Source organism: Alteromonas sp. KUL49, assembly GCF_006538345.1.
Taxonomy (GTDB): Bacteria; Pseudomonadota; Gammaproteobacteria; order Enterobacterales; family Alteromonadaceae; genus Alteromonas.
Genome location: NZ_BJKL01000004.1, coordinates 1 through 230,686, shown reverse-complemented (window position 1 = coordinate 230,686; position 230,686 = coordinate 1). Strand labels below are relative to the sequence as shown.

The 230,686-nt window shown below is 44.7% G+C and carries 184 protein-coding genes, 1 tRNA gene and 6 pseudogenes (1 of these 191 cut by a window edge); 94 read left to right on the top strand and 97 right to left on the bottom strand.

Annotated elements, in window-relative coordinates; all coding sequences use genetic code 11:
- Positions 1-207, top strand: the 3' end of a protein-coding gene (locus EYS00_RS08885; protein ID WP_130636198.1) for a PepSY-associated TM helix domain-containing protein. 327 nt of this gene lie to the left of the window's left edge; 207 of the gene's 534 nt are visible here — the last part of the coding sequence; its start codon lies off the left edge, out of view; it ends in the stop codon at positions 205-207.
- Here the strand turns inward: EYS00_RS08885 and EYS00_RS08880 are convergent.
- The 3 genes from EYS00_RS08880 to EYS00_RS08870 form a co-directional block, all read right to left on the bottom strand.
- Entirely contained in the window at positions 190-2,088 is a 1,899-nt protein-coding gene (locus EYS00_RS08880) for a TonB-dependent siderophore receptor (RefSeq protein WP_130636197.1), read from the bottom strand. The two genes, EYS00_RS08885 and EYS00_RS08880, sit on opposite strands and share 18 nt — an antisense overlap.
- Before the next feature lie 52 nt (positions 2,089-2,140).
- Positions 2,141-5,398 carry a sialidase family protein gene (locus tag EYS00_RS08875; RefSeq protein WP_130636196.1) on the bottom strand — a complete coding sequence of 1,086 codons (3,258 nt, stop codon included), beginning with the start codon at positions 5,396-5,398 and terminating at the stop codon, positions 2,141-2,143.
- A gap of 393 nt (positions 5,399-5,791) precedes the next feature.
- On the bottom strand, positions 5,792-6,475 hold the full coding sequence (locus EYS00_RS08870) for a hypothetical protein (RefSeq protein ID WP_130636195.1): 684 nt from the start codon (positions 6,473-6,475) through the stop codon (positions 5,792-5,794).
- A gap of 260 nt (positions 6,476-6,735) precedes the next feature.
- Here EYS00_RS08870 and EYS00_RS08865 point away from each other — a divergent pair, with 260 nt between their 5' ends.
- Both EYS00_RS08865 and EYS00_RS08860 read left to right on the top strand, forming a co-directional pair.
- On the top strand, positions 6,736-7,716 hold the full coding sequence (locus EYS00_RS08865) for a glycosyl hydrolase (protein WP_207301697.1): 981 nt from the start codon (positions 6,736-6,738) through the stop codon (positions 7,714-7,716).
- Positions 7,717-7,851: 135 nt separating this feature from the next.
- On the top strand, positions 7,852-9,201 hold the full coding sequence (locus tag EYS00_RS08860; protein WP_130636193.1) for a glycoside hydrolase family 2 TIM barrel-domain containing protein: 1,350 nt from the start codon (positions 7,852-7,854) through the stop codon (positions 9,199-9,201).
- Here the strand turns inward: EYS00_RS08860 and EYS00_RS08855 are convergent.
- Positions 9,194-10,306, bottom strand: coding sequence for a hypothetical protein (locus tag EYS00_RS08855; protein WP_130636192.1), 1,113 nt, complete (start codon positions 10,304-10,306; stop codon positions 9,194-9,196). The genes EYS00_RS08860 and EYS00_RS08855 overlap by 8 nt on opposite strands.
- 176 nt (positions 10,307-10,482) lie before the next feature.
- On the opposite strand from EYS00_RS08855, the gene EYS00_RS08850 reads away from it, so the two are divergent.
- The 4 genes from EYS00_RS08850 to EYS00_RS08835 are packed head-to-tail and all read left to right on the top strand — an operon-like array spanning position 10,483 to position 15,250.
- Positions 10,483-11,331 (top strand): hypothetical protein, encoded by an 849-nt coding sequence (locus EYS00_RS08850; RefSeq protein WP_130636191.1) that lies wholly within the window; start codon positions 10,483-10,485, stop codon positions 11,329-11,331.
- Positions 11,328-13,043, top strand: a complete 1,716-nt coding sequence (locus EYS00_RS08845; protein WP_130636190.1) for a hypothetical protein — start codon at positions 11,328-11,330, stop codon at positions 13,041-13,043. Before EYS00_RS08850 ends, EYS00_RS08845 begins: the two co-directional genes overlap by 4 nt.
- 2 nt (positions 13,044-13,045) lie before the next feature.
- Positions 13,046-14,650 (top strand): hypothetical protein, encoded by a 1,605-nt coding sequence (locus EYS00_RS08840; RefSeq protein ID WP_130636189.1) that lies wholly within the window; start codon positions 13,046-13,048, stop codon positions 14,648-14,650.
- Between the two features lie 3 nt (positions 14,651-14,653).
- The gene (locus EYS00_RS08835) at positions 14,654-15,250 is read left to right on the top strand and encodes an SH3 domain-containing protein (protein WP_130636188.1); all 597 of its coding nucleotides are present in this window, start codon (positions 14,654-14,656) and stop codon (positions 15,248-15,250) included.
- 63 nt (positions 15,251-15,313) lie between these two features.
- Here the strand turns inward: EYS00_RS08835 and EYS00_RS08830 are convergent, their stop codons facing one another.
- The 4 genes from EYS00_RS08830 to EYS00_RS08815 all read right to left on the bottom strand — a co-directional run bounded on the left by EYS00_RS08830 (position 15,314) and on the right by EYS00_RS08815 (position 18,148).
- A complete protein-coding gene (locus tag EYS00_RS08830; protein ID WP_130636187.1) occupies positions 15,314-16,174 on the bottom strand; it encodes a hypothetical protein in 861 nt (286 codons plus the stop codon).
- A 173-nt stretch (positions 16,175-16,347) separates the two neighbouring features.
- Positions 16,348-16,932 (bottom strand): hypothetical protein, encoded by a 585-nt coding sequence (locus EYS00_RS08825; RefSeq protein WP_130636186.1) that lies wholly within the window; start codon positions 16,930-16,932, stop codon positions 16,348-16,350.
- Positions 16,929-17,495: a sigma-70 family RNA polymerase sigma factor gene (locus tag EYS00_RS08820; protein ID WP_130636185.1), complete on the bottom strand. Its 567-nt coding sequence runs from the start codon at positions 17,493-17,495 to the stop codon at positions 16,929-16,931. The genes EYS00_RS08825 and EYS00_RS08820 overlap by 4 nt, the downstream gene beginning before the upstream one ends.
- 11 nt (positions 17,496-17,506) lie before the next feature.
- A complete protein-coding gene (locus tag EYS00_RS08815; protein ID WP_130636184.1) occupies positions 17,507-18,148 on the bottom strand; it encodes an energy transducer TonB in 642 nt (213 codons plus the stop codon).
- Between the two features lie 171 nt (positions 18,149-18,319).
- Here EYS00_RS08815 and EYS00_RS08810 point away from each other — a divergent pair, with 171 nt between their 5' ends.
- Positions 18,320-18,658, top strand: a complete 339-nt coding sequence (locus EYS00_RS08810) for a PadR family transcriptional regulator (protein WP_130636183.1) — start codon at positions 18,320-18,322, stop codon at positions 18,656-18,658.
- Entirely contained in the window at positions 18,651-19,364 is a 714-nt protein-coding gene (locus EYS00_RS08805) for a hypothetical protein (RefSeq protein WP_130636182.1), read from the top strand. Before EYS00_RS08810 ends, EYS00_RS08805 begins: the two co-directional genes overlap by 8 nt.
- Before the next feature lie 73 nt (positions 19,365-19,437).
- Here EYS00_RS08805 and EYS00_RS08800 read toward each other — a convergent pair whose 3' ends face one another.
- The 4 genes from EYS00_RS08800 to EYS00_RS08785 form a co-directional block, all read right to left on the bottom strand.
- Complete coding sequence (locus EYS00_RS08800; RefSeq protein ID WP_130636181.1) at positions 19,438-22,083, bottom strand: M14 family zinc carboxypeptidase; 2,646 nt, start codon at positions 22,081-22,083, stop codon at positions 19,438-19,440.
- Positions 22,084-22,166: 83 nt separating this feature from the next.
- On the bottom strand, positions 22,167-22,457 hold the full coding sequence (locus tag EYS00_RS08795) for a hypothetical protein (RefSeq protein ID WP_130636180.1): 291 nt from the start codon (positions 22,455-22,457) through the stop codon (positions 22,167-22,169).
- A complete protein-coding gene (locus EYS00_RS08790) occupies positions 22,435-23,562 on the bottom strand; it encodes a RimK family alpha-L-glutamate ligase (RefSeq protein WP_130636179.1) in 1,128 nt (375 codons plus the stop codon). Before EYS00_RS08790 ends, EYS00_RS08795 begins: the two co-directional genes overlap by 23 nt.
- Positions 23,563-23,564: 2 nt before the next feature.
- Positions 23,565-24,509, bottom strand: a complete 945-nt coding sequence (locus EYS00_RS08785) for a RimK family alpha-L-glutamate ligase (RefSeq protein ID WP_130636178.1) — start codon at positions 24,507-24,509, stop codon at positions 23,565-23,567.
- A 162-nt stretch (positions 24,510-24,671) separates the two neighbouring features.
- On the opposite strand from EYS00_RS08785, the gene EYS00_RS08780 reads away from it, so the two are divergent.
- The gene (locus EYS00_RS08780; RefSeq protein ID WP_181412793.1) at positions 24,672-25,778 is read left to right on the top strand and encodes a M20 family metallopeptidase; all 1,107 of its coding nucleotides are present in this window, start codon (positions 24,672-24,674) and stop codon (positions 25,776-25,778) included.
- A gap of 98 nt (positions 25,779-25,876) precedes the next feature.
- On the opposite strand, the gene EYS00_RS08775 is transcribed toward EYS00_RS08780, so the two are convergent.
- Positions 25,877-26,269: a DUF3718 domain-containing protein gene (locus EYS00_RS08775; protein ID WP_130636177.1), complete on the bottom strand. Its 393-nt coding sequence runs from the start codon at positions 26,267-26,269 to the stop codon at positions 25,877-25,879.
- A gap of 284 nt (positions 26,270-26,553) precedes the next feature.
- Here EYS00_RS08775 and EYS00_RS08770 point away from each other — a divergent pair, with 284 nt between their 5' ends.
- Positions 26,554-26,928, top strand: coding sequence for a GntR family transcriptional regulator (locus EYS00_RS08770; RefSeq protein WP_242618713.1), 375 nt, complete (start codon positions 26,554-26,556; stop codon positions 26,926-26,928).
- Between the two features lie 28 nt (positions 26,929-26,956).
- A complete protein-coding gene (locus tag EYS00_RS08765) occupies positions 26,957-27,802 on the top strand; it encodes a hypothetical protein (protein WP_130636176.1) in 846 nt (281 codons plus the stop codon).
- Between the two features lie 70 nt (positions 27,803-27,872).
- Here the strand turns inward: EYS00_RS08765 and EYS00_RS08760 are convergent, their stop codons facing one another.
- Positions 27,873-28,265 carry a DUF3718 domain-containing protein gene (locus tag EYS00_RS08760; RefSeq protein ID WP_130636175.1) on the bottom strand — a complete coding sequence of 131 codons (393 nt, stop codon included), beginning with the start codon at positions 28,263-28,265 and terminating at the stop codon, positions 27,873-27,875.
- A gap of 236 nt (positions 28,266-28,501) precedes the next feature.
- Between EYS00_RS08760 and EYS00_RS08755 the strand changes: the two genes are divergently transcribed.
- Positions 28,502-29,581, top strand: coding sequence for a poly(3-hydroxybutyrate) depolymerase (locus tag EYS00_RS08755; RefSeq protein ID WP_130636174.1), 1,080 nt, complete (start codon positions 28,502-28,504; stop codon positions 29,579-29,581).
- A gap of 72 nt (positions 29,582-29,653) precedes the next feature.
- On the opposite strand, the gene EYS00_RS08750 is transcribed toward EYS00_RS08755, so the two are convergent.
- The 10 genes and pseudogenes from EYS00_RS08750 to EYS00_RS08710 all read right to left on the bottom strand — a co-directional run bounded on the left by EYS00_RS08750 (position 29,654) and on the right by EYS00_RS08710 (position 41,965).
- Positions 29,654-30,334: a hypothetical protein gene (locus EYS00_RS08750; RefSeq protein WP_130636173.1), complete on the bottom strand. Its 681-nt coding sequence runs from the start codon at positions 30,332-30,334 to the stop codon at positions 29,654-29,656.
- A gap of 635 nt (positions 30,335-30,969) precedes the next feature.
- Positions 30,970-31,140, bottom strand: a complete 171-nt coding sequence (locus tag EYS00_RS21265; protein WP_373995559.1) for a hypothetical protein — start codon at positions 31,138-31,140, stop codon at positions 30,970-30,972.
- Between the two features lies 1 nt (position 31,141).
- Positions 31,142-32,194 (bottom strand): urate hydroxylase PuuD, encoded by a 1,053-nt coding sequence (locus EYS00_RS08745; protein ID WP_373995558.1) that lies wholly within the window; start codon positions 32,192-32,194, stop codon positions 31,142-31,144.
- A pseudogene (gene guaD / locus EYS00_RS08740) lies at positions 32,181-33,489 on the bottom strand (guanine deaminase). The gene EYS00_RS08745 and the pseudogene guaD overlap by 14 nt, the downstream one beginning before the upstream one ends.
- Before the next feature lie 3 nt (positions 33,490-33,492).
- Positions 33,493-33,816: a hydroxyisourate hydrolase gene (gene uraH / locus EYS00_RS08735; RefSeq protein ID WP_130636172.1), complete on the bottom strand. Its 324-nt coding sequence runs from the start codon at positions 33,814-33,816 to the stop codon at positions 33,493-33,495.
- A gap of 3 nt (positions 33,817-33,819) precedes the next feature.
- Positions 33,820-34,335 (bottom strand): 2-oxo-4-hydroxy-4-carboxy-5-ureidoimidazoline decarboxylase, encoded by a 516-nt coding sequence (gene uraD, locus EYS00_RS08730; RefSeq protein WP_130636171.1) that lies wholly within the window; start codon positions 34,333-34,335, stop codon positions 33,820-33,822.
- The gene (gene xdhC / locus EYS00_RS08725; RefSeq protein ID WP_130636170.1) at positions 34,332-35,150 is read right to left on the bottom strand and encodes a xanthine dehydrogenase accessory protein XdhC; all 819 of its coding nucleotides are present in this window, start codon (positions 35,148-35,150) and stop codon (positions 34,332-34,334) included. The genes uraD and xdhC overlap by 4 nt, the downstream gene beginning before the upstream one ends.
- Positions 35,151-35,152: 2 nt before the next feature.
- The gene (gene xdhB, locus EYS00_RS08720; protein ID WP_130636169.1) at positions 35,153-37,489 is read right to left on the bottom strand and encodes a xanthine dehydrogenase molybdopterin binding subunit; all 2,337 of its coding nucleotides are present in this window, start codon (positions 37,487-37,489) and stop codon (positions 35,153-35,155) included.
- A complete protein-coding gene (xdhA, locus tag EYS00_RS08715) occupies positions 37,482-38,918 on the bottom strand; it encodes a xanthine dehydrogenase small subunit (protein ID WP_130636168.1) in 1,437 nt (478 codons plus the stop codon). Before xdhA ends, xdhB begins: the two co-directional genes overlap by 8 nt.
- 479 nt (positions 38,919-39,397) lie before the next feature.
- Positions 39,398-41,965: a TonB-dependent siderophore receptor gene (locus EYS00_RS08710; protein ID WP_130636167.1), complete on the bottom strand. Its 2,568-nt coding sequence runs from the start codon at positions 41,963-41,965 to the stop codon at positions 39,398-39,400.
- Between the two features lie 645 nt (positions 41,966-42,610).
- Between EYS00_RS08710 and EYS00_RS08705 the strand changes: the two genes are divergently transcribed.
- From EYS00_RS08705 to EYS00_RS08695, 3 genes are read left to right on the top strand one after another with little or no spacing between them, the layout of a single operon-like run.
- Positions 42,611-43,273, top strand: a complete 663-nt coding sequence (locus EYS00_RS08705) for a TetR family transcriptional regulator C-terminal domain-containing protein (RefSeq protein ID WP_130636166.1) — start codon at positions 42,611-42,613, stop codon at positions 43,271-43,273.
- Positions 43,260-44,177, top strand: coding sequence for an allantoinase PuuE (gene puuE, locus EYS00_RS08700; protein WP_130636165.1), 918 nt, complete (start codon positions 43,260-43,262; stop codon positions 44,175-44,177). Before EYS00_RS08705 ends, puuE begins: the two co-directional genes overlap by 14 nt.
- 39 nt (positions 44,178-44,216) lie before the next feature.
- Positions 44,217-44,474, top strand: a complete 258-nt coding sequence (locus EYS00_RS08695) for a DUF3862 domain-containing protein (RefSeq protein WP_130636164.1) — start codon at positions 44,217-44,219, stop codon at positions 44,472-44,474.
- A gap of 54 nt (positions 44,475-44,528) precedes the next feature.
- On the opposite strand, the gene EYS00_RS08690 is transcribed toward EYS00_RS08695, so the two are convergent.
- Positions 44,529-45,860, bottom strand: a complete 1,332-nt coding sequence (locus EYS00_RS08690) for an NCS2 family permease (RefSeq protein ID WP_130636163.1) — start codon at positions 45,858-45,860, stop codon at positions 44,529-44,531.
- A gap of 237 nt (positions 45,861-46,097) precedes the next feature.
- Between EYS00_RS08690 and EYS00_RS08685 the strand changes: the two genes are divergently transcribed.
- Complete coding sequence (locus tag EYS00_RS08685) at positions 46,098-47,114, top strand: adenosine deaminase (RefSeq protein ID WP_130636162.1); 1,017 nt, start codon at positions 46,098-46,100, stop codon at positions 47,112-47,114.
- A gap of 4 nt (positions 47,115-47,118) precedes the next feature.
- Here EYS00_RS08685 and EYS00_RS08680 read toward each other — a convergent pair whose 3' ends face one another.
- Entirely contained in the window at positions 47,119-47,472 is a 354-nt protein-coding gene (locus EYS00_RS08680; RefSeq protein WP_130636161.1) for an Hpt domain-containing protein, read from the bottom strand.
- Between the two features lie 204 nt (positions 47,473-47,676).
- Here EYS00_RS08680 and EYS00_RS08675 point away from each other — a divergent pair, with 204 nt between their 5' ends.
- A complete protein-coding gene (locus EYS00_RS08675) occupies positions 47,677-48,594 on the top strand; it encodes a diguanylate cyclase (protein ID WP_130636160.1) in 918 nt (305 codons plus the stop codon).
- Between the two features lie 112 nt (positions 48,595-48,706).
- A complete protein-coding gene (locus EYS00_RS08670; protein WP_130636159.1) occupies positions 48,707-50,731 on the top strand; it encodes a hybrid sensor histidine kinase/response regulator in 2,025 nt (674 codons plus the stop codon).
- 22 nt (positions 50,732-50,753) lie between these two features.
- On the opposite strand, the gene EYS00_RS08665 is transcribed toward EYS00_RS08670, so the two are convergent.
- The 12 genes and pseudogenes from EYS00_RS08665 to EYS00_RS08610 all read right to left on the bottom strand — a co-directional run bounded on the left by EYS00_RS08665 (position 50,754) and on the right by EYS00_RS08610 (position 65,977).
- Complete coding sequence (locus EYS00_RS08665; protein WP_130636158.1) at positions 50,754-51,821, bottom strand: purine nucleoside permease; 1,068 nt, start codon at positions 51,819-51,821, stop codon at positions 50,754-50,756.
- A 73-nt stretch (positions 51,822-51,894) separates the two neighbouring features.
- Entirely contained in the window at positions 51,895-54,318 is a 2,424-nt protein-coding gene (locus tag EYS00_RS08660; protein WP_130636157.1) for a TonB-dependent siderophore receptor, read from the bottom strand.
- 228 nt (positions 54,319-54,546) lie between these two features.
- A pseudogene (locus EYS00_RS21165) lies at positions 54,547-55,921 on the bottom strand (uracil-xanthine permease family protein).
- Between the two features lie 15 nt (positions 55,922-55,936).
- A complete protein-coding gene (locus EYS00_RS08650) occupies positions 55,937-57,388 on the bottom strand; it encodes an adenosine deaminase (RefSeq protein WP_130636156.1) in 1,452 nt (483 codons plus the stop codon).
- A 409-nt stretch (positions 57,389-57,797) separates the two neighbouring features.
- Complete coding sequence (locus tag EYS00_RS08645) at positions 57,798-58,163, bottom strand: AraC family ligand binding domain-containing protein (protein WP_130636155.1); 366 nt, start codon at positions 58,161-58,163, stop codon at positions 57,798-57,800.
- Positions 58,160-59,413 carry an allantoate amidohydrolase gene (locus EYS00_RS08640; RefSeq protein WP_130636154.1) on the bottom strand — a complete coding sequence of 418 codons (1,254 nt, stop codon included), beginning with the start codon at positions 59,411-59,413 and terminating at the stop codon, positions 58,160-58,162. The genes EYS00_RS08645 and EYS00_RS08640 overlap by 4 nt, the downstream gene beginning before the upstream one ends.
- Entirely contained in the window at positions 59,406-60,662 is a 1,257-nt protein-coding gene (locus tag EYS00_RS08635; RefSeq protein ID WP_130636153.1) for an alanine--glyoxylate aminotransferase family protein, read from the bottom strand. Before EYS00_RS08635 ends, EYS00_RS08640 begins: the two co-directional genes overlap by 8 nt.
- A gap of 15 nt (positions 60,663-60,677) precedes the next feature.
- Positions 60,678-61,496: a sulfite exporter TauE/SafE family protein gene (locus EYS00_RS08630; protein WP_130636152.1), complete on the bottom strand. Its 819-nt coding sequence runs from the start codon at positions 61,494-61,496 to the stop codon at positions 60,678-60,680.
- 13 nt (positions 61,497-61,509) lie between these two features.
- Entirely contained in the window at positions 61,510-63,090 is a 1,581-nt protein-coding gene (locus EYS00_RS08625) for a gamma-glutamyltransferase family protein (RefSeq protein WP_130636151.1), read from the bottom strand.
- Positions 63,091-63,115: 25 nt separating this feature from the next.
- Positions 63,116-64,300 (bottom strand): amidase, encoded by a 1,185-nt coding sequence (locus EYS00_RS08620; RefSeq protein ID WP_242618712.1) that lies wholly within the window; start codon positions 64,298-64,300, stop codon positions 63,116-63,118.
- 94 nt (positions 64,301-64,394) lie between these two features.
- Positions 64,395-64,964 (bottom strand): DUF924 family protein, encoded by a 570-nt coding sequence (locus tag EYS00_RS08615; protein WP_130636149.1) that lies wholly within the window; start codon positions 64,962-64,964, stop codon positions 64,395-64,397.
- A gap of 179 nt (positions 64,965-65,143) precedes the next feature.
- Complete coding sequence (locus EYS00_RS08610; protein WP_130636148.1) at positions 65,144-65,977, bottom strand: MurR/RpiR family transcriptional regulator; 834 nt, start codon at positions 65,975-65,977, stop codon at positions 65,144-65,146.
- Between the two features lie 270 nt (positions 65,978-66,247).
- On the opposite strand from EYS00_RS08610, the gene EYS00_RS08605 reads away from it, so the two are divergent.
- Positions 66,248-66,856, top strand: coding sequence for a CPBP family intramembrane glutamic endopeptidase (locus EYS00_RS08605; protein ID WP_130636147.1), 609 nt, complete (start codon positions 66,248-66,250; stop codon positions 66,854-66,856).
- Here EYS00_RS08605 and EYS00_RS08600 read toward each other — a convergent pair.
- Positions 66,846-67,895, bottom strand: a complete 1,050-nt coding sequence (locus EYS00_RS08600) for a DUF3080 family protein (RefSeq protein ID WP_130636146.1) — start codon at positions 67,893-67,895, stop codon at positions 66,846-66,848. The genes EYS00_RS08605 and EYS00_RS08600 overlap by 11 nt on opposite strands.
- A gap of 264 nt (positions 67,896-68,159) precedes the next feature.
- Between EYS00_RS08600 and thrS the strand changes: the two genes are divergently transcribed.
- The 4 genes from thrS to rplT all read left to right on the top strand — a co-directional run bounded on the left by thrS (position 68,160) and on the right by rplT (position 71,398).
- Positions 68,160-70,076, top strand: coding sequence for a threonine--tRNA ligase (thrS, locus tag EYS00_RS08595; protein ID WP_130636145.1), 1,917 nt, complete (start codon positions 68,160-68,162; stop codon positions 70,074-70,076).
- Between the two features lie 95 nt (positions 70,077-70,171).
- Positions 70,172-70,711 (top strand): translation initiation factor IF-3, encoded by a 540-nt coding sequence (infC, locus tag EYS00_RS08590; protein WP_130636144.1) that lies wholly within the window; start codon positions 70,172-70,174, stop codon positions 70,709-70,711.
- A 114-nt stretch (positions 70,712-70,825) separates the two neighbouring features.
- On the top strand, positions 70,826-71,023 hold the full coding sequence (rpmI, locus tag EYS00_RS08585; protein WP_012518091.1) for a 50S ribosomal protein L35: 198 nt from the start codon (positions 70,826-70,828) through the stop codon (positions 71,021-71,023).
- A gap of 18 nt (positions 71,024-71,041) precedes the next feature.
- Entirely contained in the window at positions 71,042-71,398 is a 357-nt protein-coding gene (gene rplT / locus EYS00_RS08580; protein ID WP_130636143.1) for a 50S ribosomal protein L20, read from the top strand.
- 71 nt (positions 71,399-71,469) lie between these two features.
- On the opposite strand, the gene EYS00_RS08575 is transcribed toward rplT, so the two are convergent.
- Positions 71,470-72,315, bottom strand: a complete 846-nt coding sequence (locus EYS00_RS08575) for a hypothetical protein (protein ID WP_242618711.1) — start codon at positions 72,313-72,315, stop codon at positions 71,470-71,472.
- A 255-nt stretch (positions 72,316-72,570) separates the two neighbouring features.
- Here EYS00_RS08575 and pheS point away from each other — a divergent pair, with 255 nt between their 5' ends.
- The 4 genes from pheS to EYS00_RS08555 all read left to right on the top strand — a co-directional run bounded on the left by pheS (position 72,571) and on the right by EYS00_RS08555 (position 76,913).
- Positions 72,571-73,551 (top strand): phenylalanine--tRNA ligase subunit alpha, encoded by a 981-nt coding sequence (gene pheS / locus EYS00_RS08570; RefSeq protein ID WP_130636142.1) that lies wholly within the window; start codon positions 72,571-72,573, stop codon positions 73,549-73,551.
- Positions 73,552-73,564: 13 nt separating this feature from the next.
- A complete protein-coding gene (pheT, locus tag EYS00_RS08565) occupies positions 73,565-75,952 on the top strand; it encodes a phenylalanine--tRNA ligase subunit beta (protein ID WP_130636141.1) in 2,388 nt (795 codons plus the stop codon).
- Between the two features lie 3 nt (positions 75,953-75,955).
- The gene (gene ihfA, locus EYS00_RS08560) at positions 75,956-76,255 is read left to right on the top strand and encodes an integration host factor subunit alpha (RefSeq protein ID WP_130636140.1); all 300 of its coding nucleotides are present in this window, start codon (positions 75,956-75,958) and stop codon (positions 76,253-76,255) included.
- 106 nt (positions 76,256-76,361) lie between these two features.
- Positions 76,362-76,913, top strand: coding sequence for a hypothetical protein (locus tag EYS00_RS08555; RefSeq protein WP_130636139.1), 552 nt, complete (start codon positions 76,362-76,364; stop codon positions 76,911-76,913).
- Here EYS00_RS08555 and ybaK read toward each other — a convergent pair.
- Together ybaK and EYS00_RS08545 are read right to left on the bottom strand one after the other, a co-directional pair.
- A complete protein-coding gene (ybaK, locus tag EYS00_RS08550; RefSeq protein WP_130636138.1) occupies positions 76,910-77,377 on the bottom strand; it encodes a Cys-tRNA(Pro) deacylase in 468 nt (155 codons plus the stop codon). The two genes, EYS00_RS08555 and ybaK, sit on opposite strands and share 4 nt — an antisense overlap.
- Positions 77,374-79,686 carry a penicillin acylase family protein gene (locus tag EYS00_RS08545; RefSeq protein WP_130636137.1) on the bottom strand — a complete coding sequence of 771 codons (2,313 nt, stop codon included), beginning with the start codon at positions 79,684-79,686 and terminating at the stop codon, positions 77,374-77,376. Before EYS00_RS08545 ends, ybaK begins: the two co-directional genes overlap by 4 nt.
- A gap of 89 nt (positions 79,687-79,775) precedes the next feature.
- Between EYS00_RS08545 and nagZ the strand changes: the two genes are divergently transcribed.
- Positions 79,776-80,768, top strand: coding sequence for a beta-N-acetylhexosaminidase (gene nagZ / locus EYS00_RS08540; RefSeq protein ID WP_130636356.1), 993 nt, complete (start codon positions 79,776-79,778; stop codon positions 80,766-80,768).
- Positions 80,769-80,812: 44 nt separating this feature from the next.
- Here the strand turns inward: nagZ and EYS00_RS08535 are convergent, their stop codons facing one another.
- Both EYS00_RS08535 and EYS00_RS08530 read right to left on the bottom strand, forming a co-directional pair.
- Positions 80,813-81,607, bottom strand: a complete 795-nt coding sequence (locus EYS00_RS08535) for a DUF2145 domain-containing protein (RefSeq protein WP_130636136.1) — start codon at positions 81,605-81,607, stop codon at positions 80,813-80,815.
- Positions 81,608-81,628: 21 nt separating this feature from the next.
- Positions 81,629-81,976 carry a hypothetical protein gene (locus EYS00_RS08530; protein ID WP_130636135.1) on the bottom strand — a complete coding sequence of 116 codons (348 nt, stop codon included), beginning with the start codon at positions 81,974-81,976 and terminating at the stop codon, positions 81,629-81,631.
- Between the two features lie 113 nt (positions 81,977-82,089).
- Between EYS00_RS08530 and EYS00_RS08525 the strand changes: the two genes are divergently transcribed.
- Complete coding sequence (locus EYS00_RS08525; RefSeq protein WP_130636134.1) at positions 82,090-82,824, top strand: helix-turn-helix transcriptional regulator; 735 nt, start codon at positions 82,090-82,092, stop codon at positions 82,822-82,824.
- Positions 82,825-82,830: 6 nt separating this feature from the next.
- On the opposite strand, the gene EYS00_RS08520 is transcribed toward EYS00_RS08525, so the two are convergent.
- The 4 genes from EYS00_RS08520 to EYS00_RS08505 are packed head-to-tail and all read right to left on the bottom strand — an operon-like array spanning position 82,831 to position 88,530.
- Positions 82,831-84,009, bottom strand: a complete 1,179-nt coding sequence (locus tag EYS00_RS08520; protein WP_130636133.1) for a CsiV family protein — start codon at positions 84,007-84,009, stop codon at positions 82,831-82,833.
- 53 nt (positions 84,010-84,062) lie between these two features.
- Entirely contained in the window at positions 84,063-84,401 is a 339-nt protein-coding gene (locus EYS00_RS08515) for a CsiV family protein (protein ID WP_130636132.1), read from the bottom strand.
- A gap of 1 nt (position 84,402) precedes the next feature.
- Positions 84,403-87,894, bottom strand: a complete 3,492-nt coding sequence (mfd, locus tag EYS00_RS08510; protein WP_130636131.1) for a transcription-repair coupling factor — start codon at positions 87,892-87,894, stop codon at positions 84,403-84,405.
- A gap of 42 nt (positions 87,895-87,936) precedes the next feature.
- On the bottom strand, positions 87,937-88,530 hold the full coding sequence (locus tag EYS00_RS08505; protein ID WP_130636130.1) for a PilZ domain-containing protein: 594 nt from the start codon (positions 88,528-88,530) through the stop codon (positions 87,937-87,939).
- A 131-nt stretch (positions 88,531-88,661) separates the two neighbouring features.
- Between EYS00_RS08505 and EYS00_RS08500 the strand changes: the two genes are divergently transcribed.
- From EYS00_RS08500 to EYS00_RS08490, 3 genes are all read left to right on the top strand, one after another.
- Positions 88,662-89,879 (top strand): lipoprotein-releasing ABC transporter permease subunit, encoded by a 1,218-nt coding sequence (locus tag EYS00_RS08500; protein ID WP_130636129.1) that lies wholly within the window; start codon positions 88,662-88,664, stop codon positions 89,877-89,879.
- A gap of 65 nt (positions 89,880-89,944) precedes the next feature.
- Positions 89,945-90,508 carry a phosphoribosyltransferase gene (locus EYS00_RS08495; protein WP_130636128.1) on the top strand — a complete coding sequence of 188 codons (564 nt, stop codon included), beginning with the start codon at positions 89,945-89,947 and terminating at the stop codon, positions 90,506-90,508.
- A gap of 238 nt (positions 90,509-90,746) precedes the next feature.
- Positions 90,747-91,532, top strand: a complete 786-nt coding sequence (locus EYS00_RS08490) for an ABC transporter substrate-binding protein (RefSeq protein ID WP_130636127.1) — start codon at positions 90,747-90,749, stop codon at positions 91,530-91,532.
- 36 nt (positions 91,533-91,568) lie between these two features.
- On the opposite strand, the pseudogene EYS00_RS08485 reads toward EYS00_RS08490, so the two are convergent.
- Together EYS00_RS08485 and xthA are read right to left on the bottom strand one after the other, a co-directional pair.
- Positions 91,569-92,214: pseudogene (locus EYS00_RS08485) on the bottom strand (energy-coupling factor ABC transporter permease).
- 35 nt (positions 92,215-92,249) lie between these two features.
- The gene (xthA, locus tag EYS00_RS08480) at positions 92,250-93,053 is read right to left on the bottom strand and encodes an exodeoxyribonuclease III (protein WP_130636126.1); all 804 of its coding nucleotides are present in this window, start codon (positions 93,051-93,053) and stop codon (positions 92,250-92,252) included.
- Between the two features lie 128 nt (positions 93,054-93,181).
- Here xthA and EYS00_RS08475 point away from each other — a divergent pair, with 128 nt between their 5' ends.
- On the top strand, positions 93,182-93,586 hold the full coding sequence (locus EYS00_RS08475; protein WP_130636125.1) for a DUF2750 domain-containing protein: 405 nt from the start codon (positions 93,182-93,184) through the stop codon (positions 93,584-93,586).
- A gap of 10 nt (positions 93,587-93,596) precedes the next feature.
- Positions 93,597-93,995, top strand: coding sequence for a SufE family protein (locus EYS00_RS08470; RefSeq protein ID WP_130636124.1), 399 nt, complete (start codon positions 93,597-93,599; stop codon positions 93,993-93,995).
- Here the strand turns inward: EYS00_RS08470 and EYS00_RS08465 are convergent.
- A complete protein-coding gene (locus EYS00_RS08465) occupies positions 93,988-95,247 on the bottom strand; it encodes a glycosyltransferase family 4 protein (RefSeq protein ID WP_130636123.1) in 1,260 nt (419 codons plus the stop codon). The genes EYS00_RS08470 and EYS00_RS08465 overlap by 8 nt on opposite strands.
- A gap of 59 nt (positions 95,248-95,306) precedes the next feature.
- Between EYS00_RS08465 and EYS00_RS08460 the strand changes: the two genes are divergently transcribed.
- Complete coding sequence (locus EYS00_RS08460; RefSeq protein WP_130636122.1) at positions 95,307-96,320, top strand: 2-dehydropantoate 2-reductase; 1,014 nt, start codon at positions 95,307-95,309, stop codon at positions 96,318-96,320.
- A 57-nt stretch (positions 96,321-96,377) separates the two neighbouring features.
- On the opposite strand, the gene EYS00_RS08455 is transcribed toward EYS00_RS08460, so the two are convergent.
- From EYS00_RS08455 to EYS00_RS08445, 3 genes are read right to left on the bottom strand one after another with little or no spacing between them, the layout of a single operon-like run.
- A complete protein-coding gene (locus EYS00_RS08455; RefSeq protein WP_130636121.1) occupies positions 96,378-96,962 on the bottom strand; it encodes a HupE/UreJ family protein in 585 nt (194 codons plus the stop codon).
- A 1-nt stretch (position 96,963) separates the two neighbouring features.
- Positions 96,964-97,491 (bottom strand): DUF6702 family protein, encoded by a 528-nt coding sequence (locus EYS00_RS08450; protein ID WP_130636120.1) that lies wholly within the window; start codon positions 97,489-97,491, stop codon positions 96,964-96,966.
- Positions 97,492-97,497: 6 nt separating this feature from the next.
- The gene (locus tag EYS00_RS08445) at positions 97,498-98,775 is read right to left on the bottom strand and encodes a dipeptidase (protein ID WP_130636119.1); all 1,278 of its coding nucleotides are present in this window, start codon (positions 98,773-98,775) and stop codon (positions 97,498-97,500) included.
- Positions 98,776-98,964: 189 nt separating this feature from the next.
- Between EYS00_RS08445 and EYS00_RS08440 the strand changes: the two genes are divergently transcribed.
- Both EYS00_RS08440 and EYS00_RS08435 read left to right on the top strand, forming a co-directional pair.
- On the top strand, positions 98,965-99,495 hold the full coding sequence (locus tag EYS00_RS08440; protein ID WP_207301696.1) for a cytochrome b/b6 domain-containing protein: 531 nt from the start codon (positions 98,965-98,967) through the stop codon (positions 99,493-99,495).
- A gap of 155 nt (positions 99,496-99,650) precedes the next feature.
- Positions 99,651-100,511 (top strand): ABC transporter substrate-binding protein, encoded by an 861-nt coding sequence (locus tag EYS00_RS08435; RefSeq protein ID WP_130636118.1) that lies wholly within the window; start codon positions 99,651-99,653, stop codon positions 100,509-100,511.
- Here the strand turns inward: EYS00_RS08435 and EYS00_RS08430 are convergent.
- Positions 100,500-100,961 (bottom strand): GAF domain-containing protein, encoded by a 462-nt coding sequence (locus EYS00_RS08430; protein WP_130636117.1) that lies wholly within the window; start codon positions 100,959-100,961, stop codon positions 100,500-100,502. The two genes, EYS00_RS08435 and EYS00_RS08430, sit on opposite strands and share 12 nt — an antisense overlap.
- A 79-nt stretch (positions 100,962-101,040) precedes the next feature.
- Complete coding sequence (locus EYS00_RS08425; protein ID WP_130636116.1) at positions 101,041-101,865, bottom strand: SDR family NAD(P)-dependent oxidoreductase; 825 nt, start codon at positions 101,863-101,865, stop codon at positions 101,041-101,043.
- A 293-nt stretch (positions 101,866-102,158) separates the two neighbouring features.
- Between EYS00_RS08425 and EYS00_RS08420 the strand changes: the two genes are divergently transcribed.
- On the top strand, positions 102,159-103,001 hold the full coding sequence (locus EYS00_RS08420; protein ID WP_130636115.1) for an HDOD domain-containing protein: 843 nt from the start codon (positions 102,159-102,161) through the stop codon (positions 102,999-103,001).
- 2 nt (positions 103,002-103,003) lie between these two features.
- Here the strand turns inward: EYS00_RS08420 and EYS00_RS08415 are convergent, their stop codons facing one another.
- The gene (locus tag EYS00_RS08415; protein WP_130636114.1) at positions 103,004-103,819 is read right to left on the bottom strand and encodes an acyl-CoA thioesterase II; all 816 of its coding nucleotides are present in this window, start codon (positions 103,817-103,819) and stop codon (positions 103,004-103,006) included.
- Between the two features lie 164 nt (positions 103,820-103,983).
- Here EYS00_RS08415 and EYS00_RS08410 point away from each other — a divergent pair, with 164 nt between their 5' ends.
- Entirely contained in the window at positions 103,984-105,303 is a 1,320-nt protein-coding gene (locus tag EYS00_RS08410; RefSeq protein ID WP_130636113.1) for an MFS transporter, read from the top strand.
- A 38-nt stretch (positions 105,304-105,341) separates the two neighbouring features.
- Complete coding sequence (locus tag EYS00_RS08405; RefSeq protein WP_130636112.1) at positions 105,342-106,136, top strand: alpha/beta fold hydrolase; 795 nt, start codon at positions 105,342-105,344, stop codon at positions 106,134-106,136.
- On the opposite strand, the gene glgC is transcribed toward EYS00_RS08405, so the two are convergent.
- The gene (gene glgC, locus EYS00_RS08400) at positions 106,133-107,410 is read right to left on the bottom strand and encodes a glucose-1-phosphate adenylyltransferase (protein WP_130636111.1); all 1,278 of its coding nucleotides are present in this window, start codon (positions 107,408-107,410) and stop codon (positions 106,133-106,135) included. The genes EYS00_RS08405 and glgC overlap by 4 nt on opposite strands.
- A gap of 225 nt (positions 107,411-107,635) precedes the next feature.
- On the opposite strand from glgC, the gene EYS00_RS08395 reads away from it, so the two are divergent.
- Complete coding sequence (locus EYS00_RS08395) at positions 107,636-108,613, top strand: nucleoside hydrolase (RefSeq protein WP_130636110.1); 978 nt, start codon at positions 107,636-107,638, stop codon at positions 108,611-108,613.
- Positions 108,614-108,655: 42 nt separating this feature from the next.
- The gene (locus EYS00_RS08390; RefSeq protein ID WP_130636109.1) at positions 108,656-109,189 is read left to right on the top strand and encodes an SRPBCC family protein; all 534 of its coding nucleotides are present in this window, start codon (positions 108,656-108,658) and stop codon (positions 109,187-109,189) included.
- 110 nt (positions 109,190-109,299) lie between these two features.
- Here EYS00_RS08390 and EYS00_RS08385 read toward each other — a convergent pair whose 3' ends face one another.
- The 6 genes and pseudogenes from EYS00_RS08385 to EYS00_RS08360 all read right to left on the bottom strand — a co-directional run bounded on the left by EYS00_RS08385 (position 109,300) and on the right by EYS00_RS08360 (position 116,223).
- Positions 109,300-110,193 carry a hydroxymethylglutaryl-CoA lyase gene (locus EYS00_RS08385; RefSeq protein WP_130636108.1) on the bottom strand — a complete coding sequence of 298 codons (894 nt, stop codon included), beginning with the start codon at positions 110,191-110,193 and terminating at the stop codon, positions 109,300-109,302.
- Positions 110,190-112,227, bottom strand: a pseudogene (locus tag EYS00_RS08380) (acetyl-CoA carboxylase biotin carboxylase subunit). The gene EYS00_RS08385 and the pseudogene EYS00_RS08380 overlap by 4 nt, the downstream one beginning before the upstream one ends.
- Positions 112,220-113,017, bottom strand: a complete 798-nt coding sequence (locus EYS00_RS08375; protein ID WP_130636107.1) for an enoyl-CoA hydratase/isomerase family protein — start codon at positions 113,015-113,017, stop codon at positions 112,220-112,222. The pseudogene EYS00_RS08380 and the gene EYS00_RS08375 overlap by 8 nt, the downstream one beginning before the upstream one ends.
- A 10-nt stretch (positions 113,018-113,027) precedes the next feature.
- Positions 113,028-114,635 carry a carboxyl transferase domain-containing protein gene (locus tag EYS00_RS08370; RefSeq protein ID WP_130636106.1) on the bottom strand — a complete coding sequence of 536 codons (1,608 nt, stop codon included), beginning with the start codon at positions 114,633-114,635 and terminating at the stop codon, positions 113,028-113,030.
- Between the two features lie 14 nt (positions 114,636-114,649).
- Complete coding sequence (locus tag EYS00_RS08365) at positions 114,650-115,819, bottom strand: isovaleryl-CoA dehydrogenase (protein ID WP_130636105.1); 1,170 nt, start codon at positions 115,817-115,819, stop codon at positions 114,650-114,652.
- A gap of 2 nt (positions 115,820-115,821) precedes the next feature.
- Entirely contained in the window at positions 115,822-116,223 is a 402-nt protein-coding gene (locus tag EYS00_RS08360) for a MerR family DNA-binding transcriptional regulator (RefSeq protein ID WP_130636104.1), read from the bottom strand.
- Positions 116,224-116,488: 265 nt separating this feature from the next.
- Between EYS00_RS08360 and EYS00_RS08355 the strand changes: the two genes are divergently transcribed.
- Together EYS00_RS08355 and EYS00_RS08350 are read left to right on the top strand one after the other, a co-directional pair.
- Positions 116,489-117,664 (top strand): thiolase family protein, encoded by a 1,176-nt coding sequence (locus EYS00_RS08355; protein ID WP_130636103.1) that lies wholly within the window; start codon positions 116,489-116,491, stop codon positions 117,662-117,664.
- 298 nt (positions 117,665-117,962) lie between these two features.
- A complete protein-coding gene (locus EYS00_RS08350) occupies positions 117,963-119,279 on the top strand; it encodes a diguanylate cyclase (protein WP_165399341.1) in 1,317 nt (438 codons plus the stop codon).
- A gap of 38 nt (positions 119,280-119,317) precedes the next feature.
- On the opposite strand, the gene EYS00_RS08345 is transcribed toward EYS00_RS08350, so the two are convergent.
- Together EYS00_RS08345 and sbcB are read right to left on the bottom strand one after the other, a co-directional pair.
- Entirely contained in the window at positions 119,318-120,973 is a 1,656-nt protein-coding gene (locus EYS00_RS08345; RefSeq protein WP_130636101.1) for a DUF342 domain-containing protein, read from the bottom strand.
- A gap of 153 nt (positions 120,974-121,126) precedes the next feature.
- Entirely contained in the window at positions 121,127-122,557 is a 1,431-nt protein-coding gene (sbcB, locus tag EYS00_RS08340) for an exodeoxyribonuclease I (RefSeq protein WP_130636100.1), read from the bottom strand.
- A gap of 290 nt (positions 122,558-122,847) precedes the next feature.
- Between sbcB and EYS00_RS08335 the strand changes: the two genes are divergently transcribed.
- Positions 122,848-123,267, top strand: coding sequence for a CBS domain-containing protein (locus EYS00_RS08335; protein ID WP_130636099.1), 420 nt, complete (start codon positions 122,848-122,850; stop codon positions 123,265-123,267).
- Between the two features lie 39 nt (positions 123,268-123,306).
- On the opposite strand, the gene EYS00_RS08330 is transcribed toward EYS00_RS08335, so the two are convergent.
- The 3 genes from EYS00_RS08330 to EYS00_RS08320 form a co-directional block, all read right to left on the bottom strand.
- Positions 123,307-125,178 carry a phytase gene (locus EYS00_RS08330; protein WP_130636098.1) on the bottom strand — a complete coding sequence of 624 codons (1,872 nt, stop codon included), beginning with the start codon at positions 125,176-125,178 and terminating at the stop codon, positions 123,307-123,309.
- 1 nt (position 125,179) lies between these two features.
- Positions 125,180-126,127: a tartrate-resistant acid phosphatase type 5 family protein gene (locus EYS00_RS08325; protein WP_130636097.1), complete on the bottom strand. Its 948-nt coding sequence runs from the start codon at positions 126,125-126,127 to the stop codon at positions 125,180-125,182.
- Between the two features lie 111 nt (positions 126,128-126,238).
- Entirely contained in the window at positions 126,239-128,947 is a 2,709-nt protein-coding gene (locus EYS00_RS08320; RefSeq protein ID WP_130636096.1) for a TonB-dependent receptor, read from the bottom strand.
- A 313-nt stretch (positions 128,948-129,260) separates the two neighbouring features.
- Between EYS00_RS08320 and EYS00_RS08315 the strand changes: the two genes are divergently transcribed.
- The 6 genes and pseudogenes from EYS00_RS08315 to EYS00_RS08290 all read left to right on the top strand — a co-directional run bounded on the left by EYS00_RS08315 (position 129,261) and on the right by EYS00_RS08290 (position 137,512).
- Positions 129,261-130,172 carry a sensor domain-containing diguanylate cyclase gene (locus EYS00_RS08315; RefSeq protein ID WP_130636095.1) on the top strand — a complete coding sequence of 304 codons (912 nt, stop codon included), beginning with the start codon at positions 129,261-129,263 and terminating at the stop codon, positions 130,170-130,172.
- The gene (locus EYS00_RS08310) at positions 130,172-131,194 is read left to right on the top strand and encodes a helix-turn-helix domain-containing protein (RefSeq protein WP_130636094.1); all 1,023 of its coding nucleotides are present in this window, start codon (positions 130,172-130,174) and stop codon (positions 131,192-131,194) included. The genes EYS00_RS08315 and EYS00_RS08310 overlap by 1 nt, the downstream gene beginning before the upstream one ends.
- A 93-nt stretch (positions 131,195-131,287) precedes the next feature.
- Positions 131,288-132,620, top strand: a pseudogene (locus tag EYS00_RS08305) (Na+/H+ antiporter NhaC family protein).
- Positions 132,621-132,744: 124 nt separating this feature from the next.
- Positions 132,745-136,640: pseudogene (hrpA, locus tag EYS00_RS08300) on the top strand (ATP-dependent RNA helicase HrpA).
- Positions 136,641-136,804: 164 nt separating this feature from the next.
- Entirely contained in the window at positions 136,805-137,107 is a 303-nt protein-coding gene (locus tag EYS00_RS08295) for a PilZ domain-containing protein (protein ID WP_130636092.1), read from the top strand.
- A 183-nt stretch (positions 137,108-137,290) separates the two neighbouring features.
- Positions 137,291-137,512, top strand: coding sequence for a DUF2061 domain-containing protein (locus EYS00_RS08290; RefSeq protein WP_130636091.1), 222 nt, complete (start codon positions 137,291-137,293; stop codon positions 137,510-137,512).
- A gap of 10 nt (positions 137,513-137,522) precedes the next feature.
- Here EYS00_RS08290 and EYS00_RS08285 read toward each other — a convergent pair whose 3' ends face one another.
- On the bottom strand, positions 137,523-138,713 hold the full coding sequence (locus EYS00_RS08285) for a class I SAM-dependent rRNA methyltransferase (protein ID WP_130636090.1): 1,191 nt from the start codon (positions 138,711-138,713) through the stop codon (positions 137,523-137,525).
- 165 nt (positions 138,714-138,878) lie between these two features.
- Here EYS00_RS08285 and EYS00_RS08280 point away from each other — a divergent pair, with 165 nt between their 5' ends.
- Entirely contained in the window at positions 138,879-139,856 is a 978-nt protein-coding gene (locus EYS00_RS08280; RefSeq protein WP_130636354.1) for an NAD(P)H-quinone oxidoreductase, read from the top strand.
- A 25-nt stretch (positions 139,857-139,881) separates the two neighbouring features.
- On the opposite strand, the gene rnhA is transcribed toward EYS00_RS08280, so the two are convergent.
- A complete protein-coding gene (gene rnhA / locus EYS00_RS08275; RefSeq protein ID WP_130636089.1) occupies positions 139,882-140,349 on the bottom strand; it encodes a ribonuclease HI in 468 nt (155 codons plus the stop codon).
- Positions 140,350-140,468: 119 nt separating this feature from the next.
- Here rnhA and dnaQ point away from each other — a divergent pair, with 119 nt between their 5' ends.
- The 5 genes from dnaQ (at position 140,469) to EYS00_RS08250 (ending at position 144,988) form a co-directional block, all read left to right on the top strand.
- Positions 140,469-141,185, top strand: coding sequence for a DNA polymerase III subunit epsilon (gene dnaQ, locus EYS00_RS08270; RefSeq protein ID WP_130636088.1), 717 nt, complete (start codon positions 140,469-140,471; stop codon positions 141,183-141,185).
- 29 nt (positions 141,186-141,214) lie between these two features.
- A complete protein-coding gene (locus tag EYS00_RS08265; RefSeq protein ID WP_373995557.1) occupies positions 141,215-142,624 on the top strand; it encodes a TIGR03503 family protein in 1,410 nt (469 codons plus the stop codon).
- Between the two features lie 214 nt (positions 142,625-142,838).
- Positions 142,839-142,915: transfer RNA gene (locus EYS00_RS08260), tRNA-Asp, on the top strand.
- Positions 142,916-143,063: 148 nt separating this feature from the next.
- On the top strand, positions 143,064-143,762 hold the full coding sequence (lolD, locus tag EYS00_RS08255; RefSeq protein ID WP_130636087.1) for a lipoprotein-releasing ABC transporter ATP-binding protein LolD: 699 nt from the start codon (positions 143,064-143,066) through the stop codon (positions 143,760-143,762).
- Positions 143,759-144,988: a lipoprotein-releasing ABC transporter permease subunit gene (locus tag EYS00_RS08250; RefSeq protein ID WP_130636086.1), complete on the top strand. Its 1,230-nt coding sequence runs from the start codon at positions 143,759-143,761 to the stop codon at positions 144,986-144,988. The genes lolD and EYS00_RS08250 overlap by 4 nt, the downstream gene beginning before the upstream one ends.
- 14 nt (positions 144,989-145,002) lie before the next feature.
- Here EYS00_RS08250 and EYS00_RS08245 read toward each other — a convergent pair whose 3' ends face one another.
- The 3 genes from EYS00_RS08245 to EYS00_RS08235 form a co-directional block, all read right to left on the bottom strand.
- Positions 145,003-147,279 carry an FdhF/YdeP family oxidoreductase gene (locus tag EYS00_RS08245; RefSeq protein WP_130636085.1) on the bottom strand — a complete coding sequence of 759 codons (2,277 nt, stop codon included), beginning with the start codon at positions 147,277-147,279 and terminating at the stop codon, positions 145,003-145,005.
- Positions 147,276-148,031, bottom strand: coding sequence for a formate dehydrogenase accessory sulfurtransferase FdhD (fdhD, locus tag EYS00_RS08240; RefSeq protein ID WP_130636084.1), 756 nt, complete (start codon positions 148,029-148,031; stop codon positions 147,276-147,278). The genes EYS00_RS08245 and fdhD overlap by 4 nt, the downstream gene beginning before the upstream one ends.
- 387 nt (positions 148,032-148,418) lie before the next feature.
- On the bottom strand, positions 148,419-149,765 hold the full coding sequence (locus EYS00_RS08235; RefSeq protein ID WP_130636083.1) for a dicarboxylate/amino acid:cation symporter: 1,347 nt from the start codon (positions 149,763-149,765) through the stop codon (positions 148,419-148,421).
- Between the two features lie 118 nt (positions 149,766-149,883).
- On the opposite strand from EYS00_RS08235, the gene EYS00_RS08230 reads away from it, so the two are divergent.
- Entirely contained in the window at positions 149,884-152,097 is a 2,214-nt protein-coding gene (locus EYS00_RS08230; RefSeq protein ID WP_130636082.1) for an Ig-like domain-containing protein, read from the top strand.
- Positions 152,098-152,184: 87 nt separating this feature from the next.
- Here the strand turns inward: EYS00_RS08230 and astB are convergent, their stop codons facing one another.
- Positions 152,185-153,525 (bottom strand): N-succinylarginine dihydrolase, encoded by a 1,341-nt coding sequence (gene astB, locus EYS00_RS08225; protein ID WP_130636081.1) that lies wholly within the window; start codon positions 153,523-153,525, stop codon positions 152,185-152,187.
- A gap of 336 nt (positions 153,526-153,861) precedes the next feature.
- On the opposite strand from astB, the gene topA reads away from it, so the two are divergent.
- From topA to EYS00_RS08210, 3 genes are read left to right on the top strand one after another with little or no spacing between them, the layout of a single operon-like run.
- Positions 153,862-156,519, top strand: a complete 2,658-nt coding sequence (gene topA, locus EYS00_RS08220) for a type I DNA topoisomerase (protein ID WP_130636080.1) — start codon at positions 153,862-153,864, stop codon at positions 156,517-156,519.
- Positions 156,520-156,530: 11 nt separating this feature from the next.
- Complete coding sequence (locus EYS00_RS08215) at positions 156,531-157,082, top strand: DUF2058 domain-containing protein (RefSeq protein ID WP_130636079.1); 552 nt, start codon at positions 156,531-156,533, stop codon at positions 157,080-157,082.
- 3 nt (positions 157,083-157,085) lie between these two features.
- On the top strand, positions 157,086-157,607 hold the full coding sequence (locus EYS00_RS08210) for a GNAT family N-acetyltransferase (protein ID WP_130636078.1): 522 nt from the start codon (positions 157,086-157,088) through the stop codon (positions 157,605-157,607).
- Between the two features lie 28 nt (positions 157,608-157,635).
- Here the strand turns inward: EYS00_RS08210 and EYS00_RS08205 are convergent, their stop codons facing one another.
- From EYS00_RS08205 to EYS00_RS08185, 5 genes are all read right to left on the bottom strand, one after another.
- Positions 157,636-159,618: an EAL domain-containing protein gene (locus EYS00_RS08205; protein WP_165399340.1), complete on the bottom strand. Its 1,983-nt coding sequence runs from the start codon at positions 159,616-159,618 to the stop codon at positions 157,636-157,638.
- A gap of 340 nt (positions 159,619-159,958) precedes the next feature.
- Positions 159,959-160,555, bottom strand: a complete 597-nt coding sequence (locus tag EYS00_RS08200) for a LacI family DNA-binding transcriptional regulator (RefSeq protein WP_130636076.1) — start codon at positions 160,553-160,555, stop codon at positions 159,959-159,961.
- A gap of 27 nt (positions 160,556-160,582) precedes the next feature.
- Complete coding sequence (locus EYS00_RS08195) at positions 160,583-161,296, bottom strand: SapC family protein (RefSeq protein ID WP_130636075.1); 714 nt, start codon at positions 161,294-161,296, stop codon at positions 160,583-160,585.
- 16 nt (positions 161,297-161,312) lie between these two features.
- The gene (locus tag EYS00_RS08190; RefSeq protein ID WP_130636074.1) at positions 161,313-162,842 is read right to left on the bottom strand and encodes a tryptophan halogenase family protein; all 1,530 of its coding nucleotides are present in this window, start codon (positions 162,840-162,842) and stop codon (positions 161,313-161,315) included.
- Positions 162,843-162,883: 41 nt separating this feature from the next.
- A complete protein-coding gene (locus EYS00_RS08185) occupies positions 162,884-165,640 on the bottom strand; it encodes a TonB-dependent receptor (protein ID WP_130636073.1) in 2,757 nt (918 codons plus the stop codon).
- Positions 165,641-165,820: 180 nt separating this feature from the next.
- Here EYS00_RS08185 and EYS00_RS08180 point away from each other — a divergent pair, with 180 nt between their 5' ends.
- On the top strand, positions 165,821-166,837 hold the full coding sequence (locus tag EYS00_RS08180; RefSeq protein ID WP_130636072.1) for a 6-bladed beta-propeller: 1,017 nt from the start codon (positions 165,821-165,823) through the stop codon (positions 166,835-166,837).
- 69 nt (positions 166,838-166,906) lie between these two features.
- Here the strand turns inward: EYS00_RS08180 and EYS00_RS08175 are convergent, their stop codons facing one another.
- Complete coding sequence (locus EYS00_RS08175) at positions 166,907-167,668, bottom strand: phytanoyl-CoA dioxygenase family protein (RefSeq protein WP_130636071.1); 762 nt, start codon at positions 167,666-167,668, stop codon at positions 166,907-166,909.
- A gap of 198 nt (positions 167,669-167,866) precedes the next feature.
- Between EYS00_RS08175 and EYS00_RS08170 the strand changes: the two genes are divergently transcribed.
- On the top strand, positions 167,867-168,649 hold the full coding sequence (locus EYS00_RS08170) for an IclR family transcriptional regulator (protein ID WP_242618708.1): 783 nt from the start codon (positions 167,867-167,869) through the stop codon (positions 168,647-168,649).
- Positions 168,650-168,778: 129 nt separating this feature from the next.
- Positions 168,779-171,175: an agarase gene (locus EYS00_RS08165; protein WP_242618707.1), complete on the top strand. Its 2,397-nt coding sequence runs from the start codon at positions 168,779-168,781 to the stop codon at positions 171,173-171,175.
- Positions 171,176-171,219: 44 nt separating this feature from the next.
- Here EYS00_RS08165 and EYS00_RS08160 read toward each other — a convergent pair whose 3' ends face one another.
- Positions 171,220-171,822 (bottom strand): GntR family transcriptional regulator, encoded by a 603-nt coding sequence (locus EYS00_RS08160; RefSeq protein WP_130636069.1) that lies wholly within the window; start codon positions 171,820-171,822, stop codon positions 171,220-171,222.
- A gap of 231 nt (positions 171,823-172,053) precedes the next feature.
- On the opposite strand from EYS00_RS08160, the gene EYS00_RS08155 reads away from it, so the two are divergent.
- From EYS00_RS08155 to EYS00_RS08135, 5 genes are all read left to right on the top strand, one after another.
- Positions 172,054-174,399 (top strand): lipoprotein, encoded by a 2,346-nt coding sequence (locus EYS00_RS08155; RefSeq protein ID WP_130636068.1) that lies wholly within the window; start codon positions 172,054-172,056, stop codon positions 174,397-174,399.
- 256 nt (positions 174,400-174,655) lie between these two features.
- A complete protein-coding gene (locus EYS00_RS08150; RefSeq protein WP_242618706.1) occupies positions 174,656-177,031 on the top strand; it encodes an alkaline phosphatase D family protein in 2,376 nt (791 codons plus the stop codon).
- A gap of 256 nt (positions 177,032-177,287) precedes the next feature.
- Positions 177,288-178,409, top strand: coding sequence for a cytochrome P450 (locus EYS00_RS08145; protein WP_130636350.1), 1,122 nt, complete (start codon positions 177,288-177,290; stop codon positions 178,407-178,409).
- Between the two features lie 24 nt (positions 178,410-178,433).
- Positions 178,434-178,745: a 2Fe-2S iron-sulfur cluster-binding protein gene (locus EYS00_RS08140; RefSeq protein WP_130636067.1), complete on the top strand. Its 312-nt coding sequence runs from the start codon at positions 178,434-178,436 to the stop codon at positions 178,743-178,745.
- A gap of 3 nt (positions 178,746-178,748) precedes the next feature.
- The gene (locus tag EYS00_RS08135) at positions 178,749-179,981 is read left to right on the top strand and encodes an NAD(P)/FAD-dependent oxidoreductase (RefSeq protein WP_130636066.1); all 1,233 of its coding nucleotides are present in this window, start codon (positions 178,749-178,751) and stop codon (positions 179,979-179,981) included.
- A gap of 101 nt (positions 179,982-180,082) precedes the next feature.
- On the opposite strand, the gene EYS00_RS08130 is transcribed toward EYS00_RS08135, so the two are convergent.
- Positions 180,083-181,336 (bottom strand): serine hydrolase, encoded by a 1,254-nt coding sequence (locus EYS00_RS08130; protein WP_130636065.1) that lies wholly within the window; start codon positions 181,334-181,336, stop codon positions 180,083-180,085.
- Between the two features lie 156 nt (positions 181,337-181,492).
- Between EYS00_RS08130 and EYS00_RS08125 the strand changes: the two genes are divergently transcribed.
- Positions 181,493-182,266: a hypothetical protein gene (locus EYS00_RS08125; RefSeq protein ID WP_130636064.1), complete on the top strand. Its 774-nt coding sequence runs from the start codon at positions 181,493-181,495 to the stop codon at positions 182,264-182,266.
- An 11-nt stretch (positions 182,267-182,277) separates the two neighbouring features.
- Here EYS00_RS08125 and EYS00_RS08120 read toward each other — a convergent pair whose 3' ends face one another.
- Together EYS00_RS08120 and EYS00_RS08115 are read right to left on the bottom strand one after the other, a co-directional pair.
- Entirely contained in the window at positions 182,278-184,128 is a 1,851-nt protein-coding gene (locus EYS00_RS08120; protein ID WP_130636063.1) for a diguanylate cyclase, read from the bottom strand.
- Between the two features lie 125 nt (positions 184,129-184,253).
- Positions 184,254-185,138 (bottom strand): LysR family transcriptional regulator, encoded by an 885-nt coding sequence (locus tag EYS00_RS08115; protein WP_130636062.1) that lies wholly within the window; start codon positions 185,136-185,138, stop codon positions 184,254-184,256.
- Between the two features lie 155 nt (positions 185,139-185,293).
- On the opposite strand from EYS00_RS08115, the gene EYS00_RS08110 reads away from it, so the two are divergent.
- From EYS00_RS08110 to EYS00_RS08100, 3 genes are read left to right on the top strand one after another with little or no spacing between them, the layout of a single operon-like run.
- Positions 185,294-186,262 (top strand): aldo/keto reductase family oxidoreductase, encoded by a 969-nt coding sequence (locus EYS00_RS08110; protein WP_130636061.1) that lies wholly within the window; start codon positions 185,294-185,296, stop codon positions 186,260-186,262.
- Positions 186,259-186,678 (top strand): heme-binding protein, encoded by a 420-nt coding sequence (locus EYS00_RS08105; protein WP_242618705.1) that lies wholly within the window; start codon positions 186,259-186,261, stop codon positions 186,676-186,678. The genes EYS00_RS08110 and EYS00_RS08105 overlap by 4 nt, the downstream gene beginning before the upstream one ends.
- A gap of 3 nt (positions 186,679-186,681) precedes the next feature.
- Entirely contained in the window at positions 186,682-188,436 is a 1,755-nt protein-coding gene (locus tag EYS00_RS08100) for an alpha-amylase family glycosyl hydrolase (RefSeq protein WP_130636060.1), read from the top strand.
- Between the two features lie 62 nt (positions 188,437-188,498).
- Here EYS00_RS08100 and EYS00_RS08095 read toward each other — a convergent pair whose 3' ends face one another.
- Entirely contained in the window at positions 188,499-189,071 is a 573-nt protein-coding gene (locus tag EYS00_RS08095) for a LysE family translocator (protein WP_207301695.1), read from the bottom strand.
- Between the two features lie 118 nt (positions 189,072-189,189).
- Here EYS00_RS08095 and EYS00_RS08090 point away from each other — a divergent pair, with 118 nt between their 5' ends.
- The 6 genes from EYS00_RS08090 (at position 189,190) to EYS00_RS08065 (ending at position 197,869) form a co-directional block, all read left to right on the top strand.
- A complete protein-coding gene (locus EYS00_RS08090; protein ID WP_207301694.1) occupies positions 189,190-190,062 on the top strand; it encodes a LysR family transcriptional regulator in 873 nt (290 codons plus the stop codon).
- 162 nt (positions 190,063-190,224) lie between these two features.
- Positions 190,225-191,034: a LamG domain-containing protein gene (locus EYS00_RS08085; RefSeq protein WP_130636058.1), complete on the top strand. Its 810-nt coding sequence runs from the start codon at positions 190,225-190,227 to the stop codon at positions 191,032-191,034.
- Between the two features lie 61 nt (positions 191,035-191,095).
- Positions 191,096-191,581, top strand: coding sequence for a GNAT family N-acetyltransferase (locus EYS00_RS08080; RefSeq protein ID WP_130636057.1), 486 nt, complete (start codon positions 191,096-191,098; stop codon positions 191,579-191,581).
- Positions 191,582-191,672: 91 nt separating this feature from the next.
- The gene (locus EYS00_RS08075; RefSeq protein WP_130636056.1) at positions 191,673-193,568 is read left to right on the top strand and encodes a hypothetical protein; all 1,896 of its coding nucleotides are present in this window, start codon (positions 191,673-191,675) and stop codon (positions 193,566-193,568) included.
- A 286-nt stretch (positions 193,569-193,854) separates the two neighbouring features.
- Positions 193,855-195,396: a HEAT repeat domain-containing protein gene (locus EYS00_RS08070; RefSeq protein ID WP_165399339.1), complete on the top strand. Its 1,542-nt coding sequence runs from the start codon at positions 193,855-193,857 to the stop codon at positions 195,394-195,396.
- 169 nt (positions 195,397-195,565) lie between these two features.
- Positions 195,566-197,869, top strand: coding sequence for a PAS domain S-box protein (locus EYS00_RS08065; protein WP_130636054.1), 2,304 nt, complete (start codon positions 195,566-195,568; stop codon positions 197,867-197,869).
- Positions 197,870-197,887: 18 nt separating this feature from the next.
- Here EYS00_RS08065 and EYS00_RS08060 read toward each other — a convergent pair whose 3' ends face one another.
- Complete coding sequence (locus tag EYS00_RS08060; RefSeq protein WP_307723731.1) at positions 197,888-198,769, bottom strand: LysR family transcriptional regulator; 882 nt, start codon at positions 198,767-198,769, stop codon at positions 197,888-197,890.
- A 117-nt stretch (positions 198,770-198,886) separates the two neighbouring features.
- On the opposite strand from EYS00_RS08060, the gene EYS00_RS08055 reads away from it, so the two are divergent.
- Complete coding sequence (locus tag EYS00_RS08055; protein ID WP_130636053.1) at positions 198,887-199,558, top strand: type 1 glutamine amidotransferase domain-containing protein; 672 nt, start codon at positions 198,887-198,889, stop codon at positions 199,556-199,558.
- 57 nt (positions 199,559-199,615) lie between these two features.
- On the opposite strand, the gene EYS00_RS08050 is transcribed toward EYS00_RS08055, so the two are convergent.
- A complete protein-coding gene (locus EYS00_RS08050; RefSeq protein ID WP_130636052.1) occupies positions 199,616-199,972 on the bottom strand; it encodes a diacylglycerol kinase in 357 nt (118 codons plus the stop codon).
- Between the two features lie 132 nt (positions 199,973-200,104).
- Here EYS00_RS08050 and EYS00_RS08045 point away from each other — a divergent pair, with 132 nt between their 5' ends.
- Positions 200,105-200,350: a hypothetical protein gene (locus EYS00_RS08045; RefSeq protein ID WP_130636051.1), complete on the top strand. Its 246-nt coding sequence runs from the start codon at positions 200,105-200,107 to the stop codon at positions 200,348-200,350.
- Between the two features lie 91 nt (positions 200,351-200,441).
- Here EYS00_RS08045 and aldA read toward each other — a convergent pair whose 3' ends face one another.
- The 4 genes from aldA to EYS00_RS08025 are packed head-to-tail and all read right to left on the bottom strand — an operon-like array spanning position 200,442 to position 204,824.
- Positions 200,442-201,893, bottom strand: a complete 1,452-nt coding sequence (gene aldA, locus EYS00_RS08040) for an aldehyde dehydrogenase (RefSeq protein ID WP_130636050.1) — start codon at positions 201,891-201,893, stop codon at positions 200,442-200,444.
- Between the two features lie 3 nt (positions 201,894-201,896).
- Complete coding sequence (locus tag EYS00_RS08035; RefSeq protein ID WP_130636049.1) at positions 201,897-202,661, bottom strand: SDR family oxidoreductase; 765 nt, start codon at positions 202,659-202,661, stop codon at positions 201,897-201,899.
- Between the two features lie 3 nt (positions 202,662-202,664).
- Positions 202,665-203,690: a zinc-binding dehydrogenase gene (locus tag EYS00_RS08030; protein ID WP_130636048.1), complete on the bottom strand. Its 1,026-nt coding sequence runs from the start codon at positions 203,688-203,690 to the stop codon at positions 202,665-202,667.
- Between the two features lie 9 nt (positions 203,691-203,699).
- A complete protein-coding gene (locus EYS00_RS08025) occupies positions 203,700-204,824 on the bottom strand; it encodes a mandelate racemase/muconate lactonizing enzyme family protein (RefSeq protein ID WP_373995560.1) in 1,125 nt (374 codons plus the stop codon).
- 667 nt (positions 204,825-205,491) lie between these two features.
- Here EYS00_RS08025 and EYS00_RS08020 point away from each other — a divergent pair.
- The 3 genes from EYS00_RS08020 to EYS00_RS08010 all read left to right on the top strand — a co-directional run bounded on the left by EYS00_RS08020 (position 205,492) and on the right by EYS00_RS08010 (position 212,335).
- Positions 205,492-209,142 carry a TonB-dependent receptor gene (locus tag EYS00_RS08020; protein ID WP_130636046.1) on the top strand — a complete coding sequence of 1,217 codons (3,651 nt, stop codon included), beginning with the start codon at positions 205,492-205,494 and terminating at the stop codon, positions 209,140-209,142.
- Positions 209,143-209,201: 59 nt separating this feature from the next.
- A complete protein-coding gene (locus tag EYS00_RS08015) occupies positions 209,202-211,349 on the top strand; it encodes a hypothetical protein (RefSeq protein ID WP_130636045.1) in 2,148 nt (715 codons plus the stop codon).
- 230 nt (positions 211,350-211,579) lie between these two features.
- Entirely contained in the window at positions 211,580-212,335 is a 756-nt protein-coding gene (locus EYS00_RS08010) for a DUF599 domain-containing protein (protein ID WP_130636044.1), read from the top strand.
- 81 nt (positions 212,336-212,416) lie between these two features.
- Here the strand turns inward: EYS00_RS08010 and EYS00_RS08005 are convergent, their stop codons facing one another.
- The gene (locus EYS00_RS08005; protein WP_130636043.1) at positions 212,417-213,601 is read right to left on the bottom strand and encodes a histidinol-phosphate transaminase; all 1,185 of its coding nucleotides are present in this window, start codon (positions 213,599-213,601) and stop codon (positions 212,417-212,419) included.
- Between the two features lie 261 nt (positions 213,602-213,862).
- On the opposite strand from EYS00_RS08005, the gene EYS00_RS08000 reads away from it, so the two are divergent.
- Positions 213,863-214,744: an ABC transporter substrate-binding protein gene (locus EYS00_RS08000; protein ID WP_130636042.1), complete on the top strand. Its 882-nt coding sequence runs from the start codon at positions 213,863-213,865 to the stop codon at positions 214,742-214,744.
- Positions 214,745-214,818: 74 nt separating this feature from the next.
- Here the strand turns inward: EYS00_RS08000 and EYS00_RS07995 are convergent, their stop codons facing one another.
- Both EYS00_RS07995 and EYS00_RS07990 read right to left on the bottom strand, forming a co-directional pair.
- Positions 214,819-216,966: a TonB-dependent hemoglobin/transferrin/lactoferrin family receptor gene (locus tag EYS00_RS07995; protein ID WP_130636041.1), complete on the bottom strand. Its 2,148-nt coding sequence runs from the start codon at positions 216,964-216,966 to the stop codon at positions 214,819-214,821.
- Between the two features lie 138 nt (positions 216,967-217,104).
- Positions 217,105-218,157 carry a hemin-degrading factor gene (locus EYS00_RS07990; protein WP_130636040.1) on the bottom strand — a complete coding sequence of 351 codons (1,053 nt, stop codon included), beginning with the start codon at positions 218,155-218,157 and terminating at the stop codon, positions 217,105-217,107.
- A gap of 100 nt (positions 218,158-218,257) precedes the next feature.
- On the opposite strand from EYS00_RS07990, the gene EYS00_RS07985 reads away from it, so the two are divergent.
- From EYS00_RS07985 to EYS00_RS07975, 3 genes are read left to right on the top strand one after another with little or no spacing between them, the layout of a single operon-like run.
- Positions 218,258-219,166, top strand: a complete 909-nt coding sequence (locus tag EYS00_RS07985; protein WP_242618704.1) for a hemin ABC transporter substrate-binding protein — start codon at positions 218,258-218,260, stop codon at positions 219,164-219,166.
- Positions 219,167-220,219, top strand: a complete 1,053-nt coding sequence (locus EYS00_RS07980) for an iron ABC transporter permease (protein ID WP_130636039.1) — start codon at positions 219,167-219,169, stop codon at positions 220,217-220,219. It begins immediately after the preceding gene.
- 3 nt (positions 220,220-220,222) lie between these two features.
- Positions 220,223-221,017 carry a heme ABC transporter ATP-binding protein gene (locus tag EYS00_RS07975; protein WP_130636038.1) on the top strand — a complete coding sequence of 265 codons (795 nt, stop codon included), beginning with the start codon at positions 220,223-220,225 and terminating at the stop codon, positions 221,015-221,017.
- Between the two features lie 51 nt (positions 221,018-221,068).
- On the opposite strand, the gene EYS00_RS07970 is transcribed toward EYS00_RS07975, so the two are convergent.
- Both EYS00_RS07970 and EYS00_RS07965 read right to left on the bottom strand, forming a co-directional pair.
- Positions 221,069-221,314: a hypothetical protein gene (locus EYS00_RS07970; RefSeq protein WP_130636037.1), complete on the bottom strand. Its 246-nt coding sequence runs from the start codon at positions 221,312-221,314 to the stop codon at positions 221,069-221,071.
- A gap of 13 nt (positions 221,315-221,327) precedes the next feature.
- Entirely contained in the window at positions 221,328-223,613 is a 2,286-nt protein-coding gene (locus EYS00_RS07965; protein ID WP_242618703.1) for a beta-agarase, read from the bottom strand.
- Positions 223,614-223,758: 145 nt separating this feature from the next.
- On the opposite strand from EYS00_RS07965, the gene EYS00_RS07960 reads away from it, so the two are divergent.
- From EYS00_RS07960 to EYS00_RS07940, 5 genes are all read left to right on the top strand, one after another.
- A complete protein-coding gene (locus tag EYS00_RS07960; protein ID WP_165399338.1) occupies positions 223,759-225,612 on the top strand; it encodes a TonB-dependent siderophore receptor in 1,854 nt (617 codons plus the stop codon).
- 61 nt (positions 225,613-225,673) lie between these two features.
- The gene (locus tag EYS00_RS07955) at positions 225,674-227,038 is read left to right on the top strand and encodes a c-type cytochrome (RefSeq protein WP_130636035.1); all 1,365 of its coding nucleotides are present in this window, start codon (positions 225,674-225,676) and stop codon (positions 227,036-227,038) included.
- A 16-nt stretch (positions 227,039-227,054) separates the two neighbouring features.
- Positions 227,055-228,524 carry a hypothetical protein gene (locus EYS00_RS07950; RefSeq protein WP_130636034.1) on the top strand — a complete coding sequence of 490 codons (1,470 nt, stop codon included), beginning with the start codon at positions 227,055-227,057 and terminating at the stop codon, positions 228,522-228,524.
- Positions 228,525-228,531: 7 nt separating this feature from the next.
- Positions 228,532-229,428: a ThuA domain-containing protein gene (locus EYS00_RS07945; RefSeq protein ID WP_242618722.1), complete on the top strand. Its 897-nt coding sequence runs from the start codon at positions 228,532-228,534 to the stop codon at positions 229,426-229,428.
- Positions 229,421-230,686: sulfatase-like hydrolase/transferase (locus EYS00_RS07940; RefSeq protein ID WP_130636032.1), on the top strand; the 1,266-nt coding region annotated here is incomplete at its 3' end. The genes EYS00_RS07945 and EYS00_RS07940, both read left to right, overlap by 8 nt.

Below are 230,686 nucleotides of genomic sequence, written 5' to 3'. Positions count from 1 at the left end.
GAAGTACTCCACGTGGCTTATCGCAGAACCGATACCATTGAAGCCATTCATGATGGAAGTTGGTTCTTCGAAGGTGCAAAACTTTGGGTGTTTCTGCCTGCTGCAATACTACTTTTGGTGTTATGGATAACCGGGATGGTAATGCTCGTTACATCATTGAAAAGTAAGTATCGCAAACAGCACTATCGTCTACAGCGAGACCGATAAAGACATTTCTATGTTACGCCCTAGGGCAAAAGGCGCTTGATCATCAGCGGTGGTGGAATAGCTTTGATTAGTTACATTTTGTAACCGCAGCCCAATAGCTGTTGTTTGAGACACTTGCCATTCTCCTCCTGCGTTTAAGGTAGTTACATTGCGTAATTCTCTCTCGCTGTCACCTATGTTTGTCTTTTCAGCGCGGTAGTTTAATGCGGTGTAGATGCGTAGATTGCTAAACGTTCGACTTATATCTAGACGCAGTTTATGCGGAGGGATATCTTGAAGTGGATTGTTAGCATGATCCTGACCTTTTATCCATGCGCCACTTAGGCCCGCCATCCAGCGTTTATCTTCAGACTGCCAGTTCACTTCAAAACTCAGTCCGTTAATAGTCGCACTACTAAGGTTAGTGTATCGAAGTGTATCTTCAGCCACTTCTATTCGCTCTATGTAGTTTGATATGTGTTGATGAAAAAGCTCGATGTTGCCTTGCATGTGAGTATTGGTATAACTAATGGTGCTTTGCACATTATTCGCTTGCTCTGTGTCGAGAGAGGTATCGCCAATAACAATGCCTCTAGGCGTTTCGCCCCTATAAAAACGTTCTGTAAGAGAGGGGACGCGATACGCGCTAGACCAATAAACACTCGCTAACCAATGATTTCCTATTGGGTGACTGAGGCCAATAAAACCGCTGAGGTTGTTGTCGTAAATAGCGATATCGCGCTGTTTTTGTTGATTCCAACTTACGCCCATTCCCCACGCAAGGGCTGTGGTGCTCAAGCTTGTAGATGCGTCAAAAAGGCCATTAACAGTCAATTCGGTGGCGTCGAGTGTAGTCAGCTTATAAGTAAGTTCATCAGTCAGTGTGCGCTCAGTTTCATCGGTTTTTACGCCGTCTCGGCCGGCTACCTTTATTTGCCAATTGGTCTTCCATCGGCCCAACAAATGCTTGTTTCCGATATCTGCACCAAAGTCCAATGCTTGGTTTTTGCTGTCATTGATTCGCGAATCTACGCGAAGTGTCGACGTTTCAAGCGAAGATTGGTGCCACCAGAAGCTGCCGCTATGATTCAAAACAGAAAAGCGAGCTTTGCCGAGCCAGTGTGAGTAATTTGGGTATATAGTGATGCGGTCGTTGGGAAAGTCGCTGCTTGATTTTCCAACTTCGTCATTTGTTGAGTACAAAGACCATAGTTCATTCACGGGGCCGGATTCTGGATTGTGTCTTACAAATAGCGCGCGTTGAGTGAATTGATTGTAGAGCGTGTTACCGTTCGCATCTTCGCCATTTTCCGCTTTTCGATACGTCAATTTCCAATCAGTATTATCACTAGCGTCGCTGTAGGTAATACCATGATTTTGCTGATTCGAGCCCCATTGTAGTTTCCACACTGGTGACTCGGCCCTTGAAATCTGAATGTCTGTGGCTCCTCCGATAGCACCTGAGCCCAAGTAAGTAGATGCAGCACCGGGTAACACAAGAATTGAACTCACAAAATCAGAGGGCAAAAAGCCATAGCTCGAGCCTGCTCGTCGATCACTAATGATAGGCACGCCATCCAGCAAGGTTTGGACTCTCCAGCGTGAGAATCCTCGAACACTCACGTTTTGCAGTAGCCCACCTTGGCCGTTTAGGCTGATTACCGGGGAGCGGAGCAAGGAGTCGTTAACGTACCCACTCAATGCAGCTTCATCAACGGGGTAGGTTTGTTGCGGGAAAATCTGTTCTAGCGTGTCGTAATAGTAGGGGCGCGATGAGGTGACCGTGACGTTTTCAACATCAGTGGCATAAATAGGCACAGCAAATAGGCTTGTTATAGCAAGGAGTAATACTTTCATTACTGGGTAAGTAAACAGCGAGTTATGAATAAAAAACGGCAGCATTATTGCTGCCGTTTTAATTATACTGAATAAATCAGTAAATAGTCTGCGCTTCTTATTCCGTGATCACAGACAATCCTGCTGTCCAAGGGCCGCCAGCGTTCATCACAGCCTGTTGCAGAGCTGGTACTGTAGTCTCTTGAAGCATTTTAACGCGCTTGCTTACATCATCGAGTCCATCGTTGGCATAACCTAGTTGGTCTTTATGCTGCTGAGTTGGACCGTAAGAAGACATTAAACCTGAAGTTGCATAGGTTAATCTGCTTGTAATATTGGCAGGCTTTATACCCATACGATTACGAGATTTCAGACCATAAAGTGCTTTCTTGATGGCGTTGATTTCGTCTTGAATTGCAGCAAACTCTACTTCTAGCGGTGCAATATCTCCCGGCGTACGATCAATCGCAGTGCGCAGGTTTTCCATGGTAGTTTCCATGTCGCTTAGCACGTTCGTTGTAGTGGTAGAGCGTTTATGTGCTTTTGCCACCGCATCGCCAAAGGCCATCATCTCTTCTTTAGAAGCGCCTTCAAGTGCACCCTCATAAATCGACTCAAGTACAAACTCAACCGGTGTTGTAAGCTGAGTGATTTCAGTGCCTACGCGTTTGAACATAGTTGCTGTATACGTACCTGGTAGCGCCGTCATTGTGCTACTGAACCAACTTGAACCTTCTGCGCCTGTCACCGGTGTGGTTTTCGCGTATTTCATGTCCCACGTTACACGGTGAAGACCTGATTTAGTCGACCCTTCAATACGATTAACGAAAGCGCCGTCAGCATCGCGAATTTCAAAGTAAACCGCTGGTTTAGCTTCTTGGTTTTCTGCTTCGATGGCTTCCCAGCTTGGGTACAATGGATATTCTTCATCTTCGATCATTGCTTTTTCAGCTTTTTGACGTTGCTCTTTCGCAGTCAACAAGCTGTCTTGCAAGTAATACGTAAAGGTAGCTCCATGTTCAGGGTTTTCCGCTTGGTAAGTATCATCACCGTCCGAATCACTGTGATTGCTATCTAGTTCAAACCATTTCACTGGGCGGCTAGGTGCAAATAGCAGTGCTTCTTCTTCAAAAGATGCTTCGGTGAGTGAACGCAAAGGCGCGTAGTCATCAAGAATGTAGATACCACGGCCGAAGGTACCTGCCACTAAGTCGTTTTCACGACGCTGAATTTGAACGTCGCGGGTTGAAATGGTTGGCATACCACCATCAAGCTCAACCCAGTTTTCACCACCATTAACAGTGAAGAAAATGCCGAATTCCGTACCAATGAACATAAGGTCTTTGTTCACGTGATCCTGCACAATTCGCCACACCAGGTGCTTCTCTGGAATGTCGTCAGCAAGAGAAGTCCAGCTGCGGCCAAGGTTAGTTGACTTAATTAGGTAAGGCTTGAAGTCGCCATACTTGTGGTTATCAAGTGCTACGTAAACCGTGTTCGGATCGAATAAATCAGCTCGAATGTCGTTAACGTAGGCGTTTTCTGGAATACCGCGAATATCGTCAAGTTCGATTTTCTTCCACGTTTTACCACCGTCTTTGGTAACTTGAATCAAACCGTCGTCAGTACCAACCCAAAGAATATTTTCATCAACAGGGCTTTCAGCAAAGTTGGCAATGGTGTGAAACTCGGTCATTGCATAGATATCCCAACCGGCTTCAACCGACCAGGTTCTGCCCATCATAGGCGTGTGCATTCTGTTACCATTTTTGGTGAGATCGCCTGATATTGCTGTCCAGCTGTCACCGCGATCGTCAGAGCGCCATACACGTTGTGATGCATGATAGATTCTCGCTGGATCATGAGCCGATACATTGATTGGCGCATCCCAGTTATGACGCTCAGCAGGATCACCCGGTAAAGGTTGTGGCTTAATGTAAACTCCTTCGCGAGTGGTAGTGTCGATACGCATCAAGTTACCTTGCTGCCACTGAGAGTACATAATACTTGGGTTACCCGGCTCAACCGCAGGTTGGTGTCCGTCGCCGCCAAGGGTCAGGAACCAATCTTTGTTTTTGATGCCGTCTTCACGCATGGTACGCGAAGGACCCCCTTGAGTAGAGTTGTCTTGCGCACCTGCATACACAGTGTAGAACGGGTAGCCGTCGTCTGGAGCAACCTTATAGAACTGAGTCAGTGGCAGATTAGCCATGAAACGCCAGTGTTCCATGCGGTCATGAGACATATAAATACCGCCGTCTGAACCAATCAATACAAAATCTGGGTCAGTAGGGTGGAAGGCCATCGCATGGTCGTCTACGTGCTTGCGTTCGGTGCTGATAGGAGTCCATGTTTTACCGCCGTCGTCAGACACTTTGCTGTAGTTACTGGCAATATAAACACGGTCAAATTGATGTTGGTCAGCGAAGATTTCTTGATAATAGTGAGGGCCAGTACCGCCGCCCACTTCATCAGACATTTTGGTCCAACTTGCGCCTTGGTCTGCTGAGCGATAGAAGCCACCGCCGCGATTGTCTGTTTCAATTGTCGCGTAAATGACATCAGGATTCATCGGAGAAATCGCCATACCGATTTTACCCATGTTGCCTGTTGGAAGACCTGTTTTTAGTTCTGTCCAGGTTTCACCGCCATCATCAGACATGTGAATACCTGCGCCCGGTCCGGTACCCACGTAGGTACCAATAAGTCGTTGGCGCGACCATGTCGCTGCGTAAAGTCTATCAGGGTTACGAGGGTCGATAAGTAGTGAAGTTACGCCGGTCCACTCGTCTTCAGTGGTAAGTACTTGGTTCCAAGTCTCACCGCCATCAGTAGTTTTGTACAAGCCACGTTCACCGCCACCAGTCCAAAGTGGTCCCTGAGCTGATACCCATACAATGTCAGGATTGGTAGGGTGAATAATAATGTCAGAGATATGCTCAGACTTTTCTAGCCCCATGTTTTTCCATGTTTGGCCGCCATCAAGTGATTTATATACACCGTCACCAAAGCTGATGTGACGTCCACCGTTGTTCTCACCCGTACCTACCCAAACAATATTTGAGTTACTTGGCGCTAGTGTTACATCACCGATAGAGTAGACCGCTTGGCTATCAAAGATAGGGGTCCAAGTAGTACCTGCGTTAACGGTTTTCCACACTCCGCCAGAACCAACGGCAGTGTACCAAGTTGAAGGGTTGTTTTGATCAACGGCAATGTCTGCAATACGACCAGACATATATGCTGGCCCTATGTTTCGAAGTTCCATTGCCGAGAAAGTGGCGCTATTAAATTTCGTGTCGTCAGATTCAGCAAACACAGCCGCTGATGTCAGCGTTATGCTCGCTGCAATCGCAGCCTTTATAAATGTTCTCATTATTATTACCAATAAGTGGACCCTAGAATATCACTTCTACGTTAACGTTAGGTGTGACAACCTGCAATGCTTTACACGACCAAAGGGCTAATATTAGAGTTTAAAGTGAGCGCTGATATAACGGTTAAATCTGTGATAACCATCAAAAAAACTGTAGGTATTAAAAAATGTTTAAGTCTTGCTAATTTCGATAAGTAATGAAAATGTAAGACATGTCATAGAGGGAGTCATAGGCTTTTTATTGCCATCTGAGGCATGGATGCCGAAGCTGAGCACCATGGATGGTAATGGCGTGCAATAGAAAGCCTATGACTCCCTTGCAAAATGGCTGTAAAAAGGCACCAGTCCCTCTCTAGTGCATCGTATATTGGTGTGCCCTCAACTGGGTTTTCTTTACTGAAGCGCTTCAGCATCGTAGTAAAGTGGCTTCATTGGGCCGCACATACTGAGTGCCATAAACGTCTCTCCTTGCTGAGGGATGGTGCTCGATGTATTGAACTGAGTAAGGCAAGTCTGGTTGGTGTAGAGCAAAATTAGCTGATCATAACTGGGTGATTCTGTAATTTGATGAATCAAAATGCGTTCGTCGTTACCAATATCTATCGAATCATAAACTTTTGTCCTAGATGACGGAGCAAGTTCGGTAAGTTCTCTTACGTAAAGTTGTGTTTCAAAACTGAATTCAATTTGCTCATGAGTCATCATCGCACCGCGGTCATAATGTCCCAAATATACATCGGCAATTACCGAGATTGTTTCTCCGCGCATCAGGCGCTGTATATTGAATGGCTCTGGTTTTATGGTGACCAAGTCGGCATCTTTCACCATTATATTGACTGCGGAAGTGGATGCTTTGACTCGATACACTAATTGCACATCGTGAGGTGAGTCATAGCTTGTCAAATTAGACGCAAATAATTTACCGCCAGAATTCATTAGGACCATGCCATGAGTACCCATGTATTTAGCGTCTAGCGGGCCATATTCAATGGGAGCTTCTTCAGTACTTTCTTCATCTTGAGCGATGATAACTGAGGAGAAAAGACCGGCCATTAATAAAATCAATAATTTGCGCATGGAAACCTTTTATTTATTCGCTTCTTAAAATTCTGACTAAAGCACAGTGTAACTCAGCTTTGTGAGTAAACTATGAGTTTAAACGTACAAACCTCACTATAGCCGAGCTAGGCGATAGGTTTTATGTTTTTTACCATTTCGTTAGGCTTTTTTCGCTATTCACCTTCATCCTGTTTTTATTTTGTTACTCTCTCGTTAAAAAAACGGTTTGAATAACGATGTCAAAACATGTCATTTGCCTTTTGGTGGGGTGCTTTTATTTGTCACTTTCTTCAGCGCTGGCTAACGCCTACACGCCTAATACCGACGAAATCCTGATATTTGTTGGACAGGACAATAAGTCCGTTGGTGGTCATGGAGTCTGGCGAGATGGTTACATTGATCATGTGGGTATGCCTGCTGGAATCACTCATTATGTTTATTTCTCTGAGGGAAAAACCAATGACTTTGGTTATTCCTTTGATATTGGCAGTGTTGATGGATTAAATCGCCAAACGCGCTGGGGTGCGGGACCCATGTGTCTTCGTTGTTATTTGGAGGCTCCAGGCTTTGAAAACACTTTGGTGCACCTTTCTATATCTATGGAGCTAGATGAGGAGGGGCGAGTAGCAAACGGTGATTACGATCATTTAATCAAAGAGCTAGCCGATTTCATTCAAGAGTACCGCCAGCATACCTTTTACCTTCGCATTGGTTACGAGTTTGATGGCAGTTGGAATCACTACGAGCCAGAGGCTTTTAAAGGCGCGTGGCGTCGTATCGTCGATCATTTGCGACGGGAAGACATAAGTAATTTCGCCACTGTTTTGGGCGCATCTCGTTTTTACTTAGAGAGAAGCGTTTGGGACGCATACTGGCCTGGTGATGAATACGTTGATTGGCTAGGGTACTCCTATTGGCACAATGAAACGCGATCACCAGTAGTATTCGAGTTGGCAAGAGAGAAAAACCTTCCAGTATTTGCCGCTGAGGTGACACCCCGAGGTTTTTGGATGGATATGGTTGATGGCAACTTAATTTGGGTTGATTGGTTTTCTCTGTTTTTTGACCACATAGAAGCAAACAAGGATGTAGTTAAAGCAATCTCTTTTATAAACGCTGACTGGGATGCAGATCCTATGTGGAAAGGCAGAGGGTGGGGAGACAGTCGAATTCAGCGAAACGTCCAGCTTAAAAATCGCTGGCTAGAGAAAATGGCGGAGCCCATATATATCCACACACCACCCAATGGCAAAGACTAAGCGCAGAGACGCATTGAATTTTTTCACGCTCGTCGGCTAATTTGGCATTTGATTATAACCAAGGCTATGTTTAGTTGATTAAACTGCATAACTTAACTATTGGTATGCGCAACCATTGAGTATGAAGCAACACCTATGACTAAACAGATTTGCATTTACCTGATTTCAATGTTGTTTGTGCTTCAATTGGCCCATGCACAGGAACAGACTCCAAGTAAAGTTCAGATTGATCTAGCCGACGGTGAATTTGTTTTGTACAAAAATGGCCAGCCATATACTGTTCGTGGTGCAGGGCTGAACACCACTGACGAGAACAAAATTAGAGCGCTTCGAGAGGCCGGTGGCAATACATTCAGAACCTGGTCAACAAATGATGCAGTGACTCATCTGGCGTTAGCGCAAAAGTATGGCTTGATGGTGCTAATGGGTATTGATTTGCAAAAAGAGCTGCATCACTTTGATTACAACGATGACGTCGCAGTTGCCGAGCAATTTGAGTGGGTAAAAGCGCAAATATTGGCTTATAAAGACCATCCCAACTTACTCGGTTGGATAGTCGCGAACGAACCTAATTTGTTGTTCAACGATGATGGTAGCCTCGCCGATGTTAACCCCAAAGTGTATGACGCCATTAATGATATTATTCAATTTATTCACGAGGTTGACCCTTATCATCCGGTAACCTACAGCTTTGCTGGCGTGAATGAAGGTCATATCAAAACAGCGCTCGCTAGAACACCCTCTGTAGACTTTTTATCGGTTCAAGTTTACGGCGATGTAGATACGGTAAACACTGCTATTTCTGACTTAAATTTGAACTTACCATTCATGGTTACCGAGTTTGGCTCAACAGGGCATTGGGAAACACCTTCTACGTCTTGGGGAAGGGAAATCGAAGAGCCTAGCGGATTGAAAGCAGACCGTTTGGCAAACCGGTTAGCATCTGTTTTCGCAGATAATCAGACTAATCAAAATATTGGTCATTTTGTGTTTTATTGGGGGCAAAAGCAGGAAAGAACACCAACGTGGTATGGACTCTTCGATAAAAACGGAAATGCCGATGCCAGAATCGATGAAATGACCAAGTTTTGGTCGGGGAAATATCCACAAAATCACGCGCCTAGAGTGTCGGAGATTTTACTGAATGGCAGTACTGCAATCACTAACCTCAATGCGTTAGTTGGTAGTGAAATGAATGCTATCGTGTCATTTCAGGAGCACGACAACGACCTTGTTGAAGTTGAATGGAAGGTATCTCAAGAGGTCGATGTGAGGAGTCAAGGCGGTGCCTTTGAAAAAGAGCCTGACACACTGAATGTTCAATTCGGCGAGACCACTCTTACCGAAGCACCCGAAGGGTATCAAGTTGGTGTTAGCTTCGTCGCACCAGAGGTAGCAGGTCAGTACCGTCTATTTGTTTATATTTATGATGACAAGGGGAAAGTAGGTACGGCAAACTTTCCCTTTTTGGTTAGCATTAAATAATTAACTCGTGCATGACAGCCAACGACGGAAGTTTGTATTCCTCCTGATAAAACAATCGGTTAAGCCTTCCTAATAGGTTGACCTTGCGAGTAGGGTCGTGAGCTTTCAGCCTGCTTTTACTACGTGTCTGTAAAAACTCCGATGGCTTTAGATTCCAGTCCGCTATTTGTTCGTCAGTAACTCCTAACTGTGAAATAGTTGATAAAATACGCTCTGTTTTGCTTTCATTACACGGAATGATTTGTTTGTTGTAAATCCCTTCAACTGGCACACTGATAGCTTCAATAGCATGGTCGATTGCTTGCCAAAGCGTGTTGTGATCTATCTCTTTTCCCGCCGGAGCAAAGTAACCCATGACTTCCCATTCAAGTTCCGCGTTGTGAACTGCAATTGAACTCGCTACTTGCTCTGAATAAGATAAATCTGGGTTTGCCCCTATGTTGTAGGCATCTAGTGAGAATCCAATACAAATGGCGATATCACCCATATTTTTTTTGTCGATTAAAATGGCTTCAAAGGCGGCGCGTTTTACCCCCATCCAACCATGTACTACCGGGGACTGCGCGGCAAAAGCTAATACATCGTCAGGTAAGTCCTCACCATATTTATCCAAAAACAACGAAGATACATTATCTTCTAACACATCCTCTGAAACCCAAATTTCGTACTCTTGGCGGTTGTCTGCTTTACCACGGCTTTTGATACCGTAAGATAAGTTTATCGGTCGGCAAATATCCCGTTTTTCATCGGCTTCATGAAAATACTCAGAGCGGAAACGTTTGATGAAAGGGGCTTGGTTTCCGGCAATAGCGGCCGTAGGGTATCTAAAACCGATATCGCTGTTGTTGATAATGTAAAACCCTGAGATGGCTTTTTGCAGCGTGGTTTTTACTCCGGCCAAATCGCGGTAATGGTTCACTACAATACTTCGCTCTGGCTCGATGGATAGCCTTCGACCGTCTTCCGCTAAGAATTTTGGCGTCTTGTGGTATTGGTAATTGTGCATACCCAAACTTTCAGCATAACCATTTCTTATCATGGCAAGCTCTGTAAATAATACATCGTGGTTCTTTATGTATTTAAAAAGTGGCCTATATGCAGTCATTAAACGCCTTGTCGCAATTAAAAATAACCCTTCAAAACTACGCTAATTTAGCAATAAATTCCAGATCTTGAATAATTGTGTGTTGTTGAATAAATGTACAAATAAGGTTGTATATTTTTAAAAAAGTAGCGTATATTTTATACAAATAATAATCATTGAATGAAATGGAGTTCATCATGTGTGCATTATCTAGCTCTCATGCTGATATCAATTTGCGCTTCAAATATCCCATTCTATTTGCCATAACTTCTCTTTTTTTATCAGTTATTTCAGGTTGTACCGTTATTCCAGATATGGAAGTTGAAGAAGTGTTTTACCTCGCTGTTGCCAGTGGCGAAAATACTAATTATTACCGAGTCACTATTAAGGCCGATGGTGATTACGGTGTTGCCAAATACGAATCAGGTTGGTTTCCACGAGAGGCGGTTGATAGGCTCTATGGTACTGGTGATGATTTTGGACCCAAACAACTTCTTGAAGAAGAAGCACTAGACAATGCCTTTGATGAAGCATACCGAAAAGCTTATCAAGCTTATCTCAACGCGGCGAGTGACCCAATGGCAACCGAAGAGGAAATAAGTCGTCTGTTAATTGCATTAAAGCGGGTTCGCGCGGTGCCTGGTGAAGCGACTCCCTTACCTAATGGGGCAAAAGAAATAGAGTTTGACCCGCTCTCGAACAAGACCCTGTTTCACTCTGGAGAAAAGTTTGTCATTGCTTTTTCTTCGGATCCTACTGAAACACTAGAGCACATCGGTTCCATTGCTAAATCTAATGAAGTGGGAAAATCAATTTTTACTCTTTCTGAGATCATTACTCAGCAATCCCTCCAAGAGGTACAAATTCTGTCGGATGAGGATCAACATTTAGCTCGTTTGCTGTCGTTGATTTCCAAAAAATTATCAGCTGCTGAAACGTCTTTATCGGCAGAGCAAACGGTTAACAATGATAATGTGGCCTCAGAACTTAATGAGCTCAGAGGTGAACTAGAACTCATGCTCTCGCTAGCGGAGAGTGCGTTATGAAATTGATATACAAATATCTTTGCATTATCACTGTGGTTAGTTTCGTTGGGGGATGTGCTACCACCACACTAGACATCACTGTGGATGTATTTGAGAAAAGCCCCAGCATTGAACAGCCTTTATCTGACAGAAAGGTCGAGGCAATGCTACAAGATTTGTATTCATTACAAAAAGGTGCTGATTACACGCTCCAACTCAAAACTGAAATGGCCGTGACGTCGGCAGCCTTATACGAGGACGCGTTAAACCTTCTTCCAAAGCCTCTACTCACACCATCCACCTACGACTGCAATGTACTTCAAGATAGTCAATCCAACAGTTCAGATGTCTCGCCAGTAAGTCAACATTTGGCAAAATACCTCGATTGTATAAAGCAGAATCATACAAATTTTACTGACGACTTTAATGACGCAATTGATGCACTATCGTTTTACTTAACCACATATAGAGCGATTTACGCTGTTGAAGCTAGCACACAGTGCATCCTGCTTGGATATAGCCTTGATTATTGCACTTCGGTAGAAGTGATGACAGAACAGGCTCCAACCTCTCCGTTACACAGTGACACGTCAAATCGCGTGAGAACTATTGAAGTTACCGAGGACGGTGGACAGCCTTTTCTGGTCGATAAAGACTTTATATTGCAACGAATGAGACTGTATCTTGTTGAGTCTGCCCCAATGGGGGAGAGTTGTGTACGTATAGTAGAAGGCGAAGAGAGCAAAGTCGTTCGGCATTACTGTGATGAAAACCGCGAGCTCGGTCACGTTCGTCTGTTTACTGATTTAGAAGTAGATACACTTGCTGCAGTGTCTCAGGTTGCAGCCGCTTATCAAAAAATTAGTTTGCCTACTTTCTATCTGAACTGGGTTGCCTTAGAGCACCTTATGAATGCTCAACTCGTAGCATTGAATTTAGAGAGGGATTACGAGCATGTAAGGCTATGGCAACAGTTTTCCAAGAATCTTCAACGCGAGCTAACTGCATTAGCGTCAAGGGCTGGTGCCGATGTTTCAACCCGAACATTATCGAGAACTTTTGATAACACTAGCTTTCAAGGGGCAAATTTAACTTTAGCCAATGAACTTGAGGCTCTGAGAAATGATATGCCATTAAGTGCGAGTAGCCAGTTGGCACTCGAAGGTTTGGTGAAGAACAAAAGCTCACTCAATGCACTAATTGATAGATTGCAAAATGCTGGGGACCCAGTGTGGCGACTCATTACTGACTCAGCCTATGAAGATAATTGGAACAACGTTAATTCACTGCATTTCTCCGCAGATGGAAAATCTTCTATCGTCGTTATCCGGGATACACCTACGCGTTTTAGAACATCTAATGCGAGAAACAATCCACAAGTACTGGTTGAGAACCAGCTGATCATTTCACAGGCAGTGACGCAGGCAGCAATAGAGACAGCTGGTGTTGTTACTGGGTTGAGAATGCCACCTTTAACGGGAGAATCTGTTCCTGAGTCTCAAGATGGAGCATCCGATCAGCAAGCCTCTGCGCAAGATAGGGTGATTGCAGCTCGCATTGCACAGAAAAAACAAGCGCTGCAGAATTTGCATGAGGAATTACGGGCACTCATTTCAGAACTCGACAGCGCAGATGCTAGCTCTACACAAGCCTATGAGCGTTTGAAAGTGAAAACTCAAGCTAAGTTTAGCGCCTATGCTGAAGCACTTGCTTTGTATGGTGACGGCTCATGAATATGGAAAACATAAAAAGTGTTTTTATTAGCACAAAGTCCTTTGTACTCAGATATCTATGGGTTGTCGTGTTCCTCGGTGGCGTTACCTTAGCACTGGACTATTTTTTTGAGTTAAATACAGAAAACAACCTTGTGTTGTTGTACATCGTTCCTTTCTTTCTTTTTCTTGTCGTGTGTTATTTCACCGCCGAAATTACTACCGACCCCAGTGACGACACTAAGTTACGTTCGTTGGTTCGCGGGGTATTAGCGCTAGGGTATGGATTCCTTATTGTTGTTTTATGTGTAGCGATATGGATTATGTTTGTCAGTACTCAGAACAACGATTTAGAGTCGGACAATAAGCAGCCAAGTACTAATAGTTTCACTCCATGGGTGGTTTTGGGTTGTGAATATAAATCTGACAGAGGTGAAAACAGCAAAACCATTGTTCCGGTAACGTCTCCTCTAGATGGTGAAAACTATTGCGGTGATAGAACACCGCAGCGGTTAATTGTGATGGGAGCGATCTTAACGGGTTGCTCTTTAACCAATACATGCCCAGCGGCCCAGTTACCTCAAGTTAGTGCCGAGGACTTAGTGGATATCAATAAATGTACCACTGGGGTATCAAACAATGTTGCTGCGCTATTAGGCTTGATGGGTCAGGGTTCTGCGTTACCTGAAAGTGCTAAATCGCTAGTTAACCTTTGTCCTGAGGATTCTGTGTTGCGCGATATTAGGCAACGAATGGTCAATACTCGAGATAGAATTCAAGCCTTAGAAATAAGGCAAAGGCATTTTGAAGCGAATTACCGCCCTGAGTTAACTAACCTGAATAAAGAACTTAAAATCTACAGTTTTCTTGACGATCTTGTGTCTACCAGACAACGAACGCTTGCTACATTCACTGAGCAAACTTCACTTCCCAACCAGTTGCCAGCACAACTCATTGTTGGAGGAATCGTAGTACCTGCATATTTTGTCTTTTGTGCCTTATTGGGAGCCATGATTGCAATGGCAAGAAAACTTCCCGAGTTTCAGGCGCGCCTAGTCATTAATTGCGGCGATGAAGCTCCTGCCCAAAAGTCTTTCCGAGGACAAAATTATTCGCCTCTTTATCCTATGGATATTCCAGAACTCGTATTGTTTCAAATGATACAGGTGGTTTCCGCCCCCATACTGGCCATACTCGCATACGGTTACTTAAGCGATGACATACTGTCTGACTTTACTGCAATTTCTGTTGGATTTGCCGCTGGTTTCTCTTCTGAATGGGTACTGGTAATGGTAAGGAATATTACCGATAGACTCGCAGGTGCAACACCAAAACAACCACAGAATATTGCTGTTACGACGCCCCCCGTCGCTAGTCAGCCTCCCGAGGTTCAGCTCGCTAGTGGAGTTGCCGTAATAGGAAGTACTCTTATCCTTAGACAGGACGCAGAAACATTCACCGTAGGCCAACTTTTCCTATTGACGGCAATAGAAGGGGATATGTTGACGGTAAAAGAACTCAACGGCTCAAAGACGTTAGTTAAAGAGAAAAACTTCTTTGACCTTTACAGTGGAATGACAGATGGCGATTTTGTTAGCTTGTCGCCGAGTGGCAAATTGGATGGCTAGCAAATGACTAAATTATATAGAACAACGAGCTCAAATGGACTCAGACTCAGAGCTTCACCTTTTGATGGAAATACACTCACGGTACTTCCCAATAATACGAAGTTGACCGCTATCGATGAACAAACTTGGGTCAAAGTGCTCACACCTAGTGGTGAGGTAGGTTTTGTGTTGAAGGACTTTCTTGAACCCGATACAAGCTCTACCGCGCAGTCCAATGGTATTGTGATTTACGAGTCGAAACATGGCGCCTTGCGCAGTGAGCGCGAAGTCAAGGTGCATCAAGACTTTGTTCCGCGTCTTGAGTTTATGGAAAAAGAGGCAAAAGCCAGAGCCATAGAATTGTTTATCACTAGTAGTTTACGAAGGCCGAACGCTCCAGTGACTAACGCTATTGTAACACCGGCAAAAATGTCCAATCATTTCGTTGGTCACGCGGTTGATTTGAACTTTATATTTCAAGGAAAATGGTATGGCTCGCGCTCATTTAGAGAAGCTAAACCTTTACCCAATGAAATTTGCACCCTAATAGAAGCTATCAAAGGCAATCGACATTTGCGCTCGGGGGGGGGACTTCTCCACACCGGACTATATTCATTTTGATGACAAGATTAACGCGCAGGATCCAGAGTCATATAGAGCTAAACTAGCCAGCATTTGGGGCGCTTAGTTGCTCACAACGGGTGTTAGCTCATATTGCCCTTTTCGACGAAGTGCACTAACTATTGCTACTGCAATGAACGCAAACAACATAGATGGAGCGCTAACTTCAGTGTTTTCCTCTGACGGTGTATAGCTAACAAACTGTACGTTGGCAATAATGTCACCAACGGTGATAAATCGCGTGCTGTTGAGTGTGGCACCATCGCCGATGATATAGTCGCGGCCGTTAGATAGGTAAGTGCCGCTAATGTCGGCAGCGCCCACTTCAAAACTCGAATAAAGGCCGCCATCAACAAAGTTGAACAAGACGTCTTGTGAACGTATTCCATCAATGAGTTCGATACTAGAACCTGAGCCGAGTTTTGCTTGTCCCCGAACATTGATCACAGTTGTGCTACCAGCGGAGCCTGAGATGCTCAAGGTTTCCCCTGAATCTAACAGCAGGTCGTCTAGCCAGTAGGTACTTCCGCCATTAAGGGTGCTGGTTTGAATTATGGACTGATATTGACCTTGTGTGCCTAATAGCGCCATTTGTTCAGATGCCGCGATAATGTCTTTATGCAAGCTACTGACATAGTCACATTCGCCCATCAGGCCAGTGTCACCAGAAATACTTGCAGAGGGCGCAACACTGACACTCGGTGCACAGGCGTTGTTTTCAATGATTGCGCCGGTAGCAATTCCAATGTGGTATGACGACGCAACCGAGCCATTAATGTGAGCTTCCGAGCCCAATATAATTGCCCTACTGCTGGCAAATACATGGTCCTCTGCTGCACCTAAATCTACGATGGCAGCGAATACGTTTGCGCAGAAAAGTAAGGATAGGGTACTGGCGGCAATTCGAAATGTGTTTACAAGCATCGGTTAATACAACTCTATTTAACGTCTGAACAAATTTTGGTCGGCAGTTTAATGTCAGCGTTGTCATTTTGCAATAAAAACACACTGCGTTTGTGTATTTTTCAACCAGCTTGCTGAGCGGAAGTGTCAGTTTAACCTTCCGCCTTGTTAGGTAATTGTTAACTAGAACCTGATCAGCAGGTCAGCGGCGCTTTTGAATAAGAAATCTCAAGAATAAGCCCGTCTTTGTTCAATGCAAGTTGCACCTGATCTCCCACAGCTAGCCCGGGAGAGATGCGGTTAAGTGACTTCAGATCTTCTACCAATCTGTCAGAGATTTTTATTGAGACGTCATTGCAATCTGATAACGCCCAACCGTCTTCCACTTGTTCTAATCGAGCAAGACGCATAGAGTGCACATCGAGCTGAGTCAGTTGTTGTCGATACGAGTTTTCATAGGCAGTGAGTTGTTCCCGATACTGGCCAATATCGAAGCTAGGGCGCTCTTCCTCATAGGCGTGAAACTCAATATTCACATCCACAATATGGCTCGGGTTTGTGGTATTCATAATATCCGACATGTTGTAAATCACGATAAGTACCGCAAGTACGAAAGCAGCAGCGCCCATCGAAAGCGTTTCTCTATTGAACCATTCTGGCAGGGCAGGCTTTTGCTTTTCAGCTTCACGTATCACCTGGCGTTGTATTCGGCTGGGTGCAGCATATTGGCGCTTACTTTTTTGATAAGCTTCTGAGAGTTCTTTATCGATATCGCTCATTGTTTCTCCTCCAGCGCCTTTTTCAGTTTTTCCTTTGCATAGCGCAGGCGAGTTTTAATAGTTTCTTGGGGAACGTGACAAATATGACTAATTTCAGCCAGACTAAACCCTTCCTGTTGAAGGGAGAACGCTTCTTTTTGTTCCATAGGTAATCGTTTCAGAGCACTATGAAAATCGTCATTCGTGGCGTCTTCTGTGTCATCGATAGTGAGTGTATCAACCGCAGCATGGTCGTGTTCAAAGCGGCTTTTTCGACGTAATTCATCCAGCAACGCATTTCGTGCCATAGTAAAAAGCCAGGCTTCGAATTTACCGGCATTGTTGTACATATGCTTCTTTTCGATGACTTTTAGCCAGGTTTTTTGCGCAATGTCGGCGGCAAGGTCAGCATCAGACATTACCAACAAATAATAATACAAGGCGTTGTTATGCTGATAAAACAGTGCAGACAACGCGCGAGAGTCGCCTTTTTTAACAAATCGACTCATCAAGCTCTCGGGGCTAGGCGCGCCCGAGAACCAATCTTTTACTGAATTAAATATTCCTATGCTGGTATAGCTCATCAAACATCTCCTTATTGATCGAGCTTGAACTCCAATACTACCTGCATATTTCCCTGACTGATAGGCTTACCGTCTTCCATTTTTGGCTTGTACTTCCACTTGCCCAACGCGCGTCTAGCGGCGCGGTCAAACATGCGTTTTGGTTGAGCATCCAGCACTTGTATGTCAGTCACTGAGCCATTGGCCGCTACCGTATATGAAAGTTTTACCCATCCCTCAATACCATCTCTTGCAGCATCAACTGGGTAGGTAGGATCTACGCGAAATGCTGGTGTGGCTTGCTGGTCGGCTAAACCATCCCCCATACTTGTATCTAAGATAAACTCAGTACCAACGCCAATAGTTGGCACTTCAGCGGTACTGAATGTTTCGTTAGGTGTGCTCTCTTCTATCATTGGTGGCGAAGGGGGCAGAGCCGTCGGTGGTTCGATAGGCTTCAATGGAGGCCTCTCAACCGTAACCTCCTCCTCTAGTTGCAGTGTTATTGGGCCAATAGTAGGTAGTGGTTCTGGTGCCACATACACTTGATCTTGTTCAACTAACTTGGCCATTAATACGAACAATCCGAAAGTCATAATCACGCCTAAAGCAATACTTCCAAGGGCGCGAACATTAATGTGAAAGTTGGGTGTAGCAGTTTGATGTAAGTACATAGACTTCTCCTCTTTTTTAATCAACGAATCAGATTTAGAAAAGGGGTGAATTATTTTTCGTATAAATCCATATACCTATGTATGCGTTCAAATTACTACAATGTATGAAATTAGATTGATTCATTTTCATCAAATAACTACATTGTAGGAAAATAGAAAAGGGACATAGCAATGAGTCAAAAATCTTTAGGTGAATTTGAGCAAGTGGTTATGCTTGCCTTAGTAAAGCTCGGCGACAATGCCTATGGAGCTGCCATTCGCGCTTTTTTACATGAGTCTATCAGTCGTGATGTAGCGTTAGGTGCATTGTACGCAACATTAGAGCGTATGGAGAAAAAAGGGCTAGTGAGTTCTGAACTTGGTGAGTCTACGGCTCAACGAGGGGGCAGACCTAAGCGCTTCTTTGCTGTCACAGGGCAGGGGAAACTGGCGTTAATTAGTGCAAAACAAGCCATGGATACACTATGGCAAGGTATCTCAATGGCAGAGCTAGGAGGTCATCATGGCTAATCATATTTCTCATACGAATCAAGCGTTACCAAAGTTAGCCGAGTTGCTTATCCGCAAACTAGGTGTGCCTAATTACAGTGATGAACTGATTGGTGACATGCAAGAAGAATACGGAGAGTTAATGATGAAAGATCCGAAAACTGCTTCTCGTTGGATGTGGCGTCAAACTCTCTTGGCGTCGTGGGAAGGTCAAAAATCCCTATGGCAAACCCCTTTATTTGTGAGTGTTATTACTGGAGTGTTTACTGCGATGTTGTTGTTTGTGATTGTTGGTTTTGTAGTGTGGTTATCGAATATGGATTCAACGACTCCGTTACTTTGGGAGCAAATACTAAACGGGCAAATTCATTACATTGTGTTTTCTCCCGATTTTTGGCAACAAGCAACGTTTGCTGTGAATAACACACCAGTGGACATATTTATGTTCATGAATGTGCCGTCGGTGGGCTGGGCATTGGCATGGGCTGTCGCTATGTTCTTGTTATCTAAGCGATACACTATGAGCCCCAGAGTGTTCTCTGTGGTGGGTATGGCTTTGTCTGCTGTGCCTTATCTTGTTGGGTACACCGTAATCAATACGCAAAACCTCGATCCTAAGCAAATTGGTCCAATACTCGCGTACATGATTATTGCTCCACTGTACATTTTACCTATGCTAAGCACGTGGGCGTTCTTTCGAAACAAAGGAAGTATGCACTTAGCCTAAAGCTCAGGTATAACTAAAAAAAGATTAAGCCGTTGCGTTTGAAAGCACATTTTCAGCAACGGCTTGTTAACGCTTAATCGTCCAGCCAATCGTCCTCATCCTGAGACTCATACTCTTCATCTTCAATTAAAATAGTTTCACTCGAGCTGTAATACATGCTAGCAGGTGCAGAATAGTTGGGAATGTCATCATAGGTAAACACTGAGTAGTACTTTGGAATATTAGGGTTCCCAAAATTATCGTAAGTGTATTCATCTTTACCCGCATAAAGTTTAACCCCGTCCATGGGCGAACGTGGAGGGTGAAAGCGATTTCGAACCACAAAAGCACCCACGAAATCTTCGTGTGTGGGGTTATTCCACGTCAGTTTAAGCTGCTTTCCTTCCAAAGTGGCATTAAACTCAGAGGGGGCTTCCAGCGGATACTTTCTTCGCTCAATGTATTTGATCACTAACTCTGCTGCGTTGTCGTCTTTCAATCCGTGCCAATCCACTAAAGAGCTCTCACCATCAGATGACGCGGTTGCTCTTATCACGAAATAAAGAGGCGAGCCTTGCTCGTAGAGTGCTTCCACGTGCTGCTTACAAAAACTATCAAAAATAAAGTGGTGTTCGTTACGATCTTTGAGCTGCCCATTACTGACTTCGTAGCCGATAAATTCTTTCTTTTCACGGGTAACAACGCCTTGGTAATCCAGTGCTTCTAACTGGGCAAGCTCAATGGTGAATCGGATGTCTCGTTGTGTACTGAGGGCATTTTTGTTTTTCAGCACTAAATAGGCATCAGTAATGACCACTTTCTCGGGCGCCGGCAATCCCTCAAAGGTAAATGCCAACTGGCCGTAGACAATGTCACCATTGTCATCAAAGCCAGATTTCAGCGATTGCGATTCTACGTTATGGGTAGATATGGTATTCACGTTAATGGGCTTAAATGACACTTCTTTAGGCTGTGTAGAATAAATAATGTCGAGGTTAGGGCGGTAGTGTATGCCTGCGCCAAACCTTCCATAACCAATATCGAACTGCATCATTTGAGAGTCAGCGCCCAATGGCAGCTTTATTGGCCCTTCTATGCGCAGCAGGAGCTTTCCGCTGGATATGGCGTCTTTTATGATTCTCCTTTCAGTCACATTAAGCTGCCATCGTGACCATATGCCCTGAGTAAGTTGGTCTGATGCAATGGACTGCCCTAGAGTTTGAATAACAGTTGCTTGGTGGATTTGATTGAAATCAGTGATGTCACTCACTTCATTGTGATCAATCACAGATACCGTCCATTCCCCAAAATTTTCCACTTTCGCATTTACTCGATTCATGGGATAAAGGTAAAAACGTACCGCTTTTACTTTGGCATCATCGGGTAAGCTATCCAAAGAAAACGCTATCACACCATAGCAAATGCCTTTGCGTTTATTCACGCCCACAAACAAGGAGTTATGGCCAAAGTGGTCGCGGTTTTTCTCAATGGTGTATTGCCCTACGTAACCTACATCTCGCTTCGCTGGGAACAAAGAACGAGAGAACTCGTCATTTGATAGTCGTGTTTTTAGCTTAATCTCTGGGCTAAAAGGGGACTTGATCTTCGACGTAGCGTTAACTGCTCGAATATTGTAATAGTACTTATGCCCGCTTTTTAGTTGCACATCAGTGAACGCTAGCCCGCGGGTTACTGCAACGCGATTTTCTATCTGACACGCGCCTTTCACCGATTGTGATCGATAGATTTCAAAGTAAACATCTTCATCACTCTTGTACTCCCAAGACAGGGTCAGCGAGTAAACGCCTATTTCAGCAATGGTGAAATTTTCAACGCGTTTTGGGGCGATATCTGAATAGTTAATCGCTTGCGACAAAGCATATTGCAGGGCGGGAATGTTCTCATCCACACTTTGAGACATATTGGTCAAGTAATCAGGAATATTACGGGTTCCCACTTCAACAACCGTCGCTAAAATCCCCAACGAATAGTAGTACTCTCTACCGCTACCATGAATTAGGTTGGCGGGTGGTTTTCCACGGTGGATGCCATATTTTCGGCCCGTAACACGAAAAATTTCACGGTTCATATTGGCACACAATACGTTTAAATCAGTACCTTCTATTTCTGACTCGTGATTGAACTTATGTGCCGGGAAAAACACATTACCTTGTGAGTGGTAATCCAATGCCACAGTAATATTGTTGTGGGCGAGCACAAAATCGCGGATAGCGGCAGTTTCGGGTTCAGAAAAAGCTTCTGGTCCAGAGTAAGTACTTAGACTCGTGTCAGTTCCTTTTTTAAAACGTACGGCAAAGTTTCGATTTAAGTCTACACCGAAGGTACCGTCACCATTATTGCGGCGGTTCTTGCGCCAAAACGAAAAATGGGTGCGTGAATATTCAAAGCCATCAGGGTTTAAACACGGCACTATGTACAGGGTGTTACGGGTCAAGATTTGTGCAACTTCCGGATTTGTTTGATAGTTGTCGAGCAAATATTCAATAAATGAGATCCCCAGTTCATTGCCAATCCACTCTCTGGCGTGAATGGTTCCCGTATAAAGCATTGCGGGCTTTTTGTCGGCAAACTCAACATCAAGTGACAAAGTAGCCAGCATGATTGGGCGATCCTCCCAGGTGTTACCAATGCTTTGTACTCGAATGAGGTGAGGGTAACGACCCACTGCCTCTTCCAAAAAATCAATGGTTTGCTGGTACGAGGTATATTGCTTTTTCATACGGTGGGTGTCCGGTGTTAGTTACTGCTATTTTTATGGCACGCCTCGCAATAACTTGCTGGCGTGCCCTTTGGTAATGTCGTTTAGCGAACAAAGTCTTGCCAATGGGCCATGATCACGTCGAGTTTCTTCTGCTTTAGGTTTTTTACATCAAGCAGTTTCTCTGGCGTGTTAGTCAGTGCGTCGACGGTGCCTGACACACCAAGGGTGTCGATAATCGACGACGTCATTTTCGGGCCAACACCTTTTACACCGTCAAAAAACGACAGAATGTCTTGCTCGGTAAATTTCATTGAACTAGCCTGCTCAAGATTCAGCTCAACGGCCTCTACGTCTTCTAAACCCACATCTTCATGTTCTAAATGAAGGTCCACAAGTACCGATTTTTTTAACCTTTGGAACATAGTTATCTTGATAATTCCAGATATGACTTGGCCATTCCTCTAGCCCTTCTCTAAGCTCAATAGGCAATAATGGGAATAACTGTGAATCTACTTGAGCCAAATTATCTGCACAGTCATAGCTAGGTGTTGATTCGCCAAAGGTAATGTGGCGCATAGTTCTTAGCATTGATGATGAGATCTTTCCCAGCTCTTCCCAGTTGTACAAAGGCACAATAGGGCGCTTCATGGCACCATTGGACAAATCCCACATAAGGTATTGTCCAATCCAGTCACGTACGTAAGGGAAGGCAGCAAAGGCGGTGGCACATTCTAAAATGCGGTAGTTGCCATCAACACCTAAGGCAATATCACAAGCCCAGTATTCTGCATTGGCGGCTTTCGACGCTCTTACTGCAATATCCAGCGCTTGGCGAGGTACCTTTTGGTAGTCCATCTCGCCACCTTGACTAGTGTTGGTAAGCCACTCGCCCTCTGGAGGACGCCGCCAAAAGGCACAAATGGGCTTGTGACCCACGAGCATTACCCGAATGTCTGCAAGCATGGGTACAAATTCTTGCACGTATACGGGATAGTATTTCTTCTCGGCGAGCAAAGCCCGCGCTTCTGCTTCGCTGTCTACCTTATGAACGAAGTAACCACCATAGTTTGAAGGCCCGTACGACTTCTTGATGATTTTTGGATAGTTAGTTTTAGCTAGAAAGGCAAAAGCGTCGTCTTTCTCGTAAAAAATATTAGTGGTGGGAATGGGCAAATCGTGCTTTTGGCAAAAATGAGTCACATTCTCTTTCGACTTATTGGCAAACTGAGTATCTAAAGAGGGGACAAATCGCACCTTTGGTAGCGCTTTAGCGATTTCCCTGAAGGTCTCGTACGCCGTTGCTGGAATATTACCGATAAGTACATCAATGTTTTTTTGTTTTACTTCATTAATGAAGCGTTGTTTGTCATTACCCCAGTGATAGGTGACCTGTTCTATTTTATTTGGCCAACCTTTGAAGTTAGATTTATCGAAAAAGCGAAGAACGTGATCTAAGTACAGAAAGCCGATTTTTGGTAAAGCAGAAGTTGAAGGCATTATTAATTGCTCGCAAGTTTCAAGGTGTGTTGTGTAGTGCTGGTTTGCTTGGCTCGTTTCTCAATTAAGTCAACGATGCAGTCTATTTTTCTGTCGTTAAAGTTGATGCCAATAGCTTCCTGCTCTGGTGTGGCAAACGCAGGAATACCATTTACTTCAAGTACCACATACTCTTGATTAACCTCGTCAAAGATAAGGTCGACACCGGCTATTTCTAACCCTGTAACCGCGGCGGCTCTTTTGGCCAATGCGACAATTTCATCGCTTGGCTCTCTCGGTATTACCGTACCCCCGCTGGTGACATTAGTTTTCCAATCATCAGACGGCGCTTTGCGTCCGTAACACCCCACAAACTCACCGTCGACAATATCAACTCGATAATCTGTCATGTCGTAATTCACAAAACGTTCGACAAAGTAGTGGCGAATATTGGTTTGGTCGAGAAACGGCATCAGCATATCCAGCGATCGTTCATTCTCAATTTTTACAATGCCCATACCACCCCAACCATCGGTGGGTTTGTACACCAAGCGACCGTCCCATTCTCGAATGGTGTTTTTTAAGGTGTGTTTGTCGCTGCGATTACACAGTCGGTAGTCGGCAGTTTTAATACCTGCACGAGTCAGCTTGTGAGATGTTCTGAACTTGTCTTCACATAGCGCAAACGAATCAAAATTGTTTAAACAAGGAATGGCGTCGTTTAACGCTTGATAGATATACATTTGATAAGGCGATTGTTGCCCAGCATTGTAAGAGAAGAATGCGTCTAACTCTTCCATCGCCACGTTGTGGCAAATAATAGAGCCGTCTTGTGCTTTTGCATGGGCAAGGTTGAGATCGGTAATTACCGCGATATCTCGCTCTCTCAGCTTATTCACAATTTTGGCTTGTATGACCTCTCCACCACCGTTTTTATACATCCACATGCCAACTGTGTATTTAATCATTGCTCATTGCGCTCCTCTAAATTTTGGGTGAACAGGTAATTTCGGAGCCGATTAGATGCTTAATTTGTGACCGTTTTATGAACTTTGATGCACTGACATATAACATTCATACAACAGGGCTTTACTGCGTGAAATTTTTACACCAACGCGAAAGGTAACGCCGTGCCAAACTATGATTTTTCTGAGCTTGCAAGCATCATCAATATAAATTCCTACACCAAAAATAAAGCGGGTGTAGACGACGTGGCAGGAGTATTTTCATCGTTAATGACACCATTAGGTTTTGAAGTGGTCACCCACGAGCGGGAACACATAGGCAATCACACACATTATGTTTCCCCGAAAAGGGCAGGGCGAAAAATACTCGCTCTGGGTCATTTTGATACGGTGTTTCCACCCAATACCTTTACCGATTTTAGCGAAGACGACGCTTGGATCTACGGGCCGGGGGTTTGCGATATGAAAGGCGGAAACCACGTATTGCTAGAGGCGTTACGCAAAGTTAAAGCGGAAAGCGGGGAAATTAGCAATATTGATGTTTTGATGGTGAGTGACGAAGAAAGTGGAAGTGACGACAGTAAATCGCTGACTCGCGACATTGTGAAAGACTATGACTTGTGTTTGGTTTTTGAGGCGGCGGGTATCAATCAAGATGTGGTCATTGCCCGAAAAGGTATCGCAACTTTTCACATTGATATTGAGGGCAAAGCCGCCCACGCGGGTAACCACTATGAAGACGGTGTTAATGCAAACTTAGCAGCTGCTCATATGCTTATTGCATTAACTAACCTAACTGATATTGAAAAAGGTACCACGGTCAACGCTGGTAAAATGCAAGGTGGTATTGGAGCCAACACTATTTCACCATCTGCAAAGCTTATTGTCGAAGCTAGATTTACCCAGTCGAGTGAGCGTGACAGAGTACTCAAGGCATTTGAAAACATAACAGAGACACCGCACATCGAGGGAGTAAAGGTTAATCTTTCCGGCGGTTTGCAGCGAGATGTTATGCAGCCTTCTGATCATCAAAAAGCATACATCAGTGAATTAGAAGCGCTGTTGGGCAAATCATTGGTGCTCGAAAAACGCGGCGGTGTGAGTGATGCAAACGTGGCGTCGTCGACGGGCGTAGCCACCCTAGACGGTTTTGGCCCTTACGGCGATGGCGATCATACTGTTCATGAACGAGCGTGTAAGAAGAGTTACATTGAACGCATTGAAGACGTGGCGACAATTTTAAAAGGGGTAGCGGGCACTAACGCTAAGTAATTGCAGCTCTGTAAGGCACGTTAAAAAGCAAAAGGCGGCCTTGGCCGCCTTTTATTGTAGATGGTTTGCATCTACACCATGTTGAACTGGTTTATGAATTAAATTCGGTTGTTGATTACCGCTGCAATAGGGCTGTCGGTTAGGCCATTTTCAGTCACCCAAGCCAGAAGCGTTTTACCGTCTTTCTCTGGCGCACTTAGCTCACTTTTAGGCATTTTCTTAACTAACAGCGAACCAGACTCTACCGCACCACTTAGCATTGCTGTGCGAATGAGGCTGTTGCCGTTACACGTAATGCCAGAATAGTAATCTTTCAGTTTTAGACGGTAGTCAGATTCTACTACACGCATTTTTTTACGAAGCTCACCTTTGTCATCTGCTTGAACGATAGTACAGATATTGGCTAACGCTTCATTTACGTTTGCCTGTGCCATACCAGAAATGCCAAAAGTCGCTGCGATAAATAAAGAAGCTTTAACAATTTTCAACATGGTTAATTCCTCAATTTTTTGTTTAGAAGTTGTGTTGTTTGTTCGATATCTATTAAACAAAAATTAACATGATTGAAAAATCTACAGCGCGATACCAGGGTATGTAAATGAATACCAATGTCTCTGTGTTGAATATATAAAAAACAATTATTTCATAAGCTTATGTGAATTATTTCGGTTCTTTTACAGTGCTTGAATAATCTCTATTGATCTTTTTATGTACCACATGTACCATTTGATGTTGTGGCACATGTGGTTTTAAGGTTTCAGCGAAAGGAGGGAATATGCTGCAGATTATGGTTGATATAGACAGCGATGTGCCGTTGTTCACACAGCTGACTGACCAAATAAAAAGCGCCATTGCGTCAGATACCTTGTTGCCGGGGGCAAAGCTTCCATCGATAAGGCAACTGGCGAACGATTTAGATCTAAACAACAAAACGGTAGCGAAAGCTTATCGATTATTGGAACGAGACGCTGTGATTCAATCAAAAGGATATCGAGGAACCTTTGTTCACCCCGATGCAAAACAAAATTGTGGGCAGGATATTAATGATTGGATTTCAGCCGAAGTTCAAAAACTAGTTGGTGTGTTACGAGAGGGTGGCGCAACCGATTCAGAGATTCGAATAGCATTCACGAATGCGATGAATAAATAGGGAATAAATGATGATTTGGAGTCAGACAATGTATTTACTTTTATTGATACAGTGCGCGTTATTGTCTTGGTACTTACCATCACTGCTACACAAACGTATGCGTAGAGTGATTACCGAGTATCCACCGAGCGACTTTCCGCTACTTTACCCAAAGGAAGAACACGAATATCACACCTTTCATGCAAAATTCTTACTGATGAATCGCATTATGTTTGTCGTAGGAATTGCGGTGGTAATAGGTTTGATGGTGTGGGGCATTAACGTAATGCAAGAGCACTGGATGATGCTTCCTTGGGGCATGTTTATGGTACAGATGATACCAATAATGGTGGTAGAGGCGTCAGAGTTTAACCACTTAAAAGCATTAAGAGAGAAAAACAAAAGCCCAATCAGAGTGGCTGGTATGCAATCGCGCGGGATAAAGGACCTCGTTGCTCCAGGGTTGTTTATTGGTTGGATAGCAAGTTTTGTTGGCGCAATCGTGGTTGTTGCATGGACCGATAATTTTGAATTTGCATTTTTAGGCGATGCATTTAGCACGGTACTCATAGTCGTCGTTATGAATATTTTAGGGTATTTGTATCTACGTTGGCTTCTATCAGGTAAGCGTTTAGACCCCTATCAAGATCCTGAAGATAAACTGCGCTATAGCAAAGCAGTAACAAAAAGCCTGATGTTTTTGAGTATTGCGGTGAGTGTGTTTATGGCGGTTACTAGAGTACTTGATGTTAACGAGGCGCAATATCTGCAACCGGTACTTATGACCTTTTACTGTCAGATTATTGCCTATGGCAGCATTACCACTACGTTAAAAGGGGTAAAGCTGGAAGACATAAACTTTGATGTTTATCGACAGTCTTCTCAAGGGTATTAAAAAAGGCGGCCAAGGCCGCCTTTTCGTTGTAGATGATTTTCATCTACACCATGTTGAACTGGTTTATTAATTAAATTCGGTTGTTGACGACTTCAGCAATAGGGCTGCCAGATAAGCCGTTTTCTTCTATCCAGGCTAGTAGGGTTTTGCCGTCTGCCTCTGGTGCACTTAGCTCACTCTTGGGCATTTTCTTAACTAACAGAGAACCAGACTCTACCGCACCACTTAGCATTGCTGTGCGAATGAGGCTGTTGCCGTTACACGTAATGCCAGAATAGTAATCTTTCAGTTTTAGGCGGTAGTCAGATTCTACCACACGCATTTTTTTACGAAGCTCACCTTTGTCATCTGCTTGAACGATAGTACAGATATTGGCTAACGCTTCATTTACGTTTGCCTGTGCCATACCAGAAATGCCAAAAGTCGCTGCGATAAATAAAGAAGCTTTAACAATTTTCAACATGGTTAATTCCTCAATTTTTGTTTAGAAGTTGTGTTGTTTGTTCGATATCTATTAAACAAAAATTAACATGATTAAAAAATCTACAGTGCGATACGAAGGTATTTAAAAAATACCTTTAAGTTATCCACAGCAAACATTAGCTCATGAGCAAAACTGAACTATAGTCACAATTGCACCTTATGCTGTGGTGCAGCATATTTTCATCTTATTTCTTAATCATTAGGCCAGGAGGCATTATGAATAGGGCTTTACGGATTGTTATTTGCTGTGTTTCACTTTTTTACCTAAACGGTGCATTAGGTACAGAGGTAGATATGGAATCACGTTCACATCTACCCACACTTAATGCATTAACCAATCAAACATCAATCTCAGGGTTATCGTCGGGTGCATTCATGACCGCCCAGTTTCACATCGCATACTCAGAAAACTTAGTGGGCGCGGGTATAGTTGCTGGTGGACCGTGGTCTTGCGCATTTACTAACCCTTTGCTAGCTCCGTTAGTTAATGCCACCACCAGTTGCATGAATCCATGTCAGGGTAATGCACCATGTGCGGGCTTTCCCGATGGCAATTATTTAGCGCAGTTGGCAAGAGAGCACGAGGCTGATGGTGATATAGATGCTCTCAGCAATATTCTAGACGACAAATTGTATATTTTTTCTGGCCAGGCTGATGAAACTGTAAAGAAAGGCGTAGTTGACTCCCTTGTCAGTTTTTACACCGCCCTTGGCATGAATACTCAGCAAATGTATTACAACGCCAGTGTAGATGCAGGGCATGCGTTTATTACGGCTAACCCATCTGACACCGAGTGTGATCTTACTCAATCGCCTTACTTGAACGACTGTGATATTTATCAAGCCCAGCGCATTTTAGCGCAAATATATGGTGAGCTTGAGCCGCCTTCCTCGGAGTTATCAGGGGAATTACTCGTATTCGATCAAACCGAGTTTTTTGACTCATCGTTGGCAAGTATGGATGAAGTTGCGTTTGCGTACGTTCCATCTTCCTGTAGTACTGAGCAATGCAAGGTTCATGTTGCTGTTCACGGATGCGCTCAAGGAGTAGAGGAAATAGGTACTGAGTTTGTCACAGACGCAGGATATAACGAGGTGGCCGATTCAAATGGCATTATTGTGTTGTACCCACAAGCGATAAAGTCACCTTTAGTACCATACAACCCACAAGGTTGTTGGGATTTTTGGGGATACACAGACAACAGCCTGCCACCGTTTAATTTCTATAAAAAAACGTCAATCCAAATGACCGCCATTAAAAGCATGATTGACCGTATTACTTCAAGTAGTGAATAAAGGTTAGTAGGCGGATATTCGCTCGCCCTGCAAGGCAACTCTGATTGTCTTGCAGGGTAGAGCATAGACAAACTAAAGCTTGCGCTTTAACTTTTTGATTTCGTCTTCGAGCCTTTCATCGTCTTGGGTATCAATGCTGGCTATCAAAGAACCAGCTTGCTCTGATTGGTTGTTATAGGCATGCAACTGCGCTAAACGCAGTGTGGCCCACGATATTGATGGCATATCTTGGCCGGCGGGCTTTGCTTCAATGTATTGTTCAAGAGATTGCTGTGCTGCTAGTGAGTATTGTTCTGCTAAAACAGAGGTTCGGCCAATTTGATACAAAGCTTTTAGCTTAAAGCTTTGGCTATCCTCATCGGTTTGTTCGTTGGCAACCGCTTGGCTAAGCAAAACTGCCGCTTCGTCGAATTTTTCTTCTTGTTGCAACATCATGCCTTGCATGTAAGGGTACTCAGGAAGCTCGCCGAGCTGCGCTTGTGCCTCATCAATCCAAGTTTGTACTTCAGGGAGCGACTTGTTAAAGCCAAGTGATACTAACGATTGATAACCCTTGCGTGCATCAATTGCTATCATGCTCTTGGCAACGTCAATGGCTTTCTCGGTGCTGCCCCCCGCCATACTTGGCGCACCTTGATAGAAAGAAAATACACCTCGAAGATAGGTGAGTTCTTGTGGTTGAAGTTGCGCAGCTTGCTCGAAGGACTTGAGGGATTTTTTAGCATGCGACAGTGCTGAAAAAACACTATTCATGGCTTGATTTGCATGAATTCGACCTCGCAAGTACCACAATTGCGCTGACTGAGGAAAGTCTTCAACACCGTCGTCGGCCAGTTCTTCAACACGATCCGCATCTTGGGTGAGTAACCACTCAATCAGTGGTTGATTAACGGTTTCGGTGTTCAGTACCGTTGCTAGTGCCTCATTGCCTTTACTCTCTGAGAGGGTTTCCCATTGTTGCTGAAGCGCTATAAGGTTTTCGTCTTCCGTTTCTGCTGCATGTAAATGAGAGAAAATACCAAGAGAAACAACAAGAACAGCTGCTTTACGCCAAAATTTTTGTACATCAATATCGCCTTTTTTTGGTGATGATACGGCGGGAGCTTAAAACTCATTTGCTGGATGAGACGTGCTAAAGGGCAATTGGTTCAATTGAATACCTATGAACACAAGTATCTTGCAATGGTTTAGCCTTTGGCACAGAACAAGATAAGAGTGCATGGCCCGCTGCAATACAACCATTGTTGCAAACTGCGCAGAGGCCATCATCTCTGTGTGCAGACCTTAATACAGCATTAATATGGATTTTAGTTTGCTGTTGTTGGGGCCAAAGTGTGTTTCACTCTGTAATTACATTAGCGATGGAAATCTGAACCTAGGATGAATGGTTACTCCTGCCTTGCCTCATACCATCGCAGAAGCTCGGCACGTTCTTCTTCAGTCATGCCTGTTTTGTTCATAAATGGCATGTCTTTGGTCATACTAGTACGGCGAACAATTTGCGGGGCAAAACGCTCAATGTCTGCCCATGTATCTAGCACAACACCCAGTGGCGCCACTTTAAAAACTGTCGTCGGTAGGTTCAACTGAATGGCAGCTTACACAGTGTTTGTTGACTAAGGCGATAACACGTTCTTGTGTTACGGGTGGGTAGGTTACTGCTTCAACCGTGCCATCTTCAGAGTGCGCTGGTGCTTGAGACGTTAGCGGCTGTGACGGCCATGAAACCCACAGTGCAATGGCAAGCATGGCTACCGCACCAGACACTAAAATACTCGGCTTTTTCACACCTACATGTTTAAGGTTGAAGTAGTGTCTTATCCAGGCTGCGGCAGCCATTAACGCAATAAGCACTAACCAGTTAAGTTCATGCTGGTAGGTCATTGGGTAATGGTTTGAAATCATGATGAACAGCAGTGGCAGGGTGAAGTAGTTGTTATGCACTGAACGCAGCTTTGCACCTGCACCCCATTGCGGATCAATGTCTTGCTTGTTAGCTACCGCGGCAACCATTTTGCGCTGATTTGGCATAATGTTGAAAAATACATTGCCCGCCATAATGGTACCGATAAGCGCGCCCACATGAATAAAGGCACCACGACCGCTAAACCATTGGGTCGATAAGTAGGTTACCGTGCAAACTAGTGCAACCAAGCATAGTCCAAATACGACCGGATATTTGGCTAAGGGGCTTCTGCACGCCAGCTCATACAAAGCTAAACCGCCAAATATAAGGCCTAGACCCATTGAAATAGCTTGGGTGGGGGGTAAGGCATTGACGCTTGGGTCAATTAAGAAGGCAGACGCGCCAAAGTAGTACACTAAAACGAGTAGGGCAAAGCCCGACATCCAGGTGGTATAGGCTTCCCACTTGAACCAATGCAGGGTTTCGGGCATTTTTTCAGGGCCATACGAATACTTAGCCACTTCGTAAAAACCGCCACCGTGGATGGCCCACAAGTCGCCTTTTATCCCCTTGTCTTGCTTCCATTTAGGGGGCGTGCGTAGGTTGTTGTCTAGCCAAATAAAGTAAAATGAGGCACCTATCCATGCCACACCTGCAATAACGTGAAACCAGCGAACAAATAAGCTAATCCAATCAAGCCATGGCATGGTTATTTTCCTTATTTTCGTAGCAGCAACGGCCGCTTATCCAAGTTTGCTTTACGGCGCGCTGCGCCCCTAAAATGCTGAGCGCAAAAAACATATCGCTAAAGCTAGCGTGTTCTTCAATGCGTAGTGAAGTGAGTTCACAGTAACGAGGGCTCACTACAATAAAGTCTGCGTCGGTACCTGAGTTTAGGTTACCAATGTGATCGTCCCATTGATGGGCAATAGCGGCACATTGGGTCATCATGTAAAAGCCTTCGAGTGGGCAAATAGGCTGCTTATTGAGTTGGCTTATTTTGTAAGCTTCGCCGTAGGTGCTAAACATGCTGAAGCTCGTACCAGCGCCAACGTCGGTGGCAAGGGCTACGGGCACCTCGTATTGTTTTGCTACGGCGTTATCAAACAGGCCGCTACCCAAAAATAGGTTAGACGAAGGGCAAAAAGCCACGGTTGCGCCCGTGTCGGCCATGCGTTGCCACTCGTCATTGGTAAGGTGTACACAGTGGCCGAAAACCGCTCGCTCACGCACCATGTGGTACTGGTCGTATACGTCTAAATAACCAGTGGCATTGGGGTAGAGTGATTTAACCCAATTGATTTCGTCCACGTTTTCCGACAAATGGGTTTGTATGTATACATCTTTATATTGCTGGGCAAGCTCGCCAAGGCTCGCCATTTGCGCTTCACTGCTGGTGGGCGCGAATCTTGGAGTAATAGCGTAGCGATTTCGCCCCCGATTATGCCAGCGGTCGATCAATGCGGCCGAGTCTTTTTGTGCACTTGTGGGGCAGTCTTGTAACTCTTCTGGGCAGTTTCTGTCCATACATACTTTACCCGCAATCAGCGCCATATCGAGTTGACTTGCGGCAGTAAACAGGGCATCGCAGGCCTCTTTGTGTACGGTGGAAAAATCAAAACCAGTGGTGGTGCCGTTTTTTAAACTAGCTGCTGTAAAAATCACTCGCTACTTTTTGCGCATGGGACAAGTCACTAAACTGCATTTCAGTAGGAAAGGTATAGTTTTCAAGCCAACTGAGGAGTTGGTCGCCATAGCTAGCAATACTCTGGGTTTGTGGATAATGCAGGTGACTGTCTATTAGCCCAGGAAGTATCCAGCATCCTGAGTGATCATTCAGTTCGGCGTCTGGATAGGTGCTGCGCATTTTCGCATAGTCGCCCACCGCTAGAATTTTTCCGCCGTCGACAACTAAACCGCCATCTAGTATCACTTGAATATCATCGCCAAAATTTACTGTGGCGTGAGGAAAATGAGCAATATTTGCTCGAAACAATAGCATTAATTAGCTGCCTCTGTAGCTACTGAAACCAAATGGCGAGATAAGCAAAGGAACATGGTAATGCCCACCGTTTTCCTCTAACTCAAATGCAATATCAATATGGGGGTAAAAGCTTTTGCCATGGGTGTTAGTAAGGTATTCACGGCAATGAAAACGCAGGTGGTAGGTGCCTGCCTCAAAGCTTGATTGCGGCCATTGCTTAAAGCGGCCATCGGCGTCGGTAATGCCCGTATGTATTTGCCCATCTGGGCACGTCAGGGTCAGTGCCATACCTTCAACAGGTTTGCCAGAGGTCGTATCTAATACGTGGCTTGATAAGGTGTTCATTGACTAGTGTTCCCCATCGTTCAGCGCTTTGTCTAAGCGCAGTAGTGTAATCTTAATTTGTTCTTGAGCGGCAGTGGCAATTTCTTGAGCAGTATCATTGGGCAAACGCGCCTCTAATGCTTGTAGCATGGCGTCTGCCGACAACCCGGTGGCACATATAATGAAAATAAACCCATGCTTTTCTAGGTAGGCTTGGTTATTTTCTTTGAGAGACAATAGGGTTGCTTCTGACGCTACCGCAGTACCTGACTGTTCTCCCGCCGCAATTGTTTTGGTGTTCGCGAATTTTTTACGCAGTGAATCAACATCACCAATCATTGGGTGAGCGGTAAACGCTTCGAGAAAGTCGTCACTATCGCACTTTGACCATACGTGCCGCGCGGTTTCTTTTACGTTGGCTAGGCTTTCATAGGGGCGATTTTCCACCATTTGATGAATCCAAGTTTTAGCCGCGCAAGTTTGCTGAAACCAATCCGCAGCTTCAGCCTCATCTAGTTGGTTTAATGCTTCAACATTCATAGTACAGCTTCCTTTGAAACGATGGTTACTTCGAGTTGTTCTTTTTCTATATGTAGCTTTTGGATGACTTGTGCAGAGATAGACACAGCAACTTCAATGGGAAGTTTACCCGGCACCGATAGTTCTCCAACAGGAGAGATAAATCGAGATAATGCGGCGGCATCATATCCGCGATGAGTGAGTTTGGTTCTGAATCGCTTGGCCTTGGTGTCTGAACCAATAACGCCAACAAATGTTAACGCAGGGTATTTTAAGGCTTGTTCGGTAATACGGTAATCAAGCTGATGATCGTGGGTTAAAATGAGTACGAGTGTGCCCTCTGTAAGGTGGCGAACTTCGGTTTCTGGCTCTTCTTCAACAACGATTTCTACGTTGTTTGCCACTTCATTAGGAAACAAGTCTTCGCGGTTGTCTATCCAACGTATTTTTACCGGAAGTTGAGCCAAAATTGGCACTAACGCTTTAGCAACGTGTCCTGCGCCAAAGATAGCGAGGGTTTGCACGTTAACATTGCATACATCAAAGAGCACTTTAACCGCACCACCACAACATTGGCCTAATTTGCTGCTTAATGGATAAGATTCGATATGTGTTTGATTTTCACCTTGTGCCAAGAGTTCTCGTGCTTTTTCGATACACGCATATTCAAGATGGCCACCACCTATGGTATCAACATGGCTCGTATCACTGACCACCATTTTACTCCCTGTTTCACGCGGGGTAGAGCCTGCTGCACTGACCACGGTAACTAGCACATAGCTTTGTCCGGCGTGCTGGTGGTGCTGAATGGCATCGTACCAATATTGAGGTTTCATTGTTACGCCTCGCCTTCAGTATTTATTGCATTTACCGCGTTTAACACACGCTCTGGTGTTGCAGGTGTGTCTAATTGTGGGTCAATGGTGTAATCGGACAGGCTAGAAATGGCGTCTTTTAATGCGCACCACACTGAGTTCGCTAACATAAATGGTGGCTCGCCCACCGCCTTTGAACGATAGATACTGTCTTCGGCGTTATCAACACCGTACAAATCCACATTAAAGTGCGCTGGCGTATCGCCAATCGCGGGGATTTTATAGGTGGCCATGTTGTTGCTGATGAGTTTACCGCTGCCATCCCATATTAGATCTTCGGTGGTTAGCCAGCCCATACCTTGAATAAAAGCCCCTTCGATTTGCCCTTTATCAATCGCTGGATTCAAGCTCTTACCTACGTCGTGGAGTATATCTACTCGGTCTACATGATATTCGCCAGTCAGCGTGTCTATGGTGACCTCGCTCACCGAAGCACCATAGGCAAAATAGAAAAATGGACGGCCTTGGCCTGTATCGCGGTTGTAGTGGATTTTAGGGGTTTTATAAAAACCGGTAGAGGACAAAGAAATTCGCTCGAAATATGCCTCTTGAATCAGTGTAGTAAAGGCTTTTGTGTTTTCACCAAGTACTACCTCTCCATCGACAAATTTCACGCTATCACCACTTTCAACACCGCATTGCTGTGCAAAAAAGTCAGCTAGTCGCTGCTTAATGGTAATACATGCATTTTGTACCGCTTTACCATTGAGGTCGGTCCCGCTCGATGCCGCTGTCGGAGAGGTGTTGGGTACTTTGTCGGTGCGGGTTGACGTTACATCTATCATATCGATGGGCAAGCCAAACTCGTTAGCGGCAATCTGCCCTATTTTAGTATGCAACCCCTGACCCATTTCGGTACCGCCATGATTCACTTGAATGCTTCCGTCGGTGTAAATGTGAACCAGCGCACCGGCTTGGTTGAGGTGCTTTGCGGTAAATGAAATACCAAATTTTACTGGGGTAAGCGCCAAACCTTTTTTAAGGATTGGGTTTTGTTGGTTAAACGCAGTTATTGCTTCACGGCGTTTCCAGTAGTCGGAACTCGCTTCGAGTTTTTCGATAAGATCTGGCAAAACGTTGTGTTCAACTTCCATCCCGTAAGGCGTAGTGACTCCATTATCTTCGCCATATAAATTGAGCTTTCTTACGGTAAGGGGATCTTGTTTTGTGGCTCGGGCTACTTTATCTAGCACAGCTTCAGCCATGATCATCCCCTGCGGGCCGCCAAATCCACGGTACGCCGTATGCGACACCATATTGGTTTTAAGTCGGTGGCCAGTGAAATCCGTAGCGCCAAAGAAGTAACCGTTATCCGCGTGGAACATAGCGCGATCAACAATGGCGTCTGATAGGTCAGGGGAGTGACCACATATACCGTTAATGGTCATATGTGCCGCAGTGACTTTACCCGAGGCGTCAAAGCCGATGTTGTAATGATTATCGAAAGGATGGCGTTTACCGGTGACCTGCATATCCATACTACGAGGTAGTCTTAGTTTAACGGCGCACTGATTTCTTGTAGCAAGCAAGGCTGCAATACAAGCCCATTGTGCGGCTTGGGTTTCTTTTCCACCAAAGCCACCGCCCATTCGACGCATATCTACCATTACATGATGAAGTTTCACATCTAGCACTTCAGCAACAAGTTTTTGTACTTCACTGGGGTGTTGGCTTGATGTATAGATATTCATTCGGCCTTCTTCACCAGGCACTGCCAAAGATACTTGCCCTTCAAGATACATGTGCTCTTGGCCGCCTATTTGTAGCCGCCCGCTAGCCGTATGTTCAGCTTTAGACAGTGCTGTTTGCACTTCGCCCATACCGAATTGATGGGTAGGCCGTACAAAAAAGTTTTGCTCATGGGCCTGGTCTGCGTTGAGTACGGGCGCTTTTTCTTTAATTACCAGCTTACCCTTGAGCGCAGCGCGACGAGCAAGAGTGACAGATTCTGCAAGAACGGCAAAATACGGTTGGCTATGAAACTTGATTTCTCCGTCAGCCAACAGTGGATCGCCTTTGAATACTGGACCGATATCTCGGTGACCCGGTGAGTCATCAATGGTTATAACGTCGACCACACCTTCACTTTTCCAAACGTCAGACAAGTCGATGCTTTCAATATCACCACAGGTAGATGCACTCAGCCCTACAGCCGCGTAAAGCGTACCCTGAGGTTCAACAATGTCATCCACATAGTTGGCCAAGCCTTTCACTTGGCGCTCAGCACTTTCATGTTTGGTCGAGCGATGGACAGCACCACTATTGTTTGAATGTTGCGTGGGTTGAATTAATTTACGCATGGCTAACCACCCTCGTTTGAATGGTGTTATTTGTTTGGTTTTCTAACCAGAACCTATGCCATAGATTGGCTAACACAGTATTGCGATAGTCAGCGCTGGCGCGCACGTCATCAATGGGTGAAAAGGCGTTCTCTAGAATATTTTTACCTAGGGCAACACAAGATTTATCGGACCAAGTTTTACCTACTAGAGCGTCAGCCAGGGCATTGCACTGTACTGGTGTTGCAGCAACACCGCCAAACCCCGTTTCTACTTGCTTAATGGTGCCATCGCTTAATGTCAGTTTGAATACTGCACACACGGCTGATATATCGTCTTCCATACGCTTAGAAATTTTAAACGCTGCAAGTCTTTGCTTGGGTTTTAACTTTGGTATTTCAATATGCGCTAGCCACTCGTCTGACGCTAATTGAGTTTGTCGGTAGCCGGTGAAAAATTCTCTAATGGGTACTATTCGTTTGTCTGTACCGTTATCTAAGTGTAGTTTGGCGTCAAGGGCCAACAGTACGGGCGGTAAGTCGCCAATAGGTGAAGCGTTGGCTACATTGCCACCTATGGTTGCTTGATTGCGAATAGGTAAGGAAGCGAATCGGGTGAGCAGTTCTGCCAATGTTGGGAAGTATTTCAACAAAGTTGGCATTGCATCATTAAGTGGTAATGCTGCCCCAATCGTGATCGAATGCTCGTTTGTGGTGCAAGTTTTTAGTTCGCTCATAGCGTTTAGGCTAATGAGCGTCTCGCCCTTTTTCAGCTGTTGAGTAAATTGCAAACTTAAATCGGTGCTACCCGCAACAAGCTGAGCGTCTGGATGTTGCGCTTTAGCGTGAGCCAGCGCTTTACGATCAGTGGGCATAATAAGATTCGGTGTACCTTGTGTGCCGGTATCGAAGCTTAAAAGCTGCTTTAATGTTTCGGTCTCGTTTCGAGAAAACTGGTCATCAGGCGCTTGAGCACATACTGCAAGCGTTGCATCGATAATGGGCTTGTAGCCGGTGCATCGGCATAAGTTGCCTGATAACGCATTGAGCACGTCATCTCGGTTTGGCTGCGCGTTTTGATGGTACAAGGCAAACATAGACATAATAAAACCCGGTGTACAAAAGCCACACTGGGAGCCGTGGTGGTCAACGAGCGCCTGCTGCACTGGATGTAACGTGTTGTTTTCACTGAGGTGTTCAACGGAGATTAACTGCTTACCGTGAACCGCTGACATGAGAGTAATGCAGCTGTTAACTGTACGATAAAACAATCCATCGGATTGTGAATTGGGTTCTGCTAAAACAAGGGTGCATGCACCACAATCACCAGCGGCACAGCCTTCCTTCGTGCCACTGAGCCTGCGCTGCTCTCTGATGTAGTCAAGAAGGGTAAGATCAGCGTCTGCACTGCTCAATGATACTTCTTGTTGATTAAGTAAAAAGCGAATCATGGTTGAACCTTGTTCTTATAACTCGTGTTATATCCGTTGCTATACGGCGTATTAGTATCAAAAACTAGACCATATGGTCAATTTTTAATGGTAAAAAAAGGCCAATAGTTACTAAACTCCGGTTAGTTAAGCTTAACAGGCTGTATAGACCCGAAGAGAGAGGGAGCGATAGACTCTTTATCGCACGCCAACACCATCCATGGGGCTCGGCTTTGGCATCCATGCCTCAGACGGCTATAAAAAGCCTATCGCTCCCTTTCTTTAATGTCTTTTGCTTAACTGACTGGCATTAGATAGTTACTAGCCTAATCATGTTTTCCATTATGACGATGTATGGAACTGCGATTAATACCGTTTTGTTAGTATTACCGAGTTCATTGCACACAGTATGTAAAACAATAAGCAATATTCGTGCAAAGCCTGTGAGAAGACTAGGCTCAGTCGGTGATTAAGACTGAGCCTAGTTTAAACAACAAAGATTAGAACGCGTAGGTTAGCGTCAGTGAGAATGTTCTACCGGCTGACGGCTTGACTACTACTGAGTCAAACAAGTCGGCAGACGTGTAGTATTCCTCGTCTAATAGGTTGTTTGCTTGAAGTAGCGCAGTGAATGGGCCTGTCGCGTAGCTTACCGAGCCATTCCAAACCGTGTAGCTAGGTAGCATTACGGTTTGCATCACGTCAGTGAAGGTTTCGTCAACCCAAGTGAAACCAAGGCTTCCGGTAATATCACCACCACCAAGCTCTTGTGCCCATGTGCCGTATACACTGATGATGTTGTCAGGCAAACCGCCACGGTCTAAGCGCACATTGCTTCCTACGAAGGCTGCTCGTGGACCTGCGATTCTACCGCCGTATACATCTTCAGGATTTAAGCCATTTTGTGCGGCAAAGTCAGCACCATTAATAACGGCTAACGCGCCATCACTGACTTCTTCTGTACTTGTGTTAGTTGCCGTTGCCAGTATGGATAGTTCTTCGGTCACTAGTGCACGTAGTTCAAGCTCAAAACCGTCGCCATAAACAGCAATAAGTGAGTTAGTTTGGCTATCACGATAGGTTTTATCTTGGTCGTAATAGGCGAATGCTGCATACAAGCGGCTATCCCAAAGATTCATCTTCACACCGAGTTCAGACAAGGTTGATTCTTGAATGTACTGACTGTTTTCGATGGTTGTAGGAATGATGCCGCCAAGTTGGTTGGTACTCAATGAGTTGGACTCAGAGTAGGTGATGTAAGGAATGATGCCGTCAGCATTGTATGACAAGCTAGTGTTAAAACTGAACGCAGTATCGTCGCCAGTAATTACGCCATCACCCTGAGGTTGACCTAAATAGCTTACCCAACCGTTTTCAGACTCTACGTCGAAATAGTCGTAACGGCCACCAAGCAATAAACTGAACTTGCCGTATGTTATGTCGGTGAGGAAGAACACGCCAGCATTAGTTGATTTAGACAAATAGACTTCGTTGAAGTTACGCTCAAGGGTACCTTCTACACCAGTGACGTTGCCTTCATCATCATAAAGTAGCGTAGCGTTTTGGTATGGGTCGAAAGTCGCTGGTGAAATTCTATCGTTTGGCGTTGGCCCTACTGAAATATCACGGAAATCAAAGGTTTCATCGAACCAAGCTGCATAGTTGTCTAGGTCTTCAACGCGATAGTTCACACCAAACACATTTGTAGCTTCAAAACTATCCCCTTCGTAATCAAAGGTTAAGCTACTACGAAGTTCGTAAAGATAGGCGTCTGGATAGAACGCAGTGAAACCCCAACTTTGATACTTGGTGTGATCCATGTAGTCATAAAAGGCTTCATTTTTCCACACTGCGCCATTTTCAAATTCATGAGTGATATCAAAATATGCAGTAATTGCCGTAGTATCTGCGTAATCTTCTTCATCAATAAAGGTGGTTTTATGATCTATAGTAGTGGTACCCACATCAGTGAGTGCATAAGGGTTTGCTAATGTACGGTCAGCGAGAAAGTCGCCGAAGCCACCGGCACAACCGATTGATAAGCCATTGTAAGTTGCGTTACCAGCACCTGCTTCTGCTGCGGTACACCATGTATTGATGTTACTAAACGCATTATTTAGAAAACCCGGTGCAAACGATGCTATGAAGGACGTTTCTTGGGGCAACAAGGTATTAGCGCCGATAGAGTTATCAGAGTTTCTGATAGGCGCAGCACCGGTAATGTAGGTGCCGTTATCGATAAGGTCTTGTGTTACACGGTTCCACCCCGGTACCTGAATACTGTCTGACTCTTGGTACTGTAGGCCAAATTGCAACGTGGTATTGTCACTTAAATCAAAATCTACCGCGGCTTGGAATAAACTACTGCTTGGCTCATAACCGTGAAAGAAAGACTCTGAGTCTTCGACTTCCGCGAAGAATTGTACACCACCATACTTACCACCAATTTCTAGTGGGATACCTAGACTACCTGACACGATACGTTGATTGTATGAGCCTACCGTGACTGACAAATCGCCAGTCACTTCGTCAATGTACTTGCTACCGTCAACTTTGGCAGATTTTGGAATGTAGTTGAGTTGTCCACCTACGCTACCGCTGCCGTATAATGGAGATACTGGGCCACGTAGTACTTCTAATTTTTCTGCACCTCGAACAATGGTGTTAAAAGCCCCTGGGTTGGCAATACGTCTGAAGCCTCTAAAATAGTTATCGGCCGCTTCACCACGGATATCCATGGCACCTTTAATACCAAAAAATGAGCTGGTGAATGCTCCCGGTGTTAGACGTACCAAATCATCGACACTGCGAAGAGCGAACTTTTCAACTAAGTCTTCACTAATTTCGGTCACTGAGCGAGGAGTTTCGTATAGGCTTTTGGTTAAACCAAATGCGCTGCTGGTGTCTTCGCTTGGGATGATAGATAGATAATCAGATGCTTTTCCAACCACATCGATTTTCTCTACGTCTTGTTCAGACGTTTCTTGCGCGAAAGAAGAAAATGAACCAGCTAACAACGTGACTGCGAGTGCAGCCGAGATCTTGTTGAGTGGGTAAGTGCGTTTCATACTGTTCCTTGTTGTAAGTCTATGTTTATTAGTGTGTTGCTATTCCCCCTTGAGCATTTAATGTGCCATTTATTGACCATATGGTCAGTAGGCTTTTGACAACAGACTCACTCACAATAAAAAGTTTAATAAATTTGTAATAAAATCATTGGTTTACTTGTGTTGAAAAATACTTCGGTGAGAAGGATTAGCACAAAGATCAATAGATTCATTAGCTTAAGTTAGATAGGTTCGCATCGGCATTATTAGCGTTCTGCACCAAGCTACCGTGCAACTGCATCATTTCTGTTCATTTAGTGTGCAGAGTAAACCATTTGCGTTAGATCGGTTATTTTAAGTGTGTACGGTAATGTAGACCAAGTGGTCTGCTTCTTGCTGTGTTTTATTGTGCTGACCATGCTTTTTGCATGCTGGAAACTAAATGTATTGGCAGAAAGCAACAATGTAAGTTGGTGTCAGTCGGTTAATCGTCGTAAAGCAATACGTATCAAACGCTAGATTCAATGGTTTGATTACGTGATAATCGACAAACAGTATCATTAGGTTTGCACATCGAAGATGATAACTAGGTTACCATTACTGATTTTATCGAGGTAATTGAAGTTCGCTGCAAGTACTAATTTTAATCAAGGATATTAAGTAGGAATGGCAAGACAAAAAAGCGCTGACATGGGAGTGGGCGCGATGAATAAGAGAAAAATTCTCCAAGCCGCTGAAAAGTGTTTCGCACAATTTGGATTTAAGGGTACTGCTGTTCAGAAGATTGCTGATGAGGCAGGACTTCCGAAAACCAACGTACTGTATTATTTCAAAACTAAACAAGACCTATACGTAGCCGTTCTACAAGAGACACTCTCTTTGTGGAACTCACAGTTTGACCGAGCTACTGTCGACGATGATCCCGCCGAAGTTTTAGCAAGTTACATAACCGAGAAAATGGAAGTATCGAGAACGCATCCTTTGGCTTCTCGAATCTTTGCTATGGAGATCATTAACGGTGCGCCAAACCTCAACGGGTATTTTGACGAAGACCATGCATCTTGGATGAATGGAAGAATTTCAGTTATTGAGGGGTGGATTTCCGTGGGTAAACTCCAGCCTCTTGACCCAGAGCATCTGCTTTATAACATTTGGGCATGTACTCAGCATTACGCTGACTTTTCTACGCAGATCACTAGATTACGCGGTAAGAAGATGGTGAAGAGTGATTATGAGCATGCTACCAAGCAACTCATTACGGTTCTGCTTACTGGGTGTGGCCTTGAAGTTCCGCAAACGTTGAAGGAATTGGAAAGTGTCGAAGAGTAACGGGAACTATCCCAGAGATCTTATTGGTTATGGTGCTAATCCTCCACACGCACATTGGCCAAATAACGCAAAAATAGCGGTACAGTTTGTTTTAAATTATGAGGAAGGTGGTGAAAACTGTGTACTTCATGGTGATCAACACTCTGAAATCTTTCTTTCGGAAATTGTGGGCGCACAAGCGTTTGAAGATCGTCACCTTAGTATGGAGTCTATCTATGAATATGGTTCTAGAGCGGGCTTTTGGCGCTTGCATCGTCTGCTCACCGAATACAAGGTACCAGTAACTGTATTTGGGGTAACTATGGCCATGCAACGCCATCCTGATGCAGTACAAGCTATGCTTGACGCTAAATGGGAAATTGCCAGTCATGCTATGCGTTGGATTCACTATCAGGACATGGATGAAGCCACCGAACGCGCTCAAATTGAAGAAGCCATCAATCTTCATCAAAAGCTAACAGGTAGTAAACCTGTAGGTTGGTATACTGGGCGTACCAGTCCCAACACCTTGAAGCTCATCGCCGAGCGAGATGATATTCTTTATTGTGCTGACTCTTATGCAGATGATTTGCCTTATTACGACAATCATTACAGCAAACCGTTACTGATGGTGCCTTACACTCTTGATACTAACGATATGCGTTTCGCAACGCCTCAGGGCTTTAATAGCGGAGAGCAATTCTTTCAATATTTGAAAGATGCATTCGATATTTTGTACGAAGAAGGCGAAACAGCACCCAAAATGTTGTCGATTGGTCTACACTGTCGGTTAATTGGACGTCCCGCTCGTATCGCTGCGCTAAAACGATTTATTCAATACGTACAGTCACATGAGCGCGTCTGGTTAGCTACAAGAGAAGAAATAGCTCGGCACTGGTTGTCGATATCAGACGAGAACGAGTAGTCGCGCATATAACATCACCTGGAATGAGAGAACGCTTCTATGAAATCAAAATTACTATTATTAGCTGTGTTGGGTCTTGCTGTTACCGGTTGTTCAAAGTTAACGAAAGAAAATTACGACTCCCTTGAAATGGGTATGACTAAGAGTGAAGTAGAGGCCGTCATTGGCAAAGCAGACAATTGCTCTGAGGCTATCGGAACCCTAAGTTGCTTGTGGGGAAGTGAAGAGAGTAAAAATATCAAGATTACGTTTATGGCGGATAAAGCCGTAACTTTTAGCTACGACGGTTTAGAATAAAACGGATGCTAAACAACGAAAAGCGGTGCCCAGTTCGGCACCGCTTTTTTGTATCTACTTCAAGTCGAATACGTAGCGCAATACAAAAACCAGTGCTAGGAAGTAGGTGAGTTTGCTCACTTCTTTAAACTTGCCCATCCCCATTTTTACACCAACAAAGGTAATAAAGCCAAGGGCGATCCCCTCGCTGATACTGAACGTTAGTGGCATGGCTAAAAGTGCAACCGATGCCGTTGCTAGCGCGCCCATATCGTCAAAATCCAGTTGACGAATTGATTCCATCATGAGGATCCCCACCATGATTAACGCTGGTGTGGTTGCCATCAAAGGGATAACTTTCATCAGTGGGGTGAGAAACAAGGCAAGTAGGAAGCTAAGTGCCACCACAATTGCGGTTAAGCCCGTTCTTCCGCCTGTTGCAGCGCCCGTTGCAGACTCTACATAGCTGGTTACAGGTGAGGTACCCAAGGTTGCACCGACCACACTGGCCGTTGCGTCAGCGGTCATGGCAGAACCTATTTTAGGCAGTTTCCCGTCTTTATTTAATAGATTTGCTCGACGTGATACGCCAATCAAAGTACCAATGGTATCGAACATGTTAACGAACATCAGAGCGAAGATTAGATCCCATGTTTGCGCAAAGTTTTCAATGGGATACCAAATATCCATTGCGAAAAAAGTACTCGTAATAGGCTCAGGTAAACCAACAATGGCGTCTGGCGTTTGAGTTAACATTCCATTTTCGGTGGGGACAAAAGCGCCAATCAGGGTAAGTAGTACAATCGACATCAAAATACCGCCATTGATGTTTTTAGCAACCACTACCACGGTAAACAACACGCCAAGTAACGCCAACATAACTGCGGGATCAGACAAGTCACCTAAAGAAACAAAGGTTGCTGGATTATCTACGACAAGGCCGGCATTTTTTAAGCCGATAAAGGCGATAAATAAACCAATACCACATTGAACACCAATCTTTAGGGAAGGTGGGATGGATTCGGCGATTTTAGTTCTGACACCGGTTAGCGAAAGTAATAGGAAGAGTATACCGTTCCAAAACACTATGCCTAATGCTGCCTCCCAATGAATCTCCCGCGACATGCAAATAGTGAATGCAAAGAACGCATTAAGTCCCATTCCCGGCGCTAGTGCAATAGGGTAGTTGGTCATAAAAGCCATGAGTAACGTACCCAGACAAGCCGCGAGCGCTGTGACAGTAATCAACCCCTCAACGGGCATACCACTTAACCCTAGAATACTGGGATTAACGACTAAGATGTACGACATTGCTGCGAAGGTCGTTAGTCCCGCCACTACTTCTTTTTTAATTGTTGTACCGTGAGCCTGCAATTTAAACAGGCGATCAAAAAGTGTGTTCGACATGGAAAGTTCTCTGTTTCAGCGTCATTTATAGTTATTCGCGTAGAACAAGCAATTTTCTGACCATTTGGTCAGTTTGTGGCTCAATATATGCTATGTTTTACATAACTAGACACACAAGGTGTTGAATAGGGGTACAATCCTAGTAAAAATGGAATCGGCTAACTGCCAAAGATATTCCCTTTCGCACCAAATTGTCGCAATATGCTTATGCGTGGTGCAATATTACGAGGTACAGCCATGTCACTAACAACACTCATTCATCAGATTCCCAAAGCAGAATTGCACCTTCACATAGAGGGTACACTTACGCCGGAACTCATGTGGTGTCTAGCAGAAAAACATGGTATCACACTGCCTTATAAAAGCGTTGAAGAAATACGCCAAGCCTATTTATTTGAAGATCTTCAGAGTTTTCTCGACTTGTATTATGCAGGTGCTGATGTGCTCCGAGATGAAGATGACTTTTTTGAGTTAATGTGGGCGTATTTGGAACGGTGTCATGAACAAAATATAGTTCACGCTGAAGTGATGTTCGATCCTCAAACCCATCTTCATCGTGGGATTGAGTTTGATGTATTTATATCGGGTTTCACCCGTGCCATTAATAAAGCAAAAGATGAATTTGGCCTTTCGGTATATCTAATATTATCTTTTTTGCGTCATCTGCCAGAAAGCGATGCTATCGAGACGCTTCGAATTGCACGGCCTTACTTGGATAAAGTACACGCGTTTGGTTTAGACAGCTCTGAGCTTGGTCATCCGCCTGCAAAGTTTGAGCGCGTTTTCAATCAAGTCAAAGAACTTGGCTTCAAAATTGTCGCACATGCCGGTGAAGAAGGTCCTCCAAGTTATATTTGGGAAGCGATTGAGCTTCTCAATGTTGACCGAGTTGATCATGGAGTTCGTTGCCAAGAAGACGAAGCCTTATTGGATTACCTTAAAGAACATCAAATCCCCTTAACTGTTTGCCCACTCAGTAATCTAAAATTGTGTGTGGTAGATGACATGAAACAGCACAACATAAAATGGCTTCTCGAACGGGGTTTAAGAGTGACGGTAAATTCAGACGATCCAACCTATTTTGGTGGATTTTTGAATGAGAACTATGTGGCGATTGTTGATGCGTTAGATATCAATGCGCAGCAGTTAAAGCAGCTAGTGATAAACAGTGTATTGAGTAGCTTTTTACCTGAGGATGAGAAGCGGACGATAATGAGCGCGATTGAAGACGTTTATTCGCAACATTGCAACTAGAGCGCTAGTTGGTCATCGCTTCGATGGTTTGTGTAATGATAGATTCAAAGTTCTTCTTTTGTTGAATGATTTCCTCCAGTACACCTAATTTGGCAAGCTGTTCAAATTCAGAAGCTTTGAAGCGCAACGCATTCGCACCAACATCGGCGGCTATACCTTTTATGGCATGACTCACAAAAGCTACTTGGTTGGCATCCATTGATTTCAGGGACATGGAAAATTCATTGAGTTTTTCGTCAATCTGATTCAAAAAGAGTTCGACTATTTTATTGAGGAGCACTTCATTGCCACCAAGTCGTCGTAATGCTTCGTCTTTTACCCAAAGAGCGTTTGGGTCTAGTGCATTACTACTATCCATGAGTTTTTCTCCCGCAAATTTGCCAATGCGTTCTACCTTACTACGAACTATAGTCAGGATTTAATTTTTATGACATTCAATCTACTAACACTATCAAATTCTTAATAAATTATACTTATTTGGGTTTGGTGTTATGCTTAGGTTAACGTTTTTAATTCATTCGCGGAAATATGCATCAGTTACCACTAGATAGGCTATCTATTTATGCAGCTAGATATTAAGCCATTCGTTTCATGCAAAGTCCTTATAGTGGATGATGAGCCGTTAAGCCGCTTGTTACTCTCGACTATATTGGAGCCCATTGTTGAGTGTATTACAGCAAGCACTGGTAGTGAGGCCATTGGCATCTGTGAATCAGTGCAGCCTGATTTGATTTTGCTCGATATGAATATGCCAGATATGGACGGATTGAGTGTTTGCCGAACTCTCAAAGCGAATGAAAGCACCGCTAATATCCCTGTCATGTTTGTTACCAGTACCATTGACGTAGAAACTGAAAACGATTGTTGGGAGGTTGGGGCGTGTGATTTTGTGATGAAGCCGGTCACGGCCTCTACGCTTATTCACAGAGTTAAAAACCATTTACAGAGCAAGTTGAGAACGGAATTGCTAGAGAAAATGACGTTCCATGACCAACTGACTGGTTTGTATAATCGACTTTACCTTAGTAACGAAATTCCACTTTTGATAAAGCAAGTGGCACGAGACAACGGCGCAATTGGCGTCATAATGCTCGATATTGATTTCTTTAAGCTTTTTAACGACAAATACGGACATGTTGAGGGCGATAGTTGCTTACAGCAGGTGGCTCAGGCAATTGCAGAAAATGTTAAGCGACCCAAAGATGCTGCCATTCGCTATGGTGGTGAAGAATTTATGGTAGTACTCCCTTACACGGATTTAGAAGGCGTTGAAAAAATTGCCTTGGATATCCAAGCCTCTCTCGCGGTTAAAGATATCGATCATTATGCAGGTATCGGCAATAAGGTAACGTTAAGTGCGGGATTCGCGGTAATGGATGCCAATGATATTCGAGAGACAGGCATTGTTACTTTGATTGAAGCTGCGGATGCGCATTTGTTTGCTTCGAAAGAGAACGGCAAGAATCAAGTCAATGGGTAGTTTTGTATCCCGTTAGCCGTTCGAATATTTTTGTTTTAGTGGATACGCACTATGCTTTGTTTATTGCGCAGTTTTTTTTGAATTAGATTCATTAGTTTTTGGTCCTCAACGAATGGTCATACAATCTGACAACCTGGATGTTATTAGTGCTGTACCTATCTCTGCAGGATTGCTAGAGGCAATTTCGTTAACCAAGCACCGTTTGTCGGCTGAGCGAGGTTTAGTACTGTATTTTTCCTCAACCAAAGCTCGCATTATTCTTGATACTAATGATAGCCATAGTAGCGACAAACCCACTCTTGACTTCTCACGCGTTTATGATGCTAAGTTCAGCTGCAAACTCTCTACAATAGAATGTCCTAGCGATACATCACACTTCCCAAATGAATTAAATGTTTGGTTTGAAAACCATTTCAATGCCAAAAAAGTGATGCTCGTCTCTACACAACGCGTCAATGAAGGAAGCCTTATTTTTGTATTGCTGGGTGAAGCGGTCTCTTACTCACAAGGAGAGCATTGTACAGCACTGGAGTTGTTAGTTCCTTGGATACGCAGTGAGCTAATCAACCATATAGAGCGCGCGAAATTTGAAAAACAGCGTAAGCTTTTCGATAAAATGCAGGTCGTTGCCAATATAGGTACGTGGGAAGTTGATGTAGTCAACGATAAGCTGAGTTGGTCATCTCAAACCAAAGTGATTCATGAAGTTGAACAAGACTTCGAACCACAGTTGTCTACTGCAATTAATTTCTATAAGGAAGGATACTCTAGAGACAAGATCACTGAAATCGTCTCTACAGCCATTCAAGAAGGGACACCATGGACAACAACACTAGAATTGGTTACCGCCAAGGGAAATACTGTTTGGGTTGAGTCAAACGGTATGGTTGACATAGTAGACGGGCAGTGCGTTCGACTGTTTGGTACCTTTCAAAACATACACAAAACAGAAACTCAGCGGCTTGAGCTTGCTAAAAGTAAACATGAGTTAGAATCAGCGTTTAAAGAGCGTGGTGTGCTGCTGTCTAGAATTAGTCACGAGTTGAGAACGCCACTTAACGGTATCACTGGTATGTTACAAGCGCTGAAAACTGAACAGCGTGAAAGAGTACGGGAACGAAAAACCGAGTTTGCGCTTCAGAGCGCCGACAGGTTGCTCGACCTTGTTAATGATGTTCTTGATTATACGGATATATCCGACGGGCATTTCGAGCTTGAATTCAGTGATTTCTCTTTGTCATCTCTGATAGATGAGCTAAGTGCCGTATTTGAAGCAGCATGTGAGGGTAAAGGAATTGGGTTTACTGTGACTCACAATCTGGTAGAAACCGACTACTTTTACAGTGACCCAGCTCGGATAGAGCAAATTTTTACTAATCTGCTGAGTAATGCCGTTAAATTTACGGAAAAGGGGCGTGTTACCCTAAACCTAGCGTTGGATAAGTCTGAATCTGGTGAGACGTTAATTGCAACCGTGGATGATACAGGTGCAGGAATAAGCCAAGATATAAAAGAAAATATTTTTATGCCCTTCTTGAATGCTGATGATATGGCCTCTGAAAAAGATAGCGGCACGGGGCTAGGTCTTTCCATTGTCAAACAGCTTATCGACAAATTTGAGGGAACGATTGAAGTCAATTCCGAAGAAGGCGAGGGGGCAACTTTTGGTGTATCCATTCCGCTAACTCGTTCCGATATTACTACCGCTGTCCTCTCGGGAGAGGACACCTTGCCTTCTAAGTTGTTAGACACACCACTGTCGATTCTCGTAGTTGACGACAACGACATTAACCGAGTTGTGCTAATGTCTATGCTTGAAAAATACAATTACCAAGCTGACGAGGCGGAGAACGGAGAGGTCGCTATCGCTCGAGCTAGAGATAATACGTACGACATTATTTTTATGGATTGTGCAATGCCAGTCTTAGATGGCGTAGGTGCTACAAAAGTAATTTTAAAAGAGGGGTTGCTGTCTAAATGGGGTTGTGTCGTGGCAGTGACTGCAAATACATCGCCTGAAGACAGAGCTGCATGCAGTGACGCCGGCATGCGTTCGTTTTTAGCTAAACCAATCGCGCAAAAAGAAGTCACCGGCGTACTGCGTTGGGTGCTGCAGAATAAAAGCCAAGATAATTAATAATTTCCTGGCTTAGGGCAGTCTAATTAGAAGGTAGGTTGTCCCTTGTTGTGTCCCAATGTGCGACGATATAGTTAACTATTGGAGAACCTACAGTATATGCGGCTGAAATCGCTGAATCTAAGCCAGCATAACCACTCCCAGAACTCTCGTTTTCAAGGTTTTGTGCTGCCGTTATTCCTGGCGGAGGTTGCGTAAAATTACTTGCAGTGCGCAAAATCATAACGCGACTAAGATCAACTTTGTTGGCGTTTGCCAAATAGGTGAGTGATTGTAGCGTTGCTGTATCTTCCATACCCGATGTTACAAAATTGCCTTTGCTATTGGTCCAGTAGCTCACCCAATCATTGGCCCATTCGGTGAGCAATTCGCCGTGCCAGAAGGTAGATGCTGCTAAGTGGTCGCCCATTATTACCTTGGGCTTAGCCAGTGCATTTGGAAAACCCTTGTATTGCTTGGTTAATTCGAACATGGCATCCGTGCTAGATAGCGCTATATCTTTTGTGAGGTCGTAAGCCCACGCAGATAGGGCCGAATTTAAGACATATACCTCACCATTCGGAGAGTTTGTCGGGTTGACTTTATCGCTATTTGGGTAAGGTGACGTGGTGAACAATGGAAAGTAACCTGTATTCCAATCATCTGGAATTTCTCGTCCATCAATTTCATGAGCCAGGTCGCCATCGACAACATAGTCAGTCCACACTGCCGTTCCAAGAGTTCCGTCCATAGGGTCTATTCCTGCAATACCAGCGACTAGCCAGTATGCATTAGTAAGATCGAAACGAGGGTCGAGTCCTAATGCCATTATCGCAGCAGCTGCACGGGCTATTCCCATCCCCGTTACTACTCCGAGCACGCCTGTATCTTCATTCACAAATATATCGTGATGACCGTGTTGTACTGGGTATCTCGAATCTAACTTCTGACCCGCTTTCCACAGCTGAAATTCACCTGCTCTGTCGCCTTCATCTTCACCAATTTCAAACATGTTCACCACAACCACTTTTATTTCTAGCGGCTGGGTGCTGGTTGCGAAAACTACGTTTGAAATCAGTATAAGTAGAAGGAATGTCAGTACTTTTTTCATGTTGCACCTACTTAAATAAAAAAAGGCAAATCTGCAGGTGCAGACTTGCCTTTATTATCAACAATAATCAGTTTTAGAACTTGTAGCTAAACTTCGCATTCCAGTGGCGAGGAAGCTCTGGAAGCACGATTTGGCTACCGAACAAGTCAGGGAAGTTAGAACGGAAGTAACGCTCGTCTGTAAGGTTTTTAACAGTTAGGTTAACTGACCAATCTTCAGCTTGATAAGAAAGACCTGCGTTAACTAGCGTATATGCAGGAAGTTCTACTGCGTTTGAGAAACCAGAGGTTGTTGAATCCGCATCTACAACGCTTACGTTAGCAGCATAGCCATTTTGGAAATCGTACGTTGCGGTTAAGCTGTAAATATTCTCTGGAACACCGGCTTTACGTGCAGATGGGTTAGAATCTGCTAGTTGAATGTTACCAATTGCAGAGCCACCATATAACATCCAAGGTTCAACTCCTGGAATATCTTCTGCACCAAAGAAACTAAACTGAACGCCATTTGCTTGAGCAGTTAAGTTCTCTACCGTGCTGTTGGTATAGCCCGCAGTAAGTAGTAAGTTATCGTTAACTACCCAACGTAGCTCAACCTCAACACCTTCATTCACAGTAGTGTTGTTTGTTACTGTGTTTTGTGCACTAAAGTCAGTTCTCTCTTGGTCGTATACAGACAGTGCGAAGTAAAGGGTGTCTTCAAGGAAAGAACCTTTCACACCGTACTCGGTTAACTTCGATGCCGCAAAAGCAGAGTCAGACAGTACCTGACCAACACCGATTTCTGCACCTTGACCAGCAACGATCGTAGCCTGCTCAGCTTTTGTAAAATATGGAATCAGACCAATTGGTGTTTTGTATGAAATACTGGTATTCCATGATATGCCATCAACAGTATCGCTTGCTTCAACGTCTTCAGCTGGAACTGGATCCGGGTCAAAAACACGTGTTCTTACGTTAATCTTTTCACCAACTGTTTTGCTCTCGATATCTATAGAGTCATAACGAACACCAAGCACTAGGTTAAGACCAAAGTCCCAAGTGATGTCTGTCATGAGTGCAGCACCAAGGTTTAGGTAATTACCCACGTCATAGTTGTCGAAGTTTTGTCCTTCACGAGTTGCCAATAGACGGCGATCTAGCGCGGTTGATGGTCCCGTAAGGTCACGACGGTCAAAGTATTCGTTAGCAAAATCGTCGCCGTGAACAAAATCGGTGTAACGAATCGACGGTGAAAATTGAACTTGAGCAATCATGCTGTTAGTTTCATATTCATTTGCGAAGATGAGTTTATCTTCGAAGACCCAGCTGTCATGGAACTGAGAGAAACCATAAGCGTTTTCGTTTAGGTTTTCATAACCCTCATAAAACATCTGGTTTTTGATTTCCCAGCCACCGTCAGAAAAGTAAATCAGATCGAAGTAAAGTGTAGTAACTTCGTTTTGAAGAGTATCGTCTGGGGCTACAAGCACTTGGTTACCGCGAAGCGTGGTTGTGCCAGGGTTATCCAGCGCCATCGTATCGCTCAATGCAGTTGGGTCAACAGTACCTGGACCAGCAAAGAAGAATGGGTTGATAAGGTGGGCAACCGCATCGTATTCACGGTGAGAAATTGAACCATCACCATCAGTATCAAGAGGTTTTGCGGTTCCAGTGGTATAAGTACCATTATCAATGAGGTCTTGTGTTAAGCGGTTCCAACCTGCTACCTGGTTACCATCGTAATCGTGATACATACCACCAAATTCAGCGCGTAAGTTATCAGTGATGTCAACGTCGAAAGCTGCTTGAAGAATCGTTTGGTCAGTAGCTGTGTTGTCGTAATAGCTATCAGAGTTTTCTAATTCTGCATACAAGTAGTAGCCAAATTCTTTCTCAGATAGTTTGCCAGGCCCACCCACTTCTGCAGTAAGCACACTTTTATCCCACGATCCCGTGGTATAGGAAAATGCGCCTGTAGGTGCATCTAGGTATTGACCACCACTTGCACGTGCTGATTTGGGGTTAAAGTTTAGGTAACCACCAATTTTAGATGGGCCGTAAATAGGAGAAGCGGGTCCGCGAACGATATCGATTCGACTAGACGCACCGATAGGCGTTGGGTAGTTACCCGGGTTGTCGAGACGTCTCACGCCACGGAAGTAAGTTTCACCCGGTGTACCACGTACATCAAGTGATCCAGCAACGCCGAAGAATGATTGTGTAAATGTACCTGGTGCGAATGCTACAAGCTCGTCGATGTCTGATACGTTGAATCGTTCCATTTGCTCTTGAGAGATCGTAGATGCAGAACGAGGAGTTTCTAAGATGGATTTACCAAAACCGAATACTGATTCAACGTCCTGACCAGGTAAGCTGCCCAGAGAGCCGGTGACTTCAATTTTTTCAACTTCTTCTTCGCTAATCTCTTGAGCGAGAGCTACGGTAGGCGCGCTCAAAGCCAATCCGAGCGCTAGCGCTTTGGCTAACGGGTTTAAGTTAAATGGGTTATTTCTCATGGTTTCCTCGTTATTTTTGTTGCCACAAGGGGCTTTATGTCGCTAAATGTGTACTTGCTGTTTGTCAGTAAAGCACGATGGATGCCAATTCTTGTCCAGCTGGTCAACAATTGGTCATTGTGTAAAGTATTGAATTTATTGGTATTGTGATTTCCATTTTTGTAAATGCCTCTATTAAAAATTAACAACCAAGTTACAAGTTGATTCTGTTGCTCTTTTTTGGTGCTTCTAATGCTCTTTATTGGTGCAATGCTCTGGTTTGGTTCGCTTGGATTCAAGTGATCTTCCAGGCAATGTTAAATCAAGAAATATGGCTGTTAGTCCGGCTGATGTTACTGGCGAACTTAAGATATTTTTAAGCCATGTTGGGAGTTGCGATAGTGCATCTGGTACCATCATTACACCAATACACATGCCTAGTGAGCATGCTGTTAGTAAACTACTCCGTCGGTCTAAGGCGTAGCTGGTAAGTAGCTTTAAACCACCGACTGCTACCATGGCGAACATGACTAACGTCGCGCCGCCTAAGACAGGCTTCGGAATGGTTTGTAGAACCGCGCCCACATGAGGGAAAAAGCCCACAAACACGAACATTCCTGCGACAAAAAAACCAACTTTTCTGCTAGCGATCCCGGTAAGTTGTATCACGCCATTATTTTGTCCAAATGTGGTGTTGGGAAAGGTGTTGAAACAACCAGCAATCAAAGAGTTAACCCCATCACCAAGTATTCCACCTCGTATGCGCTCTAAATAGATTGGACCTTCAACAGGCTCTTTACAAAAACTGGCTATTTGCCGTTAGGTCGCCAGCAGTTTCAATAGCGCTGAACAGGTAGATGAGAGCAACAGGAACAAACAGGGATACATCAAAATCGATACCGTAAGAAAATGGTGCTGGTAAGGAAAAAACGGGTGTTGTAGCAAGGTGTTTGAGATCAATGCCTCCGTTTAACAGTACATAGAAGTAGCCCAAAATCATACCAATGAAAATAGATGATAGGCGTACCCAATGGTTTGTACTGGCGTTTAAAAACACGATGATGATGAGTACACATGCGCCCAATATTAGGTTGCTCGAATTGCCAAAATCACTGGCATTGAATCCGCCCGCAAGATCGGTCATTCCCACATTAATGAGCGAAAGCCCAATGGCGGTAATAACAATGCCAGTGGTGAGCGGTGTAATAATTCGGCGTAAATATTGGACGAAAAAACTAAACACAATTTCAATGGAGGCCCCAGCAATAGTGAGCCCAAACAGCATAGCCAGAACCTCTTCATCACTTCCCCCTTGCTGGCGCACATGTGCACCAGCGAGGATAAGCGCACTGATGAAGGCAAAGCTGGTACCTTGTATTGCCACTAAGCCACTACCAACTTTATAGATGCGTTTGGTTTGAATAAATGTACCAATACCGGTAACCATCAACGCCATGCTAATGAGAAAAGCAGTATGCGCCAGAAGGTCTAAGGAAGCAGTGATGATAAGAGTGGGGGTAATCACTCCAACAAAACTTGCCAACATATGTTGAAAAGCGGCTGCTAAACAGGCCGGTGTGGCAGGTTTGTCGTTGAGTCCGTAGATGAGTTCGTTTTTAGTCATTACTGGTGTATTCACTTATTCACACACTGCCGGTTCGTACCCGCAAATGAATTGCCCAAGATAAGTGCCTGAGTTTCGTTGCGGAATTTCGCCGGATTGAATCTGCGCTACAAAGTCACTCATGTTTTTCTCCAGTGCTTCAAGTTGCTTCGCTTTATCTGAAGGGCTCAAAAAGCTATAAGAAATACTGTTCTTTACCAGTATCAATAGTTCATCCCAACTAAGGTTAAAGTGTGTGACGGCAATGAAGAATTCGTCTGAGAGAGTAGAGTCCCACATTCCTCTATCGTCTGTTGACAGGGCAACGGGTATACCCAGTCTTAGGTATTCTGGAAACGGGTGCTGATTAAAGTTATCGACATATTCCAATAGCAAGTTTGAGATTAAGTTAGATTCAATAAGATAAGGACCATTGCGCATAAGCAGCAGTGTTTCAGGATCGGTTATGGTGTTAAAGCCATGACCGATTCTATCTGCACCAATGAGCAACGTGTCGCGCACATGATAATTTGGCTCGTCTGACTCTCCAGCATGAATCGCCAGTGGGATACGCGGATAACGTTTACGCATTTCACGTAACGTTGATAAGAACCTAAGTGGATACCCTTTGTCATTATCCTCTCTGCCTACCATATTGATTCCAACGTATCGCTGGCGTTGTGTATCTACAAACTCATACATCCAAGCGAGTTGTTGTTCGGCGTTAGGCAGGAAGCGAAGTAGGGCGTATTGAAATCTCACCTCTACTTGAGTTTCTAATGCTTCTTCACTATTCAATAGTGCTTCGTATACCGCGAGTGCTTCCTCTGGCGTGTACGGGGTGCCGTCACTATGAGTAGCTCGCTGTAAATTAACCTGGGTCTCAAGGTACTGAACGTTTTCTTGAGCATAAGCTTGCATATTTTTTAGCAGTATATTCGCCATGAGAGTGGGGTTTGCTGTCATCTCTCCTAAGCGTCGCCAATGACGTTCAAAGAACTCATCTCGGCCTTCATGGGGTTTATCCAAACGAATACTGTTTTGAAATGCCGCTATTTGCTCAGCCGTTAACCTGTCTAACCTTTTGTATTCTGACTTTTGACAATCACTCAGAGCGTCCCACGTATGGCCTGAAACCGTATGAAACATCATGTATTGCGGTGTTGGACCGAATTCATTACTGCCATAACCTTCGCAATGTGAAAACGACACTTTGGTGTAGTAGTGATAACCGCCGTTTTTGTTTGGGTCAGAGGCTAATTCAAACCACCACTCGCTCAATCCAGCACCCGATAAATGATGGTGAAGGTCGCCGCCTTTAGGCATAGCAACAAGAAAACTATGCATGGCTTTCGCATCGGCATTTTGCTTGAAAGCTCTAAACCAGGAGTTCATTGAAAAAGCATCGGAGGTGCTATTACTCTGCGCACTCAAATCGATGGATAGGGTCAATGCTAAAATAGCGATGCCAAGAGTTATCAAACGCATAATCAGTTAGGCCTAAAAATTAGTTCTTAACTGGATAGCAATTATCTGACCAATTGGTCATGCTTTTGTGTGTCTATAACTCTATGATTATTAATTGGTTATTTTTGTATGTATAGAAAATTAAAGTTTTCTAGTATCAGGCTGCATCAGTATGGTGCTATTTATGAAAAATGCGCCATATTGGCGCAATGCCGGTCAGCTAGCAGGGGACGATATAAGCGAGGGTAAGTGACAAATTTTTTACGGCCGCCCTTGGCATGGATGCCGAGGCCGAGCCCCATGGAAGGGTTTACTGCGTGCGGTAAAAAGTTTGTGACTTGCCCTCAGTGAGATCGAGACAACCGTTCTGCGCTTAAATTACTTGCATCACGCCATATTGGCGCATCTTCTAGGAAGTAATGAATAGTTGTTAAAAGGTAACACTGTCGTCAAGGGTGACAAAAATTGAGTGTCGCACTTCATTGTACATCGCTTTAGAACAATGACCTTCACCTTCGGTGTCTTCAAGCAAAAGTACATCACCCGCACCAAATACATGACGCTCGCCGTTAGACACAGTGAACTCTGCGCGTCCTTTGATGATGAAAAGTAGTTGTCTTGCAGGTGCCGGATGCCACTTGAAATCATAATCGGCAGGAGTTTCACGAAATATGATTTTTCCTGCCGCATACTTCTCTGAGAGTAGGCCGATTGGTCCGCCATCTGCAAGTGGTATTTCTACCTCGCCGAAGTGACTCTTTCCCTCTGCGTCGTTATATATCCGTTTTATTATCACGCTGATTCTCCTGTGTGTCTTTTTCCAATATTAATAATCGAATGGTGCAGAGCTTCAACCGTGTATCTCACATCGTCTACTGTGATGGACTCACCAGGATGATGACTGATCCCACCTTTACAGCGAGTAAACAACATGGCTACTGGACAGATAGAGGCCATAGCCATGGCGTCATGACCGGCGCCTGAAGGCAATATTCTTGGTGAAACACCGCTTTGCGCTACACCGTCAATCATGTCGCTTTTCAGTTGTGTGTCACAATGAACTGCGTCTGCACTATGCGTTTGTTGTATGTCGATAGCGATATTGCGCTTTTCTGCAATGGTATCGAAAGCTTGCAATATATCTGCCAATACCTTGTCTCGCTTATCATCTTGCTCGCTGCGAATATCTAAGGAAAAAGACGTGCGACCTGATATCACATTGACACCGTTTGGCGCATTCTCAATTTTGCCGACGGTAGCAACCACGTCACGCGCTGAACTTGCGTGAGTTTCTACCGCGAGTATCATTTCTGATACTGCACATAACGCGTCATGACGCATCTCCATTGGGACTGTACCAGCATGGCCAGCCATACCCGTTACCGTAATGTTGAAGCGTTTTGCACCCGCAATAGCACTGACAATGCCAATCGGAAGGTTTTCATTTTCGAGTATTGGACCCTGTTCAATGTGAATTTCTAGATACCCAAGAATGTTTTCCGGTGTCAGAGTTGCCGATTCAATATTTTCAAAGGAGGAGCCAAAAGAGACAAGCGCATCAGCCAAGCTGATACCCTGTTCATCAGTAAGATCGCGCCAAGATTCTTTCCATTCGCCCGTTAGTGCAAAGCTACCAAGCAGGGTAGAACCAAAACGAGTGCCTTCTTCGTCACCAAAACCTACTACATCGATATGAAAAGGAAACTGAACTTGGTCTCGACTGAATTGCGCAATTAAACTGATTGGCGCAATGACACCCAACATTCCGTCGTATTTACCGCCGTTTGGAACGGTGTCTAAATGGCTACCAATGATTAAGCGAGGAGCATTGGCATGACTAGCATTGTAACGCCCCCATTGGTTACCAGCAGCATCTTGCCACGTGGTCATTCCCGCTTCTGTCATCCAGCCAGAGACTAGACTGTTGGCTTGCTTATGCTCTTTGGTTAAGTAGCGCCTATCCAAACAAGTGGATTGCTGGCTTATATTTCCCAATGCTTCACAGCGAGCCATTATCTCTTCTGCAGCAATCTCGAAATCAAGCATTCGAAGAAGCCTCGTTATACACCGCAAGTGCGGCATCTACACCAGCGCCAAAAGGCATTGCAAAACCCTGCATTCTGAGTGTGGTTTCAAGAGACTGCAAAGTATGTAACACCGCATCTTCACGTGCGTTGTAGCCCATGGTACCAATGCGCCAGATTTTTCCTTTTAGAGGACCAAAGCTGGTACCAATTTCAATATTGAAGCGAAGTAGAAGGGTTTCGCGAACGGCTTCACCATGCACTCCGTCAGGAATAACCACACCCACAACATTGTTCATCTTATTTGCAAGATCACCAAAGGGGGTTAAGCCCATGGCTTGTACACCTGCTAACATGGCGTCTCCCGCCACTTTGTGACGAGCGATAACGGCATCTTGGCCTTCCTCTAGATGCACGCGAGCGCATTCTCGTGCACAGAACAGCATGCTCGCTGCTTCGGTATGGTGGTTGAGTCGTTCTTCGCCCCAATAATCCATGATCATCGGTAAATCGAAATAGTTTGAGCGAATACGAGGTCCCAGAGCGTCAACGTGATGTGCGTCTCTGATACCCGCCTCAACGTGATGACGTTTTCTTACTAACTCTACAAATTTGTCACTCATAGTAACTGGCGCGCTTCCCGAAGGCCCACCCAAACATTTTTGTAATCCCACAGACACTGCATCAAGATGCCATGCGTCTGTTTCAAAAGCATTCCCGCCAATAGACGCCGTAGCATCGCTATAAAACAATACATCGTGTGCTTTACAAATGGCGCCGATGTCAGCGAGAGGTTGAAGCATAGTCGTAGAGGTATCGCCTTGAACGACTGCGAGCATTTTAGGCTGCACACGTTTGATCGCTTCTTCTATTTGTTCAGGCTTGAACACTTCACCCCAAGGTACTTCAATGGTGTGTACTTCTGCATCTGCGCGCTGTGCAATTTCAGCAAGTAAATGACCAAAGCGTCCAAATACGGGGACGAGCACTTTGTCGCCGGGTTCAATTGCTGACACTAAAACGGCTTCAATACCCGCGCGAGATGTACCGTCAATCAGTAGGGTTTGTTGGTTATTGGTATTGAATACCTGACGGTACAAGGCCATCACATCGTTCATATAACCTGTCATGACTGGGTCATATTGACCCACCAACTGAGTCGACATAGCAGTGAGTACCCGTGGGTAGCAATTTATAGGGCCGGGGCCCATTAATAAGCGCGGTGGAGGAGAAAGTGGAGCAAAGTCTGAAGAAGCGTACAAAGACGTCATGAAAACACCTATAAGTTAAAGCACAGCTTGCGCAAGCATGCGCACGCCAGTGATGATTAGTACAACAGCGAATACTTTTTTGAGCATGCCTGCGTCTAGTCGGTTAGCGATATTGGCGCCAATGGGCGCGAACAATACCGTGAGAGGCACAATACAGGCGAAGCCAAGTAAGTTAACAAAGCCTATGGTTGCGAAAGGGGCGTCTGCTGGTGTTTCACCAACAAACAGGAGTGTGATAGCCGCTGGTAGCGAGATAATTAATCCTACCGCCGCAGCTGTGCCTACCGCGCGATGTGCTGGGTAGTTGCAAAACGTTAAGGTTGGTACAGTGAGTGTACCGCCGCCAATACCCACTAGTGAGCTAAACAGTCCTATACACGCTGCCATTATCGACTGCCCAATACGACCGGGGAGGCCACCAAAAAGGGCATCTTTTTTACCTAAAATCATATTGATGGCAGAGAGCGTGGCGATTACACCGAATAGAATCGTTAAGTAAGTCGCATTGACTACAGTAACCGCGTAGCTGCCCAATAGCACGCCTGCAAATATGAAAGGTGCCCAGGCTTTGAGTAATGGGAAATCCACATTGCCCTTGGCGTTATGGGCCCTTATTGAGCTAATTGAGGTAGGTACAATAGTGGCCAGTGACGTTGCCGTAGCAATGACCATTGCACTTTCGGCAGATACACCAAGGGCCTGAAACAAGAAATAGAGCACTGGTACAATGACAATGCCACCCCCTACACCGAGCATGCCAGCAAGTAGACCAGCGAAAATACCAGTGCCTATGAGTGATAGTATGGTTGGGAGGTTATCTAAAATAAACTGCATTGGTATTGGCTCTTTAAGGTTTTACATTTACAAAGGCTTTGCCATCACTGCGCGGATCGCTCGCTGCACTGACACTGCCTGTTGGAGTTCGAATAACGGCGCCTGCATGACCCATAAGCTCATTACATGGGTCAACCATGACGGTATCGTGCCCGCGAGCGACAAGGTCTTCGCCAACGTATTCTGCTAAATCTCGCTCAAGTTTTAGGTTGTGACTCTCATCGCCCCAGGTGCGACCAAGAAGCCAACGGCCCAACGCAATCGCCTTATCAATCGGTTGATTGTGATAAATATGTCGTGCAAACAACGCCGCTTGAGTTTGTGGTTGACCTTCCCCACCCATAGTGCCGTAGCTCATTCTTCTGCCGTCTGATAGCTCAGCAAAAGCGGGGTTAAGTGTATGGAATGGCTTGAGTCCCGGCGCTAGGTATTGATTACTTGACGGGTCCAAAGAAAACGACGTACCGCGATTATTCCAAACAATACCAGTTTGTGGACTTACTACCCCTGAGCCAAACTCCCAGTATAGGGATTGAATGTAACTCACCATTCTACCCTCACTATCACACGCACCCATCCAGATGGTATCGCCAAGTTTGGCAACGTGAGGCCACGGCTGTGCTGTGTCGAGTGAAATGTGTTTTACCATTTCCTCTAAACTTTCATCCGTCAACAATGATTCCAGGTTTACTGGTGTACGTGATGGGTCAGTAACATTGGCATTACGAGCAATGAACGCTTGTTTGGTACACTCAATCAGTAAATGCACCATGTCCGCATCGGTAGTACCAAGATGCTGAACTCGGTCGTAAAGGGCTAAAATAATTAAGGACGCTACGCCTTGGGTTGGCGCCGGTAAGTTGTAAATTTTTCCCTTGCTAGTGGTAACTCCCAGCGGTGTAACTCGCTTAGCGCGATAGTTGTGAAAGTCTTCTATGGTGATAGGGGAGCCAACTGCGGCAAGGTCAGCGGCTAGCGTTTGTGCCATTGCACCACGGTAGAAATCGTCTAAACCATTTTCGGCTAAGTGCTCAAGGGTTTTGGCTAGCTTAGGCAGCTTCACTATTTTGCCTTTCTTTAATGCCTTTCCCTTAATTAAAAACTGAGCAAAATTCTCATCAGAGGACAAGTCATCAAAAGTTTTATTGCTTGCATCAGTGAGGCTTTGAGTAACTTCAATACCCCACGTAGCTTGGTTGATTGCAGTATCTAAAAGGGTCTTTAAAGGCAGTGGCTGTTGCCATTCTTCACTGATTGACAGCGCTTCTTGCCAGCCGGCAACAGCACCTGCCATTGTTAGTGCAGCTTTAGGTCCACGACTAGGGATAGCATCTAACCCTTCGTACCATGATGGTGTAGCAGCTTTAGCACTCACTCCGGCAGCATCTATTCCAATGGGGGCTTTCCCTGGCTCACTAATAAGCCAGAAACCATCGCCACCCAGACCATTCATGTGTGGGTACTCAACGGCAATTGATGCTGCAGCTGCAACCATGGCCTCTATGGCAGTACCGCCTTTTTCCAATATATCTAAACCCACTTGGCTTGCAGCAAAGTGCGGTGCAGTAAAGGCAATATTAGGTGATTTGTTCATTATGTGTGTCCGTAGGGTTAAAAGTTTACTCGCCTTCGGTGAGTCGCTTTGCTGTTTTTATTAGTGCGAGCTCACTGTTACGCTTCCCGATCAGTGATATTCCACAAGGAGCGTCTTGTACGCTAAACAAGGGCATATGTAACTGGGGAAGGCCAACCAGACCGGCTATTGCGGTCATTGCCAGTAAGGCATTTCTGTCGTTGGCAAGTGTTTCTGCCGAGGCATCACAGCGTGGTGCTGGCCCCGGTGTTGTTGGTATTAGAATAGCGTCAACTTGAGTCAATAGGCTATTGAGTGCATCAATCACAATTTGTTGTTGCGCTTTGGCGTTCGAAACATCCTCAGTCGTAATGGTCTTGCACCAGTCAAACCGTGTTTGGATATCTAGGGCAATATCAGGAGATGTTTGTGAAATCCATTCACCGTGTTGCTGCCAAATTTCTGCACCCTGCAAAACTCTGAAGGTCGCTGCGGTTTGGAGTTTAATCGGATCAAGTGCTATGGGAACTAACGATGCTTCGCTCGTAGACTCCACTGACTCCAACCAATGGGTAATAAGCGCACTATGGGCAACAGATGAATTGAGTGTATCCACAATGCCTATTTTAGTGATCGTCTCATGTGCATCATGCTTCGACATGTATTTTGAATTCTCGAAACAGGTGCTGGTCACTGCTTCCATAGTATCTAAATCACGGGTCATCCAGCCAATGGTGTCGAAGGAAGGGGCGAGTGGAACCATGTTGTCACAAGGAATCGCAAATTGTGTGGTACGAAGCCCCCAAAGCCCTTGATAGCTGGCTGGAACTCGAATTGAGCCGCCTGTGTCAGTACCCAATCCTACATCAGCAAGGTGTGATGTTACTGCAACTGCAGAACCTGAGGATGAACCGCCAGGAATATGAGCAGGTGCAGCTGGATTCACCAAAGGCGCATAATGTTTATTTTGTCCGTGAAGGCTGTACGCCAGTTCATCAGTAATTGTTTTACCTGCAAAGATACAACCAGCCTCTAACAGTCGCTCAACTGTGGTATTGGTCGCGGTTGGTATTGGATGTGTGGCTAACCAATCGGGGTTTCCGGCTGCTGTAGGTAAGTCGCTCATGTGAAACAAATCTTTCACTGCAAGCTTGTATGAGTTCAGCGGCGCTTCGGGTGATGATTTTGCTGGAGCGCTGTAGCTCGGCGTTTTTACGAAAGGAGTAGACACGGTTCTCGAAATGATGACTGAATAATAACTATCATGAAACACCTGTTTCTAAAATGTGTCAAGTGAAACTGGTGTTTCTTTTTTTGTGTGGGGTCTATTTGGCGAAAACTTCTTTATTACTTGCTAAATAATCCAATTCTGCTTGGGTTGATTCACGTCCCAGCACTTTATTCCGGTAAGGATATCGACCAAACTCTTTTATTAAGGCAATGTGTTGTTTTTCAAAGGCGAGTTGTTGCTCGAGCCCCGGCATTGAAAATAGCTGAAGTGCCACGTCGTGCATTGCGAGCGATTCGCTGTGCATAAATGGCATGTATAGAAATGCGCACTGTTCAGCGGTTAATGCTTTATCTGCTTCTACGCTTATTGCTTGCTGTGCCAATATAAGTGCCATGCCGTCGAATGCGAAAGCATTTGCGGAATTTCGGTATAGGTTGCGAGAAAACTGGTCTAACACAATGATCTCAGCTAGGCGTCCTCTGGGTGTGGTGCGCCAATGCCAGAGTTCGCCATGAGTTGCGGATTTATGCAGAGGTAAGAATCGAGAGGCAATAGTACGATCTATGGCTGGTTCTTGGGTAAACCATTGTTGTGGGGTTAAAGTCTCGAACCAAAAGTTTAGCACTTGGTTTGCTTCTTCTACGATAAGGTGTGCGGTTTCCATACTAGCTTACTTCCTAGGTGCACAATCACCATCACTCACATAACTGGTGATTCAAAGGGCCAAACAACATAACTTCTTGGTAGAACCCAAATTTTATTGTTGTTATATATTCAGCGCTAGTATTGCGTAAAAAGTGAGCAAAGGGAAGAGGGTAGTATCCCCCGTGGCTTGACCAGAGCTTATTGTGCGGAGGGCGCTAGCTCATTCATTTCGTTGTAAGAATCTCTAATTGACTCAACACGCTCCACTGCTTTATCTCCCAACAGGGAATAACTCACATTACACAGACAAGAGAGTAAACTCATGGGAGCAGCGTAGCTGTCGAAGGGAGCGTCGTTCCCTACGTGGCATACTAACAAGTGGTTAACTTTGTCACGATATTGTTGGCCGGTAGGGTCTGTAATTAATACCACCCGCTGTTGAGTAAGTTGATCTAGCAATACATTAAACCGTTGAATACGACGTCTGAAGCCAAACAAAATCACGATGTCTTTCGGTGAAATGTCGATGATGTCTTCACTCAACGTCTGTCCGGGTTGGGGGAGTAGGTGCACATTGGCGCGAATTTGCTTTAATTGCTGGCGCAAGTGCAGCGCAAGCGGGAAACCGTTTCTAAATCCAATAATATGTACCTGTCTACTGGTGATAAGCTCCCTAGCGATAGTATTTAATTGATTGTCATCGATATTCGAGAACGTACTGTTTACGTTGTTCAACTCGCTGTCAAGCATCGGGGTGTTGGTAGATGAGCGAGCTAATGGTACACCCTCTTCGCGCAACGTATCTAAAGCTAGTTTTGCTTCTTGATGGGAGGCAAAGCCTAGTTGCCTGAAAAATCGGCTTACCGTGGCTTTAGATGTGTTGGTATTTTCTGCTAACAGCGCAGTCGACTGGGTAATGACAGCAAGGGGGTTCTTTTGTAGGTAGTTTGCGATAGTTTGCGCTGAGGGCGACAGACTTGGGTAGTGCTCGGCGATACGTTCGAGCAAGTTCGTTGTTGTTATAGATGTCATAAACCCGACTACATACTAAAAAGACCTTGTGCACCGAAAACTACTTTAAATCTTCTACTTTGCCAACTAACAAAACTCACTGGCACATACATTTCGTCAATGACCAGCAAATATCGCTGTATATTTTTTGAGTGTTTTATATACTTCATAAAAGTGTCATAGCAGTGACATGTATGTGTGAATTTTGGTTTTGAGTGAGTGATACACGTGCCTAATAGTGTTCAAATTACAAAGGTGAGTAGTTTTCGCTACTGGTATTTATGGTCAGAAATGACCGTGATTTTTTGTGTGCTTCCACTCTCTGTTTACATGCTCATTGGCGAAGTTGCTAGCTATTTGATGGTGATGCTGTTCTCTGTAGGTGTAATTTGCCTCTGTGTATTGTTGGTTGATAAACAGTTCAATCGTCAGCGCTTAGTCAATTGGCGGTTTGAAAAATCTCAACTCATTTCTTGTTTGTCTTGGTTTATTCCACTGTCGGTGTTGATGAGTATTTCATTGTATTTCATCGCACCTGAAGAATTTATGCGTTGGCCAATGCAAGAAACAGGGTTATGGCTTACGACCCTTATTGTGTACCCCATTGTGTCGGTTATCCCTCAGGAACTCATTTTTAGGACGTTCTTTTTCCATCGATACAAACCACTTTTACCATCTAAGTACACCCGTTGGGGCGTGAGTACCTTCTTATTTGGTTTAGCGCATGTGGTATATGGCAACTGGATTGCTGTGATTTTATCGTGGTGCGGTGGTGCGCTATTTGGCTACCGATACATAAAAACACGCTCGACACCGGCGGTGGTACTAGAACACACCTTATGGGGAAGCTTTCTATTTACTGTTGGTTTTGGGTCGTATCTCGTTGTAGCTACCCGCTAACTGTGGGAGATAGGTTGCAGCGAGCAAGAAAGGTTTGCCACAGTTTTACATGTTGCTCTACTGCGGATTGATATTCAGCAAAGCCAACGCTGTGATTCCCTTCGATAAACGCTTTAAACTCCACACTCAAAGTGGGCTCATCTAACCAGGTGCTAAACACAGGGTCTATTTTGTAGTGTAAGGCGGTCAGTTTACTTGCCACAGGTTGAACTTGTTCTATAAAGAAAAGATAAAATACGTTCCTTAGAATTTTGGCCGTGTCGCTGGGCCTACCGTCTTCACAGTTCACCTCGGGAAGCGCCGACGACAGTGATGAATTCAACGCTAACAAATGACTTGTTATCAATGACTGCTCGTTCCAAGTAGACGCTGGAAACCGTACCTTTTGTAATTCATATAAATGGTTTTCTAATTCAATGACATTTTCCAGAACTATGGTCGCATCTTGCATTCCAGCGATTCTGCTATTGAGTTTGTCGAGGTAGAAGTACCCTCTTAATGCAGCATCTTCACTGGCGTTTACCTTTAAGCTTTGTGTTAAAGACGCTCTAACATCTTGACTAGACTGTAGAAAGTTGCCCCAACGATAAGACAGTTGGCTTTCCTTCGCTAATCGCCAAGACCGCAGTTGCTCATGAATACTGGAGGATGGCGGAGTTATCGCTTCACAGTCTCGAAGTGCCTTCACAAGAGACAGCTCATAGATAAGTTGTTGGGATGGTAGTTGTACCTTACCCAAGGCGGTATTTTTATTAGCCACCAAGGTTGATAATTCACATTGTCGCAGTGAGAGCAGTTCAGTTATTTCAATGCTAATGGATGGCAGTGTCTTCACCATTTGTGAAGCTGGGGGCAATTGGTACTCTGGCTGAGCAGCGGGTGATGGAGTATCGATGTCCAATACTCTGCTCAAACGACTAGCGTATTCGTCAAGACTGCTATTTAACTGGGATTTATCTGCACACGACGCCAACAAGCAAGAGCAGATCATTATTAGTGTAATCGCTCTCACTGATCTTTTTCCTTCTCGTTTGTCCATCGTGACCTCATTTTCTTGCTAGCAACTACCAGTGGGTTTTACGTTTTCAACGCAACTTTATACGACAGTAACTTTCCTTTTAGTTTACACAATCTTACCAATTTCATTGCACAGAGGTATGAAGTCGTTATAATCCACCTAATCCGTTGGCGTTGTTGCATAACGCAGCGAGATTTTAGTCAATAGCACCCGTTAGAGGGTGTTTTTTTATGGTTTCATATACAAGTGGCACAGTGTAGGTGTCACCACTGTTAAAGGACAATTATGCCAGTTATTACTCTTCCTGACGGAAGCCAACGCGCTTTCGAAAACCCCGTATCTGTACTTGACGTAGCAAACGACATTGGCCCTGGTTTAGCCAAAGCAACCATTGCAGGTAAAGTTAATGGTGAACTTGTAGATGCTGTTGATATGATCGCATCAGACGCACAGCTTCAAATTATTACCGCAAAAGATGACGAAGGTTTAGAGATTCTGCGCCACAGCTGTGCGCATTTATTAGGTCACGCCATCAAGCAGCTTTGGCCCAATACAAAAATGGCCATTGGTCCAGTTATCGACAACGGTTTTTACTACGATGTTGATATGGAAGAGAGTATCACCCAGGAAGACTTGCAGAAGCTTGAAAAGCGCATGCTTGAGTTAGCTAAGACTAACTACAGCGTTATTAAGAAAACGGTCAGCTGGCAAGAGGCGCGCGATACTTTTGAAGGACGCGGCGAAAGCTACAAAATGGAAATCTTGGACGAAAATATTAGCCAAGATGATAAGCCGGGTTTGTACCACCACGAAGAATACATCGATATGTGTCGTGGCCCTCACGTGCCTAATATGAAGTTCTGTCATCACTTTAAGTTGATGAAAGTGGCTGGAGCATATTGGCGTGGTAACAGCGATAACAAAATGCTTCAACGTATTTACGGTACGGCATGGGCTGATAAGAAGCAGCTAAAAGCGTATTTACAGCGCTTGGAAGAAGCTGAAAAGCGTGATCACCGTAAAATTGGTAAGTCACTAGATTTGTTCCATTGGCAAGAAGAAGCTCCGGGCATGGTGTTTTGGCACAACGATGGTTGGTCAATATATACAGAACTTGAATCTTTCGTCCGTCAAAAGTTACGTGAATATGGTTACGATGAGGTAAAAGGTCCACTAATGATGGACCGCAGCCTGTGGGAAAAATCAGGCCATTGGGACAAATACGCAGAGAACATGTTCACGACTGAGTCGGAAAAGCGAGAGTACGCTGTTAAGCCGATGAACTGCCCTGGTCACGTACAAATCTTCAATCAAGGTCTTAAGTCTTACCGTGACCTTCCATTGAAAATGGCGGAGTTTGGATGTTGTCACCGCAACGAGCCATCTGGTGCATTACACGGACTAATGCGTGTTCGTGGCTTTACTCAAGATGACGCTCATATTTTCTGTACAGAAGAGCAAATTTTAGAAGAAGTAAGCGAATGTATTCGTATGGTATATGAAACTTACGCTGCTTTTGGCTTTGAAAAAATTGCCGTTAAGTTATCGACTCGTCCAGAGAAGCGCGTAGGGGCGGATGAGATTTGGGATAAATCAGAAGCTGCATTGGCCGATGCCCTGAAGGCTAATGATATTGAATTTGACTATCAGCCGGGTGAAGGTGCGTTTTACGGGCCTAAGATTGAGTTCACCCTACATGATTGTCTTGATCGTGCATGGCAATGTGGAACGGTTCAGCTAGACTTCTCTATGCCAGGACGCTTGGGATCGACTTACGTTGCCGAAGACGGCGAACGCAAAGTACCGGTGATGATTCACCGTGCAATTTTGGGGTCGTTGGAGCGTTTCATCGGAATTTTGACCGAAGAATTTGCGGGTTTCTTCCCACTTTGGTTGGCGCCGCAACAGGTGGTTGTGATGAATATCACCGACTCACAAAGCGAATATGCCAATAATTGTGTAAAAAAACTGCAAGAATTCGGTTTTAGAGCCAAGTCTGACTTGAGAAATGAGAAGATTGGCTTTAAAATCCGCGAGCACACATTGAAGCGTGTTCCATACATGCTCGTTGTTGGCGATAAAGAAAGAGAATCTGGCCAAGTGGCAGTGCGTTCTCGCCGAGGTGATGACTTAGGGTCTATGCCGATTGAAGACTTTATTGCCTTAGCTCAGCAAGAAGTTGCTGAGAAGACTATCAAATAGTCGATTCCGTGAATTCACGGTGGTGCCTGTAGTTGCAAAACAAAGAGTAGTGAGTAACTGCAGGCAAAAGAATTAGTTTTTTGGAGGAATAGCACATTAAAGGCGCTAACAACAAGGCTCAGGGCGACAAAGCCCGCATTAACGATGAGATTAAAGCCAGAGAAGTTCGATTAATTGGCAGTAGCGGGGAACAGGTAGGTGTTGTTTCGTTAAACGAAGCTACACAGGCTGCGGAAGAAGCAGGCCTGGATCTTGTAGAAATCAGTCCAAATGCCGAGCCGCCAGTCTGTAAAGTTATGGACTACGGCAAATTCCTCTTTGAAAAAAGTAAGGCTCAAAAAGAGCAAAAGAAAAAACAGAAGCAAATTCAGGTCAAGGAGATTAAATTTCGCCCTGGCACTGATGAAGGCGATTACCAGGTCAAACTGCGCAACCTGCGTCGCTTTCTTGAAGGTGGTGATAAAGCCAAAGTTACGATCCGTTTCCGCGGACGTGAAATGGCGCACCAAGACATTGGTATCGAACTTTTAAACCGTGTTAAGACGGATTTGGAAGACGTTGCCAACTGTGAGTCTTTCCCACGTCGTGTGGAAGGACGCCAGATGATCATGGTGCTAGCCCCAACTAAGAAGTAGTAATGGTCTAAAGTTTTCAGGAATCTGCACCCTGAAACACCTTGCTGCAAATATTAACCGACAAACGGTGACTGCACACCCAAGTCGATACTTAAACAATGCGGAGTTTTAGCAATGCCTAAAATGAAAACTGTAAGCGGTGCCGCCAAGCGTTTCAAGAAAACGGGTTCTGGCCGCTTTAAAAGCAAACAGTCTCACTTGCGTCACATTTTGACCAAGAAGAGCTCTAAGCGTAAACGTCACCTTCGTGGCAAAAAACTGGTTCATGATTCTGATACCAAATTGGTTCAGCGCATGTTGCCTTACGTATAAGACTTAGGAGACTGATTAATGGCTAGAGTAAAACGCGGCACTATCGCACGTGCTCGTCACAAAAAAGTCCTCAAGCAGGCAAAAGGTTATTACGGTGCTCGTTCACGTGTTTATCGCGTAGCGGTACAAGCCGTAACTAAAGCTGGTCAATATGCTTATCGTGACCGTCGTCAGCGCAAGCGTCAATTCCGTCAACTATGGATTGCACGTATCAACGCTGCGGCACGTCAAAACGGTATGTCATACAGCCGTTTCATCAACGGTTTGAAGAAAGCGTCTGTCGAAATCGATCGTAAGATCCTTGCTGACATCGCAGTTCATGACAAAACAGCATTCAGCGCACTAGTCGAAGCGGCTAAAGGCGCGTTAGCTTAATTTTAACTAATTAAGTTTAAGTTCTTTCGGGAAACGGCGAGCAGGATGCTCGCCGTTTTTCGTTTCAACGATCAGTTGCTATCTATCGGCGACGACAAGTTCACCCCCGCACTCATATACATATCGTCATAGGCCAAACCACCATTCCCGTAGGGCTTTTTGATGGGGCCTGTGTTGGTGGTCGACAGAAAGTATCGCAAGGGTAGTTCTCGTTTCATTCTAAAATCCGCACTGGTGTACACCAGCGTTTGGACGTCAAATTCTCCACCTTGCATGTAGACATCATAGCTTTGACCGCCGTCATCTAGCGGAGCATTATTAATGACAGTCCACACTGAATACCACGTACCTTCTTCCATCACTGATGCATCTTTACCGGTCTTGGGGTTGATAATGTTTTGGTATTGACGGTATTTGTCGTCACTGTCGACCTTGACCATAAAAACGCCGGTGTTTTTGTATCCGTTACTTTCAAATTTGTCGGTTACACGCAGAGTTGGTTCAAATGCGTTGTAGGCGAGTTCCTCGATGTTTACAGGCGTCTGATTACTGAGCCCAAAGGCGTGGTTATTTGGAAAGTTTTCTACGTTAATGCGGGTGTAAAACGTATAGGTTTCGCCAACGGGAATAGACGTTGGTAGTTCAAGGTAGCTCAATGCCTTTCTGTTGCCCACAATACCATCCTGTGCAGGTTTTTTGAGGAGGTAGTGGTTACCGTTATCTTCCATTCGAATTTCGGTAACTTGCGGATTTTCAACAAAGGGGTCTGTCTCGTTTTGGGTATCAACAAGATGCCACTGTGTTAAATGGCCCGATTCGAAATTGTCTATGAGCTGCCACTTGTCTGATTCAGCAGCACACAATTGAGCGCTCACCACAAACGTAAAGCTGCAAAGAGTTGGATATTTTATGTTCATATTGTAGGGGACTTTGTTTTTCTTTCACCATGACGAAATTTTGAAAAATGCGCAAGATTTTCTTTTATAACGGGAAAGGTAAATATCGCGCAGGCGATTTTTACACTTATTTGATGAAAATCAGTCAATATCAGGTAACTAGGGTAGCCGTAGACTTCGTGACTCGTGTAAACTAGCGGCTTTATTTTCAGGCAACCCCTGTACTGTGTATATTGCCGATTTGGCGAACCAGTCATCATGTGAATTGAGGAAAACATGGAGCTTGACGCGATTATCAATCAGGCACAAAGTCAGATTGACGCTGCTGAAGATGCAGCCACACTCGACCAAGTAAGAGTCGAATTTATGGGTAAGAAAGGTAAACTTACCGATTTGTTAAAAGGTCTTGGTCAACTTTCTGCAGAGGAACGTCCTGCTGCAGGTCAAAAAATTAACCAAGCCAAGCAAGCTATTCAGCAAGCGATTTCTGTCAAAGGTGAAGCACTAAGAACCGCAGAGTTGAATCGTAAACTAGAAGAAGAAGCGGTCGACGTTACTTTACCCGGGCGTACTGAACTGCCGGGTAACCTGCACCCAGTGAGCCGTACCATTGCTCGTATAGAGTCTTTCTTTGGTGAACTTGGTTTCTCTGTGAAAACGGGCCCTGAAATCGAAGACGGCTTCCATAACTTTGATGCGCTGAATATTCCAGCGAATCACCCGGCACGTGCCGACCACGATACTTTCTACTTTAATCCAGACATGATGTTGCGTACACAAACATCAGGTGTGCAAATTCGTACTATGGAAGCGGAAAAACCGCCCCTTCGCATTATTTCGCCGGGTCGCGTATATCGAAACGATTACGATCAAACGCACACACCAATGTTCCATCAGGTAGAAGGTTTGATGGTAGATAAAAACGTCAGTTTCACTGAGCTGAAAGGGATCTTGCACGATTTCCTGCACCACTTCTTCGAAGAGTCGCTAGAAGTGCGTTTCCGTCCGTCTTATTTCCCATTTACTGAGCCTTCAGCTGAGGTTGATGTGATGGGTAAAAACGGTCAATGGTTGGAAGTATTGGGCTGCGGTATGGTCCACCCCAATGTATTGAAAGCTGTGGGTATCGACCCTGAAGAATACACCGGTTTTGCCTTTGGTATGGGCGTAGAGCGTCTGACTATGTTGCGCTATGGCGTAAATGACTTACGCGCGTTCTTTGAGAACGATCTTCGTTTCCTTAAGCAGTTCAACTAAGGCAGAGTAAAGCATGAAATTCAGTGAAAAATGGTTAAGAGAGTGGGTTAATCCATCACTTTCAGCGAGCGAACTGTCTGAACAGTTGAGCATGGCAGGACTCGAAGTCGATGGCGTAGACCCTGTAGCTGGCGATTTTTGCGGCGTTGTTGTGGGCGAAGTGGTTGAGTGTGGTCAACACCCTAATGCAGACAAACTTCGTGTCACCAAAATCAATGTAGGTGGTGAAGAGCTACTTGATATTGTTTGTGGCGCACCAAATTGTCGCCTAGGCCTAAAAGTAGCCGTTGCCGTTGTCGGTGCAGTGCTACCTGGCAACTTCAAAATTAAAAAAGCGAAACTTCGTGGTGAACCATCGTTCGGTATGCTGTGCAGTTTTTCAGAGTTGGGTATCAGTGACGATCACGATGGTATTATTGAACTACCGCTAGATGCGCCAATTGGTCAAGACATTCGCGAATACCTTGACCTAGATGATAATACTATTGAGGTTGATTTAACGCCTAACCGCGCAGATTGCTTAGGTATTCGCGGTATTGCTCGTGAAGTTGGTGTGTTAAACAACCTAGATGTTTGCGAGCCGAACATTGCTCCAGTAGCAGCAACTATCGAAGACAGTATCTCTATTTCCTTGAACGCACCAGAGGCTTGCCCTCGCTATCTTGGCCGCGTACTTCGCAACGTCGATGTCACTGCTGCTACGCCGTTGTGGCTGAGCGAAAAGCTGCGTCGTTGTGGAATTCGCAGCATCGACCCTATTGTAGATGTGACTAACTTTGTGTTGCTTGAACTAGGTCAGCCAATGCATGCCTTCAACTTGGCAAGCATCGATGGCAACATTAACGTGCGCCTAGCGAATAAAGATGAAGCACTTACGCTGCTTGATGAAACTGAGGCCAAGCTAAGCGAAAATACACTAGTTATCGCCGATGATAACAAAGCGTTAGCGATTGCAGGTATTTTTGGTGGCTTACACTCTGGTGTAAATGCAGAAACCAAGGATATCTTACTTGAAAGCGCCTTCTTCAGCCGCGATGCCATAATGGGACGTGCCCGTCAATATGGATTGCATACGGATGCATCACATCGCTATGAGCGCGGTGTCGATCCTCTACTACAACAAGCTGCAATGGAACGAGCGACCGCTTTGATTCTAGGGATTTGTGGCGGTGAAGCTGGTCCAGTAGTAGAAGCTGTGGATGAAGATTCACTCCCAGTACAAGCAAATGTGGTATTTCGCAAAGCCCGTTTGAGTCGCGTGTTGGGCATCGACATCGATGATGGAAAAGTCACAGAGATTCTAACTCGTCTTGGTTTAAGTGTGACAGAGACAGAGCAAGGGTGGGAAGCTGCTGCTCCAAGTTATCGCTTCGATATTGCTATTGAAGAAGACCTTATTGAAGAAGTTGCTCGTGTATATGGCTATAACAATATTCCTAATGTGGCACCTGTAGCAACCTTGGGTATGTTGCCGTCTAAGGAGTCAGAACTTCCTTTGGCAAGCTTTAAGTCATTACTGGTTAGTAATGGCTACAATGAAGCGATTACCTATTCATTTGTAGACCCTAAAGTACAATCTGCTTTGTTCCCAGATATTCAAGGTATGGTGCTTCCGCACCCTATCTCTGCTGACATGTCAGTAATGCGTGTTAGCTTGTGGACGGGTCTTTTACAAGCGGCAGCTTACAATCAAAAACGTCAACAAAATCGGGTACGTATGTTCGAATCGGGTTTGCGTTTCTTACCCGATGAAAATGCGCCTAATGGTGTATTGCAACAGCCAGTAATTGGTGGTGTAGTAGCCGGACGTCGTTATGAGGAACACTGGGATAAGGAAGACGCTCCAGTTGATTTCTTTGATGTAAAAGCTGATGTGGAAGCGTTACTCGCGCTAACGGGAAAATCAGGCGAAATTAGCTTTGAAAAAGCACAGCACAGTGCACTCCATCCAGGAATGTCTGCAAAAATTTTGCTTAATACCCAAACAGTTGGCTATATTGGAGCTATACACCCACAATTTTCTAAATTGCTCGGTGTAAACGGTAGAGTTTTTGTTTTTGAGCTAGAATTAGAAGCGATAACCGACAGAAACTTACCGTCGGCAGTACCGGTATCGCGCTTCCCGTCAAACCGTCGTGACATAGCTGTCACGGTGAAAGATGAAGTGCATGTAGGAAATATACTTTCTTACATAGAAAAATTTGGCGTAAATCAACTAGTTGGCCTAAACTTGTTCGATGTGTACAAAGGAAAGGGAATTGAACCTGGTTACAAGAGCCTTGCTTTGTCACTTCATTTACAAGATCCAGAGAAAACCTTGGAAGAAGCTGAAATTCAGCAAGCTGTAGATTTCGTGGTAAAAGCTTTGGAGTCTGAGTTTGGGGCTGCGTTAAGAGAGTAAACTATGGCATTGACCAAAGCCGAGATGGCTGAACACCTATTCGAGAAGTTAGGCATTAACAAACGAGATGCAAAAGAACTGGTAGAGCTTTTTTTCGAAGAGATAAAAGGCGCTTTGGAATCAGGTGAGCAAGTAAAACTATCAGGTTTTGGAAACTTTGACCTGCGCGATAAAAACGAACGTCCTGGCCGTAATCCAAAAACCGGTGAAGACATTCCTATCAAAGCTCGTCGAGTGGTAACCTTCCGTCCTGGTCAAAAGTTGAAAAGCCGTGTAGAGAATTCATCTCCTGTAGATGAGTAAGCTGAGGGCTTTTTAACCACTAAAAGAGCGAGGTTACTCGCTCTTTTTGTTTTCTTTCCTCGTTCGTGTAAAGTGGACGCATGTTCACTTTATACTGGATCCTATTTTGAAAAAGCCTTTGTTGTTAGCCGCAATCCTTGTCGCCATGGTGTGCGCTTGGTTTGTATATTTGTCTGTTGACGCATCCCGCACACAAACTGAAGAAGCTTATGTCCCTGTGATATCCGTCATGGATATTTTAAGTGCTTCAGATTTGCAAGCTGGGGTAAAAGAGGCAGTTCAATCAGGACAGCTTTCGTTGGTGGATGAGTGGTTAAGTAAGGCACTTGAAGTGGGAAAGGCAGCAAAGTTGTCTCAAGATGACTTAAATTACCTGCAATCGGCGCAAAGCAGAGAATACGTTATTTTTACTGCTAAACGCGCATTATTTAATGATGCTTTTGAAGTCAGATATCTCAACCTCGAAGGTATTGATGATCTCAAAGCTATGTATCCGGAAGCGCAGGATTTATTTCCCAAAGCTGAGAGCCTGCTAGAAAAAAGAGACAGTATTATCATGCAAATTGCCTCCACCCTATCGCCCAGTAGTCCCCCCAATGAAGAGACTATAGCGTTAGCAAAAGAGCAATGGAAATCACGAGCTACAGTTACCAATTAGTCGGTGATAGAAGCTTGTAGCCCTCGTGTCATTTTCAGTAAGTCTGAAGGGGCAAGTGCTATTTCTACGCCCCGTCTACCACCACTTACATAAATACGGGCAAAGTCATTTGCCGAATCATCCAGAACGGTTTTGAGTGACTTTTTTTGCGCTAAAGGGCTAACACCACCAAGTATGTAACCTGTGGTATTTTCTACATGGTTAGCTTCTGCCATGGCTACTTTTTTAAAACCAAGCGCCTTGGCGACTTTCTTAAAATTGAGCTTTTGGGCCACGGGCACAATCGCTACCGCCAATTGAGCGTTGTCGTTGGTGACCACAAGTGTTTTAAATACTTGTTCGCACGGAACGTTCATTTTCTCGGCCGCTTCTAACCCGTAGGCGTTGGCATTTGGGGAATGATCAAACTTAACCACCTCATGTGGAATCTTTTTCTTTTTAAGTAAATTGATTGCTGGGGTCATTCTGTTTTCGGGTACCAATGTCGTACAGCTTCGATAGCTCCAGGAAGGAGTGGTGTAGCAGCCTGAGTAACATAATCGTCAAAGCCGGTAGTGTAGTAAGGCGATAGAGGGTGACCAGATTGTCCACCAGGTAAGGTCAGTATGGCATCTTCTAAGTGCCCGGGGCTAACGAATAGACGCTGGGATGCACCAAAGCTGCGACCCTGCACTGATGGCATATATGTATCGCCAAAGCCTTCTACTTGACGCATGTTGAGCTTGTCGCCAACGATAGGGATTTGAGCGGCGAATGGGTGCACAACCGTTAGCTTATTTACGTTCCCCCAACGTAAGGTACTGAAGTCTTCACTCTCACCATATTTTTTAAACAGCTCTGTGCGGCTATGCTCATAGGTCGCTATCAGAAACTCGTTATAGGTTGCAAAACCATCAGGTAACCATGACTCAGGTTGGGTCGCGAGGATTTGCCAAGCAGCTGGCTCTATGCCTCTTAACAAAGATCTGCTCCGAGCGCCTGCGTCATCGACTTGCGTTAATATAGGGCCGAACAATGCTTGAATGACTGAACGTCTAAAGTGTTTTACTAAGGTGTAACCCACTGAATCTGCACACGCACATGCCCCCCATTGTGTGAGCAGCGCTCTGTCTCGCGAAAAATCACTACCACCGTCTTGCACTGTGTTAATTAACAAGCGATGCCATGTCGAGAGAAAGGCCGCATGATTGTCGAGTTGGATAGCGTAGAAGTCGTTTTCGTTAAATGTTGATTTTTCGAATAGCCTGTCTCGGATTTGCAGCCCTCTTGCACCTAATGCATAGCCTCCGTCGCCTAATCTGTCGTAGTCGTTGGCAGATATTACACGGGCATTCGCTGTCCAGATTCGACCGTTTTCTGGGTTTTGATATACGGGTAAATCAGTGGTTCTTTGCAGCGTTGTTGACGATGCTTCACTTTGGGTTATGGCTGTAAAGCTTGCTTTGTCTCGCTCTAATACGGCACCGCCGGGCGTCCAAGCAGCGTTACCTTCGGCATCCACCATGACCAGATTCTGCGTTGGAATTGAAATAGAGCGTCCAACAGCAATGGCGTCATCCACGGTAAGGGCTTGGTCCATATTATTCACAGTTAGGTTAACCGCAAAGGGTTGATGCGCTACCCATCGCAGCGCGTACTTTTGACCGTTGGCTTCTTTCACAGGACCAAACTCACTCAATTCAAGTTCCATGGACTCCTTGCCATTTGGAAGCATGATATCTTCTGTCACGGTTTGCGTGGTAGCTTCGGAAGAAAGTAGTACCCAATCAACATTGTCTAAATTTGCATTCGTAAAACCCCACGCAACATTGTCATTCGTTCCTACAATGATACCGGGTAGGCCGGGCAGGGAAACGCCAGTCACAGAAACTGAAGATTGATTGATCTCGTAATTGAGCTGGGCACGATACCAGATAATGGGTACGCGCAGACCCAAATGCATATCGTTAGCAAGCATAGCACTGCCGGTGTCAGTCAATGCCCCAGTGACTGCCCAGTTGTTACTGCCAATATCCGGAGGCTCTGTGCCTGTGTACCTCGCTTGCTCGTCTTCATTAGAGCTTATGCGGAGTTCTTCTGGAAACTCTGGTACTCCCATGGTGTAGGGCGCTAACACGCTGCCATCGAGTGCCGCTTGAAAATTACTGGGCTGTGTCATGAATTGATAGATATGCTCGCCAAATCTGTCCTTCAGCACTGTTCTTGCCAAGTCATGATTGATTTGACCACCCTGTAAATCCAGATACATACTAAATGCGACCAGAATACTGTCTTCAGGTGTCCACTTTTCTATATCTCCCCCTAGTGCCAGATACTCAAAGGGTTTTACTGAGTATTCATTGATTGCTTCGTTAACCCCTTGGGTGTAAGTAATAAGCAAATCTTTCTGCCACTGAGGAAGGTACTCGAAAACCCGTTTCGCGCGGGCGCGAAATTGATGAAACCGCGCTTGTTTATCTACAGACAATGCAATGCGACCAACGAGGCTCGACAATTCGCCAGCAGCGGCTTTGCGTTGAAGATCCATTTGGAACAGTCGGTCTTGCCCATGAGCAAACCCTAAAGCGTAAGCAGCGTCCGCTCGGCTTTCAGCGTTGATGATGGCATGACCAAGACTATCTCTGGCAAGCGATACAGGGGCAACGACATGGGCTGATGCGTCATTTCCCTCTAATCGAGGAAGGCTGAGTCTCACTGAAAAATAAACGCCTAACAAAGCAATAACCACTAAGGCAATTACGCTTAAAACCAGCCACTTAATCCAATTAAACACGTGAGTTACTCCGCTTTTTTCTCTATCCTATCGGCACAAGATATAAAGTTAAAGTATTGTTTGATGATGAGGTACCTATGGGTCCATTAATGCTTGATTGCCAAGCCGAAGAACTTAGTGCTGAAGAGAGGGAGAAGCTAGCACACCCTGTGACTGGCGGTGTGATCCTCTTTAGTCGCAATTATGCAGACCCTAAGCAAGTAGCCGCACTGATTAAAGATATTCGCTCTAGTGCTAAAAAGCCCATACTCATTGCCGTTGACCATGAGGGTGGTCGGGTTCAGCGGTTCAGAGAGCACTTTACGCAACTACCAGCGATGGGTGCCATTACCGAAGTTGCAAAAACTTCTCAAGAAGCAGAGCAGCTTGCTAAAGCCTGTGGCCTTGTGATGGGATATGAACTTAAGCAGTTGGATGTGGACTTTAGTTTTGCGCCTGTACTCGATGTTAACGGCATTTCTGAAGTAATAGGCGACCGCGCGTTTAGTGACTGTCCTCAGCAAGTGATCACGTTAGCAAGCGCCCTAATCGATGGGTTAGATGGGATGAGTATGCCTGCCATCGGAAAACACTTCCCAGGACACGGCAGTATTGCGCCTGATTCTCATATTGCACTGCCTGTTGATGAGCGTAGTTTTGGCGATATTCAAGCTTTGGATCTGGTGCCTTTTACATCACTTATTCGCGATAATCGCTTAAGTGGAATTATGCCCGCCCACGTTATTTACAGCCAAGTTGATAGCCAGCCTGCTGGCTTTTCTCGTGTATGGTTGCAAGAGATATTGCGAGAGACTCTGGGATTCAAGGGGGCTATTTTTTCCGATGACTTGTCTATGCATGGAGCGAGTGTGGCTGGTGACTATGTAACTCGAGCTCATGTCGCTCTCGATGCGGGGTGCGATATGGTATTGGCGTGTAATAACCCTAAAGGAGCAGAGCAGATCTTGGATGCTCTATCTCATGATATTTCTACACCTAAGTCACTCATGACTATGTATGCTAAAAAGCTGGATGGCGCCGCCTCTGGTCTATATAAAGAGGCGAAACAACGCATTCTAAATGCCTTTGGTGATACTGTTTAAGTACTCTTGATGAGCAGACATGCAGTCTGCTCTATCCACGTTTGCTATTCTGCCCGTTCCACGATATTACTTTCAGTTATATCCACAACCCTGGTCGCTAAGTCGTATTCATTCATAAAGCGAGCAATGGATGAAAAGGTGGCTGTTTTCACTTTTCCGTGATGATCACTCAGGGTAACACCGTCTGAAAATAGGCTACCTAATCCCAGTTTAAAACGACTCATATGTACCCGTTGTGGTTCGAAGTAAGCTTGATTGTTACTTTTAATTCTAGAAATATCCGTAGTATCGTAAATAGCTGCTTGCAGCATATCTAGCGTAAATTCAGTACAGTTTTGCATTTCACTGTTGAGCGGATTTGCCACTACCGAATAGTTGGGGTTGTGTAGTGAAAGGTGTTGCTGGCTGGCAACTAGGTTAACTAGCTTTTTTTGGAGTTCTGGCGTAGGGATGATAACGCCAGCTTGCATTACTTTCGCCCCCCAAAAGAAATCTACTGGGTAATCGACGATAATATCACTGGTGCCCATGTCATTCGCTCTTTGATACAAGTTGTGAATGGCATATCCATAGGCCGTCTCGCCATTATCTAGTTGAATGGTTGAGTAAATCGCCACCGCCGTATGGGTGTATTTAATGCCTTTTGGTAGCTCACTCTCAGGTCGACCTGTTCGGCCAATAATAAACGCGTATGCACCTTGATTAGCAGCGTATTGCTCCACTTTTTTAGAGAACTCAATGATGGTTTCAGGTGTGTAGCTAGGTTTAGCGGTTGCCTGGCTACCAGCGGTCGTTGGGAAAGCTAGAAAAGATATGATAATTGCAATGACAAAGCGCATAGTTAATCCTTTTAGCGAGTGTTAGTTGTCGTTCATTTCGTCAGACTCATCCATGGCTTTAGACGGCGGAGGGTCACGAGTGATAACGGTATCTGTTAATTGTAATGGCGCTGGCGAGTCGTCTTCTAAACTGCGGTGTGAATCGTCAATAGCACTATCGATACTTTCTAGAGCTACAACGGTGGCTAACGTCCCTACAATCACTGGTGCTGCGTAAACGGCACTGGCAACTGACACTGCCGTAGAAGTTCCTTCTACACTGGCAAGTACACTGTGTTTACTCGCTGTTTGACTGTGATCAACAGAGTCATCAGCAATGGCATTTAGGCTGAACCCAGTTGCGATTAGCGCGATAAGTAGTTTTTTCATGTTTCATTCCTTTTCACTGAAGTTGAACTAACACTAGCCGTCGGTATGAAAAATGTAAACTATTACCTTTTTTGTAGTATATTTCAGTACCCAAGGTATAAATATATAATACTATGAGTCAAATTAAAGCGGCTATCCACGTTATCAAGCTTCACCTTAAACAACGGGGTATTACCTACAAAGACTTGTCATCGAGACTAGAGCTTAGTGAAGCGAGTGTTAAACGATGCTTTTCTCACAATAGCTTTACTCTCGAGCGCTTAGAGCAAATTTGTGATGTTCTGGGAATGACCTTAAGCGATGTATTTATCGAAGTCGTTCAACAAGAACCGCAATTGGAACAGCTCACAGAAGCGCAAGAATATGAACTCTTGAGTAATCCTAAGCTTTTATTAGTAGCGGTATGCGTGAGAGATGGGTGGGCGTTTGAGGATATTATTAGTCATTACGCCATCAGTGAACATGAGGGAATACAATTAATGGCCAAGTTAGATAACTTGCGATTGATTGATTTTTTACCGGGCAATCGTTATCGACTTCTACTTACCCAAGATTTTCGTTGGATCCCCAATGGGCCACTTGAGCGTTTTATGGAACAGGAGGTTATGGTGAAGTTTATGGCACCAAAAAAGAACGAACAATGGATGTTCCGTTTTTATCTTCGCGGCCGCTATTCTCAAAGTTCTCTTGATATTATCCAGCGAAAGTTGAATACACTCACGAAAGAGGCGGCGGCATTAAACGAAGAGGATGCTAGGTTACCCATAGAAGACAGAACACATACTGGATTACTTATGGCAATGCGCCCGTGGGAGCCTTCTCTTTTTGAACAAATGAGAAGGCGTTAGGCGAGTTTAGTCCTCGCCAGACTGGGGATCCGCTGGGCGACGATATCTTCTAATTTGTACCACCATACCAAACAGTGGGTGGTCAAAGTAGTGCAATTGCTTACTAATAACCCGCCGTTGCTCACTAAAGGGAAGGGATACTAAGGTCACTGGTGCAATAGCATCAGTGACTTCATCGCTACCCTTGATTCCATAGGGTACGCGTAAAAAGACTTCACTATCGATGTGAAGATAGGGAACCGAGTTGATGTACTTTAAAAATACCTTTAGATATCCATCAAGTTCCCAAATGGACTCTGGACGTTCATAACTGTATTCATCGCCACTCATGCCCTCTGTTTCATTCGCGGCAGTTCCCTGCATTAAATCTCTCAAACTAACGGGTTCAGGTGATGACAACCTGTCACTGATTCGATCGAAAATCGTTGGGTTTTCTATTGAAGTAATTTCACCACTGTTTTCAATAACTTCAGCTAGCCCTTCGCTAGCGTCATTGTTCATGAAAATACCAGTTGTGATTTGAGGCCGCTTTGGGTGTGGCTCACCGTTTAAATTGAACTGCAAACCGAGGTCGTGCCCCCCTAAGAGTCTCACTTTAAAGGCATTATTTTCTCCAAATGCCACAGGTTGTCGCCATGTAGTATGCAACAATCGCGTTAGCGAGCGCTGCTGTCGAATTTGACGAGACAAGCTCTCGAGCTCAAAAGATTCTGAACTGAGTATGTGAGCACCGGGATGACGTTCCCAATCAACGCCTTCCGGAACCACTGCTAAATATTCAGGTAAAGGAATGAAGTGATTAGGCGTATGTCGAACCCATTGGTTATTTTCAAATGCGAGCCAAGGTTTCTCGGTTCTACAGGTTTTAGCAGGTGTTATAGTAACTAAGGGCTTATACTCACGGACACCTTCAACATTCCGCGGTAGCCAAAACGCATCTAACCAATAGTCGGCTATTTGTTGCTCGTCTGGGAATACAACAGGTTCAGGCAAACGTTCTAAGGTGTCTATGACGTCAGTCACTAGGTCGCTAGGGAGCTCTTCAGGAGACGCCTCGTTAAAAGAAAGTTCGGCTTCTGGTGTTAAAGTTTCAACAGGCTCACCGGAAAGTGCTAGTTTGTCATCTTCGAGAAGAGCTTCTTCAATGGTAAGGGCTTGTTCAGCACTCTCTTCGGATGCAAGCATATCATTTGTTGCGAGCGCCCCATCAGTATTTGAGTCCGCTTCAGGCTCATTGTCTACTGTAACTTCATTCTCTGTTGTGTCTTCAGGTTCCGGTGTGTACTCAGGCCAACTTGGGTAAGGGGCGCATCACAAATATCTAGCCCCTGTTTCAGCCAAGCGATATTCGGCTGTAGCCGTGCTGAAATAATATCTTTGGCATTGGTGTAGGGTGCCAATGAGTCAGCTAGCTGAAATTGCTCATCCAATTGGGACAGAGATATATCTCGCTTGAACACTATCACTTCAACATCGAACCACCAATCGTCGTTCGCGCTGGATGTGTTACAACAAAGTCCTGTTGTAATACCAAGCAACAATGATGTGATTATTTTTCGCGTCCCTTTGAATGACATGCTAGCGCGACTCCTTTGCAAACTCGCTTAACAATTCTCTAATGAAGTTAATCCGCTCTTCAGCAGTTTTAGTAGCCTTAACCACTCTCAGTTTTAAACTACCTTCGAACTTGAAGGTATTGGGCTTTGTTTGAACCAATTGAATAATGAAGCCCGGGTCAACTTTGGTGGTCTCTTTAAATTCAATGGTACCGCCTTGGGCAGTTAAGTCTACTTTTAAAATACCTAAGTTACTGGCATGAATCTTTAATTCTGCCACATTAATTAGATTTTTTGTCGGTGGTGGGAGTAGTCCAAATCTGTCTATACACTCCACCTGGAACTCATCAATATCATCCTGATTCTGGCAACTTGCTAGGCGTTTGTACAAGGAGAGTCTGGTGTTTACATCGGCAATGTAATCATCCGGTAGAAGGGCGGGGATACGCAGTTCTACTTCCGTTTGGCTGGCAATGGCTTCGTCCAGCGATGGCTCTTTGCCTTCTTTCAGTGCCTTAACCGCTTGGTCTAGCATGTCCATATACAAACTAAAACCGATACTCGCGATTTGGCCTGATTGATCGTCTCCTAAGAGCTCGCCCGCACCACGAATTTCAAGATCATGGGTAGCCAGCGCGAAGCCCGCGCCTAAGTCTTCTAAGTTTGAAATAGCATCCAGACGTTTAACTGCGTCTTTTGTCATTCGCTTAGGATGTGGTGTCAACAAATAGGCATAAGCTTGGTGATGAGAACGCCCAACACGACCTCGCAATTGGTGCAATTGTGCCAACCCTAAATGGTCGGCCCTGTCCATGACAATGGTGTTGGCGGTGGGGACGTCGATACCTGTTTCGATAATGGTGGTACACACAAGCACGTTATAACGCTGGTGGTAGAAATCACTCATTACGCTTTCTAACTCGCGTTCGCGCATTTGACCATGACCAATGGCTATACGTGCTTCGGGTACAATCTCAGCAATTTCTTCCGCGGTTTTTGCTATGGTGTCGACTTCATTGTGAAGGAAGTATACTTGCCCACCGCGAAGGATTTCACGCATGATAGCTTCGCGAATTACGGTTTTATCTCTTTGCTGAACAAAGGTTTTTATCGATAGTCTTCGCGCTGGTGCGGTGGCGATTATCGACAGATCACGCATTCCCGATAACGCCATATTCAGTGTTCGTGGAATTGGCGTTGCAGTTAATGTGAGAATGTCTACGTCAGCGCGAAGAGATTTGAGCTTTTCTTTTTGACGAACACCAAAGCGGTGTTCTTCATCAATAATGACTAATCCGAGGTCACTGAAGTTGAGCTCACCAGAAAGTAATTTGTGTGTGCCCACGACAATATCAACTTTGCCTTCGCTGATGCGGTGCATCACGTCTTTTTGTGCTTTGCCGCTTACAAAGCGACTCATAACTTCTATTTCGAATGCCCAATTCGCAAAGCGGTCTTTAAAGTTTTCATAGTGTTGCTGGGCTAATAGGGTAGTGGGAACGAGGATAGCGACTTGTTTACCTTGGTTGGCAGCTAAGAAAGCTGCTCGCATGGCAACTTCGGTTTTACCAAAGCCCACATCTCCACACACCAGCCTATCCATTGCGTTATCGCTACCCATATCTTGAATAACGGCGTTGATGGCTTGCAGCTGATCCGGAGTTTCTTCAAAGGGGAAGCTGTCGGCAAAGCGTTGGTAGTCTTCCCATTGAATCGTGTATTTGAACCCCGGTTTGGCTGCGCGTCTGGCGTAAACGTCGAGCAGTTCGGCGGCAACGTCGCGAACTTTTTGTGCCGCTTTTTCTTTTGCTTTGCGCCATGCTTCTGAACCCAATGAATTAATTGGCGCATGGTCGGTATCACCACCGGTATAACGGGAAATAAAGTGTAATGAAGATACGGGTACATACAACTTAGCGCCTTTGGCGTATTCAATGCACAAGTACTCGGTGGCAACACCGCCCGCATCAAGTGTTTGTAAACCAAGATAGCGTCCTACGCCGTGATCTAAGTGAACCACAGGTTGACCGATAGACAGCTCTGCAAGGTTGCGAATAATGGCACTTTCATCGGTTGCAGAGCGTTTATCTCGCAAACGACGTTGACTAACTTTATGCCCTAAGAGCTCTGTTTCAGTAATGAAGAGCAATTCGCCTTCATCACTTTGCCAACGAAAGCTGTGTTCTACCATACCTACGGTAATGCCTATAGGATCGTGGCTGGCAATAAAATCATTGAAAGATTCTGCGGGGGCTGGCTTTATGCCTGCTTTGAGCAGAATAGTAAGTAGTCCTTCTCGTCGGCCTTGGGTTTCCGCACAAAAGAGTACTTTGGCACCTCGCATGTTCGCACTAGATACAGCTTGTTGAAGTAACTCTGCAGGTATTTTTTTCTGAGAATTAATGGCGATGTCGGTGAGTTTGTCACAACCTAAGTTGTTCGACCCGGCTTTATTTTCAATAGGATCAGCGTGAAGCGATACTCTCGGCCATTGTTTCAATTCACCAAAGAGCGTATTTACTGGCAGAAACAGTTGGTCGGGTGCCAATAATGGACGAGCAGTGTTGTACCTGTGTTGTTCGTAACGCTCTTGAATGTCTGCCCAGAAGAAATTACTCGCTTCTTCAATATCGCCGTGTAGCATGACCAGACTATCGGCATGCATATAGTCAAAAAGTGTGGCGGTTTGCTCAAAAAACAGAGGCAAATAGTATTCAACACCACTGGGCATAGTTCCTTTACTGACCTGAGAAAATACTGACTCGCTAGCATTGCTGGCGTTAAACTGAGACAAAAAGTTTTGTCTGAATAAGCTCAAAGCAGCCTTGTCTGTGGGGAATTCTCGAGCAGGTAATAGGCGAATTTTGTCAACCGCGTCGCCTGAGCGTTGAGTTTCAGTGTCGAAGTAGCGAATGGAGTCTACTTCGTCATCAAACAAGTCGATACGGAAAGGCTTGTTGCTGCCCATGGGGTACAAGTCAATAATACTGCCACGTATTGAAAACTCACTGTGGCTCATGACTTGACTGACGTGCAAGTAACCCGCTTGTTCTAAGTTTCTCCTAAATTGATCTCGGTCTAGTACGTCCCCTTTGTTGAGCATTAGCAAATACTTAGCTAAATAGTCTGTGGGCGCCAAACGCTGCATTAGCGTATTCACTGGAACGATGAATACGCCGCTACCTTGTTGAGTGAATCGGAAAAGGGTTTCTAAACGCTGAGATACAATATCCTGGTGCGGTGAAAAGTTATCATAGGGTAGGGTCTCCCAATCTGGGAATAGCACTACCGGAGACGCATTACTTTCGTTGAAAAACGCGAGCTCTTTCTCAATTTTCAGTGCAGAAGGAGTATCTGCGGTGACTAGTACAATTGGACCCTGGTATTGCTTTTGCGCTTGGCTCACGCAAAGGGCAAGGCTGCTACCTTGAATTTGTCCCCATTGCTGGTGGTCTTGAAAATTCGCTGTGGATTTTGCCGAGGGTAGAGGCAATGCGAGTAGATTGGCTGTCATGTCGTCCCGTAACGGTGTTTTATAGGCAATGAATATGCAGGTTTATGACTTTTTGTCTTTTGCACGTTTGCGTAATTGTTGTGTTTGTATATGCAAGCTCGCGCGAACAAGAAGCTCCTGATCCTGCTCTCGAATACGGTTAAAAATAAAGGCTATATGGTAATCATCTTGCTCTTGGTCGCAAGTGATTACTTCGCCGAAGCAAAAAATGGCTGCTGCCTCTGAATCTAAAAAAACTTTTAACTCAACGTTGTCACCAATATTCATAGGGGATTTGGATGTGATGACTACACCACCGCCGCCAAACTTACTGGTTTGATAACGATACTTCTCGTCATCTTGCTGGTGAAGAATGAACGACATCATTAAGTCAATCTTTCGTGCTTGATGATTGAGGTATTCTGCGAGTGTCTCAGCATGGTCACTTAAATGACGGAGGGGGCGGAGTGCTTGCGCCTCGATTGTCGCCATTTCACTGGCAATCCTGAATGCATTGGGCATAGCAGTTTCTAGGTTTTCTACATCGGGTAACTCAAAGTCTTCTTTGCAAGGCGTCACGTTGACATTAATCCCGTGAGCAATCATGAAGTATTCTTCAAATTGCGCCTTTTTCTGTTCTAACGTTAAGTTATCCATTGTATTGGTTACCACTTATCTTGTACGGCCAGTAGCTTACACGTAGTATACGCACTTTACTATTTTGGGATCCTTCCGTCATCCTCTGTGTTTATTTGGTGGCCACACAAAAGGTTAAACGACTAACTTATATGTTTTATCCGCTTTCAGCTTTTATCGCCTATCGTTACGCTCGCTCTGGCAAACATAACAGTTTTGTATCCTTCATTAACCGTTTCTCTGTAGCGGGTATCGCGCTTGGCCTGATGTCTCTAATTGTTGTTGTGTCGGTAATGAATGGCTTCGAGGCCCAACTCAAGCAGCGTATACTCAGCATAGTGCCCCATATCGTGGTAAGCAATGATGGCAATGCAGTGTCAGAAGAGGTGAGGTCATTGGAAGGCGTCATCGATACCATGCCTTTCTTAGAAGCGGAAGCGTTAACTCAGTCACGTAAAGCACTGCGGGGCGTACAAATACAAGGGGTTATCCCAGATGATATGTCTCAAAATACGCTTGTGGCAAACAGCATGCGGTTTGGTAGATTCGATTCTCTCTCGCCGGGAGACTTCAATGTTGTGATAGGCAATGCATTAGCCACACAGTTGAATATACGCGTCGGCGATAAAGTCAGAATAATGACTGCAGGGGCGAGTGTTTATACACCGTTTGGTCGTATGCCAAGCCAGCGGTTATTTACTATCACAGGCTTGTTTGATGTGGGTTCTCAGCTAGATAGTAGTGTGGTTTATATGCATTTAGATGATGCTCGTAGATTGCTTCGCAAACCGCAAGATTTTGCCACCTCTGAACGTTTGTTTTTAGAGGATGCTTTCGAATATCAAACTACTGTTGATTCACTTCGCCAACAGGCAGCCTTCGAAAATTTAGAGGTGAATACTTGGCGTGAACGACAGGGGCCGCTATTTGATGCGGTAAAAATGGAAAAGAACATGATGTTCTTAATGTTATTGCTAGTTATTGCGGTGGCTGCGTTTAACATAGTATCTGCGCTAGTCATGGTAGTTTCGGAGAAACAGGGTGATATTGCGGTACTTCAGACTCAAGGTATGTCTGGTAGCGTTATCATGTGGATCTTCGTCCTTAATGGCTTATTCAACGGTATCAAAGGTACTGGGATTGGCTTGATTCTTGGCGTCGTGTTGGCACTCGGTCTCAACGGCATATTAACGGCTTTGGGAGTAAATTTAGGGTTATCAGCAGACGGCGCAGGGCTGCCTGTGGTAATGAATCCAGCTCAAATAGCGAGCGTTACCTTGCTTTCTTTGTTGCTATGCGTTTGCGCAAGTGTCTATCCAGCGAGAAAAGCGATGAAAATCAAGCCAGCAACAGCGTTACAAAACGAATAGACCGTGCAAATTTAGCTGAAATTCACTATACTCCCGATCTTTTATATTCAAGCCAGTGGTTCGACATGAACAAAAACTTTATTACTTCGCAATCCCTGCTTCAAGACTCTTTTCGCCTTGCGTCGAAAGTGTATGACGATGGCTTTCGCCCTGACTTTATCATAGGTATTTGGCGCGGTGGTGCTCCTATCGGTATTGCAGTTCAAGAGTTCTTTGAGTTCAAGAATACCTCTACAGACCACATTGCTGTTCGCACGTCTTCTTACTATGGAATTAACAAGCAGTCGAAAGAAATTCGCGTCCATGGTTTGCACTACTTAGTTGAGAATGCAAATGCTGACGATAAGTTACTTATTGTTGATGATGTGTTTGACTCGGGAAGAAGTGTCGACGCACTTATTAAGCAAGTGCGTAAACTCATGCGTTTGAACATGCCTAAAGATATCCGCATTGCGTGCCCTTGGTATAAGCCTGCGAATAATAAAACTGAAATTGTTCCTGATTACTACGTTAATGAAAGTGACGAGTGGTTGGTGTTTCCTCACGAGATTGCCGGACTTTCAGAGGAAGAAATTCGCGAAGGAAAGCAGGAGCTCGTTGACGTTATGGACATCTTGTTTAAAGAGTAATTAGTCTAATTTGTTGTTGGATTTTTTCGACAGTTTACCAAAGTTTAAACCCTTCATTATTATGAGGGGTTTATTTTTATTAGTTTACGGTTGTTTTAATTTCTCTAACTTCATCCTGTAGTTAAGCTTAACAAACGCGTTGGTTGATTTACCCCTATTTATCTCCTAACCTTAGGCAACAGTGCTCCTAAATGCTTTGAAATATCATAGCGTTTTCGACTGGCATAGGGATAGTGGTATGGTCAATAAATCTATTTTTGTATCGACAGTACTCGCATTTACTGCAGTTAATGCGTTTGCGAATGATGCATGCGATGAAATTCGTATTTCCGCACATCCTAATTACCCTCCATTTCATTGGGAAGAAGATGGTACCTTAACGGGGGCATCTATTGAAACCAGCGTCAATATATTTGAAAGTCTCGATTTAAGGGTCAATATCCTGTTTGTTGGTCCGTGGAAAAGAGTATTGAGTAATGCTCGTCACGGAGCTATTGATTTTATTCCTGCGCTAAAAAAATCACCCGAACGAGAAACTTACTTAGTGTTTTCCGAAGAAGCTTTCTCATACAACCCTGTATCGGTTTTTGTGCGACGAGGAGAATTCCAAAACATTCAAAGTTTAGAAGAATTAGCGGGAAACTACGGAAGCATAAACGCCGGTGACAAGCATGGCGAACCCGTTGACGGGTTCGTAGGTGAACAGCCGGAGGTTCAAAATATTCACGGAATAGTCGGAAATTTTATGATGCTCAGGCAACACAGAATCGACTATTTCATTACGGGCAATTTAGTTGGCAGGGACTATATTCAGGCCCATAACCTCGAAGATGAAGTGGATATCGCATTAACGGTGGATAGACTAGAGATCCATAATGCTTTTACGCAAGAGTTTGCTTTTAAATGCCCCCACATAGTCGCGTCGTTTGACGAGAAGTTACGAGAGCTCAAATCTGAGGGGAAGATAGGTCAAAGCATCGTGAGACACAACAATAGATGGTTAGCGCAGTTTAGTATTGATTAGTTTGCGCGCTATTCTGGGGTTGCACTGTTGGGTTACCTACTTACCATCGAGATAGAATTTGTCGTGGAAGGTATACATCCAATGGGGGCGGTAAATAACAAGCAGCGTTGCCGCCATACCGTTCAGCAGAGCTTCTGGAAATGCGAGTAATGGGATTAGTGTGATATAGCTATCGCGAATGACGTCCCATGTGTAAGTCGCTGTGAACCAATAGTATCCCCCAAGCATCGCTGTTTTGAGTGCTATAGTTAGCGCACCTGGGAAAAAACGCACAAATGAAGATATATACAAAAAGATGACGTGGAATTTTGTGGAATGCGAGCATGTATACCAAATAAGTAAAACCTATTGGCACCAGAACACTAAATACACCTTGCACAGCAATTTCTGGCATTGACGTGCCACTTACCAACGAAATGCCAACGAGAGTCAAGGTTCCTGCGATAACACTGTATCTAAATCCGAGTAGTAGAGTAACCACACTCAAACCAAGAAAATGTACCTCAAGGCCATCGTGAATACCTACTCTTAAAACCCAAAACAAAAACAAGACCGCGGCGGTGCCGAATACAAGATGTTGTTGTTGCTTATCAGCGGCAAGCCCTTTGAGAGATATTTGCGTGAGTACGCCTATTACAACAAATGTGTAAAGCGCTAGGCAAAGCCACTGAATTGCAGTCATAAGTCAGTTTACCGATAAATCATAGTAATACGTTACTAGTAAGTCGCCCAAATCGGTGCGTGGTCTGAGGGTTTTTCTATGCCTCGAAGCTCATAGTCTATGCCCGCATCTTTAAGTGTGGCATGAACAGCTGCAGTACCTAACACCAAGTCAATACGTAAACCTCGGTTGTCGTCAAAGCCCTTAGAGCGGTAATCGAACCACGAGTATTGATCATCAGTATCAGGGAATAAGCTTCGGAAACTATCGTTAAATCCCCAGTCAAAGACGCGATTTAGCCATTCCCGCTCCTCTGGTAAAAAGCTGCATTTTCCGGTCTTTAACCAACGTTTAGCGTTGGCTTCGCCTATACCAATGTCTTTATCGGTGTGCGATATATTGACGTCTCCCATGATGATGACTTTGTCATCTGGCGTGTGATTGGCGTCTAAATAGCCCATCAGGTCTTTATAGAATTTGCGTTTTGCCGGGTACTTGAGTTCGTGACTTTCGTTCTCACCTTGAGGAAAGTACCCATTGAGAATAGTGACAGGTTCGCCTTGTTCATCTTTTACCGTCACCATAATCATTCGACGCTGTGCATCTTCTTCATCAGTAGGAAAACCCATCTGAACCGAATCCGGCGCTTGTTTAGTGAGCATGGCTACGCCGTAATGACTTTTTTGACCGTGGTAAAACACGTGATAACCCATGGCCTCAACGGCTTCTTTGGGAAATTGCTCGTTGTGTACCTTGATTTCTTGTAAGCCGATAACATCAGGTTGATGCTTTTCGATGAGCGCCTCGAGTTGATGCAGGCGAGCGCGGATGCCGTTGATATTAAAGGATACAACTTTCATACTTTTTTGTTCTCGTTGTGTCAGGTTCTCACAGTGAGCGCAAGTTTACCATCAGCACCCTACGAGATCATTTCTCATCTGACTTATCAATGCGTATAATCGCGAAAAAATTTACTAGGTTAATTTTCGTGTTTCCACAAACTGTTACTCCGTCGTTGAATGAGACGACCCTTGAGCAAATCCAAACCTTGTCTGCCGAAGACAGACAGGAATTATTTATTACGTACGTACCAAAGGCCAAACAAGTTTGGTTGCTAAAAGGCGAGGCTGGATTTGTCATGTTTGAAGCGCAAGGTGAAACTCGCTTGCCCGTATTTCCACACAAAGATCTGGCCGCTTACTGGTTAAAAGAGGCAGACGAAGCTGCTGAGCTTGAAGTGGTGGCGCTCGAGGATTTTACTCAAACTTGGTTACCTGGCTTAGAGAAAAATAGCGTCGAGTTAGTTATTTTACCTGTACAGGGTGCCGAACAAGACATGATCATGTCAGCGGTAGAGCTAGCTGATGGTATCAAAGCCGAGCAGTTAAAATAGGTTGGTGTTGATGAATACTGCCCCAGATTTATTACCCCTCGCGCAATCTGTAGCAGACGCCAAAGGGTGGGACAGTGCTACTCGAGCTGTCATGATGGCAGGTAAAGCATTGCCCATTGTTCCGCCAGATTTACGTAATGATGAAAACGCAGTGCCTGGGTGTGAGAGTCCGGTGTGGTTGAATATTGAGACTTCGGACGGTAAGGCGAAGTTTAGTGCCTATTCACCCAGTAAGATTATTCGCGGAGTATTGGCTGTTTTGCTTGAAATAGCGAACAGTTTGAATGATCCAGAACGCAGAAGTTTTGATTTTTCAATCTACATGGAAAAATGCCAGTTGCAACGACACCTGAGTCAATCAAGAGGCAATGGCATTCAAGGTGTTATCAAACGGCTTCAGTCTATCTGAGGCGCTTAATTGCGTTCTTCGCTGCGATCCACTGAGACATATACTTTGATGCTGTCAGTGTGTGATGCCAAAGCATTGATTGCAAAAACAAGGGTGCTCTGTGTTGATCAATGGTCAATACAAGGTGTTCCACAGTGTCAACCAAACTATGCTCAGGCGCGCCTTTAACAAGGCTCTGTAGTAAGTTAAACCCGTTTGTTTGTGCGTTAGTCCACGCGTTTTCATCATTGTATAGTTTACTTACTTCATGGATGTAATCGTCATTGTGATGACATATCGCACCGCCCCATGTTGAATGGGAGGCGGGGTTTTCAACATCTTCCATGATGCCTTCAGCACCAATTGATGTGGTAATTGAAGGAGTTCCACATTGCATGGCGTCAATGAGCTTGCCTTTTATACCTGCACCAAAGCGCAATGGAGAAATAAGTAGTCTTGCATTAGCAATAACTTCGTGGGCATTTTCAGCCCATCCCTCCACGTAAAACCCACTTTTCGCATCGTGTAACTGAGTTGCTTTCTTCGGCGGATAAGCGCCGTAAACCCTTAAATTTACACCAGGAACTTTGCGTCTAATGTGAGGCCACAACTGTTTGAGTTGCAATACCGCATCCCAGTTAGGTGCATGACGAAAGTTACCAATAGTAACAATGTCTTTTCTAACCTCAAACGTTGGGACATCGCGACTCATTGATGCCGGGCGTAACGGATGGTAGCGCAATTGACTTGTTGGAACTTGGTAGTGTCGAGCCAGTAACTGATACTCGGCTTTTGATATCACCAGTGTTAAATCGCTGCGAAGTATAGCGGCAACTTCCCGTTGTGCGAGTTCAGTATTGAGTTCCGCCTGGAATGCAGATTGTCCCTGTTTAACCGCATTGTGTCGTGCTTGGCGTAAACTGTGTAGATCCTCGGTATTAAGTATTCTTAGTGCCTGAGGGCACTGGGCTTTAACTCGCCAAGAAAACTGCTCTTCTGTCATGTAGCGGTCAAATATGACTACATGAGGTGAAAGCATTCTCACCTGTTGGTCGAAGCTATCGCAGTTGAGCGCGACAGGAATGACATCAATTTGCTTTGCGTCTAAGTCGGCTTTGTGCACACTGTCGGTGGCTGCAGTCATAAAAGTAACTTGATGCTTTTGGGCAGAGAAGCCCTCTAATAAAGACATCATATTTTGACCGGCGGCAGAGGAATTTGGCTCGGGCCAAACATAGCCGATAACAAGTATGCGGAGTGTTTCGGTTGACATAAACGCTTAACGATGGTGTTTTAAAAAACGTGTACTGTATCACAGCATAGGACGTAGTTATGCAACATTGCATTGTTGGAAGTGGCTTGATTGGTAGTTTTATTGGCGGCGTTATGACTGCAAATGGTCAACAAGTAGACCTAGTCGCCCGCGGGCAGTGGAAAGCGAGGCTGCAAAAGCCAATAACACTGACCGACTATCTTGGCAACAGGGCAGTTGTGACTTGTTCCATAGCGCAGAGTAAAACAGCTGATGTCATCTGGTTAACGGTTAAATGCACCGGGTTGCATCAAGTTATTGACACGCTGCGAGACCGTGTTGAGTCTCACACGGTAATCGTTTGCTGTCAAAACGGGGTAGGCAGCCACAGTATTATTCAGCAAGCTTTTCCTCAGCACCAAGTACTGAGAGCAATGGTACCTTTCAATGTTGTTTTGGAGTCAGAACAACATTTACATAAAGGCTCAGAAGGTTCGCTGACCCTTGAAAAATCAAATAATACGCATTTAACTCAACAACTCGCTGATGCCCTGTCTCATTCGTTAATCGAAGTGCATACGACTGAGAATATTGACGCTGTGCAATGGGCTAAGCTGCAACTGAACTTAGGCAATGGCGTCAACGCCCTTGCCGACTTACCTGTTAAGTCAATGCTGGAAGACCGAGGTTATCGTCGTGTTATAGCGTCGCTGATGGACGAGTTATTAACTGTGGTTGAGCACAGTAATATAACTCTTCCCAAAGTAGCAAAAGTGCACGGAAAGTGGCTTCCTACCATTTTACGACTTCCAGATTGGTTGTTTTCTCGGGTGGCAAAACAAATGCTTGATATCGACCCCACAGTTAAAACATCAATGTGGTGGGATTTACAGAATAAGAAGCCTACTGAGAAAGACTTCTTGTACGGTGCAGTATTAAAGCAAGCTAACAGTCTTGGAATTGAAGCTCCAATGAACGAGGCGATGATCCGACTGATTGAAACAACAGAAGTCAATATATCCAATGATAATAGTAGAAGTGGATTATTGTCCCCTGAACTCTGTAACATGCTGAACATCTGCGCTAAAAATTAGCGTAGATTGACGCTATCATTTTACTAGTTATTCACTGTACAAAGTATATATTGGGCGTCACCAAAATTTGGTTTCTGACATTAAAACAAGAGCGATACCCGCGGCGGCCCCAGAAACAAATACGTTCCAATCTCGTTGCTTAACGCGCAGTATATTCATCAGAACAAAGCCAACGCTCAATATTATTGCGACAATCATCAGCTGCCCTAACTCAATGCCCAAGTTAAATCCTAAGAGGGGGAGCGTAATAGCATCATCTCGCATTAATAGGGCGCGGAAGTAGTTTGAGAAACCCATCCCGTGAATAAAGCCAAAAAAGAGCGCCATGGTGTAGTACTTCCACATGCCCGTTTTTGACTCGTTTTTTGGTTTTGATAGTACGTTGTGTAGAGCGGTTAACAATATTGTTGTGGGGATCAAAAATTCAATCACATCTGAGGGAATGGTAATAGTGCCCAATGCTGAGAGCGCCAAAGTAACACTGTGTCCCACGGTAAAAGCAGTGACTAAAATGAGCACGCGGCGCCATTCTTCAATTTTGTAAATTGCACATAGGGCGATCAAAAACAAAATGTGGTCAAACCCAGCTAAATCAGAGATGTGCTCAAACCCGAGCGTAAGATAAAGGTCAAATGACTGCATATTATAAATCCAACCTGTGGATTGGTGTGTCCTTGTTTAGCATTAAACTTTCGGTTTCTTCTCCCAAGTAAACGTAGACGATGTTACTTTGGTCAAAGAAAAGGTCAGTGAACACGGCATTTTTTATTTCCAGCGAAGATATATGCTCCGTTAGCGGAAATTCAAACTCGACTGCTAGGGCAAGGTTTATGCCTTCACCGTGAAGTCGCTTGCTGGCTATATTTAAGTCAAGTTTTTTATCATTCACTTTAATGTAGAAAAACTGATCTAAGTATGAAAGCAATAGAGACTCGGCATTTTCCGCTTCGTTGGGCTGGCAGAATGCTAGTTCATCGTTCTCGGGGTCGAACAGCAGCGCTTCCCTAATGTCCATAAGAAAAAGTCGTAAGCTTACCGAGAGTTTTTCTTGGTCAGTCGCTTTTTCGATTTCGCTCAAAGATAGTCTTAACGGATGCGCTAGCGCTGTTTGCACAGTTAGCAAAAAAAGCAACGCGAGCACTGTCGCGTTGCCTGTATACTTAGGTTTCATATAGTTTTAAACGTTTGACGATTGAATTTCAGCCGCTATTCGCTGAACGTCACGGAATACGCGCATTAGATTGCCGCTCCAGATCTTCTCAATATCTTGCTCAGAATAACCCCGTCGAACGAGTTCGATGGTGATATTCATCACTTCGCTAGCATCAAATATACCGTCGATACCGCCGCCACCGTCGAAATCGCAACCTATTCCCACATGATCAATACCCGCGATTTTTACTATATGGTCGATATGATCTACTACGTCATTGACGTTTGCAGCGGGTACAGGAAATTGCTCGTTGAGTTCATTAAATGCAGCTCTTGCTGCTTTTCTCTCTTCTTGATTCATTTCACCAAACGGCTTCATTCCCGCACGCAATGCTGCAACTGCAGCATCTCTCTCGGGGTTTTCTGGTGCATCTCGAAGGTAGTCTGACAACATAGTCAACTGAACCACACCACCATTTTCGGCCATCAGTTTAAGCATGTCATCCGACATATTTCTATCGTGTGCTGTTACCGCGCGCGCATTGGAATGACTTGCAATAATAGGAGCTTTTGAAACGGCAATGGCGTCATAAAACACCTCTTCACTACCGTGAGATACGTCAACCATAATGCCGAGTCGGTTCATTTCAAGCACCACTTGTTCGCCAAATGGGCTTATGCCTTGATGTTCAGGGCCTTTTGAATCAGTAGCTGAGTCGGCAAGGTCATTATTTGTAGAATGCACAAGTGTAATGTAGCGAACTCCTTTATTGTAAAAGAGCTCGATGTTGGAAATATCGTCGCCTATGGGGTAGCCGTTCTCAATGGCAAGATAGATAGCACGCTTTCCTTCTTTCTCTAGCGCGTAGGCATCATCCGGAGTAAGTGCCAAACCTACAGTGTCTGAGTTAGCTTCTGTTGATGCAATTACCGCGTCGATCATCTGAAGACCTAAAGCTTTTGCTCGGCTATTCCCCTCATCGTCTCTGATATTTTGAGCTACAAATGCTGCAAAAAATATCGCGTCTAAGCCACCCTCTATCATACGGGGGTAATCAACTTTAGACCCTGACTCATTCGGATCGTGTCGCTCTGCCATATCAAAGCCCGGTTCGATCATGCGTAGAGGCGTGTCAGCGTGAGAGTCGAAGGTAAGTACTCTGTCGTGGATCTCTAATGCTCGTGCTACCAACTCATCTTCAGATTCTACAGAGGTGTCATTCTGAATTGTCGGAGCGTTTGGACTGCATGCAGCTAACACTGTGAGAATCGCGGTAAAAAAGAATATCCGTTTTTTAAGCATAGTGTTTTCCGTTCAACAAGTTACGTGATTGGGATGTTTGTGTGACGTGTTTAACGACATTAAACCTATTTAAATTCAAAAGCAAAGGTTGGATGAACATTGACAACGTTGATTTAATGAGCTGTCAAGTTGCCGAGTTTTACTTCGAAGATTACAATGTAAGCAAAACGAAGGAATGAGGTATCTTTCATGGAAATGATGTCTAAGGAAACTCCCATATCTAAAGGGTACATTGCTGACCGAGCATTGCACTGGATTTCGGCGATTCTGCTGCTTCTCATGCTCTTGAATTTGTCATCACAACTTCACAACGTAGACTGGGATATTAAAGGGCAAGTGGAGCACAGACAGGATGCCGTCGAAATGCACGCTATTTTCGGAGTTGTACTCGTTGTGGTAACACTCATTCGTTTGGCGTTACCACGTATTGTGAAAGTACCCTTGAAACGAATTGTACCCAAATCTCCTCGTCACAGTCTTTTTATCACGGCCACTCATATTGCAATGTATACATGCATATTTATGTTGGCTGGTACAGGTGTATTACTGGTAAGTAACTACGAGATACCGTTATCCATTTTCGGGGTTGATTTAGCACCTGACAGAGAGGCTTTTTATGGGGTTTTCCCAGATGTGCATGTTGTACATATGCACCTAAAGCAATCAATATGGTGGTTAATCGCCATTCATTTTGCAGGAATAATGTACGCAAAACGCTGAGCTATTTTGTCTTGTGCTAAAACGGTTAGCGCGATAGCCGTTTTTGCTACTACACTGAAAACGAAGCGATATCTAATTATAAATTGCGTGGTCATAATATCGGGTATTTGATTTTTAAAAAGTGATCGCGCGTAAAATAAGCGTTTGGTATTTGTGTGCGATTAGTAAGCTTTTTATCTATTTTAATTGTGTTTTTGACATCTTTTCAGTGTTCAGGGAAGGAGCCTCTCATCTATTGGGGGATTGGTCACAAGCGTAATCCATACATCACTGAGTTATTAACGCTTGTTTTAAATCAAGCGCAGCCAAATTCTTATCAGGTTTCCCCACTTACTCCTGACATTCCTCACTTTAGAGCGTTTCAAGCATTAGAAGCGAATAACACGATAGACATTGTTATTGGTTACGCTACTGAGGAGCGCCTATCAAAATATCGAGCTATTGAACTCCCTATAATGAAGGGACTAAACGGTTGGCGTGTTTCAATTGTTAGAGACAATAATATAGATTTGTTAAAAGGGGTTGAGACGACGGAGCAACTTAGTGCATTTAAGCCTGGACTGTTTCACACTTGGACTGACAACCAGATATTGCTCGCCAATAAACTCACTACAGTGACAGGTACCGATTACGAGGGGCTCTTCAAAATGTTGAGTAAAGAGCGTTTTGATTATCTACCTCTGACAATTTTAGATGTTGAAGATGAGTATGCAGTAAGAAAGGACTACCCAGACCTAGATATTGCTATTGACCCTCATGTGCTTATTGTCTACCCGGTATGTTTCTATTTTTACGTTAATAAAACCAACACTGAGTTAGCAACGCTTATAGAAGATGGCTTCGAAGCGATTATTATTAATGGTCAGTTTGAGGCGTTGTTTCATCGGTATTTCAATTCATCTATTGAGAAACTCGCTGGCCCGACACGAACTATCATTCAACTAGAAAATCCACTATTGCCTGAGAGCGTGCCGTTAAACCGCGATGATTTATGGATGCACCAGTTATTGAACTGAACCTAACCAATCAGCGATAGCATTAATAAATTTAAAATCGTCCTCGGTAAACGGGTCTCGTGGCATAGCTGCAGAGAAGTTGACCGTACCTAAAATGATCCCACTGTTCGACGTGATTGGTGCACCAATATAGGATTCTAATTTGAAGTGGGTGTAACATGGATGTGTTGCTATTACACTTTTCCCCGCATTGTGAAAACCCACCGCATGATTTGCATTAAGTGTATGACAACAGTAGGTTTCACCCACAGAAAATTGGGTGCCCGGCGTGATCATATCGCCAGGGCTGACTGCATACTGCACGGTGTATACATCATCATTTATGCGACTGACAATAGCGATACCAAGGCCTAGAGCATCTAGGCCCAATTCAAGTATGCGAGACACCTTGACGTCAGTCGTGGAATCATTGTCGGTAATTGTTGTTTGAAGTTGTTTATACCAGTCCAATTTAGGTCTCCGTGATACTGCTCTTGAGAGTGAGTAGATAACACAGATAGGCTTGCGACAATTAGACTTTAGGTAATGCTCAAACGGTCAATGGCGCTAATATTTGTTCAATAACTCCGACTAAGTCTTTGTTTTTATTTTCATTCAATGCATCAGGGTGTGGCGCTGCCCAATCACCGTAGTCATTGTCAAAATAACGCCCAGTGATGCCTTCAAAGGATGGGTCGGTTGCGAGACGAACAAGGATATCTGCGCCAATACTGATATCTTTCCCTTCCGTTCCGTAAGCATCTTTTACCATCTTACTTCCTAGAAAAGACGCAGGGTTTACCGCGATAAATGAGGGAACATCGCTAGAGTTCGACGTAGCTCTAAGGGTAGTTGCAAGATAGAAGGTCCACATTGTGATGGCGAGTTTGCTTTGAGCGTATGCAGAGCTATCCGAGAGATTGATATTGTGCTGCATTGCTTCGAGGTTAACCGGTGCTTGTGCTGCCGATGATAAATTGACGACTCTGCTGTTTGCTCCAAGTATCGGTAATAATGATGTAGTGAGTAAGTAGGGAGCAATCGTATTAACAACGAATCTGACATCCATGCCATCTTGAGTGATGGTTTGATTAACCTTAAATACGCCTGCGTTGTTGACAATGACATCTAGCTTGTCGTGTCGAGATTTGAGCGCCGTTACCATTCGTTTTACGTGTTTCAAATCAGATAAATCAGCGTCATAGGTTTCTATGGTCACTTGTGGATATTGAGCTTGGAGAGACGTCTTTAGTTGAGCTAGCTTATCCGTGTTGCGACCGTGAAGTAGCAAGTGTTGGCCTTGCTTTGCGAGCTTCTTCGCTGTTTCTAACCCAATGCCATCTGTTGCACCAGTGAGTAAAATAGATTTTTTCATAAGATAAATGAAGGCTCGTTAATATTCGATATTGAGTAGCATAGAAACAAGCTTAAACTCAAATTATTGCATTGTATATTTAGCTTAATAGAATTCATTATATAGATTTCGGATATAATCCTGGGCACACAAAAAAGCTTACTAAACTCACCAATAGGTATATTCAACTTATTGATGATGACTATCTACATTGACGGAAGGTAAAATAACAACCACTATTTAAGTGTGGCCATTTTTGAAGGGATGTTTATTGGCGTTAACCCGTTGTAGTAAAAGCCAACAGGAGTGACAGAATGAATATCGACGATATTGCAGCTCAGGCGAAAGATACTTTTGTGTTACCTGAGTCAGTGACCCGCTTAAAAAACTGTATGGATGACCAAGCATCTACTATGGATGATATTGCTGATATCATTGGTTTTGACCCGTCATTGGCAAGCCAACTTCTCAGAGTGGCAAATTCAGCCTTGTACCGTTTTCCAAGAAGTATCGATACTATCTCAAGAGCGCTCCAAGTGGTGGGAACAAGAGCGACCTATGATTTAGCTCTCGCCTATGGTGTGAGTCATGCATTCAGCGATATTGATGGCAAGACAGTCGATTTAGACAAGTTCTGGGAGCAAAGTGTTTCTTGTGGGCTGTTGGCAAAATACTTCGGTGAGCTTCGCGGGAATAAACAGTCAGAGCGTTTGTTTGTGTCAGGGTTGCTTCACCATATTGGAGAATTAGCCACTGTGGCTCTCGCACCCGAAAAGGCGCAACGTTGTCAGGATTTCAATGCGCGTGTTACACCAGCTCAGCTTCAGCAAAGCATACTGGGTTTTTACTATACAGAACTGTCCGCAAAACTGATTGAAAACTGGGGTATTCCAACGGAAATTTCAGACCCTATTAGTCATATTCATTTCTCGCAGCAATATGATGACGAGGAATCTCGAATTCTACAGCTTTCTTACACATTAGCTTTAGACAATGTAAATCCTGAAGTCTACCCGAGCTATCACAATCTAGAAGAGGGGCATTATGAACCTCTTGCGCTCGATAGGGAGTCACTTGAAGATGCCCTTGATATCACCAATCTACAGTGTATCTCGGTGATATCTTTGTTTAACCCCAGTTCTTATGTCCTGTATTAACGCTAGTCGAAGATAGCAACAGTTTGGCGACTGATGGCGATAACTTCGTTGTGTTTGTCCCAAATAGTCGCTTCCGTATGGCCGTATCCGTCGGCTGCCTGCCGTGTACTTGCCTGATATGCAAACCAGTCTGTAGGGAGCACAGGGTTGTGCGGGTGAATAAATTCAATGTTCCAGCTGACTGTGCTTGCAGGCGCGGGTAGTTTCATCATTTGCAGTACAGTAGGAGGCCAAGAGTCAATCATTGAGACAATATGGGCATCGGTAATTTTTTCCGGAGGCTGTTTAAAGCGCATAAAACCGTGATACTCGCTCCCTTTTTTACGAGTAAATGGAAGGCCTCCTTTATCAATAGATAGGTCGAAATGACGCAAGAATTTTGGTGTCACTTTCGGTATTTGGGGAATAAATTTACCCTTTTTAGGGATCGGCATTTCATGCCTTTCATTGTTCTCGACCTTAATGCCAGATTTACGTGCAACACCAAAGCATGCTTGAACGAAAACACAGACTTTACCGTCTTGCTTGGCTTCAGCAACATATTGAGAGACGCTTTTACCTTGTCGCAATAATCTGACTTCAATTGAAAAGGGAGTTTCTAGGGCGAGTGGCCCAACAAAGTTAGTGGTAAGTGAGCGGAGTACTCTACCGTCCTCAACCTGTTGCTGAATAGCACTGAATACCATACCTGCGGAGATACCTCCGTAAGCCGTTCTCCCTTGTGCCCAATCTTTAGGAATGGCCAGTCCATCTACCTGCCAATGGTTGTCGCTGGTTTGTGATAGCGGAGGCAAATTTAATAGTTCGTCTACTGTCATTGTCTGGTCTGATGAGTTTGTCTTGCCGTCATCCTAACTCAACCCACAGCGAATACAAGATGTGACTTGCTACTTTTGTTATATTTACAAATAAATAACAATTAGTTGTTGTTTTGTTTACTTGATGCCTAGACTGGAACCTATCAAAAAATAAAGGACAGACTATGTCAGAGTTAAAGGCTCAAGCCCTTGATGTAAATGAACGAACTAGTTCGAGAAGTTACAGAAACTATGTTCTTTTTATTCTAACCTTAGTGTACGCATTTAATTTTATTGATAGACAAATCATAGGAATTTTGTCGCCTTTCATTAAAGCCGATTTAGGTTTAGACGACGCACAGCTAGGCTGGTTAAAAGGAATATATTTTGCCTTGCTGTACACCATAGTTGGTATTCCAATCGCGTGGCTCGCCGATAGGTATAGTCGGGTTAATATCATCGCTATCTCGCTGACGCTGTGGAGTGGGTTTACCGCAGTGTCTGGTTTAGCGTCTAATTATGTTCAACTCGCCTTGGCACGCATAGGTGTGGGAATCGGCGAAGCGGGTGGTAGTCCACCATCGCACAGCATTATTTCTGATTTATTTCCCAAAGAAAAACGTGCAGGTGCATTGGCCATATATTCTCTGGGTATTCCCTTCGGTATTATGCTCGCCTTTTTTGCTTCTGCGTTTTTTTTGCAGGGAGGAAGTGCCGATTGGCGTATTGTCATGATTAGTGTTGGGCTGCCAGGTATTTTGTTGGCGTTGCTACTTAAGTTTACCGTTAGGGAGCCTGAGCGAACCCAAGTGGTAAAAGACGAAACTAGCAACGCGCCAAGCGTCAAAGCATCACTAAAACAACTTCTAAAAGTGCCAACATGGTGGGGGATGGCGTTAGGTATATCATTTGGTTCGTTCGGTAACTACGCTATTTCCACATGGGTTATCGACTACTATGTGAGAGCCTTCGCGGGACTTGATATCACACAGCTACTTGTCGCATTTGGTATTGTGAATGGTACTGCTTATGCACTAGGTGTTTGGTTGGGAGGCGTCATTGCTGATAAGTGGGGCAAGCACAATAAAAAGGCCTACGCATTGTTACCTGCAATAGCGCTTATCATTGGTGTTCCTGCATTTTATGCGTCTCTTCAGGTTAACGACCTGTGGTTATCCGTGGGTCTGATGACATTCCTACTATTTACCAGTGGCTCTTACTTAGGACCTAGTTTTGCAATGGCGCAGACACTCGCGCCAGTAAATGTGAGAGCAATGTCAACAGCATTGTTTTTCTTTGTATTGAATATCATTGCTCTGGGCGGCGGTCCAACACTTACCGGAATCATCAGTGAAGCACTGGTGCCTTCTTTAGGGCCCGTTGAAGCATTGCGCACTGCACTGTGCTATCTGCTTATTCCATACACCTTGTCAATTGCTGTTTTCTTATGGACAAGTACAAGAATTGAAAATGATTGGGCGATGGCGGAAGCGAGAGGGCTGTAGTACGATTCGGTCCGCGTTTTAAGGAGAAAATTACACCGATGAGTAAAGTCACGTTTCATTTTGCACACGCAAATGGATTTCCTGCGCCAAGCTACAATGTGCTGTTTTCTGCATTGCCCAATGCATATGAACGTATTCATGTTGATAAGTTCGGTCATGACCCGTTGCTGCCCGTTAATAAAAACTGGCGCAATCAAGTAACGGAACTCATTAATCACATTGCCTCTTATAACAATGCTGATGGTATATATGCTATTGGGCATTCATTTGGTGCGGTCATCTCATACATGGCCGCATGTGAGGCGCCTCATTTATTCAAGGGATTAATCATGCTCGATCCGCCCTTAGTTGTAGGGCCAATGAGTACCTTTTTGCGTCTAGTGAAAAAAACACCACTCATCGACAAGGTTACGCCTGCAAATCTTGCTAAAACTCGAAACACTCAGTGGGACAAGCAAACGGATATGGTTTCTTATTTCCAGAGTAAAGCCTTGTTTAAGTACATGGATGAGCGTTGCGTAAGAGACTATGTAAATGCGGTGACAGAACACAAAGACGACAAAATAAATCTGACGTTTAGTGCAGATGTGGAAGCGAATTTGTTTCGAAACGTACCTCACAACTTAAATCGCTACCAAGGTAAATTGGCGTGTCCAGCGTTATTGGTGACCGCTAAAAACAGTAAAGTGTGTCATCCAATGATGATCAAAGCGTTGCGAAAACAGAATAATGTCGATCATATGGTTGCTCCTGGGGGGCATATGTTTCCCCTTGAGCAGCCTGAAAAGGTGGCAGAAATTATTACTGCCACCTTGGAACGGTGGGAGAGTTAACCTTGAGCGCTTAAGCCGCCTACAGGTTGACCCAGCATCTCACGGGTGACTAGTACCACGCCTTTTTCAGAGACTCTGAACCCTTTTTTCCTATCCTCGTCGTGGTTGTATCCAATCACTGTGCCTTCGGGGACAATACAGCCACGATCAATAAGCACTTTACGTAGCTTACAGTGAGGCATGATTTCTACGTCAGGAAGAATAACCGCGTCTTCTATGAGACTGTACGAATGCACTCTAACGTTCGAGAAGCAGATAGAGCCTCTTAGTGAAGCGCCCGAAATAATACAGCCACCGGAAACGACTGAATTAACTGCATCACCTCGTCGTTCTTGACCTTCCCATACAAATTTCGCTGGCGGGAGCTGCTCTTGGTATGTCCAAATCGGCCATTTTTGATCGTAAAGATTTAACTGTGGAACCGGTGATACCAACTCCATGTTTGCTTCCCAAAAAGAATCGATGGTACCCACATCGCGCCAGTAGGCTTTGTCACCATCGCTACTTTCAAATTGATATGCATAAACTGGGTGATCTTTGATAATCGCTGGAATGATATCCTTACCAAAGTCTCGCTGTGAGCCAGAGGTTTCTGCGTCTCTGCGAAGCTGTTCAAATAAGAAGTCTGTGTCGAATACGTAGTTGCCCATTGATGCCAAGCAACGCGTTGGGTCATGGGGTAGAGGGCTAGGATTGGCTGGCTTCTCCTCAAATCCGTTGATGCGATATTCTTCATCAACAGACATCACGCCGAAGGCGCCTGCGGCTTCTTCGACAGGCACAGACATACATGACACTGTCATTTTGGCACCTGTTTCCACGTGACGAGCCAGCATGCTGCCATAGTCCATTCGATAAATATGGTCGCCAGACAAAATCATTACATATTTTGGTAATTCATCTCGAATAATATCGATGTTTTGAAATACAGCATCTGCGGTACCTTCATACCAACTATCTGAAAAGCGCTGCGATGCAGGAAGGATTTCAACTGACTCGCCGAGCTCCTTTTTAAAGTGTCCCCAGCCCCTCACCAAATGGCGGATAAGAGAGTGAGATTTATACTGTGTTACAACGCCAATACGTCGAATTCCAGAGTTAACACAGTTGGATAAGGGAAAATCAATTATTCGAAATTTGCCGCCAAAATAGAGCGCCGGCTTAGCGCGCCATGTTGTCAGTTCATGCAAACGTGACCCTCTACCACCAGCCAAAATAAGTGCGTAGGTATCTCGGGTCAGATTACTAATATAGCGTGAACTGTTGTCTGCCATATTTGGAATCTCCATGTGTGGGACACAATACTGCCAGTGTCAGTGTATATGTTGATGAAGCAGCCAGCGATGCTGCTTACGGTGCTAGACATGAACAATGTCTAAGAAAAAAGGTTTTTTGTGATAACCTAATTCCATCTTACACAAGTAAAATCAGAATGCTACGGCCATTCTTAAAAGAATGTAAGAATATCGTGAATAAAGTTAATAAAGCGTAGATATACAATGACATCAGACCACAGAACCCCCGTCATATTTGACCATGACGGCGGAATCGATGATTTACTCTCTTTGCTTCTTTTGTTGAGGCTCCCCAATATTCAGGTAATTGGCGTAACTATTGCCCCCGCTGATTGCTATCCTGATGACGCACTTATCAGTACCCGAAAATTACTGACATTGACTGGCAATAACCATATTCCGGTAGCAGTAGGTAACCTAAGCGGACCTAATCCTTTTCCTCCAGAATGGCGTGCTCAGCCTAAAATGTGCCATGCGACTCCCGTTATGCTTCGTACCTCCCTCGATAGTGTGGTTGTGAGTGATTTATCTGCGGATGCATGGATGGAACGTACGCTGTCGCAATCCACTGGTGGGGTTACCGTGCTCAAAACCGGTCCCGCGACGAACTTAGCCGCTGTGCTTAGTCGCAATCCTGAGCTAGCAAGCAAGATAGAGAAAGTAGTATGGATGGGTGGCGCGGTAGATGTTAAAGGTAACGTTGCCATGCATGACCACAATGGTACTGCTGAGTGGAATGCATACTGGGATCCAAAGGCGACGCGAGAATTAGTGAAAAGCGGCGTACCACTTTGTTTGGTCCCGTTGGATGCTACAAATGCGTTGCCAGTCAGCTGGCCTTTCTTACAGCAATTAGCCGAGAAAAATACACCAGTATCTGACCTCGCTGGGCAATTCTGGGCTGCGACGGTTACGGCAATACCATCCTATGAATTTACTTATTTTTTGTGGGATATTTTATCTACCTGCGTGTTGGCATTACCCGCAGATAAATTAACCGTTGAGTCTGGCTCAATTAATGTCAGTACAGTGACACCTAACGCAGGACAAACATTTAGAGATGAAGAAAGTGGATTTTCTTGCACTTGGGTATCAGAGGTTGATGCTGAGTACGTCAAGGCGATGGTAATTCACTACTTAAGTGGAGAATTTATTCACGCGCCCATGCCATTTGTTAAATAATTGTTATATATTCTCCTTAGGAAATTGGAACAGGAGATTTAAATGGCAGCTTTGAAAAAACTTATTCTAGGGTTTGTAATACTAGTGGTCACCCTTTCGGCTATCGGATTGATATTACCCAAGCATTACAACGTTGAACGCAGTATTGTGATTAACGCAGGCCCAGATGTTGTTTACCCAGAAGTTGTCAATCTCAAGGCTTGGCCAACGTGGGGGGTGTGGTTTAAACGCGACCCAGCGATGGAGCTTGTTTACTCAGGTCCAGATAGAGCGATAGGCATGCGCTCTGAGTGGAAAAGCGTTTCCGAAGGCAATGGTGAAATGGAAATTACCGCTCTAGAACACAATAAAAAAGTCGTTTATAGCTTGTATTTTCCTGATATGGATATGGGGTCTACTGGCACTATCGAATTTATGCCAAGCAATTCAGGTACAAGAGTCGTTTGGCGTGATGAAGGCGAGGTTGGATATAATCCTGTAGATCGCTACGTCGTACTGATGATTGACAGTTTACTTGGCCCTGACTTTGAAGCCGGTTTAGAAAACCTTAAGGTGGTGGTTGAGAATCGGGGCTGAGTAAAGCCTTAAAGGGAAAGCAACACACTTTTTACCGCACGCCGCAATCACATCCTTGTGGGCGCGGCTTAAGTTCTTATAGGTTATACAAAGTATAATGCCCTTTGAATTTAAAGAATGGCATTAGCGACTTTTGACTGGGGTTTGCGCCCAAGCACTCCAGTTATGTAGTTTGTTGCCAAAAGCAATTTGCTCATATCGACGTTAGAAGATATTCCCATACCATTGAGCATGTACAAAACATCTTCTGTGGCGACGTTGCCGCTAGCACCCTTCGCATAGGGGCAACCACCTAAACCTGCAACTGCGGCATCGATTACACGGATGCCCTTTTCCAGGGCGACATAGAGGTTAGCTAACGCTTGCCCATAGGTATCGTGAAAATGAACTGCCACTTTGTCTATTGATACTTTGTCTAACACTCGATCTAACATTTGCGCAGTTTTTAGTGGCGTTCCCACACCGATAGTATCCCCTAGAGAGACTTCGTAGCAGCCCATATCAATCATCAACTTGGTAACATCTGCGACTTTTTCAGGTGCGATATCTCCCTCATAAGGGCATCCTAAAACACAAGAGACATAACCTCGCACTTTAAGATTACGTTCTGTGGCTGATTCAATGACAGGTGCAAAGCGCTCCAGACTCTCTTCAATAGAACAGTTGATGTTCTTTTGTGAGAACTGCTCAGATGCCGCACCGAAAATAGCCACTTCATCCACATTGGCTGCCAAGGCAGTCTCAAAACCTCTCATATTGGGAGTAAGTGCCGAGTAGGTCACCCCAGAGCGCCGGTTGATAGCACTAAAAACCTCATCTGAACTGGCCATTTGTGGCACCCATTTGGGTGACACAAAACTACCTGCTTCAATACGCGTGAGACCAGTATCTGACAATAAATCAACTAGCTTACTTTTCTGCGCTACCGTCAGGTGTTCTTTCTCATTTTGTAGGCCATCTCTAGGACCTACTTCAACGATGGATACGGTGCTCGGAAAGGTCATGACTCACCGCGCTTATTTTCACTACTGGCGGTAAAGTCGAGAAGTGTCGCTCCGCCGTCAACCAGTTCTCCTGGCTGGTAATAAAATTCAGCGACTGTACCGTCAGCGGGTGCATTTATTGTGTGCTCCATCTTCATCGCCTCCATAACTAAGATTGGCGTACCTTTGGTTACTTCGTCGCCTTGGCTACATAAATGGGTAACAATCGTGCCATTCATAGGGGCAGTAAGAGAAGCGTCGCTATCTACATTGTTGTGATCTCCGAGGTCTGGCAACAGGTGCTCGAAAGCCAGCTTGCCGCTTGGCGTGAAGATGACGTAATGAGTATTTCTCTCTGATGCTTCCGATTTACGTTCGGCAAAACGTATTTTCTGAAGTACATCGTTTACTGTAATGTGTAATTCATTGCCAACCAGTTGCCCCTCGGCTAGCCAAGAGTATTCGCCAATTTTGATAGACCAGTGCGGTGACAAGGGCGCGCTTGAGTCAGCGATAGTGCATACCGCTTCCAATAATTCATCATCAATGGCAAATCTGATGTGAGCGGAATAGCACAGATTACTCCGCCACCCAAGAGTAGACTGCCACGGTGCGCTAGCAGCATTATTTTGAGCTTGATTACGCAGTAGCGCTAGCATTGCCATTACTGGCAAGTCGTCTTGAACGTGGCGAGGTTTAGACGCCATTAATTCATCAATGTGTTTGTCTACAAACGTGGTCGTTAGCTCAGCACGCTGGAAGGGTTCGAATCGGGTTAAATAGGCTAAAAAGTCAATATTAGTCGTTACGCCATCGATGTGATACTGCTCTAGTGCTTGGCCTAAGCGTTGAAGCGCGAGTTCTCTATCATCACCCCAAACAATCAACTTGGCAATCATAGGGTCGTAGTAAATACTGACTTCGTCCCCTTCAAGAACGCCGGTGTCGACCCGAACGAGTTCAGTTGATTGTGGTGGTGACAGTGTATTTAAAGTGCCAGTAACGGGTAAAAAGTCATTGTAGGGATCTTCCGCATATATACGGGCTTCAAAAGCGTGCCCGCGGATTTCCAATTGGTCTTGAGTTTTTGGCAGTGTTTCACCTTGTGCGACTTTGAGTTGCCACTCAACCAAATCTTCACCTGTAATCATTTCGGTGACAGGGTGTTCTACCTGTAGACGGGTATTCATCTCCATAAAGTAGAAACTACCATCCTCATCAAGCAGGAATTCCACCGTACCAGCACCCACGTAATCAATGGCTTTGGCTGCTTTGATGGCAGCTTCACCCATTTGTGAGCGTATTATCTGAGTCATCCCCGGGGGCAGGGGCTTCTTCAATAATTTTTTGGTGTCGACGTTGAACAGAACAATCACGTTCGAAAAGATATACGCCGTTACCCTGCTTATCACAGAACACTTGAATTTCAACATGACGAGGTTTGGTGAGGTACTTTTCCACCAACATGTGATCATCACCAAAGCTGGACAAAGATTCTCGCTTTGCTGCGTCTAGCGCATTTTGAAAATCGGCCTCATTCCAAACTTGGCGCATACCTTTACCGCCACCACCAGCAGCTGCTTTAAGTAAGACGGGATAGCCCATGTCGTCGGCGGCCTTTTTGAGAATGGCTGTGCTTTGGTCATCACCGTGATAGCCAGGTACGAGAGGCACACCCGCATTTTCCATAATGTGCTTGGCAGCAGATTTGGAGCCCATGGCTTCAATCGCGCTTGCAGGCGGACCTACAAAAATAATGTGGTTTGCTTCACAAGCGTTGGCAAATGCAGCGTTCTCAGACAAGAAACCGTAGCCCGGATGTATGGCGTCTACACCATGAGTTTTGGCGACATCAATAATATGTTCAGCACGCAAATAGCTGTCTTTGGCAGGTGCCTCTCCTATATAAACGGCTTCATCTGCCATCGCAACGTGGAGCGCGTTTCTGTCGGCGTCAGAGAATACGGCTACTGTTTTGATGCCTCGTTTTTTTGCTGTTGTGATCACGCGGCAGGCAATTTCACCGCGGTTAGCAATTAGTAACTTTTTAATCATTTTCTGTTTCTCGCCATGCTGCTGGGCGTTTTTCAAAAAACGCGTGTAGGCCTTCTTGCCCCTCTTCAGATACTCGCACTTTAGCGATTCGTGCGCTGGATTCATGAAGCAGTGAATGGTTGATCTCGCGCTGGCTAAAATCTTGTACTAGTAGTTTTGCCTGCGCCATTGCTTGAGGGCCGTTGTTTAGTATGTTGTTTACCATATCGTCAACGGTACTATTGAGCGCATCTTCCGATACTGATTCACTGAGTAGTCCCAGTCGCCTTGCTCGGCGTGAAGAAAACACCTCTGCGGTTTGGAAATATCGCCGACAAACCCGAGCGCCCATCGCTTCAATCACATAGGGGCTAATAGTGGCCGGGATGAGTCCTAGTTTGACTTCGCTCAAGCAAAACTTGCTCAGTTTACTGCCTACGGCAATATCACAGCAGGCTATAAGCCCTACAGCACCACCAAAGGCTGCGCCTTGTACTTTCGCAATGGTAGGCTTAGGTAGCGTATATAGTGTATGAAGCATGGTAGCCAGCGCCATAGCGTCTTGTTGGTTTTCTGCTTCGCTGTAGGACGCCATGCGTTTCATCCAGCCAAGATCCGCACCCGCGCTGAAGGTTTTTCCCTCTGCTTCCAAAACAACGACCCGAACGGCTGCGTCCTTTGCTGCTGTATTGAAGTACTGGGTGAGCGTGGCGATCATGTCATCGTCAAAAGCATTGTGCTTTTCGGGGCGGTCTAATCGAATTCGACAAACGCCCTTAGAATCAATGTTGTAGTTTACTACTGAATCCATGATTCGCCCCCTACATTCTAAACACGCCAAAGCGTGTGTCTTCGATAGGTTTGTTAAGCGCTGCGGATAAGGATAATCCCAGAACTAGGCGGGTATCTGCAGGGTCGATCACGCCGTCATCCCACAAACGGGCAGAAGCGTAGTAGGGGTGACCTTGGGTTTCATAAGTGTCTATGATTGGCTGTTTAAAGCTTGTTTCTTCTTCGTCTGACCATTGTTCGCCAGCACGTTCTTTTTGATCGCGCTTAACTTGTGCCAGAACACCCGCAGCTTGTTCACCCCCCATGACTGAGATGCGCGCATTTGGCCACATAAACAAGAATCTAGGGTCGTAAGCACGTCCGCACATGCCATAGTTTCCGGCACCAAAACTACCACCAATCAGTACGGTGAGCTTAGGAACATTTGCACAGGCGACCGCAGTCACCATTTTGGCACCATGCTTGGCAATACCGTCGTGCTCGTATTGTTTACCCACCATAAAGCCAGTGATGTTTTGCAGGAATATTAAGGGGATTTTTCGTGTTGCACACAACTCTATAAAGTGAGCGCCTTTTTGCGCACTTTCACTGAACAAGATCCCATTGTTTGCCACAATACCCACAGGAAAGCCAAAAATCCGAGCGAAGCCACATACCAGCGTCGTTCCGTAACGTGATTTAAATTCGTCAAAATCCGAACCGTCCACAATACGAGCAATGATTTCTCTAACATCAAAAGTCTGTCGCGTATCTTTGGGGATTACGCCATAGATTTCTTTACCGTCGTATTTAGGGGCAACTACATCGGCAATATCAATGGACGTCGACTTTTTACGATTGAGTCTTGCTACGGCGTTTCTTGCTAGCTCTAGTGCGTGATGATCATTATTAGCTAGGTGGTCAGCTACGCCTGAAATTCTGGTATGAACGTCACCACCGCCAAGCTCTTCGGCACTGACCACTTCGCCCGTAGCAGCTTTCACCAAGGGTGGGCCGCCTAAGAATATCGTCGCTTGCTCTTTCACGATAATACTCTCATCAGCCATCGCAGGCACGTAGGCACCACCTGCGGTACAAGAACCCATTACCACAGCTATTTGTGGGATATTTTTAGCTGACATGTTGGCCTGATTAAAGAAAATACGACCAAAATGCTCTTTGTCTGGGAATACGTCGTCTTGTCTGGGCAAGTTGGCACCGCCTGAATCCACTAGGTAAATACAAGGCAGGTGATTTTCTTCAGCAATCGCCTGAGCGCGTAAATGCTTTTTCACAGTAAGTGGGTAGTATGTACCGCCTTTTACCGTGGCATCGTTGGCGACTATCATACATTCAATGCCGTGTACTAAGCCGATACCTGCAACGACTCCGGCGCATGGAACATAGTCTTCATATACTTCCCATGCTGCCAGTTGGCCAATTTCTAAGAAAGGCGAACCCGCGTCGATAAGGCCGTCGATGCGATCGCGAGCCAACAGTTTGCCCCGCGCTACGTGGCGTTGGGCGGCCTTTTCTCCACCACCTTTTGCTATGGTCTGGAGTTTTTCTTTAAGGTCATTCACCTGCGCTTGCATATGCGCCGTGTTGTCAGCAAATGCTGACGATTTCGTATTTATCGAAGAATGAAGAACGGGCATGCCCCCTCCCTTAACTACTTGGATTCGTTGAACAATTCGCGGCCAATTAGCATGCGTCTGATTTCTGACGTGCCAGCGCCAATTTCATATAGCTTGGCATCTCTTAGCAGTCTGCCGGTGGCGTACTCGTTGATATAGCCATTCCCACCCAATAGTTGAATGGCATCAAGGGACATTTTGGTGGCAAGTTCTGCTGAATAAAGAATGGCACCAGCGGCGTCTTTGCGGGTGGTTTCACCGCGATCACAAGCTTGGGCTACCGCGTAAACGTAGGCGCGTGCTGCATTCATTTGTGTGTACATGTCGGCGATTTTGCCTTGCACTAGCTGGAACTGGCCAATAGATTGACCAAACTGCTCTCGGTCGTGGATGTAGGGCACCACAATGTCCATGCAGGCTTGCATAATACCCAGTGGACCACCTGATAAGACTACGCGCTCGTAATCAAGTCCGCTCATGAGCACGCGTACACCTTCGCCCTCATTACCCATAACATTCTCAAAGGGTACTTCGCAGTCTTCAAACACTAATTCACAAGTGTTTGACGAGCGCATGCCCAGTTTGTCGAGCTTTTGAGCACGAGAAAATCCGGGAAAATTTCGTTCAACAATAAAAGCGGTTATACCCCGTGGTCCTGCGTTTACGTCAGTTTTCGCGTAAATGACAAACGTATTAGCATCTGGGCCGTTGGTTATCCACATTTTGTTGCCGTTGAGAATGTACTTGTCGCCCTTTTTCTCTGCGCGTAGTTTCATGCTCACTACATCTGAACCAGCGTTGGGTTCACTCATCGCTAATGCACCAATGTGTTCGCCAGACACCAGCTTAGGTAAGTACTTTTCTTTTTGCGCTTCACTGCCGTTTCGTGCAATTTGGTTAACGCAAAGGTTAGAGTGGGCACCGTAACTCAGACCAATACCCGCAGACGCGCGACTCACTTCTTCCATAGCGATAGTATGAGCCAAGTACCCCATGCCTGAACCACCAAATTGTTCATCAACGGTAACGCCGAGCAATCCCATCTCACCGAGTTTCGGCCAGAGTTGATTGGGGAACTGATTGTCAGCATCGGCTGATTCTGCCAGTGGAGCAATCTCATTTTGCGCAAACTGATAGACCTGGTCGCGAAGCATGTCCATATCTTCGCCTAAACCGAAATTAAGTGTAGGGTAGGGCGTGTTCATGGCTATTTTCCTTTTTGTAATTCTGCTAGCTCTTCTCGACAACGGGATTCTACATCGTCAAGTTCTGTCATAAGCATTTGAATATCTTCTAATTGTTGGTTCAATACAGCGCGTTTTTGCGCTGTCATTTCAAGCATGGCTTCAAGTTGAACCGCGGAATTTGGGTTGCTGTCGTACATCTCAAACAGAGTTTTTACCTCTGCTAAAGAGAAACCTAACCTCTTACCACGTAAAATTAGCTTTAACCTGACGCGGTCTTTGTTACAGTAGATACGATTCTGGCCAGTACGACGCGGGCTTAGTAAGCCTTGCTCCTCGTAGAAACGGATAGAACGAGGAGTGATGTCGAACTCCCGAGCCAGTTCGCCGATGGAATAGGTTAGTTCATTGTTGTGGTCGTTCATTCATACGTACCTTTTGGCGCACACCCTCTTCTTTGTAGTATTCGGTCGACTCTCACCGTGCTGGTAAGAATCGTTGACACACATACGCTTGGGTTTACGTTAACGTTAATTACAATTTACGTTAAGGTAAGGTAACATTTTGCTAACGTCAATTTTTCAATTGAATTGTGTCATGCAAGACCAAAGTATTGTGTCTACTTTTGTATACGCGCAGTACGCTATGACGATGTGAATCAATACCTTTTAACTAAATGTGAGGCTAATTATGAGCAATGATGCGGTAGTAATTGTGGCGGCGAAGCGCACTCCAATGGGTGGCTTTAATGGAAGTTTATCAGCAGTACCGGCAACAACGTTGGGATCGGTAGCCATAAAAGCCGCGTGTGAGAGTATCGATGTGGCTAACATCGACGAAGTTATTATGGGATGTGTATTACCTGCAGGACAAGGGCAGGCACCGGCACGCCAAGCAACATTAGGCGCCGAGCTACCTTTGGCTGCGGGAGCAACTACCATCAATAAGGTGTGTGGTTCAGGTTTAAAAGCTGTAATGATGGCACATGACTTGATAAAGGCGGGTAGTGCATCTGTGGTTATCGCAGGTGGTATGGAGAGTATGAGTAATGCACCTTATATGCTACCAAAAGCTAGAACTGGTTATCGCATGGGGCACGGACAAGTCCTTGACCACATGATGATGGATGGCCTTGAGAATGCTTATGACGGCAAAGCCATGGGCTGTTTTGCGCAAGACACTGCAGATGCTGAGAGTATCACCCGTGGTGAAATGGATGAGTTTGCGCTGAGCTCGCTATCTAAAGCAAACACGGCTATCAGCGAAGGAACCTTTACTGATGAAATCGTTAGTGTAACTATTTCTAGTCGTAAAGGTGATATCGTTGTTGATACTGATGAAGGCCCAGGCTCTGCCCGTCCAGATAAAATTCCTTCACTTCGTCCAGCGTTCAAAAAAGACGGTACCGTGACTGCGGCAAACTCTAGTTCAATCTCTGATGGTGCGGCGGCACTTCTAGTGATGTCTGAGTCAAAAGCGGCGGAACTAGGATTAACACCACTTGCTAAAGTGGTTGCACATGCCACAAATGCTATTGAGCCAGAGTTGTTTACCGTTGCACCAGTAGGTGCCATGGAAAAAGTGCTTGAAAAAGCGGGTTGGGCAAAAGAAGATGTTGATTTGTTTGAAATTAACGAAGCCTTTGCCATGGTAACTATGATGGCTATTCGCAAGCTAGGCTTGGATGAAAGCAAAGTAAACATCAAAGGTGGTGCATGTGCATTGGGTCATCCTATTGGAGCCTCTGGTGCACGTATTTTGGTCACGCTTCTACACGCACTTAAGCAAAAAGGACTTAGCAAAGGTATCGCATCTTTGTGTATTGGTGGTGGTGAAGGCGTAGCGTTAGCCGTAGAAATGGTATAACTGCAATCCCCATAACGAGTGAGCTTTTCACTCCGTGATATTGAGGGAAATAATATCGAGGGAAAAATGGCACCGAAGGGTGCCATTTTGCTTATTGGGGATTAGGTTACATTGACCTTTGCATTCTACGGAATTGATTGTGTAATATTGAACAGTAATATCCGCAAACGTGTTATGTTTTAATCTCTTAGCAATAGGGCAGTGATTTACGTTGGACCAGCTTACTCGCGTGATTCGTTTTATCTCACTTTTTATTTGTGCGGTCTTGTCGTCTTTTGCGCATTCAGAAATTACCCCGGTGAAATACTGCATTGATCCGAGTTGGGCACCTTATGAGGCCCTTGTCGGCGGTGAGCATGTGGGCATATCTGCGGAATATATGAAAGCCATATCGGCGATCTCGTCTATCGAATTTGAGCTAGTTGAAACAGAGACTTGGGCGCAAAGTTTAGAATTTCTTCAGCGCGGTGAATGTCAGATGCTTTCCATGCTTACAGAATCTGAACGCCGCCGCCAATTTCTAGCCTTCAGTGATGCATATTTCGAAGCGCCAAATGTACTGGTCGCTGCCGTAGGTACGCCAATTTTGCAAGGTTATGACGGCGTTGGTTCTCGTTTGCTGGGTGTGGTTAGAGGGTATCGCCAGATGGAGTACATCACGCGATACTACCCGTCGCTTCGAATCAAGGTAGTTGAGTCCGAAAGGGATGGTCTTAATATGCTCTTGTCCGGTGAACTAGACGTTATGGTTGGTTCGCTTCTTACCGTTAATACTTTTATTAATATGCACAACTTGGATTCGCTCGCGATTGTAGGCTACGCAGAGCCTTACGATGTGCTCTCTTTCGGTGTGGCAAAATCACACACCCACATCCTTCCACTTTTGAATGATGCTATCGCCAAAATCCCTGAAGACAAAGAAGTCGCAATATACAAACAGTGGAGTAGTAGTAAAGTTCGTTACAACGCCACTTATATGCCGTATGCACTTGGTATGGTTTGTTTTGTTGGTTCATTGTGTTGGTTTATCTGGCGAGCCAGAGTCAGACAGCATATAAGGCGGTTGCTTCGCGAGAAGAATGAGGAAATTCAGTTATTAAAAGTTCAGCTGAGCGATAAATCTCGAACTCTTGAATTTTTAACCACCAGAGATGGTTTAACGGGCCTATACAATAGAAACCACATGATGCAGAGGGCAGAAGAGGAGATTTCTCGGTTCCAGCGCTTTCACTCTTCAGCATCGTTAATTGTATTCGATGTAAATTTTTCTGCAGCATCAGAAGATGTGGAAACTACGTTAGACGCATCGCAAAAACAAATTGCGACCACTTGCTTGTCAGCCGTGCGTGAGGTTGATGTTGTTGCTCGATTTACCAGTGAACGATTTGTCGTGCTGTGTCCGCAAACGGATATTGAGGCCGCAAAAATACTGGTTTACCGATTGAGAGACAGCCTTATGGCACAAGGCGTCGTAAAAGATCAAAATTTAGGCGTTGTATACTCTGTCTCAGAGCTTCAATCGGCAGAAACTTTTCTCGATTGGGAAGACAGAACGGTAAAAGCACTGTATCAATCAAAGCGCTATGGTAGCGGTACTGTTACCATAGCAGACTAGCAACGACTATACGTCAGCAAACAAAAACGGTGATTGTGCTAGACGATGGGTTCGTAATGCCATTTGTGAGAATCAAAGTGAATCATCGCTCTATCGTACTCTCGTTCAGAACGCCAGCTACGGGTGTTTAACTTAGCTGAAACGCCCGGATACAAACGTTTGTTGGCAATAAGCTTAATCTCTTTTTGATAGGCATCTCTCGCTTCTTTCACTTCGAGTGCTTTAGCTTCAATCCACGCGAGCAGTGCAGATTCATTGTTAAACATTTCCAGGGCATCAGACACTTTGTCTTGTAGCACTTGAGGCACTTTCTTGCTCTTGATTAGCTCGATCTTTTCTTTGTGCTTGAGATTATTTTTACGCAGCTGGTCGAGTAGCTCGTCAATGGCATTTTTGCGTTCTAATAATTGATTGTAACCAGGACTAAAATCCACTTTCAGCGTGCTGCCTGATACTGCACCTAGCGTACCTGCAATAACTTTGTCTTGGGTGAATACGTCACAAGCAAACAAGTTGCCTTGAGGGTTATCTATTTGTCCTACTATAACGCCACCGCCACTACGGAGGCGGCTGTATGTTAGCTGACGACCAACGGTAATAGTGCCTTTACAATGAATATCAAGTCCTTGCCCGTGCTGAACGTGAATACTCCCAGCTGCAACGAGTTTGCAAGTAAATTCTCCGTCAGCATCGTTAACCTTACCCATGGCTCCTTCAGTGATAATAATATCACCTTGGGATTCTATATAAGCAGACTCGACAAATCCGTTTATCGTAACGTCACCAGATGCTTTTATTTCCATTTTCTCGGTAACATCACCATTCACTAGGACGGCGCCGTCATAGGTGATATGACCCGTTCCAACATTAACACCGTTACAAATAAAGGTGTCATCAATAGTCATAGTCTGATCTTGATACTTGGGCATGCCAGCAATGGTTGAGACTAAAAGGTTCTTGTCAGAATCACTGACCGCTGTACCTTTTGCCATTTTGAACTCGAGCCATTCACCCGAGATAGGCTCGACAATATTGCCTTTAACGTCGAAACCGCTACGCCCTGGCGTCGGTTCTGTACGCCGTAAAACAGGTGTATCCACTTTGACGCAAATGACCTCACCCAAGTTACGCATATCAACTCTGTCGCCGTCACTGGTCTGCGGCTTCAATACACGTTCGAGCGCATTAGGTACTAATGGTCTAAATCGAGATGATCTCCCGTTTTTCGCTGGTAATCCTTTAGCGACCACTCGCTCTATCACTTCGCCAGCAGATGCGTTTTGAGCTCTAGCGAGAACGCTTTTGATCGCTTTTGTACCAATACCTTTCTGTATTTTTTGCTTACTCGCAAGAAGTTTAATCGCCCCCAATGAAGGTAACTTACCGCCGTATGGACAGGTGAGCACAAGGGTCGCGGTCATCTTATCCTCGGAAACTTTGAAAGCGACTTCCGCATTTCGGCGTTCTCCTACACACTCTTTCACTACGTTAGGACTGGCCGTTTTGTAGTTGTGATTTGCGGCGTCGATAGCCGCTTGCAACGAAGAGTTCGAAATATAAAGATTCTTGGTATCAGGTTGGTCGAAGAGCGTTTTAACTTCTTGAAAAACCAATTCTTTGGAGAATTCAGAAGGGTCTAGCGTCAGATAGATATTATTTTGGCTTTTGTCTAAGCTGATGGTCACACCATTCATTACTGCAATTTTCCTTTACTTGAAAGTGATAGTGCCGAGGTGCGATATAATCACGCTCAACCTAAAAACTGGTTAGTCATGTTATCGACCAAGGATACTTTATACTTAAGTAGAAATATTCAGTTCCTAATTTAATTTGAACGCCGAGTTACGTCAAAGGTTTTCGGCGTATTGATACAGTGCTCGGAGGATTGCCTGTTTGTTTGGGTCGTCACTGTGTTCATGAGCTAGTTTTTCCAGCGTCAATAAATAACTCTCCATCGTAATACTGGCTTGTGAGTCAGCGTCCGTGAGACGAGAACGGCGATGATGTTGCCAACGGGTCATTTCGCTGTCGTCTAGTGTCTCAGGGTAGTTTCGGGCGCGGTATCTGAACAACAGCGAACGAAGACCCACATGCTGAGTCTCATCAGAAAGAGCGGCCAAACTATTGGGTGAGGATTCTAGCACCTGATTACACCAACCCCTGTCCTCATTACTCAGAAAGCCGCCACTGTAGAGAGCGTGGTCAATATCAACGTCTTTTTCATCAAAGGGCTGGTTGTAAACCTCACGTAGTAATTGAGCTAGGTGTTGATGATTGACGAGTGCTTGATAGTTGTTTAAACAAGCTTCTCTATCCAAACCCAATCGCTTGGCATTCTCGGCAGTCATTGCTTTGGCCGTCGTAACAAAAGGTGATTTGTTGATATGGATGAGCTTTAAACCCGGCCGCTCATCGCCACTTTCCAATTCGTCAGACTTTGCATACAGTTTTTGTCTAATCGTTTCAGCATCATCGTTGAGTAAAGCTTCAATGGGCTTGGATAGATCAACAGCAATAATTGCATTTGGGTTCGTTGGATGCTTTGCAACGGGCATGATCCATGTACAACAGCCCTGACTGGCAGGGATTTTTGACGATATGTGTAACACTACTGATGGCTTAGACAAGTCGATCTGTGATAGTACTTCCTGCTTGTTTCTCAGTGAGAAGGCATAGTTAAACAGTTTTGGTTGCTTATCCTTGATTAACTTTGCTAATCCGATGGTCGCGTATACATCGCTCAGCGCATCGTGCGCATTGTCGTGGGACAAACCGTTGGCTTGCGTCAGGTGCTCTAGCTTAAAGCTCGGGCTGCCATCTTCTCTTAGTGGCCATTCAATGCCATCGGGGCGCAGGGCGTAACAGGCACGAGCTAAATCAATTATATCCCACCGACTGTTGCCATTTTTCCATTCGCGGGAATATGGGTCGTAGAAATTTCTGTAAAACATGTGACGAGTAACTTCGTCGTCAAACCGAATACTGTTGAAACCAACACTGCATGTATTGGGTGTTGCCATTTCACTGTGCATTCTTGCTGCGAAATCAGCTTCGTTTTTACCATCTCGAATAGTCTGCTGAGGCGTAATTCCTGTGATTAAACATGCCTCAGGATGAGGTAAGTAGTCATTCGCAATTGCACTCATAATATTTATTGGCTTTCCGATGGGGTTGAGATCCAAATCAGTTCTTACCGCGGCAAACTGGCAGGGCAAATCTTTTTGCGGATTAGCGCCAAAGGTCTCTAAATCGTACCAAAGAAAAGTGGGTGCATGCATAGTATTGAGTGTGTTGATTTACAGATAAAAATTCGAAGGGTGCAGTTTACACCTAGCCCTCATGAATACCAACTGATAGCGAGTACGGGACTAACAATTTGCGCCTAACACTACAGATACTATCGATTCGAATAAATAAACAGCAAAATACTCGCTGAAATCATTTTCCCAGTCTAGGCTTATAGTTATCGGCAATATGCGCCGAGAAGAACAAAAAATAAACACATTATTTTGCTCTTAACTGAAATATCAAGCGTAGTCATTAACAGGTAGAGCAAGGGGAATGAAAAATGGAATCGTTGCAAGTCAGTGATTATATGAATACCCACCCGGTCAATATCGGGTTAGAGATGCCTGTCGCCGAAGCAGTTGAACTACTGCTAGACAGCAAACAAAGTGGTGGTCCAGTTGTAGATAATAAAGGTAAAGTGGTCGGTTTTTTGTCAGAACAAGATTGTATTGGAAACATGATTGCGTCCAGCTACTACCGAGAACAAATCTGCCGTGTCTCTGAAATTATGAAGACGCCAGTGGTTTCTGTTAAGCCTTACATGTCGGTACTCGAGCTTGCTCAAAAACTACTGAAGGACAAACCGAGAGTATACCCAGTCGTCGATGATGATGGTGTTTTATTGGGCACTATTAACCGAACACAGGTACTGAAAGCCATAGACATACAACTGCGGTCTGGCTATCAACAAGCGAGTTGAATTGGCGCTGGGGGAGTACTCCCCCAGTGTATTTAATATTTATTGACGCTCTAGCATCATTCTTATTGCTTGCTCCACTTGTTTTCCATCTACAAATTTGAAATTTTGATTCTCTGTTGGCATCACATTACGACCATCTTGAACGACGAATAAACCATCTGTGTAGCGACCACCTAAGTTTGCATTGGTGATATCTAATCCATCGGTCTCTGATACGCCATCGATAAGCGTGTTCCAATCGGCCGCTATCTCTATCATACCCATGTGTTTAAAAGGATATTTTGATTGGTATATAGCGTACTGATTATTTCCTTGGCTAGATGCGACCAAATATTGCACTCCATCAACCTCGTATAAGCCCAAACCTTCAACGTCTGCCTCTACGGGCGCACTAATACTAATGATTTTTTCAGGTGTTGCTTCACGAGACGTTAAATCGAGCTGCCAGATTCCAGCGCTCTCTTCTCCCATGTATACCACGCCGGCAACGTCATCTACTACGCACCCTTCCGGCTGAGAGGGGAGGCTGAAACTACGAACTAGAGTTCCACTGGCGCTCTCGCGATTAATAGATAACTGATACTGTTCATAGTCGCCCGATGTATCATTAACTAGCCCATAAAGTGTTCCTGCATTGTTATACAGACAAAAACCGTAGACGTCTTTAAGGCCAGTCGCAATATCTGAAATATGGGTAAGCTCACCGTTCTGTGTAGAAATTAAAAACACGCTCATTGATTGGTTTGTTCTATTACTGGCGACAGCCACGTCAAACATTACTCCATCTACGGCTATGATGTACTTAATGTCAACATTGTTGACCCGTCCAACGGCGTGCCAAGCCGTTTGCTGTCCATTGAGATTATAAACGGCTAGGCCGCCTTTTTTGTCTGTACCAAGGACTAGGCTTTGTTCTGGAGCAATGCTGTTTACCCATATAGCTGGGTCGTCTGCTGCATCGCCAGTATGACTTACCGGCGATGTCTCAGACGTTGGTACAAGTAATATAGGGTTGGCTATCTCTGCGCTGTTATTCTCGCAGTTGAGTGAGTGGGTTCCATGGAATGTTCTGCCGCTCTCATCGTCATATACAGATATGGAAATACCCGTAGGAGTAGTTCCGAGAGTCAGTACTTCGGGTGAGATAGTTTTACTAAACTCGGTAAAGGTTCTAGTACACTGAGTGTTAACCCAGATTCCACTGACGTCAGGGCTTACCCATGCGGTCACAGGTCCTATTTTCGATGAAGTGGCAGTGGCGACACTTTCCACAGCATAGTCGGCACTATAGAAGCCAAGTTCTCTTGTAATCTCTGCTTCAGCGCTGGCGCTCATGGTCCAAACACCCGCCGTTTCGTCAGCCAACCAAAGTTGATTGTGAGTAGTGTCTACAGCGCAACTTTTGATTCCTGGACCGATGGCGAATTGCCGCACTGGGATAGGTCTAATACCTTCACGTAAGGCATATTGATGAAGCACACCGAGTTCGTCTATGACAAAAGTTTGCAACTTTCCATCGACCTCACCTGAACACAGTGTTTCAACACCGCCGATGTTCAATCGATGTTCATCGATTTCCATTATCGAGTCACTACTGGCCTCCCAGTATTGAATATCTTGTGTATTGTTATCGTAGGTTGTAATACGTAAATTTTGGCGGTAAACAACACTACTTACTGCGCCAATAGACACCTCAACAATTAATGATTCATTATCGTTCAGAATAGACAAGCCAGTTTGCTCAGTGGCATCAACCCAGTGCGTATTTACACCACTTGAGGGCAAGAATAGAGATAGCGCATTTGTCTCTTTCTCTTTGAGTTGAATGATATTGTTCGCAACGGTCGCGTTACAAACTGGGTGACAGGTTAGGGCTGTGATAAGACACAGAAATCGTATGGTGTTACTCATTTTATTGTGCCTCGTGGGTGTAAATCAGATTCCCATTGTGGTCGATGAACCTGAATAGCACTGATGTATCGCTAAGTGTTACTGCAACAAATCCACCTGTTGATTTAGCGAATTTAGTAAATGGATAGGTGCTAACCGGTCTAACTTCAGAACCGCCACCCGAGACTATGTGTATTAGGTCACTACCTTGAATTTGATTGTGCTGCAAATCGTGCTCGTGGCCTGCAATGTAGGCATCAACGTCATATTTTTCCAAAAGAGGTTCAAGCACACCTCTGATTGCATCAGTCTTACCGTAACGCTTTCCGCTCGAATAGAGTGGGTGATGACCAATCACTATTTTCCACTTAGCGTTTGACGACTTAAGCTGTTCTTCAATCCACAACAACTGTGTTTGTGACCCCTGAGTATATGCAGCTAGGTATTTGGGTTCATTTGCATAATCAGGGTTTAAAGGGCTTGTGTCGATAAATAGGAGCAGAGCGTTTTCGTTACCTAGCGCTATGTTTTTTGCATAATACTGGGACGGCATTTCCCAGCGACGACTCACATTACTGTAGTCAATTTGCGCTTGCCAGTTGCCCCGATAGTCGTGATTGCCCAGTACTGGGTGCCAATCGATAAACAAATGGGGCTGATGATAGATGTCTTCAAAAGACGTTTGCCAATAGGGATCTGAGACAGAGGCAATACCGTTGTCGTAAAAGTTGTCGCCTGTAGTTGCAATGAATTCAGCATCGAGCTGATAGCTCGCAATGTCCATCCATTTCGCGACCGGTTTTTGATAGAAGTGGCCGTTTCGGCCCCAATCGCCCAGCACGATGAAAGAATAGCCATCGTTGCCAGTTAAGGCGTTTATTGAGTGTGTTTGATAATAGTGATCATCTATGTGTTCAGCGCTATTGCTAACAAAAGTGACTAACAGGCTGAACAGTACTAAGTAACGCATGATTTTACTCTCACTGTGAGTGACTCACAGTGTTTTTAACCTTTGAAAAATGAAAACACACAAAGTGTGTGGAAAGTGGTGTAGCACATGTGTGCTACACCCAAATAGCACTTACATTTGCCAGGTGAAACCCAACTGGAAAGTGCGTCCATACTCTTCATATTGAGCATTACGCTGACGCTCATCGAAGTAGTTGTAGAATGGCTCGTCAGTTAAATTGATTGCATTGAAATACAACTGCATATCTGCATTGATGAAGTATTTCGCCATGAAGTCTAACTGGGTGTGGTCATCTTCCATGCGCAGCATGTCACCATCGATTTCCTCTAAGTTTTCGCTCTTGTAGGTCATAGACAATCTAGCACTGTAAGTATCAGCTTCATAACCTAAGGTTAAGTTCCCGATAGTGTCCGATTGGTTTGGTAGCGATGTATCAAATCGCTCACCGTCTAGGAAGGTAACTGCGTCTGAATCAGAGAATGTCGTGTTTGCCGATACAATAAAACCGTTGTTGAACGCTTTTACATATGACAATTCAATACCTTGCAGTGAAGCCGTTTCACCGTTAATCGGCTGAATAACTTCTTCAAAGCCTTCCCATCCAGACGTACCCGCTACATCTGCAAAAATGACGAAGTTATCGATATTCTTATAGAAGTAACCTGCTGAAATTACACCAATATCGCCAGGGTAGTATTCAATAGAAAGATCGATATTTTCAGCTTCATACGGTGTGAGCTGCGGATTTCCTACTTCAGCCTCACGCTCGGTCACAAAAACACCGTCGTCTTCCTCTGTCTTGCTTTCAATGATTTGGAAAGCGGCGACGTCTTCAAACTTAGGTCGAGAGAGCGTATGTGTGTATGCAGCTCGTACCAAAAGTTTGTCTGTCACGTCATATCGAAGGTTGATACTTGGTAACCAGTGATCATAATCACGTTCCGCTTCCCAAGGCGTATTAACGACTTCTTCTGTGTCGGTTTGTTCATTTTCAACTAGCTCAACACGCATACCTTGAGTGCTGAAATCGGTGGACTCGTAACGCACACCAGCAACGATTTGAAGTTTGTCGACGTTAAAAGTACCCATTAGGTACGCAGCAAAGATATCTTCTTCATTCACGTAAGTGGCGCCGTTAGACTCAAGTTCACTGTCTAAATCGGCCAATTCTAGGTTAGCTCGCTGTGAACTAAAGTAATTGCGCAGCGCTGAGCGCGATAGGCCGGGGCCAAAGTTACCAATGCTATAGTCTGGTGAAGATGCGCCAAACTGCTCTGCGTCGATACCATCAAAATCGCCGTCATAGATAAAGATTTGGCTGCTTCTGTCTTTCTCTCGGCTACGGTACTTGGTACCAAATTTCAGCTCACCTTGATTTCCGTTCCATTCGATCGGACGAATGAAATCAAGTTTGAAGCTTGTCTCGGTATCTTTGGTGTAATTGTCTTCAAATGATATTTCGTCGAGCTCGTAGGTGGACAAATCTAATGCATCACTATTCTGTGTGATAGTGGGAATGATTTGATTCAAATCGCCGTCAATATTTTCATTTTCGGTAGCAAAAACGTAGTAAAGCGCATTGGGTTCGTCTTCATCAGATTTCGCATAGCCCAATTGCCAATTTATTTGCCAAAGCGGAAGTTGGTGTTCACCACCGAGTGCGAATGAGAGAATACTCTGACTTTCATACCTGTCTTTACTCTCTCGTTCGATTTCACTGTCTTCACCATCAAATGTGAACGTATTTGCTAAGCGATATTCGTCATCGGAAAACTCGCTGTAAAGGGTGCGTAAAAAGTACTGATTGTTGAAATCTGGTCGGTAGTCCAAGTTAACCGCACCACCAATACGCTCTCGGTTAATGCCATAAAAGCGCTGCTCTACTTCGTCATCGCCATTTGATTCGATGTTATCTGACCCAAAATCTCTGTCAAAATAAGACAGTGCAGCAGCAATACCAAAGGTAGAGTTAAGTTTGTGAGTGAAACTCCCCGATACTTTTGGATTGATTTCATCGCGAAGTTGATTTTGTCCAAGTTGGACCGTAACGCTGGCGGTATCTTGCGTTTTATCGAATGCACTGATGCTCTTAACGGCCACGGCACCACCGATAGCGTCACCATCCATGTCAGAAGTAACAGACTTTGATACTTCAAGGGTTTGAATCAGTTCGGAGGGAATGACATCCAGTGCAACCGCACGAACACCCGATTCAGGTGATGGAATGTTGAGTCCGTTAATTGTCACATTGTTTAAGTTGGGGTCGATACCACGGATACCCACAAAGCGACCTTCTCCTTGGTCGCGCTCAATAGAAAGTCCAGGCAAGCGTTGAAGGGCTTCCGCTGCGTTTTGGTCTGGAAACTGACCAATGGCATCAGCTGATACGATGGATGAGATTCTATTTGAACCACGCTGTTGGTTAATAGCACTTGCTTGGCTACTGCGCTGACCAAGTACAAAAATTTCGTCCATTGCCTCATTTTCACCAAAAACTAGCGTTGGGGTAATGGTTTGATCGTCTTCAACCACTACTGCCTGGGAAATGGGGGATTCACCCAAATACTCTACTGAGAGCGTGTAGCTACCAGCGGGGATTGCTTGAAAACGGAAACTTCCGTCGCGACGAGTGATGGTTGAGAATGACACCTCATTGTCGGAGGGTGAAACTAACTCCACCTTTGCCCCAACGTATATCGTGTTTTGTGAAGCGTGGGTAACTTTACCTGCAATGCTACCGTCGGCAAATGCGGTATTGCTTAGTCCTAAAGCGGCAAGACAAGCAACAGATAATGCTGTGTGGTTAAACCTTTTAATCATTGTACGTGCTCTTAAGTGTGTGTTTTCCATAAAAGTAGAAACACTCCATGACACTTATGTGACGGATTCGTGGCATTTCCTTTTATTATCAAATACTTTGGCAAAAATACTTTATTGATGAGCTATTTTGACCCCTTCGTTATCACATTGAAATATATAAGGTAATTGACTATTTCGTTGTTTCTAGCTACCTCAATGCCATACCCCTGTCACATTGCTGAGCCAAACTGACCCTAGACAAAAATGAGTGTGCTGAGATAGTGCGCTCAATTGAAAGGTTTTGACTCATCAGTGATGAGCGGAAGAGAAGGTTATGTTAGACAAAGCAAAAACAACCCATTTTATTCACCATAAAGGATGGCTTGTGTTTACCGCTGCAATTGTTGCTTGTGCCATGATTCTTGGCATGTGTTATGGGAACGGCAAATCCATAGGTGAGATATCTGCATTGGATATTGTGGGTGAAGGCTGCGTTGTGGTGCTTACCTTTGGGTGGATAATGGCCGTACTTGCAAGTCGGCCGCCGGGCAAGGTAACGAGCTTACTTACCTTTGGGTTGGGATGCTTTCTATTTTCTATGTCGTTAGATGTGCTTGATGAATTTCTGCGTTATCCCGATTCGGTGCAGTGGTTGAGTCATATCGAGTCTTACCCTGCAGCGTTGGGAATGGTAGTGATGACAGTTGCACTGTATTTGTGGCACCAAGAGCAGCGAGCGATCACTTTGCAGTTACGAAGACGAGAGTGGGATTATCGCAGTCACCAAGATATCGACCCAATTACTCAATTGTACCGTGGAGACTACTGGCGTTCTCGGGTTGAATCACTCCAGTCTGACTGTCGTAGTGGCTTTGTGGCGCTTGTTGACATAAACGATTTTTCACAAGTGAATCGGGAACACGGTCAATTTGAAGGTGATCGCTACTTAAACGAGATTGCTCAACTTATTGTGATGGGGTTACGTGAACAAGACTTGGCGTGTCGGTATGCAGGAGACCGCTTTGCCATTCTTTTGCCCGATACTGAAAAAGCTCAAGCGCAATTAATCGTAGAGCAACTAGTGGAGGGTATTCGCCACGTAGCGTTTAGAAGCAAAACTAAAAGCGATGCGGTGTACTTGCCCGTTCGCTGTGTGCTCGGGGCTTTGTCTTCTTGTGATTCACTCAGTAGCATTCTTAACAGACTAATCATTCGCTTAGATAACCGTGAGCGGAATGTGGCGTAATGGCTCTGCCAAACAGAACAAAAATGAACGGTGTCGTGAGTTTAACCGACAAGGTTGTTCCAGCATATTACTTGATTAGTGCGGCAATAGAAGTCGCAGTACCTAGAGGAGCGAACAAAGAAAAACTGCTGCGTGGAACCGGTATTTTCCTGGAGCAACTAACCCCGCAGAGTTTTTTGAGTGCACGCCAATGTCTGACGTTACTCGCAAACGTACAGTCTCAGTGCAACAGTAAAGATGTTAGTTTTTTGATTGGTAAATCCCTAGCAGATGCCTGGCAATCACCTTTCCTTCAGTCTTTAGAACACGCAAGAAACCTCAATTGCGCTAGTAAGCTGATGTTTCAATATCGATGGCATTGTTTTCCCTTTATATCGTTTCGACCATACCGTGTGAACAACAACATTGTTTGGGCATTGGAAAACACCATGGGAAGCAAAAAGCAATTCAGTTTTTTGCTTGAGATGTCTCTATCAATGCTGGTTTCGTTGGTAAAACAATGGCTGGGTAAACGAACAGATCTAATGTGCCATCTTGATACCGGGCGCCCGAGGAATATTAGCGACTATGAAACCTACTTAGGCCTGAATACTCGATTTGATTCTCCAATATCAAGCGTGTCGATTTCAGAACAAGCGATGTTTATTGATTTTCCAAATGCTAATAATGTCTCGGTAATTTCAGATATTGATATTAACACCGATTTACCTCAACAAAGTTTAGTGGATCTCGTGCGTTTCGAAGCGATTAATATGCCAACCAAATCACAATTAGACATAGCCACCGAACTTGGTGTGAGTTCAGCAACGCTGAAACGCAGTCTTAGTGAATACGGTACGAGCTTTAGAGCATTGCAGGAACAAGCTAAACGACAACAGGCAATTATTCTACTTGCACTGCAAAAACTGAATAATTTGCAAGGTGCTTCACGTATGTCGGTGAATGATTTACCCAATTTTCGTCGAACTATTAAACGTCTAACGGGGTACACCCCCAGCGAACTTCGAGCTTTGCTACCGTAAAGTTTTTGATATTGCTCAATTTTACTTTGCGTACCCCGTTAAAACCTATATGCTTTTGGGCTTTGTTTATTTTTATAACGTGGGCGATAGTTCGTGAATAATCACTCTGAAAACACAACACCAACGCCAAATGCTTGGGGCTTAACTCCCATACTCCTCTTTGTTGTTTTAGTCGTTGCGACTGGATTAGTCACTAACGATATTACTGCTATGCCTATTTTGGTGGCCTTTTTTATCAGTGCTGGTTTTGCGTTGTGCTTAAACCCAAAAGATCAAAAACTTAGCTTTGCCGATAAAATTCAAAGGTTCTGTGAAGGTGGTGGTAACAAGAACATCATTTTATTGGTGTTGATCTTTTTGCTTGCCGGCGCGTTTTATGCGGTAACTATTGATATTGGTGCCCGCGATGCCACGGTCAACATGGCACTTCAGTTTGTTCCCAGTGCGCTCATTCTTCCCGGTTTGTTCCTGATTTGCTGCTTTATCTCCTTTGCCATGGGGACATCCATGGGCACGATTACCGCGTTATCGCCCATTGGTGCTGGATTAGCAGAGAGCTTGGGTTTACCCGTTGAACTTGCCTTGGGCATTGTTGTGGGCGGTGCAATGTTTGGTGATAACTTATCTTTTGTCTCTGATACCACCATTGCTGCAACTCGTACCCAAGGTGTGCAACTCAAAGACAAATTCAAGGCGAATCTCATTGTTGCCATTCCTGCATGTATTGTCACTATGGCCATGTTATTGTTTATCGACGTTGATACATCTGGTTTAGTCGAAGCCGGTGACTACGATGTGTGGCGCATATTGCCGTACTTTTTGATTATCGCCTTTGCGCTTGGCGGCTTTAATGTGATTACCGTACTAGCCGTAGGCATTGCCAGTGCCTGTATCGTAGGTCTAGTGCAGGGGAGTTTCACAGCCCTATCTATGATGCAAAGTATTCAAAAAGGCATGGGCTGGATGCAAGATTTGGCCATGATTGCCATTACCATAGGCGGTATTGTGGCCTTGATGCATCAAAACGGGGGGTCTTACTTGGCTGATTAAAAAGCTAACGTCTGGGGTGAAAAGTAAAAAAGGCGCTGAGTTTAGTATTGCCGGGTTGGTGAGCTTCCTCGATGTGACCACTGCTAACAATACCATTGCTATTGTGACCGCAGGCCCAATCGCCAGTGATTTAAACAAGAAGTACGGCGTAGACCCTCGTAGAACGGCATCCCTACTCGATATTTTCTCGTGTAGTTTTCAGGGGCTAGTGCCTTATGGCGCACAGTTATTAAGTGCAGCGGCAGTGGTTGGCATCTCCCCTCTGGCCATCACGCCTTATTGCTGGTACCCCATGCTCATTTTTGTTTTTGGCGTTATTGCTATAGCGTTTAATCTTCCGCGATTTACACAGGCATCTAACGACACTCTCGCTTAGGGCTATACTCGATCCCTGTTAGAAGAAGCGCATAAATCATTGGTATTTTGAACGCGCTTCTTCTAGGATCTGCGCCGATTATTTTCTTCATTTTTTACGTCAGGGTAGTGTTTTGTCTGCGTCTATTACTATCAAGCCTCTTTATGAAAAACTTTCTCAGTGTTTGTCGGCGGATACGTTTCGCTTAAAGCGCCGTATCCAAAAGCTTGCTAGTGAATTAAAAAACCAAAAAACGAAGTGGATAGCTCGCTTGAGAACAAATGGAAGTCCTTGGTTAATGATATTGATGCTTCAGCAAATATGCATCAATGGCGTCAGGAGAATCTTCCCGAGGTTACTTATCCACCGCTCCCAGTCAGTGACAAGAAAGATGATATCAAAGCAGCTATTGCTTCTCATCAAGTGGTGATTGTAGCGGGAGAAACCGGCTCTGGGAAAACCACTCAGCTACCTAAAATTTGTTTGGAGTTAGGTCGAGGGGTGAAAGGCATGATTGCCCATACTCAGCCTAGGCGTCTTGCCGCTCGAAGCGTGGCCACTCGAATTGCGGAAGAGCTCAATACGCCTCTGGGTGATAAAGTCGGCTTTAAAATCCGCTTTAGTGACCAAGTGAGTGATAGAAGTTACGTTAAGCTAATGACAGACGGTATGTTACTGGCCGAAATGCAGCAAGACCGGTTCTTGAACCAATATGACACCATCATTATTGATGAGGCACACGAACGCAGCTTAAACATAGACTTCCTGTTGGGGTACTTGCGCCAACTCTTGAATAAGCGCCCTGATCTGAAGTTGATTATTACCTCGGCAACTATTGATCCTGAACGCTTTTCTAAGCACTTTAACAATGCGCCTATCATTGAGGTCAGTGGCAGAACCTATCCGGTGGAAATTCGCTACCGCGACCCCGAAGAACTCGACCGAGAAACCGACCAAGCGGATGCGATTGCGCTGGCCGTTGATGAACTCATGGGCGAAGCGCCGGGCGATATTCTTGTTTTCTTAAGTGGTGAACGAGAAATTCGCGATACCCAAGATACCTTAGAACGCAGAAAATACCGCAATACTGAAATTGTGCCTTTGTATGCCCGTTTGTCAGCGTCGGAACAAAATAGGATTTTTCAGCCCCATTCAGGTCGCAGAATTGTATTGTCGACTAACGTGGCTGAAACCTCCCTAACGGTACCGGGGATAAAATACGTTATCGACCCAGGAACAGCGCGTATTTCTCGCTACAGTGCACGAAGTAAAGTGCAACGTTTACCCATAGAGCCAATCTCTCAAGCGTCGGCGAATCAGCGCTCAGGTCGTTGTGGTCGTGTTTCTGAGGGTATTTGCATTCGATTGTACAGCGAAGATGATTATTTAGGGCGTCCGGAGTTTACCGACCCAGAAATTCTGCGTACTAATTTAGCGTCTGTCATATTGCAAATGCTAGCTCTTAAACTAGGCGATATTAGCGCCTTTCCTTTTGTGCAGCCGCCAGATAACAGAAACATCAACGACGGTTTCCGTTTGTTGGAAGAGATACAAGCCATTGTATCTAAACAAGGTAACAATCAGTTGACCAAAATTGGTCGTCAAATCGCTAAATTGCCGATTGACCCTCGCTATGCTCGCATGGTGATTGAAGCAAATCGCACAAATGCTCTGATGGAAGTGGTTGTTATTGCTGCCGGCCTATCTATTCAAGACCCAAGGGAACGCCCGCAAGAAAAGCGTCAACAAGCAGATGAAAAGCACAGCCAATACCATGACAAAGACTCGGATTTCATTAGTCTTTACAACTTATGGCAAGAGTTTAAAGCACAGCAATCTGAATTGAGTCAGAACCAATTAAGAAAGTGGTGTAAGCAAAACTTTATTAACTACTTACGTATGCGTGAGTGGCAGGATATCGTGAGTCAGCTGAAAAAATCAGTGGCTGAGTTAGGTTTTGGTGTGAGTAGCCAAGAGGCTGACTATCAGGGCGTGCATGAGGCTATTGCTTCGGGGTTACTATCTCACATCGGGTTCAAAGATAAAGATCGCGAGTATTTGGGATCGAGAAATACCCGCTTTATGATTTTCCCTGGTTCGGGCTTAGGAAAATCTCAGCCTAAATGGGTTATGGGCGCTGAGTTAGTAGAGACGTCTAAGTTGTTCGCCCGTATGGTGGCAAAAATAGACCCTGCATGGATTGAACCTCTTGCTGCTCATGTTACCCAAGCCAGTTATTCCGAACCCCATTGGTCTAAAAAGCGCGGCGCTGTGATTGCCTTCGAAAAGGTCACGCTTTTTGGTTTACCTATTGTGCTCAAACGGGCCAAAGTTTACAGCCTGATTGACCCTGCGATATGCCAAGAGTTGTTCATACGAGAGGCCCTCATTGAAGGGCACACCAAACTCAATTACGGTTTCTTGAACGACAATAATGCCTTGCTCGAACAAGTGGATGAACTAGAACAAAAGTCTCGTCGACGAGACCTTTTGGTCGATGAGGATGAATTGTTGAGTTTCTACGCTGGAAAGCTTCCTGTAGAGGTTAACAACGAGGCGTCTTTCAAAAAATGGTATCGACATAGAGGTAAATCGGTTGATTTGCTGTTTAAAGAAGATGATGTCTATCGACAACAACCCAGCGTTAGCTTGGCGACCGCTTATCCTGATGTATGGCGTCAGGGCAACATTACCTTACCACTGCGTTATAACTTTGAGCCTAATGCCATTGATGATGGTGTGACTGTATGTATTCCGCTGCCGGTGCTCAATCAGGTGGATAATGTTGGGTTTGATTGGTTAGTATCGGGGCTGCGTCATGAGTTGATCGTTGCACTTATCAAAGGGTTACCAAAAAGGCTTCGCAGAAACTTTGTACCCGCCCCAAACTACGCAGATGCTTGTATTGCAGATATACAAGAGCAAGACAAAAATGGACGGCCCATGCGTTTATTAGACGCAGTGACGAGCAAGCTTCTAAAAATGACCGGTGTACGGGTTGAAGAAGACGATTGGAACCTCGATGCCCTCGACCGCCACTTAGTGATGCATTTCGCTGCAGTTAACGAAAAAGGCGATGTGATCTCTACGTCTGACAATCTTGACCTTCTCAAAGAGCAGTGTTCTGGACAGGTAAAGCAAACCTTTGAAAAAGCTGCTACCCCAGAACTCGAACGTTCGGGGATAACAGATTGGGACTTTGAATCGCTTCCCGAGACCTTTGCGCAAAAAATTGGAGGCTTTGAAGTACAAGCATTCCCGGCATTGGTGCAAAAAGGTGACAAAGTGGATATTGAGCTGATTGATGAGGCTGATAAAGCCGCGTTGCTTCATCGCAAAGGCACTAACGTGTTGGTGAAAAACGCCATGCCATCACCACTCAACTACCTGCAAAATAAGTTACCTAACAAAGCCAAGTTGGGGCTGTATTTCAATCCGTTTGGGCAAGTGAAAGCACTCATCGATGACTGCATTTTTGCGGGGATTGATGCGTTGGTGCAGCAGTTTGTCGATACGAATCAAACCGATATTAGAAACAAGGCTGACTTTGATAGTTGCGTGAACTTTGTCAAAGGTGAAATTAATGAAACCGTATTGGATATTGCCGAAAAAGTAGAGCAGGGACTTACGCTAGCCCATCAATGCCAAAAACAGATGAAAGGTAATGTGCCGCTAACAATGATCCATGCGCTGGGCGATTGCAAAGCGCATTTATCGAGTTTGGTGTATCCGGGGTTCGTTTCTGATTTAGGTATGCACAGATTGGACGATTGGAATCGCTATATCAAAGGGCTATCTCGTCGCTTGGAAAAGTTACCCATTGATCCAAATAAAGACCGTATGCACCAAATGACGGTAGAGAAGTCACACGACAGTTGGGCAAAGACAAAAGCTAAATACCCTAAAGGTAAAGTCCCTAGTGAATTAGAAGACATCAAATGGATGATTGAAGAGTTACGAGTATCTTTATTTGCTCAACAATTGGGTACCTCCGTTCCCATCTCGGCCAAGCGTATTTTATTGGCATTAGAAGCATTTTAGTCCAATTTAGTGGTTGTTAATTACTCGTTAACTATCACAGGGTTAGCGCCTAATCATAGGGAGTCAGTCAGGTAATAACCAATTCGCTAATTGACAAGTTCTAAGCCTCGCCCTATAAATGATGGAGTAGTAGAGGTTTTAGCGCACGTTAGGAGAGGTAGTACATGTTAGGATACGACGATAAGCGTAATTTTTTCAGGATGATGGTGAATTCGCCTTGTCAGTTGCAAGTAACCGATGACGAGTCTAGTCGCACAATGCAAGCCGTTTGCAAAGACATAAGTGCCACGGGAATGTCGTTAGAAGTAGATGAACCTTCTATCGAGATCGGCACACAAATTAGCGTTGCAATCGAATCAACAAGTTCTCAGATTCCTTCGCTCTCTGCAATCACTACAGTAGTGCGTTGCGTCCCATCGACTGATTCGAGCTGCGTGATAGGCGTTGAAATCTCAGAGATGAAGTAAAGTCGTTTGGCAGCGCTTGTTTGCGAAACTTATTCTTCTGGAGGCCCAGCACCCGAAGCTTGGGCCCCACATACTCACCTTAATCATTTTTATCGAATAACAGCTTCTAAAAAATTGGTTTTAAATTACCTTTTCAATTGATAATAATTCTCATTATTGATTTTTTTGCTTGAGAATTTTCCAATGAAAAAGACAATGACATTCGCGGTAATGCATTTTTCTGTCGCCTTTTTGGTAGCGTACTTGCTCACTGGTAGCTTAGTGATTGGCGGGGCGGTAGCACTCGTAAAGCCTATGGTTAATACAGTAGCGTTTTATTTTCATGAAAAGTGTTGGCAACGTTGGCAGAGTAAAACATCTGCCAACGATATCGAAGTAGAAGCAGGTACAGTTTTTAGCGCATAAGCAAACGGGCTTAATCTGTGACCTCACAAACTAGCCCTTTAAGATAATAGCCTTCAGGATAACTCCCAATGATTGGATGGTCACTCGCTTGATTTAAACGCTCGATAATCTTGATGGTTCGTCCTGCGTCGAGTGCGGCATCGGCTACGATTTTCTGGAACAAATCAGCGGGCATCAGTCCTGAGCAACTAAATGTGAGTAACAAGCCCCCAGATTTCACGGCATGGATTCCGTATAGATTGATGTCTTTGTATCCTCTTGACGCGCGTTTGAGGCTAGCTTTGCTATCAACAAATTTGGGTGGGTCGAGGATAACCATATCAAACTGCTGCTTTTGCTCGTGGTAGTGGCGGAGCGCTTGAAACACATCTTGATTTACGTAGTGCGCTTTTGCGGCATTCAACTGGTTAATGTCGACATGTTGCTTGGCAATATCTAATGCAGGCTGAGATACATCCACATTGGTTACCGATGCAGCTCCACCTTGCAGTGCAAAGCACGAAAAAGTGCCAGTGTAACTAAAGCAATTCAGGACGTGTGCACCTTTGGCATAACGTGCCGCTGCGGCACGGCTATCTCTTTGGTCAAGATAAAAACCAGTTTTGTGTCCTTTCTCAATATCAACAATGATGTTGAGCCCATTTTCTTTTACGGTCACTTGCGCGGGTGGTTCACCGTGTACTACACCAGTAGTGGGCTCCAGGCCTTCTTTTTTGCGTACGTCAACGTCGCTGCGTTCATAAACATGAACGTCAGGCATGAGTTTGGTGATTGCCCAAACAATTTTACTGCGATGCTTTTCTGCACCAGCACTGAGGAGTTGTAGAACTGCTACGTTGTCATATAAATCAACAGTCACGCCTGGTAAGCCGTCATTCTCTGACGCTATCCAACGAAAGCTGTTAGTTTGGTCAAGGTCGAAAAGTCGAGTTCTCAACGCTAGTGCCTGAGTAAACTTTTTCAAAAAGAATACATTGTCGATACTTTCAGACTTATCAAAGGTCCACATGCGGACTCTGATCTGTGACTCTGGTGAATACGCACCTCTTCCCAGCCATTCTCCCGTACTGCTTAGCACTTCTACTGTATCGCCACTTCTAGCTCGGCCTTTAACAGTAGCAATGGCACTTTCAAACACCCATGGATGACGTCTCTTTAACGATTTTTCTCGGGTAGGTTGAAGGGTAATGGTGGCTGACATAAATGAACTCTTGTAGTAGACAAACAACGAAAACACGCATAGGGCGTAGGTGGCGCGAAGTATAGCGGTATTCGACAGACGGTGCGAATCCAATTCGAATTAGTAGCGTCGAAAGTGATAGTCTATGGCTATGAATTGAAGGAACCCAGAGTGAGCTCTATGACAATGCGTTTTGTTGATTACGAAAAAGGCGGTAACGCAAGCAGTCTGTTTATTGGGACTTGTGACTTGCCGGAAATGACCGCAAATAAAGTGATGATTCGAGTCATGGCATTTGGTATTAATCGTGCCGACACGCTTCAGCGACAGGGGCGGTATCCACCTCCTCCAGGTGAAAGCGATATTCTTGGTTTGGAAGTCGCAGGCGAGGTAGTGGCGGTGGGCGAAAACGCGGGGCGTTGGACCATAGGTGATAGGGTTTTCGGTCTCGTTGCCGGGGGCGGATACGCTGAGTATGTCGCGGTGGAGCCAAGTCACCTCATGTCTATACCTCAAGGATTCAGTTATGAGCAAGCGGCGGGAATTGCTGAAGTTTACCTCACTGCATTTCAGTGTTTGAAAACCATCGCTAATGTGTCTAGCAGCGACAAGGTATTGATCCACGGCGGGGCTAGTGGTGTGGGGTTAGCCGCTACTCAATTGGCAAAATATTTTGGGGCGTTCACTTGCGCCACCGCTTCATCGGAAGAAAAGCTTCACCACTGCCGCTCATATGGTGCGGAGCTTACCGTAAATTACAAAAAGCAGAATTTTGTTGAAATGATTAAACATCATTGGTCTGACGGTGTTGATATTGTGGTCGATATGGTGGGCGGCGAGTACTTGAATAAAAATCTCAAGGTTCTGAGACAAGATGGCCAAATCATAAATATCGCCATACTGGGTGGGCGTTATGCGGATGGCGTAGATATGGCGTTGCTACTGGCAAAGCGAGCGCGTATTCAGGGAACGACATTAAGAAATCGGAGCGACGAATATAAGACGTCGCTTGTTGAAAAGTTTAGTACACAGTGCTTGTCAGCGTTTGACAGTGGTTCACTGAAAGCCACTATAGATACAGTGTATACAGTGGCTGATATTGGTATTACTCACCAACGTCTAGAAAACAACGATACCGTGGGTAAGCTTATCGCTAAGTGGTAATCACGGCTACTCACACTTTGGGGGGTTAGCCAGTAAACCCCGTATCTTCTTGTGACGGGTTTGCCTCTGCAGCGTTGCGGGCAAGGGTATCGCAACGTTCGTTTTCTGGGTGGCCAGAGTGGCCCTTAACCCAATGCCAATTTACAGTGTGTTTTTTTACTGATTCATCGAGTTGCTTCCACAAATCAGCATTTTTTACCGGCTTCTTGTCTGCTGTGCGCCAACCATTCTTTCGCCAGTTTTTAATCCATTGATTTATGCCGTTTTTGACGTATTGGCTGTCTGTAGTGAGTTCAACAACACATTTTTCCGTGAGTGAATCTAGCGCTTTAATGGTGGCCAGTAACTCCATACGGTTGTTTGTAGTGTGCTTAAAACCGTCACTTAGCTCCTTTCTGTGTTGCTTGTAGATGAGCACTGCGCCATAGCCACCGGGTCCGGGGTTGCCTAAACAAGAGCCGTCGGTATAGATGTGTATTGTTTTCGTTGTCACTGGGTTGCCTTAATCGCGCATGCAACACCTTATGGGGTGTTGAGCTGACATATTTCGTTTAGCGTGTGTTGGTTTCGGTTGGTATACTAGCAAAAAGCAGTGAAAACATCAGGCTAATCATGCGTCAAATTGTCTTAGATACAGAAACCACAGGTATTGAACCCAAAGAAGGTCACAGAATAATTGAAATCGGCTGTGTGGAAGTTGTTAATCGCCGACTCACGGGAAATCATTTTCACGTGTATATCAATCCTGGTCGACAAATAGAACAAGAGGCGATAGAAGTTCACGGTATCACCAACGAATTCCTCGCTGACAAGCCAATCTTCGCCGATGTGGCGCAGGATTTTGTGGAATTTATAAAAGGCGCTCAACTTGTCATTCACAACGCCCCCTTCGATGTTGGCTTTATGGACCATGAATTTGCCATGGAGCCTAAAACCAGAAATGTCGTAACCAAGGACATTTGCGACGTATTAGACACGTTAGTGATGGCTCGTCGCATGCACCCAGGTCAGAAGAACAACTTGGATGCGTTGTGTCGGCGTTATGGTATCGACAACAGTCACCGAGAGCTGCACGGCGCATTACTTGATGCGGAGATCCTTGCAGACGTCTACTTGATGATGTCCGGTGGGCAAACGAAACTCAATTTGGCAGGCAAAGACAGCGGTGATGGCAACGTTGGCGCTATTCGACGAGTCACTCGCGGTGCAAATAAATTAAAGGTTATTCGTGCGACAGCCGATGAATTACAACAACATGAAGCTCGTCTTGATATTGTTGAAAATGCCGGCGGAGCGTGCTTGTGGCGCACCCCTAAACAAGACGTATGATTTTATAACATTCACGCAGGAGCCGCGCTTTGGGCAAACGGATACAGGCACTTCTTTTCGCTTTTATGATGACCACAGCATTTGCACAAGATAGTGACCAAATGCAAGACATGCCTGAGTCTGCCGATAGCACGCCAAATCCTTTATCTAACTTGGGGGATGAGTATCAAAACTCAATAAAGCTGCTGCAAAATCGGTTTCGTATTGACCACAATGTGGAAGAGATCACCATGATCTTTTTCAGACGTCGTGGCTCTGCCCCCGTGGTGTTGGTTCGACCGGATGGTTCCAAATTGTTTCAAGGACGTGTCGATACCCGAAAAGTTGATTGGTACGACGATGAAACCTTCGACATGATTTCTATCAAGAATCCCGTACCTGGACCGTGGCAAGCGGTCGGACAAATACTGCCAAATAGTCGGGTTATGGTACTGTCTGATTTGGCGCTTCACGCCGAGTCTTTACCCTCTATGATGTTTTCGGGTGAAATCATAAAGTCTACTGCCTCGCTCACCAACGGTGGAAATCCCATAGCAAACAATGAATTTCGTGATGTGGTTGAGTTAACCATAGACTTTGTCAGCTCTAACAACCCAAACTATGACAATTTTGGTTCAAACGACGTTGAGATAGCCCGATTTGAGGATGATGGTCGGGGAATGGATGAGAGGCCTACGGATGGAGTGTTTACGGGGCAATTTAATCTTGGTGTTGCGCCTGGCGAATGGCAACCCATTTTTCGCGTGACCACACCTATGTTTACCAGAGAACAATTGGATCCACCTATTGTTTTGCATCCAAACCCAGTGGTGGTTGACGTTGTTCATGACGGTGGTGGTGAGGGTTACCATAAGCTCATCGTTGACGTTAATCGCGATCAAGTAGACATAGAATCTCTACTCATCGACGGTAAAGTGCGGTACCCCAATTCTGAAATGCAGAACTTCTCGCTGACTGAGGGTGGTGATCAGCCGAGAGAATATTTAATGCCTGCCTACGATGAGGGCATTTTCAGAGTAAAAATGACCGCCTACGGCACCACGTCTGACGGTAGAGACTTTATCTTAGATGTACCTGAGTTTACCTTTTTGGCTGAGAGCCCTGAACCTGACGTTATAGATCCATTGGCACCGCAAGGAGAGGGAAGTGATGAAGAGAGTATGCCCATGGACGGTGAACAGGAAAATCTTCCAGAGATGCCGATGGAGGAGGAGATGGATAACAACACGCTGGTGATAATGTTGGTAGTCGTTAACGGGGCTATTGTACTTGTTGGTGTGTTGGTGGTGACAGTGATACTTGTCATGCGTAAAAGAGCAAATAAAGCCAATGCTCCCGTCATATTATCAGATCAGGATCTGACGCTATCGGAACAGCCAAAAGGGATTGCTAAATTACTCGGTATGTTTAAAAAGAAGAAGGATGGTGATACTGCATAAAGCCAGAGTGGTCGTGCGTTTTACGAGCAGTCTTGTCCTTGTTTGCATTTTATTTCGTCACAATGAACAATTATCATGCAAACGATACGCATATGACGAATTTATTTAAAAAAAAAGCGTTGACACTATGGGGCCGAATCCGTAATATCTGCGCCGCGGTGAGGGACAACGGTTTGAAAAAACTTTAGTAACTCACTGATTACATTGAAAATGTGGAGCGGTAGTTCAGTTGGTTAGAATACCGGCCTGTCACGCCGGGGGTCGCGGGTTCGAGTCCCGTCCGCTCCGCCATTTCTTTGGCAAGTCCTTGCACTAATAATTATCCGAAACAAATCACATCTAATTCTTTTTCAGTGATTTTCAACATGATTGTTGGTTAACTGACGCATACACGTTACCATTCGGTCTTATAGAGTTTTCTAATCAAAAGACGAGTTAAATGCAGGACGTACTTACTTGCCGCAACATCTCAAAGACTTATCACGACGGCAACAATAAAACCCCAGTACTCAAAAACGTTTCTTTATCCATTAAGCCCTCAGAGCACGTTGCAATATTGGGTAGCTCTGGTTCGGGAAAAAGTACCTTGCTTCACTTACTTGGTGGCCTCGATTCTCCGTCGGAGGGCGATGTACTGTTCCACGGAAAATCCCTTTATTCGCTCTCTTCCAATGCTTTAGCAGCACTCAGAAACAGTGACATTGGGTTTATTTATCAATTCCATCACCTTCTTGCAGAATTTTCTGCACTGGAAAACGTGATGATGCCTTTGCTTATTCGCAAAGAGAACCCTGCGATTGCCAAAAACGCTGCTTTGAACCTGCTTGAACAAGTGGGATTGGCACATAGGGCAGAGCATCTACCTGCGGCTCTCTCAGGAGGTGAGCGTCAACGAGTCGCCATTGCTCGTGCTTTGGTCACGCAACCGAGCGTAGTATTGGCGGACGAACCTACCGGCAACTTGGACTTTGAAACCGGGCAGCAAGTTTATTCACTGCTGAAGTCTTTGAGTGACTCACACAAAACGAGCTTTGTGGTGGTTACCCATGACAGAGAATTAGCCAGCCAATTAGACAGAACCTTGTATATAAAAAATGGCAGCTTGATTGCTGATACTGACCAAGAGGCCACTGCATGAGGTTAGCATGGCAATTGGCGCGTCGTTTTAGGCGTGCTAAACAACAAAATCGCTTTATTTCGTTTATTTCCCTGTCCTCTACTTTTGGTATTGGGCTAGGTTGCTTCGTACTGATCGTGCTGCTTAGCGTGATGAACGGCTTCGAGCGAGAACTTACTCAACGTATTTTAGGCGTTGTACCTCATGGAGAAATTTTTAGCTTCAATTCTCAAGGAATTGAAAATTTGAACACCCATATACAACTATTCTCTAACGACCAACGAGTCGCCAAAGTTGAGCCTTATACACCGGTAAACGGTATGATTCAGCATCGAGGAACGTTAAAGTCGGTGGCCCTTACGGGGATTGATGTAAGGGTAGACGACAAACGCTGGTCACAACAAGTATCTGAGGCGGCCTGGAAGCGCTTTGCTGTGCAAACTGATGGAGTGTTACTCGGTAGAGGTATAGCTGAGAAGCTCTCTCTTGACGTAGGGGATAGCATTCAGGTGCTGGTTCCTGCGGCCACTGAAAGTTTGCAGTTCAGCGCCCCTAAAAACGTAACATTAAAAATTTCTGGCATCATGAAGGTGGGGGGAGAGTTAGACAATCAGATCGGACTTATGCACCTTGCTGCGGCATCAAATGCCGTAGGAGCCACTATGCCGGCGATGGGGCTGAGGTTTACACTTCACGACCCGTTCGCTGCTAATGGTGTTATGCGAGAGATTGGCTATCAATTCCCACAAGCCGTCTATATGTCTGATTGGACGAGAACGCAGGGGCATTTGTACAACGACATTCAGTTGGTCAGGGTTGTCGTATACATAGCACTAACACTGGTGATTGCCGTTGCCTGTTTTAATATCGTTTCCTCGCTGGTCATGGCTGTTCGCGAAAAGCAGCAAGCTATCGCTATTTTGAAAACCATGGGAGCGACGGATTCCTTGATAGCCCAAGCGTTTATATTACAAGGTGCAATTAATGGCGTAATTGGCACGACCGTCGGTGTGGTGCTTGGGGTCATAGTCGCCCCAAATTTATCAAACATCGTGGTAGCATTAGAGAGCGCGTTGGGAGTTGAGGTGCTATCTGGTGATATTTACTTTATCGACTTTTTGCCGTCACAATTGGCGTGGAGTGATGTGGTAATAACGGCGGGTGTTGCGCTTTTACTGTCTGTATTAGCGACACTTTATCCCGCCAAAAAAGCAGCGAGTTTGAACCCCGCCACTGCACTTAACTAATTCATACTCGTCTTCTACAACTGCTGTGTAGCAATAGCTGTTGAAGACCGATTAACAATTATTGGAATTGCTTTTGACGTGGGGGTAAACGACTTATCGCCCACGCTGTCAAAAGGTACTAACGGATTGGTTTCCGGGTAGTATGCCGCTGCGTTTCCTCTGGGAATATCGTATAACACCACTGAAAACCCATCGACTTTGCGGGTAACCTTGTCTTGCCAAATAGAGGTGATATCAATTTTGTCACCCTCCTTCAGCTGCATCTTTTTAGCATCTTGAGGATTTAAAAATAGGACGTTACGCTTGTTTTCAACGCCTCGATAGCGGTCATTCATTCCATAGATTGTTGTGTTGTACTGATCATGTGAGCGAAGGGTTTGAAGGGTTAGAATTGGACCTCGCTGTTTCTCAATTTCGCTAACAACATTTGCCGGATAAAGATCCTCAGGCAGCGGAGTTGCACTAAATGTGGCTTTACCCGATGCTGTAGCCCATTGACCCTCACGAGCAGTATTACCCAAGTAAAAGCCACCAGGTTTGCGTATTTTACTATTGAAGTTGTCAAATCCAGGAATGGTTCTAGCTATTAGGTCTCGAATGCGTTCATAGTTCTCAGCTAAATGTAGCCAGTCTACAGGTTTATTACCGAGGGTAGCGTGAGCAATATTGGCAATAATTGCAGTTTCAGACATGCAATTCAGCCCTTCTGGCTCGGTGCCGCCATGAGATGCATGCACCATACTGAATGTATCTTCAACGGTTATCGCTTGCTCTACACCTTTTTGGCGGTCAATTTCTGTTCTGCCTAAACAGGGTAAAATGAGCGCGTCTTTACTTGCCAATAAATGGGTTCGGTTGAGTTTAGTCGCGATATGAATACTCAGTTCCGCCTGCTTGATGGCATTACATGTGAATACTGTATCTGAAGCCGCTGCGGCTAAGTTACCGCCCAAGCCAATAAAGACTTTACTCTCACCTTTATTCAGTGCGTGTAGTGCTTGGTGCACATTGTGCCCTGCAGTTTTCGGTAAGCTAACACCAAAGGTTTCTTCTAGCGTCGCGATGAACGCTGGCGTAGGGGACTCGTTGATACCCATGGTTCGATTGCCCTGCACGTTACTGTGTCCGCGTACAGGACATAACCCCGATCCTTGATGACCAATCTGCCCCGTTAACAAATGTAAATTTGTAAGTTCTCTGATGGTATCTACCGAGTGTTTGTGTTGGGTCAGTCCCATGGCCCATGTACTTATGGCTTTATCACTTTCGGCAAATAGGTTTGCCGCAGAGGCTATGTCCTCTTGTGTCAGCCCTGATTGCTCTTCAATATGTTCCCAGCTTGTAGTGCGTACCGTATCTAAATACTCTTCTGCACCAATGGTATTCTCATCAACAAATGTTTGATTCAATCCAACGGAATTCTCGAGCAAATGCTTTACCATGCCTCGAATGGCAGCCATGTCACCACCGAGTTTTGGGGTTAAATACATGTGACTGATATTAGTTGCCGATGGCGTAAGTAATTCTACGGGATCTTGAGGGCTAGCAAATCGCTCGAGCGCGACTTCTTTTAAATTGTTGAACGTGACAATTTTGCATCCGTTTCGCGCTGCTTTTCTCAGTGCATTCATCATTCGAGGATGATTACTGCCTGGGTTTTGCCCAAAAACGAATATGGCGTTAGCGTGATCAAAGTCCTCTAATACTACAGTACCCTTACCAACACCGATAGAAGCGTTTAATGCCACACCACTGGCTTGGTGACACATATTCGAACAGTCTGGAAAATTATTGGTACCGAATAGTCGGCCAAAGAGTTGATAAAGGTATGCTACCTCGTTGCTCGCTCTGCCAGATGTGTAGAGTTCAACCTGGTTAGCGTCATATTGATTGAGCCGCTCGCCGATAAAAGCAAAGGCATCTGCCCAATCAATGGGAACATAATGGTCGGTGGTAGCATCGTACTTCAGTGGTTGAGATAAGCGTCCTTGGTACTCTAGCCAAAAATCGCTTTGTTTGAGTAACGATGAAACCGAATGAGTAGCGAAAAATGACTCGCCAATTTTCTTTTCGGTGGACTCCCAAGCTACGGCCTTAGCACCGTTTTCGCAAAATTGAAATGTTCCCGATTTGTTATCACCCCAAGCGCAGCCGGGACAGTCGAATCCTGACGTTTGATTAACGCGAAGAAGATTTCTGATATTCCCGCGTATTCGCTTACTTTTTACCAGTGCGGCAAATGTGGATTTTAGCGAGGGCATACCGCCCGCTTTCATCGCGCGTTTTTTCATTGTGTTCTGCCTTTAAGCAAGTAAGGGCTATCGAGCTTGGGTATGTGAATAAGGTGAAGGTTGTATTTTGCTGCCATCGACACTGCCAAGGTACTTGGTGATGCTAAAGATGCCAGTCTGCCAACACCAGAAATAATCGCTTTTTGTACCAACTCTGCACCACACCGACTGGTAATAACCAGGGTACCGTTGCTCGGTTTGATACCTCGCTTGTGAAGTGCTCCAAGGAGTTTGTCCATGGCATTGTGCCGCCCTATATCTTCTCTACTTAGTGTAACTTCACCTTCGTTATCTATCCAAAAAGCACCGTGCAACGCACCACTTGATTGGCCTTGATGCTGCCACTGAGGGATGATGTCCCGAATATTCGATAGGTAGTTTACATCTGGTATGACTGAATCTGGTAGCGGCGTAAGCGCAGGAAATGCATCAGCTAAGGCCGCTTTGCCACAGAGTCCGCATCCACTTGCTCCTTTTAACGTGCGCTGGCGGTGCTTGAAGGCCTCAATCCGTCTATTGGCAAGAGTGACGTTCACATAAATTGTGTCAATTCCATTGGCTGAGGTGTAATTAACATCTATATCGTGCACGTCTACGGGAGATTCAATAATCAGCTCACTGAAAAGGTACCCAACAACAAAGTCTTCTATGTCGAACGGGCTCACCAGCATTACGCTAAAGTGAATGTCGTTAAGTGTTATAACTAGCGGGATTTCCTCGACCAAATTGTTATTGACGGTATGTGAGAGCATCTGATGTTCTGAATTAATTCACTGACGCTATTAGAACATAAATTTTACTACTGAGAATGTCATTTTATGGTGTAAAAGTATCACTTACTTTTCAGGATTTTGGGTTTTGGAGTGACTCATCTATTTCATATGTTACTCAGATGTCCTCAGCAACTTGTATGTTTTGAGTTTTGATAAGATGTTTTGAATATGTTGGGACAAAAACAGCCAATATGTAGTTAATAACAATGGGAAATAAGAGAGGAAGCGTTAGTTTTTTTACAGCCGTCTGAGGCATGGATGCCGAAGCCGAGCCCCCATGGAAGGGTTTACGGCGTGCGGTAAAATGACTAATGCTTCCTCTAAAAGCGACGCAAAACATGTGGCGCCGCTTAAAAATAGCCAGTGTTATGCGTTTTTGTCGAAGTGTTTGAAATCGATTTCTTCTTCTTTTGCACCAGCATTGGGGTCGTTGAAGACGTCAACGTCTAATTCACCTTCGCCTTTGGCAACCGCACATGACACCATACAGTCACCGGTGATGTTAACTGCAGTTCGGGTCATATCCAGTAAGCGGTCTACGCCGATAATAAGCGCGATACCTTCAACCGGTAAATTGACTTGTTGTAGTACCATAGCCAGCATGATAAGGCCAACACCGGGTACACCCGCGGTTCCAACAGACGCGAGGGTTGCAGTGAGTATTACCATCATGAAATCGCCGAAGCTCAAGTCAACGCCGTATACTTGAGCGATAAACACAGTAGCGACACCTTGCATAATTGCAGTGCCATCCATATTAATCGTCGCGCCTAGTGGCAAGGTGAAAGACGATACAGAGTTACCAACGCCTAACTTGTTTCGTGCAGTTTCCATGGTTACCGGCAGCGTGGCACTACTACTTGACGTACTAAATGCAAACAAGGCAGCGTCACGCATTTTCTTGAATAGGGTGATTGGGCTCAAACCAGTAAGCAGTTTTAGCAGCAAAGAATAAGTACCTAGGGCGTGCAAGATAAGTACAAATAATACTAAGAAGAAGTACTTTGCCAGACCGAAGATAGTGTCTGCACCAATAGTTGCGAACAGCTTAGCCATCAATACAAATACACCATATGGCGCTAAGTTCATGATAATGGTAACAAGGCGCATGATCACTGTATTGATATCTTCAAAAATTGCGCTTAAACGTTTGCCTGCTTCGCCAGTCATTGCCATTGCAACACCAAATAACACCGCAAATACAATGATTTGAAGCATGTTGCCCTTTGCCATTGAGTCGACGGGGTTGCTTGGGAACATGTTTACTATAACCTGTGACAGACTTGGCGCTTCTTTTGCGGCGTAGCTTGCTTCAGTGGTTAGATTCAGCCCTTCTCCCGGCGACACCAATAAAGCCATGCTCATAGCCAGTGTGATGGCTATTGCTGTTGTGACAACATATAAACCAACAGATTTTGCACCGAGTCTTCCTAACTTACTGGGGTCAGATAGGTTACTTGTGCCGCATACCAGCGAGACAAAAACAAGTGGAACAACCAGCATTTTCAAACTGGCGATGAAGATTTTACCTAAGGTTGAAAATATACCATCTACTAGAATGCCATACGTTGATAGCTCGCTACCGAATATCGAGATTACAAAATCTCCGCTATCATCAAAAAGAAGTTGAAGAAGTACACCAAGGATGATTCCGGCAGTCATGCCGATGAATATCCGGGTAGTTAGACTATATTTATGTTCAGATTGCGTCATGAATTATCCCTGTGGATTTTTCTTATAGTTTTAGACTTTTTTAGTGTGCCAGATTCTATTGATTTTTAAACTGAAAAAAGACGGTTATCGTCAATATTGAGACCTTCAGGAAGGTATTATGCGCGCATGGTTAAAAACGCCAGTATTATTTTGTTCTCTTTTCTTCCTTGTAAATTGCGGGGGAGGCGGAGAAATATCGAGAGATACCGCTACACCAGACCCCACAGATAATAACCCTACCATCTCTATCTCGTTGGCGATAGAGAATAATACAGGCGATCAAGACAGAAATTTGTCTGATGATAATCCTTTGACAGTTATCGCCACGGTAACCAGTAGTGATGGCGCTTCACAATCTGACAAACTTGTGACTTTTAGCCTCAACAATCCAGATTTAGCGGGCTTTAACAACGACACTGGCACAGCACGTACCGATAGTAGTGGAGTAGCACGTATTGGAATAGAAGCAGGGACTATTTCCGGGGATGGGGAGATTACTGCCACACTATCTTCTGGGGAAACAGGGAGTACTACGTTCAGTGCAACGAGTGGTGACATCGTGGTCGTCCAACCCGCTTCGTTACAACTATATGCCAGTGCTGTTCAACTGGCTTCAAGTGGTTCAGATGAAGTTGAGCTTATTGCCTTAGTTAAAAACGCTCAGAGTGTATTGATGGAGAATATCGACGTCATGTTCTCTGCTGGTGATACGGATGGCGTGGAATTGCAATTGGTGCAATCGACAACCGCTGCAGATGGCACAGCACGGGCAATACTGACCACTCAAAATGATGCCTCAAATCGCATTGTGACTATCACTGCACAAACAGAAGATCTTGTTGAAACCGTTGAAATCGAAATCACAGGGACACAAGTGACGATCAACGGTACTGCCTCGGCGATTCTAAACGATAGTGTAGATTATACGATTCGAGTACAAGATTCTGACGGTGTGGCAATTCCTAATCAGCAAATAGATATCTCAGCAACAAATGGAACACTGACAATAGACAATCAAGCGGTGACATCAGTAACGAGTGGAGGTGATGGACAAGCCACGGTAACTTTCACTGCAACAACCGCAGGAGAGGCGGTTATTGAAGCGAATGCACTCAATGCAGAGATTGCCTTTGCTGTTCAGGTTCAGCAAGATGCATTTAGTTTTGTGTTAGTTCCCTCAGAAGAAGTACCACTTGCTGAAGATGCCACGATTGAGGTCTTGTGGGAGCAAAATGGTTCGCCAGTGGTTAACGGCGATGTACGATTTAGCGCATCAAGAGGCGCTATCACTGCTGGTGCTACTGGTGTTACTGATGCCAATGGTGTTGCTACAATGACCATATCTTCTGACAACGCTGGACTATCCTCTTTGACAGCCACGGGCAGAGACAGCGACGGCAATGTGGTAGTCACGGCAACCACCGAGATAGAGTTTGTTGCTGTAACCCCTTTCTCGCTCAATGCAGATGCATCACCAGATATTCTTGGGCCAGATGGTCAAACGAGTACTATCACAGCCATAGTGCGTGATGAATCAGGCAATTTAGTCAAGAACACCGTGGTAAACTTTAATGTCAGCGATACCTCTACTGGTTCTATTTCTCCTTCACAAGCCACCACTGACAGTAAGGGCGTAGCATCCACAGTATTTACGTCAGGTGCTGTAAGCAGTGAAGATTCTGTGGCAATTCGCGCAGAAGTGGCCGATAACACAACTGTCACAGATACTGTCTTCCTTACCGTGGGAAATAGAGCCTTTGATATATCGGTAGGTACAGGAAATATTATTGAGTCACCAGATACGAGTACCTATTTGAAACGTTTCTCCGTATTTGTTTCTGATTCCGCGGGGCAGCCCGTGAGCGACGTAGCCTTAACCGCATCTGCGACTCCCGTTAAATATGTAGCTAACGGTGTCTACATGAAAGGCTATTGGGTATGGAACGAATTACTGGGATTATGGGAACAACAAGTCACTGCCGTATGCAACAATGAAGACGTCAACGGTAACGGCATTCTTGATACTTCACCGTTTGATGAAGACAATAACCAAGATGGCTTTTTGACTCCTGGCATAGTGGGAACGATATCCGTTTCGGGAGCTGGAGTTACTGATGAAAACGGCCAGGCTGAATTGGAGTACCGCTACCCAAGAAACTATGGTTTTTGGTATGAAGCTGTCGTTACAGTGTTTGGTCAGTCAAATGGTAGTGAGGCTAGTGCAGATCACTACTATACCTTGGGGATCCCTGCCGCTGATTTAACCGTGGATGGCGCATCACCGCCAAACAGTCCATTCGGTATTACTTCAGACTGCTCGACAATAGATTAATCGCCGACACGCATCGGCAAATACAAATCATTCTTTACTACATGCCGCCCCATTCCAGGGGGCGGCGTTGGCGTATATGCTGTTTAACTACACTCGCTGGAACGGGTAAACAGAGCCTAGTTCAAGTAGTTGTGTTAACTCGTCTAGTGCTGTGCGAGATTCGATAAGCAGGTTTGGATCTCTCAAGTCATCTTCTGAGAGCACATCGCGATAGTGTTTATCTACCCATGCATTGAGCCTTTCAAATTGAGCATCATTGATGAGTGTTGCGCCGTTAACTGCGGCGAGTTCTTGCTCGGTCATGGCTACGCGTAAACGCAAGCACGCAGGACCACCACCGTTACGCATACTTTGCTTTACATCAAAGTAGTTAACTGACTTTATCGGGGTAGATAAGGTCACAAGCTTGTCTAAGTAAGTTTTTACTGCAGGGTTGTCCTGACACTCAGTAGGCGCAATAATCGTCATATCCCCCGAAGGCAGAGTGATAATTTGCGTGTTAAAAAGGTAGCTTTTCACAGCGTCGTTTACGGAGACTTCACTGGTAGGAACTTCAACAAAGTGGAGTTCTTCTTCGCCGAATTTGCTGCGAATTTCAGCCAATCCAGCGTCGGTGTTATGAAAGGCCTGTTGGTGATAAAACAATACATTTTGATTACCAACTGCAATAACATCGTTATGGAAAACACCCTGATCAATAACATCTGGATTTTGCTGCATATATACAACGTTCTCGTCACTTAAACCGTGTAGACGAGCAACTGCCTGACAAGCTTCAAGTGTCTGTCTTGCTGGATATTTTTTAGGTGCAGGCATGCTAGGGTTGAATGCATGACGACCGTAGACAAACACTTCTACTCCTGCACGCCCATATTCGCTGCAAAGGCGAGTATGGTTAGCCGCACCTTCGTCACCGAAATGTTCGTTGTCTGGAAGGTGCTGATGGTGGGCAAAGTACTTCTCATCGGCAAAGGTTGCTTTTAATATTCTACCCGTAACTTCTGGCTCCAATGAACGGTGGTATTTGTTGGTTAAGTTAGCCGGGGTAAAGTGAACTTTCCCGTCCGACGTATCTGCGCTAGGAGAAACTGTCGCAGCGTTTGCCGTCCACATTGAAGATGCAGAGCAACATGCTAAAAATATCTCTCTTGATTGCTTTGCTGCATTTTCCAAAACGGTAGCGTCAGAACCAGAAAACCCGAGTCGTCGAAGTGCGGCAATGTCGGGGCGTTCCTGAGGCGCGAGCACGCCTTGCATCATACCCATATCAGACAGTGCTTTCATCTTAGCAAGGCCTTGCTTAGCAGCTTGTTTCGGGCTGCTGTTTGCGTTGGCATTGTTAAGAGAGGCGACATTACCAAAAGATAAACCGGCATAGTTGTGTGTAGGTCCGACTAAGCCATCAAAGTTTACTTCAAATTGCTTCATGCTTGTTCTCTCTGGTTTTTTGGCGTTTTCACGCTACCTTATTTTATGAACTCATCACTGAGCGATTCTGTGGGGAAAACTGTTTTATAACCCCTTCAGATGGCGGCATTATACGGCTTTTGGGGCCTTTGCCAATCGAGGTGATTAATTTTTGTACTGATTTTGAGCGTATTTAGTACGGGCAAAAGAATAAGTATGAAGAAGATCTTGTTTTCCATTCACTTTGTAGATATATGTTAAAAAAGAGAAGGGGCCAGTACGTTACTGTCTGACCGCCTGAAATTACAATGTTAAAGCGAAATATTCGTTAAAAATCAACGGGTTTAATTCAAATATATGGCAAAATCACTGGTCATAGTCGAGTCGCCAGCAAAAGCAAAAACGATAAATAAATATCTCGGTAAAAATTTTATCGTAAAAAGTTCTGTGGGCCACGTTCGCGACCTACCTACCAAAGCATTAGGTAAGGTAGAGCCGAAAAAGACGGCAAAAGAACTGAAAACATATAGCGACTCAAAACGCGCCGAATACTTACGAAGACATGAGTACCTCAAGCTCGTGGATCGTATGGGTGTTGACCCTGAAAAAGACTGGAAAGCGCACTACCAAGTGCTTCAGGGTAAAGAAAAGGTAGTCAATGAACTCAAGAAGCTAGCCAAGGATGCTGACACCATCTATCTCGCAACCGATTTGGACCGCGAAGGAGAAGCAATTGCATGGCACCTTCAGGAGTTATTGGGTACCAAAGGCAAGACATACCAGCGCGTAGTCTTTAACGAGATTACGAAGAACGCAATTCAAGAGGCGTTCTCGGAGCCTGGTGAACTTAATGTGGACCGGGTGAACGCGCAGCAAGCACGACGTTTTCTTGATCGCGTTGTGGGCTTCATGGTTTCTCCATTATTGTGGAAAAAGGTTGCCAGAGGACTTTCTGCAGGCCGCGTCCAATCCGTAGCGGTTCGACTGGTCGTTGAGCGTGAGCGAGAAATTAAAGCGTTCGTTCCTGAAGAGTTTTGGGATGTTCACGCTGACCTCAACAGTGAAAAAGCTTCCGCGTTGCGCATGCTGGTGGCTAAACATCTCGGTAAGAATTTCAAACCAGTTAATAAAGCGCAAACTGATAAAGCATTAGACGAGCTGAAACAAGCACAGTATGTGGTTGAGAGTCGCGAATCTAAGCCGACACAAAGCCGTCCATCTGCACCATTTATTACGTCAACACTTCAGCAAGCGGCAAGTACTCGTCTTGGTTTTGGCGTTAAAAAGACCATGATGATGGCCCAACGCTTATATGAAGCTGGCCACATTACCTACATGCGTACTGACTCAACAAACTTGAGTCAGGAAGCGCTTGATAGTTGTCGTGCGTACATCGACGATAATTTCGGAAGCAAATATTTACCTGACAATCCACTGCGCTACGGCAGTAAAGAAGGCGCTCAGGAAGCTCACGAAGCGATTCGACCTTCAAACGTGCAAGTTACCGCTGCCAGCCTAAAAGACATGGAGCGTGACGCACAGCGCCTATATGAGCTTATTTGGCGTCAGTTTGTGGCATGTCAAATGACTCCAGCGAAATATGACGCTACAACTATCAAGGTTGCAGCGGGAGATTACGGACTGACTGCCAAAGGTCGGGTACTTAAATTTGATGGTTGGACAAGAGTACAACCTCAAGTGCGTAAAAAGGGTGAAGAAGAAGTCATGTTGCCTGATGTACAACAAGGCGATGTGCTTACACTACAACAATTTGACCCTAAGCAGCACTTCACCAAGCCGGTTGCTCGATTTAACGAAGCGTCACTGGTTAAAGAGCTTGAGAAGCGAGGTATTGGCCGACCTTCAACTTACGCAAGTATCATTTCTACCATTCAAGACCGCGGTTATGTGCGTTTGGAAAACAAACGTTTTTACGCTGAAAAGATGGGTGAAATTGTTAACGACCGCTTGTTGGAAAACTTTGACGACCTAATGAGTTATGACTTTACGGCTAACATGGAGCAACAGCTTGATGATATAGCCGACGGTCATAAAAACTGGAAAGACGTACTCAATTTATTTTATAGCGACTTTTATAACAAGTTGCTAACCGCAGAAAAGGATCCTGAAGAGGGGGGGATGCGCCTCAACCAAGCTGTTCCTTCTGGGGTAGAATGTGATAAATGCGGTCGTGAAATGAACGTCAGAACAGCCTCTACAGGTGTATTCTTGGGGTGTTCAGGTTATAACCTGCCACCTAAAGAGCGCTGTACCAATACCATGAATCTCACCGCAGGTGACGAGGTGGTTAAGGTCGATGACGAAGATGAATTAGAGACTGAAGCGCTTCGAGCCAAGAAACGCTGTCCGAAATGCGGCACCGCCATGGATAGCTACCTAGTTGATGAAACTCGTAAGCTCCATGTATGCGGTAATACGCCCACCTGTGATGGTACCTTGATTGAAACAGGAACGTTCAAAATTAAAGGCTATGACGGTCCGATTATCGAATGCGATAAGTGTGGCAGTGACATGGAACTTAAAAATGGACGGTTCGGTAAGTACTTCGGTTGTACTAATACTGAATGTAAGAATACGCGTAAACTGCTAAGAAGCGGTGAGCCAGCACCACCAAAAGAAGATCCGGTATTTTTACCCGAGCTACCGTGTGAAAAATCGGACGCTCACTTTGTGTTGCGCGACGGTGCGTCTGGTATTTTCCTAGCGGCACACAATTTCCCTAAATCAAGGGAAACCCGTGCTCCGAAGGTTGCTGAACTAGCTCGCTTCCGCGATCGAATTTCGCCTAAGTTTTACTACTTAGCGGATGCTCCACAAGAAGATCCAGAGGGTAATCCTGCGCTGGTACGTTATAGTAGAAAAACTAAGCAACAATACGTGATGTCTGAAAATAGTGCAGGTAAGGCATCTGGCTGGTCTGCATGGTACAACGACGGTAAGTGGGAAGTGCAAACCAGCAGTAAGTCCACTGCCAAAAGTAAAGCGAAAAAGTAAGAGATTGAAGTATGGCGTCGTTACAGGACCAACTACTTAAAGCGGGTTTGGCGGACAAAGCGTCTGCCAAACAAGCTCGTGCAGACAAGCGCAAAAAGCAAAAGCTTAAAAATAAACAAAAACAGCCTGTTGTGGATGAAGCAACACTCGCCGCACAAAAAGCAGCGGAAGATAAAAAGGCGCGAGACAGAGCACTCAATGAGCAGCAACAACAAGCGCGAGAACAGCGTTCAATTGCGGCTCAAGTTCGCCAACTCATTAATGTAAACAAGCAAAAACGAGATGGCGATGTGTTGCTTAATTTTACTCACGACAATGTGGTGAAACGCATGTACGTGAGTGATGAAATACACAAGCAAGTGACTAAAGGCCGTTTGGTTGTGGTGATACAAGATGAAGCCTATGAGCTTGTACCCACGCCAGTCGCCGACAAGATTGCTCAGCGTGACGAATCTTCAATTGTTTACCGTGCTGACCTTGATACTAAGGATGCTAGCGGTGCTGAAGAAGATGAGAATGACTGGTACGCGGATTATGAAATTCCTGACGACCTCACGTGGTAATTTTTGACCGAGCGTAATCTTGACTGGGAATTGGTAGTTCCGGCCCTGCGCTATGAAGCCAGTTTTCGTGAATATCTTGCTGAATTGGGTAACGAAGAGCGTTACCCATTTGTTCTTGATTTAGATTCTACTGACTTCAATGCGTACCTGCAGCAACTAGATGATCTGTCTAAAGGGCATTGGGTGCCCGAAGGAGGCGTCCCAAGCTCTACTTACTGGTTAGTGAAAGGTGAAACCTTGATCGGTGTGGCTAACCTACGTCATTATCTCAACGATAATATTGCTCATGTTGGAGGACATATTGGCATGGGCGTAAGACCATCGTACCGCGGCAAAGGATTAAGCAGTTTGCTATTGCACAAAACCGTCGAGATCGCACGGTCTAGGTCAATAAATCCTGTTCATATTCACTGTTACACCAATAACTTACCGTCAAACGGCATGGTATTGTCGGTAGGTGGTGTATTGGATTCTAAAGTTACTGAAGGTAATGTTCAGGTGTCTCGCTATTTGGTTGAAAACTAGCAAGCCTCGCAATTCTCATTGCTCAAGCTCACCACCGCTCAGGTTTGTGAATGCCGTACCCTTGCGCATAATCAACACCAATATCACGTAATACTGTAAGTATCTCCTCATCCTCGACAAATTCAGCGACTGAGGCTAATTTAAATTGGTGACACAAATTGACCATGGTGGACACGATCATTCGGTTTTTGGTGTTTTTATGAATGTCCTTGATAAAGCAGCCATCAATTTTCAGCTTACTGATAGGAAGCGATTGGAGGTAGCTAAATGATGAAACACCTTGACCAAAATCGTCCAAAGCAAACTGGCAACCAAGAGCACGTGCCCAAGAAATAAAAGCTTTCGCCTCGTCAATATGGGTTACTGCGTATGTTTCGGTAACTTCGAAGGTGATACGAGCCGGTGCAATGTCATATTGTTTAAAACCGTCTTCAATAAAGGTTTTAAGATTAGGGTGTGTCAGGGTTTTTCCTGAGAGGTTTATAGATAAGGTCGTCTGTAACGACGATTCGGTAAGTTTTTCTAGCGACTTTCTAAACATGTATTTATCTAGCGAAACAATTAAGTCAGACTGTTCTGCCAGTGGGATAAATTTCATTGGAGAAACTATTTCTCCATCTAACTCTAGCCGGCACAACACCTCATATTGTTCAACACTGTTACCTTCATGCCCGACCTCTGAAATCGCCTGACGATAGAGAAGTAGGGTCTCATTGGCAATGGCCTCTGATAAACTCTGTACTAGATACTGATCCTCAAAAACTTGTTTCACTTCTTCACTATCGGCATCTACCACGGTTAATGGTGTAGGTTGCCGATTGGCTTGAATACCACATACTGCTCGAACGAGTTCTAATCCCGCACTAAATTTTTCGTTGAGTGGGATAGCAACCATCTGAATGTTCAAATTATCATTGTATCGCATGTTGAAGTCTTCTACGTATTTCAACGAGGCTTCTGCGAGGTGGTTGAGTCGTTTAGTGCCGAGTTTTGATGATATGACAAGTATGATGTCGTTTACCCGACCATAAGTATATTCATCACCAAGGAAAGTCATGAGCGCAGAGGAGAAGTGCTTTACGTAATACTCTTCATGCAAGTCTTTGTCGGAGGTATTTACGTCTTTCGCAAATTTAAATGACACTAAAAACTTATCTGTTCTGTTACTGGTTGAAAGAAAACGAGTGACCTGATTTACAAACGCATTTTGTGTGAAAGCGCCTGTTAAAGGATCGTATTTTTGCTGTTGGTACAGGTAATCCCGTACTTGTATTAACTGCGAGGTAGATCGGCGAATGAGGCGATACACAAACAGCAAAATTAGACAGAAAAACACTGTCATTAAAACAGCACGGGTAACGGAAGCTTTAATGATTTGAGTACGATAGCTTTCGGACAGTCTGATTGCCAGATTCCAACGGGTATTTTCAATAGGTTCAATAAAACTAAATTGCTCGATTTCGTCCGTGGTCATGACTAGACCAGCAATATTATCAGAAATCTCATTGGTTGAGCTGAGCTCAATCTTCCCAATATTGTCATTTCTCAACAGAAATAACTCTTGATGAGGCAAGCTAAACTTAGTCAGCATTTCTTGAATGGGGTCCACATTAAATGCCACGAAGAAGTAGGCGCCGGGGTGGTCAAATAGAGGAAGTAACAGGTCGTAATGTATGCTCTTACTGCTACGGTGCAAGAACAACTCTTCTTGTTCTGTGTTGTCGAAGGTAGAACGAATTTCTTCTTTGCAGTCGGGTAAAAAATCTCCAGTGATATGTTGAAATACACCTGAGCGCGCTGGAGAGATAATGGAAAACAAACGAATGTTTTCATTTTTCTCCTTTAACGCTCTGAGGACTTCCATGTATTCTGCCTGACGGGCTAGTGGACCCTCTTCATATAATTTGGATAGCGTTTCTCGATGGGTTTGTTGAAACTCATTGAGTACACTTTTGTTAGCAGCAACAAGTAACTGATATTCACTTGAAATACGAGCGATAACACTTTGCATGAGACTTTGCTGATAACGCTGATGTACTTGGAGGGCCGAATAACCTTGCCAGAACGCGAAGCACATAAACACAACGACAGAGGCAAAGAGGGCGTATTTGTAGGTTTTTTGTTTTTGTTTAAGTTGAGCTTCTGTCGTAATTACCATCGGAAACTATAAAATATTAGATACGTTGAATTTTCGCGCTTTTCAAACATGCAAGTATAGAGGAATTTTACGTGTTTGCCGTTACTATTACGCTTAACTATTAGTTTAAATTCAACGTATCTAGAGCGAGTTGGGCTTTGCGTTACAAAACGGGTCGCAAAGCCCGAGCTATCCAAGGGTGCTTATCGTTTGGTTATACCGATAAACTCTGCATACCTTGTAGGTAGCAGAGCCTTGCTGACTCCAACAACGAGCTACAACTTCTTTTAAACTGTTGTGCTGTGGTGTGCTCTTCTAGTCTCGGTGTATTTTGCATTTCAACGAAAACACAGCGGTTTTGAGCTCCGTCAATATGGCGACCAATAAAGTAAAGTTGATCATAGTGCTTAGCCATTGTAGAGAGTGTATGGTCGTCACAATACACTGAGTGAACAAATACTAAACTGCACCCTTGCGCGAGTAACGAAGTGATTGCATTGAGTTCATCGTTCGCATGGGCGCCCGCACTTCTTATCTGTAAGGGGGCATTGTCTGCTTGCGCCAAGGTTTCTATCTCGTGAACAATCCCATTATCAAAGTCAGCATTACGCTGATAAGCGAGACCGACAAGTGGATTGGCACCCGTAACCAAAGCGCGGGCGTGTTGATTTGGTTTATAACGATAATGCGCAATAACAGCTTGAACTCTTTCCCGTGTCTCTTTGCAAACGGGCTTTGTTCTGTTAATTACTCTGGATACCGTGGCCGGTGATACACCAGCTTTACGAGCAATATCTTTAATCGTCACCATCTCTTATACCTCTATTATTATAATGTGTTAAGAAACCTGCTGTGCACCAGACACTGATTTGTAAATCAGCCCGTCCATGCTTCTCATGCTCGCTTCAATGAGTACCATTGAGCGATAGTGCCCTTGCTCTAGTGCTTCAATAATGATGTCTTTATCTAAACTTAGAAGCTTCGCCGTATCTGGGATAAGCATGCCCTGCCGCGACTGTGCTTCACCTTTGTGGTCGATAAAATTAACTTTTAAGTCTCTATAAAGGTCATATGTTTCAATAAATGATATTAATCTATCAGTTTCTTTCTGACTTTGGTAGGCAAGTGATAATTGTTTTTGAATTTTTTGTAAAAATTCTGATGGAAGTCCGTCTTGGGTGAATAGGGGAATACCTGCTTCATTAGCAAAGCAGGGGTGCTCTGGTGATAACGAAATACTTGCTTGATTGCCCTGAATCGTCGAGAGGTAGAAGGGATGCAGTTCAACGTATAAAGGCACAGCGTCGGCGAGCCAGACTCCGTTATTGATAAACGCGTTCTGTCCTTCATCTAAACCAGTAAGTAGGTGTAAGCTGAGTTTTCCAGACTTTGGTGATTTGAGAAATACAACCGGGTACTCACGCTGCAGTGTTTCTAGCTCGCAGGCAAGAACAGGAAACGTATTTTCCCTGAACAGAGGTAAGCTCTTGTAGTTCGGTTTTACTTTAAGGTCTTTATGCAGTGTCGCACTGAGTTGTTGATAGTCTGTCATGCCTTTTCCTTTTGTTTTAGTGAGCGTTGACTAGGTGGTGCAGTAAGGTACGTTGGTCGTACAACTGTTGTGAAAATTGAGAAATTTGTTGTTTAACATTTGCCTCTGCGCGTTTAATTTGCTCTAGCGCTCCGTGAGGTTGATTAGCACTAGGTCGCGTGTAGCGTGGCCGCATGCCGTATAGCACATATTGGTAGCTTGCTGAGGGAAACACTTCTCGAGCATGGTCAAAGTCGCCATGCCATGGGACGTTATACTTCCATAGCTCGAGTTGCTCTTTGAGGCTATCTGTCCACGTGGACTTGTCTCGATGACGTTGCCAGAACGGACTAGTTCTCTCGCTCAATACGTAGTGTAGCTTCAGAAAATCGATGATCTGAGACCAGCGATAACTAAATGTGTTATTGAAGCGGTTAGCCACAATAGGAACAATATTTTTATGATTGGGAAACTGCTCAGCGATAAAATGTGCAGACATTTCAACGAGCACCAATGATGACGCCTCTAGAGGCTCCAAAAAGCCAGCACTTAAACCGATGGCAACACAGTTTTTGTGCCAAAAGCGCTCTCTATATCCGGGCTCGATATTGAAAAGTCGAACGTCATCTGCAGAAATGGTTTGGTTTGCGTAGTGAGATAGAACGTTGACTGCTTCGTCGTCAGACATAAATTCACTGCTGTAGACGTGGCCGGTTCCTCGCCGCGATGGGAGACCGATGTCCCAAATCCAACCTGCATCTGTAGCCGTGGAAATGGTGTAGGGTGCAATGGTGTCGTTTTGAGGGTAAGGCAAATGAATAGCGGCGGCACGGTCGCTGAAAAGAATATCTTTACAAGACTTATAGGGTACGTTGAAGTGTTCGTTGATCAGTAACCCTTTGAATCCCGAGCAATCAATAAATAGATCACCACTTATCCGCTTGCCGTCGTCAATGAGAAGTGCAGCGATATCTCCATCGGGTGCAGATTCTACCAGTTGCACGTTGGCAACAACATGCTGTACACCTAGCTCTTTGGAACAATGGCTTTGAAGAAATTGAGAAAACTTGGTGGCATCGAGATGGTAGGCGTAGTTGAGATGACCTTGGTAGTCTTTGTGGCTCATGTTTTTCGGCGAAAGATTTAAATCGCAAATTGCCCCTTGCGCACAGAGTAGTGATGCAAAATCTTGCTCGGGTGCACTATTCACAAAGTGTGTCGCTAGATTTTCAAGGTCGTATCGGTGGGGAAGTACAAGGGGATGGTAGTAGCTATCTTCTGGTGAACCTGTGACCCAACCCGAAAACTTAGCACCTTGTTTGAATGTGGCATCACATTGGGTAATGAAATCGCTTTCCCGAATACCCAAATGTTTCAGGGTACGGCGCATTGATGGCCATGTTCCTTCACCAACACCTGCAATAGGAATATTAGGGGATTCAACAAGAGTGATAGTAGGGAGCTTTGTTTGGTTATTGCGTTTAAATGAGGCCGCTAATATGCCAGCAGTAAGCCATCCTGCGGTACCGCCACCAACAATAACAATATTCTCTAGCGTAGATTGCATAATGAAAATGGCCAGCAGTGTTAACTGCTGGCCCTCCAACTTTAGAACTTACCGCGAATACCCACGTTGTATCGTGGACCATAAACTTCATAGTCTCGGATTTGATTCGAGAAACGCTGGTGACGGCGGGTTGCTTCGTCAGTTACGTTTATCCCTTCAACAAATACAGACAAGCTGTCGTTAATGTCATAGCTCGCAGAGATATCTATTTGGCTGTACGCTTCGGTGAATAACGGTTCTAAACCGCCAGACAATAAGAAGGCGTCACGCCAGTTGTAGGCAACACGAACTTGATAATTGTCTTGCTCGTAAAAGGCGATAAAGTTCGCAGAGTCACTTAGGCCTGGCAGTGCGAAGTCGTTTTCAAGTGAATACACATCGTAGGTATCATTACTGTCCACCATGGTGTAGTTAACAATGGTACCGAAGCCAGTATCACTGAACATGTGTTGAACATTGAATTCCCAGCCGTACACTTGAGTCTCGTCTAAGTTAAGCGGCGTAGACACTATCCATTCAATGGCAGGATCACCGGGTTGAGAGACACAGTTTGGATCGGGGTTATCTGCTGCGCCGCCTGGGCAACCAGGACGTGGATTCGCTGCAGGGTTGGTCAATGGACCATTTGGACCCTCGATAACACGTTCTTCTTCACCAACTGCAATAAAGTTGTCTACTTGTTTTCTGAAGTGACCTACAGACACATAACTGCCTTCGTCGTAGTAGTACTCGAGTGAAATATCGATGTTGTCTGAAGAGTAAGGTAGTAAGTTCGGGTTACCTTGTGATGCTCTGAACGGACCCGTCGCCAAGTGATTATTCAGACTTGTTGCAGGGAACATTGCGGTGATATCACTTCGCGCAACAGTTCTGCTGTAGGCAAAACGACCAACAAGTTCGTCGGTAAAGCTAATGCTGAAATCTATGTTTGGCAGGAAGTGCTCATAAGCGCCGTCTAGCGTTTCAGACACTTCGGTGTCGGCAAATACTTTTGACATTTCAAGTGGCGTTAACCAGTTGAAACCAACAACAGGGCGGTTGATTGAGTATGATTCAACATCGGTTTCTTCGTAGCGAAGACCCACATTAGCGCGAACTTCCATATCATTAAAGTCGGTAACAAAATCAAAGCTAACAAATGCCGCAGTAGTGGTTTCTTCAATACCATTTAGGCTTTTGTTAGGCTCAATGAATAGGCCTTGCTCTTTAACCAAATCGATGAACTGAGCGGCGCTGTATACCGGTACAAATTCAAAACCAATGTCGCCAGGGTTAAAGGTCAAATCGAGGTTACTGATATCAAGGGCACCGTTACCTAAACCAAAGTTTGCACCATTAATTTTTACTGAGTCTATGGTGTAAATGGTATGGGCTAAGCCAAAGTTAATGGCGTCTAATGCACCATCTTCTTGGTTCATCCATTTACCCGCAAACTGGATTTGCTCGATGTTGTTCTCTACCTCAAAACCACGCTCTTGGTACAAGTCACCCTCAATGTTTGCAAGAGCGTATGCGCCACCATCTAACGCAGAATCGTCGTAACTCACTCGCGGAATGTCGCCGCTAAAGTCTGCACCAATGGTGACAGGAGCTAGAGCACCAAACGGATTCTTCAAGTTAGCTAAGCGCTCCGCAGGCAAGGCGCCAGGGTTCGAGTGAGAGGTTGAGTCATGATAATCGAGGGTAAAGCGAAGAGCATCAGTGGCTCGCCAGTCCACATTCAAGCCGTATGAATCGTTCTCTGTCTCGAAGTTGTACTCCCACGACCAGAAGTTAAGTTCATCATTCATGCGACCAGGATTGATAATGGTACCGTTAACGTCCGCAGCACCAGTTTCCACGTTGTCGAACCAGAAGCTCATACGGTTCATGTTGCCTTTGTCATCAAGGCGAGACATCACGTAATCTGCGGTAATGGTTACTGTGTCAGTGGGTGCATATTGAAGTACTAATGCGCCGTTCTGACGCTCACGCTCATAGTTAGCATCGTCCAAATCAACGGTAGGTGTGCGCCATGTGGTTAGCGTTGGGTTACGTGAGGTATCAATGGCACTGGTATCAGGATCTGCTTGACCTGGGTAGCCTTGTGCCCAGTTAAATGCACCGATACGGTCCACATGGCTGTGACGCTCTGCATGTGAGAAAGACGCTAGAATACCAAACTTCCTGTCGCCGAACGTCCTGCTTATCATGCCAGAGACTTCAGGAGTGACGTCGTCGCCTACCGTCACACTTGTGTCCATAACTGCTTTAGCACTCCAAACAGCAACAAAAGGATCTAAAGAGAATGGGCGAGCGGTATTGATGTTTATCGTTGCGCCAATACCACCTGACGATACATGAGCTTTACCTGTTTTATAGACTTCAACGCCTGAAACACTCTCTGCAGCAATTTCTCTAAAATTGAAGCTACGTGAAATGCCTGCGGTTTCCAACGCTGATGAGTTTGGCATTTGGCGATTGTTTAACGTAACCAAGTTGAAGCTTGGTCCAAAACCACGCACGGTAACTTGGTTACCCTCGTTGTTCGTTCTGTCAATGGATACACCAGTAATACGCTGTAATGATTCTGCGAGGTTGGTGTCTGGGAATTTACCGATATCTTCTGCTGAAATAGCATCAACAATACCTGATGAGTCACGTTTAACATCCATGGCGGATGAAAGTGAGCCGCGAATACCTTTTACTTGAATAACTTCAACGTTGGCATCTGCCTCTGTGTCCTGCGCAAATACTGGGGAGCTGCCCAATGCACTGGCTATGGCTACCGACAACGCCGTCAATCCTACTTTCTTCATAGTGTGTGTCCTGCTGCTGTTTGTTAATTGTAAACAAAATGTCGACGGGATGTAGTATTTGATCGATAGTGTTAATTGTCAACAATAAAATGTATTATTTGGATTGGGTGCAAGTTATAGAGACCAAGGTGTTTACTCGCGCTTAAATCAGTTTATTTATCGAGTTAAAGGAGCACATAAATGATTCTAGGGCAGGGCGATTGGCAGTTTGAAGTAGATGAAAACTGGGGACAACAACAAATAAGTGACGTGAAATTAGAGAACGCACACGCGCTGGTGCAAGACAAAGATAAAATATTGCTCGTTACCGACAATCCCGCAAATAACATTGTGGAGTATGATTTTTCTGGTCAAATCACCGATGGGTGGGGTACCCAGTGGCCCGGTGCGCACGGTTTAGAGATAGTCGAGGAGGAAGGCGAAACTTTTTTGTTCATTGTGGATAGCGGATGGATTGTTAATCCTCAGTGGGACGGAGTGTCTACGGAAGCGTGGGATTCGCCTTACAACAAAATGATTCCTCAAGCGGGGAGTGTTGCGAAAACTACAAGAAACGGCCGAGTTTTATTCTCTCTCGGGCATCCGCAAACACTGGGTGTCTATACTCCAGACATGCCTTTTAATCCTACCGATGTCACAGTTGCCAGCAATGGTGATATTTACGTGATAGACGGCTACGGAAGCGATTTCATTCTTCAATATAACGCTCAGGGGCAGTTTATCCGCGCATTCGGCAAAGACAGCGATAACCCAGAGCAATCTATCAAGAATGGTCATGGCATTACCATAGACAGAAGAGGTGAAGAACCACTACTTTTGGCAAGTTCCAGAGCCGATCATGCGTTGATCTGGTTTACCCTCTCCGGTGAGTTTGTCCGCAAGCTGACAGTGCCGGGAGCATACATTCACGCGCCTATTTTTTATAAGAACCATATGCTAGCAGCCGTGTGCTGGACGGGTGATAAAGGTAAGCCCGAAGACAACTCTGGTGTAGTTTGTATATTCGATGAATCAGATACTCTGGTGTCGGTATTGGGAGGAGACTTGCCTGAAAGTGGCACGGCAGTAACCAATAACAAAGGTAGTTTCTACCATTGCCACGGACTGTTGATGGCCGACGACGGCAATCTATATTTGGCGCAGTGGAAAGCGGGACACTTGCACCCGATGAAACTTACCCCTTGCGTGGGGAGTTAGCTGGTAAAAGCAGAGAATGTGGCCCTTGGTGAAAGTTCCTTCTAACCAAAGGCCACATCGCCACTGGGCTTACGCCGTCCAGTTAAGGATGGCATCGTCTTCAACTTTCTCAAGTGGACGATATACGAGGGAATTCTCTTTAAAGGGTTTGGCAGACTCGCCACAATATGCTGCGATAAACGCCCAGCGCGGATGTTCAGAGCGGTTTTGATTAGACTTATGCAACAAATTACAGTGGAAGAACAAGGTATCGCCCGGTTCGAGTTCCACATTAATCAATTCGTGATGCTTCATTGCCTCTTCTACAAACGTCATGTCAGCGCCTTTCTGATCGCCGGTTCTACCATGGTCTATCCGCCCGATATGATGTGAGCCTTTCAACACTTGTAAACAACCGTTTTCAATGGTCGCTTTATTGATAGCTATCATGCAGCTGACGAGTTGCGGATAGAGGTGGAAGTTGTCGGTGGCCCAATAGCCGTAATCCTGATGCCATTCCCACGCTCCACCAACGAACGGCTCTTTCATCATTATCTTAGTAGTTGTGTGAAACACAGGTTCCTCAAGTAACTGTTCAACGGCGTTAGATAGGCGCTTGCCTCTTGAGAACATGGCGTAAAAGTCATCGCCCAAATCTTGCCACAGGCTCACTTTACTCACTGTTCCTGAGGCGTCCTTTTTATCCCAAGCATTACTATAAAGGTTGTCATCACTAAACACCGCGCTTTGCAATTTTCCAATTTCGTCTTCGTTGTAGTAGTTGCGAATAATGATGTAGCCGTCTTTATTAAACTGCTCGATTTGCTCTTGAGAAAGATAAGGGTGTGCCACGTTGGCCTCCGTAATAGTTACTTTTGTTATTTAAGTTTTATGTTGAATGTAAACAATCTTATGTGTATTTCGGGTTAATTCAATGTTATTTTTGCTGAAAAAAGTGAGTTTTATATATGAAATATGTTCAGCACTCATGCTGCATGGCATGTCCAAGCACAAATTTTTTTCGCTTTTACAGATGAAATTGGAGGAATTGTGGATATTGCAAAAGCACAGCAAGAAATCAGTAAAAAGTACGCCGTTCCGGCGCTCGACAAGTGTTTTGAAATTTTTCAATTTCTAGCGTCTTCCTCACACGCCTATACTCAATCTGAAATTGCTAAAGGCGTGGGTAGAAGTACTAACGAAATTTTTAGAATCCTCGTCAACCTAGAGATGAACGGTTATCTGAGACGAGACGCTACCAGTGGGAAATATCGGTTATCATTTAAGCTGTATAATTTATCTCGTTCAATATCTCCGTTAGATGAACTTCGTCAACAATCCATCCCATTAATGGACGACCTAGCCCATCAAACAGGCTTATCTTGTCAACTGAGTATCCTACATCAAAGTCAAACTATGGTGCTTGTTCATGCCCGGAGCCCAGGACCAGTCTCTCTTTCTGTTGCCGAAGGCGCTGTATTTTCTACCCTTGAATCTAACGCGGGTAAAGTGCTACTTGCGCACAGTAATGACGAAGTAAGACGATTGATATTCGAGCGCGATTTAACATGGCACTCGATGAGCGACATGGAACGGCAAACCTTTATTAATACCTTGAACGACATACAAATGTCCTCCAGTTATAGCGGATCCACGTCTTACATACCTGGTGTAATTGAGCATGTTGCCTTGGTAGGAAAAAACAAAGGGAAACAGATTGGAGCACTCAGCTTGTCAAAGGTGGAAAGCGTTGACGCTAAAGGCTTTAGTGAGATGGATATTGACGCTTTAGAGACCACTGCGTTAAATATTTCAACTATTCTTGGACTGTAAAATTCAGTAATACGAGTTCAACACGATTGACTCTTCTCCAAATAAACTTTGAATTTTGTAAGTTATGATTGTAGATTGTTAACAGTATGCAAAGTGGTTTTGAAAGTTTGTACTTATAGGAGGAGTAAAGTGAAGAATACACGGCATTGTGAGTTACCAGTGGTGCGCTGCGAAGACCAAACTTTAGGTTTTACAAGTCGACGATCGAGAGTAAGCCGCGTTGTTACCGGCGCACTCGCTAGCATTTCCACCTGTCTATTGTTGGGGTGTAGCCCAGCCTCACAAGAGACTATAAGCGAACCAATGACGTCGGCGGCCGCTAAAGAAAGCCAACCTTATTTGTCTTTCCATGTCTCTGGTGACGACGCATTAACGTTAAATAGTGACGGGGCTGTTTATAGCCTCGAAGAGATAGACAATGAGTCAGTGTTGGCACTGACCTTCCCATCAAACGAACATATGCCTTCACTGGTGTTAAGTAACTCATCTAGCTGGGATTTTACTAGTTACCCAGAGAGTAATCTTGCGTTCAATGTTCAAAATACCAGTGATGCTTCAGTACATTTGTACGTGGATTTGCTCGATGAAAAACATGTGCTTCAACGCCATGCTGTGGCTATCCCGCAAGGGTTTGACGGCGTATTGTATTTTCCTGTAAGTGGTGTAGAAGCTGAATCTCAAATTGGTTTTTGGGGTGATCCGCCATCGTGGGACAGCAATGAACTTCGAATGATATGGCGTTCATGGAAACCACTTGAGTCAAATTTACAGCGTGTTACTGGTCTACGACTTCTCACTATTGGCAATGTAACCTCTAAATCATTGACCGTAAGTAACTTCCGTTTGAGGAAGAACCCAGACATCAATCCAAACTGGCTAACCAACTTAGTGGATGAATTTGGCCAGAGTACTCGAGTTGATTCGTCGGTAGTTGTTAACAGTGAGGCACAGTTGAAGCAGTGGGCTGAGGAAGAGCTCGCTTCATTAAGTGGTGAGCAATGGCAAGAGCGCTCCCAATACGGTGGTTGGAAAGATGGTCCTAAGTTAGAAGCAACCGGTTACTTTCGTACCACTAAACTGAACGGTCAATGGTGGATGGTAGACCCTGAAGGGTATTTGTTTTTCTCTCATGGGCCAGCCAATGTACGTATGGCTAACACAACGACTTACACCGGCATCGATTACAACAACGATGACATCAGGCGTGTGGATAGTGGTGAGTTAACCCCAGAAGATTCACTGGGTATCGTGCAGATCTCTGATGAGATAAAGCAAGGAGCTCAAGTCGCCTATCCTCAACGTCACGGCATGTTTTCTTGGTTGCCAGACTACGATTCACCCTTGGCGAAACACTATAGTTACCGAAGAACGTCTCACAAAGGGCCTATTGAAAGTGGAGAAACCTATAGCTTTTATCGAGCTAATCTCGAGCGCCGATATGGTGCAGATTACTTAGATGTTTGGCGTGATACTACCTTGAATCGCATGCATGACTGGGGATTTACCTCGTTCGGAAACTGGGTAGATCCTGCCTTCTATCAAGCCGACCAAGTGCCTTATTTTGCCAATGGCTGGATTATCGGTGATTTTAAAACCCTATCTGGCGAAGTTAATCACTGGGGAGAAATGCCAGATCCTTTCGACCCTGCTTTTGCCGCTCGTGCGAAACTCACCATTGATAAAATAGCCGAAGAAGTTCGTTATTCACCTTGGTGCGCTGGCATTTTTGTTGATAACGAAAAGAGTTGGGGAGAACGAGAGGGCAGTGTAGCGGCGCGCTATGGTGTCATTTTAGATGCCCTGTCTAAGTCTTCAGAAGAAAGCCCAGCAAAAGCGGCCTTTACCACCTTGTTAGAAGCCAAATACTCGAGTATTTCCGCGTTGAATAGTGCGTGGAATACTTCGTTTGCTGATTGGAGAAGTCTATCTCTTGGCGCAACGTTTTCGAGTCATACAGATGCTCAAGTAAAGGACTATTCTTATCTTTTAGAGCAATTGGGTGAGCAGTATTTTAAGGTTGTTCACAACACCCTTGAAGCCGTATTACCAAACCATTTGTACATGGGGGCACGCATGGCAAATTGGGGGATGCCTGATGAAATTATCAAAGCATCGTTAAAATACTCCGATGTATTGAGCTTTAATATTTACGAGGAAGGTATGCAACCCCATTTCTGGTCTTTCTTGGAAGACGTCGACCTACCTGTCGTTGTGGGCGAGTTTCATATAGGAACCGCGACAGATTCGGGAATGTATAACCCCGGTATTGTTCATGCTAGTGACCAAGCAGACAGAGCTCGGATGTACACGCAATATATGGAAACGGTGTTGAGTAAACCCTACATGGTTGGTGCACATTGGTTTCAATACATTGATGAGCCTATTACCGGGCGGGCCCATGATGGTGAAAATGCGAATATCGGCATGGTTACCGTTGCGGATGTTCCCTATCCAGAGCTAGTGGGTGCCATGAAGGCATTTAATAAAAAGCTCTACCAGAGCAGGTTTGATCAAACCGAGGACTAAGAGGATGTGCGCATAACCCCGAGTGGGGTTATGCGTAAAGTGAATTATTTGATGTTCTTACGGATAGCGTTTATCGCATCTTTTACATTGCGTTCGCGCATAGCGTTAACAATGTCACGGTGCTCATCAACTAAGGTGCTCGACGTTTTAATACGCTGATAATTCATTCGCATTCTGATCACGATGGGATACCACAAGTTAATGAGGTTTTCGCCGCCTGCCAGCTCGATGAAGTATTGGTGAAAAGTAATATCTGCTTTGGTCAGTTCAGTGTATTCCTGCTTTTCAAAGTGCTCATGCATTACGTCAATAATGCCATCCATTTCATTGAGTTGGTCAGATGAAATGCTTTCAATCACGGCCTTCACAGCGAATTCTTCTATCTTTTTACGCAAATCGATACTGAGTTTTTGCAGCTCAGGAGAGAGCGGGCTATTTACCGACGCACCCACATTATTCTTGCTGACTAACAAGCCCTCTTTGGTGAGCTTTAATATAACGTCTCGGATTGGGCCGCGTGAAACACCGAAGCGTTCAGCCAATTGAATCTCGTTCAGTTTAGTATTTGGCGCAAGTTCGCCTGAAATAATATCTGAACGAAGCACATCGGCAATTTGGTCTCTCACTGATAGAATCTTGGGTTTCATAGGCGGCTTCACAGTTAGTATTAAAATTATCCGCTAAATTGTTAACGTTTTTTTGTGTAATGTCCAGATTTTTCCCAGACTTAAGTTGCTGAATCATGCCAATATTAGACAAGGTGAAGGGTAAATTTAGAACTAATTCATGTTGTTATAAATAAATATTGTTAACAGTTTTATGTTGTCAAAAAGTTATGTATACTCGATTTTCAATGTAAATAGTTTGTGAGTTAGGACATGAAAAGGACCATATTAGCGCTTTCTCTGATGACTGCATTAGCAGGTTGTCAGACCCAAGTTTCAACAAATGATACGGACCAAACCTCCAGTGCATTGGACGTAGCCAATACATTTCAAGGTAAGTTGATGGAGGCAGAGTTACCCCTGCTTATCTTAGATTCAGAGACTGTTTCTTCCTCTGTCGCCCTGATAAACGCCGAAGCAAAAATACAACAAAATGGTCTGGCGGTAACTTTTCTTTCGAAAGCCAACTCATATAGCGGTATCAACTTGAGCCCCGCAGAGCCTTGGGATATGAGCGAGTGGAATGACTTCAACCTTGCTTTTGATATTGAAAATCCCGGTCCTCATTCAGTGCAGCTTTATTTAAACGTCACCGACATCGATGGTCATACCTATACCCGAAGTGTTGCCGTTCCCGTGGGAGCTTCAAACACCTACTATGCGAAAATGCGCGGTCATGACTTAGGCACACCTGATGGCAACATCAATCAAGAGCTCAATTTCCTCTCAGGCCTTCGCAGCAACCCTGAAACCTGGGACTCTGAGCATGTGCAGTTTATTTCTATGTGGGGTAAGAAAAACCTCAACCTGAAGGGCATAACCAATATTAGTTTATCGGTACAAAGCGCACTGTTCGATAAGCACATTGTATTAAGTAACGTAAGACTGCGTCCTAACCCAGAAATGAATGAGGCGTTTCTTACGCATATCGTTGACGAATTTGGTCAAAACGCCAATGTGGAGTTCGACAGCAAAGTACATTCTCTTGAAGAACTCGAAGCGACTCGAGACGCAGAACTCGCTAAATTAGACGGCAAATTAATGCCAGACCGCTCACGTTTTGGAGGATGGGCTAATGGTCCGAAATTAGAGGCAACGGGTTACTTCAGGACCGAAAAGGTTGATGGTAAATGGGCCATGGTAGACCCAGAGGGCTATTTATACTTTGCGACAGGGTTAGACATCATTCGTTTGTCCAACTCATCAACAATGACCGGCTACAGTTTTGACACCGCAAAAATCAATATTCAAGGTGACGGGGTTACGCCAGAAGACTCCAAAGGGCTGAATAGAATTAACCAGGATGCATTGAATTCTCGTTATGTGGCATCTGACGTTCGGGCAAATTTGTTTTCTTGGCTACCCGAGTATGATTCACCATTAGGACAATGGTATGGCTACCGAGCTTCAGCTCATTCAGGGCCTGTGAAAGAAGGTGAAACTTTTAGCTTTTACGCCGCAAACCTGGCAAGAAAATACGGCCATGATGATCCATTGCAAAAGTGGGAAGAAGTGACGTTAGATCGTATGAAGTACTGGGGTTTTAGTTCATTGGGCAATTGGACCGACCCACGCTTTTACGACAACGAAGAAGTGCCTTATTTTGCTAATGGCTGGATTATCGGTAACTTTAAAACCGTATCGAGCGGTAATGATTTCTGGGCTCCACTTCCTGATGTTTTCGACCCTGAATTCGCTAAGCGGGCGGACGTCACGGCAGCTACCATTGCTCAGCAAGTTAAAGGCAGCCCGTGGTGTGTGGGTGTATTTATCGATAACGAAAAAAGCTTCGGGCGCAGTGAATCGCCTCAAGCCCACTACGGAATCGTACTTCACACTTTAAAGCGTGATGGTGCCGATGTTCCTACAAAGGCAGCGTTCACCGCCCATATGCGCGACAAGTACAAGGATATTGCTAAGTTGAATGCAGTGTGGGGGACTTCAGTTGCCTCATGGGCTGAGTTTGATGCGGGTGTAGACTCGACGATAAACAATGACGAGCAACTCAAAGACTATGCAGAGCTTTTGTATTTGTACGGTGAAAAGTACTTTGCTGTTGTTAACGGGGCAATGGATAAACATTTACCGAACCACATGTACTTAGGTGCTAGATTCCCTGACTGGGGTATGCCTATTGAAGTTGTGCAAGCGGCGACTAAACACGTTGATGTGATGTCATATAACGTCTACAAAGAGGGATTACACCCTAAATCTTGGGAGTTTTTGGCCGACATTGATATGCCAAGTATTATCGGTGAATTCCATATGGGAGCAAGAGATAATGGCTTGTTCCATCCTGGCTTGATTCAAGCGGCAACCCAAGAAGACCGTGCGCAAATGTTTATTGATTACATGCATTCGGTGGTTGATAACCCGTATTTTGTTGGCGCCCATTGGTTCCAATACATGGATTCGCCAATCACAGGTCGTGCATACGACGGCGAAAACTATAACGTAGGTTTTGTTAACGTCACCGACACGCCTTATGCACCTATGGTAGATGCCGCCAGATTTATTAACGGCAATATGTATACTCGTCGTTTTGGCGAAGATAAGTAATTGAACTATGGTGTAGCGCTGTTAGTGAGCACAACAAATCAGTTCATAGAGTGTTGGCTTAGTTGAGGGAGAGTCGTGAACGTTTTACAGCCGTCTGAGGCATGGATGCCGAAGCCGAGCCCCATGGACGGTTTACGGCGTGTGGTAAAATGTTCGCTACTTCTCCCTCGGTGAACTTATCACAACCATCTATCTTAACTGACAGACATTGATGCTTATCAGCGTTCCTCTCTTTAGCAAACTCCAAGGATAACCTATGTCCGATAAACCTGATTTAATGCGTCGCAGAACGGTTAAAATGGCTTTGGCCACGGCGATTGGTTCTACACTAGGTTGCAGTACCGCAGCCACTACCTCTTCCTCACCTCAAGCGTCTATTCGGTCTGAAGATACTGTCTTCAGTGACGACTGGCAGAGCCTTAGCGATCAAGTATGGCTAGGTGACAAGATGTGGGCTAATCCCATGGAAGATTGGCGAGTGGAAAGCGGCACTGCCATCTGTGACAGCCAGTTTGGCAGTCGTAATGTACATTGGTTAACCTTGCAATTAGACAAACCTCAAGCGGGATTTGTTACCCAAGTTACCGTCTCAAATAAGAGCCAGACTGGTTTTGTCGGTGGTGCAGGGTTCAAGTTAGGGATAAAAAGCGAAATAGATGACCATCGCGGTCACTGTTTCGCAAACAATGGCATCAAGGCGGGTGTTGATAACAAAGGTCTATTTATCGATAACAAGCACCTAGCGCTAACAGAGGTTTCCGAGCTATCTGAAGTCAATCTTGTCTTATCAGGTCAAAAGCAAGGGCAGGGGATAATGCTTACATTGACCGCCAGTAACGTTGAAACGCACAGTGTTCTTGGCAGTATAACTAAACTTACTGATTCAGATTCATTGGTAGGAAACATTGCAATTTCTGCGAATAGTCACATTCCACATCAAACTCATTTAGAGGCGGAGAAGCGAGATAAGGGTAGCCTGTTTAGTTTTGCGAACTGGCAAGTCAGTGGATTAGGGGTACAGCACACAGCGCAAAACGCCTGGGGGCCTATACTATGGGCCATGTACACCATTAACGAGCCGTCTAACAAAAACACAAAAGACGTTGCGCTAACTGCTGTAATGGCACCTGTAAGTCCGTTGGACAACCAAACTGTTGAACTACAAATCGCGTCAAATGGAGAGTGGATTACTGTTGCCCAAGACACTATCGACCCTTTGTGCTTTGTCACGAACTTCAGAGTCAAAGACCTAGCGATGTCATCTGATACACAATATCGTGTAAAGTACACCAGAGACCTTAGTAAACCTGATTTATCGGTGTTTTACGAAGGCGTATTGAAGGCTCCGCCAGCGGGCAATAACCTCAAAATGGCCTCGCTAACATGCCAAAATGACTACGGGTTTCCTTACCAACCTGTGGTAGATAATGTACTTCGTTATAATCCGGATATTGTGTTTTTCTCCGGTGACCAAATTTACGAGCATCACGGTGGCTATGGCATTGTTCGCTCGCCGACTAAGCCTGCACTGCTTAACTATTTGCGTAAGTACTATCAGTTTGGCTGGGCCTTTAAAGAAACCATGCGAAACAACCCAACGGTTTGTTTACCGGACGATCACGACGTACTTCAGGGCAATCTTTGGGGTGAAGGCGGTAAGCCTATGGAGAACCTTACCAAAGACCCTAGTGCGTCTTTACTGGGGGGGTATGCAGAATCACCAGAAGTGGTTAATGCCATTCACAAAACTTGTGTTTCTCACTTACCAGACCCCGTTAATCCCGACGCATCTGAATATGGCATCGGCGTATACTTCACCGAACTCAACTATGCGAATGTGAGCTTTGCAATTCTAGCTGACAGACAATGGAAAAGCTGGCCCTCTCAACTGGGTATTTTAGTGGGCGAGACCGGTAATGAAGAATCTCCTACTGAGGTTAATGAAGCCTTTGATCGCAATGACATGCAACTGCTTGGTAGTAAACAAGAGCAGTTTCTCAAAAATTGGGCGCAGCGCTGGGACGGTCACAAACTAAAAGCGGTACTCAGTCAAACCGTATTCGCCGGTATTGCAACCCACCAAGTGAACCCACGAAAGTATCTAAAATATGACTTCGACAGTAGTGGTTGGCCCGCCAGTGCACGAAACCGTGCGGTTGAAATCATGCGGGAGTCAAAAGCCCTTCACATTTGTGGAGACACCCATTTAGGCACATTGTCCCAGTACGGCGTGAATGGTCAAAGAAACGCTAACTGGGCATTTTGTTCACCGGCTATTTCTGCGGGATGGCCCCGCTGGTGGCTACCTGACAATATTGATTTACCCGTGGGTAATCGACCCTCACACAATCGCCCTAATACTGGCGAATACAAAGATGCCTTTGGCAATCCCATATACGTATACGCAGTAGCCAACCCTGAAGAAGGACGCTCTAAACATCGTTACATAAAAGCACATGAGAAAGGTAGTGGGTTTGGCGTAATCAACTTCAACACTGAAAATCTCACTTATGAAGTGGCGGCCTATCAGTTTAATGTGAATATCAGTGAAGACCCCACTGGTAGTTTGTATGAGGGGTACCCAATTACCATCCATCAAAACGAAAATATTGGAGAGAACAAGCTTTATTAAAAATGACAAAATAATGCTATTTTTACGCGTTATGTTGCCATTAACGGTATAAAAATGTTGTTAATCTGCACTCATGTTTGGAACAAGACCCATTTTACTTTGCTGTTTGAAAGTAAAAATACGGTGTAAAGGTGACAATATGAGTGATGATAATCAAGCTTCGACAGCTGCCTCTGGTGGCTGTCCTTTCTCTCACAGTCAGGGTGTTGGTGAGTTCGCAGACGCGTTCGCTACGGTTCGCAGTCAGCAAGGCACTATGGACATCGACGATCAAAATGATCCAGTGAAAATGGTACTGGGTTTGAAGTCTGTGCGCAAAGCCGCGCACAATTGGAAGACCTTCCAGTCAGGCGCAATTCCTGGTCGTATTGTTGTACCGTCGGAAGTGGCAATTCGTACGATTCGACAATTACCCTTTGAACTTGACCCACCTATGCATGGCGATTTTCGAGCGCTGCTTGAGCCTTGGTTTAAGCGTCCTTTGGAGCCAGCCTATCAAGACAAACTGATTACTACGATTCACAGGTTACTCGACAATGTTCAAAACAAAGAAGTCGACGCAGTAAGTGATATAGCTCTCGTACTTCAGTCTCAAGCATTGACAACACTACTTAATGTGCCTTTTGCAGAATCTGATACTTGGATCAGTTGGGGTACCCACGTATTCAGAAGCGAGGACAACCCCCTTGATGCCGACAAAGCGAACATTCTGTATGACTACTTAGACGAGCAAATCAATCGCGCCCGTAAAACGCCCTCTGATGATGTTTATTCGCTGCTTTGTAGTGCCGAAGTCGCGGGTAAAAAGCTCACCCATGATGAAATTAAAGGGATCATGGTACTTACTTTTGCAGGGGGGCGGGACACGGTCATCAATATGCTCACCAACACCCTTGCATATTTTGCAGATTACCCAAATACCCTAGCGCTGCTGCGTGACAAGCCCGAATTTATAACCAGTGCGGTAGAAGAGCTTGTGCGTTATTTCTCACCACTCACTCACATGGGCCGAGTGGCCACTCAAGCAACGGAAGTAGAGGGGCAAGCAGTTGACCAAGATTCCCGTATATCTCTGTGTTGGGCATCGGCAAATCGCGACGAGCGTGTGTTTGAAAACCCAAATGAAGTAGATGTAACACGGAAGATGAACCCTCATGTCGGTTTCGGCTTTGGTATTCATACATGCTTGGGAGCACACCACGCGAGAACATTACTGCGCCTTTGGATCCAAGCACTTATCGAGCGTATTGACATGATATCAGTGGGCGATTTTGAAGAAAATGTCGAAGTCTGGGCCGGTGAATCTGACACCGTTGAGCGGAAAGTCGGCTTTCACGCACTGAACCTTACCCTAAAAAGTATTGCTGATAAGCAATAGTAAATACAAAAAAAGAGACCGATCATGACACAAATTATCTTTATAACTGCTGATGAACAGGAACATGTATTAGAAGCCGATTCAGGTTCGCTAATGGAGTTGGCTGTAGCTAACAACATTGCCGGAATCGATGGTGACTGCGGTGGTGTTTGCTCTTGTGCTACTTGCCATGTGCACATTGCGCCAGAAGACAAAGCAAGAGTAGGGGAAGCCAGCGAGATTGAAGCCGACATGCTAGAGCTTGCCGAGAACGTTACTGAAAATAGTCGTTTGTGTTGTCAAATCGCTATCTCTGACAAATTAGAGGGCATTCGCGTTACGGTAGCAGAGGGATAAACCATGAGTGGTAACACGTGTGTCATTGTAGGTGCAAGTCACGGTGGTGTGAACTGCGCCTTTGAATTGCGCAAACAGGGGTTTGACGGTGATATCGTGCTTATCGATAAAGATCCCCAATTGCCGTACCACCGTCCACCGCTTTCGAAAGCATTTCTACTCGGTGGTGATCCAACAGCCTTACAACCTTTAAAGGCACAAAGCGCCTATGCCCAATCAGATATCGATCTTAAACTTGGTGTCGAAGTTGAGTCTTTGGATGTGAGTGCGAAGCAAGTTGTTACCTCTGAGGGGGCTATTGATTATGACTCTGTTGTGTTAGCTACGGGAGCAACACCTTTTATACCACCTATTTCAGGGTTGTCTGAAGCCAAAAACAGTTTTGTTCTTCGCGATGCCAATGATGCAACTGATATCCTAGCAGCGGTGCAAAATACTGAAAACACAATAAACCATGTGGTAGTGGTTGGTGCTGGTTATATCGGTTTAGAAGCCGCAGCATCGCTATCAAAGTTAGGTGCGAAAGTTACTGTGGTCGAGCGAGAGCAACGTATTTTACAACGCGTTGCCTCAGAACCTTTATCTACATTTATGACTCACAAGCACAAGGCCAATGGTATTGAGATTGTTTGTCAGAAAACCGTGTCAGCAGTTAAAACCAGTGAAGCGAATCAGCTTGTCGTACTTGATGATGGTACTGAATTGAAGGCTGATATGATTATTGTTGGAGTGGGTGTAAGGGTGAATACTGAACTAGCACAAGCTTCTGGAATAGAGACATTACCGCAGGGTATTGTTGTTGATGCTCATATGAAAACCAGCATTTCAAACATTTATGCTGTGGGTGATTGTACTGTGTTCCCGCATCCTACACTGGGAGACAAATGTCACATTGAATCCGTCCAAAACGCTGTTGGGCAGGCGAGAATAGTGGCGCAAACAATCACTGGCAAAGTATCAACCTATGATGAACAGCCTTGGTTCTGGTCTGATCAATTTGATGCCAAACTGCAAAGCGTAGGTTTACCAAAAGATGCCGACAACATCCTAGTGCGAGAAGAAGGGGATAACGCCCTGTCGGTCTGGCATTTTGATGGAGAGGCCCTGGTGTGTGTTGAAGCCATTAATGCGCCAAAAGCTTATGTGCTCGGTGGGCGATGGATTGCAAAAAAAGTGTTGATAGATAAAGAAAAACTCACCGATGTCAACGTGGCTATTAAGGATTGTGTACTGTAGCAGTCGTGCTGGTAGTCAGTTAACTGAGCGACTACCAGCTTGTTTAAAAAAGACCTTAGAAACCATTTGCTAGACCTGTATAACAGACAATCCCAAAGCCATTATTGATCTTGTCTAAAGTGAGTAGACAATTGTCGAGCTACGGGTAGTAAATGGTGTATATTGAAATTTGTATCTGCTGTTCCAAACCAAGCAATCACCAGGTCATTGGCTGGAGATACATAAACTCCTTGACCAGAGAATCCATCTTTGTACATGTCTCCATCAGACCATATGAGGTCCCATTGCATTTTGCTGTAGTGGGGAGAGTCACCGTTAAACAGTTTGTTCAGGTGGTCTTTGCGTTGTGGCGAAAAGGTATCAGGCTGATTAATGCTAAGTCCATAGGCATTTTGGTCAAGCACTAAGGGGATGTTTGAGCTTTTTGTATATAGCATACCAAAACGCGCAACATCGTTTAACCTGGCACTAATTCCACCCCCTGCATACAATTCACCAAAGCGGTTAATCATCATCAACCCATCGGCTTCAGCACCCATAGGTTGCCATATAAGTTCGGCTAGCGATTGGTGTAATGGCTTCTTTGTCACTGCTTCAATAATGAATCCAAGAATAAGGGTATTGGCAGAATTATATTCTGTGTAGCGAGTGGCAGAAGCATTTGCGCTTACTGACATGAGATATTCTTTTGCATTTGTCAGTGTGGAGTTTTTTTTGGGCATGATGCCAAATATTTCATCGACGCGATAAACACAGTGTAGAGGGTTATCAAAACCCTGATTGTCATTGCAGTTCATTTGTGACCGCATGTCGGCAACTTCCTGAACAGATTTTTGTCCCCAATCACTGTTGGAAAAGGCGGGTAAATAGGTCTTTACCGGTGCATCAAGGTTGAGCTGTTGCTGGTTTGCAAGTTTTGCAAGAGCGGTCGATACCATGACTTTTGTCACCGACCATATGATATGACGGTCCCAAGGTTGGTGTGTGTTGTAGTGTTGAAAAATAACATCGCCTTTGTGTACTACAACAACGCTATCTATGCGATTGTCTGACGTTACGTAGCTGGTGAGTGATTGTGCTACACCCTTAACGTGTATTTGAGTGTGCGCAAAATCTGGGTCGGTTTTTACATTGAGTGGCAGAGTTTGATGCGCGGGAATAGATACGTGATGAAAAAAAGCCGGCATGTTTAGCCACACAAAACGGGTTTGTTCACCACCAAAATAAAATGACTCAAGTTCAAAATTTTCAACACCGTGCTCAAATTGACTGAGATGAGTGGCAGGTGGACTCGCTTTAATAGGCAAGGGTGTAACCAACATAATGGCAGTAAGTATTTTGAAATGATTCTTCATGATGCGCCCTTTTAGTCCACTTCCATGATAAGCATTGGCTTTTTGTATCTCAACCAACCTAGATTAACTTTACTTTAGTCAACGCAGCTCGATTGAATTGATCGCCACCTGCACCTAAACTTGGGTTAGGATTAACACTAAACAGCAGTAGGTTGATTGAAAATTATTAAATCATTGTTCGCGTTAATTTTATTTTTAGTGGTTTTTAGTGGTGATGCAGCCGCTACAACTACTACAGTTCAATCAGCCGAAAAGCAGCCTATTACACTTGCGGTAATCGACTTTCCTCCATTCACGATTCTAAATCGAGAGTCTATGGTATGTGACGGGCCTTTTGTCGATCGAGTATTGGAGATATTCGAAGCAAGCCCTTATTCCATCAATGTGGTTTGTAATCCGCCAGCACGCTTATTCAGGCGTTTAGGTACCGGAGAGGTGGACTTTACAATCAATATATCTTCTACAAGAGGAATTCAAGGGAAAGTGGAGTTTTTTAATCGCCCTTTCTCCTTTATTAACCTGAGTCTTGTCAGCTATTTAGATGCACAACAAGATACGGTAGCCTCCGTTCGGGCATATGACTACGCAGGTAGCAGGCAAGTGTTATCTGAACAAGGCTATCGATTTATTGATGTGCCCAGTCCCGTCGACGCGGTCCGAATTTTTTTGCACCGTAGAAGTGAGCATATCATTACCTATAAGGGACCTTTTGAATATATGTTGAAACAGATGGGTGAGACCTTTGAGGATAGATTTATCGTTGAAACCATCGCATCAATTCCTACGTATTTCGCCGTAAGTAAAACCTCTGTTCATTCAGAAGGGATAACTGCTTGGATAGCAGATTATTCATCGACACTGGAAGAGGATGTTAGCTTTATGCGTGAGCCATATATCATTCAACGGGACTACAGCCGTGACATTCGCTAATAAATAGAAAATTAAGCGTAAACCTCTGCGCGGTTCCTTCCGCTATTTTTGGCACTGTAAAGTGCGACATCTGCATAGTTACATAGTTCAGGGAAGTCTTTGCATTGGGTAGAGTTGGGGGCCAATCCGATACTGACAGTGACAGATGCGACACCAAGCTTAGAGCGAAGCGATTGACTTTCTATATTTTTACATAGCCTACGTGCGAGATTCAGTCCCTGCTGTGCCGAAGTGTTGGGCAATACAATCAAGAATTCTTCGCCACCAATTCTACCAATATAGTCGCTATCTCGAAGGGTTTTAGTTGCAGTGGTAGCCACAAATTTGAGAACTTCATCGCCCACGTGGTGGCCGTAGTTATCGTTAATAGATTTGAAGCTGTCAATGTCTAACATGAGTACACACAACTCTGAATCATAACGTCTGCTCACTGCAAACGACTGATTTGCTAGTTCCATGATGCTTCTTCGGTTGTGGATCCCCGTTAATGCATCTCGCGTTGCCAATAGTTGATTCTTTTTGTAGAGGGCGTAAATCAAAAATATAAAGCAAACTACAAAAACAAGCAGTGTGGATAAACCCACCATGGTCCACTTTTGACGTTCTTGTTGTTGCTCTTTTAACAAGAGTTGTGCTTCGAGCATCGCATTTTCATTGTCGAGTGCTCGATTGCGAAGTTGCTGCTGTTCTAGGTTAAATTCACTGTTGAGCCTCGCGGTCTCGGCGGTTATGTCCAGTCTTGCTTTTCTTAGTAGTGTGCGTTCACCTTTGAACATATATTCATACGCACTTTGGTATTCACCCAACTCGGCCAGTGTAATCGCATGAGATACATAGGCATCCCATTGCCCTGACAAATCTTGGTTTTGTTCAGCGAGTCTAATCGCTTTTAACCCGTAGGTTCTTGCCTCTTCAAGCTTGTTGTTTTCTAAGAGTGTTGAGGCGTAATGTACGTAGGCGTTGGCAATATCAATATCATTGCCGAGAATTTCTCTAATCTGAACGGATTGATAGATCCATGCTAATGACGCCTCATGGTTATTTTCTTTACTAAAAAAATAGGATTTAAGAAGATAAGCATAGGCTAATGCTACAGCGTCCTGATATTGATTGAAGGTCGAAATTGCGTTCTGTAAGATTTCAAAGGCTTGCGCTCTTTCCCCAACGATATTGAGCATTTGGGCTTCTGCCATTTGAGCTTCGGCAATTAGCAATACTCTGTTATCGGGGTAGTTAGTCAGTGCTCTTTGATAATGAATTAAGGCGGTTTCGTAGTCTTTGATTTCGTAGCTCACGCTGCCAAGAAAATAATCCGCTTTTGCTTTTATCGTTTTCCATCCATTTTCTTCCGCCTCATCGCGTATCGCGGCCAAATCCTCGATAGCTTTTGTGTAGCGTTGTAAATAGGCTTGATTCACTGCCGCATGCAGTGAAAATGAGGCTCGCCACTTTGCATCACTAGTAAACCGAGGTGAGATATCTTGGCTGTCAGACAGCAAAGATAAGGCACTTTCATAGAATGTTTCTGCGTCGGCGTATTGGCCCGCTGATGCCGCGCTGAATCCTTGAGCAAATGCGTGAAGTATTTTGTGGTCACCTCGGTTGAACTGTTCGGATTCGAGTAAGTGAGGAGTTAATAGGTCGACTCTGTGATACTCAATCAGCAAACGCACTAAAGACTCGTGTGTTTCGAGGGTAGGCTGGCTCTGATAGCGAGTGTTTAGCTCAAGGTAGGTAGGTTCAAACGGTCTAGGCGTGTAGTGATCTTCGAGTAAACCAGCATAGCTTGGGCTCAAAGTCATTGCGCCCAGTAATAACGTGAATAGAATAAATCTAAACACATTTCTATGTGATTTTGTCATCACCCACTCCGTGTGACTTATTGTTGTTGACTAAATAATAAACCGCATTTGCTCGCTTTGTATACAATTCTTGTTCGCATTTACGTTAAATATCTTCAATAGGCTTTAGCGCTGGTGATAAGTGTTCATTGATTAGTTGTTGTAGACACTATAGAAGTGACGGCGTCGATAAATTCTCTCACTCGCAAAGACTGATGTAATTTCTGAGGGTGAATGATGTACAACTTGTGTGGAGTAGGTGTGTGCTCTTCTAATACTTGAACGAGTGAACCATTGCGCAAATGCGCGCTAACAATATAGTCGGGTAATCTGGCAATCCCCCTGCCATCAAGTGCTCGATTAATGAGATTGACATTATCATTGAGCTTTACTGAACCTTTGATTGGGAAACGTTTTCTGTTAATCGTCCACGTATCTATGTCGGGGCCATGTAAGCATTGATGCTTCAGTAATGCATTGCCGTCCTTTGGCAGGCCGTATTCGTCCACATAACTCGGAGCGGCAACGATAACGTGTTGATAGCTCATGAGGGGTTTCGCCACCATATCTTGTGGTGGTGTGTTGGTGGAACGGAAAGCCAAATCGAAGTGACCGCGATTCAAATCATGTCTTTGATAACTTGAGTCAATACTGAAAGTCACTGCGGGATGTGTACGGGTAAAGTCGTAGCAAATGTCGCTGAGTATATAGTGAGCAAACATATTTGGAGCGGTGACCGATATTTCACCTTTTAACTCGGTTTGCTCTTTGTTGAGCTTTTTCTCCATAGCAACCATGGCGTTATTGATCAGCTGAGCATCAGCGTGTACTTGTTTTCCTTCACTGGTTAAATTGACTTGCCTAGTAGAACGCTGAAGTAGTTTTACACCCAACGCTAGTTCTAGCGCTTTAATTTGCTCTGATAGGTAGCCCCGTGAAATGCCAAGTTTTTCAGCCGCTGTACCATAATTCAGGGTTTCAGCGACGGCAGAAAATAGCATGAGCCTTTCTACTTTTTTATGAGATTTCATGGTGTGTAGCTCGGAAAAACGGAATGTTACGACCTTAATCTATAGTTATAGTGAATTCAATTGATTGTTATAGCGAATGGTGATTTCGGCTTTTTACCCTGTAACTATTCATGTCAGTCGCTACACTTTATTCAAATTCACAAAAAGAGCGCGCGATGAATACATTACCTATTCAAACGTATTTTCCGAGTGCCAGCCAATTGGTTTACGGTTGTATGGCCATTGGTGGCGACTGGGATACTAACCCCACAACTTCAGAACAAAAACGTCAAGCGCATTGCGCAATAGATGCAGCATTAGACGCAGGCATAAATGTTATTGATCATGCCGACATATACAAAATGGGCAAAGCGGAAAAGGTATTTGGAGAACTCCTAGCACAGCGTCCGGCATTGCGTTCTGAACTCATTATTCAATCTAAGTGCGGTATTCGTTTTGATGATGAATTTGGACCCAAACGTTATGACTTCTCAGCTTCGTGGATACTGCATTCTGTTGAAGGCATTCTTAAGCGCTTGAACACTGACTATCTCGATATTTTACTACTTCATCGTCCAGACCCGCTCATGCAACCTGAGGAAGTGGCTGAAGCGTTTTATCAGTTACATCAATCAGGGAAGGTTCGTCATCTCGGTGTATCTAACATGAATGGGGCGCAAATGCAGTGCTTGAATCATTACCTAGAGAAGCCACTGGTAGCGAACCAAATAGAGATGAGCCTGACTAATCTAGGTTGGTTGGAAGAGGGCATTTATGCAGGTAACCCTGACGGTCAGCATGTGAACTTTACTGCGGGAACCATGGAGTACGCCAAACTCAATGGTATTCAGATGCAGTCATGGGCACCGGCTAGTCAAGGTAAGTACTCGGGTGCAAATGTATCTTTGAATGCTAAAGAACAGGCAACCCGAGATTTGGTAACCAATCTTGCCAATAAATACGGTGTTAGCCCTGACGCACTTGTACTCGCTTGGCTGATGCGTCACCCGTCAATGATTCAGCCAATTATTGGCTCTGCCAATCCAGATCGCATTAAAGTAAGCGCCCAAGCAACAACAATAACTATCACCAGAGAAGATTGGTATGCCTTGTATGTGAGTGCTCGTGGAGATGAATTGCCATGATGAATACTTTAACTTTAGATATTTCACATGCCCTAATAGGTGCTTCACTCGATTGGGCCAATATGAACAATGAAAACATTGCTGTAGCTGTGGTTGACAGTGCGGGTGAGCTGATTGCCTTTTCTCGTGCTGATGGTGCCAGCCCGCAAAGCTGTGTGTTGGCACAAAACAAAGCATATACATCGGCAAGAGACAGACAAAAAACTAGTCAATTGGCCGCATGGGCAAAAGAGACTCACAAAACGCTTGGGTTCTGGACCGACCCCAGAATCACAGGTATGGCTGGTGGTGTACCAATTGAAAGCACCTCCGGGAAGGTCATTGGTGGTATAGGCATCAGTGGTATGGCTGAGGAAGCGGATGAGCGTCTTGCGATGGACATCATCGCGGCTGTGATGAGAGACAGGACGGAGTAGATCATGAGATTGATAGAGTCATTCCCCAAAATTGTGTCGCTGAGTTTAAGTATTGTTCTATTGGGGTGTACACCCGCTCCAGAGCATAATGACCAGATTGTCTCTCCTACATCTCAAAACCCAGACAATTATCTTACTCGGGATGTCCGAGAGGATGTGTTTTATTTTGTTATGCCCGATCGATTTTATAACGGAGATCCGTCCAACGATTTGGGGGCGCCAGAGGGGTCTATTTCACATGGGGGGTTTGACCCGTCATCAAAGTGGGCATTTCACGGTGGCGACATGCAAGGTATCGAGCAAAAACTCGATTACCTCAAAGGTATGGGGATCACTGCCATTTGGATGACGCCAATACTACGCAATAAAGCGGTTCAAAAGGATGGCTTTGCACATCACGGGTACTGGATTGTGGATTTTGGTGAAGTTGATCCTCATTTTGGTAGTAACGCCGACTTAAAACAGTTAATAACAGCCGCGCATCAAAAGGGCATTAAGGTCTTCTTCGATATTATTACCAATCATACTGCTGACGTTATTAAGTACAGAGAATGTCACGAAAGTGACGGTGCTTTTATCGAAGGTCTAACGTCTTGTGAATATCGATCTCTAGATACGGTTGCAAAGTCGGGTACTTACACTCCGTTTGTGCCAGACACAGAACAGGGGGTAAAGTCTCCGGCATGGCTCAATGACCCTAGCTACTACCACAATCAAGGTGACACAACTTTTGAAGGTGAAAATAGCCTTTATGGTGATTTTAATGGATTGGACGATGTTAATACTGAAGATCCTCGAGTAGTGCAGGGAATGATAGATATTTACAGTCAGCTCATATCAGAGTTTAAACCTGATGGCTTACGTGTAGATACAGTTAGACACGTGCAGTTACCTTTTTGGCAGGCGTTTTCACCGGCGATTATGGCACATGCTCAACAGGTTGGAATTCCCAATTTTCATATCTTCGGTGAGGTTTACGACCCAGATCCACGAGTGTTAAGTGAGTTTACTACAACAGGTCAGTTACCCGCGGTGTTAGACTTTGGTTTTCAGGCGGCAGTAGGCGGCACTTTTTTTGCCAACAACCCAGTGAGTCAAGTGAGTGACTTGCTTGACCACGACCATCTCTACAACGACGAAGACAGCAATGTGAACCAATTGCTTACCTTCTTGGGTAACCACGATATGGGTAGACCAGGTCATTTTATTGCACGTTACTTACCCAATGTTTCCTCTGAAGAAAAGCTCAAGCGCAGTATACTGGCCCATGCCATGATGTTTGTATCACGAGGAATTCCTGTTGTTTATTATGGTGACGAGCAAGGCTTCACTGGTGATGGACATGATGTGGACGCAAGGGAAGATATGATGCCATCCTCAGTGGCTAGCTATAACGACAATACCTTACTGGGCACATCTGCAACCACCGCACAGAGTAACTTTGATACTGACCATCCAATTTACCGGGCAATTAGCGAGTTTGCTGTACTGAGAAAGTCTATTCCGCTACTTAGCTATGGTGATCAACGCGTTCGTTGGTTAGACAATCAGCAACAGGCCTTTACCTTTGTACGTGCGGATGAACAGGGAAATGAAGTTTATATTGCGTTCAATCTATCACCGAACGCGCAGGTAGTGCCTGTCGTGGGAGATTACGCTACGCTTAGTCTGGTGGGCGGTGATGCCAAACTGATTGGAGACGATGACGCTAGTATTTTATTAGCGCCATTGAGCTTTGGAGTGTTTACTACCTATTGATAATGCACGGTGGAGTGTTTGTTGCACATCGCGCAAACACTCCTCAACAACTTCTGCTGCAATCAACTGAACAACAAGGCTGTCGCTAAAACAGCAAGAATGAGCCCCATCAGTTTATTGAACAACTTTATGTGCCGATGTGACCGCAAAACACTATTCATCTTGCTTCCCAACAATGCCCAGCTTGCAATACCTACAAAGCAGATCACTAAGTAAATACCGATAAACAGACTAAACCTCGTATCCGACTCGTAGACACCAAAAGCGCTGCAGCCAGCTAGACAAGCAACCCAAGCCTTTGGATTGAGCCACTGCATCAACCAACCTTGCGAGAAAGAAAAAGTGTTAGACCTTGGATCTTCATTTGGCTCAGCTACTTTGCTGGTAGATATAGCTAACGCTAGATAAAGGAGGTAGCCGCAGCCAAGATACTTTAAATAGTCATACGCACTGGGCAAATACAAGCTTATCTCACCTAAGCCCATTCCTGTGGCGAACAACAAGGTAACAAACCCCAAGGTTGAACCGCTAACAAAAGGTATGGAGCGCAATAAACCATTATTGAACCCACATGTCAGGGCGACAAGGTTGACTGGCCCAGGGCTGATCGACAGAACCAGTGAAAACAACATCATTGATAGCACCATAAAGTCTACTCGTTAAATTTATACGGGCAATTAGTGTTACCCATTGTTGTTGAAATGATTAGATGGTTTAATTTGTTTTTACTATTCTAATTTTTGGGATAATTAAGTGATTAATGAACTTAAGGCCATGGCGATTTTCGCTGAAGTAGTCAAGTTAGGGTCATTCAAAGCCGCAGCCACTTCGCTAAATTTATCGCCGTCGGTGGTTAGCTATCACATTGCTAAACTCGAAGAGAATACAGGCAGCGCACTGCTGTACAGATCGACAAGGAATGTATCACTAAGTAGCGAGGGAGAGCGCTTCTACCAACATGTGAAAAACATGCTAAACGCTGCCCAACAAGGCATGGCGCTTTTGTCGAGCCAACAGAGTCAACCCTTTGGCAAACTTAAGATAACCATGCCAACTGCACTCAGTCGTTCGTCGCTTAATGATCGAATAGCAGATTTTGCATTGGCGTACCCTAAGATCGAACTACACATTGATTACTCAGATACAAGAAGCCGAATTATTGATGAAGGCGTAGACATCACCATTAGAGCAGGGGCACTGGAAGACAGTGACCTTAAATCTACTAAGATAGGTGAGATAAAGAGGCTACTCGTTTGTACTCCTGAGCTATATCGAAAGCATAGTAAACCAGTGAAACCAAAAGACCTCACTTGTTGGAATTGGATCAAGTTACAGCAACTTTCCAACAGTCGGGTGTTTGTACGAGAAGGACAACGTCAAACGTTGGTCTTCAATAGCCAAATTGAGGTGAACAGCGTCGAAGCTATTTATCAGTTTTGCCTAAAAGGTTTGGGGTTAGCTGTGTTATCAGACTCTCAAGTCATCAATGAGTTAGACACAGGTAGACTGATTCACGTGCTCAAAGGCTGGAACATTGAACCATTAACGCTCTCAGCCGTTTGGCCCAAAAACATCCAGCCAGGGAGTAATGCAAAGTTGTTGTTGGACTATCTCAAAGGATATTGAGGAGTAATGAAAGCCAGGAGACTAATCGTCTTCTGTCAGCTTTCTTAACAGTATAAGATAGGGTTTTTATAAAAGTTAACTAAATCAGAGTTTTATTGGCTTGGTGTGAAGCTTGCTTGCCCGCTTTCGAATAAAAATTAGTTCAAAGAGTGGTAAAGTACATTGAAAAAAATAATTCTAATCGCCTCACTTTTACTCACATCATCATTCTCCCATGCCGCTGTAATCGCAAGCTGGGACTTTGAAAATAACCTTACATCAGATCCAGCTTACAATGTCGTCGGCGCTAGTGGAATAACCTATGGTTCCGGTGTAGATGGTAATGCTGCCTATTTTAGCGGTACTAGTTCATACATTGATCTGGGTGACAACAACAGCACACTCATGGCAGACAATGCAGATTTTACTGTTTCGATGTGGATAAAGTCGGATCAACTAACGAATCAAGCGTTGATAAGCTTTGACGATGACTCGGGATGGTTTTTAAGAACTACTATTTATACTGATAGCACGGGCATACGAGCGGCATATACTAACGGCCAAAATCAAACCGCTATCGCTGGTTTTGATGTGAATTATCTTGATGTATGGACGCACGTTGCACTCACACAAGATTTTAATGATGGGACAGGTAATACGGTACTTTCTTTGTTTATAAATGGTGTGCTATCTGATTCCTCGTCAGTCACATCGTCAGGACAAGGTAGGGTGATCGATAGCGGCGATATAGGTCGTTATCACATTCGCTCGGATATAGCTGCGTTTGATCCGCTTCAATCATCGGGAAGTTTGGTTGGAAACGGATCTTTTTACTCGGGAGGTATGGATAGTTTGGCTATTTATGACCAATTACTAACAGCGTCTGAAATTGATGAGCTTGCGACTCTTCAAAGGGTGTCTGCACCTTCCGTTCTCGCTTACATGTCCCTCTTTGGTGTGTTTGTTTTGATTAGGCGAAATGTGAGTGCCTAGGGGCTGTTGATCTTAGATCTAAAGCGACATTTAGGGCTCTCGCTTTACAAGGAAATATCTAGTGTTAAGGGAAATAACACCAGCTGATTTTGATGCTTTTTGGCCAACTTTTGTAGCGGTGATTGAAGCTCAAGAGACATACGCGTTCGACGCAGATATGACAAAAGATCAAGCGTTCGAACTGTGGTGTCAATTACCCGCCAAAACCTATGTTTTTGTTGAGGGCGATAAAGTACTGGGTTCATACTACATCAAAGCCAACGCCAAAGGGCCAAGCCGACATATTTGTAATTGCGGTTACATGGTTGCCAGCGAAGCTCGTGGCAAAGGTGTAGCACGACAAATGTGTGCTCATTCACAGAAGGTTGCATTACAGCTTGGTTTTGACGCCATGCAGTTCAACTGTGTGGTGTCGACCAATGAGATAGCGGTAAACCTATGGAAAACGATGGGGTACGACATTGTAGGCACGCTTCCTAAAGCCTATAACCACCGTCGGTTTGGGTTGGTGGATTGCTTTGTAATGTATAAGTGGTTGGCACAGTAGTTCTCACGATGTTATTGAAAGTTGTTGAACTTAATCATTTATCCACTATGATTTCCCAAGTGCATACTTTTGCTTCACCGGTGGTAAGTAAATGAACAATAAAATAAAACTCTCTTTGTCACTTCTTGTGGGTGTTTTAGTTTCAGGGTGTAACGGTAGCAGTTCCGACGATACTCCAGTTATTGAAACCGGCACTAATCTTACTATCTCTGAGATTCAGGCAAATAATTTGCGTACCTACGAAATGGGTCAAACCTTAGTGGTTGACTATGTGTTGGAAGCGCAAGAAGCCGCCGGAATGGACGTTGTGGTGGATTTTTACCTTGTTCACAGTGAATCGGATAATGCCGAGGGCGACCAAGAACTTGAGATAACTGAAACTCACTTTTTGTCATCGATTACCCACGCTGCGGTTGAAGACGGTAGTAGTATTGAAGCATTCGACGTGGAAATCCCCTCCGTTTCCATTAGTGGAGACTACTGGATTGTCGCTATTGTAGACCCGAATGACGACATCACAGAAATCAACGAAGATGACAATCACCCCAGTATTGATAATGAAGACCATGTTAACGGTGATTTCCCGGCAGTAGAGATCGATGTGCTTGCGCCACCAGAGCATGATTTTGATGTAGTCTCGGCGTACATTGATGACGGTGTGGTCGTTCTTGATAGCCCGGAAGTGCACGCGGGAACCGGTGAACATCACACCGACATAATAGGACACATGGATGCCATCTATCATGGCCCGCACTCTGCAACAGCCTACCTTTCAGCCGAAGTATTAATTAATGGAAACTACCAATCGGTAGAGCTATGGGATGCCGCAAGTGCTGATTATGTTATGAATCAGCCCATTGACTTTGCGTACAATGGTGATGAGCATTTCTTTGGTTTCGATGTCGCATTATCTGATACGCAATTGGCATTATTGTACGAGAGTTACGACGCGGAAAGCCAAGATAACGAGTTGACGATTAGAATGTCGTTAGAAGATACAACGGCTACTACCGATGATGACGAGCACACAGAGCATAATAATGACGTTGTGCTTACTGTGCCGCTGTTCTTTTTTGAGCGAGTTGACGAAGAAACGTCAACAGTGTCAAACAGTGAGAATAGTGACTGGGTAGATAGCAAAGATATTGAGTTTACTGGTAACAAACTCACCGTAGATGGGTCGTACGATAAAGGCTATGGTGATCAAAGTAAGTTCAGAGTTGGCGTTGAGCTTGCTGGTGAGCTTCAAGTAGATTTACTCGACAAAGCAGCATCGCTGGAAGCGGGTGGAAGTGTTGATATGTGGGTGTTTAATGCTCATAACACCATCTTTGGGGTATCTTTTGACGGCCAAGCATACGTGACTGGGTTAAATACTGGTTACGATTCAGAGATGATCATCTTTAACACCACGGTTTATGAAGATGCTTATTGGAACGCTCAGTTTGAAAAAACCTTCGAAAAGTCATGGGAAGAAGAGCGTATTCTCGCCCAAGCAAAATTCACTGTGGGGCCTATCCCCATAACAGTATCAGCGGGTATTGAAGGAGGGGTAGGCTTCGAACTTACCTTGGGTTATGCGCTTAGTGAGCTGTACAGTGAAGGTGATATATTCTCAGCAAACTTTGGTGGTTTTGCCACAGGCGGTGTTGACCTTGGCTTGGTTGCTGGCGGTGTCATCGTGCAAATCAACATTTTAGACAATGTACTCGCACTGGAGAGCTCGGCTGAATTGGCATTGTTGGAAGATGGCGTTGCAAATCCCAGAGTAGATTACAGTTTCTTATTGACTGACGATATTGATGCAATCAGTGGCCAGTTTGGCTTGTATGCTGATGTTAGGAGTATCAAGTGGTGTAAGAAGTTCTTTATTCCGTATCCATGTGGGATTAAGACAAATACGTTTTATTTATGGCTTTATCAAACACCAAGCGTGTTCGAAAAACAGTGGGTAATCTTGTCAGCAGAGGACTCGATTTCTATCTAGTGAGATTTGGTAGAAAGCGTTAATAAATCACTCTGAACTAATGATAAGACTTATTTCCCGTAGTTTTGGATTCGCCCTGTTAAGCTTCTGTTTTTCAGGGTTCAGTCTCGCGCAGGAGACACTGGAAACTCAGTGTCTTCGAAGTTTTAACATACGAATCAACACGCAAACTGAGTTCGATTTTGGTGATAAAAGCCGTACCCATCACAATTTGAGTGGGCAGTTAACTCTCGTGCCTGTCACGCATTCTACCATGCCATCACATTTAACGTGGTGGGCCCTGCAAATGACAGATGTAAAGCAAGTAGGAAATGGCGTAACAATGCCATTCGACCCGACCTACGAACTCCCTTTTGCCGTAGGGTTAAACGCACAAGCACTCATTGATAGATTCTACTTTCCTGTAGAGCTTCCACAGCAAGAACAAGACAAGCTTAAAGGATTAGCTTATTACTTCCAGTTTGCTAATTTTTCGCAAGTGCAATCAATAACGCCAGATCCTTTTGCGCGCATAGAGAATGACACTGTTGGTCTAAGTTCCGCGCGTTATGTTATCGAAGTATCCGAACAGGGTGTGGAAACTATTGTCAAAGAAAAGTACGAATACAGTGCCAACAGCGGAGTCTCGGGACGAGGGGGGGACAGCAACACTGTACAGAGGATCGAAATCCTCTCTAGCCAACACCGTATGGTTCCTGATGAATGTTGGTTTACATCGGTGAAAGGTGAAGAATCACTGCATTTTTCGGGATTGGGCGACGCTTTCTCTCTAAAAACTGATCAAAGCTATTCAATTTTACGCTCATCTTCATTGGCTGAAAGCTTACTTATTCAATTACCTGGCGACCTGTCTTCATGGCAAATTGAGCAAGAGGCAACCGAACTGTCTGAAGAAGAACTGATAGCATTGGCTGCAGAGTTTAGAACGCAACTAATGACATATCCACTGACAGATTTACGAGCATCAGAGCTTGCCCTATGGCTCGAAAAGTTCGACCCAGTCATCGATACACTCGGCACTTTGCTAATAGAGAAAGCCTTTGATGATGAGACAAATATGCGTTTGTTTAACGCGCTTGGACACTTAGATTCTGATAATGGTAACCAATTGTTGGTCAATCTCATGCAAACCAACACACTTACAGAAACGGAAAGATTTAGAGCGATGCGAGCCATAACCACGGGGACTCGAGCACTTACTCCGCAACTCACCGAACAACTATTGGTGATGCTAAATGACCAGCCATTTGAGGGAAGTGAATCATTGTGGGGATCGGCGATTATGGCGATGGGCGCGGTTTTAGAACGCAGACAAAACAACGAACTGACTCAAGATATTCTGAGTGCCCTTCAGGATAAAGTGGGTGTGGCCTCAGATGTTAATGAGAAAGCAGCGTTGATTGCGGCATTGGGAAATGCCAGTCACGAAGATTCGTTGAATATCATCATTAATCACCAATCTGATGAAACTCCTCGCGTGAGAGCAAACGTGGCTACTGCACTCGGACAGATTGGAACGCCGAGAGCACACCAAGCATTATCTGGTATGCTGTATACCGAAACTGATAATCGTGCACAACAAGCCGTCTTTGGTGCTATTGGACAGTTTGAACTAGAGCAATCCGACATTGAAACTATCACACAATTGGCCAGTGAGAGTGATAGTGAGAGAACAAGGGCTAGTGCTATAAAAGCTATTGCAACGCAAACACACAAAAAAGAAGTCGCTAGTGCATCGCTAAAACGACTTATGCGAAATGAAACAAGCCGGAGAAACTTTACCCTCGCTGCAAAAGCGCTAACTGCTCTTAATGATACCGACAACTAAATGAATACCCACATTATTGTTTTGCCTTCTCACATTTCTTGCAATTTTTTTAGCTACTCTTAATACTTAGAGATAGATATTTCACGTTCGCGATACAGAAATTCATATCGCTACAAAACTCGGTGATACAGTCTTCTTGCTATTGGTGAGTGATTTCAGGTGGCCTAGTTTGAGAAAAATTTTTACGTTTTTCGCAATATTGTTTTCTTCATTGGTGAACGTGTATGCGCAGGACACTTCATTTATTGACGCATTTTATGAGCATAATGCTGTCAAACTACTTATCGATCCCGCAACAGGAAACATTGTTGCCGCCAATCAGTCCGCTGAACTCTTTTACGGTTATGCTGATTTAACTACTATGGCTATCCAACAGATAAATCAGCTGTCGCCCGAGCAGGTTGCAGAAGAGCGACAACTCGCAGAATCCGAAGGGCGAAACTTTTTTATTTTTAGGCACAGATTGTCTGATAACACCGTTCGTACTGTGGAAGTTCACTCTTCTCCTATCATTTACCAAGGTGAGCGCGTACTCTTCTCGATAATCAGAGATATCAGTGATAGGCGTAACGCTGAAAATGAACTCTGGCACTATCAGGATCAACTCGAACTCATGGTAGAAAAGCAGACCGCTGAGATTCAGAAAAAAGCTGACCTTATAAACACTATTTTTGGCGTTGCCCTTATTGTCTTGCTCGCAGTGATCGCACAGATGGCGAGGTTGATAGTCCTCAAAAAGCGCTCTGAGCGCAGTCTCATTGAAAGTAAAAAACGTTATGATCTCGCTGTTGAAGGAACCGGAGTAGGGGTATGGTCGTGGAAAGTAGGCCCCAATAAGAATCATTGGTCTGAGCAGTTTTTTTCTCTATTGGGTTTCGAAGAAAACGAAATACGGCCAAGTTTAGATGAATGGAGATCACGCTTGCATCCAGACGACCGAGACTATGTATATGCAGCATTAGATGCGCATTTTGCACGGGGTGCTAAGTATCAAGTCGAGTTTCGATTACTGAATAAGCAAGGCGAGTACAAGTGGTTCAAAGCGTTAGGTCACACGCTTCGCGATGACGACAATAAACCCATAGAAATGGCAGGTTCACTGCAAGACATTCACACGCGTAAATTGAGAGATATTGCGTTAGAGAGTACTGCAAGTGAATTACAACAAGAGGTGGGAAAGCGAGCTGATGCTGAAAAGCTCAGTAAAATGCAAAGGGACCGTTTGCAAGTCATATTGGAACAAGCTAGTGATGGGATTCACATTGTTGACGGGAGCGGGCGAATTATTGAGTGCAGTCGCGCGTTCTGCACAATGCTCGGTTACACGAAAGAAGAAATTATGAGACTCACTGTTGATGATTGGGACCAGAATTATCCAAAGCGGTCCTTACAACAGCAGATTTCTGATCTGATGAGAAACCCTACAACCTTTGAAACAACACACCGAAAGAAAAGTGGAGAAACGTTTCCTGTAGAAATTAGTACTCAAAAAGTGATGATTGATGACGAAACTTTTCTGTTCGCGTCTGCAAGAGATATTACCGAACGCAAAAAAATTGATAATGCAGTGAGAGAAGCCAATCAAAAACTAGAGGCTATTGTGAATTCTGCGGCAGTGGCTATCGCATGGGCAAATGATAGCAATGAAATCGAGTACGTAAACCCGACGTTCACTAAGATATTTGGTTGGGAGCTCGAGGAAATTCCAACCGTAGAAGATTGGCATGAAAAAGCCTATAAGGACGAGTCATATCGCACTGCTGTTGTGGATGCATGGAATCAAAATGTTCAAAACTCACTTAATAATGGAGGCGCGATAGAGCCTGCAGAGGTTACTGTAACCTGTAAAGATGGCTCTGAGCGTTACATGTTGCTCAACGGTGCGTGGGCCGGAAATTTATTGCTCGCTATGTTTAGTGATATTAGTGAACAGAAAAGCCGCCATGACGAGATGGAGTGGTTTGCATCACACGATCCACTCACAGGTATACCTAATCGAACACTACTAACACGGCGCCTAGTCGACTTTACCCAAAATTCTAGACGGCGAGATGATAAAATAGCAGTAGCTTTTATCGATTTAGATGGCTTTAAGCAGGTAAATGATCAATACGGGCACGAAGCAGGTGATTACTTGCTGAAAAGCTTGTCGGCAAGGCTTATTGAACACGTTCGAGAAACCGATACGGTAGCAAGAATTGGGGGAGATGAGTTTGCCGTTATACTTACAGATCTCTCAAATTTCGACGAGTCACTACCATTTATAAACAGGTTGTTAGCATCTGTGGCAACTCCAGTAGAGTTTCAAAATCATATGCTGAAAGTATCTGCGAGTATCGGTGTGACTTACTTCCCTCAGAAGTCAGGTGTTGACCACAATACGCTATTGAAACAAGCAGATCAGGCCATGTATGTAGCAAAACAGCGAGGTAAAAACCAATATTCGGTGTATTCGCCATTTTCAGAGGAATAGTGAAATCACTATCGGGGTCTACTCCCAAGTGGAAAAGTGCTCAACAAGAAAATCAATAGCAACTCTAACTCGCTGAGGCATGAATCTTTTATTTGGGTAAACTATCCAGCTGTTTGAGCCCTTTCCCCAAAATGGCTCAAGAACAGGAACAACTAATTCTTTCTGCACCGCCTCTTCGAAAGTACTCTTGGGCATGTAGGCTATACCCAATCCTTTTATGCATGCGTCTAGAATCAAATTGGCATTATTGCTTTTCCAACGACCTTTGACTTTTACATACTCAGCCTGTCCATCATGAATGAATTCCCATGTATCCTTGTTGGCAATTAAACAATCGTGATGTTTTAGGTGTATCGGATGTTTGGGGACGCCTCTGTTACTGATATAGGATGGGCTTGCAACTGCCATCATTGGACGGCTAACCAACTTGCGAGCGATTAAACTTGAGTCCTCTAGTTCACCATAACGGATAGCAAAGTCGATTCCGTCTTCAAGCAAGTTAACAAGGCGACTATTTAAGTCAATTTCCACTGTAACGTCTGGATACTTTTCTGCGAATTCCATTAATGCAGGTGCAAGGTAGTGCTCGGCAAACCCTCCTGCTGCCGAGACTTTGAGTGAGCCGGACAGATGTGTTTGCTTTTGTGAAACTGTATCGTTGGCTTGTTCTATACCTGCTAGAAGGTCTTTGACTTGTTGATAATAGGCGTTTCCACTCTCTGTCAATGTGACAAGACGGGTAGTACGTGCTAACAAGGTACAGCCCAGTCTTTCCTCCAACCGAGAGACCTGGCGGCTAACATGACTCGTACTACAACCGAGTTGCTTAGCCGCAGCAGAAAAGCCGCGACTTTCGGCAACCGCTGCAAATTCTACGATACCCTCGAAGCTGTTTATCATCTTATTGTTGCTATATGGCAATACTCTTTATCCATATTAGCGGATTATCGTCCAAATGAATATGAACTAACATAAGTCATGTGAAATTAAGGCCATATAAACACGATTGGAGTAGTGATGAAGAAAGTATTGATTCCCGTAACTAACCACGCAACCTTAGGCGATACTGATCAGCAAAATGGTACCTATGCCCCTGAACTTACTCATGTTCTGCATGAACTCAATAATGCGGGCATAGACTATGACATTATCTCTATTCTTGGCGGTAAAGCGCCTTTGTACGGCACGGATATGGACGGTGATGACGTAAACAATCAAATAATGGCTGACGAAAGTTTTCAAAATCGTATTAACAATACGATTCCAGCTAGCCAGATCGACATTGACGCCTACGACGCAATTTTTTATCCCGGTGGTTTTGGTTTACTCAGCGATCTTGCGATTAATAAAGATGTCGCCCAGTTGGCCGCATCACATTACGAAGCTGGTGGTGTTATTGCTGCCGTATGTCATGGGCCCGCGGCGCTGTTGCCAATTGAATTAAGCAACGGGGAGTTGCTCTTAACAAGCACTTCAGTGACAGGTTTTACTCGTGAAGAAGAAGTTGATTTTGGCACTATTAATGATATCCCATTCTTACTTGAAGAAGCGCTCACGAGAAAGTCAGCGCGATTCAACAAAGTACAGCCTTGGGGCAACTTGGTTATCGAGGACAACCGAGTGATAACCGGCCAAAATCCAACAAGCGCAAGTTCTGTTGGAAAGGCGCTCGTAAAAGCGTTGGTGTAATACCTTATCAATCTGCGGTGTGAGCTTTATGCTCTCACCGTAGAATTGTGTTAAAGGCTATAACAGCAAAATTGAAGTCCATGTAGCTATTGCGAGGAATATACTCACAAACACTGCGGCAGAGCCAATATCCTTTGCTTTACCGCTTAGCTCATGCATGTCAAAACTGACTCTGTCTACGACAGTTTCCACTGCCGTATTCAGTAGTTCAACAATAAGCACCAGAAAAAGGGTGATAAATAGGAGTAGTTTTTCGACAACTGTGGTGTCAGATAGCAGGGCTATTGGTGACAGTACAATGATGGCGAGGAACTCTTGTCGTACGGCTGCTTCACTTTCAAATGCTGCTTTAATTCCTTTCAGTGAATACCAACTCGCATAGACTATGCGTTTTAATCCAGTGTGTTTTTCCATCTGCGCTCGTTCATTTATTGGTTAATTGGTCAATTAAAGGCTGAATACTTGTTTTCCCTATTGTAGAGTAGTCGTTGATTGTTAAAGAATTAATATACAACCGTAAATAAATTGCCAAAGGGAGTGAATAGGATGGAGAAGGAAACGTCGGGCAAGGAATTGTCGCTGTCTCGATTGAGTCAATATTGGTGGTTTAAAGCCGTTTTAGCGATCTTGGCGTTAGCAGGGATATTCCAATTGGGCTATATCTTAGGAAACTTGGCTTTTGGTGGAGTAGACTGGCAGAGCATTAGTGTATTGCAAGCCGCTATTCTTGGTTCTGGGGTATGGGCGTTCTACGAAATTATCGCCATTATTCGAAAGCCCAAAACTCAGTAGAGTAGGGCGCGCATGCAATAGTCAGGTAATCCCTCATCACCTAATCAGAACATGAACGCCCGAGACTTATAAAATGAAATTGCGGCAGTGGTTACTCAGCTTCGTTCATGTAGACCGTTTTCTTGTCTACATACTGCTCTAGGCCATATTTGCCATCTTCACCGCCCATACCACTCATTTTCCATCCATTATGGAAGCCTTGGTGTTGTTCACCAATGCCGCGGTTAACGTAGACTTCACCCACTTCCATTTCCGCGATAGCTTTGTGGATATAGTTCAAGTTTTTAGTATAGAGATACGCTGATAGTCCGTATTCACTGTCGTTAGTGAATTCAATGGCTTGCTCTATACTACCTACCTTAATGATAGGCAAAATGGGGCCGAAGGTTTCCTCATGAACCAATACGTTGTCTTGGGAAACGTCTCCTAATACAGTGGGTTCAAACCAAAATCCGCCGTCATGACCTTCAACCTTGGCCGCACTACCGCCTGTGAGTACCGTCGCACCATCACTGAGTCCTTCATCGAGTAAACGCTGCAAATTAGCAATCTCGTTGCCGTTTACTTTAGGGCCCATTTCCGTTGACTCATCCATAGGGTTGCCCACCTTAATGGCTTTGACCTTTGGAATAAATGTCTCGAGAAACGCGTCGTAAACATCTTCGTGAACGTATAAGCGTTCAGCACAAGTGCATACCTGGCCACAGTTTGCAAAGCGAGTGGTTACAGCGTCTTCTGCGGCTTTCTCAAGGTCAGCGTCTTCCATTACCACGAACGGCGCTTTGCCGCCAAGCTCAAGCATTACGGGGATCATATGCTTACCAGCGCTTTGGTATATGTGTTTACCCGCACGAGTACTACCTGTCATAGTGATAAGCTTGGTGATTGGGCTCTCACATAGGTATTGACCCACGTTACCGCCAGTTCCGTTAACAATGTTAATGACGCCCGCTGGAATGCCTGCCTCGTTAGCGATTGCACCCAAAGCTAGAGTCGTTAATGGTGTTTCCTCGGTAGGCTTCAGAACGATAGTGTTGCCTGTAATCAGTGCAGGGCCTATTTTTCTTCCAGCCAATGCAAGAGGAAAGTTCCATGCGGTAATACCAACCACAACACCTCGCGGAACCTTGTGAATATAAATGGTCTCATCAGGGTTATCTGACGGAAGAATATCACCTTGCAATGTAAGCGCATTATCGCACGCATACTCAATAAAGGTTGCGGTGACTTCTACTTCCATCTTTGCGACGCTAATCAATTTACCCTGCTCTTGAACAAGCAGTGGCGCCAGAATATCTGCGTTAGCACGGATTTTAGCGGCAAAGTTACGCAATGTTGACGCTCTTTGACGTGCGGTCAGCTTAGCCCATGCTTTTTGCGCTATTTGTGCTGCGTCCAAAGCAGATTGAGCATCCTCTGGCGTTCCCGCAGGGATATGCCCCAATGTTTCTCCCGTGCTAGGGTTAAGTACTGGTATTGAAGCGTCGTCACTCGAAGCGACATATTCGCCATCAATAAAATGTTGTTTGTTGTAAATGGTCATCACTTATCTACCCATCCAGCCGCCATCAACCAATAGTGTGGCACCATTCATGTAGTCTGACGCAGAAGATGCTAAGAATACAGTAGGACCTACAAAATCTTCGGGCTCACCCCAGCGGCCTTGTGGAATCCGGCTTAAGATAGATTCGGCGCGCTGCGGATCGTTTCGCAGTGCTTCCGTATTATCGGTAGCAATGTAACCTGGCGCGATGGCATTCACATTAATGCCCTGCGACGCCCACTCATTAGCTAAGGCTTTGGTAAGCTGACCAATGGCGCCTTTACTTGCAGCATATCCGGGAACGGTAATACCGCCTTGGAAAGTGAGAAGTGATGCCGTGAAAATGATTTTGCCTTGTTTACGAGTAAGCATTTGCTTACCGATTTCTCGACTGAGCACAAATTGAGAATTCAAGTTAACGTCAATTACGGTATCCCACAATTCGTCACTGTGCTCGTGAGCAGGGTTACGTAAAATGGTACCCGCATTGTTAACCAAAATATCGATTTCGTGACCATCATTGTTAATTGCTTCGATAAAACGATATACATCGTCTCTGTCAGAGAAATCACACTGGTATGCTGAAAAAGACTGACCGGTTTCTAGCACGTCTTTTTCTACTTCTGAGCCAGATGAGGCCAGTGACGCGGATACGCCGACGATATTTGCGCCTGCTTTCGCTAGGCCAACAGCCATAGCTTTGCCGATTCCACGGCTACAACCGGTTACTAATGCGGTTTTACCCGATAAATCAAATAACCCTTGCATACTTTATTCTTCCCCTTGAAGTGAGACGAGGGCCTTCATTCCTGACGGGTTTCCGTCCATATTTGAGAAGGCATCAGCGATATTTTGTATTTGGCTAACAGAGCTTACAAACGGCTCAAGATTGAACTTGTTTTCTGCGATGAGCGCAATGGCGTCTTCAAAATCTTGATACTCGTACACTCGAGCACCAACTAATTGTAATTCCTTCCAGAAAAACGCGAATAAATCTACGTTGGGTTTCTGAGTGTGAATGGCAACCATGCAAATACGTCCGCGCACCGCAGCAATGTCGGCCATCACATCTACTGCAGGTTGAACGCCCGATACTTCAAAAACTGCATCTGCGCCTTTATTTCCACTCCACTCTTTTACGAATGCAACGATATCATTGTTTAATGGATCAATGGTTTCAATGCCATACTTTTCGGCAAATTCTCGGCGTGGTGCAGAAACCTCTGATAAGAGCACAGTTGCACCTTTTGCCTTGGCTACCAAGGCGATAAGTTGCCCAATGGGACCGCCACCGATAACAACGACATGTTCACCAGCGGTTACATTGGCGCGAGAGACGTCGTGGCACGCAACAGACAATGGCTCGACGAGTGCCCCCATTTTCAGAGTAACGCCGCTTGGCAGTTTGTGTAGAGTACGGGCTTTTACTGTCCAGCTACTTTGAAATGCTCCGGGTGTATCAATACCCATAAACTTGAGGTTCTGACACACGTGAGAGTGTCCTGCTTTACACGCTGGGCACTCACCACAGTAATCTAAGGGGCGAACAACAACTTTGTCGCCAACGGCGAAGTCTGTTACTCCTTCACCTAGCTCGGCAACGATGCCTGACATTTCGTGGCCGATGATTTGTGGTGGTGCAACTCGTGCGTCCATCGCGCCATGATAGATGTGCATGTCGGTACCGCAAATACCAACGTAACCTACGTCTAATCGCACTTCACCTTCACCAGGTGGAACAGATGCACCAGATTGAATAGAAAATGATTTGTTGCCAGTATATTGGGCTGCAAACATGGTGGTTCCTTAAACGAGTTTGTACTGAGAAAGCTTTTCGAAATCGAACTCAACACCTGTGCCAGGAGTATTGGGAGCTACGGCATAACCCTGCTCATCTAACACCACTGGTCGCTTTGTATATTGGTCGATAGGGAAGGAGTGGTATTCCATCATGCCTGCGTTAGGTTGAGACGACATGAGCGAGACATGAAGCTCTTGCATACCATGGCTGCATACGCGAAGGTTATTGACGTGTGCTAATGAAGCAACTTTCAGCCAACCGGTAATACCACCGATATTCGATGCGTCAGGTTGCAGGTAAGAGAGCTTGGACTGGTTTACCGCATACCCGAATTCATAAAGCGTATGAAGATTTTCGCCCATGGCGATTGGAATATTGGTCGCATCTGCAATACGAGCGTAGCTTAAATAGTCGTCTGGAATGGTAGGCTCTTCAAACCAGCCAATATCATATTTTTCTATCGCATTGGCGAAGGTAATTGCCTCAGATGGAGACATGGAATAGTTGGCATCTACCATAAAGTCGATATCGGGGCCTATGTGTTTGCGTATAGCTGCCACACGGTTGATGTCGTCTTCCATATCGGGACGACCAACCTTTATTTTCACCGCCTTGAAACCTTTATCGAGGTATCCGTCTATGTTGCGAATGAGTTTCGGTAAATCGAAGTTGAGGTCTATGCCACCTGCATAGCATGGCGTACGGTCGCTGTGACCACCCGCTACTTTCCACAATGGCTGGTCTATGCGTTTACAGCGGATGTCCCACAGTGCAATATCAACGGCTGAGATAGCAAAGCTTACCAGTCCACCTCGACCTATATAGTGCAACTTGTATTGCATTTCTTCCCAAAGCGCATCGATACAGTCTGCATCTTTGCTTACTAAGAACGGAGACAGATCATCTTGCAGTAAGGAGTAGATCGCCTTACCACCACACCCTCCTGTGTAGGTGTAACCCGTGCCTTGAACGCCGTCGCTACAGGTTATAGTACAGGTGATGAGTTCGAAGTCTGTGTGATCACCGTGCTTGGCATCGCTGAGTACCTCTGGGAGAGGAATTCGAAAATAGCCTACATCAACACTATCGATCAGGCTCGACGGTGTAGCTAAAGGTTTGCTAATAGATATTGCTGTCACATGCATACCCTTTTGATTAATTATTTGTTAATTGTACATTGTTAACAATGAATAGCAAACGATAAATTGTAGTTGAATTACATAAAAGTATGATGTTTGCGGTAAATGCTTTAATTTTCAGTTGGTTGGGAATGCCTAATTAACAGCTGCTTTTTATAGAGACGTAGCGTGTAACGTGGTGGTTTACACCATACATGTGGTTAATAGAGATTATAGTTTGTAAATAGAATGATAAAAGTTGACAATGTGGTAGCTCAAAATAATGCACAATGTTTACAAGAAACCCTATGAATAGGTGAGTTTGATGCGACAAAAGTCTAATTATTGTTAACATTGCTACAAAAATTAATTTAAATAATTTGAGCAAAAAATTATCGAATGAATGAAAAGCGGCAATGAGTTTTCAAAAGGCTCTTTGATATTTAAGTTTTTGAATTGTATTGGTTTTATTATGTTTTTTCGGTTTTTTTGTAACATCATTTTTTCAGGTTATTGTTAACTTTTAAAGCAAGTTTAATTGAAAATTGTTAACAAAAGGTTGTTGACATGTCGATAATTCAGCGTCTAAAGTGTGCCTTAATTGGTCTGATGGTTAGTGTTATTTCACTAGCAATTTCAATTCACACAAAAAGCAATAACCTGTTTTGGGGCACATTTTATGGTAAACGCACGCAATAACTTTCGTCTCAGCGCAGTCTGTGCGGCAGTGGCAACCGTATTGAGCGTAAACACATACGCGCAAGAACAAGAAGCTAATGCCGAGTCGACTGATGAGCAACTCGAAGTCATTGAGGTTAAGGGGCTAAGAAGTAGTCTTAAAAAGTCTATTAATGACAAGCGCTTTTCTAGAAACATTGTTGATACAATCAACGCCGAAGATATTGGTCGGACTACCGACCAAAATATTGCTGACGCGTTAGGTCGTGTTACCGGTGTTACTGTGGTAAGCGCAGACGGCGAAGGTACGCAAATTACTGTGCGCGGTGCCGATGCTAACCAGAACTCTATAACGCTAAACGGCCAGACATTAACATCTACCGACTTTTCACAAGCGGTTGATTTGAGTTCGTTCTCAGCAGACATCCTTTCTAAACTTGAAGTAGTAAAAACGCCAAGTGCCGACCATGACGAAGGCTCACTCGGGGCATCTGTCAACCTGGTTACGGTTCGCCCGCTCGATCAAGCAGAGCCTGTTCGCTCTTTCAACGTGCAAGGCCGCTACAATGATTTCTCTGAGGAAGAGAATCACAAGTTACAATTCTCGATAAGTGAAAAGTTCTTCGACGAGACCTTAGGTGTAGCATTAACCATGTTTGATGAGACCAATGCCTATCGTCGCGACCAATACCGCTCTGAAAATTTCATGGAATCTCCGATCTACAACCAAGCGTTAGATCAAGATGGCAACGTTATTTCGGGTGTGCGTGCTATTGTTCCAACGACAACGTCTTACGAACTGCATCGCAACACGAGTGACAGACAAGGTTTAAGTTTAGGTATCCAATACCTTCCATCAGACACTACCGAAGTCATGTTCGATGTAAACTACAGTCGGCAAGATTTAGTGCGCACTATGGACGGGGTAGAAACTCGCAACGTTCCACAACAGAATTGGGTTGAGGGCGGTGTTTCTTTGTCTGGTTTCAGACCAGCAGACCCTGCCACCGACCCCCTTGATTGGTATCAAATCGACACTGAGACTTACACTATGACTCGTCGTTTGGACCGATATGGCGCGGGTAATATCAAACGTTCAGATGGTGGCACAGAAAACGAAAACTTAAGTGCGACATTGAACTTCCAAGCTGAGCTTACTGATTCATTACAAATGAGTGCGTTGGTGGGTTACTCCAACAGCGAATCAATGAATAAGCCTAATGCATTTACAGTTATGCAAAACTGGAAGCAAGTGCCGGCGTTTGCACTTTATGATGCCGGTGCAGACATTGAACCTGTTGGCTTCGACTGTACGTCGGGCAGATGCCGAATGGTTACAGGGGAAAGTTACGTAGACTTAGGTGACCAATTACTCGACTACGTTGATGAGAATGGTGTACCAGTAAATGGTGCTGAGGATAATATTGCGTTTACAGGCTACAACCCACGAGATATTAACTCATTTCACTTGGGTTACATCTCTGAAAATGACAGACGCATCGAAGATACAATAAGTAATGCCCAAATCGATTTTGATTACGATTTGGATAGGTTTAATGTGACCTCTCTTGAATTTGGTGCAAAAGTTACACAACGTAATAAGTTCGTTGATGACCAGTCTTATCGTTTCACTTCATTAGCAAAAACAGAGGTGGTTACCGACCGATTCGGCAACCCTGTTGCTATTCCGAACGGACCTTTGAGCGACATCCGTGGCGATCTCATCCAGGGCGAAGCTATTCCGTATGATAACTTTATGTCTACCCTGGGCTATGGTTCTGATTTTGCCACCAGTGGTTGGACACCAATTGACGTTTTTGCTGCTAAGGACCTTATTCTTGATGATGATCTGACGGTTCGTGATGTTGATAATACGGAAACTCGTGAAACGGACATTGATACTCAAGCGCTATATTTTAAAGCGAACTTTGAGTTTATGGACGGACAGCTAACCGGTGATATCGGTGTACGTTATGTAAAAACCGATGTTGAAGCTTCTGGCTTCTCAGGTATCCAGTTTTATGAAGATCCCAATGGTTCTGACTTAGAGCGTGAGTTTGACCGAGTAACCCTTCGTGACCTGCGTGACACGTCATTGCCAGAGTGCGCGCCGCTTAACTTGAGTGCCGATAACAATGGTTACAACTACAAGTTTCAACGTGTAGACGGTCGAGGTTGGGATACGAGTGCAGGTCCTGATCCATCGACGTGGGTACGAATCCCTGACCAAGGACCATGTCACGATCCATCATACGCCGCTTGGGCGAGCGCTTACGGAGAATTCTTGGCGGGTAATCTAGACCAAGAGCCAGCGCGTGTAGATGATTTTGGAATCACCTGGTACAACATGTGGCGTTATGCTGATGTTTCTACTAGCCGTTTGTATGGTTGGGATAGTGCTGTTTTGTGGGATGGTGTTAATTCAGATAGTCTAAACGCCGCATCCTATGATTTCGAAACACGCACAAACCGTTCCCTTGCATCAACTCGTGCAAGCAACTCACATTCATATACCAACTTATTGCCAAGTTTGAACTTAAACTACCTGTTCAGCGAAGAAATTGTTGCACGCTTCTCAGCGTCGCAAACTATGACACGTCCCGAAATTGATCTTCTTCGTCCAGGCTACAAAGTATTCGAGCAAGGTTATTGGGGTAGTGGTCTTCCTGCGAGTGGTCGTGTTGACATGTTTAATACCAAGCTTGATCCGCTAGAGTCGAATAACTTGGACCTGTCGTTGGAGTGGTACTTCAATGATACTGGGTTGTTGAGTGTTGCTGTTTTCAACAAAGATATGTCGAACTTCACCGACCGTGAAACCAACCAGACTTACCTTGTTGACCTTCGTGAAACTGCGCCAGAAAACCCTGACGATTTAATTATGTTGCCAGAAGATGATGGTACAGACGATTGGGGCCTATCTGGTTGTATGCCAATCCGTACCACTGCTGACTTTGGCTGGGCATCTGGTGACCCAACCATTATCAGCAATGACTTACGGGATCTGTGTGGCGAGTACGCTGTTACTAAGACAGTTAATGCAACGAACGCGCGTATCACGGGTATAGAAATTGGTTACCAGCAAAACTACGATTTCCTTCCTGGTTTGTTAGGTGGTTTAGGTGTTTCAGCTAACTATACCTATCAAGATAGTGAGTATGATTCAGAGCCATCGTCACTGAATCCAAATCTTATCTTGCCATCTTACCCTGTTGCAGATACTCCAGAACACAGCTACAACTTTACGGCGTTTTGGGAACAAAACGGGCACCAAATCCGCTTAAGCTTCCGTGGGTCGTCAGACTCATTAGTTGGACGAGATTACAACACCAACCAATACGGCCGTAGTTGGAATGAAGGTTCCATTTGGAACGAGGGACGAGACACCGTGGATCTGTCTGCTGCATGGCAGGTAACAGACAACGTATTGGTAACTTTCCAAGCCATTAACTTAACTGATGCTGCTTATCGCACTTACTTCACCAGTCGCACATTGGATGTAGTAAGGGTGGCTGCAGACAACGCTGCAGGCTATGACTTTGTCGCGTTAGAGGAAGGCAACCCACTTGATGGAGATGCGCCTAAATCTCGCACCTACACCAATTACAAAGTAGGTACAACGTACCGCCTTGGTATTCGCGTAGATTTCTAACAACACAAGAGTAGTGCGGGGCAACCCGCACGCATAGAACAGAATATTGGTAAAAAGTTATGAAAATGATTAATAGCAAAAAAGTATTACTGGCCGGTGCGGTAGCAACTGCTCTTACGGGATGTGGTGGCTCAGACGACTTCACACCAGAGCCTCAGGCAAATTTAAATGCACCTACCCATGGCGGTGATATTCAAGTAAGTTTCTTCGAGAAAGACGATTTCACCTTTGTTGACTTACTAGGTACACCGGAAGGACGTAGTGCTGGTGACGGTGTTGCAACAGATGCCGACGGAAACTATCTATCGGTTAAGAATGTAAGTTATAACATGAGTGGTCCTCGTGTAGACGATATCATGGACCTAGGCATTGAGCTCAACGGAAACCAGCTAGGTGTTCGTCCACTGGCTATCGCCCCGTTGCTCGATACTGACGAAACTCACACAGTGACGGTGAGTTATGAAATTTCAGATGGTCAAAATTCTATTCCCAGAATGGCCACAATTGTGGTGACTGGTGAGGATTTCGCACCTGAGGCTACAGGCGATATGGTGGGTAACTTCACTCGCGACGCAGGTACTGGCGCAGTGGACTTGTTGCTCAACGTTGTTGATGCGGACGGTGAACCACTTTCGGTGGGTAATCTGGTGCCATCTGACGACAATCCAATGGATTTACCTGTTACCTTTAACGGAACTACATTAGAGGTTAATGTAGCTGCGGTTGAAAATGACATTCCCGATGGTCAAAAGGTTGAATTTAACTATACCTATGATATTTCCGACCACAGATTTACTATTACTCGTAATCTTCAGATAAATATTCTTGGTGTTCAAGATGTACCTGGAGCGCCACTGGTACTGAATTACTTTAAGCAATCGGAAATGCTTGAGACAGATACCGTACTGGAGCTAGACCTTTCTGATGAGATTCAGGAGAGGGAAGGTGATCCAATTGTTATTTCTGAAGTCATGGTCGATGGTGAGGCATTACCTTATGGCTACAGTATCGATGGCAATATGTTAAGCATTGATCCCCATGCTTTCTTCAACGAAACGCCAAAAGACGGATTTATCAGTCACCAAGTAACTTACAGAGTCTCTGACGATCAAGGCAACATGTCGGACGGCACACCTGAACTTACGGTTATTATTAACGGCGAAGAGACCAACATTATTAGCGGCGCAATGACTAATCCAGACTTTGAAAATCCGGCGCTAGCGGGCGATATTGTCGCTGGTGGTAATTTGGGTGGTTTTTCTCGTTTTGGCTGGGCTACATGGTGGTGTGCTACGCCAACTATTGGCACTGAGTTCGCGAGAACAGGCACGTATGGTATGCGCTTTGAGGGTCGTTATTGTGACCTCGTTATCGATAACATCATCGATAGCTTACCGAATGATCAAAAATACGCTTTCTCTTACGGTTTAATGAATAAGCTAGAGAGTACAAACCCAGCCAGTAACCCTTATGTACCTATTTTTGCCACAGTTCCTGAAGGCTCTGAATTAGACAACCGTTTCTGGGTTGGGCCTCGTTACTTCGATTTATCGGTAGATAAGTGGATGGAGCACGTACAGATAGTCAGTACATTTGACGGTGGTTCATGGGATGGCTATGAGGGTTCAGCAATTCATTGGGATATTATGAAGTATGCGGACGCTGACGGGATCCATTACCTTGATGACTTTAGTGTAGTAGCGTTTGGTCACTACGATAAGGTCGCACACGACATGCTTGTTGATGATATTGGTGCGTTCGAAGCTGGCGAGACTATTACCTCTAGCGGTGGTGGTATTGCGGAGATTCGTGACGTAGAAGGTGAAAACAAACTGTTTGTTGACACTACAGGTGCCGCTGATGGCGTGACTATTACTCTACCTGTGCAAGCTGGTGCAATTAAACAAGGTGGACGCTTTGCACTGGTTGTAGAGGCACAGCTAGCAAACCACGATGCGCTGTACAGCGATGCGACAGACACTACGTTTTATGCAAGTCTTTCGAACGGTAGCGAGCTTATTACTGCCAGTCTGGAAGGAGCTACTGTTGGTGCAGGTATCACTGAGTCCGATATTATTATATCGGAAGACTTTGGTCGCTCAGCAGACGTGGATTGGTCTCAAGAAGCCATGGTAGTCAATATTTTACTCAACCATGCCGACGCACAATACTACATCGATAATGTGAGATTGATAGCACTTCCTTAGTTCCCTGCTTACGTTACCTAGGAAGGTTTTAAAGGGATAGGCCAATGGCTTATCCCTTTTTTTCGATTTGAGAACAGTGCGCCTCATTGTCTTAATATTGCAGATAAAAACTCGGCTAATAAATTTAGATAACTATCTGCAAAAATTAGTTATTTGTATTCTCTGTTCTTGCTAGCTTTTAACCATTAACATGAAGTTCCAAGTGTTATTCTTATCGTTGTGAGGCGCCCATGGACAAAGTGTATGCAGTTGTAGATTTACTCACGTGGCTAGATTATTTGGCCCTTGTTACTTTCGCTTTTTGCTGGGCAGGCTACAGATATTACTTAGAAAAAGGTGAGCGAGGTAGAAGGGGACTCATCGGTGTTACTCATGAATATCGATTGCAGTGGGCTATGGAGTCCGCCACGCGAGATATTCCAGTGAGTTGTGCGGCATTAACTACCAATTTGATGAATAGTGTGTCGTTTTACGCTAACACAACGATTTATATCATAGCGGGATTGCTCGCGTTGGTGGGAACTGCGGACCGTCTACTGTCATTCAGTACTGATATTCCGTTTATGACTGAGGAAGCTCACGGGCTAATCGAACTTAAGCTCATGTTACTCATTTTGGTATTTATAAGTGCGTACTTTAAATTTACCTGGTCACTTCGTCAGTTTAATTTTCTGTGTATTTTGATTGGCGGTACGCCACACGAGCGAAACATGCCTGATAAGGCGTTTTGGGAGCGAAGTGCAAAGCGCGTTGCTAAGATAAATTCTATTGCGGGTAATGAGTTTAACCGTGGGATCCGTGCCTATTATTTTGGCATTGCCGCGTTAGGGTGGTTCGTTCATCCTCTCGTATTTATAGCCGCTACGTTCTGGATAACCCTAGTGGTCTACCGTCGCGATTATCATTCTAAAGCGCTCAAAATTCTGCGTGACGAATACCCACCTGAATTACGTGAAATTCAGATGCCGCCTAATTTAAAACAGTAACTTAGAGTAAGTATGATTATTGCGAGTATTTTTGTTGGATGCCGAATACACATCCCTGTGAGTTCGGCTCTGGTGTTAATACTATGCGTAAACCGCTTTTAGCGCCTCAACACACGCATCAGTTTCCGACGGTGTTCCAACGCTGATTCGAGACCAAGTGTCATAGCCGGGCCAAGTTCGACCAACGACTTTCACACCCAATGTACGCATTTTCGCTGCAAATTCATCATGAGGCATGCCTGTGTCCATGTAGATGAAGTTACCCTGAGGGTTTTTAGCATAGGGGCGGCCCAATGCTTCAGCAACTGCAGTGAGTTTGGCTCGCTCTGTGGCAACCATACTACGCATATTGTTCAGATTTTCGAGGTCTTCCATACTAGCAATACCTGCAACTAATCCAAGGTAGTTAACACCGCCCATTCTTAGCATTCTACCCATTTGTTTTGCTTGTTCGGCAGGCATTATTGCGTAGCCAAGACGTTGTCCGGCCATGGCATGAATTTTTGAGAATGTACGGCAAATCACTACGTTGTAACCTTCAGCAACTAAGCTTGATTGAATATTTGAAGGATACGCATCAGTCATTTCTATATAAGCTTCGTCAATAAATACCTGCGCTTTTTGAGATACTCTTTTTGCAAACGCAGTCAGCTTCGCGGCGTCTAGCGTGCGACCCGTTGGGTTATTCGGGTTACAGATATAAACGGCTGTTGTGTCTTCAGTGACTGCGGCCTCTATGGCGTCCAAATCAAAATCCATATTGGCATCTAAAGGTACATAGGTAACGTCAGCGCCCATGAACTCAGCGCCTCGAGGAATACCTTCATACGTGGCCATAGACGTCACCAACTTGTTACCGCTTTTTGTGATCCAGTCAGCGTAGCCGAATAGTATTGGCGATGAGCCATTAGTAACAACGATTTGCTCTGGCGACACCCCTTCTTGTGCTGCAATTTTTTTCGCTAGTACATCAACTGTCGCGTCTGAGTAACGACATAAATTAAATAGCTCGCCTTGCATCGCTTCTACCGCTTTCGCCGAAGGGCCGAATGCGTTTTCGTTAGAAGACAAGCGAATGAGCCCGTCATTTAGATTGGGCGTAGCCGAAGGAAAATGATCGGTCTTCATCCCAGCAGCACTAAGTTCCTGGACACCTGCATCAACACACGCTGTTAGGGCAGCGGCACCCGCTCCGATACCGACAGTTTTAAGCCATTTTCGGCGTGATGAGTCTACAGGAGGTAAGTTTTGTATTTCACGTTTCATAGCTATCTCTGTCTTTTGGTTATTAATTGAACTGAATACCCAGACTAAATAGTAATCAGTAGTAATGCAATACCCCTATATAAATCAGATAGATAAAATGTGCTCTAGCAATTAGTGGTTGAGATGAATAAACAAAAATATGGGTTGAATTATAAGTTGTATGAATGATTAGCGCCTTAACTACTAGTTATTGGCAAGAAGAGCAATTACACGTTATGTTATGGCGTTGATGTAGTGGGCAGTCTGGAGTGAACCGGTAAAATGCAAAAGTACGTTTTAGTATGTGTGTTAGTAACAGTATTGTCCTTTGTACAAACCGCTACTGCCAAAGATATCGTTATCGTAAATAAACGCCACTCAGAACAGGACACTCGTTCTTTTTATCCCTACGAAATTCTGGAAACCGCGTTGACGTTATCTGAAGAAAAGTATGGTGACTATGAGATCAAAGTTGCGGAGGCATTGCTGCCAAATAACCGAACCATCGATATGCTTTCTGATGGAGATTATTTGAACGTAGTCATGGTGGTAACGACTAAAGAGTGGGAGGAAAAAACCATTCCCATTCGAATTCCTCTGCGCAAAGGCGTGTTAGCCTATCGTTTACTCGCTGTGAAACAGCAGAGCGCAGAGTTGTTTGCTTCTATCCACTCGGCTGAGCAGTTGAAAAAGCAAACTGTTGGGCTACATCGCAACTGGGCAACATGGGACATTATGACTCACTTGGATTTTCCGGTGGCCAGTGTTTATTCCTATGAAGCGCTTTTTGGTATGCTAGAAAAAGGCAGGTTTGACTATATACCTAGGGGCGTACATGAGATTTATGATGAGCTCTCAGTGCGAAAGACTGAGTATCCCAACCTGTCGGTAGCTCCTAAAATAGCGCTTTATATTCCTTCACCGTTTTACATGTTTGTGTCTCCAAAGTATCCCAGATTGGCAGAGCGTTTAACATGGGGTTTGGAAAAGATGGTTAAAAACGGAATGTTGGATGAAATTTTTGATAAGCATTATCGAGACAGTATTCTTGAATCTCGCTTACACGAGCGACATGTCATCAATATTGGAAATCCACTATTACCTGAACAAACACCTCTTGAACGGCCTGAGTTGTGGCTTGATTTGTCGCGATACCGTGATTGACTCTTTGTGGTATTCTTAGAGAATGCCCGAGGGTGTGAATGACTCCTCGGGCGTTCTAGATTTAATTTCCCTATTTAGAACTCGTATTTAGCGGTCAGAGTAAAGCTGCGTTTCGCCTCGGCGTAGGTGTCTAACCCGCCAGCTGGTGCCACATCACGGATAGTACTCCAGCGATACCATTTTTCGTCCGTTAGGTTGTATATACCTGCACGGAGTGTCAATCCATCCATTGGACGAACGTAGGCTGTCAGGTCAATAATCGACTCTGCATCAGGTATAAATTGAGCCGTCTCGTCAAAGTCATTGGTACTTGCAGCACTGTAGTGTTTAACTCGTAAGCTTAAACCCCAGAAATCGTCACTGCTATCGTAGTTAAAGCTAAACGCTGCCGTCCAAGGTGTAACACTTGCGAGTGCATTGCCATCGCCATCTTCACCCTGAGAATTCGAAATGGCTAAGGTTGCCCATGAGCCTTCAATTAGCTGGCCAGTTTCAAAGGTTGAGGTAACTTCAAAACCTTTGATAGTCGCTTCTGCGATGTTATCGCGATAGTAAATACCAAACGGATAGCTGGGATCTGAAAAATCAGAGGCAGTATCAATAAAGTCTTTGAAATCACTATAGAACAATGATGCCTCTACGCTAACGAAATCGTTATTGTGACGTACTCCAAACTCGTAAGAATCACTAAATTCTGACTTTAGCTCAGTGTTTGGTTGGTACTTGTATCCGCCTCTGTCATTCGCGAAAGAGTAGTAAAGCTGGTTAAAGTCTGGTGCGCGAAACCCTTGCGCGAACTGTGCGAATACACGGGTATCCTCTTCAATTTTGTATACCGCCCCTAATTTAACGGTAACTTCTGAATCATCAAATGATTCATAAACATTGGTTGAAGAGTAACCTGTAAAGGCGATATCGCCTGCGTTTGGATCCGTATCAAAAGGATCGAGTTCAAAACTGTCGTAGCGAATACTAGGAGAAAGCAGTAAATCGCCGTCTAGCAGGGATATCTGGTCAATAAAGAAGATACCCAGTGATTTCGCGTCCGCTGATGGAATGTAGTAAAACAGTTCCGTGTTGTCATCGTAATTACCATCAAAATCCGTGTCGTCATAGGTAATGTTCACGTTAGTGTATTCAGTGGATATGTAAGTCGCACCGTAGGCGATCTGGTGATTACCCAACGTTTTATTTAACTGAAGATCAATAGCGTAACCTTCTTCAGTGTAGCCATAGTCCTTTAGCTCGCCTATAGGCTCAGCTGTGGGGTTGTAGTAACTTGGTCCAGCCCAGCGATAGGTTTGTGCTGACTGGTCTTTTTCCTGCCAATCTACTTGTGCCAGTACTGTGTCTACAAATGCATTGTTAAACGTACCCTGATACTGCAAGCCATAGCGAAGTCGCTTGCTCGTATCATTGGTGTATTCGAATTGACCATCCGTTTCATCTTCAATGTCAGCAAAGCTGTCGGTTTCGTTGTAGTCTAACGAGAAGCGAATATAGTCCTCGTTGTTTAGGAAATAGGTGGTTTTAACCAGTACTGATTTGGGGTCGACACTTTCCTTAAAATTCATGAAGTAATCTTCTACCGCGCCAAAACTTGCTTGGCTATAACTTAGTACTGTGTCTAAGTTACCTTCGCGGTGGGCGAGGGCATAAGACTGCCTGAATCCGTCGGTACTGTCGTCATACAAGAACTTTACGTGACCACCAAAACCATCCTCATTTCCTAGAAAGTCACTGGCGTTTTTAGTCGTAAACATCACTAACCCACCAATGGCGTCACTACCTTGGCTCGCCGATGCAGGGCCTCGGGTAATTTCTACTGAGCGGATCATATCGATATCAAGGTCTATTCTCGAAGAGGCAATAAATGACTGTCCGCTCTCAAACTCGGCGGGAGCGTTAACGTTATCTACCTTAATCTTTACGTAGTTCCCTTCTAAACCGCGAATATTGATACTTCTAATGCCATAGCGAGAATCTGTCTCTACGTTTACACCAGGTGTGTAGTCGAGTAGGTCACCAATATCAGTTGCTTGAATTGTCTCGACCTCGGCAGCGTCTATTACGGTCACTGTGCCTGAAACGTCGTTGATAGACTGTTCCAATCTACTTCCTGTTACAGTGAGAGTCTCTTCGCTAGTGTATTCCTCGGCACCAGCAGATAGCGATAAAGAGAGTGCTATTGCAAGAGACAGAGTAGTTTTTTGATAACGCATGTTGTGTCCTAGTGTGTTTTCTAATTTTTCAGGATCGTAATGCAAATGATAATGATTATCAATAACTAATTTGGGGGAGAAGTACGAAATGTGTTTCAGCCCAACAAATTCAAGGTTTGCTGGGCTATGAGAGTAGGGCTACGCGGCTAGGGTATTGTCTGAAAGTAATGTATTGATAATGCGCTTCCACCCTTCAGTTTGTACTTTACCTTCGGTACGACTACCAAAAAACGTCAAGACGGTTTCGTTCTTGTCATTCAAAAACTCAACTGAGCTTACGGTCACATCGCCGTTGTCAGTGGGTTTATGCACTATGTAAGCTTTTTGAAGGCCTTTGGTGTTCACATGTAAATTGAAGTCTGGATCGAGAACATTAAACCAATCACCCATTGGTTTTAATAAGTTAACCCTGCCACTAAAGATTTGAACAATGCCTTTGTTGCCCACGAAGGCCATAATTTCCTCTTTTCCACTTTTAGCTTGTTGCAAAAGCGAATCAAGACAGTTTGGAGAAACCTCTTTTGACCACTTGTCACTGATGAGTTTCATGGCTTGGTGGCGACTGACGTTATGGGCTTTTAAAAGGGCGGGAAATTGGTGAACATCGGTCATCTTTTCCCACGCGGATTCTAGTTTTGCAACATCAACTTCGTTATCTGCAAGGGAAGTGTCAGTAACTTGAGGAGGCGTCGATAACACTAGCGGCGTACTTTGATTATCGTTTTTGTATTTGTTCACAATATCGTTGTATACATTGTCGCTCTCAGTGTTTTTGAGATAAATCTTTTGAATGGCATCACCATATTTATCGAAAAATTGAATACTTTTGAGGGCACCCACTTGAGTTGCGAAGGCGCTGTGCCAGTGATCAAAGAAAAATCGTAAATCAATACCACCTGGATTTATGGCTATTCCTTTTAATCTGTCGTTTTCGTTTTGAACATACACCTTTTCATAGTTGCCTGAAATTTCTGTCACCACCTCTGCATTGCGTGCGAGCGCCATGACTTTCCCAAGTTGTTTGAGTGACTTCAAAATACCACCAAAGTCATTGTTCAGCCTCACTGTGCCATTACCGACACACGATTGTAGTAGTTCTGCTTCACTAACATTTAGTTGCTTTGCCGCGTCAACCATCCTCATTTGTGGGTGATCAGATTTAATTTTTTGATACTCAGAATAGAGTGGCATTTGTGTGTCTCCTTTTAAAAAATACTAAAAAAACCCTTTGTTAATGCTAATGCGAATTGTTATCATTTTCTAGTAATTTAAAAAGATTGAGTGTTTGGATATGCTTTTTACAAGATTTGCTAGACAAAAATTGGCGCTTTTTAGCGTGTTGATGTGTTTCTCTTTCGTAGTGCACAGTGAGGAAGTCAAATCCCCTCGAGTGGTTGCGGCCGGTGGTTCTATTACCGAAATAATTTATGCACTAGGGCAACAGGATACTCTTGTCGGCGTTGATTCAACTAGCGTTTATCCTGCATCAGCTCAGGATAAACCTCAGATTGGCTATGTACGCCAACTATCCCCGGAAGGTGTGTTGTCACTCAGTCCGAGTTTATTGATAGGTGAGAGCGATGCGGGTCCAGAAAAAGTAATTCAACAGCTTACAGACACCGAACTGCAGATTGAGCTCATTTCTGAGCACGACAATTTTTCTGGCATCGAACAAAAAATACAGACTATCGCCGGATTGTTGGGCGCTGAAGATGCCGGAGACGCTCTAGTTGACGAAGTGAAAGCTGATAAGGCAGCACTCAGCTATATAGTTAATCAAGTAGAAGAAGCACCCAAAGTACTTTTTGTGTTGAGTTTGCGAGGCGGATCTCCCATTGTCAGTGGCGCTGGTACTTCTGCCCATGATGTCATTAACGCTGCGGGTGCAGTAAATGTTGCTAGTGAACTAGAAGGGTGGAAGCCACTATCAACAGAAGCTGCCGTGCCGCTTAACCCAGATGTTATTATTACCATGGGTAGAGCAGGTCAACACAATACCGATAAATTGGCAGAACTCCCTCATTTCAGATTTAGCAATGCGGTTAAAAATAATCGTGTTTTCGTGGTTAACGGAAGCTTTTTACTTGGCATGGGACCAACCACACCAAAAGCAGTGATTGACCTTGCCACTAAATTGCATCCTCAAGCTAGCTTGCCCCGCCATTACGCTCTCTTCTATCCACCACAAACGGGTGAATAAATGTTAGCACTCAACAACCAAGCGTTGGCTAGAGAAAAGTCACGTCAAATACTGTTTCCGTTGCTAGTGGTCTTGAGTGTGGTAGTGCTTTTTACGAGCGCCACCATCGGCGGTGTGAATATCGATTTTTCTGATTTGCTCTCTCTCTTAATTAGAAGTGAGACTGGTAACATGGAGAGTGTGATTCTATGGGAAATTAGAATTCCACGCCTTGTTTTAGCGTTTGTTGTGGGTGCAGGACTCAGTGTGAGTGGTGCTGCAATGCAGGCGATTTTTAGAAATCCACTTGCAGATCCTGGCCTCATTGGTGTGTCTAGCGGCGCCGTACTGGGTGCGATTCTTGTGATTGTGTTTGGTAACACCTTGTTGTCTGGATTTGTGGCGCAATTTGGTCTGTATGCGTTGCCGGTAGGCGCTTTTTTGGGGTGTGCATTGGTTTGTCTGTTTATCTACCGGTTGAGTAGTGGACAAGGAACCTTCAGCGTAATAAGTATTTTACTTGCTGGGATAGCGGTTAACGCCATAGTTGCGTCCATTACCGGTTTCTTAACTTACATAAGCAATGATCAAGAGCTTCGAGATATGACCTTTTGGAACATGGGGTCCTTGTCTGGAAATTCTTGGTCTTTGATGACTCCATCATTGATTTTCATTGTTGTTTCATCCATCGCTATGGTGCGCCTTGCCACACCGCTCAACCTCTATTTGCTGGGCGAAAACCAAGCCAAACACCTTGGTATTAGTGTGACAAAGCTCAAAAAGCAAGTGTTCTTGTTTACTGCATTAGCGGTTGGAGCAAGTGTAGCAATTTGTGGAATGATAGGTTTCGTGGGCTTTATTGTACCCCATTTACTAAGAATGGTTATCGGCCCAGATCATCGGTTTCTTATGCCCGGTTGTATCATTTTCGGAGGGCTGCTTCTTTCGGTGGCTGATCTGGTTGCACGCACTATTGTGTTGCCGTCCGAACTTCCCATTGGTTTAGTGACCAGTGCTATTGGTGGTCCTTTCTTTCTGGCCGTACTCCTTAAAAGTTATAAGTCGCTGAGGTAACCAATGATTGAACTAATAAATGCGAGTGTTCAGTTTGGTCGTTTTACGGCGTTGGACAACTGTAATATTCAAGTGAATCGCGGTGAGGTGGTAACGCTGCTGGGGCCGAACGGCGCGGGAAAATCCACTGCGTTAAAAGCATTGAGTGGAGACGTTGCTCTTTCTTCAGGTAATGCAAAAATGAATGGAACCGACGTGAGCAGTTACTCTGATAAAACACTTGCGTCACTTCGTGCTGTCATGACCCAAAGTTACGAACTAATGTTTGATTTTCTTGTGAAGGAAGTTGTCGAGATGGCAAGTTTCGTTCACGCCGAAGCATTCAGTAAAAAGCAGTTGGTTGATTTCAGTGAGCAAGCAATGAGAATGACCGACGTTTATGAGTTAAAAGACAAAAATTTTAATTCACTGTCAGGAGGTCAAAAGCAACGTGTTCAACTAGCCAGAGTGGTCAATCAAATACTACCAGTGCTACACGACAATCTCAGCGAGCGGCCTTATCTATTCATTGACGAGCCAACCTCCAGTCTCGATTTATATCACCAATACGAAGTAATGAGGATTGCAACAAAGTTGGCTGATAGGGGCGTTGGCGTGGTTGCCGTACTCCATGATTTAGCCTTAGCCGCCAGCTTTTCGGACCGTTTGTATTTATTGAATCAAGGAAGAGTTGTTGCATCCGGTAGTAGCGATGAGGTGCTTAAACAACAGCAGGTTTTTGAAACCTACGGCGTCAGAGCGCATCTCCAACAACAGGATGGATGTTATCCGTCGATTCAAATATCTAGTACGAGTTAAATAAAAACGCCCGACAGTCATATCGGGCGTTTTTGCTTACGCTTGTTGTTGTTATTCGCTTGCTAAAGTGAGTGTGTTGGTAAGTTGACTTACGTCGACAGCAATTTCTGCTTGTGTCGCCACGTGGCGCACGTCCACTGCTGACACTGATACGGTAAAGCTTGACGTTGTTGGTTGTGGTACTGGTGTGTCATCAATACTATCACCGCTATTACCACTACCACCTCCACAGCCAGCTATGGCAGTAATTAGGGCTATTGAACAAACAGAAATTAGGCGTTTAAAAATACGTCGCATGATTGTTTTTCCCTCAGAAGTCGTAAGTAATGTGGAAGATGTTTTCTCCCGCATTCAGCGTAATGGGCTGGTTAAGCATGAATTGAATCTCTCCGTTGTCCTGAGAGTAGTAGGCGCTTTGTACAAAGGTTACCAACGATTCGTCACCGTTTACGTCTTGATATAAACGAACGAAACTCAGATCCGATGTTTCGTCAATTTCTCCACTACTGACAACATTGAGGCTGTGCAACTCTGCACCGTTTGTATCGGCTTGTATGGAGAACTTCATTACGATCTGTTCACCATCTCCCGACGAAAAGGTGGAAGAGGACAGGCTCTGGTTTGACGCTGAAACCACTGGCGGCGCTAGCGTGTCCTCGCTAGCGCGTAGGTCACTACTGAATGAGAATACGGCGAGTGTGGCAGAACTCACGTGGCCACCATTGTCAGCAAAGGTCACCGAAATTTGGTTGTTTTGTTGAAGCAAGGCATAAGGGACTGGAATGTCTAGCGAACCAAAAAACTGATCGCGCTTATTTTGATCATCGCCGCTAAAGTCAGTAGCAATAGTCACTGGCGTACCATTAATACTCACTGTTGGTGTAAGTGACAAACCATGCTCTCTGCCCATACTTAAACGCAGGTAAGCTTCACCAAACTCCGATTTCTGCACTTCATTAATATTAAAAGTTAAGGCTTGGTTTGCCTGAATTTCCTTGAGGTAACTGTCAGCATAGTATTTGGTTTCGTTAGACTGTTCATTAATGGTTAAGTTACTGTCAAAATCAAAGGTAATAATTGCACTTGCTTCTGAGGCCAATTCAAACTGTGCTAATGATTCTGCTTGTGAAGTTGCTAACACCGGGGCATCACCTTGCAGGTGAAGATGTTTAACTGACACTGATTCTACTTCAGCATCCATCGCACCAAATAAGCTTAAATCTAACGTTTGAGGGTCTTTAACGAGATTACTTACGACAACGTAAACTTTGTCACCGTCAACATAGGCATCAACCAGTACATCTGGGTTTGTTGAGAGTGTATCTACCCGCGTGCCATTTACGTCTGACCACAGCTCGTAGAATTTCACAAATTCGGTGAATACCCATTCTTCTCCGGTTTCACCCTCAAGTTCGTTGGCTTGGCGCAGTAGCCTCCAATCGTAAATTTCGTCAGCCCAAGATGCTTTTACCAATGTAAATGGAATGGTTTTTAGCATAACGTCGGGGCGTTCCATAAACTGCATCATCATAGGAGTGAACGCTTTAACAAAGTGCCAATCTCTTAACGGCGACCACTCCGCCGCTTCAAGTTCATGATCTCGACCACCATATTCAGAAATGATGTAGGGTTTTATCTCACCCAAAGTGAGATAGCTGTATTGTTCCATCATGTCGAGTGTGGCACTGATTCGACTGCCCTTGAAATTAAACGGACCTTGATAGTCAAAAGTGTCTGATTGATACAGGGTTTCAAAGTCGTAAAGGTGAATAGAAAAGAAGTCCATGTGTTCGCCGCTGGTATCAATAAACAGCTTCATACGCTCATGCCAACGGTCAAAACCTCGTTCATCAAAGTAGGGAAAGGCAGTGGTGTAGCCACCTATCATCACATCGCTGTTTTGTGCTCTAACGGCCTGGGCAATATCATTGTGGAATTCGAAAACGGCAAGAGTCGTTTCAGTACCCGTATCGACCAGTTCGTAAAGAGGCTCATTCAAGACTTCTAAATAAGTAGGGCGCTTGGCACCTTGGGTAGGGCTTTGATTGTCGTCTCGGTAAAATTCGTTTAGGAATCTGCCCATGAACTCACCCATGGCTTCAGGCCCTTGAATATCCCAACTAGAGCCGCCACAGCAAGGGTGAGTAGAAGCACCGTGCCAGAATACGTGGGCTTGACCACCAATCATTACGTCATTTCTAGCATCTAAATCATGCTGCGCTGATTCGTTTTGACCGTAAACTGTGTTTCTTACATAAGCGCCCTGTGATTGCATCCACGCAGGGTCGGCATAGCCAGGTCGTGACGGATCTTCATCGGCTTGTTGCATGTACCAATTGATACCACCGTTATCACGGCCAAAGTAAACATCCAAATCCTCGAGTAGATATCGAAGTTTGTCTTCCTCACCATTCCAATCTTGATCCCGAATGTTTGAATGCATTGTTATGTATTTTTTTCTATCAAACTCGGATATGCCACCAACGGCATGTTCAACATTTACATTGACAGTAATCGCAGTTTCTGCGTTTGTCAGCGGCGATAGAGCCATTAATACAGCACTTAAAAGCACTGTTTTTACAGGCATTTTAGACATGTTCTTTTCCTTGTTTTTATTTGGAATAAGTTAATGCTTGGTTAATATTTTTGTTGGAAGTATACTGTCATTTGTTAACAATATATAGGGTGGGTAGATAAATTTTGTTAACAATAAATGGAATGTGTATTAAGGCTGAATGGTAATGAAGAAAAACAGTATTAAGTTTTCACTGTGTATATTGATAACAGCAGTCACTCAGGTTCATGGGCAAAGTGACGATGTTGAAGTGATAGATGTATATGGACAATTTAGTCCCGTTTCGACACATCAACTGGCGCAATCAACCTATATTCTGGAACAAACACAAATCAATCAGCTCACTGGTGATTCGGCATTAGATTTACTGGAATTTATACCAGGCGTAGCGGTTAAGCCGTCTGGCAATACGCAAGACATTTTTGTTCGCGGTGCTGAAACAAATTTTATTGTCATTCAAATTGATGGTGTACAAGTCAACAATCCTTTGGATACTCGGGGCGGCGGCTTTGACCTTGGCTCTATTCCAAAGTCTTCGGTGATCCGCGTTGAGTTGACTAAGGGCGGACGCTCGTCGGTGTATGGCTCAGATGCTATCGCGGGTGTACTGAATTTTATTACCCTCGACAGCACTCAAACCGGCACTCAGGTTAGTGCAGGTGTAGCACCTAAAGGTCGTGCGTGGGGACTATATAAAACGCAAACGGATTCACTGGGCGTTCGAGCTACGCTAATGCACACCGATAAGCAACCGGATGGCAGTCAGCGGGAAGTGGCAGAGTTAGCACTTAGAGGCGCATTCGAACATAAGAACGACGCTGAAACCTCACTAGCTGTTACCTTTAATGATTATCAATTCACCAGTTTTCCTGACCAGTCTGGCGGAGCACGTTTCGCCCCAGAATCACCCAGTGACAATAAAGAAGGGCAGTGGTTATCGGCCAGTATTCGACATAATTATGAGGTGAATACTCAATACTCAGGGTCGGTACAGGTCGAATACTATCGAGCTCAAGACACTAACATCACACCCGGCATTGCGCCTTACTTCAATGCACCGCCAACCAACAGTGACAATGATTACGATTTTATAAAAGCGCGTTGGCTACATAATCTCTCGTTTGACAGTGGGCATGTAACATTTGGAACCGACTACAAGTCAGAAGCAGGTTCTAATATCGGTGAAATGCTGTTGTTTGGACAAACTATCCCAACCAACTTTACCAATAAGCGCAATACCTTATCCGGTTTTTTAGACACCCAGTTCGTTGCCAAAGACGTTATGCTTTCTGCATCAACTCGATACGATGACACTCGCAACATCAACACACAAACCACCTGGAATGTCGGCGCAACTTGGACAGTTAATGCCCATTGGCGACTTTACGCTAGCGCGGGAACCGCATTTAAGTTGCCAAGTCTTTATGCGTTGGGCAACCCGATGATTGGCAACAGCAATTTAACGCCAGAGGAAGCGCGAAACATTGATCTTGGCGCAGATTGGCAGGGGAAGCTGGGGCAGTTCAGTATTTCAGTATTCCAATATCAATATAGCGACTTGATTGATTTCGATGGCGCGACGTTTTCCTTGGTGAATCGAGAGCGTGTGGAAAGTGAAGGGCTAGAAGTCACTGGGCTTTTCTTGTTAAACAGCAACACTTCAATACGCGGCAGCGTGACCTATGCGGATACCTTTGCTGAATCTGGCGTGACTCTGGTGGGACGACCAGATTGGCTTGCCACGCTGAGCATGACTCATCAATGGTCCAAAGGAGATCAGTCAGCACTCAATGTGAGGTACATGAGTGAAACACTGGCGACGAGTCTTCATACGGGGGATTTCTCGGTACTTACTTTGCCTTCGCATATTGTCATCGACATTACCCATCAAATGTCATTGTCAGCACATCAGCGCTTAGTGTTTGCCGTGGATAACTTGTTTGATAAAGCGTACCAAACCGCCGTGGGATTTCCCGCACCTGAGAGAGGAGTTGGCTTTGAATATCATTACGAATTCTAAAAGGCAAAGAGCATCGTCGATAACTCAGTTGCTCAGGCAATGCGCCGGGTATTTTGGGGGTATGTTGAGCGTTTTCTTGTTCTCATTTTCGGTAATGAGTGCTGAAGGACAAAACCCCGCACAATCGCCAATTAGCAGTGAATTGGATGAGCATATTCTATCGCTAATGACATCATCAGAAAGGATAGATGAAGGTAAACAACTGTTTCAGCAAATCTGTGCTTCATGTCATGGCAGTGATTTAAGTGGGGGAACAGGATTCAACTTAAAAGATGGCATTTGGGTACATGGTGGCCAACCCTCTCAAATCGCTCACAATATTGAGAATGGATTCATGATGGCCGGTATGCCGGGGTTTGGCGGTATATTTTCCCAAAGCCAAATTGCCTCAATAGTAGCTTACATATTGTCGAGAAAAGAGGGGTTTGAAGGGCTAACCTATAAGTTGTATCAGCTCGTTAGTCCGTCCGATAGAGTTGTAACTGCGAGTAAGTTGATCAAGTCAGGTGCGGCAACTGGGGTTCTCGCAGACTTCTCTATGCCAGAGATCCAGCACTACTTCATCGAGTTTGAGGGAGATTTTTATGCGCCGAATGATATGGATACACAAATATGGTTAGAGTGGGGCTTCCCTCACGAGTTTAACGTGTATATCGACGGTGAATTACAAACGAGAGGCGGCAAACCGTGGTACCCCACATGGAGGCTAAAGCGCGGTAAACAACACCTCAGGTTAACGTATCGCTCTGGCGATAATAAACCTAATCAGCGTAATTTAGTGCTATTGGGTACCAATCTGGATATGACATTAAAGCTATTTGCTCTGTCTACCCGCGGGCAAAACGTATTAGACGATAAACAGTTCAATGTCACTTCTATTGAATCACCAGTGATACTTCGAAAGCGGGTGCTAGATTTACCACCCTATACCCTTGTTGTTGGTTTTCCAGAGCAATTTAATGTGGGGTTTAATACACGCAGTTGCAGCGTCAATGCCCTTTGGAAAGGCGATCTCATGAACATTGGGCCCAATATTTCGGGGCGTGGTGAAGATCCGAGTATTCCATTAGGCGAAAGCATTTTCACTTACCCTAAACAATTGACATTTGTGGAAGGTACTCCAAATGACAAGCCCGAGAGCTGTACTTACCGAGGTTATAGGCTTATCGATAACTACCCCGTATTTAGTTTCTCTGTTGGTGAGCAGCACCTTGAACTCAGCATGAGACCTAACGACAGGTCTGAAATGACCTTCAACCTCACTAGTACCCAATCAAATTCACAAACATTTTTACAATTACCACAAACCGATAAATTGCGCTGGTTTGTCACCGATAGCTCAGGCCTAAATGAGGTCAGTACTGAGACCAAAACTAGCCTGTTAGCAGGCACGGCAATAAGCATAGTGGCCCGAATTGACCAGTAAACCCATGGAGTATTTTATGAAACTAAATTTCAATTTTGTTTTCGGGGTGTTTATTGGCCTCGGTGGAATAAATGCACAAGCGCAACAGGCACCTCAAGGTGTTTACAAGCCCGATGGGTATCACATCCATACAATAGAAACACCGCCTGATGTACGGTTTCACATTACAGGATTAGACAGCGACAAACAGGGAAGAGTATGGGTTGCTACGCGCCTTGGTGAGGTCTGGTTTTACGCTGATGACACTTGGCACAAATTTGCGGAAGGATTGCACGAGCCCACAGGGCTACTGGTTGACGATGACGGCTCTATACTTGTTGCGCAAAAGCCCGAGCTTACCCGCATTTTAGATGTAGATAATGATGGTTCTGCCGACAGTTACCTACCTGTGGCGAATCAATGGACGTTTAACGACAATTACCACGAATTTACCTTTGGCCCCACAAAAGACAATGAGGGTAACTATTACGGCACCCTTAATCTTAGCCACAATCACCCCGACGCATTCACGCTAGGTGCAATGGGAACCACCGGCGGTAACAGAGGTTTTGCATTTAAGGTAAATCAAAACGGCGATTATCAACCTTTCGCGTGGGGATTGCGATCGCCAGCGGGTATAGGCACAAGTCCTACTGGCGAGGTGTTTTTCTCCGATAATCAAGGTGATTGGGTACCTACCTCAAAACTTCACCTTCTGAAAGAAAATCGCTTTTATGGGCATCCGGTGTCATTGATAGAAATTGAGGGCTATACAGAAGAGCGTATTCGCGACCTTTCATTAGGTGAACTCAACGACATGAGCGAAAAGCCTGTTGTATGGATCCCCCAGGTGGAAGTAGCCAATTCACCAGGTAACCCTGAATGGGATGTGTCCAACGGTAAATTTGGACCATTTAACGGACAGATATTTATTGGTGACCAAACCCAATCAAATGTGTTTCGCGTGATTCTGGACAAGGTCAACGGCGAATATCAGGGCGCTGTAATCAACTTCATGAATAGTTTTCAAAGCGGGAATATACGCGCTGAGTTTGACATACACGGCCAGCTTTGGATAGGACAAACGGCGAGAGGCTGGGGAGCGGTGGGGCCTCAACCTTTCGGACTTCAAAAAGTAGTGTGGGACGGCACAACACCTTTCGAGTTACTAGATATCAAGCTAACTAAAACTGGTTTTAGGCTGAATTTTACATCGCCCTTGGATGCTGATTCTGTCTCATTAGCGAGTTTTTCTGCGCAGCAGTGGCACTACCATTATTCAGGTAACTACGGGTCGCCAAAAGAAGCCCTTGTTGATATCAATATTGAAGGCGTGAGGTTGCTCGACGATGGCACCTCAATTGATGTTAGCATGCCATTAGTCGCTGGCAAAGTGGTACAGATAGACTTCACTGGATTACGGGATTCCCAGGGCCGTCAGGTTAGCGTAGACAAGGTTTACTATACCTTGAACAACCTTATGCAAAATGACGTTGAGGCGCCCTAAATTGAGAGTGTTAACGATTTTGAGTGCTTGCTTGGTATTGGGTTTTGGAACAGTCAGCGGTACATCAGCGCGTATTAAAGTATTGATTGTAGATGGGCAAAACAATCACGCTAACTGGCCGAAAACCAGTTATCTAATGCATGAGTTTTTAGAAGTATCTGGAAGGTTTGAGGTTGATATCTATCGAACCCGTTATACGTGGAATGGTGGCGCCTTGGTTGAGCAATATCCTGCGGATAATTCAGCAGAATTCACTGCTGTAACTCAGCCAGAAACAGATCATGAGTTCTTTCCAGAGTTTTCAGAATATGACCTCGTGATTTCAAACTTTGGTTGGAAGTCCGCAGCTTGGCCAAACGCAACGCAGCAGGCGTTCGTTCGTTTTATAAAGAATGGCGGCGGCTTTGTGGTAGTTCATGCGGCTAACAACGCTTTTCCAGACTGGCGCGAATACAACGAAATCATTGGGCTTGGTGGTTGGGGAGGAAGAAACGAGTCTGATGGGCCTTACCTTTATTACGACAACAATCATAATCTCGTTACTGATACCTCACCCGGAAACGCTGGAGGACATGGCTTTAAACACGCATTTTCAATAAGAGTTCGTGAGCCAAAACACCCCATTATGCAGAGCTTCGCGCCAACATGGGTACACGCTAAAGACGAGTTGTACAACCGCCTTCGCGGACCCGCAAAGAACATCACCATACTCGCATCGGCATTTGATAGTCCTGAACACAATGGCTTTGGTAGACATGAGCCAGTTGCCTTCACAATCAACTACGGACAGGGAAGAGTGTTTCATACCACCCTAGGTCACGGAGATAACGTTTACCAAGACGACAATTTTCAAAAGCTCATGATTAATGGAGCTATTTGGGCAGCAGGAGGAAACAATGAATAAAATCAAAAACTTTTTGAGGCTTTGTATCTGCCTTCTAATTTGTGTAAATGGTTTATGTCATACAGCATTTGCCAGCCAAAACACCCAACCGCCTAATATTCTTTTTATACTGAGCGATGACGCTGGTTATGGCGATTTTGGATTTCAAGGAAGTCAAACTTTTAAAACCCCACGTTTAGATGCATTGGCCGCGCAAAGTGTATTCTTTGAGCAAGCTTACACAACAGCCGCAGTATGTGGGCCTTCACGCGCTGGGTTGTACACGGGAAGGTATCAACAGCGTTTCGGTTTTGAAGAAAACAATGTACCCGGCTACATGAGTACCTCTGGTTTAATGGGAGAGGATATGGGCTTGCCACTCGATGAAGTCACAGTGGCTGACTACCTCAAAGCGCTTGGCTATCACACTGCCTTGTTTGGTAAATGGCACCAAGGTGATGCGGATAAATACCATCCCACATTTCGTGGGTTCGATACCTTTTTCGGTTTCAGAGGAGGTTCAAGAAGCTATTACGAAATTAATGAAGCGCACGCGCGCACTCATCCTCAAAATAGACTAGAGCGAGGTTTTGGTAACTTTGAAACAGCGCATAAGAACCTCACAGATCTGCTTGCTGACGAAGCCATCAGTTATATTCAGCAGACTCGAAGTGCGCCGTTTTTCGCAGTGTTGTCGCTCACGGCTGTACACACGCCTATGGAGGCAGATGAGGCTGATATTCAGGCATTTCCAGAATTAACAGGAAGGCGGCAGCAACTCGCGGCAATGACACTTTCTATGGATAGAGCAATAGGTAGAGTGTTAGATGCCCTTGATAAAAGTGGGTTAAGTGAAAACACATTGGTCGTATTTACCAATGATAACGGTGGGCCTAGCGACACCAATAGTTCCAACAATTATCCATTAAGTGGTACCAAAGCCAATCATCTAGAAGGCGGTATTCGAGTGCCCATGCTTATGCGTTGGCCAACTAAGTTTGCTGCTAACTCTACATATTCTCACCCAGTGAGTTTCCTAGATTTCTTACCTACTTTTGTTGCGGCTGCGGGTGGAGAGTTACCTAAAGACAATAACCTTGATGGTGTTGATCTACTGCCTTTTCTCAACAGCACTTCTGATAGCAAACCCCATAAAATACTCTACTGGAAAAAAGAAAACAGAGCCGCAATAAGGGTTGATGAATGGAAGTTACTACGTTACCCCGACCGTCCTGCAGAGCTTTATAATATTGCGATAGATCCCTCTGAAAACAACAAT

Excerpts from the sequence above, each read along its gene's own strand:
- EYS00_RS08880 (WP_130636197.1), bottom strand. The coding sequence starts at position 2,088 with ATGCTGCCGTTTTTTATTCATAACTCGCTGTTTACTTACCCAGTAATG.
- EYS00_RS08100 (WP_130636060.1), top strand. The coding sequence starts at position 186,682 with ATGAGATTGATAGAGTCATTCCCCAAAATTGTGTCGCTGAGTTTAAGT.
- EYS00_RS08130 (WP_130636065.1), bottom strand. The coding sequence starts at position 181,336 with ATGAAGAATCATTTCAAAATACTTACTGCCATTATGTTGGTTACACCC.
- aldA (WP_130636050.1), bottom strand. The coding sequence starts at position 201,893 with ATGACCATTTACAACAAACAACATTTTATTGATGGCGAATATGTCGCT.
- EYS00_RS08490 (WP_130636127.1), top strand. The coding sequence starts at position 90,747 with ATGGTCAATAAATCTATTTTTGTATCGACAGTACTCGCATTTACTGCA.
- EYS00_RS08410 (WP_130636113.1), top strand. The coding sequence starts at position 103,984 with ATGTCAGAGTTAAAGGCTCAAGCCCTTGATGTAAATGAACGAACTAGT.
- ybaK (WP_130636138.1), bottom strand. The coding sequence starts at position 77,377 with ATGACCCCAGCAATCAATTTACTTAAAAAGAAAAAGATTCCACATGAG.
- EYS00_RS08875 (WP_130636196.1), bottom strand. The coding sequence starts at position 5,398 with ATGAGAACATTTATAAAGGCTGCGATTGCAGCGAGCATAACGCTGACA.
- EYS00_RS08755 (WP_130636174.1), top strand. The coding sequence starts at position 28,502 with ATGAATAGGGCTTTACGGATTGTTATTTGCTGTGTTTCACTTTTTTAC.
- EYS00_RS08840 (WP_130636189.1), top strand. The coding sequence starts at position 13,046 with ATGGAAAACATAAAAAGTGTTTTTATTAGCACAAAGTCCTTTGTACTC.
- EYS00_RS08005 (WP_130636043.1), bottom strand. The coding sequence starts at position 213,601 with ATGAAACGTGAAATACAAAACTTACCTCCTGTAGACTCATCACGCCGA.
- EYS00_RS07985 (WP_242618704.1), top strand. The coding sequence starts at position 218,258 with ATGCTTTTTACAAGATTTGCTAGACAAAAATTGGCGCTTTTTAGCGTG.
- EYS00_RS08355 (WP_130636103.1), top strand. The coding sequence starts at position 116,489 with ATGAGCAATGATGCGGTAGTAATTGTGGCGGCGAAGCGCACTCCAATG.
- rpmI (WP_012518091.1), top strand. The coding sequence starts at position 70,826 with ATGCCTAAAATGAAAACTGTAAGCGGTGCCGCCAAGCGTTTCAAGAAA.
- EYS00_RS08625 (WP_130636151.1), bottom strand. The coding sequence starts at position 63,090 with ATGAACAAATCACCTAATATTGCCTTTACTGCACCGCACTTTGCTGCA.
- EYS00_RS08455 (WP_130636121.1), bottom strand. The coding sequence starts at position 96,962 with ATGCAGTCATTTGACCTTTATCTTACGCTCGGGTTTGAGCACATCTCT.
- pheT (WP_130636141.1), top strand. The coding sequence starts at position 73,565 with ATGAAATTCAGTGAAAAATGGTTAAGAGAGTGGGTTAATCCATCACTT.
- EYS00_RS08830 (WP_130636187.1), bottom strand. The coding sequence starts at position 16,174 with ATGCTTGTAAACACATTTCGAATTGCCGCCAGTACCCTATCCTTACTT.
- xdhC (WP_130636170.1), bottom strand. The coding sequence starts at position 35,150 with ATGAAACCTCAATATTGGTACGATGCCATTCAGCACCACCAGCACGCC.
- EYS00_RS08075 (WP_130636056.1), top strand. The coding sequence starts at position 191,673 with ATGAACAATAAAATAAAACTCTCTTTGTCACTTCTTGTGGGTGTTTTA.
- EYS00_RS08465 (WP_130636123.1), bottom strand. The coding sequence starts at position 95,247 with ATGTCAACCGAAACACTCCGCATACTTGTTATCGGCTATGTTTGGCCC.
- EYS00_RS08145 (WP_130636350.1), top strand. The coding sequence starts at position 177,288 with ATGGACATCGACGATCAAAATGATCCAGTGAAAATGGTACTGGGTTTG.
- EYS00_RS08640 (WP_130636154.1), bottom strand. The coding sequence starts at position 59,413 with ATGCTTGATTTCGAGATTGCTGCAGAAGAGATAATGGCTCGCTGTGAA.
- EYS00_RS08450 (WP_130636120.1), bottom strand. The coding sequence starts at position 97,491 with ATGAAACCTAAGTATACAGGCAACGCGACAGTGCTCGCGTTGCTTTTT.
- EYS00_RS08230 (WP_130636082.1), top strand. The coding sequence starts at position 149,884 with ATGCGCGCATGGTTAAAAACGCCAGTATTATTTTGTTCTCTTTTCTTC.
- sbcB (WP_130636100.1), bottom strand. The coding sequence starts at position 122,557 with ATGCATGCACCCACTTTTCTTTGGTACGATTTAGAGACCTTTGGCGCT.
- uraH (WP_130636172.1), bottom strand. The coding sequence starts at position 33,816 with ATGAACACCTTATCAAGCCACGTATTAGATACGACCTCTGGCAAACCT.
- EYS00_RS08635 (WP_130636153.1), bottom strand. The coding sequence starts at position 60,662 with ATGACGTCTTTGTACGCTTCTTCAGACTTTGCTCCACTTTCTCCTCCA.
- EYS00_RS08375 (WP_130636107.1), bottom strand. The coding sequence starts at position 113,017 with ATGGATTCAGTAGTAAACTACAACATTGATTCTAAGGGCGTTTGTCGA.
- EYS00_RS08765 (WP_130636176.1), top strand. The coding sequence starts at position 26,957 with ATGTATTTACTTTTATTGATACAGTGCGCGTTATTGTCTTGGTACTTA.
- mfd (WP_130636131.1), bottom strand. The coding sequence starts at position 87,894 with ATGACAGCCAATCTACTCGCATTGCCTCTACCCTCGGCAAAATCCACA.
- EYS00_RS08020 (WP_130636046.1), top strand. The coding sequence starts at position 205,492 with ATGGTAAACGCACGCAATAACTTTCGTCTCAGCGCAGTCTGTGCGGCA.
- EYS00_RS08855 (WP_130636192.1), bottom strand. The coding sequence starts at position 10,306 with ATGACTGCATATAGGCCACTTTTTAAATACATAAAGAACCACGATGTA.
- EYS00_RS08610 (WP_130636148.1), bottom strand. The coding sequence starts at position 65,977 with ATGACATCTATAACAACAACGAACTTGCTCGAACGTATCGCCGAGCAC.
- EYS00_RS08315 (WP_130636095.1), top strand. The coding sequence starts at position 129,261 with ATGTTAGACAAAGCAAAAACAACCCATTTTATTCACCATAAAGGATGG.
- EYS00_RS08745 (WP_373995558.1), bottom strand. The coding sequence starts at position 32,194 with ATGCCATGGCTTGATTGGATTAGCTTATTTGTTCGCTGGTTTCACGTT.
- EYS00_RS08245 (WP_130636085.1), bottom strand. The coding sequence starts at position 147,279 with ATGAAAAAACGCGCGATGAAAGCGGGCGGTATGCCCTCGCTAAAATCC.
- EYS00_RS08425 (WP_130636116.1), bottom strand. The coding sequence starts at position 101,865 with ATGAAAAAATCTATTTTACTCACTGGTGCAACAGATGGCATTGGGTTA.
- EYS00_RS08190 (WP_130636074.1), bottom strand. The coding sequence starts at position 162,842 with ATGCAATCTACGCTAGAGAATATTGTTATTGTTGGTGGCGGTACCGCA.
- EYS00_RS08200 (WP_130636076.1), bottom strand. The coding sequence starts at position 160,555 with ATGGTGACGATTAAAGATATTGCTCGTAAAGCTGGTGTATCACCGGCC.
- EYS00_RS08650 (WP_130636156.1), bottom strand. The coding sequence starts at position 57,388 with ATGCGTTTGATAACTCTTGGCATCGCTATTTTAGCATTGACCCTATCC.
- EYS00_RS08370 (WP_130636106.1), bottom strand. The coding sequence starts at position 114,635 with ATGCCCGTTCTTCATTCTTCGATAAATACGAAATCGTCAGCATTTGCT.
- EYS00_RS08775 (WP_130636177.1), bottom strand. The coding sequence starts at position 26,269 with ATGTTGAAAATTGTTAAAGCTTCTTTATTTATCGCAGCGACTTTTGGC.
- EYS00_RS07970 (WP_130636037.1), bottom strand. The coding sequence starts at position 221,314 with ATGCGACGTATTTTTAAACGCCTAATTTCTGTTTGTTCAATAGCCCTA.
- EYS00_RS08420 (WP_130636115.1), top strand. The coding sequence starts at position 102,159 with ATGAATATCGACGATATTGCAGCTCAGGCGAAAGATACTTTTGTGTTA.
- EYS00_RS08530 (WP_130636135.1), bottom strand. The coding sequence starts at position 81,976 with ATGAAAAAACTACTTATCGCGCTAATCGCAACTGGGTTCAGCCTAAAT.
- EYS00_RS08070 (WP_165399339.1), top strand. The coding sequence starts at position 193,855 with ATGACAGATGTAAAGCAAGTAGGAAATGGCGTAACAATGCCATTCGAC.
- EYS00_RS08835 (WP_130636188.1), top strand. The coding sequence starts at position 14,654 with ATGACTAAATTATATAGAACAACGAGCTCAAATGGACTCAGACTCAGA.
- EYS00_RS08850 (WP_130636191.1), top strand. The coding sequence starts at position 10,483 with ATGTGTGCATTATCTAGCTCTCATGCTGATATCAATTTGCGCTTCAAA.
- EYS00_RS08615 (WP_130636149.1), bottom strand. The coding sequence starts at position 64,964 with ATGGAAACCGCACACCTTATCGTAGAAGAAGCAAACCAAGTGCTAAAC.
- EYS00_RS08045 (WP_130636051.1), top strand. The coding sequence starts at position 200,105 with ATGGAGAAGGAAACGTCGGGCAAGGAATTGTCGCTGTCTCGATTGAGT.
- EYS00_RS08675 (WP_130636160.1), top strand. The coding sequence starts at position 47,677 with ATGCAGCTAGATATTAAGCCATTCGTTTCATGCAAAGTCCTTATAGTG.
- EYS00_RS08500 (WP_130636129.1), top strand. The coding sequence starts at position 88,662 with ATGTTTTATCCGCTTTCAGCTTTTATCGCCTATCGTTACGCTCGCTCT.
- EYS00_RS08155 (WP_130636068.1), top strand. The coding sequence starts at position 172,054 with ATGAAAAGGACCATATTAGCGCTTTCTCTGATGACTGCATTAGCAGGT.
- EYS00_RS08320 (WP_130636096.1), bottom strand. The coding sequence starts at position 128,947 with ATGATTAAAAGGTTTAACCACACAGCATTATCTGTTGCTTGTCTTGCC.
- EYS00_RS08285 (WP_130636090.1), bottom strand. The coding sequence starts at position 138,713 with ATGTCAGCCACCATTACCCTTCAACCTACCCGAGAAAAATCGTTAAAG.
- EYS00_RS08680 (WP_130636161.1), bottom strand. The coding sequence starts at position 47,472 with ATGGATAGTAGTAATGCACTAGACCCAAACGCTCTTTGGGTAAAAGAC.
- fdhD (WP_130636084.1), bottom strand. The coding sequence starts at position 148,031 with ATGCTCTCACATACCGTCAATAACAATTTGGTCGAGGAAATCCCGCTA.
- EYS00_RS08140 (WP_130636067.1), top strand. The coding sequence starts at position 178,434 with ATGACACAAATTATCTTTATAACTGCTGATGAACAGGAACATGTATTA.
- EYS00_RS08205 (WP_165399340.1), bottom strand. The coding sequence starts at position 159,618 with ATGCAAAGTGTTATCGCTCGTATTTCAAGTGAATATCAGTTACTTGTT.
- EYS00_RS08110 (WP_130636061.1), top strand. The coding sequence starts at position 185,294 with ATGAATACATTACCTATTCAAACGTATTTTCCGAGTGCCAGCCAATTG.
- EYS00_RS08815 (WP_130636184.1), bottom strand. The coding sequence starts at position 18,148 with ATGTACTTACATCAAACTGCTACACCCAACTTTCACATTAATGTTCGC.
- EYS00_RS08690 (WP_130636163.1), bottom strand. The coding sequence starts at position 45,860 with ATGTCGAACACACTTTTTGATCGCCTGTTTAAATTGCAGGCTCACGGT.
- EYS00_RS08385 (WP_130636108.1), bottom strand. The coding sequence starts at position 110,193 with ATGACCTTTCCGAGCACCGTATCCATCGTTGAAGTAGGTCCTAGAGAT.
- uraD (WP_130636171.1), bottom strand. The coding sequence starts at position 34,335 with ATGAATGTTGAAGCATTAAACCAACTAGATGAGGCTGAAGCTGCGGAT.
- EYS00_RS08750 (WP_130636173.1), bottom strand. The coding sequence starts at position 30,334 with ATGAATAGTGTTTTTTCAGCACTGTCGCATGCTAAAAAATCCCTCAAG.
- EYS00_RS08685 (WP_130636162.1), top strand. The coding sequence starts at position 46,098 with ATGTCACTAACAACACTCATTCATCAGATTCCCAAAGCAGAATTGCAC.
- EYS00_RS08015 (WP_130636045.1), top strand. The coding sequence starts at position 209,202 with ATGAAAATGATTAATAGCAAAAAAGTATTACTGGCCGGTGCGGTAGCA.
- EYS00_RS08185 (WP_130636073.1), bottom strand. The coding sequence starts at position 165,640 with ATGAAGAAAGTAGGATTGACGGCGTTGTCGGTAGCCATAGCCAGTGCA.
- EYS00_RS07975 (WP_130636038.1), top strand. The coding sequence starts at position 220,223 with ATGATTGAACTAATAAATGCGAGTGTTCAGTTTGGTCGTTTTACGGCG.
- EYS00_RS08860 (WP_130636193.1), top strand. The coding sequence starts at position 7,852 with ATGACTAAACAGATTTGCATTTACCTGATTTCAATGTTGTTTGTGCTT.
- EYS00_RS08665 (WP_130636158.1), bottom strand. The coding sequence starts at position 51,821 with ATGAAAAAAGTACTGACATTCCTTCTACTTATACTGATTTCAAACGTA.
- ihfA (WP_130636140.1), top strand. The coding sequence starts at position 75,956 with ATGGCATTGACCAAAGCCGAGATGGCTGAACACCTATTCGAGAAGTTA.
- EYS00_RS08460 (WP_130636122.1), top strand. The coding sequence starts at position 95,307 with ATGCAACATTGCATTGTTGGAAGTGGCTTGATTGGTAGTTTTATTGGC.
- EYS00_RS08575 (WP_242618711.1), bottom strand. The coding sequence starts at position 72,315 with ATGAACATAAAATATCCAACTCTTTGCAGCTTTACGTTTGTGGTGAGC.
- EYS00_RS08710 (WP_130636167.1), bottom strand. The coding sequence starts at position 41,965 with ATGAAACGCACTTACCCACTCAACAAGATCTCGGCTGCACTCGCAGTC.
- EYS00_RS07950 (WP_130636034.1), top strand. The coding sequence starts at position 227,055 with ATGAAACTAAATTTCAATTTTGTTTTCGGGGTGTTTATTGGCCTCGGT.
- EYS00_RS08415 (WP_130636114.1), bottom strand. The coding sequence starts at position 103,819 with ATGACAGTAGACGAACTATTAAATTTGCCTCCGCTATCACAAACCAGC.
- EYS00_RS07980 (WP_130636039.1), top strand. The coding sequence starts at position 219,167 with ATGTTAGCACTCAACAACCAAGCGTTGGCTAGAGAAAAGTCACGTCAA.
- EYS00_RS08705 (WP_130636166.1), top strand. The coding sequence starts at position 42,611 with ATGGCAAGACAAAAAAGCGCTGACATGGGAGTGGGCGCGATGAATAAG.
- xdhB (WP_130636169.1), bottom strand. The coding sequence starts at position 37,489 with ATGCGTAAATTAATTCAACCCACGCAACATTCAAACAATAGTGGTGCT.
- EYS00_RS08195 (WP_130636075.1), bottom strand. The coding sequence starts at position 161,296 with ATGACAGACTATCAACAACTCAGTGCGACACTGCATAAAGACCTTAAA.
- EYS00_RS08845 (WP_130636190.1), top strand. The coding sequence starts at position 11,328 with ATGAAATTGATATACAAATATCTTTGCATTATCACTGTGGTTAGTTTC.
- EYS00_RS08060 (WP_307723731.1), bottom strand. The coding sequence starts at position 198,769 with ATGATAAACAGCTTCGAGGGTATCGTAGAATTTGCAGCGGTTGCCGAA.
- EYS00_RS08800 (WP_130636181.1), bottom strand. The coding sequence starts at position 22,083 with ATGAAAAAGCAATATACCTCGTACCAGCAAACCATTGATTTTTTGGAA.
- EYS00_RS08095 (WP_207301695.1), bottom strand. The coding sequence starts at position 189,071 with ATGATGTTGTTTTCACTGGTTCTGTCGATCAGCCCTGGGCCAGTCAAC.
- pheS (WP_130636142.1), top strand. The coding sequence starts at position 72,571 with ATGGAGCTTGACGCGATTATCAATCAGGCACAAAGTCAGATTGACGCT.
- EYS00_RS07960 (WP_165399338.1), top strand. The coding sequence starts at position 223,759 with ATGAAGAAAAACAGTATTAAGTTTTCACTGTGTATATTGATAACAGCA.
- EYS00_RS08505 (WP_130636130.1), bottom strand. The coding sequence starts at position 88,530 with ATGGATAACTTAACGTTAGAACAGAAAAAGGCGCAATTTGAAGAATAC.
- EYS00_RS08760 (WP_130636175.1), bottom strand. The coding sequence starts at position 28,265 with ATGTTGAAAATTGTTAAAGCTTCTTTATTTATCGCAGCGACTTTTGGC.
- EYS00_RS08870 (WP_130636195.1), bottom strand. The coding sequence starts at position 6,475 with ATGCGCAAATTATTGATTTTATTAATGGCCGGTCTTTTCTCCTCAGTT.
- EYS00_RS07955 (WP_130636035.1), top strand. The coding sequence starts at position 225,674 with ATGTTGAGCGTTTTCTTGTTCTCATTTTCGGTAATGAGTGCTGAAGGA.
- EYS00_RS08440 (WP_207301696.1), top strand. The coding sequence starts at position 98,965 with ATGGAAATGATGTCTAAGGAAACTCCCATATCTAAAGGGTACATTGCT.
- EYS00_RS08395 (WP_130636110.1), top strand. The coding sequence starts at position 107,636 with ATGACATCAGACCACAGAACCCCCGTCATATTTGACCATGACGGCGGA.
- EYS00_RS08310 (WP_130636094.1), top strand. The coding sequence starts at position 130,172 with ATGGCTCTGCCAAACAGAACAAAAATGAACGGTGTCGTGAGTTTAACC.
- rplT (WP_130636143.1), top strand. The coding sequence starts at position 71,042 with ATGGCTAGAGTAAAACGCGGCACTATCGCACGTGCTCGTCACAAAAAA.
- EYS00_RS08325 (WP_130636097.1), bottom strand. The coding sequence starts at position 126,127 with ATGCGTTACTTAGTACTGTTCAGCCTGTTAGTCACTTTTGTTAGCAAT.
- thrS (WP_130636145.1), top strand. The coding sequence starts at position 68,160 with ATGCCAGTTATTACTCTTCCTGACGGAAGCCAACGCGCTTTCGAAAAC.
- EYS00_RS08390 (WP_130636109.1), top strand. The coding sequence starts at position 108,656 with ATGGCAGCTTTGAAAAAACTTATTCTAGGGTTTGTAATACTAGTGGTC.
- astB (WP_130636081.1), bottom strand. The coding sequence starts at position 153,525 with ATGAAGCAATTTGAAGTAAACTTTGATGGCTTAGTCGGACCTACACAC.
- EYS00_RS08525 (WP_130636134.1), top strand. The coding sequence starts at position 82,090 with ATGAGTCAAATTAAAGCGGCTATCCACGTTATCAAGCTTCACCTTAAA.
- EYS00_RS08030 (WP_130636048.1), bottom strand. The coding sequence starts at position 203,690 with ATGTTTGCAGCCCAATATACTGGCAACAAATCATTTTCTATTCAATCT.
- EYS00_RS08695 (WP_130636164.1), top strand. The coding sequence starts at position 44,217 with ATGAAATCAAAATTACTATTATTAGCTGTGTTGGGTCTTGCTGTTACC.
- EYS00_RS08055 (WP_130636053.1), top strand. The coding sequence starts at position 198,887 with ATGAAGAAAGTATTGATTCCCGTAACTAACCACGCAACCTTAGGCGAT.
- EYS00_RS08215 (WP_130636079.1), top strand. The coding sequence starts at position 156,531 with ATGGCGTCGTTACAGGACCAACTACTTAAAGCGGGTTTGGCGGACAAA.
- EYS00_RS07965 (WP_242618703.1), bottom strand. The coding sequence starts at position 223,613 with ATGTCTAAAATGCCTGTAAAAACAGTGCTTTTAAGTGCTGTATTAATG.
- EYS00_RS08405 (WP_130636112.1), top strand. The coding sequence starts at position 105,342 with ATGAGTAAAGTCACGTTTCATTTTGCACACGCAAATGGATTTCCTGCG.
- EYS00_RS08785 (WP_130636178.1), bottom strand. The coding sequence starts at position 24,509 with ATGATTAAATACACAGTTGGCATGTGGATGTATAAAAACGGTGGTGGA.
- EYS00_RS08495 (WP_130636128.1), top strand. The coding sequence starts at position 89,945 with ATGAACAAAAACTTTATTACTTCGCAATCCCTGCTTCAAGACTCTTTT.
- EYS00_RS08805 (WP_130636182.1), top strand. The coding sequence starts at position 18,651 with ATGGCTAATCATATTTCTCATACGAATCAAGCGTTACCAAAGTTAGCC.
- EYS00_RS08120 (WP_130636063.1), bottom strand. The coding sequence starts at position 184,128 with ATGACAAAATCACATAGAAATGTGTTTAGATTTATTCTATTCACGTTA.
- EYS00_RS08280 (WP_130636354.1), top strand. The coding sequence starts at position 138,879 with ATGCGTTTTGTTGATTACGAAAAAGGCGGTAACGCAAGCAGTCTGTTT.
- EYS00_RS08520 (WP_130636133.1), bottom strand. The coding sequence starts at position 84,009 with ATGCTTGCATCCGAAGAGAGTGCTGAACAAGCCCTTACCATTGAAGAA.
- EYS00_RS08050 (WP_130636052.1), bottom strand. The coding sequence starts at position 199,972 with ATGGAAAAACACACTGGATTAAAACGCATAGTCTATGCGAGTTGGTAT.
- EYS00_RS07995 (WP_130636041.1), bottom strand. The coding sequence starts at position 216,966 with ATGCGTTATCAAAAAACTACTCTGTCTCTTGCAATAGCACTCTCTTTA.
- EYS00_RS08105 (WP_242618705.1), top strand. The coding sequence starts at position 186,259 with ATGATGAATACTTTAACTTTAGATATTTCACATGCCCTAATAGGTGCT.
- EYS00_RS08770 (WP_242618713.1), top strand. The coding sequence starts at position 26,554 with ATGCTGCAGATTATGGTTGATATAGACAGCGATGTGCCGTTGTTCACA.
- EYS00_RS08630 (WP_130636152.1), bottom strand. The coding sequence starts at position 61,496 with ATGCAGTTTATTTTAGATAACCTCCCAACCATACTATCACTCATAGGC.
- glgC (WP_130636111.1), bottom strand. The coding sequence starts at position 107,410 with ATGGCAGACAACAGTTCACGCTATATTAGTAATCTGACCCGAGATACC.
- EYS00_RS08515 (WP_130636132.1), bottom strand. The coding sequence starts at position 84,401 with ATGTCATTCAAAGGGACGCGAAAAATAATCACATCATTGTTGCTTGGT.
- EYS00_RS08115 (WP_130636062.1), bottom strand. The coding sequence starts at position 185,138 with ATGAAATCTCATAAAAAAGTAGAAAGGCTCATGCTATTTTCTGCCGTC.
- EYS00_RS08235 (WP_130636083.1), bottom strand. The coding sequence starts at position 149,765 with ATGACGCAATCTGAACATAAATATAGTCTAACTACCCGGATATTCATC.
- EYS00_RS08810 (WP_130636183.1), top strand. The coding sequence starts at position 18,320 with ATGAGTCAAAAATCTTTAGGTGAATTTGAGCAAGTGGTTATGCTTGCC.
- EYS00_RS08660 (WP_130636157.1), bottom strand. The coding sequence starts at position 54,318 with ATGAGAAATAACCCATTTAACTTAAACCCGTTAGCCAAAGCGCTAGCG.
- EYS00_RS08360 (WP_130636104.1), bottom strand. The coding sequence starts at position 116,223 with ATGAACGACCACAACAATGAACTAACCTATTCCATCGGCGAACTGGCT.
- EYS00_RS08160 (WP_130636069.1), bottom strand. The coding sequence starts at position 171,822 with ATGAAACCCAAGATTCTATCAGTGAGAGACCAAATTGCCGATGTGCTT.
- EYS00_RS08335 (WP_130636099.1), top strand. The coding sequence starts at position 122,848 with ATGGAATCGTTGCAAGTCAGTGATTATATGAATACCCACCCGGTCAAT.
- EYS00_RS08445 (WP_130636119.1), bottom strand. The coding sequence starts at position 98,775 with ATGCTTAAAAAACGGATATTCTTTTTTACCGCGATTCTCACAGTGTTA.
- EYS00_RS08535 (WP_130636136.1), bottom strand. The coding sequence starts at position 81,607 with ATGCGCTTTGTCATTGCAATTATCATATCTTTTCTAGCTTTCCCAACG.
- EYS00_RS08790 (WP_130636179.1), bottom strand. The coding sequence starts at position 23,562 with ATGCCTTCAACTTCTGCTTTACCAAAAATCGGCTTTCTGTACTTAGAT.
- EYS00_RS08180 (WP_130636072.1), top strand. The coding sequence starts at position 165,821 with ATGATTCTAGGGCAGGGCGATTGGCAGTTTGAAGTAGATGAAAACTGG.
- xthA (WP_130636126.1), bottom strand. The coding sequence starts at position 93,053 with ATGAAAGTTGTATCCTTTAATATCAACGGCATCCGCGCTCGCCTGCAT.
- EYS00_RS08365 (WP_130636105.1), bottom strand. The coding sequence starts at position 115,819 with ATGAACACGCCCTACCCTACACTTAATTTCGGTTTAGGCGAAGATATG.
- EYS00_RS08470 (WP_130636124.1), top strand. The coding sequence starts at position 93,597 with ATGAATACTGCCCCAGATTTATTACCCCTCGCGCAATCTGTAGCAGAC.
- lolD (WP_130636087.1), top strand. The coding sequence starts at position 143,064 with ATGCAGGACGTACTTACTTGCCGCAACATCTCAAAGACTTATCACGAC.
- EYS00_RS08010 (WP_130636044.1), top strand. The coding sequence starts at position 211,580 with ATGGACAAAGTGTATGCAGTTGTAGATTTACTCACGTGGCTAGATTAT.
- EYS00_RS08295 (WP_130636092.1), top strand. The coding sequence starts at position 136,805 with ATGTTAGGATACGACGATAAGCGTAATTTTTTCAGGATGATGGTGAAT.
- EYS00_RS08345 (WP_130636101.1), bottom strand. The coding sequence starts at position 120,973 with ATGAATGGTGTGACCATCAGCTTAGACAAAAGCCAAAATAATATCTAT.
- EYS00_RS08820 (WP_130636185.1), bottom strand. The coding sequence starts at position 17,495 with ATGAGCTATACCAGCATAGGAATATTTAATTCAGTAAAAGATTGGTTC.
- EYS00_RS08290 (WP_130636091.1), top strand. The coding sequence starts at position 137,291 with ATGAAAAAGACAATGACATTCGCGGTAATGCATTTTTCTGTCGCCTTT.
- EYS00_RS07990 (WP_130636040.1), bottom strand. The coding sequence starts at position 218,157 with ATGCCACTCTATTCTGAGTATCAAAAAATTAAATCTGATCACCCACAA.
- EYS00_RS08250 (WP_130636086.1), top strand. The coding sequence starts at position 143,759 with ATGAGGTTAGCATGGCAATTGGCGCGTCGTTTTAGGCGTGCTAAACAA.
- EYS00_RS08600 (WP_130636146.1), bottom strand. The coding sequence starts at position 67,895 with ATGGACAAACGAGAAGGAAAAAGATCAGTGAGAGCGATTACACTAATA.
- EYS00_RS08035 (WP_130636049.1), bottom strand. The coding sequence starts at position 202,661 with ATGCAAGGGTTATTTGATTTATCGGGTAAAACCGCATTAGTAACCGGT.
- EYS00_RS08150 (WP_242618706.1), top strand. The coding sequence starts at position 174,656 with ATGTCCGATAAACCTGATTTAATGCGTCGCAGAACGGTTAAAATGGCT.
- topA (WP_130636080.1), top strand. The coding sequence starts at position 153,862 with ATGGCAAAATCACTGGTCATAGTCGAGTCGCCAGCAAAAGCAAAAACG.
- EYS00_RS08135 (WP_130636066.1), top strand. The coding sequence starts at position 178,749 with ATGAGTGGTAACACGTGTGTCATTGTAGGTGCAAGTCACGGTGGTGTG.
- EYS00_RS08605 (WP_130636147.1), top strand. The coding sequence starts at position 66,248 with ATGACCGTGATTTTTTGTGTGCTTCCACTCTCTGTTTACATGCTCATT.
- EYS00_RS08670 (WP_130636159.1), top strand. The coding sequence starts at position 48,707 with ATGGTCATACAATCTGACAACCTGGATGTTATTAGTGCTGTACCTATC.
- nagZ (WP_130636356.1), top strand. The coding sequence starts at position 79,776 with ATGCTTGATTGCCAAGCCGAAGAACTTAGTGCTGAAGAGAGGGAGAAG.
- xdhA (WP_130636168.1), bottom strand. The coding sequence starts at position 38,918 with ATGATTCGCTTTTTACTTAATCAACAAGAAGTATCATTGAGCAGTGCA.
- EYS00_RS08000 (WP_130636042.1), top strand. The coding sequence starts at position 213,863 with ATGCAAAAGTACGTTTTAGTATGTGTGTTAGTAACAGTATTGTCCTTT.
- EYS00_RS08825 (WP_130636186.1), bottom strand. The coding sequence starts at position 16,932 with ATGAGCGATATCGATAAAGAACTCTCAGAAGCTTATCAAAAAAGTAAG.
- dnaQ (WP_130636088.1), top strand. The coding sequence starts at position 140,469 with ATGCGTCAAATTGTCTTAGATACAGAAACCACAGGTATTGAACCCAAA.
- EYS00_RS08330 (WP_130636098.1), bottom strand. The coding sequence starts at position 125,178 with ATGAGTAACACCATACGATTTCTGTGTCTTATCACAGCCCTAACCTGT.